Genomic DNA, 186,517 nt, shown 5'->3' with positions numbered 1-186,517 from the left:
GCGACTTCTGCTTCAACGGCAACCTGATCATGCGCGCGACCGGCGACCGGATGCTGCTGTCGCCGCCGCTCGTGATTCGCGAGGGGGAGGTCGACGAGATCGTCGACAAGGCGAAGCGCGCGTTCGATGCGACCGCGGAACGGGTCGGGCGGGTGAGGTGAGCGAACGCAGCGCTTCGGTCAGGCGTAGTCGAAGCGCTGTTGATCGAACTCGATGATGCGCGCGACACACGCGGAGACGGACATCGTTCCGGTCTCGACAACGAGATCGGGCGCGACGGGTGCCTCATAGGGATCGGAGATGCCGGTGAACTGGCGCGTCTGGCCGGTCATGGCCTTCGCGTACAGGCGTTTCGGATCGCGCGCGGAGCAGGTCTCGATATCGGTCTTCAGATAGATTTCGACGAAGCGCTCGTCACCGATGGTTTCCCGCGCCAGTTGCCGGTCGGCTGCATACGGGGAAATCAGCGCGACGATCACCATGATGCCCTGATTGTTCATCAGCTTCGCGATTTCGGCGGTACGTCGGCAGTTTTCGGCCCGGTCGTCGCGCCGGAATCCGAGATCGTGCGAGACGCCCGAGCGCAGTTCGTCGCCGTCGAGAATGCAGACCGGAATGTCGTGCGTGCGCAGGTACGCGGCTATCTCGCGCGAGAGCGTGGATTTACCGGCACCACTCAGGCCGGTCAACCACAGGGTATGTGAATTCGGCAATGTCATGATGTGTCGCGACGGCGTGAACCAGCCGCAATGCGCGTGCCGGATTCCGTTCGTCTTCTTGATGGTGGGAAGCCGGTGCCGCTCGGCCGGCCGTCATGGTGGTCGATTCTAGTCAGCCGCTATTCGTACACCGTTACCAATTCGTTACCGATTATTACGTACTGGCCGATGGCGCGCGTCGGAATCACGCGATTATCTCTTGGACGTGTGCATTACGAGTGCGACGCACAAAACGAAAAGGGCCTGCGTCGTGAGACGCAGGCCCTTGAATTCTTTGGTGGGCGGTACTGGGATCGAACCAGTGACCCCTGCCGTGTGAAGGCAGTGCTCTACCGCTGAGCTAACCGCCCAAAGAAGCTGAAATTATGTCAGAGCTTTTCGGGTTCGTAAAGTACTTTCTTCAAATATTTTTCAGGCCGGTGCAAAAGGTGCGTCAGCCGGCCGTCGACGGCTCGACGAGATCGAGGATCGAGCCGTCGCGCTTGAGCGTCGCGAGCACGATGCTCGAATTGATCGACATCACGCCCGTCGCGCGATGCAGCCGGTTGATCACGAAGTCCGAGTAGTGGTCGAGGTCGCGCGCCCGCACCGTCAGCACGTAGTTCGAGCCGCCCGTCACGATCTGCGCGGCGATGACTTCCGGCCACTGCTGGATCGCCTCCACGAAGCGGTCGTGCCATTCGGGCACGTCCGGCCGCATCGACACGTGCACGAGCGCCTCGAATGCGACGCCGACCTTCTTCGGCTCGATCGTGCAGCGGTAGCCGGAAATGGCGCCGCGTTCCTCGAGCAGCTTCACGCGCCGCAGGCACGCCGACGGCGACAGCGCGACCGCGTTCGCGAGGTCCTGATTGCTGATGCGTCCGTCCCGCTCGAGGTGCCGGAGGATCCGCATGTCGGTTCGATCCAGATTCATTTCGCAGAATCCCGTCATTTTTTAGATGGTAGGCGCAGACTCTACTGCAATCGGCGGGATTCTTCATCGAAAAGTGAAGCTCATTCTATTTCGTCCTCGATAACATGCGCCCCATGCCTCGACCGCACGGCCTGACGTGCCGTCACGCCGCCGGCCGTATCGCCGCCTTCAACCCCGACCGTCATTCCGCCATGTACGAACACATTCCCGCCTATCCGGGCGATCCGATCCTGTCGCTGTTCCAGGCGTTCCAGCAGGATGCCCATCCGCACAAGGTCAACCTCAGCATCGGCCTCTATTACGATGACGCGGGCCGCATCCCCGTGCTGGAGAGCACGCGCCTCGCGGCCGAGCGCCTGCGCGAAGCCGGCGCGCCGCATACGTATCTGCCGATGGAAGGGCTCGCCGCGTATCGGCAGGGCGTGCAGCGCCTCGTGTTCGGCGCCGGTTGCGCGGCGCTCGCGCAAGGACGCATCGCGACGCTGCAGACGCTCGGCGGCTCGGGCGCGCTGCGGCTCGGCGCCGAATTCGTGAAGCGCTATTTCCCCGACAGCGCGATCTGGATCAGCGATCCGACGTGGGACAACCATCGCGTGATCTTCGCGGCGGCCGGCCTCGACGTGCACACGTATCCGTACTACGACGCAGCGCGCAACGACCTGCGCGTCGACGCGATGCTCGCGGCGCTCGACGCGCTGCCCGCGCGCAGCATCGTGCTGCTGCAGCCGTGCTGCCACAACCCGACGGGCCTCGACCTCGACCGCGACGCGTGGCGCGCTGTGATCGACGTGCTCGCGCGCCGCGGGCTGATTCCGTTCCTCGACATGGCGTACCAGGGCTTCGGCGATGGTCTCGACGACGACGCATGGGCCGTGCGCGCGATCGTCGAAGCCGGGCTGCCGGCGATCGTCAGCAACTCGTTCTCGAAGAATTTCTCGCTGTATGGCGAGCGCGTCGGCGGCCTGTCGATCGTCTGCGCGAGCGCGGGCGAAGCGGCGACGGTGCTGAGCCAGCTGCAGGCCGGCGTGCGCCGCACCTACTCGAGCCCGCCGCTGTTCGGCGCGCAGCTCGTGTCGGCGGTGCTGAACGACGACGTCCTGCGTGCGTGCTGGGAAGACGAGGTGGCCCAGGTGCGCACGCGCATCAAGCGCATGCGCGGCGAGCTGAAGGCGCGGCTCGACGCGCGCTTGGCCGGGCCCGCGTTCGACGCGCTCGTCACGCAGCGCGGCATGTTCAGCTATACGGGCATCGCCGCGACCGACGTGGACCGGCTGCGCGCGTCGCACGGCGTCTACCTGCTGCGCTCGGGCCGCATGTGCATCGCGGGCCTGAACGACGCGAACGTCGAGCACGTCGCGTACGCGATCGCCGACGTGCTCGGCGGCACGTCGCGCCAGGCTGCCTGAGCGGCCGATCCCGAACCGAAGGAGGACACGATGGCAGACACGATCCCGGTCGACTTGCCGCAACTCGCGCAGCCGTTCTCGTGGGCGACCCGCGCGGGCGGGCTGATGTTTACCGGCCACGGCCCGGTCGATGCGTCCGGCGCGATCGCAGGCGACACGATGACGGGGCAGGCGCGCCTCACGCTCGGCAATCTCGCGAAGGCCGTCGCGGCGGCCGGCGCGACGATGGACGACGTCGCGCAGGTGCTCGTCTACCTGTCCGACGTGAAGGCGATGCCCGAATTCGACGCCGAATACCGGCGCCACTTTCGCGAACCGTACCCGAACCGCACGTGCGTGGGCGTGCAGGGCTTCGCGCACCCGGACATGCGCGTCGAACTCGTCGCATACGTGGCGTTGCCGGCGGCACGCGGCTAGAAAGCACGCAACTCGGCGCGGATTGCAGTACCCACGATTACCGACATACCCCAACCAGTACACATCGATAATTCAGACAAGGATGGAGACGAAGATGAAGAGTATCAATAGGTTCGCACTACCGACGATTGCCGGCCTGCTCGCCGCGAGCGGCGCGATGGCGCAGAGCAGCGTGACGCTGTACGGCATCGTCGACCAGAGCATTCGCTACACGACGCATGCGAACGCGTCGAACGACGCGAGCGTGCAGATGACCAACGGTGCGATCACCAACAGCCGCTGGGGCCTGAAGGGCAGCGAAGCGCTCGGCGGCGGCCTGACGGCGATCTTCCGGCTCGAGAGCGGCTTCGAGCCGCAGAACGGGCAGCTCGACGGCGCGCTGTTCGGCCGCTACGCGTATGTCGGCCTGGCGAGCGACTGGGGCACCGTGAAGCTCGGCCGGCAGGCGACCGAGGCATTCAACCTGTTCGGCGATCTCGATCCGCTGACGGTCGGCAACTACACGGCCAACATGTGGCCGTACTTTCTCACGCAGGGCCGCGCGAGCAACGTGGTCAGCTACGACGGCACGTTCGGCGGGCTGAACGTCGGCGCGAGCTACGGCTTCGGCGGCGTCGCGGGCAGCCTCGGCGCGAATGCGTACTGGGGCACGCACGTGTCGTACACGCTCGGCGGGCTGATGGTCGGCGCGACCTACCAGCAGGTGCGCGACCTGACGAGCCGCGCGCAGCAGGCGTGGGGCGCGGGCGCACGCTATGCGTTCGGCGCGGCGACGCTGTACGCGGGCTATCTCGGCGGCATCGACCGCACGGGCATGCTCGACCGGCAATTGCTGAACGCGCCGGGCCGCGACGTGACCTACGGTGCGTTCGCCGACAATCCGCGCCGCGACGCGATCTTCTATACCGGCGCGAGCGTGAAGGTCACGCCGGCGGTTTCGGTGACGGGCGTCGCGTACTACGACGACATCCGCAACGTCAACGGCATCGCCGGTAACGGCGGAAAGCGCTACACGGGCGTGCTCGAGGCCGAGTACGCGCTGTCGAAGGCGACGCAGGTCTACGCGACGGTCGACTACAACCGGGTGACCGGCGGCGCGTTCACCGAAATGCCCGGACGCGGCAACCAGACGGGCATCGCGGCCGGCTTGCGCCACCTGTTCTGAGCATGCGGCGCGCGGTGGCCGGTGCGGTCCGGCACCGGTCCGTGCGCCGTCGACGTTTCGGCCGGACACACGCTTTCGAACGAGGTCATTCGATGCAACCAGAAGGGCAATTCCAGCACATCGCGGCGCGCGAGCAGGGTCTGCGCCGCACGCTTTCCGCACGGCAGATGGCGATGATCGCGATCGGCGGTGCGATCGGCACCGGTCTCTTTCTCGGCAGCGGGTTCGCGATCGGCTTCGCGGGCCCGAGCGTGCTCGTCAGCTACGCGATCGGCGCGTTCATCTCGCTGTTGCTGATGGGCTGTCTCGCGGAGATGACGGTCGCGCATCCGACCTCCGGGTCGTTCGGCGCATACGCCGAACATTACGTGAGCCCGTGGGCCGGGTTCCTCGTGCGCTATGCGTACTGGGCGTGCATCGTGCTCGCGGTCGGCACCGAAGTCACCGCGATCGCGCTGTACATGAAGTACTGGTTCCCGGGCGTGCCGGGCTGGCTGTGGATCGTCGGCTTCTCGGCGCTGCTCGTGTTCGTCAACGCGCGCAGCGTCGACGTGTTCGGCGCGGTCGAATACGGCTTCTCGGTCGTGAAGATCGCGGCGATCGTCGGCTTCATCGTGCTCGGCGCGTACGTCGTGTTCGGCAATCCGGCACTGGTCGGCGACGGTGCGGCCCGCGCGGGCTTCCACCATTACACCGGGCACGGCGGCTTTTTCCCGAAGGGCATGTGGGGGATGTGGGTCGCGGTGATCGTGTCGATCTTCAGCTACCTGAGCATCGAGATGATCGCGGTCGCGGCGGGCGAGGCGGAGGATCCCGAGCGCGCGGTGACGCGCGCGTTCCGCTCGACGATCGTGCGGCTCGTGCTGTTCTACCTCGTCACGCTCGCGCTGATGCTCGCGATCGTGCCGTGGACGGCGGCGGGGCGCGACGAGAGCCCGTTCGTGAAGGTGATGGAGGCGATCCACCTGCCGGGCGCGGCCGGGCTGATCAACTTCGTCGTGCTGATCGCCGCGCTGTCCGCGATGAACAGCCAGCTCTACATCACGACGCGGATGATGTTCAGCCTGTCGCGCGCGGGTTATGCGCCGAAGGCGCTCGGCGCGGTCGACGCGCGCGGCGTGCCGTTCGGCGCGCTGCTGCTGTCGACGCTCGGCATCGCGCTCGCGACGGTCCTGAGCGTGCTGTACCCGGACGCGTCGTTCACGATCATGATGGCGGTGTCGATGTTCGGCGCGCTGTTCACGTGGATGATGATCTTCGTCACGCATTACTGCTTCCGGCGGCGTCGCGCGGCGCTCGGTTTGCCGGCGCCCGCGTTCCGGATGCGCGGCTTTCCGCTGCTGACGCTGCTCGGCGCGGCGCTGATGCTCGCGGTGATGGTGACGACCTACTTCACGGCCGAATTCCACATGACGCTGATCTTCGGCATTCCGTTCCTGGTCGCGCTGTCCGTCGTGTACGCGGTGTGGTACCGGCGCGCGCAGCCGGCGCTGCAGCCGGAAGCGAAGTAACGGGGAAGTGCCGGCGCGAAATGCCGGCGCGCCGGCTCAGCCCGCGAGCGCGGGCAGCGCGTCGATCGATGCGCGCACGTAGTCGGCGAAGCGCAGTGCGACCGGTTCGGCGGTGCCGCTGCGCTTCAGTTCGAGCGTGCGCGATTCGAGCGACGCATCCTTCAGCGGCCGGAACGCGAGCCGGTCGCTCTTCACCTGCTGCAGCACGCGCGGCACCAGCGCGATGCCCATGCCGAACTCGATCATCGACAGGATCGTCTGCCACAGCCGCGCCTCGTGACGGATCAGCGGGCTGAATCCCGCGTTCACGCATTGCGCGATGATCAGGTCGTGATAGTGCGGCGCCGCGTCGCGCGGAAACAGGATGAACGGTTCCTCGGCCAGCGTGGCGAGCGCGACCTGACGGCGCCGCGCTAGCGGATGCGCGGCCGGCAGGCAGCAGACGAACGGTTCCGCGTAGACGGGCGCCGATTCGACCTCGGGCGGGCAGTGCCCCCAGTCCGCGTAGCCGAGATCGATCTGGCCGCGCTGGATCGCCTGCACCTGCGCCTGCGTGTTCATCTCGCTCAGCACGATCTCGACGCCCGGGTAATCGGCCTCGAAGCGTCGCACCGCATCGGGCAGCCCGCGATACAGCATCGAATGGACGAAGCCGATCCGCAGCCGGCCCGCGAGGCCGGACGCCGAGCGCACCGTGAGCCGCTCGGCCTCGGCCGCCTGCAGCAGCAGCCGGCGCGCTTCGCCGAGCAGCACCGCGCCCGCGTTGGTCAGCGCGACCGTCTTGTTGGTGCGCGAAAAGAGCTGCACGCCGAGCGCGTCCTCGAACTTGCGGATGTCGAAGCTCAACGCCGGCTGCGAGATGAACAGGCGCTTCGCCGCGCGCCCGAAATGCAGTTCCTCGGCGACCGCCACGAAGTAGCGCAACTGCCTCAGTTCCATGCTGTCTCCTTCCCGCATCGGCATCGATAAGCGTCGTCTATCGTACCGGATAAATCCTGTATTGGACGCTTATCGATCGCGCGCCTACGCTCTGCTGAACGCCTGGCATCAGCCGGCCGCGCCGGCGCCGCGCGGGCGCCGGCCGCCAGCCGGGCCACCATGGAGACGCATGCATGAACGACACCGCTCGCACGCCGGACACCGGCGCGGCCAACAACATCCCCGACAGCCGGGGCATCAATTTCTTCACGGCCGATCCCGATCTCGGCGCGTTGCTGAAACTGCATCTCGGTGACGCGCGCTACGCGGAACTCGAACCGCAGCTGCACGCGCTCGGCGCGCGCGTGTCGGGCGATCTCGACGCATGGGCGTCGCGCGCGGACAAGCATCCGCCCGTGCTCGAACACCGCAACCGGCGCGGCGACGCCGTGCAGCGGATCGACAAGGATCCCGCGTACGTCGCGCTCGAACGCGTCGCATATTCGGAACTCGGGCTTGCGTCGCTGAGCCACCAGCCCGAGGCGGTCGCGCCGCTCGTCAAGTACGCGCTGACGTTCCTGTTCGTGCAGGCCGAATTCGGGCTGTGCTGCCCGGTCAGCATGACCGATTCGCTGACGCGCACGCTGCGCCGCTTCGGCGACCCGGCACTCGTCGAGCGCTATCTGCCGATGCTCGCATCGCGCGATTTCGACACGCTGTTCCAGGGCGCGATGTTCATGACCGAACAGGCGGCCGGCTCCGACGTCGGCCGCATCGCGACGCGCGCGGTGCGCGATGCCGACGCGCAGGGCGAGGCGGTGTGGCGCCTCTTCGGCGACAAGTGGTTCTGCTCGAACGCTGACGCCGACCTGGCGATGGTGCTCGCGCGGCCCGACGGCGCGCCGGACGGCATCAAGGGGCTCGCGTTGTTCCTGCTGCCGAAGACGCTGCCGGACGGCACGCGCAACCGCTACCGGATCGTGCGGTTGAAGGACAAGCTCGGCAGCCGTTCGATGGCGAGCGGCGAGATCGCGCTCGAAGGCGCGCAGGCATACCTGATCGGCGAGATCGGCCGCGGCTTTCACCAGATGGCCGACATGATCAACATGTCGCGGCTGTCGAACGGCGTGCGCGCGGCGGGCCTGATGCGGCGCGCGCTGAACGAGTCGCTGCACGTGGCCGCCCACCGCGCCGCATTCGACCGCAAGCTGATCGAGATGCCGCTGATGCAGCGCCAGCTGATGAAGATGCTGCTGCCCGCCGAGGCCGCGCGCGCGATGTTCATGCAGATCGCGCTGCTGCTGCCGCAGGCGGATGCGGGCGACGAGCAGGCCGCGCGCTGCGTGCGCATCCTGACGCCGCTGATCAAGTTCCGCGCGTGCCGCGACGCACGCCGTGTGACGGGCGACGCGATGGAGGTGCGCGGCGGCACCGGCTACATCGAGGAATGGAGCGATGCGCGCCTCGTGCGCGATGCGCATCTCGGCTCGATCTGGGAAGGCACCAGCAACATCGTCGCGCTCGACGTCGCGCGCGCCGCGCAGCGCGAGCAGGCGCTCGATGCGCTGCGCACGTTCCTCGCCGACCGGCTCGGCGCGGCGCCGCTGCCCGACGCGAGCCGCGCGGCGCTGCGGCGCATTCTCGCGCGCGCGTGCGATGCGCTCGCCGGTGTCGCGGCGGAAGGCGACGACGCGCGCGTGCGGCAGGCCGCGTCGGCGCTGTACTACGCGAGCGCGGCCGTGCTGATGGCATGCGAGGGCGCGCGGCTCGCGCCCGATTACCGGCGCCTCGCGCTCGCGCACCTGATCGTGCGTCACAAGCTGTTGCCGGTCGATCCGCTCGCGCCGGCGTCGCGCGACGACGAGGCAGCGGCGTTCGATGCGTTGCTGCGCGGCACGCCGGTACCGCTCGACATGGCGCTCGACCTGCTGCCGGAGGTCGAACGATGAGCACGACGAAAGCGACGGAAGCGACGGAAGCGACACGCGGCGCACTGGACGGCCTGAAGGTCGTCGACCTGAGCCGCGTGCTCGGCGGCCCGTACTGCACGCAGGCGCTCGCCGACCACGGCGCGACGGTGATCAAGATCGAGCCGCCGGGCGGCGACGAGACGCGCGGCTGGGGGCCGCCGTTCCTCGGCGACACCGCGTGGTACTTCATGGGCGTGAACCGCAACAAGGAGGGCGTCGCGCTCGACCTGTCCCGCGACGAAGGGCGCGCGATCCTGTGGCGTTTGCTCGAGAGCGCCGACGTGCTCGTCGAGAACTTCAAGCCCGGCACGCTCGCGCGCTGGGGCATGGACTACGCGCGCGACCTGCAGCCGCGTTTCCCGCGCCTGATCCACTGCGCGGTGACGGGCTTCGGCGAGGACGGCCCGCTCGGCGGGCTGCCCGGCTACGACGCGGTGATCCAGGCGATGGCCGGGCTGATGAGCGTGAACGGCGAGCGCGACGGCGACGCGACGCGCATCGGGCTGCCGATCGTCGACATGGTCACCGGACTCAACGCGCTGACCGGCATCCTGCTCGCGCTCGCGGAGCGCGAGCAGAGCGGGCAGGGCCAGTCGATCGACATCGCGCTGTACGACTGCGGCGTGTCGCTGCTGCATCCGCACCTGCCGAACTTCTTCGGCTCGGGGCGCGTGCCCGAGCGCAGCGGCAACGCGCACCCGAACATCGCGCCGTACGACAGCTATCGCACGGCCACCGTGCCGATCTTCCTCGCGGTCGGCAACGACCGGCAGTTCGCGCGGCTCGTCGCGCATCTCGGCGCGCCGGCGCTGGCCGGCGATCCGCGCTTCGTCGACAACCGCAGCCGCTGCGCGCACCGGCCCGAACTGAAGGCCGAACTCGAGGCACGGCTCACCGCGCATCCGTGCGAGCCGCTCGCGCGCGACCTGATGGCGGCGGGCGTGCCGTGCGGGCCGGTGCGCACGGTCGCCGACGTTGCGCGCGATCCGCATGCGCTGCACCGCGAGTTGTTCGTCGAGATCGGCGCGTATCGCGGCACCGCATCGCCGGTGAAGCTGTCGCGCACGCCGGCGACCTATCGTTCGCCGCCGCCCGCGCTCGGCCGCGACACGCGCGCGGTGCTCGACCGCCTCGGCGTCGATCCCGCGCTCCAGCGGCAGCTGCTCGACGCGGGCGTGCTGAAGGTCGCGCCGGACCCGGCGTGACCGGACGAGTGGCCCTGCAGGTGAGTGACCTGGACCGACAGATCGCGACGTAAAGCGACGTTGGGCAGCGTAAAGCTGCCCCGCGTCGAGCAATCGCTCGTAACGCAACCTCCGCCAGCCGGCGGCGCAAGGCCGGCCATCCGGCAACGCGCGCGACAGTCGCGCCGCCGATCACAAACATGGAGACATCGATGAGCCGTCCGCAATCCCCGTCCGCCGCGCAGCCGCGGCCCGGCCGTGCCGCCCTCGCGGCGTTCGTCGGCACCACGATCGAGTGGTACGACTTCTACATCTACGGCACCGCCGCCGCGCTCGTATTCGGCAAGGTGTTCTTTTCGAGCACGATGAATCCCGGCGTCGCGACGCTCCTTGCGTTCGTCACGTTCTGGGCCGGCTTCGCCGCGCGGCCGCTCGGCGGCATCGTGTTCGGGCATCTCGGCGATCGCGTCGGCCGCAAGACCGCGCTCGTGATCACGCTGGTGATGATGGGGCTTGCCACGACCGGCATCGGCCTGTTGCCCGGCTATGCGTCGATCGGCGTGTGGGCGCCCGCGGGCCTCGTCGTGCTGCGCGTGCTGCAGGGCATCGCGGTCGGCGGCGAGTGGGGCGGCGCGGTGCTGATCGCGAGCGAGAACGCGCCGAAGCATCGCAGCATCCTGTATGCGGCGTTCGCGCAGCAGGGTTCGCCCACCGGCAACCTGCTCGCCACCGCTGCCTTCTTCGCGCTGAGCGCGCTGCCGACGCCGTCGTTCCTGATGTGGGGCTGGCGCATTCCGTTTTTGCTGTCGGCGGTGCTCGTGATCATCGGGATGGTGATCCGGCTGCGGCTCGAGGAATCGATCGACATGCAGCGCGTGCTCGCGCGCAAGCGCACGGTGAAGCTGCCGCTGCGCGACGTCGTGCGCGACCACTGGCCCGTCGTGCTGCTCGCGGCCGGCACGCTGCCGGTGATCAACGTCACGTACTTTCGCAGCACGTTCGCGCTGTCGTGGGCGACCAAGGAGCTCGGTTATGCGCAGGGCACGTTCCTCGGCATCCTGTCGATCTCGCTCGTCGTGCAGTTCCTGATGCAGCCGGTCGGCGCGTGGTTCGTGTCGAAGGTCGACATGCGGCGCGCGATGTGCTGGATCCTGATTCCGGAGATCGTGCTGATGCCGGTGATGTTCCATGCGCTCGCGACGCGCTCGTACTGGGTCGCCGTCGCGGGCATGTGCATCTCGACGATTCCGTCGGCGATGTTCTACGGTGCGGTCGGCGGCGTGCTCGCGCGCGTGTTTCCCGCCAACATCCGCTATACGGGCCTGTCGCTCGCGTACCAGCTGAGCGCCCTCGTCGTCGGCGGCGGCACGCCGGTGCTCGCGCAGGCGATCCTGAACGCGACCGGCAGCATCGTCGGCGTCGCGATCGCGTCGGGGCTGTACGCGCTCGTGTCGCTCGCGTGCATGCTCGCGCTGCTGAATCGCACCGGCTACCGCGCGGACGAGCTGTCGACGGCCGAGCGCAGCGATGCGGCCGAGTGGGGCGCCGAAAGTGCGAGCGCTGAAAGTCCGGCCGGCGAGACCACGCAGCCAGGCGAGCGCGGCGCGTTGAACCCGGCGGGGTGAGACGGGGAGGCCGGCGTGATTCGGCACGCTGGCGATTCGGTAACGCGGTAATGCGGTGAGGCGGTGAGGCGGTAATTCGCCGCTCCGGCGACATCGCGCGCCGGACGGATCGCGCGCCGCATGGCCTCGACTCGCGCCAAATCACGCGTCCCAAAAGCAAACGGCACCGTGCGATCCACGGTGCCGTTTGCCTGGCGGTTGCTTCACTTCGCGACGAGGCCGGCACGGCCGGCCATCGCGATGCGGGGTGCTCAGCCTTCCGTCGGCGGCACGTAGCCGGACGCCTGGTCGGCGCCGTCGCCGAAGAAATACTTCTCGGTCTGCTTCATCAGGTACTGGCGCGCGCGCGGGTCGGCCATGTTCAGGCGGTTCTCGTTGATCAGCATCGTCTGCTGCTTGAGCCAGCCTTGCCACGCTTCCTTCGACACGCTTTCGTAGATGCGCTTGCCGAGTTCGCCCGGCAGCGGCGGGAAATCGAGACCCTCGGCTTCCTTGCCGAGCTTCGCGCATTGGATCATTCGAGCCATCGTGTACTTCTCCTGTAATCGGTCTGGGGGAGGGCAGTCGTGCCTGCGCTCAGAGCTGCTTCATCAGCACGAGCGACTTGCGCTGCCAGTTGTAGAGTTTGCGGCGGTCTTCCGGCAGGTCGTCGACGCTGACCTTGACGAAGCCGCGCTTGAGGAACCAGTGCTCGGTGCGCGTCGTGAGCACGAAGATGTGCGTGAGGCCGCGCGCGCGGGCGCGCTGCTCGATGCGCTTGAGCAGGCGTTCGCCGTCGCCCGAGCCCTGCGCTTCCGGCGCGACCGTCAGGCACGCCATCTCGCCGATCTTTTCCTGCTGGTACGGATACAGCGCCGCGCAGCCGAACAGCACGCCATCGTGCTCGATCACCGAGAAGTGGTCGATGTCGCGTTCGATCTGGTGGCGGCCGCGCCGCACCAGCGTGCCGTCCGACTCGAGCGGCTCGATCAGCGACAGGATGCCGCCGACGTCGTCCGGCGTCGCTTCGCGCAGGCTCTCGAGGTTCTCGTACGAGATCATCGTGCCGACGCCGTCGTGCAGGAACAGTTCGAGCAGCATGCTGCCGTCGAGCGACTGCGGAATCAGGTGGGCCCGGGTCACGCCGCCGCGGCACGCGCGGATCGAGTGCTTCAGGAAGAACGCGTCGTCGCCCTGGATGTTGCCCGAATCGAGCAGCTCGGCGGCCGCGTCGAGCGACATTTCGCGGATCAGCCCGCCTTCGTCGTCGACGATGCCGGGCGCTTCGGTCAGGAAGATGATCTTGTCGGCGCGCAGCGCGATCGCGGCGGCCGATGCGACGTCTTCCATCGACAGATTGAACGCCTCGCCTGTCGGCGAGAAGCCGAGCGGCGACAGCAGCACGAGCTTGCGGCTCGCGAGCGAATGACGGATCGATTCGGCGTCGATCTTGCGCACGATGCCCGTGTGCGCGAAATCGACCCCGTCGAGAATCCCCACCGGCCGGGCGGTCACGAAGTTGCCGGACACGACGCTGATGTGCGCGTGCGCCATCGGCGAGTTCGGCAGACCCTGGCTGATCGCGGCCTCGATGTCGAGACGCACTTCGCCGGCCGCTTCCTTCGCGGATTCGAGCGCGCGCGCATCGGTGATGCGCAGCCCGTGCGAAAACTCGGATTCGACACCATGCAGGCTCAGCTGCTCCTCGACCTGCGGCCGTGAGCCGTGCACCAGCACGATCTGGATGCCCATCGCCTGCAGGAGCGCGATGTCGGACACGAGCGCGTTCAACAGCCCCTGCTGCACCACCTCGCCGCCGAACCCCACGACGAACGTGCTGTTGCGGAACTTGTGGATATAGGGCGCGACGGAACGCATCCAGTCGACGAACTGCGCGTGGCTGGCGGCCGAATCGTCGGCGGCCGGCGGCGTCGCGGCGCCGGTCTGGGCGGGAGGGAGGTCGGTTTGGGAATTCATGGGCGGGATTATAATGCGCCCCCATGTCGAATGTACCTAAAAGTCCCGCGCCGACGCGGGCCAAAGCGCCGTCGGCGAAGCACCCGGATGGTGCGGCCGACGCGCGTCAGCAGCAGGAAAAGCCGGCGGGCAAGCCGGCCCACGCGCCGCGCGGCGACGAACGGCGTGGCGATGCGCGCCAGCCGTCCGCGAAGGGCGCACCGCAGGGCGCCGGCGAGCGCGCTCCGCGCCGCGAGCGTGCGCCGCGCACCACCGTCGCGCCGAATCCCGTTCCGCCGATCACTTACCCCGAAAGCCTGCCGGTGTCGGGCAAGCGCGACGAAATCGCGCGCGCGATCGCCGGTCATCAGGTTGTCATCGTCTGCGGCGAGACGGGTTCGGGCAAGACCACGCAGTTGCCGAAGATCTGTCTCGATCTCGGCCGCGGCCTCGGCGCCGGCGGCACGGGCCTGATCGGCCATACGCAGCCGCGGCGCCTGGCCGCATCGTCGACCGGCCGCCGGATCGCCGAGGAACTCGGCACGCCGTTCGGCGAGGTGGTCGGCTACAAGGTGCGCTTCACCGACAATCTCGCGCCGGGCGCGTCCGTCAAGCTGATGACGGACGGCATCCTGCTCGCCGAGACGCAGACCGATCCGCTGCTGAAGGCGTACGACACGCTGATCATCGACGAGGCGCACGAGCGCAGCCTGAACATCGACTTCCTGCTCGGCTACCTGAAGGAGATCCTGCCGCGGCGGCCCGACCTGAAGCTGATCGTCACGTCCGCGACGATCGACGCCGATCGCTTCGCGCGCCATTTCGGCACCGACGAGCGCCCGGCACCCGTGATCGAGGTGAGCGGGCGGCTGTATCCGGTCGAGATGCGCTATCGCCCGGTGGCCGAGGATCGCCCGGCGGTGAAAAACGCCGAAGGCACGGGCGGCCGCGACCGCGTGAAGACCGCGCGCGAGGCCGAGCGCGACCTGATGGACGCGATCGTCGACGCGGTCGACGAACTGTGCCGCGAAGGCCCCGGCGACGTGCTGGTGTTCCTGCCCGGCGAGCGCGAGATCCGCGAGGCGGCCGAGGCGCTGCGCAAGCACCATCCGCCGCACACCGAGATCCTGCCGCTGTTCGCGCGGCTGTCGGCGGCCGACCAGGACAAGGTGTTCAAGGCGTCGAACGCGCGCCGCATCGTGCTCGCGACCAACGTGGCCGAAACCTCGCTGACGGTGCCGGGCATCCGCTACGTCGTGGACACCGGCCTCGCGCGCGTGAAGCGCTATTCGTACCGGAACAAGGTCGAGCAGCTCCAGGTCGAGTCGATCTCGCAGGCCGCCGCGAACCAGCGCGCGGGCCGCTGCGGCCGGGTGGCCGACGGCGTCTGCATCCGCTTGTACGAGGAAAGCGACTACCAGGCGCGCGCGCGCTTCACCGATCCGGAAATCCTGCGCTCGTCGCTCGCGTCGGTGATCCTGCGGATGAAATCGCTGCACCTGACGGCGATCGAATCGTTCCCGTTCCTCGAGCCGCCGCCCGGCCGCGCGATCGCGGATGGCTACCAGCTGCTCAACGAACTCGGCGCGGTCGACGACGACAACGCACTGACGCCGCTGGGCCGCGAACTCGCGCGGCTGCCGCTCGATCCGCGCGTCGGCCGGATGATTCTCGCCGCGCGCGACCAGCAGTCGCTGCGCGAGGTGCTGATCATCGCGAGCGCGCTGTCCGTGCAGGACCCGCGCGACCGGCCGATCGAAGCGCAGGAGCAGGCCGACCAGGCGCACCGCCGGTTCGCCGACGAGCGCTCCGAATTCCTGCAGTGGCTGAAGATCTGGGCGTGGTTCGAAGAGGCCGTCGCGCACAAGAAGTCGAACCGCCAGCTGATCGACGCGTGCCGGCAGAACTTCCTGTCGCACCTGCGGCTGCGCGAGTGGCGCGACGTCCATTCGCAGCTGCTGACCGTCGTGCGCGAACACGGCTGGCGCCTCAACGAGGTCGAGGCGACCTACGAGCAGGTGCATCTGGCCCTGTTGACAGGCCTGCTCGGCAACCTCGGCATGAAGGCCGACGACGATCCGCACTACCTCGGTGCGCGCGGGATAAAGTTCTATCTGTGGCCGGGCTCCGCGCTCGCGAAGAAGGCCGGCCGCTGGGTGATGGCGGCCGAACTCGTCGAGACGAGCCGGCTGTACGCGCGCTGCCTCGCGAAGATCGAGCCGGAGTGGGTCGAGAAGATCGGCGCGCACCTGCTGAAGAAATCGCTGTCGGAGCCGCATTGGGAAAAGCGTCCCGCGCAGGTCAGCGCGTTCGAGCGCGCGACGCTGTACGGGCTGCCGATCTACCACCGCCGGCGCGTCGCGTTCGGCAAGCAGGACCCGGCGCGGGCGCGCGAGCTGTTCATCCGCGGCGCGCTGGTCGAAGGCGAATTCGACACGAAGCTGCCGTTTTTCGCGCACAACCGCAAGCTGCTCGCCGACATCGAGCAGCTCGAGCACAAGTCGCGCCGGCAGGACGTGCTGGTCGACGACGAGCTGATCTACGCGTACTACGACCAGGCGATTCCGGAAGGAATTCACACGGGCGTCGCGTTCGAGCGCTGGTATCGGGATGAAGTGAAGAAGGGCGGCCAGGCGGAGGACAAGCAGCGCCTGCTGTACCTGTCGCGCGACGACCTGATGCGCCACGAGGCGGCGGGCGTCACGACCGAGCTGTTTCCGAAGCGCGCGACGATGGCCGGCGTCGAGATGGCGCTGACCTACCACTTCGAGCCCGGTACGCCGCGCGACGGCGTGACGCTCGCGGTGCCGCTGTACGCGCTGAACCAGGTCGACGCGCGCCGCTGCGAATGGCTCGTGCCGGGGATGCTGAAGGAAAAGGTGCAGCTGCTGCTGAAGTCGCTGCCGCAGAAGCTGCGCCGGCATTGCGTGCCGCTGCCCGAGTACGCGGCCGGCTTCGTCGAGCGCACGGGCCGCGAGCGCTTCGGCGCGGGCGGGCTCGTCGAGGCGCTGATCGCCGACGTGCGCGGCGAGACGCAGGTCGCGATGAAGACGGCCGACTTCAAGCTCGAGACGCTGCCCGCTCACCTGTTCATGAACTTCAAGGTGATCGACGAGCACGGCCGCCAGCTCGCGATGGGGCGCAATCTCGCGCAACTGCGCCAGGAACTCGGCGCGCAGGCGCAGCAGCAGTTCCAGAAGATCGCGGCGGCGTCGACGATCGCGCCCGGCGGCGAAGCCGGCGCGGACGACGCGGGCGCCACGCCGGCGCCGGCGGCCACGGCGGGTTCCGCGGCTTCGACGGCGAAGGGCGGCAAGCCGGGCAAGGGCGTCGCACCGCACACGGCCGCCCCGGCGGAAGCCGGCGCGACCGCGCTGTACGAGAACCTGACGACGTGGAACTTCGGCAAGCTCCCCGAGTTGCTGGAGATCCGCCGGCGCGGCCAGACGCTGTACGGCTATCCGGCGCTCGTCGATCGCGGCACGCATTGCGACGTCGAGGTGTTCGACTCGCCGGAGGAGGCCGCGCGGATCCACCGGGCCGGCTTGCGGCGGCTGTTCGCGCTGCAGCTGAAGGAGCCGATCAAGTTCCTCGAGAAGAACCTGCCGGGGCTGCGCGAGATGGCGATGCAGTACATGTCGCTCGGCACGCAGGACGAGCTGCGCGACCAGCTGATCGACACGGCGCTCGACCGCGCGTGCCTGCAGGATCCGCTGCCCGACGACGACGCGAGCTTCCACGCGCGCCGCGACGAAGGCCGCAGCCGCCTGAACCTGCTCGCGCAGGAGATCGCGCGGCTCGTCGGGCAGATCCTCGCCGAGTACGCGGGGCTCGCGAAGAAGCTCGCGCAGGCCAAGCCGTTCGCACAGGCCCACGCGGATCTGCAGCAGCAGCTCGCCGCGCTGGTCGGCAAGCGCTTCGTGATCGACACGCCTTACGTGCAGCTTGCACACTTCCCGCGCTACCTGAAAGGCATCGCGCTGCGGATCGACAAGCTGAAGGCCGACCCGGCGCGCGACGCGAAGCAGTCCGGCGAGCTGCTGCCGCTCGTCCAGCAGTACCAGCGCGCGGTGTCGCAGCGCGGCGGCGTCGCCGACCCGCGGCTCGCGGAATTCCGCTGGCTGCTGGAGGAACTGCGCATTTCGCTGTTCGCGCAGGAACTGCGCACGCCGATGCCTGTCTCTGTCAAGCGTCTGCACAAGGTCTGGGAGTCGATGCAGCGCTAGCGCAACGGCGGTTGTCCGGGCCCGCGCCGGCGGCCGGCCCGGCAGGCCGCGCGGCGCCTGCCGCGGCGGGCCGCACGGCGGCCGCGGCGTGCGTCGAAGTGGCGCAGGGCCGACTTCCGTCAACCGGCAGGGCCGGTCGAGCGTTTTACAATCACTGCTGTTCCACGACGTGAGTCTTCATGCGCACTTTCCTTTCCTTCGGCCGCACGCTTGCGCTGGCCGCCGCCGTGCTGGCGCCTGCCGCGCACGCGAATAACGTGATCATCCTCAATTCGGCCGAAGCGACGCTTTCCCTGATCGACCAGCAGACCCGCCAGGTCGTCGGCACGATGCCGACCGGCAAGGAGCCGCACCACCTGATGGCGACGCCGGACAATTCGTCGCTGATCGTCGCGAATTCGGTCTCGAACAGCCTGATGTTCGTCGATCCGAAGACGGGCAAGCTGCAGCGCACGGTCGAAGGCATCGAGGATCCGTACCAGCTCGGCTTCTCGCCCGACAACAAGTGGTTCGTGTCGACCGGGCTGCGCCTCGACCGGCTCGACATCTACAGCTACGACGGCCGCGACCTGCATCTCGTGAAGCGCTTGCCGCTCGCGGTGATGCCGAGTCACATCGCGTTCACGAAGGACAGCAAGACCGTGCTCGTGTCGCTGCAGGTGTCCGGCGAGATCGCGGCGGTCGACCTCGCGACGCAGACGGTCAAGTGGAAGATGCCGGTCGGCAACGTGCCGGCGGGCCTGTGGATGACGCCGGACGACAAGTACCTGCTGGTCGGCATGACGGGCGCCGATTACGTCGCGGTCGTCGACTGGCGCAATCAGAAGGTCGTGAAGACCATCCAGACCGGCAAGGGCGCGCACAACTTCCGCTCGCTCGCGGACGGCACGCACGTCGCGATCACGAACCGGGTCGCGAACACGATCAGCATCATCGACGAGAACACGCTCACCAAGGTCGGCGACATCACCGGCCTGCTGCCGGGCCCGGACGACATGGAGCTGTCCGCCGACAAGAAGACGCTGTGGGTGACGTTCCGCTTCGCGAAGAAGGTCGGGATCATCGACCTGGCCTCGCGCAAGCTGGTGCAGACGATCTCCGTCGGCCGTTCGCCGCACGGCATCTACTTCTACGACCGCGCGCCGTGGAAGGCTGCGAACGGCGCGTGACGGGCGGAGGCGGACGATGCTGCACCTGATCGATGCGTTCGTGTCGGACATCCAGACCTGGCTGTACGTCGACGTCGTGCAGCCGCTCCTCTTCAAGTTCAACCTGATGGACTACGACGAGGACACCTACGACGCGCTGTACTGGGTGATCATCGGCGCGCTCCAGATGGTGCTGATGTTCGCGCTGCTGCGCCCGCTCGAGGCGCTCGCGCCCGTCGAGCGCTGGAAGAACCGCCGCGCGGTGCGGGTCGACGTGATCTATACCGCGATCTCGAAGCTCGGCATCTACACGCTGTTCTTCTTCTTCGCGCTGCAGCCGGTGTTCGACCGCCTCCAGGCGTGGCTGCGCCTGCACGGCGTTGCGAACGTCAACCTCGATTATCTGTGGCCGGGCGTGACCTCGCGGCCGATCGTCGCGTTCGCGATCTACCTCGTCGTGCTCGACTTCGCCGGCTACTGGTATCACCGCTGGCAGCACAAGTTCGGCATCTGGTGGGAGCTGCACGCGGTGCATCACAGCCAGCGGCAGATGTCGTTGTGGTGCGACGACCGCAACCACCTGCTCGACAACGTGCTGCAATCGTGTTTCTTCGCGGCGATCGCGCTCGTGATCGGCGTGACGCCGTCGCAGTTCGTCGTGCTGACCGCGGTCACGAACTTCGTGCAGAGCATCCAGCATACGAATGCGCGGCTGTCGTTCGGCTGGCTCGGCGAGCGCCTGCTCGTGAGCCCGACCTTCCACCGGCGCCACCACGCGGTCGGCTACGGTCACGAAGGCACCAAGTACGGCTGCAACTTCGGCGTGCTGTTCCCGTGGTGGGACATGATGTTCGGCACCGCGTCGTGGAACCGCACGGTCGAGCCGACCGGCATCCGCGAGCAGGTCGAAGGCGTGTCCTACGGCGAAGGCTTCTGGGCGCAGCACGGCCTCGCGTTCGTGCGGATCTTCCGGCGCCTCTTTCCCGCGAAGCGCGGCGCGGCGTCGGCCTGAGCGCGTCACTTTCCCGTTGAACGGCTTTCCCGCACGGCCCGCATGCGCTTTGGCGCCTGCGGGCCGTGTGGTTTATCCTTTTCCCGTTTTTCATCGTCGATACAGGTTCGCATGAACGACTTGCTGCGCTCCTTCGTCCGGGCGTTCGCCAGCGCGCTGCACCCGCGCATGCTGTGGCTCACCCTGATGCCGTTCGTCGTCTCCGCGCTGCTGTGGGGCGTCGTGCTGTGGTTCTCGTGGCAGACGCTGATCGACGCCGCGCGCGGCGCGCTCGACGGCTTCGTGCTGACCGCGGCGCTGTACCGCGCGTTCGACGCGCTCGGGATGTCGCAGCTGCATGCGGTCGTCGCGCCGTTCGTCGTCGTGTCGCTCGCGATTCCGCTGATCGTGCTGACCGTGCTGCTGCTGATCGCGACGATCTCGATGCCGGTCGTGATCAGGCACCTGTCCAACCGGCAGTTCGCCGCGCTGGAGGCGAAGCGGGGCGGCACGTTCTTCGGCAGCGTGTTCAATTCGCTCGGCGCGGCGATCGTGGGCGTCGTGCTGCTCGTCGTCACGATTCCGCTGTGGCTGATCCCGCCGTTCTTCGCGTTGTTGCCGCCGGTGATCTGGGGCTGGCTCACGTACCGCGTGATGACCTACGACGCGCTCGCGCAGCACGCGAGCCGCGACGAACGCCGCGCGCTCGTGCGCCAGCATCGCTGGCCGCTGATCGGCATCGGCGTCGCGACCGGGCTGCTCGGCACCGTGCCGACCTTCGTGTGGGTGTCGTCGGTCTGGATGATGGTGCTGTTTCCGTTCGTGGCGGCGGCCATGATCTGGGTTTACGCTTTCATCCTCGTCTTCTCGGCGCTGTGGTTCGGGCACTATTGCCTGCGCGCGCTGGACGACCTGCGTGCGAGTTCGCGCGCCACCGCAATCGACATGGGGCAGGCATGAGCATCGGCATCATCATCATCGGCGACGAAATCCTTTCGGGCCGCCGGCAGGACAAGCATCTGGCGAAGGTCATCGAACTGCTCGGCGCGCGCGGCCTCGCGCTCGACTGGGCCGAATACGTCGGCGACGATCCGGCGCGGATCACCGCGACGCTCGCGCGCGCGATCGCGTCGGGCGACATCGTGTTCTCCACGGGCGGGATCGGCGCGACGCCGGACGACCACACGCGCCAGTGCGCGGCCGCCGCGCTCGGCGTGCCGCTCGTGCTGCATCCGGAAGCGAAGGCGCTGATCTCGGAGCGCATTCGCGAGACGCACACCGATGCGGCCACGCCGGTCGACTTCGAATCGCCGGAAAACCAGCATCGCTTCAACATGGGCGTGTTCCCGGCGGGCGCGACGATCATCCCGAACGGCTATAACCGGATTCCCGGTTTCTCGGTCGGCGATCTCCATTTTGTGCCGGGCTTCCCGGTGATGGCGTGGCCGATGATCGAATGGGTGCTCGACACGAAGTACCGGCATCTCCATCACGCGACGCCGCACGCGGAGCGCTCGCTGTACGTGTTCGAACTGCCGGAGTCGACGCTCACGCCGCTGATGGAGAAGATCGAGCGCGATTTCCCGAGCGTGCGCGTGTTCAGCCTGCCGAGCGTCGGCGATGCCGAGCGCGGCGGGATCTATGCGCGCCGGCATATCGACCTCGGCGTGAAGGGCGAGCCGGAGGCGGTCGCGGCCGCGTTCGTGAAGCTGCGCGAAGGCGTGCACCTGCTCGGCGGCGACGTGGTCGAACCGGAGGCGCCGCGCGCCTGAAGGCCTGAAGGCCGCGCGCGGCGATCGCGCATGCGGGCCGTGGCACGGCCCCGCAAAAACCACGGGCCGCGCAACGCGGCCCGTCATCGGGATGTCATCGCCCGGCTCGACGATGTGGCAGTCGGGCGTGCCTGGGCGGATGCGCCGTCAGGCGCCGATCCACGGCAGTTTCCGGAAGCACCAGCCGTCGACCGTCTTGCGGTGGCCTTCGGCATCCTTGCCGCCCTCGAAGCCTTCGAGCAGGTCGAAGGCCTTCGTGAAGCCGGCCTGCGTCGACGCGACCGCGGCGAGCTTCGAACGCGCGGCGCTGCGGCACAGGAACAGGATCGGCGTATCGGCCGGGAGGGCCGCTTTCAGTTGATCGATGAATTCGGCGTTCGGCACGCCGCCCGGATAGCGCGTCCATTCGAGGTGCAGGTACTGGCCGTCGCCGACGAGCGGGCGGCCGATCCAGTCGAGCTCGGCGCGGGTGCGCACGTCGACGAGGCGTGCCGACGGGTCGAGCTGCAGCAGTTCGAATGCCTCGGCCGGCAGCAGGGCGCCGGCATAGTTGAGCGCGCCTTGGGCGCGGCGTTCTTCGGCCTTCGCGTAAAGCTGGTCGAGCGTACTCATGGCAGGAGGTCTCCGTATCGGTCAAACGAACATTCTAGCGCGGCGCCGCCGCGCGGATGTCCGCGTGCCCGGTGGCGCATGCACCGCCCACGCGCTCACCAAAAGAGTGCAGAATGGCACGAATGCACCAAAAAGATTCGTCGACGCCGTCGCCTCCCCGGGATTGCACCGTTGCGGTGCGGAGGCGCCGCCGCCGGTGCGGCGCCCGGCCCCGGAATCGCGCAGCCGGGCCCCGCTACGGCGCGGGTCGGCGTGATTCGCGTCGGTTTTGCGATGGTTGGCACGGAAGCTGCTATATAGAATTCGGTCGACCCGGGGCACGCTGCGCCAAAGCCAGACTCCGGGCAGCTCGATAAACGAGGCGGTTCCCAGTCCGCCGGAATTGTTCAATCAGGAGAAGAGGTTATGAGTAAAACCGTCGCCGACGTCATGCAGCTCGTGAAGGACGAGGACGTCAAGTTTGTCGATTTCCGCTTCACGGATACGCGCGGCAAGGAACAGCACGTGTCGGTGCCGGTTTCGGCGTTTGACGAAGACAAGTTCGAAAGCGGCCATGCATTCGACGGCTCGTCGATCGCCGGCTGGAAGGGCATCGAGGCGTCGGACATGCTGCTCATGCCGGATCCGAGCGCCGCATTCGTCGACCCGTTCTATGAAGAGTCGACCCTCGTGCTGACCTGCGACGTGGTCGAGCCGGCCGACGGCAAGGGCTACGAGCGCGACCCGCGTTCGCTCGCGAAGCGCGGCGAAGCGTACCTGAAGAGCACGGGCATCGGCGACACCGCCTACTTCGGTCCGGAACCGGAATTCTTCATTTTCGACTCGGTCCAGTGGAACACGGACATGTCGGGCTGCTTCGTGAAGATCAACTCGGAAGAAGCACCGTGGTCGTCGGCCAAGGAATTCGAAGGCGGCAACACGGGCCACCGTCCGGGCACGAAGGGCGGCTACTTCCCGGTCGCGCCGGTCGACACGTTCCAGGACATGCGTTCGGAAATGTGCCTGCTGCTCGAACAGCTCGGCATCCCGGTCGAAGTGCACCACCACGAAGTGGCGGGCCAGGGCCAGAACGAAATCGGCACGAAGTTCTCGACGCTCGTGCAGCGCGCCGACTGGACGCAATGGTCGAAGTACATCATCCACAACGTCGCGCACTCGTACGGCAAGACGGCGACGTTCATGCCGAAGCCGGTCGTCGGCGACAACGGTTCGGGCATGCACGTTCACCAGTCGATCTGGAAGGACGGCCAGAACCTGTTCGCGGGTAACGGCTACGCGGGCCTGTCGGAACTGGCGCTGTTCTACATCGGCGGCATCATCAAGCACGCCCGTGCGCTGAACGCGATCACGAACCCGACGACGAACTCGTACAAGCGTCTGGTCCCGCACTTCGAAGCACCGGTCAAGCTCGCATACTCGGCGCGCAACCGTTCGGCATCGATCCGCATTCCGCACGTGTCGAACCCGAAGGGCCGCCGTATCGAAACGCGCTTCCCGGATCCGATGGCGAACCCGTACCTGTGCTTCACGGCGCTGATGATGGCCGGCCTCGACGGGATCCAGAACAAGATCCATCCGGGCGAAGCCGCCGACAAGAACCTGTACGACCTGCCGCCGGAAGAGGACGCAAAGATCCCGACCGTCTGCGCAGGCCTCGACCAGGCACTGGAAGCGCTCGACAAGGATCGCGAGTTCCTGACGCGCGGTGGCGTGTTCACCGACGGCATGATCGATGCGTACCTCGCGCTGAAGGAGCAGGAGCTGGCGAAGTTCCGCATGACGACGCATCCGATCGAGTTCGAGATGTACTACTCGCTGTAATCGGCGATGGCGCTTCGATTCAGCGCCGTCATGCCGGTTCGTTCCCGTCGCGTGGCCTGCGGCGGGAACCGCGGAGTCTGAAGGGGGACGGCGTCCAGCCGTCCCTTTTTTGTTCCGAAAATTTCCAATTTCCGACCCGGTAACGCGCGACGACACGCACGATGGCTCTGAAGAATCTCATCAAGGCGAAGACGGGGCAGCCCGAGCGACTGACGGAAGACGAGCGGCTCGCGCGCTCGGGCCTGCTTGCGGGGCTGGAAGCGCTGCCGACGGCCGTGATCGTGCTCGACCGCAAGACGCTGCGGGTCGCGTTCGCGAACCCGTCCGCGGAGGCGATGCTCGACATCTCGCGCCGGCAGCTCGCGCAGCGGCCGTGGGGCGAGATTTTCCCGAATGCGAACGAACTCGCGTCGACGATCACCGCGATCGGCCAGGAGCGCTTTCACGCGACGCATCTCGATACCGTGCTCGACCGGCCCGGCCGCGAGCCGCTGCACGTGCATGCGATCGTCGGCTTCCTCGAGACCGTGCCCGATTTCGTGCTCGTCGAGCTGTTCGAGAACGAACGGCAGTCGCGCACCGATCGCGAGGAGCGCATCCACGACCTGACCGCGGTCAACAAGCAACTGATCCGCAACCTCGCGCACGAGATCAAGAACCCGCTCGGCGGCATTCGCGGCGCAGCCCAGCTGCTCGAATTCGAACTGAGCGGGCGCGAGCGCGGCGAGTTGCGCGAATACACGCAGGTGATCATCAAGGAGTCCGACCGCCTGCAGACGCTCGTCGACCGGTTGCTGGAGCCGCACCGGCATCCGCACATCGTCGGCGACGTGAACATTCATGAAGTATGCGAACGCGTGCGCGCGGTGATGCTCGCGGAATTTCCGCGCGGGCTCACCATCGAGCGCGACTACGACGTGAGCGTGCCGGACTTGCGCGGCGACAAGGAGCAGCTGATCCAGGCGCTGCTGAACATCGTGCGCAACGCGGCGCAGGCGCTGCGCGAGCGGATCGCGCAGGGCGACGCGAAGATCGAGCTGCGCACGCGTATCGCACGCAAGGTGACGATCGCGAAGCGCCTGTACAGGCTGGCACTGGACTTGCACGTGGTCGACAACGGGCCCGGCATTCCGGAGGAGATCCGCGACCGGATCTTCTACCCGCTCGTGTCCGGGCGCGACGACGGCAGCGGCCTCGGCCTCACGCTCGCGCAGACGTTCGTGCAGCAGCACGACGGGATGATCGAGGTCGAGAGCCGGCCCGGTCGTACCGAATTTCAGATCCTGCTGCCGCTCGATCATTGAGCGGCGGCATGGCGATTCACCGGATTCACCCATACCTGACCGACCTATGAAGCCGATCTGGATAGTAGACGACGATCAATCGATCCGCTGGGTGCTCGAAAAGGCACTCGCCCGGGACAGCTTCGCGACGAAGAGCTTCGCGAACGTGCGCGACGCGCTGGCCGCGCTCGACCACGAGACGCCGCAGGTGCTCGTGTCCGACATCCGGATGCCGGGCGGCTCCGGCCTCGAGCTGTTGCAGGCGATGCACGAGCGCCTGCCCGGCCTGCCCGTCATCATCATGACGGCGTTCTCCGATCTCGACAGCGCCGTCGCGGCGTTTCAGGGCGGCGCGTTCGAATATCTCGCGAAGCCGTTCGACGTCGACAAGGCGGTCGAGCTGATTCGCCGCGCGGTCGAGGAGAGCCTGCGCGGCGGCGCGCCGCAGGACGAGCGTGTGGCCGAAGCGCCCGAGATGCTCGGCCAGGCGCCCGCGATGCAGGACATGTTCCGCGCGATCGGCCGCCTGTCGCACTCGGCCGCGACCGTGCTGATCACCGGCGAGTCGGGCACCGGCAAGGAGCTCGTCGCGCGGGCGCTGCACCGTCACAGCCCGCGGGCCAACGGGCCGTTCATCGCGCTGAATACCGCGGCGATTCCGAAGGACCTTCTCGAATCCGAACTGTTCGGCCATGAGCGCGGCGCGTTCACCGGCGCGCAGACGACGCGCCAGGGCCGCTTCGAGCAGGCCGAGAACGGCACGCTGTTCCTCGACGAAATCGGCGACATGCCGTTCGACCTGCAGACGCGCCTGTTGCGCGTGCTGTCGGACGGCCAGTTCTATCGGGTCGGCGGCCACAACCCGCTGCGCGCGAACGTGCGCGTGATCGCCGCGACGCACCAGAATCTCGAGTCGCGCGTGCGGCAGGGGCTGTTCCGCGAGGACCTTTACCACCGGCTCAACGTGATCCGGCTGCGGCTGCCGCCGCTGCGCGAACGCAGCGAGGACATCGCGCTGCTCACGCGCCACTTCCTGCAGAAGAGCGCGCGCGATCTCGGCGTCGAGCCGAAGCGCGTGTCCGACGAAGCGCTCGCGTATCTGACGTCGCTCACGTTTCCGGGCAACGTGCGTCAGCTCGAGAATCTCGCGAACTGGCTGACCGTGATGGCGCCCGCGCAGACGGTCGAGATCAAGGACCTGCCGCCCGACCTCGTGCCGGCAGGCGCGCCGGTGACGGCGACGGCCGACGGCGTGGATGCGCACGCCGGCACCGGCATGGGCGGTGGCGACATCGCGCGCGTGCAGCCGGCGGCGGGAGCGCCGTTGACGGCAGCCCCCGTCGCGGCCGCGCCGAATGGCGCACCGGCCGGCTATCCGATGTGGGAAAGCGGGCTGCGTACGGAAGTCGCGCGGCTGTTGCGCGAGAATTCGGCCGACGTGATGGACGAGCTCGCGCGCCGCTTCGAGGCGGCCGTGATCCGCGAGGCGCTCGATTTCACGCGCGGCCGCAAGGTCGAGGCGGCAGAGCGGCTCGGCATCGGCCGCAACACGATCACGCGCAAGATCCAGGAACTGCATCTGGAGCCGTAAAGCCTCTGTCGCGGCATGCGCGTGCGTCGCGCATGCCGCGATCGGACATAATCGCGGTTTGCCGTCACGTGCGCTCCCGTCATGTCCGATTCCTTCCGCTGGCCCGCCGGGGCCGATCCCTTCCGTTTTCTCGAAGCGCTCGACAGCAAGCGTGCCCGTGCGTGGGTCGACGAGCAGAACGCGCGCACACGGGTCGCGCTGCGCGACGACGATGCGTATCGCGCGCTGACCGCGCGGCTCGCGCAGGCGTATCTGCCGCGCGAACGCCCGGTGATTCCGACCCGCTGGCGCGACTGGGCGTACGACCTGTGGCAGGACGATCTCCATCCGAAGGGACTGTGGCGCCGCGCGCGCTGGGACGACTGGCGCGCGGGCCGGCCCGAGTGGGAAACGCTGCTCGACGTCGACGCGCTCGGCGCGCAAGAGGGCGAGTCGTGGGTGTTCGAGCAGGACGCGATCCTGTACCCGGACGGCGACCGCGCGCTGCTGTCGTTGTCGCCGGGCGGCGCCGACGCGGTCGTCGTGCGCGAATTCGACCTCGTGCAGCGCCGTTTCGTCGACGGCGGCTTCACGATCGACGTGCCCGGGAATCACACGATAGGCTGGATCGACCGCAATACCGTCTACGTGAGCTGGGATCGCGGCGAGGCGCATGCGACCGCCGCCGGCTATCCGTACGAAGCGCGCCGCTGGGTGCGCGGCACGCCGCTCGCCGATGCGCCGGTGGTGTTCCGCGGCGAACCCGACGACATCAGCGCGGGCGCGGGGTTCGATCCGATCGACGGCCGCCACGTCGCGTGGCGCAGCGTCGATTTCTTCGACGCGCATGCATACCGGCTGACCGACGCGGGCGAGTGGGCGCGCTACGACGTGCCGACGCACGTCGAGGTCGGTTTCTGGGAAGGCTGGCTGATGCTGGAGCCGCGGCTCGACTGGGACTGCGGCGGCGTGCGTCACGCGGGCGGCTCGCTGCTCGCGATCCGCGAGCAGGCGTTCCTCGCCGGGTCGCACGAGCTCACGACGCTGTTCGAGCCGCGACCGACGACGTCCGCCTGCACGTGGACGCACACGCGCACGATGCTGATCGCGAGCTGGCTCGACGACGTGCACAACCGCACGATGCTGTGGCAGCCGCGCCAGGGTGAGGACGGCGCGTGGACGTGGCACGCGCGGCCGTTCGAATGGCCGGGCGACGCGCAGATCGACGTCGAGCCGGTCGAGTCGACGCTGAACGACGACGTGTACGTGGACGTCGACACCTATCTCGATCCGCCCGAATGCTGGCTCGCCGATCTGGCCGACCGCGCGGCCGATGCGCCGTCGCGTCGCGTGCTGCTCGACCGGCCGCCGGTGCGGTTCGATGCGGCCGGGCTCGTCGTGCGTCGCGCGAATGCCCGCTCGCGCGACGGCACGGTCGTGCCGTACACGCTGATCGGGCCGCGTGATGCGCTCGATGGCCTGGCGCATCCCGACGGCAGCGCCCGCGTCGCGCGGCCGTGCCTGCTGTCAGGCTATGGCGGCTTCGCGATTCCGAACCTGCCGGGCTACAGCGATGCACTCGGCATCGCATGGCTCGAACGCGGCGGCGTCGCGGCGTTTGCGCACATCCGCGGCGGCGGCGAATTCGGACCGGGCTGGCACGTCGACGCGCAACGCGAGCATCGGCAGCGCTCGTTCGACGACTTCATCGCGGTGGCCGAGGACCTGATCCGCACCGGCGTGACGACGGCCGCGCAACTCGGCATCGAGGGTGGCAGCAACGGCGGGCTGCTGGTCGGCGCATGTATGGTGCAGCGCCCGGAACTGTTCGGCGCGGTGCTGTGCCGCGTGCCGTTGCTCGACATGCGGCGCTATCCGAAGCTGCACGCGGGCGCCGCATGGCTCGACGAGTACGGCGATCCGGACGATGCGCGCGAGGGCACGGCGCTCGCCGCCTACTCGCCGTATCACCGCGTGCGCGAAGGCGTTGCGTATCCGCCTCTGCTGCTGACGACGTCGACGCGCGACGACCGCGTGCATCCCGCGCATGCGCGCAAGATGGCCGCGCGCATGCATGCGCTCGGACACGAACGGGTGTGGTACTGGGAGAACACCGACGGCGGCCACGGCAGCGCCGACGATCTGGAGCGTGCCGAATCCGATGCGGCGGAATTCGGCTTCCTGTGGGCGCATCTCGGGCCCGCGCCCGCGCGCGCTTGAGCGCAGGCGCGAGCGGGCAGGGCGTTCAGCTGACGACCGCGATCACGGGCGTGTGGTCGGACGGCTGTTCCCACGTGCGCGGCACGCGATCGACCTCGCACGACGTGCAGGTTTCGGCGAGTGCCGGCGACAGCAGGATGTGGTCGATGCGCAGCCCCGCGTTGCGGCGGAACGCGAACATCCGGTAGTCCCACCACGTGAAGGTCTTCTCGGGCTGCTCGAAGCGGCGGAACGCATCGACGAAGCCGAGTTCGATCAGTTTCGCGAAATGCGCGCGCTCCTGCGGCGACACGAGGTTCTGGCCTTCCCATTTCGCCGGGTCGTGCACGTCGCGATCTTCCGGCGCGATGTTGTAGTCGCCGAGCAGCGCGAGCTTCGGGTAACGCTGCATCTCGGTGCCCAGCCACGCCTGCAGCGCGTCGAGCCACTGCATCTTGTAGACGAACTTGTCGGAGTCGGGTGCCTGGCCGTTCGGGAAATATGCGGACACGATGCGCACGCCTTCGACCGTCACGGCGACCACGCGCTGCTGCGCGTCGTCGAAGCCGGGGATGTTGCGCACGACGTCCGATTCGTCGACGGCGAGCGTGTCGCGCGCGAGGATCGCGACGCCGTTGTAGGTCTTCTGGCCCGCGAACCAGCTGCGGTAGCCGATCGCTTCGAGATCGGCGCGCGGATATTTCTCGTCCGGCAGCTTCAGTTCCTGCAGGCACAGCACGTCGGCTCCGCTTTGCGCGAGCCAGTCGAGCACGTGCTGCTTGCGGACGTTGAGCGAGTTGACGTTCCAGGTGGCGATTTTCATGAACGGGAATGCGTGCGGGGTGAATGCGAAGGCCGCCATCTTACCGCGAGCACGGGGCGCGAACGCGCGCGACACACGATGCGAAGCCGGTGCCGTGCGTGTCGATATCGACGGCCTGCGAAGAATTTGTGACAAAAGTATTGACGTGAGTGCTTCATCACCCTATAATTTATTTCTCTGACGCGGGGTGGAGCAGTCTGGCAGCTCGTCGGGCTCATAACCCGAAGGTCGTAGGTTCAAATCCTACCCCCGCAACCAAGCACACCAGACGATGTGCAGCGCAAGTGACCGATGCGCGCTTCGTCGACAGGAACCCGGCCCCGTGCCGGGTTTTTTGTTTTTCAGCCCGCCGCCCATTCAACCGCCGCCTTCGCATGCAGCGCGGTCGTATCGAATACCGGCAGCGGCGCGTCGTCCGCGCCGATCAGCAGCGTGATTTCCGTACAGCCGAGTATCACAGCCTGTGCGCCGCGTTTCGCCAGTTCCCCGATGATCGACACGTAGGTCGCACGCGACCCGGCATCGATCACGCCGTGACACAGCTCGTCGTAGATGATCCGGTGCACGTCGTTGCGTGCGGATTCGTCCGGCACCAGCACGTCGAGGCCGAACTTGTCGCGCAGGCGCTCCGCATAGAACGGCAGCTCCATCGTGTAGCGCGTGCCGAGCAGCGCGACGCGCTCGACGCCGGCGGCGCGCAGCGCGGTGCCGGTCGGATCGGCGATGTGCAGGAACGGCAGCGATACGGCAGCCTCGATCGCGCCGTGCACGCGGTGCATCGTGTTGGTCGTCAGCACGACGAGATCGGCGCCGGCCGCTTCGAGCCGACGCGCGGCATCGGCCATCCGTTCGCCGAGCGCGGCCCAGTCCTGCGCGCGCTGCAGCGCTTCGATCTCCGCGAAATCCACCGTGACCAGCACGCTCTTCGCGTTGTGATGGCCGCCGTGCAGCGCCTTCGAATGGCGATTGATCATCCGGTAGTACTCGGCCGACGATTCCCAGCTCATTCCGCCGATGAGTCCGATCGTTTTCATCCGTCACCTGTGCGTTTCATATGTCGTGGCAGACGAGTATAGGGGGCGGCCCGGGCGCGCGGCGGTACGGTCCGCGCGAAGCGGACCGGTACGGCATTGTCGGTCGGGGGTGGCCGGCGAGCGGGTGGAGGCGATCCGAGGCGTTCCGGCTGCGCCGGGCGTCGGCCGTCGGCCGAACGCGGCAGCACGCGACAGTTGAAACGGCCACTGTGTTTTTGTACAGTATCGGCACCGTGAATCCGACCATCATCCCGCCTGCCGATCCGCGCGGGTCGCCGCCCGGCGACGCGCCGTCGCGCGTGCGCAAGATCATCCACTGCGACTGCGACTGCTTTTACGCGTCGGTCGAGATGCGCGACGACCCGTCGCTGCGCAACCGGCCGCTCGCCGTCGGCGGCCGGCCCGACCAGCGCGGCGTGATCGCGACCTGCAACTACGAGGCGCGGCGCTACGGCGTGCATTCCGCGATGTCGTCGGCGCTCGCGATGCGCAAGTGTCCGGACCTGCTGATCCTGCCGTCCGCGATGGACAAGTACCGTGCGGCGTCGCGGCAGATCATGGCGATCTATCGCGACTACACGCACGACGTCGAGCCGCTGTCGCTCGACGAGGCATACCTCGACGTCAGCGGTTCGCAGCTGTGCCAGGGCAGCGCCACGCTGATTGCGCGGGAGATTCGCCAGCGCGTGTACGACACGGTCGGCGTGACGGTGTCGGCGGGTGTCGCGCCGAACAAGTTCATCGCGAAGATCGCGTCCGACTGGAACAAGCCCGACGGTCTGTTCGTCGTGCGCCCGCACGAGGTCGATGCGTTCGTCGCGGCGCTGCCGGTGCGCAAGCTGCACGGCGTCGGCCAGGTGACGGCCGCGCGGCTCGACCGGCTGGGCATCAAGACCTGCGCGCAGTTGCGCGGCTGGTCGCTGATCGACCTGCATCGCGAGTTCGGTGCGTTCGGCCGGCGGCTGTACCAGCTGGCGCGCGGCATCGACGAGCGGCCGGTGCGGGCCGACCAGGAGCGCAAGTCGGTCAGCGTCGAGACGACCTACGTGACCGACCTGACGACGCTCGAGCAATGCGCGGACGAGATCCGCCGCCTCGTCGTGCAGCTCGACGCGCGGATCGCGCGCGCGGGCGCGGCCCGCACGATCCGCAAGCTCTATGTGAAGATCCGCTTCGCCGATTTCCAGCGTACGACGGTCGAGTGCGTGGCCGACGCGACGAATGCGCAGACGGCCGTCACGCTGCTCGCGAAGGGGCTGCAACGGCGCGCGCAGGCCGTGCGGTTGCTCGGCGTGGGCGTGCGCATCGACGAGGACACGGCCGAGCGTCACGGGCAGTTTTCGCTGTTCGATGACGATGCGGACGAGGGGGCTGATACTGACGGCGCTGCCGCTGCCGCTGCCGCTGCCGCTGCCGCTGCCAACGCCAACGCCAACGCCAACGCGGAAACCGACGCAATCGACCCGAACGACCCGAACGACCCGAACGACCCGAACGACCCGAACGACCCGAACGACCCGAACGAGGCGAACGAGGCGAACGCCGACAACGCCGCCAACGACAAAACCCCCGCGCCATGAAAAAAGGCACCGCCGCAGCGGTGCCTTTCGACGCAGCCGGACAAGCCGGACAGCGCGCGCTCAGTGCGCGGGCGAGGCCATCCCGTTGTGACGCAGCAGCGCGTCGATTTCCGGCTCGCGGCCGCGGAACGCCTTGAACGAATCCATCGCCGGCCGGCTGCCGCCGACTTCGAGGATTTCGCGGCGATAGCGCGTGCCGGTCGCCGCGTCGAGCACGCTGCCGCTGGCGGCGGCCGCTTCCTCGAACGCCGCGTACGCGTCGGCCGACAGCACCTCGGCCCACTTGTAGCTGTAGTAGCCGGCCGCATAGCCGCCCGCGAAGATGTGGCTGAACGTGTTCGGCCAGCGCGAGAACGCGGCCTGCGGGATCACGTGGTAGCGCTCGTTGATCTCGCGCGCGAACGCATTCACGCCGGTCGTGCCGGACGGGTCGAAGTCGACGTGCAGCAGCATGTCGAACATCGAGAACACGATCTGGCGCAGCGTGCCGAGGCCGCTCTGGAAGTTCTTCGCGGCGATCATCTTGTCGAACAGCTCGCGCGGCAGCACGGCGCCCGTATCGACGTGCGACGACATCGACGACAGCACGTCCCATTCCCAGCAGAAGTTTTCCATGAACTGCGACGGCAGCTCGACCGCATCCCATTCGACGCCGTTGATGCCCGACACGCCGAGCTCGTCGACGCGCGTGAGCATGTGATGCAGCCCGTGGCCGAATTCATGGAACAGCGTGATGACCTCGTCATGCGTGAAGCAGGCGGGCTTGCCGCCGACGGGTGCCGAGAAGTTGCAGGTCAGGTACGCGACCGGCGTCTGCACGGTGTCGCCGCGCTTGGCGCGCGCACGCGCATCGTCCATCCACGCGCCGCCGCGCTTGCCTTCGCGTGCGTACAGGTCGAGATAGAACTGCGCGACGAGCGAGCCGTCGCGGTTCTCCACGCGGAAGAAGCGCACGTCCTTGTGCCACACCGGTGCGTCGTCCGGCTTGATCCGCACGCCGAACAGCGTTTCGGTGACGTTGAACAGGCCCTTCAGCACGGCCGGTTCCGGGAAGTACTGCTTGACCTCGTTTTCCGAGAACGCGTAGCGCTGCTGACGCAGCCGCTCGGCCGCGAACGCGACGTCCCACGGAGCGAGCTCGGTCAGGCCGAGTTCCTTCGCGGCGAACGCGCGCAGTTCGTCCCAGTCCTTGTCCGCGTGCGGACGCGCGCGCGTCGCGAGATCCTCGAGGAACGCGATCACCTGTTGCGGCGATTCGGCCATCTTCGGCGCGAGCGATACTTCGGCGAAGTTGCGGTAGCCGAGCATCTGCGCCTCTTCGCGGCGCAGCTTAAGCTCGTCCGCGACGATCGCCGTGTTGTCCCACTCGGCCTTGCCGCCGCCGTATTGCGGCCCGAGTTCGGACGCGCGCGTCGCATACGCGCGGTACAGCGTCTCGCGCATCGCACGGTTCTCGGCGTACTGCAGCACCGGGAAGTAGGACGGAAAGTGCAGCGTGAACTTCCAGCCTTCCTTGCCTTCCTTCTGCGCGGCCTCGCGGGCCGCTTCGATCGCATCGCCCGGCAGGCCGGCCAGCTCGGCCTCGTCCTGCGCGAAATACGCATACGCGTTGGTCGCGTCGAGCACGTGGTCGGAGAATGCCTTCGACAGCGCGGCCTGCTGCTCCTGCAGTTCCGCGAAGCGCGGCTTCTGATCCTCGGGCAGCTCGGCGCCCGACAGGCGGAAATCGCGCAGGGCGTTGTCGAGGATCTTCTTGCGCTCGGCGGACAGCGTCGCGTATTCGGCGCTCGCGGCGATCGCCTTGTACTTCTCGTACAGCGCGAGGTTCTGGCCGACGCTCGACCAGAATTCGGTCACGCGCGGCAGGTTTTCGCCGTACGCGGCGCGCAGTTCCGGCGTATCGGCGACCGCGTTCAGGTGGCCGACGACGCCCCATGCGCGCCCGAGCGGCTCCGTCGCCTGCTCGACCGTCTCGACGATCGCGGCCCAGGTCGCCGGCGTCGCGGGTGCGCTCGCCGTATCGACCGCGCGGTTGGCGGCATCGAGCAGCGTGTCGAGCGCGGGCGTCACGTGTTCCGGACGAATCTCGCCGAAGCGGGGCAGGCCGGAGAAATCGAGGAGCGGATTGGTATTGGCGCTGGCGGACATTAAGACTCCCTGTCTGTTGCCGGATGAACCGGGGTGAAAAGGGTGAGGCGCGATGCGGCGGCGCCCGATATCGACATTATTGGGGCGCATCGCGCGCTTTCCAATCGTTAGTTTCTAACGAGGCGATTGGCGGTGCGCAACGCGGAGCCGGAAAGGGTCGAAAGGGGCGGAATGAAGCGGAGCGCGGCAGTGTGGCAGGGCGCTGACGCGGCCGCGGCGGGCGGCCGGCGGGACGCCGGCGCACGCATGCGCGCCGGCTGGACGGGCGAGAGGGTCGAAGGCGCTCAGGCGGCCGCGGCGGCGCGCTCGGCGGCTTCGATCGTGTTGATCAGCAGCATCGTGATGGTCATCGGGCCGACGCCGCCCGGCACCGGCGTGATGTGGCCGGCGACTTCCTTCACGCCGGCGAAGTCGACGTCGCCGCACAGCTTGCCCGCGTCGTCGCGGTTCATGCCGACGTCGATCACCGTCGCACCCGGCTTGACCATGTCGGCCGTCAGGATGTTGCGCTTGCCGACCGCGGCGACCACGACGTCGGCCTGGCGCGTGTGCGCGGCGAGGTCGCGCGTCTTGCTGTGGCAGATCGTCACGGTCGCGCCGGCTTCGAGCAGCAGCATCGCCATCGGCTTGCCGACGATGTTCGAGCGGCCGATCACGACGGCGTTGGTGCCTTGCAGCGGGATGCCGTGCGCTTCGAACATCTTCATCACGCCGTACGGCGTGCACGGGCGGAACAGCGGCTTGCCCGTCATCAGTGCGCCGGCGTTCGCGACGTGGAAACCGTCGACGTCCTTCTCCGGCGCGATCGCCTCGATCACCTTGTGGCTATCGATGTGCGCGGGCAGCGGCAGCTGGACCAGGATGCCGTGGATCTTCGGGTCGCGGTTCAGTTCGTCGATGCGCGCGAGCAGGTCGGCTTCCGACAGCGTGTCGGGGTACGCATCCTTCAGCGAGAAGAAGCCGTTGTCCTCGCACGCCTTGATCTTGTTGCGCACGTAGACTTCGCTCGCCGGGTTGGCGCCGACGAGGATCACCGCGAGGCCGGGCTGGTGGCCGCGTGCGGTCAGGGCGGCGGCGCGTTCGGCGGCCTGCGCGCGCAAGGTCTTCGAGAGGGCGTTGCCGTCGATGAGGAGGGCTGTCATGGTGGTGGTCCTGCCGGGAAGTTGGAATGCGGGCGTACGGCGCGCGAAACGCCGCAGCAAAACACGGAATTATACCGGTCGCCTGCCGTCGTCCGACAGCGAATACAAGGAAAGCGTCATGGCGGCGGTGCCGGCGCCCCGGGAGGCGGCGCCGTGCCGTGCCGCGCGAGTGGGCCGCATCGCGCGGCGCGGCGGTGCGGCCGGCCGGGCAGGCGCCCGGCGGCCGCGCGCAACGTTCAGGCCTGCTTCTTCGACAGCGCGAGGCGCAGCAGATCGGCGACCGTGTTGACGTTGAGCTTTTCCATGATGTTCGCGCGGTGCGCTTCGACCGTCTTGATGCTGATCCCGAGATCGTCGGCGATCTGCTTGTTCAGGCGGCCGGCGATGATCCGCTCGAGCACCTGCTGCTCGCGCGCGGTCAGCTTCGACAGGCGCTCGCTCGCGGCGCGCTGTTCCTGGACGCTCTTGCTTTCGCTTCGGGCCTTGTCGAGCATCCGCTCGACGAGCTTGCGCAGCTCGGCCTCGTCGAACGGTTTCTCGATAAAGTCCATCGCACCCTTTTTCATCGTCGACACGGCCATCGGCACGTCGCCGTGGCCCGTGACGAAGATGATCGGCAGCGCGGCGTTGTCGGCGATCAGGCGCTCCTGCAGCTCGAGGCCGCTCATGCCTGACATCCGCACGTCGAGGATCAGGCAGGCGATCTGGCCGGCCTGCTGCGCCGGCTGGTACGCATCGAGGAACTGCTCGGCGCTCGAGAAACATTGCACGCGATAGCCGTTCGCCTCCAGCAGCCAGCGCAGCGAGTCCCGTACGGCCTCGTCGTCGTCGACGACGAAGACAGTTTCCTGAGTGGTGGTGACAGGGCTATTCATAGTTCTCCCGTAACGGTATGTGATGCCGATGCCTCGCGCCCCCCTTGGCCGAGATCAGCGGGTTCCCCAATGGGCAGGCTGCAGTGGAATGTCGCGCCGGAAATGCGGCCGTCCGGTTCGACATTGTTGACCACCCACAGACGCCCCCGATGCGATTCGATGATCGAACGGCAGATGTTCAGCCCCATGCCCATGCCGTCGGACTTGGTGCTGTAAAACGGTTCGAACAGGCGTTCGGCGGTCGCTTCGTCGACGCCCGGACCCTGGTCGATCACGCGGATGTCGACGAAACCCGCGTCGATGTCGGCGACGACGCGGATCACGCCGTCCGCCGACGCCGGCTTCACGTCGGCCATCGCCTCGGCCGCGTTCTTCATCAGGTTCACGAGCACCTGCTCGATCAGCACGGGGTCGACATAAATAATAGGCATTCTTGCGAGGATTTCCGTGACGATCCGGATCCTGCGCTTCCTGGCCTCGATTTCGGCGAGCCCGACTGCGTCGGCGACGATGTCCGCGACCCGCGCCGGCTGGCGCTTCGGCTCGCTGCGCTTCACGAATTCGCGGATCCGCTTGACGATCATCCCCGCGCGCAGCGCCTGCTGCGCGGTCTTTTCCAGCGCGGGCTGCAGCGTCTCGGGCGTGCCGCGGCCGCTTTTCACGAGCGCGAGCGTGCCCGAGCAATAGTTGTTGATCGCGGCGAGCGGCTGATTCAATTCGTGCGCAATCGACGACGCCATTTCACCCATCGTCATCAATCGGCTCGTGAACTGCAGCTTCTCTTCCTGCTGGTGCGCGAGTTCCTGCGCCTTCTTGCGGGTCGTGATGTCGGTCGCGATCTGCATCTGCGCGAGGTGGCCGTCCACCCACTGGATGTACTGGCGGCGCACCTCGAACCACTTCTGGATGCTCTCGACGTACACCTCCTGCGCGTCTGCCGTGCTGCTCGTCAGCGCGGCGGCCGGCAGGCCGGCGAACGCATCGACCATGTCGATCGAGTCGGACGACGCCTGCGCGCGGTCGAAGCCGCCGCCCGACAGCTCGAGGTGGCCGTCCGGGCGGATCCCGAACAGGTGGCGGTAGTAGCGGTTCGCGAACAGCAGCTCGGCTTCGTCGGCGGCCAGCACCGATACCGCGGCGTCGAGGCTTTCGAGCACCGTCGTGAAGCGCTCGTGCGCGGCCGCGAGTTCCTCGCGCGCGCGCTTCGGCTCGGTGATGTCGGTCATCGACGACATCCAGCCGGTCTGGCGGCCCGAGCTGTCGATCAGCGGCGAAACGTAGAGGCGCGCATGGAACAGCGTGCCGTTCTTGCGCCGCACGCGCAGTTCGAAGCCCGAGCTCGGAGCTTTGCCGCGCAGCGTCATGTCGAGCTGGCGCTGCATTTCGGGATACGAGTCGCGCGGCCAGTAGGGGAACGGTGCGACCTTGCCGACGAGGTCGGTTTCGTCCCAGCCCGTCATCCGGCAGAACGCGGGGTTCACGTGCGTGATGCGGCCGTGCATGTCGAGCACGCGCATGCCGATCAGCACTGAATTCTCCATCGCGCGGCGGAAGAACGCCTCAGCGTACAGCGCCTGCTGTGCCTCGAAGCGTTGGCGCGTGTGCTTCCACAGGCTCCAGAGGCTCCACAGCACGAAGCACGACAGGCCGGCCACGAGCCACACGAGCGTGTTGTTGGTCAGGTTCGTGAGCTGCGGGAACGCGTACACGCGCACGGTCAGCCCCTGGCCGGGCGGGTCGAGCGGCAGGTCGTAGTGGGAGTCGCGCGGCAGGCGCGGGCGCGTCGACGTGGACGACAGCTCGCGGTTGTTCGAGTCGGTGATCGAGATCTTGTACTTCGACGACAGCTCCTGCGGGATGTCGTGCTTCAGGATCCCTTCGACCGAGAACACCGCGGCGAGCGAGCCGAGATATTCGCGGTCGCCGCGCATCACGGGCGTCTGCAGCGTGATGAAGCCGTTGCCGAAGTCGTCGTAGATCAGCGGCGAATAGGCCTGGCGGCGCGTGCTGCGCGCTTCGTCGTACGCGCCGCGCACGGCGTCCTGCATCTGCGCGTCGCCGGGTTTCGCGAGCCGCTGGCCGAGCAGTGGAGGATGCACGGTCGGCCAGCGCTGCACGCCGGGCGCGGTGTACCAGTTCAGATAGAGGATTTCCGGATGCGTCTGCATCACGTCCGCGACGGCCATCTGGAATGCGTTCTGGTCGAGGCGGCCGGACGCGAGATCGCGCGACAGCGCCTGCAGCTGCTCCTGCGCGCCCGTCATCGACAGGCGGATCTGCTGCTGCGCCCACGCGACGTTACGGAACAGGGTGTCTTCCTGCTGCTGCTGTTCGCGGCGATTGAGGCTCCATAGAATGAGGCTCATCACCACGAGGAACACGAGGATCGACAGCAGCGGCGTCAGCAAATAGGAATTGGACCACCACGGTCCGTGGTGCCAGCGGGACGGCTGCGACTCCGCCGGCGGGCCCGACGGTCGCGCCGAGCGTGCGAAAAGCCGATCGGTCAACATGGCAGGATTGTAGCGCAGCGCAATACATGGAAAACCTATACCGGATATGTTGAACGGAAACGGATTTATGCCTGCGGCGCGTGCCGGAGAGGCCCGCCGCAAGGGTGCAGCGCAGCAATATTCCGCATTACGAGAAAAGATCTCATAATTCGAAAATTCTGTTGCGCGGGGCCGGCGACGCTCATTACAATCCGTCGGAGCTTGCCCGCAGGCCGCGCCGCGTCGTCTGCACGAGAGCGATCCTCACATTCCAGGACCCAGGAGACGAGAATGTCCGCTGTACCGAACGAAGTGATGAAATATGTCGCCGCCGAACGTGACGACGACCCGCAAGAAACCGTTGAATGGCTCGAGTCGCTCGACGGCGTGATCTCCTCGGTGGGCACCGGCCGCGCGCATTACCTGATCGAAAAGCAGATCGAGTTCGCCCGCATGCACGGCGAACACCTGCCGTTCTCCGCCAACACCCCGTACATCAACACGATCCCGGTCGAAGCCCAGGCGAAGATTCCGGGCGACCAGGACCTCGAGCACCGCATCCGTTCGTACACGCGCTGGAACGCGCTGGCGATGGTGCTGCGCGCCGGCAAGGACACGAACGTCGGCGGCCACATCGCGTCGTTCGCATCGGCCGCGACGCTCTACGACGTCGGCTACAACCACTTCTGGCACGCGGCGTCCGACCAGCACGGCGGCGATCTCGTGTTCGTGCAGGGCCACTCGTCGCCGGGCGTGTACTCGCGCGCGTTCCTGCTCGGCCGCCTGTCGGAAGAGCAGCTCGACAACTTCCGCCAGGAAGTCGACGGCAAGGGCATCTCGTCGTACCCGCACCCGTGGCTGATGCCGGACTTCTGGCAGTTCCCGACGGTGTCGATGGGTCTCGGCCCGATCATGGCGATCTACCAGGCGCGCTTCATGAAGTACCTGGAATCGCGCGGCATCGCGAAGACCGCCGGCCGCAAGGTCTGGGCGTTCCTCGGCGACGGCGAGACGGACGAGCCGGAATCGCTCGGCGCGATCGGCATGGCGAGCCGCGAGAAGCTCGACAACCTCGTGTTCGTGATCAACTGCAACCTGCAGCGTCTCGACGGCCCGGTGCGCGGCAACGGCAAGATCATCCAGGAACTGGAATCGGAATTCCGCGGCGCCGGCTGGAACGTGATCAAGGTCATCTGGGGCAGCCGCTGGGATGCGCTGTTCGCCCGCGACAAGACGGGCGCGCTGATGCGCCGCATGATGGAAGTCGTCGACGGCGAATACCAGACGTACAAGTCGGAGTCGGGCGCGTTCGTACGCGAACACTTCTTCAACACGCCTGAACTGAAGGCGCTCGTCGCCGACTGGTCGGACGACGACATCTGGGCGCTGAACCGCGGCGGCCACGATCCGCACAAGATCTACGCGGCGTTCCACGAAGCGACCAACACGAAGGGCGCGCCGACCGTCATCCTCGCGAAGACCATCAAGGGCTACGGGATGGGCGAGTCGGGCCAGGCGATGAACATCACGCACCAGCAGAAGAAGCTGCCGGTCGAGCAACTGAAGAAGTTCCGTGACCAGTTCCGCCTGCCGATCACCGACGAGCAGATCGCCGACGTGCCGTACCTGAAGTTCGAGGAAGGCTCGAAGGAACTCGAATACATGCGCCAGAAGCGCATGGACCTCGGCGGCTACCTGCCGCATCGCCGCGAGAAGGCGACGTCGCTGCCGGTGCCGGCGCTCGACGCATTCGAGCCGCTGCTGAAGGGCACGGGCGAAGGCCGCGAGATCTCGACGACGATGGCGTTCGTGCGGATCCTGAACATCCTGCTGAAGGACAAGGCGCTCGGCAAGCGCGTCGTGCCGATCGTCCCGGACGAATCGCGTACGTTCGGCATGGAAGGCCTGTTCCGCCAGATCGGTATCTGGAACCAGGAAGGCCAGAAGTACGTGCCGGAAGATTCCGACCAGCTGATGTTCTACAAGGAATCGGAAACCGGCCAGATCCTGCAGGAAGGCATCAACGAAGCGGGCGGCATGTGCGACTGGATCGCGGCAGCGACGTCGTATTCGACGCACGGCGAGATCATGGTGCCGTTCTACATCTTCTATTCGATGTTCGGCTTCCAGCGGATCGGCGACCTGGCATGGGCGGCGGGCGACATGCGCTCGCGCGGCTTCCTGCTCGGCGGTACCGCGGGCCGCACGACGCTGAACGGCGAAGGCCTGCAGCACGAAGACGGTCACTCGCTCCTGTGGGCCGCATCGGTGCCGAACTGCATCAGCTACGACCCGACGTTCGGCTACGAACTCGCGGTGATCGTCCAGGACGGCCTGCGCCGCATGGTGCAGGAGCAGGAAGACGTGTACTACTACATCACGGTGATGAACGAGAACTACGAGCACCCGGCGATTCCGCAGGGCGAGCACGTAGCGGCCGACATCATCAAGGGCATGTACGCGTTCAAGAAGGCCGACGCGGACGCGAAGGCGCCGCGCGTGCAATTGCTCGGCGCGGGCACGATCTTCAACGAAGTGATCGCTGCCGCCGACCTGCTGAAGAACGACTGGGGCGTCGCGGCCGACCTGTGGAGCGTGCCGAGCTTCACCGAACTCGCGCGTGAAGGCCACGAGATCGAGCGCTGGAACCTGCTCCATCCGACCGAGGAGCGTCGCCTGTCGCACGTGCAGAAGTGCCTGAAGGACACGCAGGGTCCGGTCATCGCGTCGACCGACTACGTGCGCGCGCTGGTCGACCAGATCCGCGGCCAGATCGACCGCCGCTTCGTCGTGCTGGGCACGGACGGCTTCGGTCGTTCGGACACCCGCGAGAAGCTGCGTCACTTCTTCGAAGTCGACCGTCACTGGGTCACCGTCGCCGCGCTGAACGCGCTGGCCGACGAAGGCACGATCGAGCGCAAGGTGGTCGCGGACGCGATTGCCAAGTACAACCTCGATCCGTCCAAGCCCAACCCGATGACCGTTTAACGCACACGCGCCGTGTGATGCCGCGCGCCGCTTCCGGGAGGGGCGCGCGCGGCCATGGAGACACAAAAAGATGAGTCAAGCGATCGAAGTGAAGGTGCCGGATATCGGCGATTACAAGGACGTGCCCGTCATCGAGGTGCTCGTGAAGGTGGGCGACACGGTCGAGCCCGAGCAGTCGCTCGTCACGCTCGAGTCGGACAAGGCGACGATGGACGTCCCGAGCCCGGCAGCCGGCACGGTCAAGGAAGTGAAGATCAAGGTGGGCGATTCCGTGTCGGAAGGCTCGCTGATCGTCCTGCTCGAAGGCGGCGCCGCGGCGCAGGTGAACGGTGCGGCCGCGCCGGCAGCCGCACCGGCTCCGGCGGCAGCGCCCGCACCCGCGCCGGCTGCGGCAGCGCCGGCTGCCGCGCCGGCCACGTCGGGCGGCACGCTCGAGGTGAAGGTGCCGGACATCGGCGACTACAAGGACGTCCCGGTGATCGAGATCGGCGTGAAGGTCGGCGACACGGTCGAGAAGGAGCAATCGCTCGTCACGCTCGAGTCCGACAAGGCGACGATGGACGTGCCGAGCCCGGCCGCAGGCGTCGTGAAGGAAATCAAGGTCAAGGTGGGCGATTCGGTGTCCGAAGGCACGCTGATCGTGCTGCTCGACGCCGCTGGCGGCGCGCCTGCCGCCGCGCCGCAGGCGAGCGCGCCGGCTCCGGCCGCTGCCGCGCCGGCACCCGCCGCCGCACCGGCACCCGCGAAGGCTGCACCGGCTCCGGCTGCTGCCGCGCCGGCCGCCGCAACGTCGGGCGAGTACCGCGCGAGCCACGCATCGCCGTCCGTGCGCAAGTTCGCGCGCGAGCTCGGCGTGGAAGTCGCACGCGTTCAGGGTACCGGTCCGAAGGGCCGCATCACTAAGGACGACATCACCGGCTTCGTGAAGGGCGTGATGACGGGCCAGCGCGCGGCACCGGCCGCGGCAGCCGCGCCGGCAGGCGGCGGCGAGCTGAACCTGCTGCCGTGGCCGAAGGTCGACTTCTCGAAGTTCGGCCCGTTCGAGGCGAAGCCGCTGTCGCGCATCAAGAAGATCTCGGGCGCGAACCTGCATCGCAACTGGGTGATGATCCCGCACGTCACGAACAACGACGAAGCGGACATCACCGAGCTCGAAGCGCTGCGCGTGCAGCTGAACAAGGAGCACGAGAAGGCGGGCGTGAAGTTCACGATGCTCGCGTTCGTGATCAAGGCGGTCGTCGCCGCGCTGAAGAAGTTCCCGACCTTCAACGCGAGCCTCGACGGCGACAACCTGGTGTTCAAGCAGTACTACCACGTCGGTTTTGCCGCTGACACGCCGAACGGCCTCGTCGTGCCGGTGATCCGCGACGCGGACAAGAAGGGCCTCGTCGACATCGCGAAGGAAATGGCCGAGCTGTCGAAGGCCGCGCGCGACGGCAAGCTGAAGCCGGACCAGATGCAGGGCGGCTGCTTCTCGATCTCGTCGCTCGGCGGGATCGGCGGCACCAACTTCACGCCGATCATCAACGCCCCGGAAGTCGCGATCCTCGGGTTGTCGCGCGGGCAGATGAAGCCGGTGTGGGACGGCAAGCAGTTCGTGCCTCGGCTCACGCTGCCGCTGTCGCTGTCGTATGACCATCGCGTCATCGATGGCGCGGAAGCCGCGCGGTTCAATGCGTATCTCGGCGCGTTGCTGGCCGATTTCCGTCGCATCATTCTTTGATGAGCGTGGGAGTGGCTCGCGGGGGCGTGGGGTTGATGTCTGTGATCCTCGCCCTGTCGTTGAACCTGTTTCGCTAATGGTCTGCTAGCGTCGCCCCTGCGCGGGGCGGCGGTCACTTTTCTTTGTCCCACAGGGACTACCTTCGGGTCGTCTTCCAAAGAAAAGTAACCAAAAGAAAGGCGCGTCCTTGGGCGGACGGCAAAGGTGGTCCTGCCCAGGTTCGCGTTCTTTTGTCAGGCCGTAGTCGGTTCTTGCGGGTTTCTCCCCCTCTGTCTGCAGCTAATCAAGAAGGGGACAGTAATGAGTCTCATCGAAGTCAAGGTTCCGGATATCGGCGATTTCAGCGGCGTCGATGTCATCGAAGTCAACGTGAAGCCGGGCGACGTGATCGAAAAAGAGCAGACGCTCATCACGCTCGAATCGGACAAAGCCTCCATGGAAGTGCCCAGCGACGTCGCCGGCACGGTCAAGGAAGTCAAGGTCAAGGCCGGCGAGAAAGTCTCGCAAGGCACCGTGATCGCCATCGTCGAAGCAGCGGCAGGCGCAGCCGCGCCCGCGAAAGCAGCCGAACCCGCAAAGGCCGCAGCACCGGCTCCGGCCGCCGCGCCCGCCGCCGCCCCGGCCGTCGCTCCGCAAGCAGGCAGCTACAGCGGCTCCGCCGACATCGAATGCGACATGCTCGTGCTCGGCGCCGGCCCCGGCGGCTACTCGGCCGCATTCCGCGCAGCCGACCTCGGCATGAAGACGGTGCTCGTCGAACGTTACTCGACGCTCGGCGGCGTCTGTCTGAACGTGGGCTGCATCCCGTCGAAGGCGCTGCTGCACACGGCGCTCGTCATCGACGAAGCCGCGGCGCTCGCGTCGCACGGCATCTCGTTCGGCAAGCCGGAAGTCGATCTCGACAAGCTGCGCGACTTCAAGGGCGGCGTCGTCAAGAAGCTGACGACGGGCCTCGCCGGCATGGCGAAGGCGCGCAAGGTCGAAGTGGTCACCGGCGTCGGCGCGTTCGTCGATCCGTATCACATGGAAGTGCAGGGCGAGAACGGCAAGAAGGTCGTCAAGTTCAAGCAGGCAATCATCGCCGCCGGCTCGCAGGCGGTGAAGCTGCCGTTCATGCCGGAAGACCCGCGCGTCGTCGATTCGACGGGCGCCCTCGAACTGCGCCAGCTGCCCAAGCGCATGCTCGTGATCGGCGGCGGCATCATCGGCCTCGAAATGGCGACGGTGTATGCGACGCTCGGCGCCGAGATCGACGTCGTCGAAATGATGGACGGCCTGATGATGGGCGCGGACCGCGATCTCGTGAAGGTCTGGGAAAAGTACAACGCGAAGCGCTTCGGCAACGTGATGCTGAAGACCAAGACGGTCGGCGCGGAAGCGAAGGAAGACGGCATCTACGTGAAGTTCGAGGGCGAGAAGGCGCCGGCGGAAGCGCAGCGCTACGACCTCGTGCTGGTGGCGGTGGGCCGCAGCCCGAACGGCAAGAAGATCGGTGCCGACAAGGCAGGCGTCGCGGTCACCGACCGCGGCTTCATCGACGTCGACAAGCAGATGCGCACGAACGTCCCGCACATCTTCGCGATCGGCGACATCGTCGGCCAGCCGATGCTCGCGCACAAGGCCGTGCATGAAGGCCACGTCGCAGCGGAAGCCGCGCACGGCGAAAAGGCGTACTTCGACGCGCTGCAGATCCCGTCGGTGGCGTACACCGATCCCGAAGTGGCGTGGGCCGGCAAGACGGAAGACCAGTGCAAGGCCGAAGGCATCAAGTACGGCAAGGCCGTGTTCCCGTGGGCCGCATCGGGCCGCGCGATCGCGAACGGCCGCGACGAAGGCTTCACGAAACTGATCTTCGACGAGGAAACCCATCGCGTGATCGGCGGCGGGATCGTCGGCCTGAACGCGGGCGACCTGATCAGCGAAGTGTGTCTGGCCGTCGAGATGGGCGCGGACGCGGAAGATATCGGCAAGACGATCCATCCGCACCCGACGCTCGGCGAATCGGTCGGCATGGCCGCGGAACTGTACGAAGGCGTCTGTACGGACCTGCCGCCGCAACGCAAGAAGTAACGCGATCGGCTCGGCCGGCCTCGCGCCGGCCACGAAAAACGCCGCCGCCCGGGATACCCGGACGGCGGCGTTTTCTTTTGCCCGCGGCCGACGGCAGTGCCCGGTCCGTGCTGCGCCACCGCACCGGCGCCGCCCGGATGCCCGGATGTTCCGTCGCCGGAAACAAAAAAGCCGCGCAGTGCGCGGCTTTGTCAGGAGCAGGGGACGCTTACGCGGCCGGCTTGCTCGAACGGCGCGATGCAGCAGCGCTCGCAGCCTTCGTCGCGACAGCGGCAGCCGCGTTGAAGTTCGTTTCGGCGATCTCGACGGCTTGCTTGGCAGCCTTCTGGACCGTTTCGTACGTCGTGTTCGCAGCGTTCAGTGCCGACTTCAGTGCGGCGACAGCCGTTTCCGAACCGGCCGGAGCGTTCTTCGCGACGTTGTCGACGAGTGCCTGGACCTTCTTGTTCTGCTCTTCGAATTGCGCTTCGGCAACCTTCGCGAACTCGGCTTGCGTCGACGACGCGATTTCATACAGGTGACGGCTGTACGACAGCACCTTTTCCGCGACCGGCTGCGACAGGCTCGCTTGCAGCGCGATCAGTTCCTGTGCGTCCTTCACCGACAGCAGGCGCTGCGCGTTTTCCTGGCTTTCGGTCAGCGTCGACTTCACGACCTGCAGGTTGAGTTCGATCAGCTTTTCGACGCCTTCGAACGCCTTGGTCGTCAGACCGAACAGGCTTTCGAGGTTGGCTTTCTGTGCGGCGGCGATTTGCTCGGGGGTCAGCAAGGACATGTCAAGCTCCTGAAAAGCGATCACGTCGATCGCAGGGATAAAGGGCACTACGATGGGGAACCTCGGCGCCGCGTGCTTTGTGCAACGCAGCAATGAGTCATATTTTAGGGCAGAGAAAAGTCTTGTCAAGCACTTTTTGTGCATTGCACAATCACGACAAATTATCGATAAAACAACGGGTTATCACGGCCGGTTCGGAATCGGTTTCAGACGTGTTCCCACATGGTGCGCACTTGGCCGGGGCAGGCGCGCCGCACCGTGATCATGCACAGGTAAACCTGACAGGCATGTGGAACGTTATGCTTCTGTTCCTGTCGAAAAGCGCGCCGTTTCGCGATGCGCATGCCGTGGCGACGTGCCGCCGCCGCGGTCAAGACCGGTGCCTGGTACACCGAACGCCGGATACGTACTTTCCCCGCTTTAATTCGTCGCCAAAGTGACGTTATCTCAATTAACCGCGTGGTAATTCGGGAGACGGGTACTGTCGGGCGGCGCATCCCATGAATTTTTTCGATGGGAGCGCGAGGGTTGATCGAGTCATCGTTGGTCGACCCTTACATTCCGGTTTAACGACGATCGGTAAGTGCCTAATATTGCTCTTTTTTTCAGCTTTAACTACACTTGCGGAAACCCCGCCCGCTTTGTCCAGACCCCAATGAAAGCCGAATCGTTTTCACCGCGCAGATTGTTGCAGAGCATGACGCTCGGCACGGCTGTGTCGGTCGCCGTCGCCTTGCTGGCGACCGCCGCGTCCGTCGCGCCCGCTGACGCCTTTGCCGCCACTGCGAAGACCCACCAGGCCGCCAAGAAAGCCGCTTCCACTTCTTCGGAAAAGAAGCGGACGGTGAAGGCCGCCTCCGCGAAATCCGCCAACGTCGCGTCGGCCGATGCGCCGAAGGCATCGCGCAAGCGCGCGACGCTCGCGTCGAACGTGCACGGCCATCGCGGCGCGGTGCGCAAGGTCGCGTTCCAGCCGCGTCGCCCGACGGTCGGCCAGGCATTCGGCCTGCACGACACGCCGGACGCGCTCGCGCTGCGCTCGAGCGTCGCGTACGTCGTCGACCAGAACACCGGCGAGCCGCTGTTCGACAAGAATTCGCTCGCCGTCGTGCCGATCGCATCGATCTCGAAGCTGATGACGGCGATGGTCGTGCTCGACTCGAAGTCACCGATGACCGACCAGATCGAAGTCACCGACGAAGACCGCGACTACGAGAAGGGCACGGGTTCGCGCCTGTCGGTCGGCTCGGTGCTGTCGCGCGAGGACATGCTGCACATCGCGCTGATGGCGTCGGAAAACCGCGCGGCCGCCGCGCTGTCGCGCTACTACCCGGGCGGCCGTCCGGCGTTCATCGCCGCGATGAACGCGAAGGCGAAGTCGCTGGGCATGAACGACACCCACTTCGAGAATTCGACGGGCCTGTCGAGCTCGAATGTGTCGAGCGCACGCGACCTCGTGAAGATGGTCAACGCGGCGTACCAGTACCCGATGATCCGACAGTTCTCGACCGACCGCACGTACGACGTCAATACGGGCAAGCGCAACCTGGTCTACAACAGCACGAACGCGCTGATCCGCGGCAACGGCTCGTGGGACATCGGTCTGCAGAAGACGGGTTTCATCAACGAGGCGGGCGAATGCCTCGTGATGCAGGCGACGATCCATGGCCGGCCGATGGTGATGGTGCTGCTGGATTCGTTCGGCAAGTATTCGCGCTTCGCCGACGCGGCACGCCTGCGCAACTGGCTCGACGCCGGCGGCGGCGAGCGCCTGACGGCCGCCAATACGGCGAACGGCGGCACCTGAGCGTGTCACGGCGGTTCGCGCCGTGCCGATCGCCGCAAAGAAAAAGCCCCGCGATGCGGGGCTTTTTTTCATCTGGCGCCATGCGGCGGGCGGCGCGGCTCACGCGTGCCGTTGCAGCCCTTCGGCATCCTTCGTGGGCGCGGGCCGGTAGCCGAGCGATTCCGAGATGGTCAGCGCGGTGCGGCTCAGCTGGCCGAGCCACGCGTCCTGCAGGCGGTCCGCCGGGGCCGACAGCGACAGGCCCGCGACGAGCTTGCCCGAGTCGTCGTAGATGCCGGCCGCGATGCAGCGCACGCCCAGCTCCAGTTCCTCGTTGTCCCGCGCGCACGATTGCTGGCGCACGAGTGTCAGCTCGCGCTCGAGCTTCGCGATGTCGGTGATGCTGTTCTGCGTATGGCCGGACAGCCCGGTGCGCGTCGCATAGGCGCGCACGCGCGAGGTTTCGTCGACCGCGAGAAACAGCTTGCCGACCGACGTCAGATGCAGCGGCGCGCGGCCGCCGATTGCGCGGACGACCTGCATCCCCGAGCGCTCGGAATACGCGCGCTCGATATAGACGATTTCGTCGCCCTGACGCACCGACAGGTTCACGGTCTGGCCGGTCAGGCGATGCAATTCGCGCATCGGCATCAGCGCAGCGTCGCGTACCGACAGGCGCGCCTTCACGAGGTTGCCGAGTTCGAGCAGCCGCATGCCGAGCCGGTAGGTGCCGGGATCGGAGCGGTCGACGAGGCGGCAGGTCACCATGTCGTTGAGGATGCGGTGTGCGGTCGACGGATGCAGCTCCGTGCGCTGCGCAAGCTCTTTCAGGCTGACGGGGTCGCTGTGCGCGGCGAGCGCGTCCAGCAGCCGCATCATGCGTTCGATCACCTGGATCGACGTTTTGGAATCCGGGGTGGGTTGGCTCATGTCGGGGGAGAATCGGTTGACGCGTCAAGCGGTGTTGCGTCGATTGTATCTCGTATCGTGAAAAAAGCGAACGCCGTTCGAGGAAGTCCTCGTTTCCGGCATCGCGCACTTGCGCGCGTGCCGGCGTTGGTCTTGCCGGCCAAACGGCGGATAATGAGAGCCGTTTTCTCGAAGGAGCGCGTATGCGAGTCGGTTTGTTCGTGACCTGCCTGGTCGACCTGATGCGTCCGGAAATCGGCTTTTCCGCGCTGAAACTGATTCGCGAAGCCGGCTACGAGGTGTTCGTGCCGCCCGCGCAAACCTGCTGCGGCCAGCCGGCCTACAACTCGGGCGACCGCGCGCTCGCACGGGATCTCGCCGAAAAGACGCTGCGCGAGTTCGAGCAGTTCGATTACGTCGTCGCGCCGTCGGGCTCGTGTGGCGGCATGATCCGCGCGCACTACGGCGACCTGTTCCGCGACGACCCCGAACTGATGGGGCGCTATGCGCGATTCCAGCAGAAAGTCTACGAACTGACCGATTTCCTCGCGAACGTCGCGAAGGTGACGCTCGCCCCCGGCGAATTCACGGGGCCCGTTACCTATCACGACTCATGCTCGGGCCTGCGCGAGCTCGGCGTGAAGGCGCAGCCGCGCGCGCTGCTCGCGCAGCGCGGCGTGGCCGTCACCGAGATGAAGGACTGCGAGCACTGCTGCGGCTTCGGCGGCACGTTCGCGGTCAAGTACGGCGACATTTCGGCGGCCATCGCGGACGAAAAGTGCGCGAACGTGCGCGCGTCCGGTGCGGGCGCCGTCGTGCTCGGCGATCTCGGCTGCATGCTGAACATCGAAGGGCGGTTGCGCCGCACGGGCGACCGCGACACCCGCGTGCTGCACGTCGCGCAGGTGCTGGCGGGCGACGTCTGACGCCCGGTTCCCGCTTACTTTTCCTCGATACCGCGATGCAAGTTCAATCGATGCATTTCAAGGCGCGCGCCGGCCAGAAGCTGGCCGACCAGCGCCTGCAGCAGAACCTGAAGAAGCTGTCGACGAAGTTCGTGTCCGCGCGCGCCGATGCGATGACCGCGATCGACTTCCAGGCGACGCGCGCCGCGCTGAAGGCGCGCCGCAACCGTGCGCTGGAGAACCTCGACGTGTGGCTCGAGGCGTTCGAGCGCGAAGCGACGCGGCGCGGCACGACGGTGCTGTTCGCGGAAACGACCGCGGACGCCGCGCGGCTCGTCGCCGACATCGCGCGGCGCCACGACGTGAAGAAGGTCATCAAGACGAAGTCGATGGTGTCCGAGGAAATGCGCCTGAACGCGGTGCTTGCCGAGATGGGCGTGCAGTCGATCGAGACGGACCTCGGTGAATACATCCTGCAGATCAACGACAACGAGCCGCCGAGCCACATCATCGCGCCCGTCGTGCACAAGGACAAGGACGAGATCGCCGACCTGTTCGCGCGCACGCACCACCGCGAGCGGCTGACCGAGATTCCGGACATGACGCGCGAGGCGCGCGAGGTGCTGCGCCCGCATTTCCTGTCGGCCGACATGGGCGTGACGGGCGGCAACTTCGTGATCGCCGAGACGGGGTCGGTTGCGCTCGTCACGAACGAAGGCAACGAAGGGATGTGCACGGTGATGCCGCGCGTGCATGTCGCGGTGACGGGCATCGAGAAGGTGCTGCCGACGCTCGAGGATCTCGCGACCGCGATGCGTCTGCTGCCGCGCTCGGCGACCGGCCAGAAGACCTCGAACTACTTCTCGGTGCTGACCGGGCCGCGCGGCCCCGGCGACGAGGACGGCCCGGAACACAACTACGTGGTGCTCGTCGACGGCGGCCGCACGGGCCTGATCGGCGGCGAATTCCAGGAGATGCTGCGCTGCATCCGCTGCGGCGCGTGCATGAACCATTGCCCGGTGTACCAGAAGGTCGGCGGGCACGCGTACGGATGGGTCTATCCGGGCCCGATGGGGTCGGTATTGACGCCGAGCTACGTCGGGATCGACCGTGCGCTCGACCTGCCGCAGGCCGCGACGCTGTGCGGCGAATGCGACAGCGTGTGCCCGGCCGGAATCCCGCTGTCGCACCTGCTGCGCACGCTGCGCGAGAAACAGGTCGAGCGGCACCTGCGGCCGTGGCGCGAGCGCGCCGCGCTCGCCGCGTGGGGCTTTGTCGCGCGCCGGCCGCTCCTTTACGCGCTGACGACCAAGCTCGCGGTACGGATCCTCGAGCGGCTGGGCGGCGACGGCGGCACGCTGCGGCGCCTGCCGCTGATGGGTGGCTGGATGGACACGCGCGACATGCCGACGCCGACCGGCCGGACGTTCCGCGAACTGTACGCGGCCTCGCAAAGCCACCTGGGCTGACGACTGTTCATTGGGTGGCAACAGTGCGTTCGCTATTCATGTATTTATCTTGATAGGTGCGGTCTATAGAATCCTGCCTGTAGTCCCCGGAATCGGGTTTCGGGGCATGAGGTCAAGGAGCCGCATCATGAAAAAGACAATATCGATGTACTGGCCGCTGGCAATCGTCGTTCCGCTCGCCGCGGCCGCTTATCTGCACGCGATGGCCGACGCGCCGGCGAGTGGACCGATCGCCGTTCATCAGGCATCGGCCGAGCTCGCGCGCGCGGTGTCGTTCGGTCTGGTCGACGACGCGGCGACACCGTTGCCGGCCGCATCCGGCGACGTCGTGCTCGCCGCACCCAAGGCGCTGTAAGGCACGCCGCCGTCGCTTCGCGCGGCGGCGCGATTCCGGGCGCCTTTGTATAATGGCGCGTTCTTCTCCCGCGCGGCTCGCCGCGGCTTTCCGATAGTGCGATGACCCGCGTTGCGATCTGTTTCGTCTGTCTCGGCAATATCTGCCGTTCGCCCACTGCAGAAGGCGTGATGCGCCACCAGGTGGACGCGGCCGGGCTGGCCGACCGGATCGAGGTCGATTCGGCCGGTACCGGCGACTGGCACGTCGGCGAGCCGCCCGACACGCGCGCGCAGGCGGCGGCCCGCACCCGCGGCTACGACCTGTCGGCGCTGCGGGCGCGGCAGGTGAGCGCGGCGGATTTCGAGCGGTTCGACCTGCTGCTGGCGATGGACGAAGCCAATCTCGCGGAATTGCGGCGGCGCTGCCCGCCTGGGCATCGCGACAAGGTGCGCCTCCTGATGGAATTCGCGCCGGGCGCGGCCGGGACCGAAGTGGCCGATCCTTATTTCGGCGGCGCGCAGGGCTTCGAACAGGTGCTCGACCAGGTCGAGCGCGCGTGCGCGGGCCTGCTGGACACCCTCCGGAGCGGTACCGCACGCTGATCGTGGCGGGGTATTCAGCGGTCTGCGAATACCCTGTCGAAGACATGGATACTTGACTAAAAATGTCAAATATTTATACTTGACCAAAATCGTCAAGATTGCAGTCCCCTAGACACCATGAGACTCACCACCAAAGGCCGTTTCGCCGTCACGGCGATGATTGACTTGGCACTGCGCCAGGAGCAGGGCCCGGTGACGCTTGCAGGCATCAGCCAGCGCCAGCGGATTTCGCTCTCGTATCTCGAACAGCTGTTCGGCAAGCTGCGCAGGCATGAAATCGTCGAATCCGTGCGCGGCCCGGGCGGCGGCTACAACCTCGCGCGCCGCGCGCAGGACGTCACCGTCGCCGACATCATCATCGCGGTCGATGAACCGCTCGACGCCACGCAGTGCGGTGGCAAAGGCACGTGCGATGGCTCGAAGCAGCCCGACGGCCATTGCATGACGCACGAGCTGTGGTCGACCCTGAACCAGAAAATGGTCGAATACCTCGATTCGGTATCGCTGCAGGATCTCGTCGATCAGCAGCGTGCACGCGAGGGCGCGCCCGCGGTGCTGCGCGACCGGCGCGCGCCGGAGCCCGCCGCGGCGCCGGCCGAACCGGTGCGCACGATGCCGCTCGGTCCCAATTCGGTGTTCAACATCGCGAGTTCGTGAGCGCGAACGCGCCGCACACCCCATAACGCACATAGTCCCTGCACAGAATACCCGGAGCGACAGATGACCCAAGAGACTCTCCACCTGCCCATCTACATGGATTACAGCGCGACGACGCCGGTCGACCCGCGCGTGGTCGACAAGATGGTGCCGTACCTGCGCGAGCAGTTCGGCAACCCGGCATCGCGCAGCCATGCGTACGGCTGGGATGCCGAGCGCGCGGTCGAGGAAGCGCGCGAACAGGTGGCTGCGCTCGTGAACGCGGATCCGCGCGAGATCATCTGGACGTCCGGCGCAACGGAATCGGACAACCTCGCGATCAAGGGTGCCGCGAACTTCTACAAGGGCAAGGGCAAGCACATCGTCACGGTGAAGACCGAGCACAAGGCCGTGCTCGACACCTGCCGCGAGCTCGAGCGCGACGGCTTCGAAGTCACCTATCTCGACGTGAAGGAAGACGGCCTGATCGACCTCGACGTGTTCAAGGCCGCGCTGCGCCCGGACACGATCCTCGTATCCGTGATGCACGTGAACAACGAGATCGGCGTGATCCAGGACATCGAGACGATCGGCGAGATCTGCCGCGAGAAGGGCATCGTGTTCCACGTGGACGCCGCACAGTCGACCGGCAAGGTCGAGATCGACCTCGCGAAGCTGAAGGTCGACCTGATGTCGTTCTCGGCGCACAAGACCTACGGCCCGAAGGGCATCGGCGCGCTGTACGTGCGTCGCAAGCCGCGCGTGCGCATCGAAGCGCAGATGCACGGCGGCGGCCACGAGCGCGGCATGCGTTCTGGCACGCTGGCGACGCACCAGATCGTCGGCATGGGCGAAGCGTTCCGCATCGCGCGTGAAGAAATGGCGACCGAGAACGAGCGCATCCGCATGCTGCGCGACAAGCTGCTGCGCGGCCTGTCGCAGATCGAGGAAACGTACGTGAACGGCGACATGGAGCACCGTGTCCCGCACAACCTGAACATCAGCTTCAACTTCGTCGAAGGCGAGTCGCTGATCATGGCGATCAAGGACGTCGCGGTGTCGTCGGGCTCGGCTTGCACGTCGGCGTCGCTGGAGCCGTCGTACGTGCTGCGTGCACTCGGCCGCAACGACGAACTCGCGCACAGCTCGATCCGCTTCACGGTCGGCCGCTTCACGACGGAGCAGGACGTCGACTTCGTGATCAACCTGCTGAACAGCAAGATCGCGAAGCTGCGCGAACTGTCGCCGCTCTGGGAAATGCACCAGGAAGGCATCGATCTGTCGACGATCGAATGGGCCGCACACTGAACACCGCATTGAATACATTCGCGGGCGGATTTGCGCACGCAGACGTAACGAGTCAAGGAGTTTGAGTCATGTCATACAGCAACAAGGTTCTGGATCACTACGAAAACCCGCGTAACGTCGGTTCGTTCGCGAAAGACGACGACGCGGTCGGCACGGGCATGGTCGGCGCGCCGGCCTGCGGCGACGTGATGAAGCTGCAGATCCGCGTCGGCGCGGACGGCGTGATCGAAGACGCGAAGTTCAAGACGTACGGTTGCGGCTCGGCCATCGCGTCGAGCTCGCTCGTGACCGAGTGGGTGAAGGGCAAGACCCTCGACGAGGCACTGTCGATCAAGAACACGCAGATCGCCGAAGAGCTGGCCCTGCCGCCGGTGAAGATTCACTGCTCGATTCTCGCGGAAGACGCGATCAAGGCAGCCGTGGCCGACTACAAGAAGCGCCACGACACCAAGGAAGGCGATCAGGCAGCAGCCTGAGCGGCATCGAGCGGCTTGTGAAGGATCGCGGCGGGCCCGGGTGGCGCGCCGCGGCAAGGACATCATGGCAATTACACTGACCGAAAAAGCAGCACAGCACGTCCAGAAATACCTCGTCCGTCGCGGCAAGGGTGTGGGCCTGCGGCTTGGCGTTCGCACGACCGGGTGCTCGGGGCTCGCGTACAAGCTCGAGTATGTCGACGAGCTGGCTCCCGAGGATCAGGTGTTCGAGAGCCATGGCGTGAAGGTCGTCGTCGACCCGAAGAGCCTCGCGTACATCGACGGCACCGAGCTCGACTTCGCACGCGAAGGCCTGAACGAGGGGTTCAAGTTCAACAACCCGAACGTGAAGGACGAGTGCGGCTGCGGCGAATCGTTCCGCGTGTGACGCGGGTTTCCGCGCGATGCGGGCAAGAGGCGGCACGGGCCGCCTTTTTAATGTGCGGCGTTTGCCGCGCGACGAACCGGAATTGAACGCGACGATGGTTTCGCTGAAAGACAGCCACTTCGATCTGTTTCACCTGCCGGCGCAATTCGCGCTCGACGAGACGGCGCTCGACAGCGCCTATCGCACGGTGCAGACGCAGGTGCACCCGGACCGCTTCGCGGCGGCCGGCGACGCGCAAAAGCGCATCGCGATGCAATGGGCGACCCGTGCGAACGAAGCCTACCGCACGCTGCGCGATCCGCTGAAGCGCGCGACCTATCTGCTGTCGCTGCGCGGCGTCGACATCGGTGCCGAAAACAACACCGCGATGGAGCCCGCGTTCCTGATGCAGCAGATGGAGTGGCGCGAAGGCATCGAGGATGCCGCGGCTGCCCGCAACGTCGACGCGCTCGATGCGCTGCTCGCCGAGCTGCGCGACGAAAAGCGTGTGCGCCTCGAGCGCCTCGGCACGCTGCTCGACAGCGCGGCCGACCAGGCTGCCGCCGAGGCCGTGCGCCAGCTGATGTTCATCGAACGGGTCGCGTCGGAAGTGGGCGCGCAGATCGAGCGCCTCGAAACTTAACCGCGTGCCTCGCGGCACGCGCAGCAAACGGGCCGAGCGCCCGAACGAACCAAGATGGCTTTACTGCAAATTTCCGAACCGGGCATGGCGCCGGCGCCGCACCAGCGGCGACTCGCTGTCGGGATCGATCTCGGCACGACGAACTCGCTCGTCGCGGCCGTGCGCAACAGCGTGCCCGAAGTGCTGCCGGACGAAGCGGGCCGCGCGCTGCTGCCGTCGGTGGTCCGTTATCTGGAGAAGGGCGGCCGCCGCATCGGTCACGAAGCGAAGGAGCAGGCCGCGACCGATCCGCGCAACACGATCGTGTCGGTCAAGCGCTTCATGGGCCGCGGCAAGGCCGAGGTCGAAGGCGCGGCGAACGCGCCGTACGAATTCGTCGATGCACCCGGCATGGTGCAGATCCGTACGATCGACGGCGTGAAGAGCCCGGTCGAAGTGTCGGCCGAGATTCTCGCGACGCTGCGTTACCGTGCGGAAGACACGCTCGGCGACGACCTGGTCGGCGCGGTGATCACGGTGCCCGCGTACTTCGACGACGCGCAGCGCCAGGCGACGAAGGACGCCGCGCGCCTCGCGGGCCTCAACGTGCTGCGCCTGTTGAACGAACCGACCGCGGCTGCGATCGCCTACGGTCTCGACAACGCGGCCGAAGGCCTCTACGCGGTGTACGACCTCGGCGGCGGCACGTTCGACCTGTCGATCCTGAAGCTGACGAAGGGCGTATTCGAAGTGCTGGCCGCGGGCGGCGATTCCGCACTCGGCGGCGACGATTTCGACCACGCGCTGTTCGGTCACGTACTTGCGCAGTCCGGCATCGACGCGAAGGCGCTCGCGCCCGAGGACGTGCGCCTGCTGCTCGATCGCGTGCGCGTGCTGAAGGAAGCGCTGTCGTCCGCGCCGCAGGCGTCGCTCGACGTGACGCTGTCGACCGGTGCACACCTCGTGCAGACGATCTCGCACGACACGTTCGCCGCGCTCGTCGAGCCGCTCGTGCAGCGTACGCTGACGCCGACCCGCAAGGCCCTGCGCGATGCGCAGGTGAGCCCGGCCGACATCAAGGGCGTCGTGCTGGTCGGCGGCGCGACGCGCATGCCGGTGATCCGCGAGGCGGTCGCGAAGTATTTCGGCCAGCCGCCGCTCGTCAACCTCGATCCGGACCAGGTCGTCGCGCTCGGCGCGGCGATCCAGGCCGACCTGCTCGCCGGCAATCGCGGCAGCGGCGACGACTGGCTGCTGCTCGACGTGATTCCGCTGTCGCTCGGCGTCGAGACGATGGGCGGTCTCGTCGAGAAGATCATTCCGCGCAATTCGACGATTCCGATCGCGCGTGCGCAGGAATTCACGACCTTCAAGGACGGCCAGACCGCGATGGCGATCCACGTCGTGCAGGGCGAGCGCGAGCTCGTCGCCGACTGCCGCTCGCTCGCGCGCTTCGAGCTGCGCGGCATCCCGCCGATGACGGCCGGTGCGGCGCGCATCCGCGTGACCTACCAGGTCGATGCGGACGGGCTGCTGTCGGTGTTCGCGCGCGAGCAGCATTCGGGCGTCGAGGCGTCGGTCGTCGTGAAGCCGTCGTACGGCCTCGCCGACGACGACATCGCGAAGATGCTCGAGGACAGCTTCAAGACCGCCGAGATCGACATGCGGGCACGCGCGCTGCGCGAAGCGCAGGTCGAGGCCGAGCGGATGATCGAGGCGACGCAGGCGGCGCTGGCGGCCGACGGCGAATTGCTCGACGACGCCGAACGCACGCAGGTCGACGCGCTCGTCGCGGCGCTGCGCACGATCGCGCAGGGCGACGACACGGACGCGATCGAGACCGCGACCAAGACGCTGGCCGACGGCACCGACGAATTCGCGGCGCGCCGGATGGACAAGAGCATCAAGCGCGCACTGTCGGGCCGCCGCCTCGACGAGATCTGAACGAACGAACTGCATGCGGGCCGGCGACGGCCCGCACGATATTGAACCGTGCGGCGCCAGCCGCCGCACCCTGACTGACGGAACGGACATGCCTCAACTGGTGGTGCTGCCTCACGTCGAACTGTGCCCGGACGGCGCAGTGATCGACGCGACGCCCGGCAAGAGTATTTGCGACAACCTGCTCGACAACGGCATCGAGATCGAGCATGCGTGCGAGAAGTCGTGCGCCTGCACGACCTGCCACGTGGTGATCCGCGAGGGCTTCAACGATCTCGAGCCGTCCGAGGAGGACGAAGACGACCTGCTCGACAAGGCGTGGGGCCTCGAGCCGACATCGCGCCTGTCGTGCCAGGCGATCGTGAAGGAAGATTCGGACCTGGTGGTCGAGATCCCGAAGTACTCGATCAACCACGCGAAGGAAAATCACTGACGGATCGGCGGGGCGGACTCGCCACGTATACGGGAGAGCAGGCCATGAAATGGACCGATTCGCGCGAAATCGCCATCGCGCTGGCAGACAAGCATCCGGACGTCGATCCGCAGTGGATCAATTTCGTCGACCTGCGCCAATGGGTCATCGAGCTGGACGGCTTCACCGACGACCCGGCGCACTCGGGCGAGAAGATCCTCGAAGCGATCCAGGCGCACTGGATCGACGAATCGGACTTCGACGACGAAGACTGAGGTTCGCGCCGACGCCCGCACCGCGTGGCGCCGGCAACGCTCCCGCAAAAGGAAAAGGCTCGTGACGCGTCACGAGCCTTTTTCATTTCCGCGCGGCGCAAGAGCCGCGCGGCGATTCGTCATGCATTACGAGCCGACGAGCGTGCCGTTCTCGATCCGCACGCGCTGGCCCTGGCCGAACGGCGGCGGGTTGTGGTACGTGAACGTGCGCGTCGCGCCGCTTTCCATCTGGACCTGCACCTGGTAGTCGGTTTCCGCGCGCACCTGCTTCTCGACCTGGTTGCCGGCGAGACCGCCGCCGAGCGCGCCGATGATCGTCATCGCGGTGCGGCCGTTGCCGTGACCGAACTGGTTGCCGAGCAGGCCGCCGGCCGCTGCGCCGCCGACCGCGCCGATCCCCGAGCTCTGGCCCGGCGTGCGCGTCTGCGTGATCGCGACGACCGTGCCGCAGGTCTGGCAATAGGGCGGCTGCGCGGGTGCGGACGGCTGTTGCGCGTATTGCGGCGGTTGCGGTGCCGGCGTATGGCGGTGGTGCGTGGCTGCCGGGCGCGGCGCGGGCCGCGGCTCGGCTTGTGCCGCAGCCGCCTTCTCAGCAGCGGCTTTCTCGGCCGCAGCCTTCTGCGCGGCCTGTTCGGCTGCCTGCTGCTGCGCTTGCGCGGCGAGCGCGGCGCTGGCTGCCGCGGCCGTATCGACGGCCGGCTGCGACGCGATCAGCGCGGCCTGGGTCTGGCCGTTCTGCGCGTTGTTGCTGCTGGCCTTCGGGAAGATGCCCGTGATCGCGGCGGTGGCGGCGAGGCTGGCGACGATGACGGCGCCTGCGGCGGTCGCGATGAGCGGGTGCAGGCGTTGCTTTTGCGGCGTGGTTTGATTCTGGTTGTCCATTTTCTTCTCCGGTGTCGACCCGGTTTCGCATGTTGGCGCTGGCCGGATCCCACGCTCGGGAGCGAGCAGACTTGGCGTTCCGGCGCCTCGTTCTGGTCCCGTGGTCATGCGTGGTGACGCAACAGGAGTGTCGTCCACGAGCGAGCGGCGCACCGTATCAAGGTGTAACGAATTGCAGCGCGGGATCGGCGTTTGCTACAGGGAAAACCCGGAGAAGGCCGTCGCGACGAGGGAATAAAACGGGGGAGGATCGAAAACCGGTGAACGCCGGCAGGCGGGATTTACGCGTGGTTACAAAGCTGACGCGTGCGCGCCGCAGGGCGCGGCGCACACGCTGGCACGCCGTCAGTCTTCGCGGCGCAGGTGCGGGAACAGCAGCACGTCGCGGATCGTCGGGCTGTCGGTCAGCAGCATCACGAGACGGTCGATGCCGATCCCGCAACCGCCCGTCGGCGGCATCCCGTGTTCGAGCGCGCGGATGTAGTCGGCGTCGAAGAACATCGCTTCCTCGTCGCCGGCATCCTTCTGCTCGACCTGCTTCTTGAAGCGCGCGGCCTGGTCTTCCGGATCGTTCAGCTCCGAGAAGCCGTTCGCGATCTCGCGGCCGGTCATGAACAGCTCGAAACGCTCGGTGATGCCCGGCACCGTGTCCGACGCGCGTGCGAGCGGCGACACTTCGACCGGGTAGTCGATGATGTAGGTCGGCTCCCACAGCTGCGATTCGGCGGTTTCCTCGAACAGCGCGAGCTGCAGCGCGCCGATGCCGGCGTTCAGGAAGGCCGGCTGCGACACGTCGACGCCGAGGCGCTTCAGTTCGGAACGCAGGAACGCGTCGTCCGACAGCTGGCCGTCGGTGTACTGCGGCGCGTACTTCTGGATCGCCTGCGTGATCGTCAGGCGGTGGAACGGCTTCGCGAGATCGAGCTCGCGGCCCTGGTACTGGATCGTCGCGGTGCCGAGCGCATCGATCGCCGCCTGGCGGATCAGCTGCTCGGTGAAGTCCATCAGCCAGCGGTAGTCGGTGTACGCGGCGTAGAACTCCATCATCGTGAATTCCGGGTTGTGGCGCGGCGACACGCCTTCATTCCGGAAGTTGCGGTTGATCTCGAACACGCGTTCGAAACCGCCGACGATCAGGCGCTTCAGGTACAGCTCCGGCGCGATGCGCAAGAACATCTGCATGTCGAGCGCGTTGTGGTGCGTGACGAACGGCTTGGCCGCGGCGCCGCCCGGGATCGGGTGCAGCATCGGCGTCTCGACTTCCATGAAGTCGGCGTTGTCCATGAACTTGCGGATCGACGCGATGGTCTTGGTGCGCGCGCGGAACGTGTCGCGCGTTTCCGGCGTGACGATCAGGTCGACATAGCGCTGGCGATAGCGCATTTCCTGGTCGGCGAGGCCGTGGAACTTGTCCGGCAGCGGACGCAGCGCCTTCGACAGCAGGCGCAGTTCCTTGCACTGGACCGACAGCTCGCCCTTGTTGGTGCGGAACAGCACGCCGCGTGCGGCGACGATGTCGCCCAGGTCCCACTTCTTGAATGCGTCGTAGGTTTCCGCGCCGACGTCGTTCGGCGTCACGAAGAACTGGATCTGGCCCGAACCGTCCTGCACCGTCGCGAAGCTCGCCTTGCCCATCACGCGCTTGAGCATCATGCGGCCGGCGACCGACACCTCGACCGGGTTCGCTTCGAGCGCGGCCTTGTCCGAGTCGGCGAATTTCACCTGGAGATCGGCGGCGTGATGCGTCGGCCGGAAATCGTTCGGATAGGCGACGCCTTGCTCGCGCAGTGCGCGCAGCTTCTCGCGGCGCTCGGCGATGATCTGGTTTTCGTCCGCCGCGACGGCGGGCTGCGTTTGGGTCGGTTCGGTCATGATGGTCGGAATTCGGAGTGGGTGCGGCAACGCAACGGGAAGGGCGGCGCGACCGGAGGGGCCGCGCCGCGGCGCTTACACGCCCTGTTTGAGGCTCGCGCTGATGAAGTCGTCGAGATCGCCGTCGAGGACGGCTCTCGTGTTGCTCATTTCGACGTTCGTGCGCAGGTCCTTCACGCGGCTCTGGTCGAGCACGTACGAACGGATCTGGTGGCCCCAGCCCACATCGGTCTTGCTCGATTCGAGCTTGTCCTGTTCGGCCTGGCGCTTGCGCATTTCGACTTCGTACAGGCGCGATTTCAGCATCGCCATTGCTTCGGCGCGGTTGCGGTGCTGCGAGCGGTCGTTCTGGCACTGCACGACGATACCGGTCGGCATGTGCGTGATCCGCACCGCGGAGTCGGTCTTGTTGATGTGCTGGCCGCCCGCGCCCGATGCGCGGTACGTGTCGATGCGCAGGTCGGCCGGGTTGATCTCGACTTCGATCGAATCGTCGATTTCCGGATAGACGAACACCGACGAGAACGACGTGTGACGGCCGCCCGACGAGTCGAACGGCGACTTGCGCACGAGGCGGTGGATGCCCGTTTCGGTGCGCAGGAAGCCGTATGCGTATTCGCCCGTGACCTTGACCGTCGCGTTCTTGATGCCGGCGACGTCGCCGTCGGACTCTTCGAGCACCTCGGCCTTGAAGCCCTTGCGTTCGCAGTAGCGCAGGTACTGGCGCAGCAGCATCGATGCCCAGTCGCACGCCTCGGTGCCGCCGGCGCCGGCCTGGATGTCGATGAAGCAGTTGTTCGGGTCGGCCGGGTTCGAGAACATCCGGCGGAACTCGATGTCGCCGACGCGTGCTTCGAGCTTCTTCGCGTCGTCTTCCGATGCGACGAGGGTGTCTTCGTCGCCTTCCTCGCGTGCGAGCTCGAACAGGTCGAGCGCATCGCGCAGGTCGCTATCGAGCGCCGTCAGCGTCGTGACGACGCCTTCGAGCAGCTTTTTCTCGCGGCCGAGTGCCTGGGCGTTCTTCGAATCGTTCCAGACGTTCGGGTCCTCGAGTTCCTTGTTGACTTCGGTCAGACGCGCAGCTTTGGCGTCGTAGTCAAAGATACCCCCGAAGCTCGCCCGCGCGGTTGCGCAGGTCGAGCAGGGAGCTTTCGATCGCGTTGAGACGTTCCGCTTCCATGATCGTTCGCTGTTCTTGCTTCGTAAAAAAGCGGAATTATAGCCGATCGGCAGGGTTTCCCGGTGACGCGGAGTGTGCTTGCGCGCGCGCCGCGGCCCCGTCCGGCGCGGCGCGCATGTGGTCCGCATGGTTCGCACATGGCCCGCGGGCGCCGCGGGCCGGGTGGCCGGCCGGTCGGCGCTCAGCCGGCCGCGTGTTCGACGATCAGCTGGACGCGCGTCACGCCGTTCCACGTGTCGGCCACGAGGCGGTACGCGATCAGCGCGCTCGCCGGCAGCGGCTCGGTGTGGTTGAACCAGATCGCGTTGAAGCGCTGGCGGCCGCGCGCCAGTTGCAGCTTCAGGTGCTTTTCCTTCACGAGCGACTGCGACACGACGTCGAATTCGCCGGAGAAAAGCGGGGCCGGAAAGCCCTGGCCCCAGACGGCTTCGTCGAGCAACCCGACGAACTGCGGCGTGAAATACGCTTCCTCGAGTTCGCCGTCGGTCTCGATCACGCGCGCCAGCGCGTCGTCGGACAGCCATTCGCGCGCGACGGCCTCGAACGCGGCCGCGAAGCGCGGCACGTTGTCGGTGTCGAGCGTGAGACCGGCCGCCATCGCGTGGCCGCCGAACGCGACGATCAGGTCGGGCTCGCGCTTCGACACGAGGTCGAGCGCATCGCGCAGGTGGAAGCCGGGAATCGAGCGGCCGGAACCCTTGACCCGCGTGCCGGCCTCGTCCGCATGCGCGAACGTGAACGACGGGCGGTGGAATTTCTCCTTGAGCCGTCCGGCGACGATGCCGATCACGCCCTGGTGCCACTCGGGATTGAACAGCGTGATCGTGCATGCGTCGGCCGGATCGACGTCGGCGAGATCGGCGAGCGCCTGCTGCTGCATGCCGGCCTCGATCTCGCGGCGCTCGCGGTTCATCACGTCGAGCTGCTGCGCGAGGTCCCACGCGCGGCCGATGTCGTCGGTGATCAGGCACTCGATGCCGAGCGACATGTCCGAGAGCCGCCCCGCAGCGTTCAGGCGCGGGCCGAGGCCGAAGCCGAGGTCGAAGCCCGATGCGGTGCGCGCCTCGCGGCCGGCGGCGCGGAACAGCGCGGCGATGCCCGGCTGCATGCGGCCGTTGCGGATGCGCTGCAGCCCCTGTGCGACGAGCACGCGGTTGTTGCCGTCGAGCCGCACCACGTCGGCGACGGTGCCGAGCGCGACGAGGTCGAGCAGCCCGTCGAGACGCGGTTCGGCCTCCTTGCTCGCGAATGCGCCGCGGCGGCGCAGCTCGGCGCGCAGCGCGAGCAGCACGTAGAACATCACGCCGACGCCGGCGATATGCTTGCTCGGGAACGCGCAGCCGGGCTGGTTCGGGTTGACGATCGCGCGTGCGGCGGGCAGCGCGTCGCCGGGCAGGTGGTGGTCGGTCACGAGCACGTCGATGCCGCGTGCGTTCGCGGCCTCGACGCCCGCGACGCTCGCGATCCCGTTGTCGACGGTGATCAGCAGGTCCGGCTTGCGCGCGGCCGCGAGTTCGACGATCTCTGGCGTGAGCCCGTAGCCGTATTCGAAGCGGTTCGGCACCAGGTAGTCGATTTGCGCGCCGAACATCCGCAGGCCGCGCACCGCGACCGCGCAGGCGGTCGCGCCGTCGCAGTCGTAGTCGGCGACGACCAGCAGGCGCCGCTGGTCGGCGATCGCGTCGGCGAGCAGCGCCGCGGCGTCCGCGCAGCCTTTCAGTTCGGTGGGCGGCACGAGGCGTGCGAGCGCGGTTTCGATGTCGGTCGGGGACTGCACGCCGCGCGACGCGTACAGGCGCGCGAGGACGGGATGCAGGCCGTGGCGCGCGAGCGCTTCGGCGTCGGCGGGCGCGACGGGGCGGGTAACGATCCGGGTCATACAGGTCGGGTTATTCGAACAGGGATGCCAGCGCGCGGCGGCGCCAGAACTTGCGCAGGTCGCCGCGCGTCGCGTGCAGCGTTACGGAGCTGGTGTCGCCGCACAGCGTGAAGTCGACGCCGGCCAGCTCGCCGTTCTGCAGCGCGGCGAGGGCGGGCGCGAACCAGTCGCGCTCGAGCGCGGCGAGCGCGTCGTGCCAGCGTGCCCAGTCCTGTTCGATGAACGGGGCGGACAGCGTGGGCAGCTCGACGAGCGTCGCGCCGGCGGCGGCGGGCAATGTGCCGAATGCGGCCGGCACGGCGCCGGCCTCGGCCTGCGCCGCGCGCGCGAGGCCGAGCGCGGCGGGCGACACGGACAGCACGCGCGCGAACGGCTTGCCGACCGGCTTCAGCGTGCCCTGCGCGTGGAACCAGATCGAATTGACGGCGGGCAACCCGCGCGCTTCGCGCGCTTCGTTGACCGGATGCTGGAACCACGCCATCTGCACTTCGTTCTGCAGCTTCATCCACATCCGCGAGCGTTCGCCGGTGTGCGCCTCGTGCGGCAACCAGATCTCGATGTTGCGGCCGCTGGCGCGCAGCGGCGCGGCACCGGCGAGGCGGGCGAGCTGCTCGCTGGACAGGTACCAGCGCGCCGGATGCGGCGCTTCCAGTCGCACGCCGAGCTCCTCGATCAGCGGGCGCGCGACCGCCAGCAACGCGGCGGCGTCGCCGTCGTCGAGCGCGAGGCTCGCCGGGTCGACGAGCACGAGGTGATCGTGCGCGATTTCGACATGGACGGGCTCGACGCACGCCCAGGCCTGGGTGCCCGGGTCGCCGCCGTCCGCCAGCAGCATGTAGGGCGCGAGCGGCGCCTCGTCGGCGGCGTTGCCCTGGGTCGCGCCGAACCGGCGGGCCAGCCAGCGCTCGTGCGGCAGCGTGCGCTGGAAGTCCTCGCCGGCCACGTGCTCGACGAGGCTCGCGCGGGCGAGCAACTTTTCGAGCGCGGGGCTGTCCAGCGTGTGCAGGGACGAGGCCGCATCGGCCGCCGACGGCAGCGCGAACGGAACGAGAAAATGGAGGCGTCGGTCGTGCATGATGGTGCGCATTGTATGGCAAACTGCGCGCGTGATCGGGCCGGCTGACGGTCCGATTGGGCCCGATTGCGTCCGGCGACCGCTTTTTTCGACCGCGCGCCGGGCGGCGCTCCGGCCTCGGGCCGCCATCCCCGCCGTAACCAGCAGAAAGGATTCGCTTGAAACTTCCGTACGAATGGCAGATCGGCTGGCGCTACACGCGCGCCGGCAAACGCACGACCGGCAACGGCTTCATTTCCTTCATCGCGCTCGTGTCGATGCTCGGGATCGCGCTCGGCGTCGCGGCGCTGATCGTCGTGCTGTCCGTGATGAACGGCTTCCAGAAGGAAGTGCGCGACCGCATGCTGTCGGTGCTCGCGCACGTCGAGGTGTTCTCGCCGACCGGCTCGATGCCCGACTGGCAACTGACCGCGCAGGAAGCGCGCCGCAATCCGTCGGTGACGGGCGCGGCGCCGTACGTCGACGCGCAGGCGCTGCTCACGCGCCAGGACGCGGTGAGCGGCGTGATGCTGCGCGGCGTCGAGCCGTCGCTCGAACCGCAGGTGTCGGACATCGGCAAGGACATGAAGGCAGGCCAGCTCGCCGCGCTCGTGCCCGGCCAGTTCGGCATCGTGCTCGGCGACGCGCTCGCCGGCAACCTCGGCGTGACGGTCGGCGACAAGGTCACGCTCGTCGCCCCCGAAGGCACGATCACGCCGGCCGGGATGATGCCGCGGCTCAAGCAGTTCACGGTCGTCGGCGTGTTCGAGTCGGGCCACTACGAATACGACAGCACGCTCGCGATGATCAACATCCGCGACGCGGAGGCGCTGTTCCGGATGGCCGCGCCGACCGGCGTGCGGCTGCGGCTCACCGACATGCAGAAGGCGCCGCAGGTCGCGGTCGAGCTGTCGCATACGCTGTCGGGCAGCCTGTACATCCGCGACTGGACCCAGCAGAACAAGACCTGGTTCTCGGCCGTGCAGATCGAGAAGCGGATGATGTTCATCATCCTCACGCTGATCATCGCGGTGGCCGCGTTCAACCTCGTGTCGTCGCTCGTGATGACGGTGACCAACAAGCAGGCCGACATCGCGATCCTGCGCACGCTCGGCGCGCAGCCGGGCTCGATCATGAAGATCTTCGTCGTGCAGGGCGTGACGATCGGCTTCGTCGGCACCGCATCGGGCGTCGCGCTCGGCTGCCTGATCGCGTGGAGCATTCCGTGGCTGATCCCGATGATCGAGCATCTGTTCGGCGTGCAGTTCCTGCCGCCGTCGGTGTACTTCATCAGCGAGCTGCCGTCCGAGCTCGTCGCGGGCGACGTCATCAAGATCGGCCTGATCGCGTTCGTGCTGTCGGCCGTCGCGACGCTCTATCCGAGCTGGCGCGGCGCGAAGGTGAAGCCGGCGGAGGCGCTGCGCTATGAATGATCGCGCGACCGCATTCGCGGATTCACGACAACCCATCAGACAGGACTCGGCAGGTATGCAGGAATACGTGCTTCAGGCGCGCGGGATCACGAAGGCGTTCGTGCAGGGCGGCTTCAACGTGCAGGTGCTCAACAACACCGAGCTGACGGTGCGGCGCGGCGAGAAGCTGGCGGTCGTCGGCGCGTCGGGCTCCGGCAAGAGCACGCTGCTGCACGTGCTGGGCGGCCTCGACGAACCGAGCGCAGGCGAAGTGTCGCTGCTCGGCAAGCCGTTTACGCAGCTCGCCGAGCGCGAGCGCAACGAGCTGCGCAACCGCGCGCTCGGCTTCGTCTACCAGTTCCATCACCTGCTGCCGGAATTCACCGCGCTCGACAACGTCGCGATGCCGCTGCGCATCCGCCGGATGACGACCGAGGACGCGCGCGCGCAGGCACAGGCGATGCTCGAACGTGTCGGTCTCGGCCCGCGTGCGAAGCACCGGCCGGGCGAGCTGTCGGGCGGCGAGCGGCAGCGCGTCGCGATCGCGCGCGCGCTGGTGACGAAGCCGGCCTGCGTGCTCGCCGACGAGCCGACCGGCAACCTCGACGGCACGACGGCCGATACCGTGTTCAACCTGATGCTCGAATTGTCCGAGACGCTCGAAACGAGCTTCGTGATCGTCACCCACGATCCCGAGCTCGCCGCGCGCTGCGACCGCATCATGCGCCTGCGCGACGGCGTGCTGCACGAGGAGCCGGCGCTGCCGGTGTGAACGAACGCCTCCGCCGTGCCGCCGGACGAGTCCCGGCGTTGCGGCGGGGCGCAGGAAAGCCGCCATGTGGATCGATACGCATTGCCATCTCGATGCCGCCGAATTCGACGCCGACCGCGACGCGGTCACGCAGGCGGCGCGTGCGGCCGGCGTGTCTCGCATCGTGATTCCGAGCATCGGGCGCGACAACTTCACGACCGTGCGCGAACTGGCGCAGCGCACACCGGGCGCGGTCTATGCGCTCGGCATCCACCCGATGTATACGCCGCACGCACGCGACGAGGATCTCGACCGGCTGCGCATGGAGATCGAGGCGAGCCTCGACGATCCGCGCTTCGTCGCGATCGGCGAGATCGGGCTCGACTACTTCGTGCCGGGGCTCGACGAAGCGCGGCAGCAATTCTTCTACCAAGGGCAGCTCAAGCTCGCGCGGGAATTCGACCTGCCGGTGCTGTGCCACGTGCGCAAGTCGCAGGACCGCGTGCTCGCCGGGCTGCGCCGCTTCGGCGTGCGGCGCGGCATCGCGCATGCGTTCAACGGCAGTTTCCAGCAGGCCGACGCGTATCTCGCACAGGGGCTGCATCTCGGTTTCGGCGGCAACGTGACGTTCGGACGCGCGTTGCAGATCCGCCGGCTCGCCGCGCAGTTGCCGCTCGACGCGATCGTCGTCGAGACCGACGCGCCCGACATCGCGCCCGAATGGGCGTACAAGTCCCGCAATGCGCCCGACCAGGTGCCGCGCATCGGTGCCGTGCTCGCCGAGCTACGCGGGATCGACGCGCACGCGCTGTCCCTATCCACAACGGCTAACGCGCTCGCCGCGCTGCCGCGACTCGCCCTTTCGTCCGCATAATCGTTGCCGGAAGGCGCCGTCTCGACAGCGGCAGCGCCAGGTCGACGAGGAGGCGCGATGCGCGTGTGGTGGATCGCGTTCGCGCTCGGCGTCGTCGTGCTGCAGCGGCAGGCGGCGTTGCCGGGCGCGGGCGTCTGGGCGGGCGGGGCGGCGGTGCTGGCCGGTTGCGGCGCGCTGCTCGCATGGTGTGCGCGGCGCCGTCGAACCCGCGCGATCGTCGCGCTCCGGTGGGTGCTGTGCGCGTGCGCGGCCGGTGCGATCGGATTCGGCTATGCGGCCGCGCGCGCCGAATGGCGGCTGCGTGACAGCCTGCCCGTCGAGCGGGAAGGGCGCAACATCGTCGTCACGGGCGTGATCCGCGGGTTGCCGGTGATCGACGACACCGGTGCGCGACTGCTGTTTGCCGTCGAATCGAACGATGCGGCGCTGGCCCGGTTTCCTCCCGTGATCCGGTTGTCGTGGCGCACGTACGGCGCGCCCGGAGCACGCGACGCGATGCCCGATTTGCGCGCCGCGCAGCGCTGGCGCCTCGTCGTGCGCCTGAAGCGTCCGCATGCCGAGGCGAATCCCGGCGTGCGAGACAGCGAGGCGGCATGGCTCGCCGCGGGCATTCGCGCGATCGGCTATGTGGTCGCGCCCGAGCGGGCGGAACTGCTCGACGCGCGTGCGTCGGGATGGCGCGCGTCGATCGATCGGCTGCGCGACGCGCTGCGTGCCCGTATCGGCGATGCGCTCGGCAGCGGCGCGCGCCATCACGGCATCGTGACCGCGCTCGCGGTCGGCGATCAATCCGGCATCGGCGACGACGCGTGGCGCGTGCTGCGCAATACTGGCACGAGTCATCTGGTCGCGATCTCCGGGCTGCACGTCGGGCTCGTCGGCGCGCTCGCCGGCGGGATCGCATCGATCGTCTGGCGGCGTCTGCGCTGGCGAGGACGTGCGGCGGCGCTGATGATTCCCGCGCCTTACGTGGCTTCGGTTGCCGCGCTGACGGCAGCCGCCGGCTATGCAGCGCTCGCCGGCTTCAACGTGCCGGCGCAGCGCGCATGGTGGATGATCGCGGCCGGTGCGGCCGCCTATCTGGCCGGACGCAGCGTGCCGACGTCCACGGTGCTGTGCGCGGCGCTCGGCGGCGTGCTGCTCGCTGATCCGTGGGCCGTGTTGTCCGCCGGGTTCTGGCTGTCGTTCGGCGCGGTCGCGGTGATCCTGATGGCGGTCGCGGGCTGGCGCGCGGTGCGCGAATTCGACGGGGGCGACAGGCGCGACAGCGGCGACGGTGCGGGGGATGGCACCGCCGCGGTCGACCGCTGGAGGTGGCTGCGAGCAGGGTGCGCGCGTACCGGGCGCCGAATCGCGGAGGCCACGCGCGTGCAGTACGCGGTGACGATCGGCCTCGCGCCGCTGACGGCCGCGTGGTTCGCGCAGATCTCGGTATCCGGCCCGTTCGGCAATGCGTTCGCGATCCCGTGGGTCAGCGCCGTCGTGACGCCGGTCGTGCTCGCCGGTATCGGGTTGCCCGCGCCGTTGGACGGCTATGCGTTCCGGCTCGCGCATGCGGCGCTCGAACCGATGATGGCGCTGCTGGGGCATCTCGCCGACTGGCCGGCCGGCGTATTCTGGCTGCGCATGCCTGACTGGCCGGTGTTGATGCTGGCGTGCATCGGCGTCGCATGGGTGTTGATGCCGCGCGGCTGGCCGCTGCGCTGGGCCGCGCCGATCACGTGGCTGCCGCTGCTTGTGCCGGCGCCGGATAAACCGCCGCCGGGCGGCTTCCGGCTGACCGTGCTCGACGTCGGGCAGGGCGCGTCGGTGCTGGTCGAGACCGCACGCCGGACCTTGCTGTTCGATGCGGGGCCGGGGCCGGAGTCGACCCATGCCGGCCAGCGGATCGTTGTGCCGTCGTTGCGCTCGCGCGGAATCCGGACCGTCGATACGCTCGTGCTCAGTCATGCGGACGCCGATCACGCGGGCGGCGCGGCGGCCGTCTATGCGGCGGTCGACGTGCGTCAGCTGCTTGCCGGCATCGCGCCGCGGCACCGGCTGTGGCGCGACGCGCAGGCGGCCGGCGTGACCGATCGGTTGCCTTGCGCGGCCGGGCAGCGGTGGAGCTGGGACGGTGTCGTGTTCACGATGCTGTGGCCGCCGCGCATGGCGGGGGCCGGTCCGTCGAACGAACAATCGTGCGTGCTGCACATCGACGCGGTGGGCACGTCGGCCCTGCTGACGGGCGACATCGAGGCGCGCGCCGAGCGCCGCCTGGTGGCCGATGCGCGCGACGCGCTGGCCGCACAGATCCTCGTCGTGCCGCACCATGGCAGCCGCACGTCGTCGGTCGAGCCTTTCCTCGATTCGGTCGGGCCGCGCGTCGCGGTATTTCCTGTAGGCTATCGCAATCGCTTCGGGCATCCGCACCGGACGGTCCTCGCGCGCTACGAGGCGCGCGGGATTCCGCTGCCACGCACCGATCGCGACGGGGCCGTGCGGTTCGACGTCGCGCCGGCGGACGGCGGTTTTGCGTTCGAGCGTTATCGCGATGCGCAGCGACGGTACTGGATGGACCGGTGAGTTGGTGTGATGGCGCGCAGCAGGAACGAAGGGACCGGACACGTGCTGGAGCAGCGGAGCCCGCCGATCGCGAAGCATGGGGCGGGAGTAAGTGCTAAAGCACCAACTCCGGTCGACCGCGAAGCATGGGACAGGAGTAGGCGCTGAAGCGCCAACTCCCGTCGACCGCGAAGCATGGGACGGGAGTAAGCGCTAAAGCGCCAACTCCCGTCGACCGCGAAGCATGGGACGGGAGTAAGCGCTAAAGCGCCAACTCCCGTCGACAAAGGAGACATTGGCGTTTGAAGGACATCCTCCACTTCTCGCATGCGAACGGTTTTCCGGCCTCGACGTACCGGACGATCTTCGCCGAGCTGGCAGACGACTACGACCTGCGTTACATCGAGCGCATCGGTCACGACCGCCGCTACCCGGTGACGCGCGACTGGCCGCATCTCGTCGAGCAGCTGCTCGACGACATCGGCAGCCGCTACGAGCGCCCGGTCTGGCTCGTCGGCCATTCGCTCGGCGGCTACCTGTCGCTGATGGCAGCGCTGAAAAAACCGCACTGGGTGCGCGGCGTGGTGATGATCGATTCACCGATCATCGCGGGATGGCGCGCCGGCGCGCTGCGCGCGAGCCAGTGGGCCGGGCTCGACGAGCGGCTGTCGCCGGCGGCCGCGACGCGCAACCGGCGCACGCGCTGGGCGAGCCGCGACGAAGCCTGGCGGCACTTTCACGAGAAACCCGCGTTCGCGCGCTGGGACGAGCGGATGCTGTCGGACTACATCGACCACGGCATCCCGCAGGCGGGCGCCGACGGCGAACGCGCGCTCGCATTCGACCGGCAGGTCGAATACCTGATCTACCGGACGCTGCCGCACACGCTCGGCCCGCGGCTCGCGCACGGCGCGCCGGTGCCGCTCGGCTTTCTCGCCGGCACGCGCTCGCGCGAGGTGCGGCAGGTCGGGCTCGAGGCGACGCGCCGCGCCGCGCGCGGGCGCATCGAATGGATCGAGGGCAGCCACCTGTTCCCGATGGAGCGGCCGATCGAGACGGCCCGCGCATTGCAGCGGATGCTGAATTCGCTGAAAACGGCGGAGGGCGGCGTGCCGCGCGACAGCGCAGCGCTCGCGAACAGCGCCTGACGCCTTGGTCCGGTGTTCCGCGTCCGGCGTGCGCGGTTGCACCGTCCGGCCGGCCGGTTCGCCCCGGCGCGCACGGCTGGCGCGGCACAGCGCGAAAGGGCGGGATCATCGCGTCAATTGCTGAGAGAAGGGCGGGCTTTACGGTATAATCCGTTTTTCCCGCGAGCATCCAGCGATGACCAAATATGTTTTCGTCACCGGCGGCGTAGTTTCTTCCCTCGGCAAGGGTATTGCCGCCGCCTCTCTCGCCGCGATCCTCGAATCGCGCGGTCTGAAAGTCACCCTCCTCAAACTCGATCCCTACATCAACGTCGACCCCGGCACGATGAGCCCGTTCCAGCACGGCGAAGTGTTCGTGACGGAAGACGGAGCGGAGACCGACCTCGACCTCGGCCACTACGAGCGCTTCATCAGCACGAAGATGCGCAAGGCCAACAACTTCACGACCGGCCAGATCTACGAATCGGTGATCCGCAAGGAACGCCGCGGCGACTATCTCGGCAAGACCGTGCAGGTGATTCCGCACATCACGAACGAAATCCAGGCGTTCATCGAGCGCGGGGCGGCATCGGCCACCTGCGGCGAACCGGACGTCGCGATCGTCGAGATCGGCGGCACGGTCGGCGACATCGAGTCGCTGCCGTTCCTCGAGGCCGCGCGCCAGATGAGCCTGCGCCTCGGCCGCAACAGCGCGTGCTTCGTGCACCTGACGCTCGTGCCGTACGTCGCGACGGCCGGCGAGCTGAAGACGAAGCCGACCCAGCACAGCGTGCAGAAGCTGCGCGAGATCGGCATCCTGCCGCACGTGCTGCTGTGCCGTGCGGACCGCCGCATCCCGGACGACGAATCGAAGAAGATCTCGATGTTCTCGAACGTGCCGGAAGACGCCGTGATCTCGGTGTGGGACGCCGACAGCATCTACAAGATTCCGCAGATGCTGCACGACCAGGGCCTCGACCGGATCATCTGCGAAGAGCTGAAGCTGTCGCCGAAGGACGCCGACCTGAGCATGTGGTCGGAGCTCGTCGAGAAGCTGGAAAACCCGAAACACGAAGTGACGATCGGCATGGTCGGCAAGTACGTCGATCTGACCGAGTCGTACAAGTCGCTGATCGAGGCGCTGCGCCACGCATCGCTGCACACGTCGACCAAGGTCAACATCGAGTACATCGACTCGGAAGAGATCGAGACGAACGGTGTCGACAGCCTGAAGCATCTCGACGCCGTGCTGGTGCCGGGCGGTTTCGGCCGTCGCGGCACGGAAGGCAAGATCGCGGCGATCCGCTATGCGCGCGAGGCAAAGGTGCCGTACCTCGGCATCTGTCTCGGCATGCAGCTCGCGGTGATCGAATTCGCGCGCGACGTCGTCGGCCTGAAGCAGGCGAACAGCACGGAATTCGATCCGGAAACGCCGGAACGCGTGGTCGCGCTGATCACCGAGTGGCACGACCGCGAAGGCAAGGTCGAGACGCGCACCGAGGAATCCGATCTCGGCGGCACGATGCGCCTCGGCTCGCAACGCTGCCCGATCAAGCCCGGCACGATGGCCGAAGAGATCTATGGCAAGGACGTGAACGAGCGCCATCGCCACCGTTATGAAGTCAATAACCGCTTCGTGCCCCAGCTCGAAGCCGGCGGCCTTATCATCAGCGCCCGTACCCCGAGCGAGGATCTGCCGGAAATGATGGAGCTGCCGCGCTCGATGCACCCGTGGTTCGTCGGCGTCCAGTTCCACCCGGAATTCACGTCCACGCCGCGTGACGGTCATCCCCTCTTCAAGTCGTTCGTCGAAGCCGCGCTCGCCAACAAGCAAGCGCGCGGAGTGTAAAGCATGAAGCTGTGCGATTTCGAGGTCGGTCTCGACCAGCCTTTCTTCCTGATCGCGGGTACCTGCGTCGTCGAATCGGAGCAGATGACGATCGACACGGCGGGCCGCCTGAAGGAGATCTGCGAGAAGCTGAACGTCCCGTTCATCTACAAGTCGTCCTACGACAAGGCGAATCGCAGCTCGGGCAAGTCGTTTCGCGGCCTCGGAATGGACGAGGGCCTGCGGATCCTCGGCGAGGTGAAGCGCCAGCTCGGCCTGCCGGTGCTGACCGACGTGCATTCGATCGAGGAGATCGAGCAGGTCGCGTCGGTCGTCGACGTGCTGCAGACGCCCGCGTTCCTGTGCCGCCAGACCGACTTCATCCACGCGTGCGCACGCTCGGGCAAGCCCGTCAACATCAAGAAGGGCCAGTTCCTCGCGCCGCACGACATGAAGAACGTAATCGACAAGGCGCGCGACGCGGCGCGTGACGCGGGGCTGTCGGAAGACCGCTTCATGGCGTGCGAGCGCGGCGTCTCGTTCGGCTACAACAACCTCGTGTCCGACATGCGCTCGCTCGCGATCATGCGCGAGACGCACGCGCCGGTCGTGTTCGATGCGACCCACTCGGTGCAGCTGCCGGGCGGGCAGGGCACGAGCTCGGGCGGCCAGCGCGAATTCGTGCCGGTGCTCGCGCGTGCGGCGGTCGCGACGGGTGTCGCGGGCCTCTTCATGGAAACGCATCCGAATCCGGCCGAAGCGAAGTCGGACGGCCCGAACGCGGTGCCGCTGAACCGGATGGGCGCGCTGCTGGAGACCCTCGTCACGCTCGACCAGGCGGTGAAGCGCAATCCGTTCCTGGAAAACGATTTCAACTAAAGATCGAATGAACCATGCGACGGCTTCGCGCGTCAGTAGCGTAAGCAACGTCGGCGCGCATGCCGTCGCAGTTTGAAGAATCCATCGTCATTCTCAGAGGAAACCCATGAGTGCAATCGTAGATATCATCGGCCGCGAGATTCTGGATTCGCGCGGCAACCCCACCGTCGAATGCGACGTGCTGCTCGAATCGGGCACGATGGGCCGCGCGGCGGTGCCGTCGGGCGCGTCCACCGGCTCGCGTGAAGCGATCGAACTGCGCGACGGCGAAGCCGGCCGCTACAACGGCAAGGGCGTGCTGAAAGCGGTCGAGCACATCAACACCGAAATCTCCGAAGCCATCATGGGCCTCGACGCGTCGGAACAGGCGTTCCTCGACAAGACGCTGCTCGAGCTGGACGGCACCGACAACAAGTCGCGCCTCGGCGCGAACGCGATGCTGGCCGTGTCGATGGCCGTCGCGAAGGCAGCGGCTGAAGAAGCCGGCCTGCCGCTGTACCGCTACTTCGGCGGCTCGGGCGCGATGCAGCTGCCGGTCCCGATGATGAACATCGTCAACGGCGGCGCGCACGCGAACAACAGCCTCGACATCCAGGAATTCATGATCGTCCCGGTGAGCCAGCCGACGTTCCGTGAAGCCCTGCGTTGCGGCGCGGAAGTGTTCCACGCACTGAAGAAGATCCTGAGCGACCGCGGCATGAGCACGGCAGTCGGCGACGAAGGCGGCTTCGCGCCGAACTTCGGCAGCAACGACGAGTGCCTGTCGACGATCCTGCAGGCGATCGAGAAGGCCGGCTACCGTGCGGGCGAAGACGTGCTGCTCGCGCTCGACTGCGCGGCCTCCGAGTTCTACCACGACGGCAAGTACCAGCTCGCGGGCGAAGGCCTGCAACTGTCGTCGGCCGAATTCACCGACTACCTCGCGACGCTCGCCGACAAGTTCCCGATCGTGTCGATCGAAGACGGCATGCACGAAGGCGACTGGGACGGCTGGAAGCTGCTGACCGAGCGCCTCGGCAAGAAGGTGCAGCTCGTCGGCGACGACCTGTTCGTCACGAACACGCGCATCCTGAAGGAAGGCATCGAGAAGGGCATCGCGAACTCGATCCTCATCAAGATCAACCAGATCGGTACGCTGACCGAAACGTTCGCGGCAATCGAAATGGCGAAGCGCGCGGGCTACACGGCCGTGATCTCGCACCGCTCGGGCGAAACGGAAGATTCGACGATCGCGGACATCGCGGTCGGCCTGAACGCCGGTCAGATCAAGACGGGTTCGCTGTCGCGCAGCGACCGCATCTCGAAGTACAACCAGCTGCTGCGCATCGAGGAAGATCTCGGCGACATCGCGAGCTACCCGGGCAAATCGGCTTTCTATAACCTGCGCTAACGCGCTACTATCGGGTTCGTCATCTCGACGCCGCTCTGTGCATGTCGCGCGGAGCGGCGCTTCTTATATCTGCGTCTCTTACATGCGGCTTGTCACTGTCGTCCTGATTGCCTTGCTGGCGCTCATTCAGTACCCCCTATGGTGGGGACACGGCGGCTGGTTGCGGGTGCACGAATTGCGCCAGCAGCTCGGCGATCAGCTGCAGAAGAACGCGGACGAGAAGCTGCGCAATGAACGGATCGCGGGCGAAGTGCAGGATCTGCAGGGCGGTACTGCGGCCATCGAGGAGCGCGCGCGCTACGAGATGGGCATGGTGAAGGATGGCGAAGTGTTCGTGCAGTTCGTATCGCCGAACGCGCCGGCCAGCCCGCTGAACAACACGCCGTCGAGCACGTCGACGCGCGGTACCGTGTCCGCGGCACCCGTGCGTGTCGTGCCGAACCCGCAGTCGATCGCGAAACCGTCGCGGCATCACGGCGGCGAGAAGGGCAAGGCCGCGCATCACTGAGCGCGGGAGTCCGAACCATTGAAAAAGCGCGGGAAATGCCGCGCTTTTTTATTTCCTGTCAGTCGTCAATTGGGTCGGTCGACGCGATGTCGCGTCACCACCACCAGCCCGGGTAACCGTAGCCATAGCCGATGCCGGTGCCCCACCGGTTGCCCCAACCGCCGCTGTAATAGCCGCCGTAGACGGTCACGGGTGGCGGCGAGTAATAGGACCACGCGCGCGCGGCGGCCTCGGCCGCCATCGCGTCGTTCTGCTCGCGCAGCACCTGCCGGTCGATCTCGTCGTAGCGTTTGCGCTCCGCGCTCGACAGGGCGGGCGGCCGGCCGCCCGACGCGCCCGGCTCGGGCAGGCGACTCAGGATCGTTGACGAAGGCGGCTGCACCGCGCAGCCGGCGAGGGCCAGCGTGCCGGCTGCGACACTGGCCAGGACGAGGGTGCGGAACGGGCGATTCATGTGTTTCTCCAGCAGCGCGCCGCAGTGCAAAGCGGTTTGCGCCGAAGGCGGGACCTGCGGCGCGTGAGCCGTACGGGCGACGCTCGTGCGTCATTATGCGCCCGCGCCCGCATCGCGGGCACGGACGCGCGGCGCGCTCAGTGACGCTGGTCGGTCGCGGGCGTGATGCCGGTCGCGAGTTCCGGCGCGGCGAACAACTGCGCGACGTCGACGGGATCGAATTCGTAGCGCTGGTTGCAGAACTCGCAGTGGATCTCGACGTGACCGCGCTCGACGATCACGCTGTCGACTTCGTCGCGGCCGAGCATGCGCAGCATCGCGCCGACCTTCTCGCGCGAGCACGAGCACTGGAAACGCGTCCCGGCCGGGTCGAAGTGCTGCACGTTTTCCTGCCAGAACAGCCGGCGGAACACGACTTCCGGTTCGACCTCGAGCAACTCCTTGGCGGACAGCGTGCCGCCGAGCGTGCAGACGCGCTCCCAGGTGTCGGCGTCGGTCTCGGCGTTGCGCGGCACGATGCCGCCGTCGCCCGGCAGCTTCTGCAGCAGCATGCCGACCGCGCGGTCGCGATCGGCCGCGAGCCACAGCCGCGTGTCGAGCTGCTCCGAGTGGTGCATGTAGTGCTCGAGCACCTGCGACACCGATTCGAGCGGGCCGTCGACGCCGTTCAGCGGCACGATGCCCTGGTACGGCTGCTGGCCCGGCAGCTTCTCGGCCGGGTCGAGCGTGATCACGCAGCGGCCGTGGCCGCTCGCGTTGACGAGCGACGCGAAGTGCATGTCGTCGCCGATCGTCTGCGCCGCGTCGCCGGCGAACTTGGCCGTGGCGCGCATCGACAGGTCCGAGCCGCACTGGACGACCAGCATCTGGACCGGTCCGTCGCCGAAGATCTGCATGATCAGGGTGCCGTGAAATTTCAGGTTCGCCGACAGCAGCGCACACGCGGCCATCATCTCGCCGAGCACCGTGCGCACCGGGGCAGGGTAGTCACGGCGGGAAAGCACCTCTTGCCACGTGTTGCGCAGCGACACGATCTCGCCGCGCACGGGTGCCGAATTGAACATGAATTTCTGTAACTGGTCGCTCACTCTTCTTCCTTGAAATCCGCGCGAATCAGCCGATCCGCACGAGTTGCTCCTTGAAATGCGCACGCCGCTCGACGTACGTCTTCGCATTTGCGCGCAGCCGCGCGATGTCGTCTGCCGACAGCTCGCGCACGACTTTCGCCGGGGCGCCGAGAATCAGCGAATTGTCCGGGAACGTCTTGCCTTCCGTCACGACCGCGCCGGCACCGACCAGACAGTTGCGGCCGATCACCGCTCCATTCAAGACCACCGCCTGAATCCCGATCAGCGAACCCTCGCCGATCGTGCACCCGTGCAGCATCGCCTGGTGCCCGATCGTCACGTTTTCGGCAATCGTCAGCGGAAAGCCGGGGTCCGTATGCAGTACCGCGCCTTCCTGGACATTGCTGCCGGTGCCGACCGTGATCGTCTCGTTGTCGCCGCGAATCGTCGCGCCGAACCAGACGCTCGCGTTTTCCTCCAGCACGACCTTGCCGATGATGGCCGCCGTATCGGCGACGAATACGCTTTCGTGGATCGTCGGGGCCGTCTCGCCCAGTTTGTAGATCGTCACGGAGTCTCCTGGTCTCTTCGATGATGGGCGCCGGTAGAATGGCGCGTCTGGCGTGCCGGGCGCGTTGCGTGACGGCACAAACGCTTATTGTAAACCGTCGCGTGCCTGCGCTCCCGCGATGCGCGCGGATGGTGCCCCCGTTTGATGAGCATGCAGCCTTCTTCCCTTACCGCGGCGCCGCGTTGCGTGCGCCGCGCCGCACTCGACGCCCTGCGGATCTCCGAGCCGGCCGCGAAGGCCTCGCAGGTCCGTGCGCTGTATGACGCGCTGCTGGCCGGACGGGCCGCGATCGCGCCGGCGCTCGGCCTGGACGAGCCGGCCGACCTGCCCGGCCGTCCGGCGCGCCCGCCGCTCGTCGAGCCGCGCCAGCTCGAGCGCCGCAGCATGCGCTCGCCCGCGGGGCGCGCGGTGTTGCTGCACGCGCTCGCGCATATCGAATTCAACGCGATCAACCTCGCACTCGACGCCGTGTGGCGCTTCGCCGGCATGCCCGACGCGTTCTACGCGGACTGGCTGAAGGTCGCGGCCGAGGAGGCCTATCACTTCACGCTGCTGTCCGACCGGCTGGCCGGGTTCGGGCATGCGTACGGCGATTTCCCCGCGCACAACGGGCTGTGGGAGATGTGCGAGCGGACCAAGGCCGATGTGCTCGCGCGGATGGCGCTCGTGCCGCGCACCCTCGAGGCGCGCGGGCTCGACGCGTCGCCGCCGATCCGTGCGCGGCTCGTGCAGGCGGGCGACGACGCGTCCGCGGCGATCCTCGACGTGATCCTGCGCGACGAGATCGGCCATGTCGCGATCGGGAACCGCTGGTTCCGGCACTTGTGCGACGCCGCCGGCCGCGATCCGGTTCCCACCTACCGCGAGCTTGCCGAGCAGTACCATGCGCCGCGGCTGCGCGGCCCGTTCAATTTCGACGCGCGCCGCACCGCGGGATTCGAGCAGGCGGAGCTGGACGAACTCGCCGCGCAGGACGTGCCGGACGGCCCGGCGGCGGGTTAGGGCGAGCGGGCGCCGCCGGCTCCAGATGGGCGGGCGAACGCTGCCGCCGGCTGGCCACACGGGCCGCTCGGCGGCATTTCCGTGGCAGCCGATGCGCCGGACACGTACCGTCGGCTCACCGTCGCTAGAGCGCAGCCTCGACTGCCGGGCGCCGGAACGGAAGTGCCATCGCTATAATCGAACGACCATTCTTTTTTTTGGCGACTGCAATGAATGCCTCGAGTTCTGTTTCCGATTTCGTCACCGTCCGCGGCGTCAAGCTGCATGTGCGGCGCTGGGGCCGGCCCGATGCGCCGACGCTGTTCATGCTGCACGGCTGGATGGACGTCGCGGCATCGTTCCAGTTCGTCGTCGACGCGCTCGCGGGCGACTGGCAGGTGATCGCGCCGGATGCGCGCGGCTTCGGCCTGTCCGACTGGCCGGTCGCGCGGCAGGGCGGCGGTCATTACTGGTTCCACGAGTACTTGGGCGATCTCGACGCGCTGGTCGATCACTATGCGCCGACCGGCGAAGTCAACCTGGTCGGGCACAGCATGGGGGCGAACGTCGTGTGCCTGTACGCGGGCGCGCGGCCGGAGCGCGTGCGGCGCGTGGTCGACCTCGAAGGGTTCGGGCTCGCCCCCGCGCGGGCCGAGCAGGCGCCGCGCCGGCTGCGCGGCTGGCTCGACGAGCTGCGCGCGCCGCCGGTGCTGCGCCCGTACGCGTCGCTCGACGACGTGGCGGCCCGGCTGACCAAGACCAATCCGCGGCTCGATCCGCGCCGCGCGGCGTTCCTCGCCGCGCACTGGTCGAAGCGCGGCGACGACGGCCTGTATCACCTGCTGGCGGACCCCGCGCACAAGATGGCGGGCCCGCAGCTGTACCGGCTCGACGAAGTGATGGCCGTCTGGAAGCAGGTGCGCGCGAAGGTGCTGCACGTCGAGGCCGTCAATTCGCCGACGCTCGCCTACATCGCGGGCGACATCCCGCTGGCCGAGTTCAAGGCGCGCTTCGGCGCGTTCCCCGACTGGCGCGAAAAGCTCGTCGAGGATGCCGGCCACATGGTCCATCACGACCAGCCGGAGCAGGTCGCGGCGCTGATCGAGGCGTTCTGCGCATAGGCCGGCGGCGGCAGCGGCGGGGCAGGCGGGCGGCGCATTTGCCGCATTGCAGTAGAATGAAGCTTCACCTGCCATACCGACAATGAACGCTGATCTCCACTGCCATTCGAATGTTTCCGACGGGTTGCTGTCGCCTGCCGACGTCGCGCGCCGCGCCCATGCCGGCGGCGTGACCCTGTGGGCGCTGACCGACCACGACGAGATCGGCGGCCAGGCGGCGGCGCGCAGCGAGGCGGAAGCGCTCGGCATGCGCTACCTGAGCGGCGTCGAGATTTCGGTCACGTGGGCGTCGCGCACCGTGCACATCGTCGGGCTGCACATCGATCCGTCGAACCCGGCGCTCGTCGACGGCCTGTACCGCACGCGCCACGGCCGTGCGGCCCGTGCGCGGGCGATCGCCGCGCAGCTCGAGACGCTCGGCATCCCCGGCGCGTACGAAGGCGCGCTGAAGTACGTGTCGAATCCCGACCTGATCTCGCGCACCCACTTCGCGCGTTTCCTGGTCGAGAACGGCCATGCCGCATCGACGTCCGACGTGTTCGACCGCCTGCTCGGCGACGGCAAGCCGGGGTTCGTTCCGCACCGCTGGGCGACGCTGTCCGACGCCGTCGCATGGATTCGCGCGGCGGGCGGGGAGGCCGTGGTCGCACACCCGGGCCGCTACCGCTATACGCCGGTCGAATTCGACGCATTCTTCGGCGAATTCATCGATCTCGGCGGCCGGGCGATCGAGGTCATCACGGGCAGCCACACGCCCGACCAATACCGCGAATACGCGGACGTCGCGCGCCGCTTCGGCTTCGAGGTGTCGCGCGGTTCGGATTTCCATGCGCCGGGCGAGGGCCGCGTCGAACTCGGCAGCCTGCCGCCGTTGCCGCCCGACCTGAAACCGGTCTGGGAGCGCTGGCTCTGACGCGTCGCGGCCGCTTGCCGTTCGCCGTTCGCGCTGCCGGCGAGGCGCGCATCCGACTTCTCCCTCTTTACGTGTCCCCATGTCCCAGTTCTTCAGGATTCATCCGGATAATCCGCAGCCGCGCCTGATCAAGCAGGCCGCGGACATCGTCAGCAAGGGCGGCGTGATCGCAATGCCGACCGATTCGAGCTACGCGCTCGCGTGCCACCTCGACGACAAGGACGCGGTCGAGCGCGTGCGCCGCATCCGCGGCCTCGACGAGAAGCAGCACCTGTCGCTGCTCGTGCGCGACCTGTCGGAACTGGCCAACTTCGCGATGGTGGACAACCGTCAGTACCGGCAGATCAAGTCGGTGACGCCGGGCCCGTACGTGTTCATCCTGCAGGCAACCAAGGAAGTGCCGCGCCGGCTGTCGCATCCGTCGCGCAAGACGATCGGGCTGCGCGTGCCCGATCACGCGATCACGCTCGCGCTGCTCGAGTCGCTGGGCCAGCCGCTGCTCGGCACGACGCTGATCCTGCCGCCGGACGACGAGCCGCTGAACGATCCCGACGAGATCCGCGCGCGGCTCGAGAAGCAGGTCGATCTCGTGATCGACGGCGGCGCGTGTCCGCGCGAGCCGTCGACGGTGATCGACCTGACGGGCGACGCGCCGCAGCTCGTGCGCGCGGGGCGCGGCGCGCTCGAACCGTTCGGGCTGTCGGCCGCGTAAGCGCCATTCATTTTTGCGCGAGTGCGCTTGTTACAATAACGCGATATGGACGCTTCCCTGATTCAGACCATCGCCGTCTACGCGCTGCCCGTGATCTTCGCGATCACGCTGCACGAGGCTGCGCACGGCTATGCCGCGCGCCTGCTCGGCGACAACACCGCCTACATGATGGGGCGCGTGTCGTTCAACCCGATGCGCCACATCGATCCGCTCGGCACGATCGCGATTCCGCTCGTGATGTATTTCCTGACCGGCGGCGCTTTCCTGTTCGGCTATGCGAAGCCGGTACCGGTATCGTTCGGCAACCTGCGCGATCCGCGCTGGGGCAGCCTGTGGGTTGCGCTCGCGGGTCCGGCCTGCAACTTCGTGCAGGCGCTGGTCTGGGGCGTGCTGACCATCGTGCTGCCCGCGGCCGGCATCGACGAGCCGTTCTTCACGCGGATGGCCTATGCGGGCGTCAGCGCGAACCTGGTGCTCGGCGTGCTGAACCTGTTTCCGCTGCCGCCGCTTGACGGCGGCCGTATCCTTGCGGCACTGCTGCCGCCGAAGCAATCGATCGCGCTGTCGCGCATCGAGCCGTACGGTTTCATCATCGTCCTCGTGCTGGTCACGACGGGCGTGCTGACGAATTTCTGGCTGCGCCCGCTCGTGAACGCCGCGGCCGGCGTGCTGAGCGCCATCCTGTCTCCCTTCGCCTCGCTTTTCTAACGACAATCATGTTCCCAGATCGTATTTTCTCCGGCATGCGACCCACCGGGTCGCTGCACCTCGGCCACTACCACGGCGTGCTGAAAAACTGGGTGAAGCTGCAGTCCGAGTACCCGTGCTTCTTCTGCGTGGTCGACTGGCATGCGCTGACGACGCACTACGAAACGCCCGAGGTCATCGAGAAGAACGTGTGGGACGTGCTGATCGACTGGCTCGCGTCCGGCATCGATCCGGCGCAGGCGACGCTGTTCATCCAGAGCAAGGTGCCCGAGCATGCGGAGCTCGCGCTGCTGCTCGGCATGAGTACGCCGCTCGGCTGGCTCGAACGCGTGCCGACCTACAAGGAGCAGATGGAGAAGCTGAAGGACAAGGACCTGTCGACCTACGGCTTCCTCGGCTACCCGGTGCTGATGGCGGCCGACATCCTGCTGTATCGCGGCTCGCTCGTGCCGGTCGGTGAAGACCAGGTGCCGCACGTCGAGATGACGCGCGAGATCGCGCGCCGCTTCAACTACCTGTACGGCCGCGAGCCGGGCTTCGAGGAGAAGGCGCTCGAGGCCGCGAAGAAGCTCGGCGGCAAGCGCGCGAAGCTCTATCACGAACTGCGCAACGCGTACCAGCAGGAGGGCGACGACGAGGCGCTCGAACAGGCGCGCGCGATGCTGCAGGAGTCGCAAAGCCTGTCGATGAGCGACCGCGAGCGCCTGTTCGGCTATCTCGAAGGCGCGCGCAAGATCATCCTGGTCGAGCCGCAGGCGCTTTTGACCGAAGCGTCGCGGATGCCGGGCCTCGACGGCCAGAAGATGTCGAAGTCGTACGGCAACACGATCGGCCTGCGCGAGGACGCGGAGACGATCACGAAGAAGGTCCGCACGATGCCGACCGATCCGGCGCGCGTGCGCCGCACCGATCCGGGCGATCCCGACAAGTGCCCGGTGTGGCAGCTGCATCAGGTCTATACGGACGAAGCGACGCACCAGTGGGTGCAGAGCGGCTGCCGCTCGGCGGGTATCGGCTGCCTCGACTGCAAGCAGCCGGTCGTCGAAGGGATCCTGCGCGAACAGCAGCCGATGCTCGAGCGCGCACAGAAGTACATGGACGATCCGTCGCTGCTGCGCGCGATCGTCGCGGACGGATGCGACAAGGCGCGCAAGCACGCGGTCGAGACGATGCGCGACGTGCGCGAGGCGATGGGCCTGTCGTACACCTGACCTGACGGCATGCGCGAACCCGTCATTGCCGCCGCGGGCGGCCACGTCGCCCAGACCGAGCCGTCGCGCTGGGTCGCCCGGTGGTCGCGGCTCGTCCCGGCGGGCGGCGCGGTGCTCGACGTCGCCGCGGGCGGCGGCCGCCATGCGCGCTGGTTTGCGTCGCACGGGCATCCGGTCGTCGCGCTCGACCGCGATCCGGCCGCGCTGGCCGCATTGCGCGCGATTCCCGGCGTCGACGCGCGCGACGCCGATCTCGAGGGCGCGCCCTGGCCGCTGCCGGCCGGCGCGTCGTTCGCGGCGGTGATCGTCACCCATTATTTGCATCGTCCGCTCTGGCCCCATCTGCTCGATGCGGTGGCGCCGGGCGGCGTGCTGATCTACGAAACCTTCGCGCAAGGAAACGAAACGGTCGGCAAACCGTCCAATCCCGCGTTCCTGCTCGCCCCGGGCGAGCTGCTGGACGCGGTGCGCGGCCGCCTGCGGGTGGTCGCGTACGAGGACGGATTCGTCGCCGCGCCGCGCGAGGCGTTCGTGCAGCGCATCTGCGCGGTACGCGAGGGCGCGACCCCGACGGCGGGGGCGGGAATTCCACGTTACGAACTGCCCGGCTAATCCGCTACAATCTCAACGTTTACCGGTACATCAATCAATCGCGTTTCATGGCTAACGGCACCCAAGACGGCATTCAAATCCGCGGCAGCATCCCCGCGATCGTCACCCCGATGCTCGAAGACGGCAGTCTCGACCTGCCGGCGTTTCGCAAACTGATCGACTGGCACATCGCGGAAGGCACCGACGCACTCGTCGTGGTCGGCACGAGCGGCGAGTCGGCAACGCTCAACGTCGAAGAGCACATCCTGATGATCCGCACGGCGGTCGAGCATGCGGCGAAGCGCATCCCGATCATCGCGGGCGCAGGCGGCAATTCGACCGCCGAGGCGATCGAACTGACGAAGCACGCGAAGGCCGTCGGCGCCGACGCGACGCTGCAGGTCGTGCCGTACTACAACAAGCCCACGCAGGAAGGGATGTACCGGCACTTCAAGGCGATCGCCGAAGCGGTCGACCTGCCGGTGATCCTGTACAACGTGCCGGGCCGCACCGTCGCGGACATGGCGCACGAGACGACGCTGCGCCTCGCGCAGGTGCCGGGCATCATCGGCGTGAAGGAAGCGACCGGCAACATCGATCGCGCCGCGCACCTGATCAAGGCCGCGCCGAAGCATTTCGCGATCTACAGCGGCGACGATCCGACCGCGATCGCGCTGATGCTGCTCGGCGGCCACGGCAACATCTCGGTGACGGCGAACGTCGCGCCGCGCGCGATGAGCGACCTGTGCCGTGCGGCGCTGGCTGGCGACGTCGCAACGGCGCGCGAGCTGCACATGAAGCTGCTGTCGCTGCACAAGAACCTGTTCATCGAGGCAAACCCGATTCCGGTGAAGTGGGCGCTGCAGGCGATGGGCAAGATGCAGGGCGGCATCCGCCTGCCGCTTACGCCGCTCGACGAGCGCTGCCACGATGTCGTACGTTCGGCCCTCGTCGAGGCCGGCGTCCTCGCCTGAGGCTCAGGCGGCCGCGTCCTGCGGCCGCCGGCTCGACCCCTCATCAACCCGCACCGGCCGGCTCCGTCCGGCGCCGCTCCTGACGAGCGTTCTAGCAAGACGAAGGATTTCATGAAACGTTTCGCCTTTTCCTCTCGCGCCATCCAGGTTTCGGTGGTGGCGCTGGCGCTGGGCGCGCTCGCCGGCTGCGATACGCTGAACGATTATCTGGCTCCTGACCGGGTCAACTACAAGAACACGGGTTCGGCGCCGCCGCTCGCGGTGCCGAGCGACCTGAAGCCGGTGCCGACGACCCAGCAGTTCGTCGCGCCGCCGAGCAACGCCGGTCTCGGCACGCTGCCGCCGCGGGCGACCACGGCCTCCGGCAACGCGACCGACGGCGTCCCGAGCGCGCAGGATCCGCTCGGCATGCATATCGAGCGCGACGGCGATCGCCGCTGGCTCGTCGTGGACGGGCGCACGCCCGAGCAGCTGTGGCCGATCCTGAAGGAGTTCTGGCAGGAAAACGGCTTCTCGCTGAAGACCGACGCACCGTCGACCGGCATCATGGCCACCGACTGGGCCGAGAACCGCGCGAACATTCCCGACGACTGGTTCCGCCGCACGATCGGCAAGGTCATCGACTTCGCGTATTCGTCGGGCACGCGCGACCGTTTCCGCACGCTCGTGAACCGCACGCCGGACGGCAACACCGACATCTCGATCACGCACAGCGCGATGGAGGAAATGATGGTCGGTCCGCAGGGCGGCACGTCGTCGCGCTGGGAAGAGCGTCCGCGCAACCCGGTGCTCGAGGCCGTGTTCCTGTCGAAGCTGATGCAGAAGTTCGGCCTGAGCGACGCGCAGGCGAAGCAGCTGCTGACCGATGCACGTCCCGCGACGGCGCCGGCGAAGGTCGCTGACACGAGCGGCGGCGCCGCGACGCTGCAGCTGGCGGAATCGTTCGACCGCGCGTGGCTGCGCGTCGGTCTCGCGCTCGACCGTACCAACTTCGCGGTCGACAATCGCGACCGCGAGAAGGGCCTGTACACCGTCCGCTACGCGAACACGATGGAAGAGCTGAAGCGCGACGGGCTGTTCGGCAAGCTGTTCTACGGCGGCCCGTCGGCGGCCAAGCCGGGCAAGGAATACCTGGTCAACGTGCGCGCGCAGGGCAATGGCGGCACGCAGGTCGCGGTGGTCGACGCGAACGGCCAGGTCGACAACTCGTCGGACGCGCAGCGGCTCATTTCGCTGCTGCAGGCCCAGCTGAACTGACCGCGTGCGCTTCGCCAGCCTTGGTAGCGGCAGCGAAGGCAACGCGCTGGTCGTCGAGGTGTCGAGCGGCACGACGACCACCCGCGTGCTGCTCGACTGCGGTTTTTCTGCGAAGGAGGTCGAGCGCCGCCTCGGCCGCCTGAATCTCGGCATCGACGATCTCGATGCGATCCTCATCACCCATGAACACAGCGACCACGTCGGCAGCGCGCTGACGCTCGCGCGGCGCGGGTCGCTGCCGCTCTACATGAGTTGGGGCACGGCGCGCGCAGTGGGCGCGGACGAGGCCGATGTCGATCTCCACGTGTTGTGGGGCGACGAGACGGCCGCGATACGCGATCTGGCCGTGATGCCCTATACGGTGCCCCACGACGCGCGGGAACCGCTCCAGTTCGTCTTCATGGATGGCTGTCGCCGGCTCGGCGTGCTGACCGACGTCGGCATGGCCACGCCGCACATCACGACCGTCCTGAGCGGCTGTGACGCGCTGGTGCTCGAATCCAACCACGATACCGCGATGCTCGCCGGGAGCCGCTATCCGCAGTCGCTGAAGGCGCGGATCGGCGGCAATCATGGCCACCTGAGCAACGATGCCGCCGCCGGCATCCTCGCATCGCTCGAACGCAGTCGCCTCCAGCATCTGGTCGCGGCGCACCTGAGCCAGCAGAACAACCGGCCCGAGCTGGCCCGCCAGGCGTTTGCCGGCGTGCTGGGAACGGACGGGGAGGACGTGGTCGTGGCCACGCAGGACGCGGGCTTCGACTGGCTGACGCTCGGTTGAGCGGGCGCAGAGCGACGCGGGAAGGGGCGGGCGGCGGCTTGGCCTGCTTGCCTGCCGGGTGCGATGCGCGGAACCGACAGACGTAAAAAAACCGGCCCGAAGGGCCGGTTTTTTTTCAGCTGATGCTGAGGCTTACTGGCTTGCGCCCGAAGCCGGAGCAGCCGTCGCTGCCGAAGCAGCCGACGCCACAGCAGCAGCTGCGTCGCTCGCAGCAGCCGTTGCCGACGAAGCAGCAGCCGAAGCGTCGCTCGCAGCACCAGCAACTGCCGAAGCAGCCGACGAAGCAGCAGCCGATGCGTCGCTAGCAGCCGACGAAGCAGCTTGATCAGCGCTCTTGTTGCAAGCAGCCAGTGCAACAGCAGCCAACAGGGAAGCTACGAGGAGGGATTTCTTCATGATCACGTCCTTTTATGGTTAAAGGTAAGCAACAGCGCGAAACAATACCGGTAATGTGCTCCAACACCGACCTGGGCCGCTGGTGGAGACGCACTTCTAGAGCGTGAATCTTCCCTACGGCTTGGGCGGAAATTATATGCACTTTCCTATCGACCGTCGACAAATGCGGGGTCAATACGTTGTCTTTCCCATACAGAATTTGATCTGCACGGGCATACGGGGCGGCCCACTAAATCCGGTATCCGACCCGCAGCCAGCCCGCACAATACCATTCGTGCAGCAAGGCTGTCATCGAGGGAGCCCGGGATAGTGTTACAAACCGTTTCGCCTCCATGTGGCGGAGATTGGCCAGTTCGGGCAGCCATTCGCCGGCTTGCTCGAGCGGTTGTTCCTCGCCATTAATGAAGTACGATCGCGCGTTATACATCAATGCGGCGCGTCTGTCGAGATGCACGCCCCGGCGCGATGCCTGCGCGACGAACGCGGCCTCGGACAGCGGCCGCGCCGGCGGCTCGAATACGACGTTCGATTTGGGCTCGCTCAGGTAGCAGCCGAGGAATTCGGCGACGTCGCGCTTGCGCCAGCGGATCGCCTCGACGATCTCGGCGACGCGCTCGACCATCGCCGGCGGCAGTTGCGCGGGGGTGTCGACGGCCGGCTGCTTGGGGTCGCGGTAGAGCGCGTCGCCGCGCTCGTCGCGCAGGCCGCCGCGTTCCGCGAGGTAGTACAGGAATTGCGCGCCCAGCTCCCCGGCGGACGGCGCCCGAAAGCCGATCGAGCAGGTCATGCATTCGCCCTCCGCTACGCCGTCGTGCGCGATGTGCGGCGGCAGGTACAGCATGTCGCCCGGCTCGAGCACCCATTCGTCGCTCGGCTCGAAATGCTCGAGGATCTTCAGCGGCACGTCCGGCTGCAGCGACAGGTCCTTCTGCGCACCGATGCGCCAGCGGCGCCGGCCTTCGACCTGCAGCAGGAATACGTCGTACGAGTCGAAGTGCGGGCCGACGCCACCGCCGTCCGTCGCGTACGAAATCATCAGGTCGTCGAGACGCGCGTCCGGGATGAAGCGGAAGCGGTCGAGCAGCGCGCGCGCCGCGTCGACGTGCAGGTCGAGCCCCTGCACGAGCAGGGACCAGGATTTGCGCGAGATGGCCGGCAGCGCGCCCGGCTCGAACGGGCCGTGTGCAAGTTGCCACTTGTTACGAAAATGGGTGATCAGCCGCGATTCGGCGTCATAGTCGGCTGCCAGCTCGAACAATGCGTCGCGCGTGACCGGCGGCTTCACGCCGGGGATCGCCTGGCGGATCAGCAGCGGCTTTTTCTGCCAGTAGCGGCGCATGAATTGCGCCGGCGAGAGGCCGCCGAGCAGCGGCGTGGGAAGATCGGAAGGTGGCGCGCCGAGCGGGGCGTCAGCGGCATCCCGCGGTTCGGCTTGAGACCGGTTGCGCATCGTATAATGAGACTTGTATTTGGGAGAATTGGATGAAAATCGCAAAAAACACCGTCGTGTCGGTCGCTTACAAGCTGTCGGATGCGCAAGGCAATCTGATCGAGGAAAGCGACGAGCCGATGGTTTATCTGCACGGCGGCTATGATGGCACGTTCCCCAAGATCGAGGAACAGCTCGACGGCCAGGAGCCCGGTTACCAGGCGCAGGTTCAGCTCGAGCCGCAGGACGCGTTCGGCGACTACGATCCCGAACTCGTGAAGATCGAGCCGCGCGATCGTTTTCCCGAGCCGATCGAAGTGGGCATGCAGTTCGAAGGCACGCCGGAAGACGGCGACGAGGAAGTGGATTCGCTGATCTACACGGTCACCGACATCGCCGAAGACAAGGTCGTGCTCGACGGCAACCACCCGCTCGCGGGCATGGCGCTGCGTTTCGCGCTCACGGTCAAGGACGTTCGCGAAGCCACCGAGGACGAGATCGAGCATGAGCACGCGCACGGCGCGGAAGGCCTCGAAATCGTCGACGAGGACGAAGACGAGGACGGCGACGCACCGTCAGGGCGCACCCTGCACTGAACTGGCGGGCAGGCCGGGCGCCGGCCCCGAGGCAGGGGGCGGCGCGGGCCACGAGGCGCCGCCCGGCGTCGTGCCGTCGCCCTGCAGCGGCGGCGCGACCGACGACGAGTCGGGCAGGGCCGGCAAGGCCGGGATCTCCGGCATCTGCGGCAGCGGGACCTCGTCGCGCGGCACGACCGGCAGCGCGGGCGGGGTTGGCAGATTCTTCGGCACGTCCTGCAGGCTCACGTTGAAGATCGTCTGCCGTGCCGGCGATACGTTGACCTTCACCCACTGATTCGCCGGCTGACGCGGTCCGATCGCGACACGCGTCACATTTCCCACCAGCACACCGTCGTCCGCATGCAGCGGGCGATCGATCAGGAAACCATTCGCAAGCGGCTCGCTGCTCGCGTGCATCACCAGAATCGGGCCGCGGAATGTCGCCGCCGCCTTCACCAGCGTTCGTTTCAGTTCACGGAAGCCGTCGCGCACGCGCGGCCGGTTGAAACGCAACCACGCAAAGCGTTCGGTCCGCTCGTAGCGATCGAACTGCGGATCGCCTTCGAACATCACCACCATGGCGCGCGCTTCGCGCCGCTTCGCGTATTCGGCGGCGTGGTCGATCCAGAAGCCGTTCGCGACGATGCGGTCCTCGAATTCGCCGTTGCGGCCGCCGGCCGTCAGATAGTGATTGTTCGGCGCCGGTGCGTTCAGCGCGACGTAGACGACGTCGTCATGCATCCAGCGCGCGTTTTCGCGATACGGCCGGAACCGCGCGACTTCACTTTCGCGGGTGATCTGCAGCGCGCCGGCGTCGGGCAGCGCGGCGTCCGCCAGCAGCGTCTGGCGCAGGAAGTCCAGGCGTTCGACCGGATCGTAGCTGCCGCCGGCCGCCGTGTTGCACGTTGCCCAGTCGTCGTGGCCGGGAATGAACACGAGCGGCACGCGCGATGCGTCCAGGATCGCGCCGCGCTGCGTGTACAGCGCGTCGCGGCACGCTTCCTTCGCACCCTTGAGGTCGCCCGCATAGACGACGAAGGCCAGATTGCGCTCGCGCGCGATCGATTCGAACAGCCGCTGCGCGGCCGGCTCGTCGGCCGGCGCGTTGATGACGCCCGACACGATCGCGAACGAGTAGGGGGCGGCGGCACGCTTGGGCGGTGCCGCGAGCGTGCTCACCTGCACGAGCGCGAGCGTCGCCGCGACCAGTGCGGCTGCGGCGGCGCGGGCCGGCCGGCCCGACGGGAGGCGTTTACGCGTGCCCGTCGACATCGTGCGAGCGGACGAGCGTGCGCAGTTCGTACAGCAGGTCGAGCGCCTCGCGCGGCTTGAGGTCGTCGGGATCGATGTCGCGCAGCTTTTCGAGTGCCGGATGCGGGACGTCGGCCGGCGCCGGCGCATCCGCGCACGCGAGCTCGTCGGCCGCGGCGGGCGGCGCACTGAACAGGTCGAGCTGCGGCGTGTGCTGGGCGGCCGACTGCTGTTCGAGATACGCGAGATGCTTGCGCGCGGCGCGGATCACCGGCGCCGGCACGCCCGCGAGTTGCGCGACCTGCAGCCCGTAGCTCTGGTTCGCCGGGCCTTCGTTGACCGCGTGCAGGAACACGATGCCGTGGCCGTGCTCGACGGCCGACAGATGGACGTTGGCCGCTTGCGGGAATTCGGCCGGCAGCTGCGTCAGCTCGAAGTAGTGCGTCGCGAACAGCGTGTAGCAGCCGTTTTGCGCGAGCAGGTGACGCGCGATGGCCCATGCGAGCGCGAGGCCGTCGAACGTCGACGTGCCGCGGCCGATTTCGTCCATCAGCACGAGGCTTTGCGGTGTCGCGTCGTTCAGGATCGCGGCGGCTTCGGTCATCTCGACCATGAAGGTGGAGCGCCCGCCGGCGAGGTCGTCGGCCGCGCCGATCCGTGTGAAGATCCGGTCGATCGGGCCGAAGCAGGCCGATTTCGCGGGCACGTAGCTGCCGACGTACGCCATCAGCGCAATCAGCGCCGTCTGCCGCATGAAGGTCGACTTACCGCCCATGTTCGGGCCGGTGATCAGCAGCAGCTTGCGCTCGGCGCCGAACCGGCAGTCGTTCGCGATGAACTGCTCGACCTGCGCTTCCACCACCGGGTGGCGACCCTGTTCGATCTCGATGCCGATTTCGTCGGTGAAGGCAGGCGCGACCCAGTCGAGCGTGCGGGCGCGCTCGGCGAACGCGGCGAGCACGTCGAGCTCCGCGAGCGCCGACGCGACGCGCTGGCACTCGGGAATGAACGGCAGCAGCGCCTGCAGCACGCCGTCGTACAGCGCGCGCTCGCGGGCCAGCGCGCGTTCCTGCGCGGACAGCGCCTTGTCCTCGAAGGTCTTCAGTTCGGGTGTGATGTAGCGCTCGGCGTTCTTCAGCGTCTGGCGGCGGCGATAGTCGTCGGGCACCTTGTCAGTCTGGCCGCGCGTGACCTCGATGTAGAAGCCGTGCACCTTGTTGTATTCGACGCGAAGGTTCGCGATGCCCGTGCGGGTGCGCTCGCGCGCCTCGAGATCGATCAGGAACTGCCCGCAGTTCTCGGAGATGTCGCGCAGTTCGTCGAGCTCCGCGTCGTAGCCGCGCGCGATCACGCCGCCGTCGCGCACCATCGCGGCCGGCTCGGGGGCGATCGCGCTGGTCAGCAGGTCGAGGCATTCGGCGGGCGGCGCGAGCGCCGCGTCGACGCGGGCAAGCGCATCCGCGTTCGCGACGATCGCGCTGATGCGCTCGCGCAGCGCGGGCAGCGCGGCGAACGTGTCGCGCAGGCTCGACAGGTCGCGCGGCCGCGCGGACAGCAGCGCGAGCCGCCCGGTGATCCGTTCGACGTCGGCGATCTGGCGCAGCGCGCTGCGCAGTGCGTCGAGGCTCGCGTTCGCCGGTGCGTCGAGCAGTGCGCCGATCGCTTGCTGGCGCGATTGCGCGGCGACCGACGCGCGCGGCGGATGATGCAGCCAGTGACGCAGCAGGCGGCTGCCCATCGTCGTGCAGCAGGTGTCCAGCAGCGAGTACAGCGTCGGCGATTCGGTGCCGCGCAGCGTTTCGGTCAACTCGAGGTTGCGGCGCGTCGCCGGATCGAGCCCGATGTATTCGGTTTCGTTCTCGACCTTCAGGCTGCGCACGTGACGCAATTGCTGACCCTGTGTGGCGGCCGCGTACAGCAGCAGTGCGCCGGCGGCTCCGCATGCGCTCGTCAGCGAATGCGCGCCGAAGCCGTCGAGGCCCGCGACGTCGAGCTGGTCGCACAGGCGCTGCGTGCCCGATGCGATATCGAAGTGCCATGCCGGCACGCGTTTGATCGCGCCGGCGCCCGCGGGCACGGCGTCGGTCGCGCCGTCCGCCGTCAGGATTTCGGCTGGCCGGATGCGTTCGAGCGCGGCGCCGAGCTGGTCGGGTTCGATCTCGGCGAGCCGCAGTGCGCCGCTCGCGAGGTTCAGCCACGCGAGGCCGATGTTGACCGCGACGCCGCGCTTGTTGTGGCCCGTGCACATCGCGAGCAGGTAGACGTCGTTCTTGTCGGACAGCAGTGCCGCGTCGGTCAGCGTGCCGGGCGTGACGACGCGCACGACCTTGCGCTCGACTGGCCCCTTCGACGTGGCGGGGTCGCCGATCTGCTCGCAGATCGCGACCGATTCGCCCATCTTCACGAGCTTCGCCAGATACTGTTCGACCGCATGATGCGGGACGCCGGCCATCTTGATCGGCGTCCCGGCCGAGGTGCCGCGTTGCGTGAGGGTCAGGTCGAGCAGGCGTGCGGCTTTCTCCGCATCCTCGAAGAACAGCTCGTAGAAGTCGCCCATCCGGTAGAAGACGAGCGTGTCGGGGTGATCGGCCTTGATGCGCAGGTACTGCTGCATCATCGGAGTATGGCCGGCGAAGGCTTCGGGCGACAGCGTGGTCATAGGTCAGGCAGGAAGTTGTTGCTTTGGTTGCCCGAGTTTACCAGTCGCTTCCATGTGCACGCGCGAAGTTCGCCGTTCGGCTAGTTGCCGGCGGCCGCGACAAGCCGCTGCCGGCTTGGACGGTCGGACGTCCGAAGCACCCGAAATCGGCTGGACGTCGCCGGATCCGCTACCTGATCTTGAACGAATAATCGCCGTGCGTGCGATGCCCGTCCGACGCGACCGCCACCCAGTGCACCGTGTACGTGCCGGGCGGCGATGGCGGCAGTGCCACGTGGATCGACTTCGTGTCATTCGGGTCGACTTCCGCCTTTTCCGTGTTCACCTGTTTGCCCGCCGAATTGCTGACGCTGAGCGAGCTGAATGCGGGTTCGAGCGGTCCGTCGAAGATGATCGTCACGCCTGCCGGCGCCGCTACTTCCGCGCCCGCGGACGGCGATTGTTTCTGCGGAAACACATGGGCGAATGCCGTCGACGCGGTCAGGATGCCCGTCGCGAAGGCCGCTGCGCATGCGCCGGAATGAAATCGGTCGAATCTGCGCACCATTATTCTCCGTTGCCGAACAGCGGCTTGCCGATCGAGCGGGGCAGGATGTCATCGAGATAAAGGTGCACTTGCAACAGGATGCCCACGCCCGTTCCGCTCGCGTGATTGACCGGAATCTGCGCCTCGATGCCGAGCTGGCCCCAGCGATTCAGCCACAACGCACCGGGGTTGATCGTTCCGGTCGTATGGCCCGAACACGGGCTGGCGGTGCACGTGCTCATCGGCAACTCGACGACCGGGATCAGGCTGTCGAACGGCGCCTTGAGGCCCACGTCGCGCACGAAGTGCTGCAGATATGGCAGGCTGTATTGCACGGTGACGCCCCAGTTCAACGAATTCGGATCGGCACGGTTCAATGCCATGCGGGGGCCGACGGTGCCCGTGATCGCCAGCGGCTTCAGGTACTTCAGGCTGTCTGGCAGGTCGCCGAAGCCCTTGCCGAAGTACAGCGTCGGCGTGATCGCCGAGTGCGGATCGGCGATCGACCTCGCCCCCGTTCCGTCCAGCTCCGCCGTCGCGCCGACGGAGGCCATGAGCTCATGCCTTTCGTTGACGTAGAAGCGGTATTTGGCACCGACCTGCCAGTTGTCGAAACCGCGCGCCGAACCGTCATTGGGCGCATTGAGATTGACGTACGTGCCGGTCACGGATAGCTGGAAACGGGACGTGATCAGCTTGTCCCATTCGAGTGTCGTCGTGTTGCTGTTCTGCTTGTCGCCGTCATCCGTGTCGGACTGGAGGTGGCCGAACTCAAGGTTGAGTTCGTCCCCGACGCCGGGATCGTCGACCGCCATGGTCGCCGGAAACACGCGGTTGCCGGCAATCGCGTGAGCCGTTGCAACGGACGGTAAAAGCAGCAGGACGGCAAATGCGGCTGGAATGACGGACGCTACAAGCGCCGGCATGGTATTGCGTGCAGGTTGGGTGTACATGGTCCCCCCGTTCTGAAGATCGCGTCGATGTGCTCGCGGGTCCGTCAAAAGACAAAGGACGCGCGAGCACCGGCGATGCAATGTCACAAGCATCGCCGCTGGCTGACTCATTCAGGATGAAAGCGGAGGGGCGCGCGGCTGTGCCGCGGTAAATCGGAAAGCGCTGCGGGGCGCCTGAAACAGGGGCGTCAACGCCGGATGAGCGGCCCGGTCCGTCGGCACGAATCCCGAGGTTCCGCCCAGTAACACCGGCATGTCGGCAAGCAGCCCGCAATATGCGCACGCCTGCCAGTGAACTGCCTTCCCGGGCAACGATGAATGGTCGGGGGCGGTGACATCCGGACCGTCCTCGCTCCGTACTGTACAGAACGACCCGGATACCGCCTCGAATGCTCGCTCGGACGACAGGCTCTGCGACACTGTCGGCGCAAGCGTCGTCAGCAGGATCGCAAGCAATCCCAGAATGCTGCCGATCTTCCTGCGAAGCAGAGCTGACATGACCTTGGCGGAATCATGCACCAGCAGGCGCGTTGCCGAAATTATGGCATGCGTGCCGGACCGCCCCCGATGGGTAATCTCCCGCCTCGTGCATACGCAACGGGAGGAATTTCGCGCCTGTTCTGACGCGTGTCGGGCGTTCGTTTGCGCCAGGAGCGACCGGCCGCTTCGGGGTGCGGGAGCGGCCGGTGCAGGCGTTTCATGGCGTAGGCTCGGGCCTCATCGCCTAGTCGATGCTTGGTCGGATGACGCGCAGGTACCGCTGCCTCATCGGCGTGACGTCGGCAGGTGCGGTGGCGGGTCGGGCGTTCATGCGACGGGCAAAGCTCGCGTCGGCCACGCTCCTCAAACGTTGTCCATGCGCCAACGACGCGGCGTAACACCGGTCACGCGCGTGAATGTTCTCGTGAAGTGGCTCTGGTCGGCGAAGCCGCATGCATCCGAGATCATTTGCAGCGGCATCGACGATGTGCGCATGTACATCATTGCGCGTTCGATGCGCTGATTGATCAGCCAGCGATGGGGCGGTAACCCGGTGGTCTGATGAAAGGCCTTGACGAAGTGGCCACGAGACAGGCCGCACGCTTTCGCCACATCGGCGATCGAGATGTTGCCGGTAAGGTGTTCGAGCAGAAAGCCTTTCGCCACGCGCTCCTGCCACGCCGTGAGTTTGCCGGTCGACTTCTCCCGCCGCTCGCCGATGCCGCCGTACAGACGCGCGACATGCGTCTGGAAGGCGAGCGCGACGTGGTCGACGAACAGCTGGGATGCGTGCTCGGGCCGCGCCAGGGCGGGGAGCAGGGCTTGGCCCAGGCGATGGATGACCGGATCCGTCGCACTCAAATGCGGCGGCAAGTAAAGCTGGGGCCGCTGCCTGCCACCGATTTCATCGACTGTCTCCTCCAGCGTTCGGCGCGGGAGGTGAAAATGGATGCAGTCGAACGCCCCCTTCAGGTCGGAAACCCAGCTGCGATCGAGGTCGTGAATCGTGACGGTCCCTGCGTCATAGGGGACGAAACGAGCAACACGTCCGTCAAGCCACAATTCCTGTTCGCCGAACGCGCGCAATTGCAATACGATGAGATCGGCGTCTTCAAGTTCGTATGGCGCGGTTCGGCCAATATTTCTACGAGATGTCTGCAGTCGGCTGATGCCGACCTGGGCGTGCGGCAGCGTCTGCGTGACCACGCTTTGCCTGAGGTCGGCCGGCATGAAATCAGATGACGCGTTGTCCGACTGTGCGGCGGTCATGGATTCGTGGAAACGTGGAGAATTCGGCCGCGGAGTATACCAAAGCGAAATTTGGCCTGGCATCGGCCGTGTTCGGCACATTGACCACAAATGGCCGCGGCGCATCGCAAAGAGGGGGTAGCTTCGCGTGGCGAACCTTGTCAGGCAGGGCGCAGATACTGCTGGATCACCCGGCGCACGGACCTTCGTGCGCCGGGCCTGACGGGCAATATCAGGACGCGTGCGCCGACGTCAGATCGAGCGCCACCGCCTGCGCGACCTCGATACCGTCGATGGCTGCCGAATAGATGCCGCCGGCATACCCGGCGCCTTCACCGGCCGGATACAACCCTTCGACGTTCACGCTCTGGTAATTGTCCTTGCGCCGGATCCGGATCGGCGACGACGTGCGCGTTTCCACGCCGGTGAGCACCGCGTCGTGCATCGCGAAGCCGGCGATCTTCTTGTCGATCTGCGGCAGCGCTTCACGAATGGCTTCGATCACGTAGTCGGGCAGCGCGGTGCTGAGGTCGGTCGGGCGCACGCCCGGCTTGTACGACGGCACCACGGAACCGAGCGACGTCGACGGCCGTCCTGCGATGAAATCGCCGACCAGCTGGCCCGGCGCGCTGTAATCGCCGCCGCCGAGTTCGAACGCGCGTTCTTCCCACTTGCGCTGGAACGCGATGCCCGCGAGCGGGCCGCCCGGATAGTCCTCCGGCGTGATGCCGACGACGATGCCCGCGTTCGCGTTGCGCTCGGCGCGCGAATACTGGCTCATGCCGTTGGTGACCACGCGGCCCGGCTCGGAGGTCGCGGCGACCACCGTGCCGCCGGGGCACATGCAGAAGCTGTAGACCGCGCGTCCGTTGCTGCAGTGATGAACCACCTTGTAGTCGGCCGCGCCGAGCTGCTTGTGGCCCGCGAACTTGCCGAAGCGGCTGCGATCGATCAGCCCCTGCGGATGTTCGATCCGGAAACCCAGCGAGAACGGCTTCGCTTCGACATACACACCGCGATCGTGCAGCATCTGGAACGTGTCGCGTGCGCTGTGGCCCACGGCCAGCACCACGTGATCGCACCGGAGCGTTTCGCCGTTCGACAGCGTCAGCGAGCGCACCTTGCCCTGATCGATCTCGATGTCCTCGACCCGGGTTTCGAAGCGCACTTCACCGCCCAGTTCGTGGATGGTCGCGCGCATCTTTTCCACCATGCTGACGAGGCGGAACGTGCCGATGTGCGGCCGGCTCAGATAGAGGATGTCCTCCGGCGCGCCGGCCTTGACGAATTCGTCGAGCACCTTGCGGCCGTAGTGATGGGGATCCTTGATCTGGCTGTACAGCTTGCCGTCGGAAAACGTCCCGGCCCCGCCTTCGCCGAACTGCACGTTGGACTCGGGATTGAGGACGCTCTTGCGCCACAGGCCGAAAGTGTCCTTGGTGCGCTCGCGCACGGCCTTGCCGCGTTCGAGGATGATGGGGCGGAAACCCATCTGCGCGAGGATCAACCCCGCAAACAGGCCGCACGGCCCCATGCCGATGACGACCGGGCGCAGGAAGTTGCCGTGCTCGGGCGCCTTCGTGACGAAGTGGTACGCCATGTCGGGCGTCACGCCGCAATGCGGCGTGCCGGCGAGTCGCGGAAGCACGGCCGCTTCATCCTTGACCTCGACATCGACGATATACGTGAGCTTGATGTCGGAGCGCTTGCGCGCATCGTGCGCACGGCGGAACACCGTGTAACGGAGGAGCCCGTCTGCCGCCACGCCAAGTTCCGCGAGGCGCGCGCGAATCGCGGCTTCGAGGGCGCTCTCGGGGTGGTCGAGCGGGAGTTTAAGTTCGCTTAGCCGTAACATGAATATTCGGATACGGTCGCCACGAAGTCGTGGCGGTGTTGAGACGGGCGCGGGCGCGGCGCGGATTTACTCCGCTGCCGGATGCATGTAGCTGTAGCGGTTCAGGATCGGGATCATCTGCGCGTAGATCTTCGGATTCGCCGCGACGATCTCATGACGATGCAGGAAATCGGCGTCGCCCGTGTAGTTGCCGACGAGGCCGCCGGCTTCGGTGATCAGCAGGCTGCCCGCCGCCATGTCCCACACGTTGATGCCTTGCTCGAAGAACGCGTCGAGACGGCCGGCCGCGACGTTCGCGAGGTCGAGTGCGGCCGCGCCCGGACGGCGCAGCCCCGTGCAGGCCTGCGTCATTTCGGTGAACAGGCGTGCGTAGGCGTCGAGGCCGTCCTTCTCGCGGAACGGGAAGCCCGTGCCGACCAGCGCGTCCGCCAGGCGGTCGCGGCGGCCGACGCGGATGCGGCGGTCGTTCAGGTACGCGCCGCGGCCGCGGGTGGCCGTGAACAGGTCGTTCTTGTTCGGATCGTAGACGACGGCCTGCGTGACGACGCCCTTGTGCTCGAGCGCAATCGATACGCAGTAGTAAGGGAAGCCGTGGATGAAGTTGGTCGTGCCGTCGAGCGGATCGATGATCCACTTGAATTCGGATTCGTTCTCCGATTCGCCCGATTCTTCCGCGAGGATCGCGTGGTCGGGGTAGGCGGTCTTCAGCGTCTCGATGATCGCCTCTTCGGCGGCCTTGTCCACTTCGGTGACGAAGTCGTTCTGCTGCTTCTTGCGGATCTCGATCAGGTCGAGGTCGAGGGAGGCACGGTTGATGATCTGTCCGGCGCGGCGCGCAGCCTTGACAGCGATGTTGAGCATGGGATGCATGAGCCTGGATCCTGTAGCCGGCGGCACGGGCCGCCACGAAGTGGAACACACCGCCCGGAACGGCGCAAAACGTGCCGGGCGAGATGAGACGCGAATTGACAAAGAGCAGGGTACGACCCGCGTCGCACGGGGTGCGGCACGTAAACGCATGATTTTACCCGATTTTCGGGAGTTTCAGGTGACCGGGATGCGGGGAAACCCCACTGGCCGTCCGGACGAGTGGGTTTGCCGGGGCGATGGCGATACCATACTGCCATTCTGACGAACCGAGTCGTATGTAGTGGAAACCCCGCAGAACCCCGCCGTGCCGTCCGAATCGGGCGCGGCTTCGTCCCCGCCGCTGTCCGGCGGCTTCACTTCCACCCGTTTCGTGCTCGTCGAGCCGAGCCATCCCGGCAATGTCGGGGCGGCCGCCCGCGCGCTGAAAACGATGGGTTTCTCCAGGCTCGTCCTGGTCGCGCCGCGCGTGCCGCACGTGCAGAGCGACCCCGAGGCGATCGCGATGGCGAGCGGCGCGGACGACGTCCTCGCGTCCGCGCACGTCGTGCCCACGCTCCGCGACGCGCTGTCCGGCGTCCACTGGTCGATCGCGCTGACCGCGCGCACGCGCGAATACGGACCGCCGCGCCTTGCGCCGCGCGCGGCCGCCGAACAGGCGCACACGCAGGTCGGCACCGGCGACATCGCGCTCGTGTTCGGCAACGAACGCACGGGCCTCGCGAACGAGCACGTCGAGCAGTGCAGCGCGCTCGCGCATATCCCGGCGAATCCGGCCTACAGTTCGCTGAACCTCGCGCAGGCCGTGCAGGTGCTCGCGTATGAACTGCGTGTCGCGTTCCTGGAGCAGGGGAGCGAGTCGCCGCGCGACGCGCAGCCCGAGGTCGGCACGCTCGCGCAGAGCGACGAGATCGAGCGGATGTACGCGCACCTCGAGAATGCGCTGGTCGCGCTCGATTTTCTCGACCCGCGCAACCCGAAGAAGCTGATGCCGCGGCTGCGGCGCCTGTTCGCGCGCACCGGCCTCGAGCGCGAGGAGGTCAACATCCTGCGCGGCATCGCGAAGCACATCCTGCTGAAGTCCGGCACGCCCGAAGGCGACGCGTAAGCGGCCGAAGTACGCCGCGGCCGGGCGCTCATGCGTTCGGCGGATGCGCTCCGCCTGCAGCCGGCGTGTCGCATCGGCCGCCGCGACGGGGGTGCCCGGTCCGTGCCCGGCCACCGGATGACCGCATGACGCGCATAACCGCGTTACCTGGCCACGATGGGCGTCCCGCGCGAATACCCGCGCCGCTGACGGGGTGAACGCGCGACGCTGTGCGGCCGCGGGCGAGTGGCCCTACAATCGCCGAACATCATAAGCAAATTACCCGGCGCGATAACGACCGGCCGTTGCCGGCGGGCGTGCCGGCCTTTTCCCCAGCCCAGACCCGATCATGTTCACCAGACTGCGCGAAGACGTTGCGACGATTCGCGAGCGGGATCCCGCCGCTCGCAGTGCCTGGGAAGTGCTGACCTGTTATCCGGGGCTGCACGCGCTCGTGCTGCATCGCTTCGCGCATGCGTGCTGGCGCGCGAAGCGCTACTGGCTCGCACGCTTCGCGTCGCAGGCCGGGCGTTTCCTGACGGGTATCGAGATCCACCCGGGCGCGACGATCGGCCGGCGCGTGTTCATCGATCACGGGATGGGTGTCGTGATCGGCGAAACCGCGATCGTCGGCGACGACTGCACGATCTATCAGGGCGTGACGCTCGGCGGCACGTCGCTCACGCGCGGCGCGAAGCGCCATCCGACGCTCGAGGCCGGCGTGATCGTCGGTGCGGGCGCGAAAGTGCTCGGCGGTTTCACCGTCGGCGCGGGCGCGAAGATCGGTTCGAACGCGGTCGTCGTGAAGCCGGTGCCGGCAGGCGGCACCGCGGTCGGCAATCCGGCGCGCATCGTGATGCCGGCGCAACCGAAGCCGCAGCCCGAGCGCGCCGCGTTCTGCGCGTACGGGATCACGCCGAACGCGGACGACCCGATGTCGCTCGCGATTCACGGCCTGATCGACCACGCGGCGAAGGAAAGCCGGCGCGTCGACGAAATCGTCGCGGCGCTCGAGCAGCTCGGCACGCATCTGGAAACGCTGCAGGGCGCGGACGCGGCGCGTCTCGATCTGCGCAGGCTGTCGGCGGTGCTGGAAGGCAAGGCGGTCGAGCGCCAGGCGTAACGCGGCGCGTGCCGGCGGCCGCCGGCAGCTGCGGCCGTGTCGCTCGCGTCAGTCGAGCGGCATCGCGTGGATGCCTTCGGCGTCGACGCGCAGATAGCCGCCGCGCGGCATGCCGTGGTCGAGATCCCAGTCGGGCAGTACCCAGCGAATCCCGCCCGGTTCGAGGTGGCGCGCGGGGCGATGCGTGTGGCCGTGAATGATCACGCTCGCACGGCTCTTCCGGAACAGCGCGGCGATGCCTTCACGCGTGACATCGTAGATCGCCGAAGCGGGGCGCATCCGGCCCGCTTCGCTGTTCGAGCGCATCCGTTGCGCGAGCGCGCGGCGCCAGCGGAACGGCCACGCGAGAAACAGCGCCTGCGCGACGCCATTGCGGGCAAACCGCCGAAATATCTGATAGCCGCGATCGGCCGTGCATTGCGCGTCGCCGTGGGTGAGCACGATGCGCTGGCCGAACGACGTGATCAGCGCCGGGTCGCGCAGCAGCATCGCGCCGGCCGCCTTCATGAAGCGCCGGCCGAGCAGGAAATCGCGATTGCCGTGCATCACGTAAAGCGCGATCCCGCGCTCCGAGAACGTATGCATCAGCGCGGCCATGCGTGCCGCGAACGGATCGTGGTCGAGCACGTCGTCGCCGATCCAGTATTCGAACAGGTCGCCGAGGATGAACACCGAGTCGGCGCTGTCGGCCGTGTATTTCACGAAATGCTCGAACGCGGCGACCGTCTTCGGAATCGCCTCGCTCAGGTGCAGATCGGAGAGAAACAGGAACGGGCGTGCGGCTTGCGCGTATTCGCGCTCGCCCGGCACGCCCGCGGAGACGCTTCGCGGCGGACTCTCCTGCAACATCGAAGTGCCTCCGTAACGGCTGTGGGTCAGACCACCACGGCCTTTTCGATCACGACGTCGTCGGTCGGGACGTCCTGGTGGAAGCCCGCGTTGCCCGTCTTGACGCCCTTGATCTTGTCGACCACATCCTGGCCTTCGACAACCTTGCCGAACACAGCGTAACCCCAGCCCTGCGGCGTCGGCGACGAGTGGTTCAGGAAATCGTTGTCGTTCACGTTGATGAAGAACTGGGCGGTCGCCGAGTGCGGATCGTTCGTGCGCGCCATCGCGATCGTGTAGTTGTCGTTCTTCAGGCCGTTGTTCGCTTCGTTGTCGATCGGCGCGTCGGTCGGCTTCTGCTTCAGGCCCGGCTCGAAGCCGCCGCCTTGAATCATGAAGCCGTTGATCACACGGTGGAACACCGTGCCGTCATAGTGGCCCTTCTTCACGTAGTTGAGGAAGTTCTCGACCGTCTTCGGTGCCTTCGCGGCGTCCAGCTCGAGCTTGATCACGCCGTGGTTCGTGTGCAGTTCAACCATGATGAATTCCTTCGGTGAGGCGGTTTAAATGGCACGCGGCCGGTCGTGCGACGCGGCCGCGTGTGGCGCCGGACGTGCCGGCAGGTGCTTATTTCGAAACGATGCTGGCCGATTCGATCAGGACCGGCTGGGCCGGCACGTCCTGCATCGGGCCGCGCGAGGTCGTCGCCACGCCTTCGATCTTCTTCACGACGTCGAGGCCCGACACGACCTTGCCGAACACCGCATAGCCGTTGCCGTCCGGGTTCGGGTAGTCGAGGCCGCTGTTGTCGACCGTGTTGATGAAGAACTGCGCGGTGGCCGAGTTCGGATCGCTGGTACGCGCCATCGCGATCGTGCCCGTCAGGTTCTTCAGACCATTGCGGCTTTCCAGCGGGATCGGCGCGCGGGTCGGCTTCTCCTCGAAGTTGGTCTTGTAGCCGCCGCCCTGGATCATGAAGCCCTTGATCACGCGATGGAAGATCGTGCCGTTGTACTGGCCGGCCTTCACGTAGTCGAGGAAGTTGGCGACCGTCTTCGGCGCCTTCTCCGGGTAGAGCTCGACACGGATGTCGCCCTGGGAGGTCTTCAGCTGCACGACGGGGTGCGCGGTGGCCGATTGCGCGAACGCGGGCGCGGTCGCGAGAAGGGCGGCGCCGCCAAGCGCCAGCAACAGACGTTTCATTGCGATCCTCAGGTTGGGAGGGAGGGAAGGTTGCGCCGCTTACTGCGACGGCGCGACGTACGGCGCTGCCAGCGCACCGGACGGACCGTTGAACTGGAACGTCGGCGACATCGGCAGCGTGGTGGTGCTCACGTTTGCGGCGGCGCGATCGGTGTATGCGCGCGTGGCCGGCGTGACGCCGCGCGCGTTGGCGGCCGGCTTCGGCGGCGACACGATCTTCTGCAGGTCGGCGAGGCGCTGTGCGGTCGCGCCGCTCGTGCGGCCGAGCGATTGCGCGCGCTTGTACGATTCGGCCGCAAGGCGCAGATAGAGGTCGCCGAGGTTTTCGTAAGCGAGCGAGTAGCTCGGGTTCGATTGCGTCGCGGTGACGAGCGCGCTGCGCGCTTCGTCGTAGCGGCCGTGCTTCGCGTAGAGCGCCGCGAGGTTGTTGTACGGTTCGGGCAGTTCGGGGTAGGCCTGCGTGATCGCGATGAACTGCTGGATCGCGTCGTCGTCGCGGTTCAGGCGGGCGAGCACGGTGCCGCGCTTGAACTGCGCCTGCACGTCGTGCGGATTCGCGGCGATGCGCGCGTCGAGTTGCGCGAGCGCCTGTTTCCATTGCTTGCCGGAGATCGACGCGTCGATTTCGGGCGTGCCGTCGGCGGTGGCCGGGGCCTTCTGCGCATGCGCTGCGGGGGCCGCGAACAGCGTCAGTGCGACGCCCATGACGGCGGTCGCAACGAGGGTCGCAGCGCTCGGCGCGCGGCCGCGATGAGGTTTCATAGGCGTAAATCGGAATGTTATACTCCGAGCCATTCTAACAAAACGTCTGCGCGTTCCGGCGAGCGGCAGACAGTCTTTCTTTGCCTCTCGTGGCCGTCACCGCTGTGCTTGCAGCCTGACCGCCCCATGTGATAACGAGGACGCGCGGCGGCGAGCCGCAGCAGGTGGTCCGTCCGTTTCGCATGCTGGGCGAGCTTCGCCAGGGCGGTTTCCTTCGGCTCACGGTTCATCTCTATGGAATCACTGCGCATCTACAACACGCTCGCGCGTGACAAGCAAGTTTTCGTGCCGCGCCAGTCAGGCGAAGTGCGGATGTACGTATGCGGGATTACCGTCTACGACTATTGTCACGTGGGCCACGCGCGCATGCTGGTCGTGTTCGACCTCGTCCAGCGCTGGCTGCGTGCGATCGGCTATCGGGTCACGTACGTGCGCAACATCACCGACATCGAGGACAAGATCATCCGCCGCGCGGTCGAGAACGGCGAGACGATCAAGTCGCTGACCGACCGGTTCATCGGCGCGATGCACGAGGATGAGGCGGCGCTCGGCATCCAGCGTCCGGACATCGAGCCGCGCGCGACGCAGTTCATTCCGCAGATGCTCGGGATGATCGAGAAGCTCGAGGCGAACGGCTACGCGTACCAGGCGAGCGACGGCGACGTCAACTATTCGGTGCGCAAGTTCGCGAACTACGGGAAGCTGTCGGGCAAGTCGCTCGACGACCTGCGCGCGGGCGAGCGCGTTGCCGCAAACGATGCGAAGCAGGATCCGCTCGACTTCGTGCTGTGGAAGCGCGCGAAGGAGGACGAGCCCGACGGTGCGTCGTGGGCATCGAAGTACGGGATGGGCCGGCCGGGCTGGCACATCGAATGCTCGGCGATGGGCTGCACGCTGCTCGGCGAGCATTTCGACATCCACGGCGGCGGGCAGGATCTGCAATTCCCGCACCACGAGAACGAGATCGCGCAGAGCGAAGGCGCGACCGGCCAGACGTTCGTCAACTACTGGATGCACAACGGCTTCGTGCAGGTCGACAACGAGAAGATGTCGAAATCGCTCGGCAACTTCTTCACGATCCGCGAAGTGCTCGAGCGGTACGACGCCGAGGTCATGCGCTTCTTCATCGTGCGCACGCACTACCGGTCGCCGCTCAACTACAGCGACGTGCATCTCGACGACGCGCGCGCGTCGCTCACGCGCCTGTACACGGCGCTGAAGGATGTCGAGCCCGACACGCTCGCGCTCGACTGGAACGAGCCGCACGCGCAGCGTTTCGCGGCCGCGATGAACGACGACATCAACACGCCGGTCGCGGTGGCGACGCTGTTCGAACTGGCGGGTGAAGTCAATCGCACGCGCGATGCATCGCTCGCGCGGCAACTGAAACAACTGGCGGGCCTCCTGGGCCTGCTCGGCCGCGAACCGCGCGCGTTCCTGCAGCAGGGCACCGGTGCCGCGCAGGCGGGCGGGCTCGCAGCCGACGAAATCGAAGCGAAGATCGCCGCGCGTGTCGCGGCGAAGCAAGCGAAGGACTATGCCGAAGCGGACCGGATTCGGGCGGAACTGCTCGACGCCGGTATCGCACTTGAAGACAAACCGGGCGGATCGACCGAATGGCGTCGCGTATGAGCGCGATGCGTTCCACTGACCGATCCGTCAGGTAGGAGGCAGGATGGCAACGGCCAGAAAAGCGCCGGTCAGGCGTGCGACTCCGCTCGCCGCGCGTCCGGCAGCCAAGCGCGCGCCAGCGGCGAAGGCGGACGCGACGCGCGCCGTGCCGAACGGCGCGCTCAACGGTCATGCAAAGCCCGCGCGCGCGAAGGGCGTGGACGCGGCGCAGCCGGAGGTCGCGATGGCGGCCGCCGACGCGGCCCGCAAGGTGCGGGCAGCCGATGCGGCAGTCGACGGCGCCGATGGCGTCGTGCGTCCCGCGTACTGGGATAAAGCGAGCGCCGATCTCGTCAAGCGCGACCGCATCCTGAAGAAGCTGATCCCGAAGTTCGGCCCCGCGCATCTCGTGAAGCGCGGCGACCCGTTCGTCACGCTCGCGCGTTCGGTCGTCGGCCAGCAGATCTCGGTTCCGTCCGCGCAGGCGCTGTGGGCGCGCATCGAGGATGCGTGTCCGAAACTCGCACCGCAGCCGGTCATCCGGCTCGGCGCGGACAAGCTGATCGCGTGCGGGCTGTCGAAGCGCAAGACGGAATATATTCTCGATCTCGCGCAACACTTCGTGTCGGGCGCGCTGCACGTCGACAAATGGACGTCGATGGACGACGAGGACGTGATCGCGGAACTCACGCAGATCCGCGGCATCAGCCGCTGGACGGCCGAGATGTTCCTGATCTTCAACCTGTCGCGGCCGGACGTGCTGCCGCTCGACGATCCGGGTCTGATCCGCGCGATCAGCGTCAATTACTTCAGCGGGGAGCCCGTAACGCGCAGCGAGGCGCGTGAAGTGGCCGCCAACTGGGAGCCGTGGCGTACCGTCGCGACCTGGTACATGTGGCGCAGCCTCGACGCACCGGACGCCGACGCCGATTGACGGCTATCGGGTTTTAAACATCAATAGTTGAGAGCCGGTTTTGCACGTCGCCCGCGCGGGTAGAATACGCGCTGCCGCAAGACCCAAGGATTCGAACACATGAAGACCACGTTTCTGGATTTCGAACAGCCGATCGCCGAACTCGAGGCCAAGATCGAAGAGCTGCGATTCGTGCAGGACGACTCGGCTGTCGATATTTCGGAAGAAATCGAGCGGCTGTCGAAGAAAAGCCAGCAACTGACGAAGGACCTCTACGCGAACCTGTCGCCGTGGCAGGTCTCGCAGATCGCGCGGCATCCGCAGCGTCCGTACACGCTCGATTACGTTGCGGAACTGTTTACCGATTTTCACGAACTGCATGGCGACCGCGCGTTCGCGGACGACCTGTCGATCGTCGGCGGCCTCGCGCGCTTCGGCGGCCATCCGTGCATGGTGATCGGCCATCAGAAGGGCCGCGACACGAAGGAGCGCGCCGCGCGCAACTTCGGGATGCCGCGTCCGGAAGGCTATCGCAAGGCCGAACGGCTGATGCGTCTCGCCGAGAAATTCGGGCTGCCGATCTTCACGTTCGTCGACACGCCGGGCGCATACCCGGGCATCGGCGCGGAAGAGCGCGGCCAGTCGGAGGCGATCGGCCGCAACCTGTACGTGATGGCCGAACTGAAGACGCCGATCATCACGACCGTGATCGGCGAGGGCGGTTCGGGCGGTGCGCTCGCGATCGCCGTGGCCGACACCGTGATGATGCTGCAGTTCTCGACCTACTCGGTGATCTCGCCGGAAGGCTGCGCGTCGATCCTGTGGAAGAGCGCCGCGAAGGCGCCCGAGGCCGCGGAAGCGCTGGGCCTGACCGCGCATCGCCTGAAGGCGCTGGGCCTGATCGACAAGATCATCAACGAGCCGCTCGGCGGCGCGCACCGCGATCCGAAGGGCATGGCAGCGTTGCTGCGCCGTGCGCTCGCCGATTCGCTGCGCCAGTTCCAGGGCATGAGCATCGATGCGCTGCGCGAGCGCCGCTTCGAGCGCCTGATGGCCTACGGCAAGTTCAAGGAAACCACGCCCGGCGCATGACCGGCGTGTTCGCATCGCGCGCCGTCCGGCGCGCGTCTCGCTCGTGATCCCCCCGACCGAATTCTCCGCCGACCGTGTCGTCCTCGACGCGGTCGGCGTTGCGCTTGCCGATCTGCCGGCCGATGCGCGCATCGCGATCGCGTACAGCGGCGGCCTCGACTCGACGGTGCTGCTCGACGCGGCCGTGCGTGTGGCGGGCGCCGCGCGTTGCGTCGCGCTGCACGTGCACCACGGCCTTAGCGCGAACGCTGACGCATGGGTCGCGCATGCGCAGGCGACGGCCGGGCAACTTGGCGTCGCGTTCGAGTCGGAGCGTGTCGATGTGCCGCGCGACAGCGGCCTCGGCATCGAGGCGACCGCGCGCGAGCGCCGCTATGCGGCGCTCGACGCGATGTGCGAGCGCCACGGCGTGGCCGCGCTCTGGGTCGCGCAGCATGCGGACGACCAGGCGGAGACCGTGCTGCTTCAGCTGTTGCGCGGCGCGGGGATCGCTGGCCTGGCCGCGATGGCACCGCGTTATCGGCCTGACGGCGCAAGCGTCGAGCGCGTGCGGCCGCTGTTGCGATTGTTGCGCGCGCAACTGGAGCGCTATGCGGCGCAGCGCGCGCTGACGTGGATCGACGACGAATCGAACGGCGACACGCGCTACGCGCGCAATGCGCTGCGCATCGACGTGCTGCCGGCGCTCGCCGTGCATTTCCCGGGTTTTCGCGATGCGCTGGGCCGCGCGGCCCAGCATGCGGCCGCCGCGCAGCGGCTGCTCGACGATCTCGCCGAACTGGATTTCGCCGGCGCCGCGCGCGACGACGGCCGCGCGCTGTCGCGCGATGCGCTGGTCGCGTTCGACGATACGCGCGGTGCGAACCTGCTGCGTTTCTGGATGCGTCGGCTCGGGCTGCCCGGTGCGTCGGCGGGGCGGCTGGCGAACATGATGCGGCAGCTGCGCGCCGCGCACGACGCGCATGCGCTGCGGGTCGATCACGCGGGGCAGTGCCTGCGGCTCTATCGCGACACCGTGTACTGGGAGGCGGGCGACAGCGCCGAGCCGGCCGACGACGGCACCGGAACGCCGCATCCCGAATCCTCGCTCGCGTGGGACGGCCAGGAAGTCTGGCGCGTGCCGGCATGGCGCGGCACGTTCGTGTTCGCGCCGGCCGAGGCCGGCAGCGACGGCGCGGTGCCGGAGGCGCTGCTGCGCGGCGCGACGCTCGCCGCGCGCGCCCGCGCGGGCGGCGAGCGGCTGCGTACGTCGCCCGGCGGCCCGGGCCGCACGCTGAAAAACCTGTTCCAGGAGCGCGGCGTGCCGGCCTGGCAGCGCGACGTGCCGCTGTTGTTTGCGGGCGACCGGCTCGTCTACGTGCCGCGGCTCGGCGTGAATCACGGCGACGGGCTGGCCGATGCCGGCGCGTGGCGCCGGATCGAATGGCGTCCCGACCTGCTGATCGCATAGCGGCGACACGCTTGCCGCCGCGCGATCGCGCGCCGGTTTTCACCATTTGGTAAACAGCGCCGGAACGCTTGCCGAACCGGCGAGCGGCTTGTCAAGCGGGCCTCTATCGGGTACGCTCGGTCGTTTGCTCGGCTCGATTTTTGAGCGATTTGTGCAGGTTTTCCGCGTGACGTACCCGGTTTGCGCGGCCTGATCGGCCTTCCGGGCAAAATCCGTCACGCTTGCGTGTTGCGTCCCAGCCGTCCCCCTCGTCGTCCGTCCACAGCCACAAGCCGCGTGACCGAACGGCAACGCGGCCTGCCCAGCGCGCCCGTGCGGCTTCTCCTCCAGTTCAGAACGACAATGGCACTCATCGTACACAAATACGGCGGCACTTCGATGGGCTCGGTCGAGCGCATCAAGAACGTCGCGAAACGCGTCGCAAAATGGCATCAGGCCGGGCACCAGATGGTGGTCGTGCCGTCCGCGATGTCCGGCGAAACCAACCGTCTGCTCGGTCTCGCGAAAGAGATTTCGAGCCAGCCGAGCCCGCGTGAGCTCGACATGATCGCGTCGACCGGCGAGCAGGTCAGCGTCGGCCTGCTGTCGATCGCGCTGCAGGAAATCGGCGTCGAGGCCGTGAGCTATGCCGGCTGGCAAGTGCCGATCAAGACGGACAGCGCGTTCACGAAGGCGCGCATCCACTCGATCGACGACGAGCGCGTGAAGGCCGATCTGAACGCCGGCAAGGTCGTGATCATCACGGGCTTCCAGGGCGTCGATCCGGACGGCCACATCACGACGCTGGGCCGCGGCGGCTCGGACACGTCGGCGGTGGCGGTCGCGGCCGCGCTGGATGCCGAAGAGTGCCTGATCTATACGGACGTCGACGGCGTCTACACGACCGACCCGCGCGTGGTCGAAGAGGCGCGACGCCTCGATCGCGTGACGTTCGAGGAAATGCTGGAAATGGCCAGCCTCGGCTCGAAGGTCCTGCAGATCCGCTCGGTCGAATTCGCCGGCAAATACCAGGTGAAGACGCGCGTGCTGTCGAGCCTGACCGATCCGCTGATTGCGCTCGACGAAGAAATGCGCTCGGGCACCCTGATTACTTTTGAAGAAGACGAGACCATGGAAAAGGCAGTCATTTCCGGCATCGCGTTCCAGCGCGACGAAGCACGCATTGCGGTGATGGGCGTGCCCGACAAGCCGGGCATCGCGTATCAGATCCTCGGCCCGGTCGCCGACGCGAACGTCGACGTCGACATGATCATCCAGAACCAGAGCGTCGAAGGGAAGACGGACTTCACGTTCACGGTCGGCCGCGGCGACTACCAGAAGGCGATGGACATCCTCACCAACCAGGTGCAGGGCCATGTGAGCGCCGAGCGCGTGCAGGGCGACCCGAAGGTGTCGAAGGTGTCGGTCGTCGGCGTCGGCATGCGTTCGCACGTGGGCGTCGCGAGCAAGATGTTCCGCACGCTGTCGGAAGAGGGCATCAACATCCAGATGATCTCGACGTCCGAAATCAAGATTTCGGTGCTGATCGACGAGAAATACATGGAGCTGGCCGTCCGCGCGCTGCACAAGGCATTCGAACTCGACCAGGCCGCGTGAATTTTTTCGTGATGCATTGAAGAAAATGCATCACGGAAATTGACTCACGGTTCGAAACCCTATATTATCTCGTTCTCGTCGCACTGCCTCCCTGGTGCGAGCGAAAGTTTGGGAGACGTGGCCGAGAGGTCGAAGGCACTCCCCTGCTAAGGGAGCATCTGGGCCAAAACCTGGATCGAGGGTTCGAATCCCTCCGTCTCCGCCAAAAGCGGTGACAAAGCCCCGCAAGTTCTCGGACTTGCGGGGCTTTTTCTTTTCCGGCGTCGTTTCCGCACGCACCGCCCGGCGCCACGCTTCGTCCGGACAGCCAATCAATGCTCGACTCGAGCGGCGCTCATGCGCTAAATAGGCGTATCGCCTCGCGCGGCTCAATCGGGAGTTCCGGCACGCATGCATTCCGTACTGACCATCCTTTCGCACCGTCCCGTCGACGGGCTCGTCGACAATCACGAACGTTACGCGCGGGCCCACGGCTACCGGCACGCGATCGTCGACGGCACGCACGTGTACGGCGAGCGCCAGCAGGTGCTGCACAAGTACCACGCGATCATCGCGCAGCTCGTCGCGATGGAGCAGGGCGCGTTGCTGCTCGTGCTCGATTCGTTCTCGGTCGTGTTCGGCCAGCATGCGTTGCCGGCCGTCGCGGACGGTTATGACGCGATCGTCACGACGCAGACCTCGAAGTCGTCGTTGCCCGCCGCGAGCGGCATGATCTTTCGCAACGTGCCCGACGTGCGCGAGTGCTTGCGCAAGCTGGTGGTCGAGCTCGGCAAGTGGGCGATGCGCCTGCCCGAGCGGCAACCCGCATGCGAGGCGACGCTGCTTGCCGAGCACTTCCCGCCGCTGCCGTTCGATCAGCCGCTCGCGACCGGCCATTTCGCGTCGGCCCAGACGGTATGGCGCGACGGGCTAGCGATCGACGCGGTCGTCGGCGCGCATCCGCTCGTGGCGCACCAGGCGCCCGAATGGCAGCAGATCGATGGCGTATGGGCGCCGACGCCCGACTACGACTTTCGCTACGTGCTCGCGCTCGTCGACGACGCGGCGCGTGTCCAGCGGGGCGAGCAACCGAGCGCGATGGACGACTGGCGCACCGCGCAGCAACGCCCGCGCGAACCGGCGCGACACCTGAACCCGCATGCAAGCATTGCGTTCGTGAGCCTGCACACGTCGCACATCGCCGGTTACGGCGATCTTCACGAAGAGAACTTCGTTCGCTACTGCACGCGACACGGCTATGCGTACCACGCGTATCGCGAACCGCCCGCGCTCCTGCCGGCCGGCGTCGATGCGAACTGGGCGAAGCTGCACCTGATTCGCGAACATCTGCCGGATCACGCGTTCGTGTTCTGGGTCGACGCCGACATCCTCGCGATCGACCAGCGCCAGACGGTCGACGGCGTGGTCGACGGCCGCGATTTCGTGATCGGCACCGACCACACGGCCTGGGCGATCAACTCGTGCATGATCGGCGTGCGTAACGTCGCGCCAATGCGCGAACTGGTCGAACGCATATGTGCGCGGATCGAGCGCATCGGCGATCGGTCGTCGGTCTATGCGAGCGGCGGCGACCAGCAGGCGATCTATGTCGAACTGCTGGAGGCGGGCATGATCGACGCGCGCTACATCGTCGATGCGATGTCGCTCGCGTCATCGCCGGTCTATGCGACGCGCGACAGCCGCTTCGTCCATTTCCCCGCGCAACACAACCACTATCGCGCGGTGACGATGCGCGTATGGGACAGGCTGAGCCATCAACGCTGACGGAATGCGCCGCGATTTCCGGTGTTCCGGATCGCGGCGATCGGCGGCCGGTGAAATAAAAATGAAAGTATCCGTGTAAGGTTTGAATCGCTCTCATTCATCCTTCCCCGCATTCCACGCTTGCGCCCCGAAGAATCGGTCTTCCGGCCAAAAATGCGGCATCGCACCGATTCGTGCGCTCGGCGTCGCATCACAATACGAAAAATTACACATAAAAATCAGCGATCTATCCGGGCGTCGTGAAAAGCTCCTCTGCTGCGATGCAAAAAATAATCATTCGCCTTATGCTGGTTAACCCGATTGCGCTTGAGCGGCGTCAAGCTTTGCCCTGATTCCGCTTTACATTTTGCCAACATTGGCGGTCCGCGAAATCTATCTGTCGATTTGATTTCGTTTCCTTCGTCACGCCTGTTTCCGATGCAGCGCGCGACCCTCTCAAGGCCTGTTGACATGCATGATTTCCCCTTTCTGAGCCTGGCGATCTGGGTTCCGATCCTGTTCGGCGCGTGCCTGCTGCGCGCCGGTTCCGACCGTCATCCGCATCGCACGAGGCTGATCGCGCTGGTCGGCGCACTCGCGGGGCTGGCCGCCGTCGTGCCGCTCGTCACCGGTTTCGATTCGCACTCGGCCGCGATGCAGTTCGCCGAAACCCGCAACTGGCTGGCGGCTTTCAACGCCGGCTGGCGTGTCGGGATCGACGGCGCGTCGCTGTGGCTCGTCGTGCTGACCGCCTTCACGACGCTCGTCGTCGTGATCGCGTCGTGGGAAGCGGTGACGGTGCGCGTCGCGCAGTACTACGCGTCGTTCCTGATCCTGTCGGGGCTGATGGTCGGCGTGTTCGTCGCGCAGGACGGGCTGCTGTTCTTCATCTTCTTCGAGGCGACGCTGATTCCGCTGTACCTGCTGATCGGCACGTGGGGCAGGGAGCATCGCGTCTACGCGGCCGTGAAGTTCTTCTTCATCTCGTTCGCGGGTTCGCTGCTGCTGTTGATGGCGATGCTGTACCTGTACGCGAAGTCGCATACGTTCGACATGAATGCATGGCGCACGCTGCAGCTCGGCTTCGCGCCGCAGTTGCTGGTGTTCCTCGGTTTCTTCGCCGCGTTCGCGGTCAAGGTGCCGATGTGGCCGGTTCATACGTGGCTGCGCGACGTCTACACCGACGGCCCGACGGGTGCCGCGCTGATGCTCGCGATGCTCAAGCTCGGCGGCTACGGCTTCCTGCGCTTCGCGCTGCCGATCACGCCGGACGCGAGCCACTTCTTCGCGCCGGCCGTGATCGCGCTGTCGCTGTTCGCGATCGTCTACGCGAGCCTGATCGCGCTCGCCCAGACCGATCTCGGCAAGCTGCTCGCGTATTCGACGGTTGCGCACATGGGGATCGTCACGCTCGGGCTGTTCCTGTTCAACCAGATCGGCGTCGAAGGCGCGATCGTGCAGCTCGTGTCGTACGGCTTCGTCGCGGGCGCGATGCTGCTGTGCGTGAGCGTGCTGGTCGATCGCACGAAGCAGCGCGAGATCGCCGCGTACGGCGGCGTGGCGGGCGTGATGCCGCGCTTCGCGACGTTCGCGCTGCTGTTCGCGATGGCCAACGTCGGCCTGCCGGGCACGTCGGGCTTCGTCGGCGAGTTCATGGTCATCATGGGCGCGATCCGCGTCAACTTCTGGATCGGCGCGATCGCGGCACTCACGCTGATCCTCAGCGCGTCGTACACGCTGTGGATGGTCAAGCGCGTCGTGTTCGGCAAGATCGCGGGTCCGCGTATCGCGAAGCTCGCCGACCTGAGCCGTCGCGAGATCGTGATGTTCGCGTCGCTCGCGCTGATCGTGTTGATGGTGGGCGTCGATCCGAAGCCGTTCACCGACGCGATCGATCCGACCGTCGCACGGCTGATCGAGGAAGCGAGCCGTTCGAAGCTGCCGGCCGGGGACGGCGGCGCACCGGCGCAGCCGGCGTACATGGCCGCGGCGCACGGCTGAGCGCGTGACGCCGCGCACGATGTCCGCATCGCGTGCCGATGCGGACATCGTTGCGCGCGCATTCATCGGGGCAGGGCGGACACGAGCCCGCGGTTTTTCGCCGATTTCGGCCGTCTCAAGGCCCTCGGCGTGAGACCCGAGGCCCGCGGCCGCCTCCCGGCTGCGTGAAATTGCCCCGCGACAATCTGTCTCACTGCGGATTCTGCAATGATGATTTGTCGCACCCACCGGTTTTTCGCCGCGCCCGCGCGACGTATGATTCGGCCACTTTCGTGGATCGAATGCGCATCGGGCAAACGCAACGGATTCAATGACCCTCGGGCTGTGTGATGAAAAGAAGAGCTTCAAAAGGCTGGACGGCGCTGATATCGATCGGCGCGGCGCTGAGCCTGTCAGGCTGTAATTTAGATGTACTAAATCCGAAAGGAAGCGTCGGGGCCGCCGAAAAGGCGCTGATCGCGACCTCGACATGGGCGATGCTGATCGTCGTCGTGCCGGTGATCCTGCTCACGCTGTGGTTCGCGTGGCGTTACCGCGCATCGAACCGCAACGCCGCCTATGCGCCGAACTGGTCGCACTCGACCGCGATCGAGGTCGTGATCTGGACGGTGCCGACGCTGATCATCCTGTTCCTCGGCGTGCTCACGTGGAAAACCACGCACGAGCTCGATCCGTACAAGCCGCTCGAGTCGTCGGTGAAGCCGATCGACGTCGAGGTCGTCGCGCTCGACTGGAAGTGGCTGTTCATCTATCCGGAACTCGGCATCGCGTCGGTGAACCAGCTCGCGATTCCGGTCGGCACGCCGGTGAATTTCCGCATCACGTCGGATTCGGTGATGAACTCGTTCTTCATTCCGCAGCTCGGCGGCCAGGTCTATGCGATGGCCGGCATGCAGACGCGCCTGCACCTGATCGCCGATGAAGCCGGCGACTACGCGGGCACTTCCGCCAACTTCAGCGGCCGCGGCTTCTCCGACATGAAGTTCCGCACGCTCGCCGAGCCGCGCGAACAGTTCGACGCATGGGTGCAGAAGGTCAAGGCCTCGCCCGACCGGCTCGACGCGACCGTGTACGGCACCGTCGCGCAGCCGAGCGAGAAGGCGCCCGTGCGCTACTTCTCGTCGGTCGATCCGCGGCTCTTCCACAACATCATCGCGAAATACAACGATGGCCACGTCCTCGATCTGAAGGACGCCGCCTGCGGCACGAAGGGGTAACGCATGTTCGGCAAACTCACACTAGCGGCGATCCCGTTCGATCAGCCCATCATCATGGTGGCAGGCGCCTTCATGGGGCTGGTCGTGCTGGGCATTCTCGCCGCACTGACGATCACCGGCCGCTGGAAGTGGCTGTGGACGGAATGGCTGACGACGGTCGACCACAAGAAACTCGGCGTGATGTACATCATCGTCGCGCTGATCATGCTGCTGCGCGGCTTCGCCGACGCGATCATGATGCGCATGCAGCTTGCGCTCGCGTACAACGCGCCCGGCTACTTGCCGCCGCACCACTATGACCAGATCTTCACGGCACACGGCGTGATCATGATCTTCTTCATGGCGATGGTGTTCATGGTCGGCCTGATGAACCTCGTCGTGCCGCTGCAGATCGGCGCGCGCGACGTCGCGTTCCCGTTCATCAACTCGCTCTCGTTCTGGATGACGGCGGTCAGCGCGATCCTGATCAACATCTCGCTCGTGATCGGCGAGTTCGCGCAGACCGGCTGGCTCGCGTATCCGCCGCTGTCGGAGCTGCAGTTCAGCCCGGGGGTAGGGGTCGACTATTACCTGTGGGCGCTGCAGATTTCGGGTGTTGGCACGCTGCTGACCGGCGTGAACTTCTTCGTGACGATCATCAAGATGCGCGCGCCGGGCATGACGCTGATGAAGATGCCGGTGTTCACGTGGACGGCCCTCTGCACGAACGTGCTGATCATGGCGTCGTTCCCGATCCTGACCGCGACGCTCGCGCTGCTCGGCCTCGACCGCTACCTCGGCATGCACTTCTTCACGAACGAAGCCGGCGGCAACGCGATGCTGTACCTGAACCTGATCTGGGCGTGGGGCCATCCGGAGGTGTACATCCTGATCCTGCCGGCGTTCGGCATCTTCTCGGAAGTCATCGCGACGTTCTCGAAGAAGCCGCTGTTCGGCTACAAGACGATGGTGTATGCGACCTGCGCGATCATGGTGCTGTCGTTCCTCGTGTGGCTGCATCACTTCTTCACGATGGGCTCCGGTGCGAACGTGAACGCGTTCTTCGGCATCATGACGATGATCATCGCGATCCCGACCGGCGTGAAGGTGTTCAACTGGCTGTTTACGATGTACCGCGGCCGGATCGAATTCACGACGCCGGTGCTGTGGACGATCGGCTTCATGGTCACGTTCACGCTCGGCGGCATGACCGGCGTGATGATGGCGATCCCGGGCGCGGACTTCGTGCTGCACAACAGCCTGTTCCTGATCGCGCACTTCCACAACGTGATCATCGGCGGCGTGCTGTTCGGCTATCTCGCGGGCTTCAACTACTGGTTCCCGAAGGCGTTCGGCTTCAAGCTGAACGAGAAGCTCGGCAAGGCTGCGTTCTGGTTCTGGCAGGTCGGCTTCTACGTCGCGTTCGTGCCGCTCTACGTGCTCGGCTTCATGGGCATGACGCGGCGCCTGAACCACTACGACAATCCGGCGTGGCATCCGTGGCTGCTGGTCGCCGCGTTCGGCGCCGTGCTGATCGCGATCGGCATCGCGTGCCAGCTGCTGCAACTGGTGGTCAGTATCCGCAACCGCAACCTGCCGGCATATCGCGACACCACGGGCGACCCGTGGGGCGGCCGCACGCTGGAATGGGCGACCTCGTCGCCGCCGGCCGAGTACAACTTCGCGGTGATCCCGCAGGTGCGCACGCTCGACGCGTACGCCGACATGAAGGCACGCGGCGACGGCCGGCCGAACCCGGCGGCGATCCGCGACATCCACATGCCGTCGAATACGTGCGCGGGTCTCGTGGTCGCGGTCTTCAGCCTGGTGCTGGGCTTCGCGCTGGTGTGGCACATCTGGTGGATGGCGATCGGCGGCCTGGTCGGCATCGTCGCGACGCTCGTGGTCTACAGCTCGCGTGACAACGACGGCTACTACATCCCGGCGTCGAAGGTGCGCAGGATCGAAGAGAAGCAACCGGCGGCGCGCGTGGCCACGCGTGTCGACGACGTGGAACTGGAGGCCAACTGATGTTGCAGAAAACCCTGAGCGCAACCCTGCTCGAGCACGACGACCATCCGCCGTCGCACTCGGTGTTCGGCTTCTGGCTGTACCTGATGACCGACTGCGTGATCTTCGCGGCGCTGTTCGCGACGTTCGCGGTGCTCGGCAACCAGTACGCGGGCGGTCCGACCGCGAAGGACCTGTTCGACATTCCGGGCGTCGCGGTGGAAACCGCCGCGCTGCTGCTGTCGAGCATCACCTACGGCTTCGCGATGCTGGCCGCGTACAAGCAGCGGCGCGGCGCGCTGCTCGCGTGGCTCGCGGTGACATTCGTGCTCGGCGCGGCGTTCCTCGCGATGGAGCTGCGCGAGTTCTCGCACCTGATCGCGGAAGGCGCGGGCCCGCAGCGCAGCGCGTTCCTGTCGGCGTTCTTCACGCTGGTCGGCACGCACGGGCTGCACGTGACGGCCGGCCTCGTGTGGATGATCGTGCTCGCCGGGCAGGTCGTGCTGCGCGGCGGCGACCTGACCGATCGCGACCTGCGGCGTCTGACGTGCCTGAGCCTCTTCTGGCATTTCCTCGACATCGTGTGGATCTGCGTGTTTTCCTTTGTCTATCTCGCGAGCGTGATCTAAATGGCCCATTCGCATTCGTCGCAACTCGAAGAAGGGCACGGCAGCGTCGGCGGCTATGTCGCCGGTTTCATCCTGTCGGTGCTGCTCACGGCCGCGTCGTTCGGCCTCGTGATGGGCGGCGTGCTGTCGCCGCACGCATCGCTGATCGCGCTCGCCGTGCTCGCATTCGTGCAGATCGTCGTGCACCTCGTGTACTTCCTGCACATGAACGGTTCGTCCGGCCAACGCTGGAACGTGATGGCGTTCAGCTACACCGTGCTGACGGCGGCGATCCTGATCGTCGGCACGCTGTGGGTGATGCACAACGTCAGCATGAACATGATGTCGCGCTGAGCCCAGAGCGGCTGAGCGGCATCGCGGCGCAGCGGACGATCTCCATGCGCATTCATGCATCAAAGGCGGCACGCGAGTGCCGCCTTTGTCATTGTGGCCGCGCGGTGTGCGTGGCGTCGCTCGGCGCCGGACGCGGGCCAGGATGAAAGATGTTTCAGGAAACGGCGGAACGGACGTCGCGGCAGCGCGTCAATTGTTACAAGACGTTAGCGGACGCCTCCACGTGCGATGCAGCGCATCAGTTCTTACAAACTTGAAATATGCGGAGACTGTGCGTGCCGTTATAGTCGAATCACACATGAAACAACTCGAAGAGGAATCCATGAAGACTTTGCGTATTGCCTCGCTCTTGACCGGTATGACGGCCTTGCTCGTGTCGGGCGCAGCAATGGCGGGAGTCAATGTCGGGATCAACGTCGGCGTGCCGGCTCCGGTCTACGTCGCCCCCGCGCCCGTGTATGCGCCGCCGCCTCCGCCGGTCGTCTACCAGCCGGCGCCCGTGTATGCGCCGGCGCCCGTCTACGCGCCGGCCCCGGCGATCGTGATCGGCTGGCACGGCGATCGCTATTGGGACGGCCGCCGCTACTGGGGGCGCGACGAGTGGTATCGCCATCATGGCCGCGGCTGGCATGGCGATCGCGGTCACTGGGACAACGGCCGTCACAACGGCTGGCGCTGATCGATCTGCGGCGCACGCGCGATGCGTGCGCGCCCTCGAAGGAAAACCGCCCGTGTGAACTGAACACCGGGCGGTTTTTCTTTGCCGGTGCGAGTCGCACGCGGCAGCCGCAACGTGCCGGTGCCATGCGCGAAAACCCGCAAGTTGGCTCGACGTCGAATTGAATGGGTAGAATCGACCCACGTTCCATCCCTCAATCGACCGACAGGGCCTCTATGACGAAGGGTTCGCCCCGGACCGCCGCCACCCGCATCCGCTTCGGCGCCGCGCATGCGGTACGGGCCGCCGGCCGCACGGCGGCAGCATGGGCACTACAGGCGGTACTGGCTGCAACCGCCGCGCACGCGGCCTATGCAATCGCGCAGTACGGCGAGCCGAAATATCCGCCGGGCTTCAGGCATTTCGACTACGTGAACCCCGACGCGCCGAAGGGCGGCACGCTCGTGCTCGCGAACCCGAGCCGGCTCACGTCGTTCGACAAGTTCAATCCGTTCACGATGCGCGGCAACCCCGCACCGGGCATCGACCTGCTGTTCGAGAGCCTCGCGACCGGCAGCATGGACGAACCGGCATCCGCCTACGGGCTGCTCGCCGACGACATCGCGATCGCGCCGGACCGCCGCTCGGTCACGTTTCACCTGAACCCGCGCGCGCGCTTTTCGAACGGCGATCCGGTCACGGCCGACGACGTCAGGTTTTCGTTCGACACGCTGAAGAGCAAGCAGGCCGCACCGCAGTTCGGCGCGTATTTCGCCGAGATCGCGAAGGCGGTGGTGGTCGATCCCGCGACCGTGCGTTTCGAGTTCCGCAGCACGAACCGCGAGCTGCCGCTGATCGCCGGCGGCGTGCCGGTGTTCTCGCGCAAGTGGGGGCTGCGCGCGGACGGTTCGCGGATTCCGTTCGACCAGCTCGCGTTCGAGCAGCCGATCGGCAGCGGCCCGTACCTGATCGAGCGCTACGACAACGGCCGCACGATTACCTATCGGCGCAATCCCGCGTACTGGGGCGCCGACCTGCCGGTGCGGGTCGGGACCGACAACTTCGAGCGGATCGTCTACAAGCTCTACGGCGACGGCGTCGCGCGGCTCGAGGCGTTCAAGGCCGGCGAGTACGACGTGCTGGTCGAATACATCGCGCGCAACTGGACGCGGCGCGACGTCGGCAAGCGCTTCGACAGCGGCGAGCTCGTCAAGCGCGAGTTCCGCCAGCACAACGGCGCGGGCATGCAGGGCTTCTTCATGAACCTGCGCCGGCCGCTGTTTCGCGACGTGCGCGTGCGCCAGGCGCTCGATCTCGCGTTCGACTTCGAATGGCTGAACCGCCAGTTGTTCTATAGCGCGTACACGCGCCTCGACAGCTATTTCGCCGATACCGACCTGCAGGCGACCGGTACGCCGGGCCCGGGCGAACTGGAGCTGCTGGAGCCGTTGCGCACGCAACTCGACCCGGCCGTGTTCGGCCCGATGGTCACGCAGCCGAACACGAACCCGCCGGGCTCGCTGCGCGCGAACCTGCTGAAGGCGCGCGCGCTGCTCGCGCAGGCCGGCTGGACCTACCGCGACGGCGCGTTGCGCAATGCGCAGGGCGAGCCGTTCACGTTCGAGATCCTCGACGATTCGGGCGCGGCGATGGAAGGCGTCGTGACCGCCTACCAGCGCAATCTCGCGAAGCTCGGTATCGACGCGCGTTTTCGCACGGCCGATTACGCGCTGCTGCAGAAGCGCCTCGACGCGTTCGACTACGACATGACGACGGTTCGCCTGCCGGGTGTGCAGGTGCCGGGCGCCGAGCAGTTCTCGCGCTACGGCAGCAAGTTCGCGGACGAGCCGGGCTCCGACAACATCATCGGCCTGAAGTCGCCGGCCGTCGACGCGCTGCTGCATGCGCTCGGCGCCGCGCAGACGCGCGAGGACCTGCTCGACGCGACGCATGCGCTCGACCGCGTGCTGATGCACGGCTATTACGCCGTTCCGCAGTGGTACAGCACCACGCACCGGATCGCATACAAGCGCACGCTCGGCTATCCGCAAACGCTGCCGCTGTACTATTCGGCCGAGGGCTGGGTCGTATCGACCTGGTGGGCCAAGCCCGATCACTGAAGCCTGCCGGCCCTTCGTTCAACCCAGCCTATCGATCGCGAGTCGACGCCCTATGTGGAGCTACATCCTCAAACGCCTGCTGCTGATGATCCCGACGCTCGTCGGCGTGCTCACGCTCACGTTCGCGGTGATCCAGTTCGTGCCGGGCGGCCCGGTCGAACAGGCCGTGCAGGAACTGCGCAAGGGCGCGACGGAGCAGGGCGCGGCGCCGTTCGGAATGCGCGCGCACACCGGCGTCGACGCACAGCAGCTCGCACAGCTCAAGGCGCTGTACGGCTTCGACAAGCCGCCGCTCGAGCGTTACTGGCTGATGCTGAAGCGTTTCGCGCGCTTCGATCTCGGCGACAGCTACTTCCGCCACCAGAGCGTGTGGTCGCTGGTCGTGCAGAAGCTGCCGGTGTCGATCAGCATCGGGCTGTGGACGTTCTTCGTCACCTACCTGATCTCCGTGCCGCTCGGCATCGCGAAGGCCGTGCGCAACGGCTCGCCGTTCGATGTCGCGACGAGCCTCGTCGTGCTGGTCGGCTATGCGATTCCGGGCTTCGTGCTCGGCGTGCTGCTGCTCGTGCTGTTCGGCGGCGGCTCGTTCTGGCAGCTGTTCCCGCTGCGCGGGCTCACGTCGGACAACTTTTCCCAGCTGTCGCTCGCCGGCAAGGTGCTCGATTATCTGTGGCACATCGCGCTGCCGATCACGGCGTCGGTCGTCGGCAGCTTCGCGGTCATCACGATGCTCACGAAGAACGCGTTCCTCGACGAAATCCGCAAGCAATACGTGCTGACCGCGCGCGCGAAAGGGCTCGCCGAGCGCACCGTGCTGTGGAAGCACGTGTTCCGCAACGCGATGCTGCCGCTGATCGTCGGGTTTCCGGCCGCGTTCATCGGCGCGTTCTTCACGGGCAGCCTGCTGATCGAGACGCTGTTCTCGCTCGACGGCCTCGGGCTCTTGTCGTACGAGTCGGTCGTGCGGCGCGACTATCCGGTCGTGCTCGGCACGCTGTACCTGTTCACGCTGATCGGGCTCGCGACCAAGCTGATCTCGGACCTCTGCTATGTGTGGGTCGACCCGCGCATTCAATTCGACAACCTGGAGCGCTGACATGAAACCGTCCGCCAGCACGCCACTCGCCGGCGCGCCTGTCCGCCTGCCCGCGCTCGCCGGGCGAGGTGCGCGATGAACCGGGCCGTCGTGTCGTCCCGCATCGACGCGGCCCGTGCGCGCGTGTCGCCGTCGCCCGCGCGCCGCGTCTGGCAGCGCTTTCGCCAGCAGCGCCTCGGCTACTGGAGCTTCGTGATCTTCGTCGTCGCGTTCGCCGCGAGCCTCGCGGCGCCGCTGTGGTCGAACGACAAGCCGCTCGTCGTGCGCTACGACGGCCAGACCTATTTCCCGATGTTCCATGCGTATCCGGAGACGACCTTCGGCGGCGACTTCCCGACGCCGGCCGACTATCTCGATCCGTACGTCCGCAAGCGGCTCGAGGCGCCGGGCAACTTCGTCGTGTATCCGCCGAACCGCTATTACTACGACACGCTGAACTATTTCTCGAGCGTGCCGAACCCGGCGCCGCCGTCGCGTGCGAACTGGCTCGGCACCGACGCGCAGGGGCGCGACCTGCTCGCGCGGCTCGTGTACGGGTTCCGCGTGTCGGTCGAGTTCGGGCTGGTCCTGACCGCGATCGGCACGCTGCTCGGGATCGCCGCGGGCGCCGTGCAGGGCTTCTTCGGCGGGCGCATCGACATCGTCGGGCAGCGGCTGATCGAGATCTGGAGTTCGCTGCCCGAGCTGTACCTGCTGATCATCTTCGCGTCGATCTTCGAGCCGAGCTTCCTGCTGCTGATCGTGCTGCTGTCGCTGTTCGGCTGGATCGGCCTGGCCGACTACGTGCGTGCCGAATTCCTGCGCAACCGCACGCAGGACTACGTGCGCGCGGCCCGCGCGATGGGGCTCACGAACTGGCAGATCATCTGGCGCCACGTGCTGCCGAACAGCATGACGCCCGTGATCACGTTCCTGCCGTTCCGGATGAGCGGCGCGATCCTCGCGCTCACGAGCCTCGACTTCCTCGGGCTCGGCGTGCCGCCGCCGACGCCGAGCCTCGGCGAGCTGCTCGCGCAGGGCAAGGGCAACCTCGACGCATGGTGGATCTCGCTGTCGACGTTCGGCGTGCTGGTCGCGACGCTGCTGCTGCTGACCTTCATGGGCGACGCGCTGCGCAACGCGCTCGACACGCGGATCGCCGACTCGGTGCGCGCGGCAGGAGGCCAGCGATGAGCAGCACGGTCGTATCGAACGCGGGCGAGCCGCTGCTGTCGCTCGAACATCTGCAGGTGCGCTTCGGCGACACGGTGGCCGTCGACGACGTGACGCTCGCGATCGGCCGCGGCGAGCGCGTCGCGCTCGTCGGGGAGTCGGGATCGGGCAAGAGCGTGACCGCGCTGTCGATCCTGCGGCTGCTGCGCGACGCCGACGTGAGCGGCACGATCCGCTTCGCCGGGCATGACCTCGCCGGCAAGAGCGAACGCGAGATGCGCGGGCTGCGCGGCTCGGACATCGCGATGATCTTCCAGGAGCCGATGACGGCGCTCAACCCGCTGTACACGATCGGCACGCAGATCGGCGAGACGATCGTGCTGCACGACGGCGTGACGGCGGTGGAGGCGCGCAAGCGCGCGATCGCGCTGCTTGCGCGTACCGGCATCGCGGAGCCGGAGCGGCGCGTCGACAGTTACCCGCACCAGTTGTCGGGCGGCCAGCGGCAGCGCGCGATGATCGCGATGGCGCTCGCCTGCCGACCGCGCCTCCTGCTCGCGGACGAACCGACCACGGCGCTCGACGTGACGATCCGCGCGCAGATCGTCGACCTGCTGCTCGAGCTGCAGCGCGAGGAGGCGGAAAAGCGCGGGATGGCGATCCTGCTGATCACGCACGACCTGAACCTCGTACGGCACTTCGCCGAGCGGGTCGCGGTGATGGAGCGCGGCAAGCTGGTCGAAAGCGGGCCGGTCGAGCGGATCTTCGCGGAGCCGGAGCATCCGTATACGCAGCGGCTGCTGAACAGCCGGCCGCAGCGCGCGGTCGCGCCGGTGATGCCGATCGCGCCCGTCGTGCTCGATGCGCGCCACGTCAGCGTGCAGTTCGCGCGCAAGCGGCCGGGCTTCGCAGGCTGGTTCGGCACGACGCCCGTGACGGCGGTCGCGGACGTGTCCGTGTCGGTGCGGCAGGGCGAGACGCTCGGGATCGTCGGCGAATCCGGCTCCGGGAAGTCGACCCTCGCGATGGCGCTGCTCGGGCTGCAAAGGACGGCCCACGGCGAGATCGAATTCCAGGGGCGTGCGCTCTCGACCTATCGCGGCCGCGAACAGACCGCGCTGCGCTCGAATATGCAGGTCGTCTTTCAGGATCCCTTCAGTTCACTGTCGCCGCGTCACACGATCGAGCGGATCGTCGGCGAGGGGCTCGAACTGCATCGCCCGGAACTCACGCCGGACGCGCGGCGCGCGAAGTCGCTGGCCGTGCTGCGCGAAGTCGGCCTCGACCGCACGGTGCTGCATCGCTATCCGCACGAATTCTCGGGCGGGCAGCGCCAGCGGATCGCGATCGCGCGTGCGCTCGTGCTGGAGCCGCGCATCCTGATCCTCGACGAACCGACGTCCGCGCTCGACGTGTCGATCCAGCAGCAGGTGCTGAAGCTGCTCGCGAATTTGCAACAGAAATACAACCTCGGCTATGTATTCATCAGCCACGACCTGGAGGTGATCGGCGCGATGGCGCACCGGGTCGCGGTGATGCAGGACGGGGCGATCGTCGAGTCCGGCGACGTGGCCGATATCTTCACGAAACCGTCACATCCTTACACACAAAAGCTGTTGAAAGCGGTCTGGAAAGCGTGATAGGCGTCCAATGGTCTGACTATCTCGATTGTATTTTTTAATTTGTTTTGACAAACGATTACGCGCTGGCTAGTATCGACCGAAATTTTCCGCCAATCAGCTGATTTTTAAGCACATTCCATCGACCAATGCAGCATCGATCCCTGACCCAGGCATGCGCGCGTACCCTCGCCGGGCTGTTTATCGGCGCCCTGTTCGCAGCAGCTCCCGGCGCGTTCGCCGACGAAGTCAGCAGTTTTAACCAGAATGTCACGAATTCGACTCAAATCGGGTCGAGCTCCTCCCCCCAGCAGACCAATGCCCAGTCGTCGAGCGGCGGCGCGAAGTCGTTTCTTGCCGGCATGGCGGGCAAGGCAGGCGACGTCGTCGTCGGTGCGCTGAACATGATCGGCGTGCGTTACCGCTGGGGCGGCAACTCGCCGGATTCCGGCCTCGACTGCAGCGGGTTCGTGCGCTACGTGTTCCAGGACACGCTCGGCATGTCGCTGCCGCGTCGCGCCGAAGAGATGAGCCGCGTCGGCGAGAAGGTCAGCATGAGCAACCTGAAGCCGGGCGACCTCGTGTTCTTCAACACGATGCGCCGTACGTTCTCGCACGTCGGCATCTATATCGGCGACAACAAGTTCGTGCATTCGCCGTCGACGGGCAGCACGATTCGCGTCGACGATCTCGATAGCGGCTACTGGGAAAAGCGTTTCACCGGTGCGCGCCGGCTCGAGTCGGAGTTCCCGATGAAGGCCGACGACCTGCGCCAGCGCGTGCGTGCCACGATCGGCGACGACGCGGCGAACGGCAGCAACTGACCGACGCTCGCCGGCGAACCGCCGGATCCAAAAAACCCTGTCACTGGAAGGCGGCAGGGTTTTTTGTTTTGGGGCGTGCGCAAGCGGCTGGTGGCGGTGCCATCGTCGGTGGCGCGCTCGCTGTCGTGCGCCGCGCGCCGCGATGCGCCGCTTATGCCGCCGCGACGCCGCGGGCCGCCGCGAGCTTGCGCTGCAGCTCGGGCATGACGCGCGCGACGGCTTCCTCGCCCGCGAGGATCGCCGCGTTGCGCTGGTTGAAGTCGCTGCCGCCCATCGCTGCGAGGTTCGGGCGGATCACGACATCCGCGTATTTGTCGAGCTCGTAGGTCTTGATCGTCTGGCCCATGATCGTGAAGGTCTGCAGCAGCATCTCGATCGGGTTGTTGGTCGCCGCGCCGTCCGGCCGCGACGAGATGTCGACCGCGATCACGAAGCTCGCGCCCATCTTGCGCGCGAACGACGCGGGCACCGGGCTCACGAGGCCGCCGTCGACATATTCGCGGTTGCCGATCTTCACGGGCTCGAACACCGACGGCACGCTGCACGACGCGCGCACCGCGAGCCCCGTATTGCCCTGCTGGAACAGGATCGGCTGGCCGTTCTGCAGGTCCGTCGCGACGATGCCGAGCGGCTTCGCCATCTTTTCGATCGGCCGGTTGTTGAGCGTCTTGTTCAGGAAGTTCTGCAGCGCCACGCCCTGCAGCAGCCCGCGCGAGCGGAACGGCAGCGCCCAGTCGCTGATCGCCGCCTGATCCATGTCGAGTGCGATCTTGTTGATCTGCAGCCCGCTCATCCCGGCGGCATAGAGCGCCCCGACCACCGAGCCCGCGCTCGTGCCCGCGACGATCTCGACCGGGATGCCGCGCGCCTCGAGCGCCTTCAGCACGCCGATGTGCGAAAAGCCGCGGGCGGCGCCGCCGCCGAGCGCGATGCCGATCTTCACGGGTTTCTCGCGCGACTGCGCGGGATTCGCGGCGTTGTCGGGGCGGGACTTGTCGCCGAACGACGTGCAGGCGGCGAGGCTGGCGGATGCGCAAGCGATCGTGAAGTGACGGCGCGACAGGCGAGGGGACGACATCGAATGGTTCTCCGGCGGCTTGGCGGCGGGCCGTGCGGCCCGCGGCGGCGATAGGTTCCGAGCGGCCGCGCGGCACAAACCGCGCGGCCGGCGCGGCGCCGGCTGGCGGCCGCGGCGCGCACATCATAAAGCAAGCGGCGCGCTTGGCGCGAAGGGCGGCGCGAGTATAATTCCGGCTTCTTTCCCGTTCCGGGCGCGGCCGGCCCCAGTGCTGTCCGGGCTGTCGCCGTCGATCCCGCGTCGAATCATTCATGCGCCCCAGGCGTTCGAGTTACCGTTTATGACCCGTCCTGTCCGTACCCGCTTCGCGCCGAGTCCCACCGGCTTCATCCACCTCGGCAACATCCGCTCCGCGCTCTATCCGTGGGCGTTCGCGCGCAAGATGAAAGGCACGTTCGTGCTGCGTATCGAGGATACCGACGTCGAGCGTTCGTCGCAGGAAGCCGTCGACGCGATCCTCGAGGGGATGCAGTGGCTCGGCCTGGATTTCGACGAAGGCCCGATCTACCAGATGCAGCGGATGGACCGCTACCGCGCGGTGCTCGCGCAGATGCTCGAGCAGGGCCTCGCGTACCCGTGCTACATGTCGGCCGAGGAGCTCGACGCGCTGCGCGAACGCCAGCGCGAGGCCGGCCTCAAGCCGCGCTACGACGGCACGTGGCGTCCGGAGCCGGGCAAGGTGCTGCCCGAGCCGCCGGCCGGCGTGAAGCCGGTGCTGCGGTTCCGCAACCCGCTGACCGGCACGGTCGTGTGGGACGACGCGGTGAAGGGCCGGGTCGAGATCTCGAACGAGGAGCTCGACGACCTCGTGATCGCGCGTCCGGACGGCACGCCGATCTACAACTTCTGCGTGGTCGTGGACGACATGGACATGAACATCACGCACGTGATCCGTGGCGACGACCACGTGAACAACACGCCGCGCCAGATCAACATCCTGCGCGCGCTCGGCGGCGAGCCGCCCGTCTACGCGCACCTGCCGACCGTGCTGAACGAGCAGGGCGAGAAGATGAGCAAGCGGCATGGTGCGATGAGCGTGATGGCGTACCGCGACGCCGGCTTCCTGCCGGAGGCCGTCGTCAACTACCTGGCGCGCCTCGGCTGGTCGCACGGCGACGCGGAGATCTTCTCGCGCGAGCAGTTCGTCGAATGGTTCGACCTCGAGCATCTCGGCAAGTCGCCCGCGCAGTACGACCACAGCAAGCTGAGCTGGCTGAACGCCCATTACATCAAGGAAGCGGACAACGCGCGCCTCGCCGCGCTGGCGAAGCCGTTCCTCGACGCGCTCGGGATCGACGACGCGGCGATCGCGACGGGCCCCGCGCTCGATGCGGTGGTCGGCCTGATGAAGGACCGCGCGACGACGGTCAAGGAGATCGCCGAAGGCGCCGCGATGTTCTACCGCGTGCCGGCGCCGGATGCCGATGCGCTCGCGCAGCACGTGACCGATGCGGTGCGCCCGGCACTGGCCGATCTCGTCGCCGCGCTGAAGGCGGCCGACTGGACGAAGGAAGCGGTGTCCGCCGCGCTGAAGGCGACGCTCGGCGCGCACAAGCTGAAGATGCCGCAGCTCGCGATGCCGGTGCGCCTGCTGGTGGCGGGCACGACGCATACGCCGTCGATCGACGCGGTGCTCGTGCTGTTCGGTCGTGACGTCGTGGTGTCGCGTATCGAGGCCGCGCTGGCCTGAGGTTTGAGCGGATGCGAAGCCGCTCGCGCAGGGTGTCACGGCGGCTTCGCAAAAAATTTCGCTCGAATCGCAAAAAGGGTATTTACAAGTTCAAATTCGGTCCATATAATCTCATTTCTGTTCTGCAAGGGGGTATAGCTCAGCTGGGAGAGCGCTTGCATGGCATGCAAGAGGTCAGCGGTTCGATCCCGCTTACCTCCACCATCAGAGCAGAACGAATTGATTTGCGAAGCAGCGGTAGTAAGTAATAAATGCTTCACAAAATGATTTAAAGCAGTTAGAATTTCGGCCTTCGCTGTTGATGATGAGTGAATAGCGAAAGTCAGACAGATCTGAAAAGATCATGTCCCCTTCGTCTAGAGGCCTAGGACATCACCCTTTCACGGTGAGTACAGGGGTTCGAATCCCCTAGGGGACGCCAGATTCAGCGGCGTTTCGTAGAAGTGTCGCGAGGCTTGCAGGAACGTAACCGACGTCCTGCAGGTAACGGTGCAGAAAGTTGGAGCGGTAGTTCAGTCGGTTAGAATACCGGCCTGTCACGCCGGGGGTCGCGGGTTCGAGTCCCGTCCGCTCCGCCAGAACGAAGCCCGTTCAAGACGTTTTTGAGCGGGCTTTTGTATTAAAGATGTAAGCAGTACGTTTGTCCCCTTCGTCTAGAGGCCTAGGACATCACCCTTTCACGGTGAGTACAGGGGTTCGAATCCCCTAGGGGACGCCAGGATTCAGCGGCGTTTCGTAGTAGAAGTGTCGCAACGCTTGCAGGACGTGAACGAGGTCCTGCGGGTAAGAGTGAAGAAAGCTGGAGCGGTAGTTCAGTTGGTTAGAATACCGGCCTGTCACGCCGGGGGTCGCGGGTTCGAGCCCCGTCCGCTCCGCCAGAACAAAGCCCGTTCAAATGAACGTTTTGAGCGGGCTTTTGCGTTAAAGATGTAAGCAGTACGTTGTCCCCTTCGTCTAGAGGCCTAGGACATCACCCTTTCACGGTGAGTACAGGGGTTCGAATCCCCTAGGGGACGCCAGATTCAGCGGCGTTTCGTAGAAGTGTCGCGAGGCTTGCAGGAACGTAACCGACGTCCTGCTGGTAACGGTGCAGAAAGCTGGAGCGGTAGTTCAGTCGGTTAGAATACCGGCCTGTCACGCCGGGGGTCGCGGGTTCGAGTCCCGTCCGCTCCGCCAGAAAATGAAAAAGCCCGCCTCGTGCGGGCTTTTTCATTTGCACCGTTGATCGTGCCCGCGTGCGGGCGCGTGACTGCGGAGTGGAGGAAGCCGCCTGCGCGGCTTCCGGCGGGACGCGAAGGGCTGCGCGTGCACGCGCAGCCGCGGCCTGCAGGATGTAGGCGAGTCCCGTCCGCTCCGCCAGAAAATGAAAAAGCCCGCCTCGTGCGGGCTTTTTCATTTGCATCGCCGATCCGGCGCCACTACGAGAAATTCGCGATTGCATCCGCCCGCGACTGCGCTATCGTGGCGGAATGCGTTTTTGACCCCTGCGCGATGCTCGATCCGACCGACCTGCGATTGCTGTATCAGCTCCGGCCCGCGGAGCCTGGCGATTTTCCGTTTGCCGAGGCGCTGACGCACGGCAATATGGGCGGCTATTACAAGCGCCATGGGCTCGTCTGGCGCAGCGACCTGTTCTATGCGAGCTGGCGCGAATCCGAAAACTTCATCCTGGAAGCCGACGGCGAACGTATCGGCGTGCTGCGCGTGACCGAGGAGGGCGATTCGCTGCACATCCGCGACGTGCAGATCGCGGCCGGCCATCGCGGACAGGGCGCCGGCACCTACATGCTCGACATGTCGCATCGCTGGGCGCGCGCCCGCGGGCTGCACGAACTGCAGTTGCGTGTGTTCGTCGACAATCCGGCCGCGCGCCTCTACCTGCGTATGGGCTACCGCGTCACCGGGCCGAGGCTGGCCCAGCTCGGCTCGATTCGCCACATGGTGCGTCCGGTTTGAGCGCGTAACGGTTACCCACGCGGGGGCCACGCGGCGACGGTCAGCGGGCGGCGTCGATCGCGTCGTCGTCGGGGGCGTCGTCGATTGCGATGCCGTCTTCCGCGCCGCGATGCTCGTAGCCGCGCAGCATGAACGCGCGCGGGCTTTCGCCGAACGCGCGCCGGAACATCGCCGAAAACGCGCTCTGGCTCTGGTAGCCGAGTTCGCGGGCGATGTGCGACAGCGGGCGCCCCTGGTTCAACAGCGGAATCGCGCGCGCGAGCAGCGCCTGCTGCCGCCACTGCGAAAAACTCACGCCCAGTTCCTGCCTGAACAGCCGCGAGATCGTGCGCGTGCTCGCACCCACCTCGCTCGCCCAGTGTTCGAGCGATTCCGCATGCGCCGGTTGCGCGAGCACCGCCTCGCACAGCATGCGCAGCCGCTTCTCGTCGGGCATCGGCACCGCGAGCGGCAGCGGTTCGGCGCGGCTCAGCTCGTCGAGCACGAGCCCGCACAGCAGCCGTTCGCGGGTGCCGCTCAGGTCGCGCGCGTCGAGCGCGACGATCAGTTCGCGCAGCAAGCCCGTCACTTCGACCACCCGGCATGCGTCGAGCCCGTCCGGCACGACCGACTCGTCGATGTACAGCGTGCGCAAGTACGCTTCCTCGACGATCACGACCTCGTGCGTGACGTGCGGCGGCACCCAGATCGCGCGGGAAGGCGGCACCATCCATGTCGTCCCGGTCGTCGCGACGCGCAGCACGCCGCGCGATGCATACGCGAGTTGCGCCCACGCGTGCGTGTGCAGCGGGATCCGGCGTCCGGCGTCGACCTGCCGTGCCCGGACACGCATCGGGTGGACGCGGGTCGGCGCGAACTCGGGCGGGATGTCGATGACGTCGTACGGGTTCGATGCGTCGGCTTGGGCTGGCGGGTTCATGGGCGATTCGGTCGGCGCGGCGGCGATGCCGTCATTTTAGAAGGCGCCGCGCAGGCGGATGCGGCGGTTTTTCGGCCGATAATGCACGGTTCAAATGAACTTTGTATGGGGCAGCACGTGTGCCGGCCGGCGCAAGCCCTGGCCAGCGTGATGCGTCGCGCCGAAAAGAACCATCGTGCCGCCGGCGCGGTCTATCGATGCGGGCGCGTTTTCGCACAAGCAGCGCCCCAACGACGCCGGCGCCCGCGGCACGGCCGCGACGGCCCGGCACGGCAACACCTGAATCGAAGAGGAGGACCACGATGCGCCATGTATTCGTCTACGGCACGTTGAGAGCGGGAGAAGCCAACGACATCGGCCAGGCGGCCGCGCGGAACGGGATCGCCGCGCCGACGCTGCTCGGGGCGGCCGCACTGCCGGGCGAACTGTACGATTTCGGCACGTATCCGGGCATGGTGCCCGGGCCGGCCGGCCGGTCGCTCGTGTGGGGCGACGTCTACGAGATCGACGAGCGACTGGTGCCCGTGCTCGACGAGATCGAGCGCGTCTATCCGGGCGTCGACACGCTGTTCCGGCAGGAGCCGGTGACCGTCGAACTCGGCGGTCGTGCCTATGCGTGCGTCTACTATCCGGTCGCCGCGCATGCGGCAGCCGACCGTCCGCGCATCGTGTCGGGCGACTGGGTCCAGCACCGGCGCGAGCGGGAAGCCGCCGCCGCATCCGCATAGAGAACCCGCTGCCCAGCAAAGGAAAAGCGCCCCGCGGGGCGCTTTTTTCATGCCGCCGTGTTGCGCGACCGGCGGCGGGCAGGACCGGGCGACCCGGCCCGCGTCGTCAGATTTCCTCGTACAGCGGCAGCGTCAGGAATTCGGTGAAGCCTTCCGATGTCGACATCTGTTCGAAGATCGCCGCGGCACGCTCGTACGGTTGCGTGTTGCCGCCGACCGACCGCTTCACGTTGTCGAGCTCGGCCTTCGCGAATTCGCGCACGAGCTCGGCGGTGACCTTGCGGCCGTCGTCGAGCACGCCCTTCGGCGAGCGGATCCACTGCCACACCTGCGAGCGGGAGATCTCGGCGGTCGCCGCGTCTTCCATCAGGTTGTGGATCGGCACGCAGCCGTTGCCGTCGAGCCAGGCGCCGAGATAGTGGATGCCGACGTTGATGTTGTTGCGCAGGCCGGCTTCGGTGATCGGCGCTTCAGGCTGGAAGTCGAGCAGGTTCTTGCCTTCGATCTGCACGTCGTCGCGTTGCTTCGCGATCTGGTTCGGCTTGTCGCCGAGCACCTTGACGAATTCCTCCATCGCGATCGGCACGAGGCCCGGGTGCGCGACCCAGCCGCCGTCGTAGCCGTCGGTCGCGTCGCGCTGCTTGTCCGAGCGCACGCCGCCCATCGCCTTGTCGTTCGCTTCCGGATCGTTCTTGATCGGGATCAGCGCGCTCATTCCGCCGATCGCCGGCGCATTGCGCTTGTGACAGGTCTTCAGCAGCAGCAGCGCGTACGCGCGCATGAACGGCACCGTCATCGTGATCTTCGAGCGATCGGCCAGGCAGAAGTCGCGGTCGTTCTTGAACTTCTTGATCGCCGAGAAGATGTAGTCCCAGCGGCCGGCGTTCAGGCCCGAGCTGTGTTCGCGCAGTTCGTACAGGATCTCGTCCATCTCGAACGCGGCGAGGATCGTCTCGATCAGCACCGTCGCGCGGATCGTGCCGCGCGGCACGCCGACTGCCTCCTGTGCCGCGACGAAGATGTCGTTCCACAGGCGCGCTTCGAGATGGCTTTCCATCTTCGGGAGGTAGAAGTACGGGCCCGAGCCGCGCGCGATCAGTTCCTTCGCGTTGTGGAACAGGAACAGCGCGAAATCGAAGATGCCGCCGGACACGCGCTGGCCGTCGACCGTCACGTGCTTCTCGTCGAGATGCCAGCCGCGCGGACGCACGATCAGCGTCGCGACCTTGTCGTTCAGCTGGTACGACTTGCCGTTCTGCTCGAGCGAGATCGTGCGGCGCACCGCGTCCTTCAGGTTGATCTGGCCGTCGATCTGGTTCGTCCAGCTCGGCGCGTTCGAATCCTCGAAGTCCGTCATGTACGAATCGGCGCCCGAGTTCAGCGCGTTGATGATCATCTTGCGCTCGACGGGGCCGGTGATCTCGACGCGGCGGCATTGCAGGTCGGCCGGCAGCGGCGCGACCTTCCAGTCGCCCTCGCGGATCGCCTTCGTGTCGGCCAGGAAATCGGGGCGCTCGCCGGCGTCGAGGCGCTTGGTGCGTTCGACGCGGGCCTGCAGCAGCGCCTGGCGGCGCGGCTCGAACGCGCGGTGCAGCGCCGCGACGAGTGCGAGTGCTTCAGGCGTCAGGATCGCTTCGTAACCCGGCTTGATTTCGCCGGTGATCGCCATGCCTTGCGGCAGCGTGATCGGGGTGCTCATGAGTCTCATCTCCTTGGTCGGTCAGTTGCGGTTTCGGTGAAGGGGGAAGGCGGCAGCGCAGCGAACGTCATGCGCCCGGGCCGGGGCGCGCGCGGTTCGCGGGTCTGCCGGACGGGGCCGGGGTGGCGAGGAATGCGAGCAGGTCGGCCATGCCGCTGCCGGTGCCGTCGGGCGGCGCGCCGAGTTCCTCGGCAGGCGCACCCGTGCGGTTGAGCCAGAACGTCGTGTAGCCGAACCAGGCGGCCCCCGCGACGTCCCAGGCGTTCGACGACACGAACACGATGTCGCGCGGGTTCGCGCCGAACGCGGCGGTGCCGAGCGCGTACGCGGCCGGGCTCGGCTTGTACGCGCGTACCGCGTCGGCCGACAGCACGCGATCGAACAGGCCGGTCATGCCGGCGCTCTTGATCGCGATGTCGAGCATCTCCGGGTTGCCGTTCGACAGGATCGCGAGCGGCGGGCGCGGGTCGAGCGCGCGCAGCTTGCGCAGCGCGGGCACCGTGTCGGGATAGGTGGACAGGCACGCGTATTCGTCCATCAGCCGCTTCTCGGCCGCGCTGTTCAGCGCGAGCCCGAGCCTGCGCGCGGAGAACCGCAACGCGTCGAGCGTGATGTCGCGGAACGGGCGATAGCGGGCGCCGGACGGATCGGCGAGCGTGCGCAACTGCGAGTATTCGATTTGCTTGCGTCGCCACAGCCGCGACAACCGGTCCCCGTGACCGGGAAACATCTGCTCTGCCGCGGCCACGACCGCATGCACGTCGAACAACGTGCCGAATGCATCGAAGAGGATTGCGTCGGGAGAGGAGAGTGTCGTTGTGGCCGACATAGCCTTGCGCTCCAGTTTCAGAGGTCGGAAACGATTTTATTCGTGCTCGTCAGTGCTAAAAAAGACGCTAAACATCACTTGATCTTTTACTTTCATATACCTAATCTTGACGGCTCAAGCTATTTGAAGGGCGGGAGCGCCGCCCTGCGAGTCATGGACCGGTTCAAACAGATCGAAACGTTCGCCGCGGTCGCGGCGAAGGGCAGCCTGTCGGCGGCCGCGCATGCGGAAGGCGTCGCGCCGGCGATCATCGGCCGCCGCCTCGACGCGCTCGAGGAGCGGCTCGGCGTGAAGCTGCTGGTGCGGACTACGCGCAAGCTCACGCTGACCTTCGAGGGGTCGGCCTTCCTCGAGGATTGCCAGCGGATCATCAACGACATGCAGAACGCGGAGGCGAGCGTGTCCGCCGGCGGCGTGAAGGCGAGCGGCCACCTGCGCATTTCCGCGCCGGCCGGCTTCGGGCGGCGCCACGTCGCGCCGCTCGTGCCCGAATTCAGCGGCGCGCATCCGGACGTGTCGGTCACGCTCGACCTGTCCGACCGGATGGTCGACCTCGTCAACGAAGGGTTCGATTGCGCGGTGCGGCTCGGCGAGCTGCCCGATTCGTCGCTGGTGTCGCTGAAGCTCGGCGAGAACCGGCGGGTGTGCGTCGCGTCCCCCGCGTATCTCGCGCGGCGCGGCACGCCGGCCACGCTTGCGGAACTCGCGCGCCACAATTGCCTCGCGCTTGCCGCGAATGCGAACCAGCAGCGCGGCTGGGCGTTCCAGGAGGGCGACAAGGTGGTGTCGATCCGCGTGAACGGCACGATGGAATGCTCGGACGGCGCGGTGCTGCACGAATGGTGCCTCGCCGGCTACGGCCTGGCATGGCGATCGTGGTGGGAGGTCGGCGACGACATCGCGGCCGGCCGCCTCGTCACCGTGCTCGACGCGTTCGCGGCACCACCGATCGGCATCCACGCGGTGTTTCCGCAGCGCCGTCACCTGCCGCTGCGCGTGCGGCTGTTTCTCGATTACCTGAAACATACGTACGAACGGCCGGGGTATTGGGGCGAGTAGGGCGGGGCGAGCAGGGCGCACCGGCCCGCGCGTTTCCGATATGAGGGCGAACCCGCTGCCGGCGCCGGTCGCCCGGTTTCGCGCACTACAATCGAAACTGGCATGCGCGACGCGCCGGAGCCGGCCCGCATGGGTTCGCGGTGCGCGCGGTGCGTCTGACGCAGGAGGGCGCGATGTTCCGGCACATCCTCGTTCCAACCGACGGTTCCGAACTGTCGCAGAAGGCGATCGACGGCGCGATCGACCTGGCGCGCGCGGTCGGCGCGCGGGTCACGGCCTATGCGTGCCTGCCGCAGTATCCGTACTCGCCGTTTTCCGAAGTGATCATCGAGCCGCCCGCCGATTTCCGGGCGCGCAGCGAGCGCGAGGCGCGCGCGCACCTGGACGACGTGCAGGCAGCCGCGAAGGCGGCCGGCGTCGATTGCGACAGCTGGACGAGCGTGCATCCGTCGCCGTACCTCGGCATCATCGAGGCGGCCGAACGTGGCGGCTGCGACGTGATCTTCATGGCGTCCCACGGACGCCGCGGGCTCGGCAGCCTGCTGATCGGCAGCGAAACGCAGCGCGTGCTGACCCATACGAAAATTCCGGTGATCGTCTATCGGTAGACGCGGCGCCCGTCGTTCGTAGCCGCCCGGGCGACAGCACGGCGGCGCCGCTGAAAAAAGGGCGCGCCGGACGAAGCCGGCGCGCGTCGTTGCTGGCGGCCACTGGCCGCGCGCGACCGGTCGCGCGACGTCGATCGCGCGCCAGCCGTCTCCTCCCTGATTGTTGTCCGGTGCCGCCGATGCCGCGCCGTCGCGTGACGGGCCGGCATCGGCGTGACGCTTGCGCGCGTTACGCGACCTTCTTGCCGTCGAAGAACTGTTCGTCTTCGGTCGAGCCGTGCAGCGCGGTCGTCGAGGCTTCCCGCTCGACCGTCTGCGTGACCGCGTCGAAGTAGCCGGTGCCGACTTCGCGCTGGTGCTTGACGGCCGTGAAGCCCTTGTCGGCCGCCGCGAACTCGGCCTGCTGCAGTTCGACGAACGCGCTCATCTGCGTGCGGGCATAGCCGTGCGCGAGGTTGAACATCGAGTAGTTCAGCGCATGGAAGCCGGCCAGCGTGATGAACTGGAACTTGTAGCCCATCGCGCCGAGTTCCTTCTGGAACTTCGCGATCGTCGCGTCGTCGAGGTTCTTCTTCCAGTTGAACGACGGCGAGCAGTTGTACGACAGCATCTTGCCGGGGAACTGCTTTTGGATCGCTTCCGCGAATTTCTTCGCGTACTCGAGATCCGGCTTGCCCGTCTCGCACCAGACGAGGTCGGCGTACGGCGCATACGCGAGGCCGCGCGAGATCGCCTGCCCGATGCCCGGCTTCGTGCGGAAGAAGCCTTCGACCGTGCGCTCGCCCGTCAGGAACGGCTTGTCGTTGTCGTCGATGTCGGACGTGATCAGGTCCGCCGCTTCCGCGTCGGTCCGCGCGACCAGCACGGTCGGCGTGCCCATTACGTCGGCCGCGAGACGCGCCGCCGACAGCTTCGCGACCGCTTCGCGGGTCGGCACCAGCACCTTGCCGCCCATGTGGCCGCACTTCTTTACCGACGCGAGCTGATCCTCGAAGTGCACGCCCGAGGCGCCGGCCTCGATCATCGCTTTCATCAGTTCGAACGCGTTCAGCACGCCGCCGAAGCCGGCTTCCGCGTCCGCGACGATCGGCGCGAAGAAATCGACGTAGCCTTCGTCGCCCGGATTCTTGCCTTCCGACCACTGGATCTGGTCGGCGCGCGTCAGCGTGTTGTTGATGCGCTTGACGACGAGCGGCACCGAGTTCGCCGGGTACAGCGACTGGTCCGGGTACATTTCGCCCGCGACGTTCGCGTCGCCGGCCACTTGCCAGCCCGACAGGTAGATCGCCTTCAGGCCGGCCTTCACCTGCTGCATCGCCTGGTTGCCGGTCAGCGCACCGAGTGCGTTGACGAACGGCTCTTCGTTGATGAGGTGCCACAGCTTTTCCGCGCCGCGCTTGGCCAGCGTGTGCTCGACGGCGATCGAGCCGCGCAGGCGCACCACGTCCTCAGCCGTGTAGCTGCGCTTGATGCCCTTCCAGCGCGGATCGGTTTCCCATTGCTTTTGCAGTTCCTGTGCCTGTTGCTGTCGCGACATGATGAGCTCCTTGATGCGGTGTGTTGCCAGATCGGTCGAATCGGACGGTGCTGATGCTGTTCTCGAAGCGGGGCGCGGTGCGTGCCGCTTTGAGAAGTCTTGTATAAGAGTCTAGGCAAACCGATCCGAGTGAAACAGGGGCTATACCAGGAAGTTTGAAACTTTTTAATCGTTTTTAATCAACAACTTGTGTTTTGTGTTTCGCAATGAGAAACGATTTTTCCCATCTCGCAATTGTAAGGTTGTGCTGCGCAGCATGATTTTTTACGACGCAAAAAAATTTTCCGCATCGTGAAATTTGGCGCGGGACGAAAAAAAACCGGCGCGGGTGCGCCGGTTTGCCGGATGGGCGGGCGGCCACGGGGGCCGCCGGGGCGTGCTTACGACGCCGAATTGCTGCGACGCGGGCCGCCGCTGCGCTGGCCGTCGCGACGCGGGCCGCCGTCACGGCTGCCGCCCGGCTTGCCGCTCCAGCCGCCGCCATTGCCGCCGCCGTAGCTGCGGCCGTTGCCGCCATGACCGCCGCCCGGCTTGCCGCCGAAACGACGACCGCCGTTACCGCCGCCCGGACGGCCGCGGCCGCCGGTGCCGCGATCGTTGCGCGGGGGTGCCTTGCGGGGCTCGAAGCCTTCGATCACGTTGACCGGCAGCGGCGAGCGCACGAAGCGCTCGATGCGCTTGAGCGCGCCTTGCTCGGCGTGGTGCACGAGGCTCACCGCGGTGCCCGAACGGCCGGCACGGCCCGTACGGCCGATACGGTGCACGTAGTCTTCCGCGAACTTCGGCAGGTCGTAGTTGAACACGTGCGTGATGCCCGGGATGTCGATGCCGCGGGCTGCGACGTCGGTCGCGACCAGCACGCGCACGCGGCGCTCGCGCAGCGCACGGATCGTGCGGTTGCGCGCGCCCTGCGGCAGGTCACCGTGCAGCGCGGCCGATTCGAAGCCGGCGTCGGCGAGACGGCCGGCGAGCTGGTCGGCATCGATCTTGGTCGCCGTGAAGATGATCGCCTGGTCGAGCGCGTCGTCGCGCAGCAGGTGATCGAGCAGGCGGTCCTTGTGGTCGCGATCGTCGACGTAATGGACGGTCTGTGCGATGTTCGCGCGCGATTCGAGGCGCTGCTGGATCTCGATGCGTTCCGGATCCTTCAGCAGGCGGCTCGTCAGCGAACCGATCTTGCCGTCGAGCGTGGCCGAGAACAGCATCGTCTGGCGCGACTCGGGCGTCGCGGCGACGATCGTCTCGATGTCTTCGATGAAGCCCATGTCGAGCATGCGGTCGGCTTCGTCGAGCACGAGCATCTTCAGTTCGGACAGGTCGATGCGGCCGCGCTCGAGGTGATCGAGCAGACGGCCCGGCGTGGCGACCAGGATCTCGGGGTTCTTCGCGAGCAGCATCAGCTGCTGGCCGTAGGCGACGCCGCCGAGGATGCTGACCGTGCGCAGGCGCTTCAGGTGCTTGCCGTAGGTCGACGCGGCCGTGGTGACCTGCATCGCGAGCTCACGGGTCGGCGTCAGCACGAGCAGGCCCGGGCGGGCGACGGGCTGCGGGCGGCGCGCACGGCGGTCGCCCTGATTCGGTTCGCGCGGCGCACGCGGTTGCTGCGCCTGCGCCTTCTGGAGCTGCGCGAAACGTTCGATCGCGGGCAGCATGAATGCGGCCGTCTTGCCCGAACCGGTCGGGCTCGACACCAGCAGGTCCCGACCGGCGATGCCGGCCGGAATCGCGCGCTGCTGGACCGGCGTCGGCTTGGCGTAGCCGGCGGCCTGCAGCGCGGAGACGATCTCCGGCGACAACCCGAGCGACGCGAAAGTCGGCTCGTCCGACGCCGGTTCGACCGCGGCCGGTGCGGCGGCGTTCTCGAGACCGAGCGCCTGGTCGGCGATCGCGTTGAGCGGGCTGGAGTTGATGCTCGAAGTCATAACAATCCTTGAAACACAGTGGGTGAAACGTCGGCGCCAATCGCGCATACCCAAGTCGTCGGATTCAGCGAGCAAATCGTGAAACGGGTGCAATCCGCCGAACCGTCGGCGGATGAGGCATTAGAAGCTGTTTTGGGTGCGGCGCGCTTCTGGAGCGGGGGCCGCCAGCCTAGTTGACGACCGCGAGGGTCGAAGCAGGAGGGGACAGGTTCTAAACCGGATTGGAGCTTAACGCTACGAGGCGTCGGGCCGGAACGGCTTGCGAGCCGAGCGCGGGAGGTGACGCAGCCAGCATTATAGAGATATTTGCTGCGCTGCGCCACTGATTTGATTGCCTATTGATTGACTGTCGCGGCAGGCGGGACAGATCAGGACGCCGTGCCGTTCTTCAGCGATTCGACGAGTTCGATGTATTGCTGCTTCGCCGCATCCTGGGTCGTGCCTTTCAGCGCTTCCCACGCGTCGTACTTGTACTTGCCGACGATGTCGGTGAAGCCCGGCTTGTCGCCGTGCGCGTCGCCGTCGGTCGCCTGCTTGAAGAGCGCATACAGGCGCAGCAGCGTCAGGTTGCCCGGTCGCTCTGTCAGTTGCTTGACGTCGACCTGGGCCTGGTCGAATTGGGCGGTGAGTTCGCTCATCGTGTGTCTCCGTAAGGGTTTCAGGTCGGGCGATCTTAACAAGCGCCGCGCCGCGCGGGGTCGAGCGATCCTTCCAAACCGCCAGCCGCGCGGCGCGCGCATCGCGATCGGGTCCGACCGCCCGTGGGAGCGGGGCGCCGCATTACAATGTCGGCCATGACGCAAACAGTGCTCCTCGCCATCGATACGTCGACCGAATACTGCTCGGTCGCGCTGCTGCGCTCGGCTTTCGCCGATGACGCCGTTTCCACCACGCAAACCTGGGTCCGCCACGAGCTGACGGGCGCCGTGTCGAGCACGCGCGTGCTGCCGGCCATCCAGGAACTCTTCGCCGAATCGGGCCTCACGTTCGCCGATTGCGACGCGATCGCGTTCGGCGCGGGCCCCGGCTCGTTCACCGGGCTGCGCACCGCGACCGGCATTACCCAGGGGCTCGCGTTCGGGCGCGGGCTGCCGGTCGTGCCGGTCAGCACGCTGCTCGCGTGCGCCGAACACGCGCGGCTGCGCGCACCCGGCACGACGCGCGTGCTGGCCGCGCTCGACGCGCGGATGGACGAAGCGTACTGGGCCGACTTCGCATGGGACGAGCAGGCGGGCGACTGGCGCACGCTGCATCCGGCGTCGCTCGATGCACCGGGCGCCGTCGGCGTGCCCGACGCGCCGTTCACGCTCGCGGGCAACGCGGCCGCCGCGTTCGGCGCGCAACTGCCGGCCGCGGCGGCCGCGGCCGTGATCGACGGCGACGCGCTGCCGCATGCGCTGGCGGTCGCGCATGCCGCGCTGCGGGCATTCCGCGCCGGCCGGACGGTGCCGGCCGACCAGGCCGCACCCGAATACGTGCGCGACAAGGTCGCGCAGACCACCGCCGAGCGCATGGCCGCGCGTGCCGCGCAGACGGACGGAGCAAAACGATGACGGGCGTCCTGTTGAGCGACCGCTATCTGTCGCCGATGACCGACACCGATCTCGACGAGGTCGTCGCGATCGAGCAGGTCGCGTACGAATTCCCGTGGAGCCGCGGCAATTTCCAGGATTCGTTGCGCAACGGCTATTTCGGCGTGTGCCTGCGGCACGTGACGGGCGCGCTCGTCGGCTATTGCGTGCTGATGCCGGTGATCGACGAAATGCACCTTCTGAACCTGTGCGTCGCGCCGGCCGCCCAGCAGTCGGGCGCGGGCCTCGCGCTGCTGCGCGAAGCCGTGCGCATCTCGCGCGCGGAGGGGCTCGACGGCGTGCTGCTCGAGGTGCGGCCGTCCAATCCGCGGGCGATCCATCTGTACGAGCGCTTCGGCTTCGTGACGATCGGCCGGCGCAAGAACTACTATCCGGCGCGGCATCGCAGCCGGGAGGACGCGATCGTGATGCGTCTGACGCTGAACAAGGACGAAGGGGACGTGCATGGCGTGGGCTGAAGCAGCGCTCGAGGAGATGGGGCTCGCGCAGATCTGGGTGCGGCGCGGGTCGCGCGCGGAAGGCGCCGAAGCGGGTGGCGCGGGGGCTGGGCCGGTTGGCGTGCCGGGCGCGGCGGACGATGCGTCCGCCGTTGCGGCCGCAACCGTCCCGCCCGCGTCGCGGCCGACGTCGGAGCAGCCGCGTGACACGCAGGCGGCTGCACGCGTGTTCCCGCGCGGCGATATGCCGCTGGCGGATACGCCGCCCGCTGGGGGCGCCGCGCGCTCCGCGGCACCGGCTGCGGAAACGGGCAGCGGCGCGCGTGCCGCGATCGACGAAGAGCGCGCATCCGCCGGGCCGGCATCGTCCCCGGCCGCCGCCGCCGCGGACGACCTGCCGCCGCTCACCGAAGACGATTTCGCGTGGTTCGACGCGGCGCCGCCCGGCGATCCGCTGCCGCCGGCCGAAGCGCGTCCTGCTGCAACGCCGGTCGCGATGCTCGACTGGGATGCGCTCGCCGCACGCGTCGCCGGCTGCACGAGCTGCCGCCTGTGCGAGAAGCGCACCAATACCGTGTTCGGTGTCGGCGATCGGGAAGCGGACTGGATGCTGATCGGCGAAGCGCCGGGCGAGAACGAGGACAGGCAGGGCGAGCCGTTCGTCGGCCAGGCCGGCAAGCTGCTCGACAACATGCTGCAGTCGCTCGCGCTCAAGCGCGGCGACAACGTCTACATCGCCAACGTGATCAAGTGCCGCCCGCCCGGCAATCGCAACCCGGAACCGGACGAGGTCGCGCGCTGCGAGCCGTACCTGCAGCGCCAGGTCGCGCTCGTGAAGCCGAGGCTGATCGTCGCGCTCGGCCGCTTCGCCGCGCAGACGCTGCTGAAGACGGACGCGAGCATCGCATCGCTGCGCGGCCGCGTGCACACGTACGAAGGCGTGCCGGTGATCGTCACCTACCACCCGGCGTACCTGCTGCGCAGCCTGCAGGACAAGTCGAAGGCGTGGGCCGACCTGTGCCTGGCGCGCGATACGTTCCAGCGGGCGGAGGGCGCCGCCGCGCACGGGCCGGCCGGACAATGACGCGCGGCGCGGCGGTCGCGTTCGTCGATACGCTGCACGATGCCGCGGTCCGCGATCTGGGCTGGCTCCTCGCGAGCCCGAGCCTGCTCACTGCCGCGCCCGGCGCGCCGCTCGCGCATCCTTGGGCGGATGCGGTCGAGCGGGTGGCCGTCGAAGCGTGGCTCGTCGCGCTCGATGCCGCGCCCGAGCCGCTGCACCGCGCGCTCGACGGGCTGCGGCCCGTGCGACTCGGCCGCTATGCCGAATGCCTGCTCGAGTATTTCCTCACGCACGGGCCGTCGCTGCGGCTCGTCGCCGCCAACCTGCCGCTGCGCAGCAACGGCAAGACGCTCGGCGAGGTCGATTTCCTCGTCGATGCGCCGGGCGGGCTGCGCCTGCACTGGGAACTCGCGGTCAAGTGCTATCTATGCGCGCCGGTCGACGGCGACGCGTCGCTCGCGGATTTCGTCGGGCCGAATCTCGTCGACCGCCTCGACCGCAAGCGCAGCCGGCTGCTCGAGCATCAGCTGCGGCTGAGCGATCGCCACGGGTTCGCGCTGCTGGGCTACGGCGCGCCGTCCGATGCGCAGATGTTCATCAAGGGCTGGCTGTTCTATCCGCACGGCGTGCCGCTGCCGCCGGTGGCCGCGGAAATCGCGGCCGATCATCCGCGCGGGTTCTGGCTCACGCACGCGCAGTGGCCGGCGTGGGCATCCGCGCAGCCCGACGGTGCGGCATGGAACGTGCTGCCGCGGCTCGCATGGCTCGCGCCGCGGCGGGTGGCGGCCGACGCCGCGCCCGAACCGCTGGCGCATTCGCTCGAATTGCCGTCCGCCTTGACGGCGCGCCAGGCGCCCGCGCTGATCGGCGTCCATCGACTGGACGGCAACGGCGTATGGCGGGAGACGGCGCGCGGTTTCATCGTGCCGGACGACTGGCCCGCGCGTGCGCAGGCGTTCGCTGCCCAGGACCACTGACGCCGCATCAGCCGGCGCTTACCACCAGCGATGGAAGTGATGGACGGGGCCGACGCCGTGGCCGACGTCGAGCTGGCCGCTCGCGGCGATCGCGCCGGTCAGGTAGGCCTTCGCTTCGCGCACCGCGCTGTCGAGATCGGGCCGCTGCGGCAGCAGCGCGGCGATCGCCGACGACAGCGTGCAGCCCGTGCCGTGCGTGTTGCTGACCGGCACGCGCGTGCCGTCGAACCGCACCGCATGCGCCGCATCGACGAGCCAGTCGGGGCTCGCGGCCGCGTCGGGCAGGTGGCCGCCCTTCATCAGCACGGCGCGCGCGCCGGTCTTCAGCAGCGCCTGGCCTTGCCGGACCATGTCGTCTTCGGTCATCGCGGGCGTGTCGCCGAGCAGGGCGGCCGCTTCGGGCAGGTTCGGCGTGACGACGGTCGCGAGCGGCAGCAGCGCGTCGCGCAATGCGTCGACCGCATCGGGCGCGAGCAGCGCGTGCGAACTCTTCGAAATCATCACCGTATCGAGCACGACGAAACGCGGCGCATGGCGCCGCAGCGCGTCGGCGACCGCGTGCACGATCGCCGCGTTCGCGAGCATGCCGATCTTGACCGCGTCGATGCGGATGTCGTCGAACACCGCGTCGAGCTGCGCGGTCACGAACGCGGCGTCCGGAGCGTGCACGCCGGTCACGCCGCGCGTGTTCTGCGCGGTCAGCGCGGTGATCACGCTCGCGCCGTACGCGCCGAGCGCGGAGAAGGTCTTGAGGTCGGCCTGGATGCCCGCGCCGCCGCCCGAGTCGGAGCCGGCGATCGTCAGGACGTTGGGTATCGGGTGCGTCATGATGGCAAGGCGCCGGTTCGAAGACCGGCACCGACGGACGGAAACAGGAAGTGTAGCGTCAGTGCCGCGATTCACCGATCAGCGCGACCGAGTCGAACTGACGCTGGTTCGCCTGGTGGCGGCGCATCACGAGCCACATCGTCAGGCACACGAACGTGCCGAACAGCACGATCACGACGCCGACCGGCACGTCGAGCCAGACCAGCACCGCATACAGGCACAGCATCACGAGCACCGACAGGTTCTCGTTGAAGTTCTGCACCGCGATCGAATGGCCGGCCGACAGCAGCACGTGGCCGCGATGCTGCAGCAGCGCGTTCATCGGAACCACGAAGTAGCCGGACAGCGCGCCGACGCAGATCAGGAAGATGTACGCGACGATCAGGTACACCGGCAGGCGCAGGTGGCCGAAATGCACGGCCCAGTGCGCCGGGAACAGGTCGCGCGTGTAGAACGCCATCAGCATGACCGCGATGCCCATGATGATGCCGACCGGCAGCACGCTGAGCGACTTCTTCAGCGGGATCCGCGCGGCGGCGGCGATCGCACCGCCCGCGACGCCGACCGCGACCACCGCCTGCAGGATCGCGCCTTCGGACAGCGACATGTTGAGCGACACTTCGGCCCACTTCAGCACGATGAACTGCAGCGTCGCGCCCGCGCCCCAGAACAGCGTCGTGACCGCGAGCGAGATCTGGCCGAGCTTGTCGCGCCAGAGCACCATGAAGCAGTCGGCGAAGTCGGTGAGGAGCTTGACCGGGCCGCGCTCCTGCTTCGGGTAGCGCGCGCCGGTATCGGGGATCCGCAGATTGAAGATGGCGGCGATCACGTAGATCGCCATGATGATCACCATCGCCGCTTCGGCGGGCGTGGCGATCCAGGCTGGCGTGTGCGCGATCACGTGCGACGCGATGTGCGGGCTGATCAGCGCGCCGCCGAGCACGGTGCCGAGGATGATCGAGCTGACGGTCGTGCCTTCGATCCAGCCGTTCGCGGCGACGAGCCGGTCGGCCGGCAGCAGCTCGGTCAGAATGCCGTACTTCGCGGGCGAGTAGGCCGCGGCGCCGAACCCGACGATGCCGTATGCGATCAGCGGATGGGCGCCGAGCAGCATGATCAGGCAGCCGACCACCTTGATCGAATTGGTGATGAACATCACGCGCCCCTTCGGACGCGAATCGGCGAACGCACCGACATAGGCCGCCAGCACCACATACGACAACACGAAGAACAGCTTGAGCAGCGGTGTCATCCAGTTGGGGGCGTGGAGGTCTTTCAGCAGGGCGATGGCGGCGATGAGAAGCGCATTGTCGGCCAGCGACGAGAAAAACTGCGCGGCCATGATGGTGTAAAAACCTTTTTTCATCTGATGCGATGCTTTCGTCGCTGCGGCAGGGCCGCGTAGGCCGCCTAGTATGCGATCGGCTTATTCCGTTCGAAATGGGTTGTGCGCACGGCTTTATAACACGAAAATACGGCAATTCGGACTAGCAAGATTCCCCGATCGTTCCGCAAATTGTCGGCTTCGGTGCTCAAAAGGCGCGGTAAGCTGATGATTCGCAAGCGTCTTTACGTAAATTTCCCATGCCGCGCCCGATCTCCGCCACCATCCACACCGCCGCCCTCGCGAACAATCTCTCCGTCGTCCGCCGCTTTGCCGGCCCGTCCAAGGTCTGGGCGGTCGTCAAGGCCAACGCGTACGGCCACGGTCTCGCGCGCGTGTTTCCCGGCCTGCGCGGCACCGACGGCTTCGGCCTGCTCGACCTCGACGAGGCCGTGAAGCTGCGCGAGCTCGGCTGGGCCGGCCCCATCCTGCTGCTCGAAGGGTTCTTCCGGTCGACCGACATCGACGTGATCGACCGCTACAGCCTCACGACCACCGTCCACAACGACGAGCAGATGCGGATGCTGGAGACGGCGCGGCTGTCGAAGCCCGTCAACGTGCAGCTCAAGATGAACAGCGGGATGAACCGGCTCGGCTACGTGCCGGAGAAGTACCGCGCCGCGTGGGAGCGCGCCCGTGCGTGCCCCGGCATCGGCCAGATCACGTTGATGACCCATTTTTCGGACGCCGACAACGAGCGCGGCGTCGCCGAGCAGCTCGCGACGTTCGAGCGCGGCGCGGCAAGCATCGCGGGCGCGCGCAGCCTCGCGAATTCGGCGGCCGTGCTGTGGCATCCGGATACGCACTTCGACTGGGTGCGGCCGGGGATCGTGCTGTACGGCGCATCGCCGTCGGGGCTGTCGTCCGACATCGCCGATACGGGCCTGAAGCCTGCGATGACGCTCGCCTCCGAGCTGATCGCCGTGCAGACGATCGCGAAGGGGCAGGCGATCGGCTATGGCTCGACGTTCTCCGCGCAAGCGCAGATGCGCATCGGCGTCGTCGCGTGCGGCTATGCGGACGGCTATCCGCGCGTCGCACCCGAAGGCACGCCCGTGATCGTCGACGGCATCCGCACGCGGATCGTCGGCCGCGTGTCGATGGACATGATTACCGTCGACCTGACGCCGTGCCCGCAGGCCGGCGTCGGCGCGCGGGTCGAGCTGTGGGGCAACGCACTGCCGATCGACGACGTCGCGCGCCATTGCGGGACCATCGGCTATGAACTGATGTGCGCGGTCGCCGCCCGCGTACCGGTGCGCGCGGAATAAGGGCAGCACGCGTGGCCAAACAGAAAACCGTCTACGTCTGCAGCGAGTGCGGCGGACAAACCCCGAAGTGGCAGGGGCAATGCCCGTCGTGCCAGGCCTGGAACACGCTCGTCGAATCGGTCGCCGAGTCGCCGGCCGCCCATCGCTTCCAGTCGCTCGCGAAACGCGCGCCCGTGCAGCGCCTCGTCGACATCGAGGCGGCCGACGTGCCGCGCTTCTCCACCGGCATCGGCGAATTCGATCGCGTGCTGGGCGGCGGGCTGGTCCCTGGCGGCGTCGTGCTGATCGGCGGCGATCCCGGCATCGGCAAGTCGACGCTGTTGCTGCAGTCGCTCGCGGACATCGCGAGCGAGCGGCGCGCACTCTATATCAGCGGCGAGGAATCGGCCGCGCAGATCGCGTTGCGCGCGCAACGGCTCGCACTGCTCGACGGCGGCGCGCCGGCGGCCGAGCTGAAGCTGCTCGCCGAGATCCAGCTCGAGAAGATCCAGGCCGCGATCGACGCGGAACGGCCGGACGTCGCCGTCATCGACTCGATCCAGACCGTCTATTCCGAAGCGCTGACATCGGCGCCCGGCTCGGTCGCGCAGGTGCGCGAGTGCGCGGCGCAGCTCACGCGCATCGCGAAGCAGTCCGGCACCGCGATCATCATGGTCGGGCACGTGACGAAGGAGGGCAACCTCGCGGGCCCGCGCGTGCTCGAGCATATCGTCGACACGGTGCTGTACTTCGAGGGCGACACCCATTCGTCGTTCCGGCTCGTGCGCGCGTTCAAGAACCGCTTCGGCGCGGTCAACGAGCTCGGCGTGTTCGCGATGACCGAGCGCGGGCTGCGTGGCGTCGCGAACCCGTCCGCGCTGTTCCTGTCGCAGCACGAGCAGGTCGTGCCGGGTTCCTGCGTGCTCGTCACGCAGGAGGGAACGCGCCCGCTGCTCGTCGAGATCCAGGCGCTCGTCGATACGGCCCACGTGCCGAACCCGCGCCGGCTCGCGGTCGGCCTCGAGCAGAACCGGCTCGCGATGCTGCTCGCGGTGCTGCACCGGCATGCGGGCATCGCGTGTTTCGACCAGGACGTGTTCCTGAACGCGGTGGGCGGCGTGAAGATCACCGAGCCGGCCGCCGACCTGGCGGTGCTGCTCGCGATCCATTCGTCGATGCGCAACAAGGCGCTGCCGAAGGGCCTGATCGTGTTCGGCGAAGTGGGGCTGGCGGGCGAGATCCGGCCATCCCCACGCGGCCAGGAACGCCTGCGCGAGGCGGCGAAGCTCGGTTTCACCGCCGCGCTGATCCCGAAGGCGAATGCACCGAAACAGCCGATCGAAGGACTGAACGTGATGGCCGTCGAGCGGATCGAGCAGGCGATCGACCGTGTGCGCGATCTCGAATAGCCGTGGCTGGCCAGCGCCGCCGTGCATTGGCCACGGTGATCTGTCGCGTAATTGAATGTAATGAATATGTAGGCTGATGTAACCCGCCGGACATCGCTTTTCCCTATCCTTTGCCGGATTGTCGAACCGCGCAATGCGAAGGGAACCTATGTTTAAACAGTATGGGGAAGCGCCGAGCGGACGCAGTTACAACCTGCGCGGCTGCCGTGTGTCGGAGCCGATCGTTCAGCCGTGGGGCGGCGGATGCCGGATCGTCGAATGGATCGACGACGAAGGGCGCCTGGCGCGCCGGGTCGTGTCCGAGGACGTGACGGAAGCGGAGGTCGCCGCGGCGATCCGCCGGCCGACCGAAGGGCGGCGTCACCTGATGGGCGATGACGAGCAGATGCCGCGCGATACGTTGCCGCGGCGTTGAGCGGATGGCGCGGCCGGCACACGGCCGACGCGATCACGTCGAACGCAACAATGACAAAGAGGCCGGGCCCGGGCGCCCGGCCTTGTCGTTTCCGCGCCCGGTGCGGCCGGGCGGGTTCGCCGGTCGTCGATCGTAGACCGTGGATCGTGCCGAGGACGTCCGGCCGCCGCTGAAACGACCGGCCGACGGCGCGCCGGGCGCGTTCAGCCGATCTGCTCGAGTTCTTCCTGCACGGCGAGCCAGTCCGCCTCGACCGTTTCGAGCCGGGCATTGACCTCGCCCAGCTTGCGGATCGCTTCGGTCAGTTCCGTCTTGCGCGCGGCTTCGTAGCTCGCCGGATCGGCGACGAATGCGTCGAGGCGCGCCTTCTCCGCGTGCAGCGTTTCCATTTCCCTTTCGAGCTTCGTGATGCGGTTCTGCAGCGGTTTCTTCAGCTGCGACAGCCGCTGGCGCTCCTCGGCCGCCTGACGCTTCTGATCCTTGCGGTTGATGCCCGGATCCGTGCCCGCTGCTGCGGCGCTGTCGGCCTTCGCGGCCGCGCGTTGCTCGGCCGCATGCTGCAGCAGCCAGTCGCGGTAATCGTCGAGGTCGCCGTCGAACGGCTGCAGCCGGTGCTTCGCGACGAGCATGAACTGGTCGGTGGTCGCGCGCAGCAGGTGGCGGTCGTGCGAGACGAGGATCAGCGTGCCTTCGAACTGCGCGAGCGCCATCGTCAGCGCGTGACGCGTCTCGAGGTCGAGGTGGTTGGTCGGCTCGTCGAGCAGCAGCAGGTTCGGTTTCTGCCAGATGATCAGCGCAAGCGCGAGCCGCGCCTTCTCGCCGCCCGAGAACGGGCCGACCGGGCTCGTCGCCATGTCGCCGGAGAAATTGAAGCCGCCGAGGAAGTCGCGCAGTTCCTGCTCGCGCGTATCGGGGGCGAGCCGTGCGAGATGCGCGAGCGGCGAATCGTCCTCGCGCAGGGTTTCGAGCTGGTGCTGCGCGAAATAGCCGATCGTCAGCCCCTTGCCGTCGCGCACGTGGCCCGACAGCGGCGCGAGCGTGCCGGCCAGCGTCTTTATCAGCGTCGACTTGCCCTGGCCGTTCGCGCCGAGCAGGCCGATGCGCTGGCCGTTCTGGATCGACAGCGCCACGCGTTCGACGATCGGGATGTCCGTGCCGTCCTCGGCGTGGTAGCCGCAGCGGACGTCTTCCATCACCATCATCGGGTTCGGCGCGGCGTCGGGCGTGCGGAATTCGAACGTGAACGGCGACGCGATGTGCGCGGGCGCGATCAGCTCCATCTTCTCGAGCGCCTTCATCCGGCTTTGCGCCTGCTTGGCCTTGGTCGCCTTGGCCTTGAAGCGGTCGACGAAGCTCTGCAGGTGCTCGATCGTCTTCTGCTGCTTTTCGTACGCGCTTTGCTGCAGCGCCAGCTGCTGCGCCCGCAGCACTTCGAACTGCGAGTAATTGCCGCCGTAGCGCTTCACCTGGCGATTTTCCAGATGCAGCGTGACGTTGCAGATCGAGTCGAGGAATTCGCGGTCGTGCGAGATCACGACGAGCGTGCCGGCGTAGCGGTGCAGCCAGTCTTCGAGCCAGACGATCGCGTCGAGGTCGAGGTGGTTGGTCGGTTCGTCGAGCAGCAGCAGGTCGGAGCGGCACATCAGCGCCTGCGCGAGGTTCAGCCGCATGCGCCAGCCGCCGGAGAAGCTGGCGACCGATTCGCGCGTCTGCGCGAGCGTGAAGCCGAGGCCGAGCAGCAACGCTTCGGCGCGCGCGGGGGCCGTATAGCCGTCGGCGTCGGCGAACGCCGCGTGCGCGTCGGCTTCGGCCGCGCCGTCGTGCGCGGCCGAGGCGGCGGCGATACGCGCCTCGATCTCGCGCAGCGCGGTGTCGCCGTCGAGCGTGTAGTCGAGCGCGGAGCGGTCGACGGCGGGCGTTTCCTGCGACACGTGGGCGATCCGCCACGACGGCGGCATCGCGAAATCGCCGCCGTCGGAATGCAGCTCGCCGCGCAGGACCGAGAAGAGCGTCGATTTGCCGGCGCCGTTCGCGCCGATCAGGCCGGCTTTCTCGCCGGGATTGAGCACGAACGAGGCCGACTCGAACAGCGGCTTGGTGCCGCGCGCAAGGCTGAACTGATTGAAACGGATCACGGCGGGAATGACTGACCAAAACCGCTATTCTAGACTGCGCGCGCGTCGCCCCGGATATCGGCCGTTCGGCAGGTGCCGCAACGGCGCGATTTCGCCTAGACTCCACGTCGATACGGTTTCGTAAAAGGAGTGCCCGATGTCCACCCTGTATTCGTTCAGCGCAGAGACGCTCGCCGGTGCGCCGGCGTCGCTCGACGCGTATCGCGGCAAGGTGCTGCTGATCGTCAATACCGCGAGCGAGTGCGGTTTCACGCCGCAGTATGCGGGCCTGCAGAAGCTGTATGACCAGTACGCGGCCCGCGGTTTCTTCGTGCTCGGCTTCCCGTGCAACCAGTTCGGCAAGCAGGAGCCGGGCGACGCCACGCAGATCGGCGCGTTCTGCGAGCGCAACTACGGCGTCACGTTCCCGATGTTCGCGAAGATCGACGTGAAGGGCGACCACGCGCATCCGCTGTACCGCTACCTGACCGACGAGGCGCCCGGCATCCTCGGCCTCAAGGCGATCAAGTGGAATTTCACGAAATTCCTGATCGACCGCGACGGGCGGATCGTCAAGCGCTACGCGCCGTCGACGAAGCCCGAGGAAATCGCCGCGGATATCGACAAGCTGCTTTGACGGTTCGATGCGGCGAGCGGGCGGTTCGGATCGAGCCTGCCTGGGCGTGGCGCCGGGGCATGCCGTGCGAAAGCATGCGCCGCCGGGCGGCGGCGCGGGGCCGGCGCTCGCGCAACCGCTACAGGATCGGCGCGAACAGGCGCGCGACGTGCATTGCGATACGCCGCCACGCGGGCGAGTGCCGATACTCGTTCGCATCGACTTCGTAGGCCAGCGCGAAATCGGCGTCGAGCATCGCTTCGACTTCGGCGGCGAACGCGCGGTCGACGGTCAGCACCATGATTTCGAAGTTCAGCCGGAACGAACGGTTGTCGAGATTCGCGCTGCCGATGGCGGCCGCGACGCGGTCGATCAGCAGCACTTTCTGATGCAGGAAGCCGGGCCGGTAGCGAAACACCTTGACGCCAGCGTCGACGAGATCGCGCGCATAGAGCTTCGACGCTTCGAACACCACGTAGTGATCGCGCCGGCTCGGAATCAGGATGCGCACGTCGACGCCGCGCATCACCGCGAGCTTCAGCGCGGCGATCACCGCTTCGTCGGGCACGAGATACGGCGTCGTGATCCAGATCCGCTCGCGCGCGGCGTTGATCGCCTCGACGAAGAACAGCGAGCCGGTTTCCTGCTTGTCGGCCGGCCCCATCGGCACGGCGAGGCAATGCATCGCGTCGTCGGGCAGCGTCTCCGGCGGCGCGGCGAGCGGCGGCAGCGTCTGCGTGGCCCAGTGCCAGTCTTCGGCGAACACGTACTGGATGCTGGCCACCACCGGGCCGCGAATCTCGATATGGGTGTCGCGCCACGGCGACAGGCGCCGGTTCGCACCGAGATATTCGATACCGACGTTGAGGCCGCCGACGAACGCGCGATTGCCGTCGACGACGACGATCTTGCGATGGTTGCGGAAGTTGAGCTGGAAGCGGTTGACGAACTTGCGGTGGGTCGCGAACGGATGGACCTCGACGCCGCCGCGGCGCAGCGTGTCGACGTAACCGCGCGGCAGGTCGAAGCTGCCGATGCTGTCGTACAGCAGGTAGCAGCGCACGCCGGCCGCCGTGCGGGCGAGCAGCGCGTCGCGCAGCATCTGGCCGAGCGCGTCGTCTCGCACGATGAAGAACTGGACGATCACGTAGTCGCGCGCGGCGTCGATCGCCGACAGGATCGCCGAGAAGGTTGCGTCGCCGTTCACGAGCGTGCGCACCGCATTGCCGCCGACGAACGGCATTCCACCCAGCCGCGTGAGCGCGAGCACGGCGGCCCGGCCGATCGCGTCGGCGGCCTGCCCGTCGGTTGCGTCCGCAGCGAGCCATGGCGCGCGCGGTGCGTGCGTGCGCAGCGCTTCCATCTCGTGGCGTCGTGCATCGACGTAGCCGGAGAACTTGCTGCGGCCGAGGAACAGGTACGGGATGAGCGTCAGGTACGGCATCGCGGCGAGCGACACGGCCCATGCGATCGCGCCTTGCGACGTGCGGGTATTCATGAGCGCATGACACGCCGCGATGATCCCGAGCACATGGATGGCCAGGACCAGGGTGCCGAGATGTAGCCAGTCGAGGGTCATGGGCGCGTGACGGACTCCTGAAGTCGTGCGGCGCGACGGCCGCGTACGCGCATCTTACCCAACCGTGCGGGACAGCGGTGTGCCGTACCGCACGGTTCGGTCGCGGCGCGCCGTCAGGCCTTGCGCGGCAGGTCCGACGCCTGGATCAGGAACACGGCGTCGTCGCCCGCGCTGGTGGGCAGCCACGTGAGCTCGAGGCCGCCGAACGCGGCTTCGACGTGCTCGCGCTCGTTGCCGATCTCGACGACGAGCACGCCGTCGTCGTGCAGCCAGTTGTGCGCTTGCCCGATGATGCGCCGCACGATGTCCATCCCGTCGTCGCCGCCCGCGAGCGCCATTTCCGGCTCGTGCCGGTACTCGGGCGGGAGGGCCGCCATCGACGTCGCGTTCACGTACGGCGGGTTCGTCAGGATCACGTCGTAGCGCGTGTCGGGTTCGGCGCGGAACGCGGGCAGCGGCGTATAGAGGTCGCCGCGATGCAGGGTGATGCGATCGTCGAGGCCGTAGTCGCGCACGTTGATCTCGGCGACTTCGAGTGCCTTCTCGGACAGGTCGACCGCGTCGATCTCGGCATTCGGGAACGCGCTGGCCGCGAGGATCGCGAGGCAGCCGGAGCCGGTGCACAGCTCGAGCACCGCGCCGACCTGCTCGGGATCGGCGACATACGGCTGCAGCCCGTCGTCGAGCAGTTCGCCGATGAACGAGCGCGGCACGATCACGCGCTCGTCGACGTAGAAGCGGTGGCCATGCATCCACGCTTCATGCGTGAGATACGCGGCCGGCACGCGGTCGGTCGCGCGCCGTTCGATCACCGCGAGCACGGCCGAGATTTCGTCGGGCAGCAGGCGGGCATCGAGGAACGGCTCGAGCGTGTCGAGCGGCAGGTCGAGCGTGTGGAGTACGAGGTAGGCGGCTTCGTCGTATGCGTTGTCCGAGCCGTGGCCGAACGCGAGCTTCGCCTTCGAGAAGCGCGTGACCGCATAGCGCAGCAGGTCGCGAACAGTTGCAAAAGGTGTCGTCATGCGAGGCTCCGTCAGGCGATCAGTTGTTCGAGCACGCGGCGGTACACGTTCTTCAGCGGGTCGACGAAGCGCACGTCGATGTGCTCGTCGATCTTGTGGATGCTGCCGTTCGGCGGACCGAACTCGATCACCTGCGGGCAGATGCGCGCGATGAAGCGCCCGTCGGACGTGCCGCCCGTCGTCGACAGCTCGGTCGTGAGGCCGGTCTCGGCGCGGATCGCGTTCTCCAGCGCGTTCGACAGGTCGCCGCGCGGCGTGAGGAACGGCAGGCCGCTCACCGACCACTTCAGCGAATATTCGAGGCCGTGCTTGTCGAGGATCGCATGCACGCGCGCCTGCAGGCCCTCGACGGTGCTCGCCGTCGAAAAGCGGAAATTGAACATCAGGTCCGCGTGGCCGGGGATCACGTTGGTCGCACCGGTGCCGGCGTGCAGGTTCGACACCTGCCAGGTGGTCGGCGGGAAGTATTCGTTGCCTTCGTCCCACTGTTCGGCGGCGAGCTCGGCGAGCGCCGGCGCGAGCAGGTGGATCGGGTTCTTCGCGAGGTGAGGGTAGGCGATGTGGCCCTGCACGCCCTTGACGATCAGTTCGCCCGACATCGAGCCGCGGCGGCCGTTCTTCACGACGTCGCCGAGTTCGGTGGTCGACGTCGGCTCGCCGACGATGCAGTAGTCGAGACGTTCGCCGCGCGCTTCGAGCAGCTCGACGACTTTCACGGTGCCGTCGGTGGCCGGGCCTTCCTCGTCGCTCGTGATCAGGAACGCGATCGCGCCGCGGTGGCCGGGGTGGGCCGCGACGAATTCCTCGGACGCGACGACGAACGCCGCGAGCGACGTCTTCATGTCGGCCGCGCCGCGGCCGTACAGCTTGCCGTCACGATGCGCGGGAATGAACGGCGGCGAGGTCCACTGCTCGAGCGGGCCGGTCGGCACGACGTCGGTGTGGCCCGCGAACGCGAGCAGCTTGCCGTCGCGGCCGTCGGCGCCGCGCTTGACGGCCCACAGGTTGGTCACGCCGTGCGACGCGATGGTTTCGCATTCGAAGCCGAGCGCGGCGAGGCGCTCGGTCATGATCTGCTGGCAATGCTGGTCGTCGGGCGTGACGGACGCGCGGGCGATCAGCTGTTCGGTAAGGGCTAGGGTGGCGGACATGGTTCGGACCACTTTCGATAAAAAATGCCGGCGCGGTGGCCGGCAGCGATGAGGCGTCGTGTGCAGCGTGGGCGCCGCGCGGGCCGCCCTAGGCGGCAAACAGCGCCGCGTACTGATCGGCCACGAAGCCGAGCGATTTCACGCGGCCGTTGACGACGAGCACGGGGCGCTTGATGACCGACGGCTTGTGGATCATCAGCGCAACCGCGCCGGACTTCGTTTCCGCGGCCGCCTTCATGGCGTCGTCCAGGCCGCGCCACGTCGTGCCGCGCTTGTTCACGAGCGCGTCGAGCGATACGTCCTTCAGCCAGTCTTCGACCAGCGGTGCGCTGACGCCGAGCTTCTTGAAGTCGTGGAACTCGAACGCGACGCCGTGATCGTCGAGCCACACGCGGGCCTTCTTCACGGTGTCGCAGTTCGGAATGCCGTAGACGACCACGGTGCGCGGCTTCGCCATCAGTCGCCTCGCAGCAGCTCGTTCAGACCGACCTTCGCGCGGGTCTTCGCGTCGACCTTCTTCACGATCACCGCGCAGTACAGGCTGTGCGAGCCGTCCTTCGACGGCAGGTTGCCGGCGACGACGACCGAGCCGGCCGGGATGCGGCCGTAGCTGACTTCGCCCGTTTCGCGATCGTAGATCTTGGTGCTCTGGCCGAGGTACACGCCCATCGAGATCACCGAGTTCTCCTCGACGATCACGCCTTCGACGACTTCCGAGCGCGCGCCGATGAAGCAGTTGTCTTCGATGATGACCGGGTTGGCCTGCAGCGGCTCGAGCACGCCGCCGATGCCGACGCCGCCCGACAGGTGCACGTTCTTGCCGATCTGCGCGCACGAGCCGACCGTCGCCCACGTGTCGACCATCGTGCCTTCGTCGACGTACGCGCCGATGTTGGTGTACGACGGCATCAGCACGACGTTCTTCGCGATGAACGAGCCGCGGCGCGCGATGGCCGGCGGCACGACGCGGAAGCCGCCCGCGGCGAAGTCTTCGGCCGTGTAGTTCGCGAACTTCGACGGCACCTTGTCGTAGAACTGCGAGTAGCCGCCCGCCGGCATCGGTGCGTTGTCCTCCAGGCGGAACGACAGCAGCACGGCCTTCTTCAGCCACTGATGGACGGTCCAGTTGCCGTCGATCTTCTCGGCGACGCGCAGTGCACCCTTGTCGAGCTGCTCGATCGCGTGCGCGACGGCTTCGCGGACGTCGGCGGGCGCGGCCTTCGGCGACAGCTCGGCGCGGTTTTCCCAGGCGGTATCGATGATTTGCTGAAGTTGTTGCGACATGTTCGTTTTCGCAGGAGATGAATGGAATTGATCGGGATGGACGTCTTACCGCGCGAGAGCCCGGCAGAAATCGACGATGCGTTGCGCGCCCTCGACGCATTCGGGGGTGCCCGCGACGAGCGCGATCCGGATGAAATCGCGGCCCGGATTCGTGCCGTGCGCATCGCGCGCGAGGTACGAGCCGGGCAGAACCGTCACATTATAGTCGGCGTACAGGCGGCGGGCGAACTCGGTGTCCGACAGGCCGGTGCGCGCGACGTTGGCCCACAGGTAGAACGCGGCGTCGGGCAGCTTCACGTCGATCACGTCGGCCAGCATCGGCGTGACCGTGCTGAACTTCTGCAGGTACAGCGCGCGGTTCTCGCGCACGTGCGCTTCGTCGTTCCACGCGGCGATGCTCGCATGCTGCCAGACCGGCGACAGCGCGGCGCCGTGGTACGTGCGGTACAGCAGGAATTTCTTCAGCAGCGCGGCGTCGCCGGCGACGAAGCCCGAGCGCATGCCCGGCACGTTCGAGCGCTTCGACAGGCTCGACAGCATCACGAGCCGCTCGAAGCCGCGGCCGAGGCGGTGCGCGGCCTCGAGGCCGCCGAGCGGCGGCGCCGCTTCGTCGAAATAGATCTCCGAATAGCACTCGTCGGACGCGATCACGAAACCGTGGCGGTCGGACAGCGCGAACAGCTCGCGCCAGTCGTCGAGCGTCAGCACGGCGCCCGTCGGGTTGCCCGGCGAGCACACGTACAGCAGCTGGGTGCGCGCCCACACTTCAGCGGGCACGGCCGCGTAGTCGCACGCGAAGTTGCGCGTCGGGTCGCTGTTCGCGAAATAGGGTTCGGCACCGGCCAGCAGCGCCGCGCCTTCGTAAATTTGATAGAACGGATTCGGACAGAGTACGATCGCCTTCTTGCCATCCGCGCGCGGGCGCGCGTCGATCACCGTCTGCGCGAGCGAGAACAGCGCCTCGCGCGACCCCGACACCGGCAGCACCTGCGTGGCCGGGTCGATTGCCGGCAGCCCGTAGCGGCGTTCGAGCCAGTGTGCGATCGACGTGCGCAGCGCGTCCGAGCCGGCCGTGGCCGGGTACGACGCGAGACCGTCGAGCGCGGCCACCACGGTGTCGCGGATCAGCGCCGGCGTCGGGTGCTTGGGCTCGCCGATGCCGAAGCTGATCGGTTTCAGGTCGCCGGAAGGCGTCACGTCCTTGAACAGGGCGCGCAGCTTTTCGAAGGGATAGGGCTGGAGCGAGTCGAGTCGAGGGTTCACGGGCGAAGCGGCCATCGCGGCCGGTTGGAGCGAAAGGGCGAAAGGGGCGGCGCGGGTGCCGCACGGCTGCGAGCGGGCGCCGACGGCGCGCGGCTCGCAACGGATGATTATAACGTGACGCAATGCGGTCGCGGCCCGCCGGAACGGCGGCCGGGCCGCTCGAATAAAGGGTAGCGAATCAAATGAATAACGCGGTACGCGGCAGCCTGCCGACGCTGGCCATCCTGATCGGCGCGTCGGTATGGGGCCTGATCTGGTATCCGCTGCGGATTCTCGCGTCGCTCGGGCTCACCGGCACGCTGGCGAGCGCGCTGACGAGCGCGGTCGCGTTCCTGTTCGTGGTCGTCGTGCGGCACCGCACGATCGCCACGCTGCGCTGGCACTGGGTGCTGCCGGGCATCGCGATCACGGCGGGCGTGACCAACCTCGGTTTCGTGTGGGGCACGATCCACGGCGAAGTGCTGCGCGTGATGCTGCTGTTCTACCTGACCCCGGCATGGACCGCGATCTACGCGCATTTCCTGCTGCGCGAGCGGCTGACCTGGGCCGGCGCGGCGCTCGCGGCGCTGTCGATCGGCGGCGCGATGCTGATGCTGTGGTCGCCGCAGCTCGGCGTGCCGCTGCCGGCCAACCCGGCCGAATGGGCGGGGCTCGCGGCCGGCCTGAGTTTCGCGATGAGCAACGTGCTCGTGATCAAGGCGAGCCGCGAGCTGCCGGAGATGCGCGCCGAGATGCGCACGGCGACGCTGTTCGGCGGCGCGGCGGTGTTCGGCGCGGTCGCGTCGCTGTTCGAGGGGCTGCCGGCCGCGCCGGCGGGAAGCCAGCTCGGCGTCGCGGCAGCGATCATCGCCGCGATCGGCGTGACGATGGCCGCCAACAACCTGCTCGTGCAATACGGGCTCGCGCGCGTGCCGGCGAACCGCGCGTCGATCATCATGCTGTTCGAGATCGTGATCACCGCGCTGTCGGCGTGGGTGTTCGCGAGCGAACTGCCGAGCGCGCGAGAGTGGGCGGGCGGCGCGTGCATCGTGCTGGCGACGCTGCTGTCGAGCCGGGTCCATCGTGCCGCGCCGGCATCGGGCAAACCCGGCGACGGGCGGGACGGCGCACGCGCGATGGTATGATGGAAGCCGTTTGCGGGGCCCAACGCTTGAGATGCGCGCGGCCCCGCTTTTGAATTCCGGGGCGCATCGCGCGCACGGGCCGTCCGGCCCCGCGCGTCGCGGCCCCGTCCGTTTCACCTCTTCTTCACATCCGATACCGCCGTGCGTCTGAGCTCGATCAAACTCGCTGGCTTCAAATCCTTTGTCGATCCCACGCATTTCCAGGTTCCGGGCCAGCTTGTCGGCGTGGTGGGCCCGAACGGGTGCGGCAAGTCCAACATCATCGATGCCGTGCGCTGGGTGCTCGGCGAGTCGCGCGCGTCCGAGCTGCGCGGCGAGTCGATGCAGGACGTGATCTTCAACGGCTCGACCGCCCGCAAGCCCGGCAGCCGGGCCAGCGTCGAACTGATCTTCGACAACTCCGACGGCCGCGCGGCCGGGCAGTGGGGCCAGTACGGCGAGATTGCCGTGAAGCGCGTGCTGACGCGCGACGGCACGTCGAGCTACTACATCAACAACCTGCCGGCGCGCCGCCGCGACATCCAGGACATCTTCCTCGGCACGGGCCTCGGGCCCCGCGCGTACGCGATCATCGGGCAGGGCATGATCGCGCGGATCATCGAGGCGAAGCCGGAAGAGCTGCGCGTGTTCCTCGAGGAAGCCGCGGGCGTGTCGAAGTACAAGGAGCGCCGCCGCGAGACCGAGAACCGCCTGCACGACACGCGCGAGAACCTGACGCGCGTCGAGGACATCGTCCGCGAGCTCGGCGCGAACCTCGAGAAGCTCGAGGCGCAGGCCGTCGTCGCGACCAAGTACAAGGAACTCGTCGCCGACGGCGAGGAGAAGCAGCGCCTGTTGTGGCTGCTGCGCAAGAACGAGGCCGCCGGCGAGCAGCAGAAGCAGCAGCGCGCGATCGAACAGGCGCAGATCGACCTCGAGGCGCAGACGGCGAAACTGCGCGAGGTCGAATCGCAGCTCGAGACGCTGCGGGTCGCGCATTACTCGGCGAGCGACGCGATGCAGGGCGCGCAGGGCGCGCTCTACGAGGCCAACGCCGAAGTGAGCCGCCTCGAGGCCGAGATCAAGTTCATCGTCGAATCGCGCAACCGCGTGCAGGCGCAGATCGCCGCGCTGAACGCGCAGCGCGAGCAATGGCGCGCGCAGGCCGAGAAGGCGCAGGACGAGCTCGAGGAAGCCGAGGAAGCGCGCGCGATGGCCGACGAGAAGGCCGCGCTCGCCGAAGACAACGCGGCCGCGAAACACGACGCGCTGCCGGCGCTCGAGGCGAAATGGCGCGATGCGCAGGCGCAGCTCAACGACGAGCGCGCGCGGATCGCGCAGACCGAACAGTCGCTGAAGCTCGAGGCCGCGCACCAGCGCAATGCCGACCAGCAGCTCCAGCAGCTTCAACAGCGCCACGAGCGCCTGAAGTCCGAGGCGGGCGGGCTCGACGCGCCCGACGAAGCGCAGCTCGAGGAACTGCGCATGCAGCTCGCCGAGCAGGAAGAAATCCTCGCCGAAGCCCAGGCGCGCCTCGCCGATGCGCAGGAAACGGTACCGCGTCTCGACGGCGAGCGCCGCGCGGCCCAGGAGCGCGTGCAGGCCGAAAGCGCGCAGATCCACCAGCTCGAGGCGCGGCTCGCCGCGCTCAAGCAGCTGCAGGAGAACGTGCAGACCGAAGGCAAGATCCAGCCGTGGCTCGACAAGCACGAGCTCGGCGCGCTGCCGCGTCTCTGGAAGAAGCTGCACGTCGAGGCCGGCTGGGAAGCGGCGCTCGAGGCCGTGCTGCGCGAGCGGCTGGCCGCGCTCGAAGTGTCGAATCTCGACTGGGTGAAGGCGTTCGCGACCGATGCGCCGCCCGCGAAGCTCGCGTTCTACGCGCCGCCCGTGGCCGGCGAGCCGCCGGCCGCCGCGGCCGGGCTGCGCCCGGTGCTGTCGCTCGTGCGCATCGACGATGCAGGCATCCGCGCGGTGCTGAACGACTGGCTCGGCAACGTGTACGTCGCCGACGACGTCGCGCAGGCACTCGCGACGCGCGCGCAACTGCCGGCCGGCGGCGCGTTCGTCGTGAAGGCCGGCCACATCGTCACGCGTGTCGGCGTGCAGCTGTACGCGGCCGATTCGGAGCAGGCCGGGATGCTGGCCCGCCAGCAGGAGATCGAAAACCTGACGCGCCAGGTGCGCGCGCAGGCGCTGCTGGCCGACGAGGCCCGCACGGCGGCGGTGCGCGCGGAAGCCGCGCACACGCAGGCCACGCAGGCGCTCGGCGACGTGCGCGCGCAGGCCGAACGCGCGACCCAGCGCGTGCATGCATTGCAGATGGACGTGCTGAAGCTCGCCCAGGCGCATGAACGCTACACGCAGCGCAGCACGCAGATCCGCGAGGAACTCGAGGAGATCGGCGCGCAGATCGACGAGCAGCGCGCACTGCGCGCGGAATCGGAAGCGAACTTCGAGCGCTTCGACGGCGAACTCGCGGAACTGCAGGCGCGCTTCGAGGACAACCAGCTCGCGTTCGAGGCGCTCGACGAATCGCTGACGCAGGCGCGCCAGGAAGCGCGCGACCTCGAGCGCGGCGCGAACGACGCGCGCTTCGCCGCGCGCAACGCGGTCACGCGGATCGACGAACTGAAGCGCAGCATCCAGGTCGCGCACGAGCAGAGCGAGCGCGTCGCCGCGTCGCTGGAAGACGCGCGCGCCGAACTCGAAACGATCAACGAGCAGACCGCGCACACGGGCCTGCAGGACGCGCTCGAAATTCGCGCGGTGAAGGAAGAGGCGCTGCAGGCCGCGCGGATCGAACTCGACGACCTGACTGCGAAGCTGCGCGCGTCGGACGAGCAGCGTCTCGTCGCCGAGCGTTCGCTGCAGCCGCTGCGCGACCGCATCACCGAGCTGCAGCTGAAGGAGCAGGCCGCGCGCCTGTCCGTCGAGCAGTTTGCCGAGCAGCTCGCGGCGGCCGAGGTCGACGAGGAAGCGCTGCGCGAGAAGCTGACGCCGGACCTGAAACCGTCGTACCTGCAGGGCGAGGTCACGCGCCTGAACAACGCGATCAACGCGCTGGGTCCGGTCAACATGGCCGCGCTCGACGAGCTGAAGGCCGCGAGCGAGCGCAAGGTGTTCCTCGATGCGCAGTCGGCCGACCTGACCGACGCGATCACGACGCTCGAGGATGCGATCCACAAGATCGACCAGGAAACCCGCACGCTGCTGCAGGGTACCTTCGACGAGGTCAACCGTCACTTCAGCGACCTGTTCCCGCGCCTGTTCGGCGGCGGCCAGGCGAAGCTGATCATGACGGGCGACGAAATCCTCGATGCAGGCGTGCAGGTAATGGCGCAGCCGCCGGGCAAGAAGAACGCGACCATCCACCTGCTGTCGGGCGGCGAAAAGGCGCTGACCGCCACCGCACTGGTGTTCGCGATGTTCCAGTTGAACCCGGCGCCGTTCTGTCTGCTCGACGAGGTCGACGCGCCGCTCGACGACGCGAACACCGAGCGTTTCGCGAATCTCGTGCGCGCGATGTCCGACAAGACGCAGTTCCTCTTCATCTCGCACAACAAGATCGCGATGGAGATGGCGCAGCAACTGATCGGCGTGACGATGCAGGAGCAGGGCGTGTCGCGGATCGTCGCGGTGGACATGGAAACCGCCGCGGGTTTTGCCCAGAATTGACGTTTGAAGAAACCGGACCGCGTTCGCGCGGCGCATGGGCGCCCGTTCGCGGTTCCGACGAACAAGAATTGCTGATGGAGCGTGCATGGACGAGTTGACACTCGGTTTGATCGGCGCGGGCGCCGTCGTGGTGGGCGGCGTCGTGGTCTACAACGCGTGGCAGGGCGCGAAGGTGCGGCGCAGGATGCCGCGCCCGATGCCGGAAGAGGCGGTCGAGGCGATGAATCGCCCCGAGCGCGACGAAGAGCTGCCGTTCATCGAGCCGGTGCGCCAGCCCGCACGCCGCGAGCCCGCGGCGCCGGCACCGGCCGCCGCCGCCGCGAGCGCGCCGGTCGAAGCCGCGCGCGTCGAGCCGACCTTCGGCGGCGTGGCGCCTGCCGACACGCCGGCCGACCTGCAGGCCGAAGCCACCGGGGGCGACGCGCCGTCGGGGTCGACCGAGTCGGCCGAGCAGGCCGTCGACGATGCAGCCGCCGCCGCGCAGGAAGCGCCGGCCGCCGCCGCATCGCACGAACCGGCCGAACCCGTGCTGCCGGCCGCCACGACGATTTCGTCGGCGCCGCCCGCGATCGTCGACCGCCGGATCGACTGCATCGTGCCGATTCGCCTCGGCGCGCCGCTGCCGGGCGACAAGATCCTGCCGGCCGCGCAGCGGCTGCGCCGCGCGGGCAGCAAGCCCGTGCATATCGAAGGCAAGCCGGAAGGCGGCCAATGGGAGCTGCTGCAGAACGGCGTGCGCTATGAAGAGTTGCGCGCGGCCGCGCAGCTCGCGAACCGCAGCGGCGCGCTGAACGAGCTCGAATTCTCCGAGTTCGTGACGGGCGTCCAGCAGTTCGCCGACACGATCGACGGCGCACCGGAATTCCCCGACATGATGGAGACGGTCGCGATGGCGCGCGAGCTCGACGGCTTTGCCGCGCAGTGCGACGCACAGTTGTCGATCAACGTGATGTCGGACGGCGCGCCGTGGTCGGCGAACTACGTGCAGGCCGTCGCGTCCCAGGACGGGTTGCTGCTGTCGCGCGACGGCACGCGGTTCGTGAAGCTCGACGCGAAGCAGAACCCCGTGTTCATGCTGCAGTTCGGCGACACGAACTTCCTGCGCGACGACCTGACCTACAAGGGCGGCAACATGATCACGCTGGTGCTCGACGTGCCGGTCGCCGAAGAGGACATCCTGCCGTTCCGGCTGATGTGCGATTACGCGAAGTCGCTGTCCGAGCGGATCGGCGCGCGGGTCGTCGACGATTCGCGCCGGCCGCTGCCGGAATCGACGCTCGTCGCGATCGACCAGCAACTGATGAAGCTGTACGCGAAGCTCGAGGAAGCGGGCATCCCGGCCGGTTCGCCGGTCACGCGCCGTCTCTTCAGCCAGTAACGCGTTGCACGGGCGGCGGCCTGACGTGCCGTCGCCCGTCGGTCGCTGCTGCTGCAGTGCACACACCCCGCCTGGGTGTGCTGCAGCGGGCCTGCGCGGCACGCATCGCGCGCCCCCGTCGCGGCGTCAAACTGAGATAATCGGACATCCGATTTTTCAGAACGAATCTGCCGCCAGCATGGCCCGAACCCAAGCCGAACCGCCAGCCAGCCAGCCCGACGCGCGTGCCGCGTGGCTGCGCGACCAACTCGAGCGGGCGAATTACGCCTATTACGTGCTCGACCAGCCGGACCTGCCCGACGCCGAATACGATCGGCTGTTCGGCGAGCTGCAGCAACTCGAAACCGATCATCCCGAACTCGTGACGCCCGATTCGCCGACGCAGCGCGTCGGAGGCGAAGTGGCGGGCGGTTTCACGCCGGTCGTCCACGACGCGCCGATGCTGTCGCTGAACAACGGTTTCGCCGACGAGGACATCGTCGCATTCGACAAGCGCGTCGCCGATGCGCTCGACAAGACGACTGATCTCGCCGGCTCGGTGACGGACCCGGTCGAATACGCGTGCGAGCTGAAGTTCGACGGGCTTGCGATCTCGCTGCGCTACGAGCAGGGCATGTTCGTGCAGGCGTCGACGCGCGGCGACGGCACGACCGGCGAGGACGTGACCGAGAACGTCCGCACGATCCGCTCGATCCCGCTGAAGCTGAAGGGCAAGCACGTGCCGGCCGTGCTCGACGTGCGCGGCGAGGTGCTGATGTTCAAGCGTGATTTCGCACGCCTGAACGAACGCCAGCGCGCGGCCGAGCAGCGCGAATTCGCGAACCCGCGCAATGCGGCGGCCGGCAGCCTGCGCCAGCTCGACCCGAAGATCACCGCGCAGCGTCCGCTGTCGTTCTTCGCGTACGGGGTCGGCAGGCTCGACGGGATGCCGATGCCGGACACGCACAGCGCGCTGCTCGACTGGTACGAGACGCTCGGCCTGCCGGTGAACCGCGAACGCGCGGTCGTGCAGGGCGCCGACGGCCTGCTCGGCTTCTTCCGCAAGGTCGGCGAGAAGCGCGAGTCGCTGCCGTACGACATCGACGGCGTCGTCTACAAGGTGAACCGGCGCGACGAGCAGGACCGCCTCGGCTTCGTGTCGCGCGCGCCGCGCTTCGCGCTCGCGCACAAGTTCCCGGCGCAGGAAGCGCTGACGAAGCTCGTCGCGATCGACGTGCAGGTCGGCCGCACGGGCGCGATCACGCCGGTCGCGCGGCTCGAACCCGTGTTCGTCGGCGGCGCGACGGTGACCAACGCGACGCTGCACAACGAGGACGAAGTGCGCCGCAAGGACATCCGGATCGGCGATACCGTGATCGTGCGGCGTGCGGGCGATGTGATCCCCGAGGTCGTCGGTGCGTTGCTCGAGCGCCGGCCGGATGACGCGGCCGAGTTCGTGATGCCGACCGAGTGCCCGGTGTGCGGCTCGAAGATCGAGCGCCTGCCGGACGAGGCGATCGCGCGCTGCACGGGCGGGCTGTTCTGTCCGGCGCAGCGCAAGCAGGCGCTGTGGCACTTCGCGCAGCGCCGCGCGCTCGACATCGACGGGCTCGGCGAGAAGATCATCGATCAGCTCGTCGAACTGAATCTCGTGCGCACGCCGGCCGACCTGTTCAATCTCGGTTTCGCGACGCTCGCTGAACTCGACCGGTTCGCCGAGAAGTCCGCGCAGAATCTGCTCGACTCGCTGGAGAAGGCGAAGCACACGACGCTCGCGCGCTTCATCTACGGGCTCGGGATCCGCCATGTCGGCGAATCGACCGCGAAGGATCTCGCGAAGCATTTCGGGTCGCTGACCCCGATCATGGACGCGTCGATCGAGGAACTGCTCGAAGTGAACGACGTCGGGCCGATCGTGGCCGAGTCGATTCACCAGTTCTTCGCGGAAGAGCACAACCGCACGGTGATCGAGCAATTGCGCGCGCCCGGCAAGGTCACGTGGCCCGAAGGCCCGCCCGCGCCGAAGGCGCCGCAGGGCGTGCTCGCCGGCAAGACGGTCGTGCTGACGGGCACGCTGCCGAACCTCACGCGCGACGCGGCGAAGGAGATGCTCGAAGCGGCCGGCGCGAAAGTCGCGGGCTCGGTATCGAAGAAGACGGATTATGTGGTCGCGGGCGCCGACGCCGGCAGCAAGCTCGCGAAGGCCGAGGAACTCGGCATCCCCGTGCTGGACGAAGACGGACTGCACCAACTCCTGGAGGGCAACACGCCATGATTCGCGAGATCCTGAAGATGGGCGATCCGCGCCTGCTCGAAGTCGCCAAGCCGGTCGAGCGGTTCGACACCCCCGAGCTGCACGAGATCGTCGCGGACATGTTCGAGACGATGCATCACGCGAACGGCGCGGGGCTTGCCGCGCCGCAGATCGGCGTCGGGCTGCAGATCATCATCTTCGGCTTCGGCAGCAACAACCGTTATCCGGACGCACCGCCGGTGCCCGAGACCGTGCTGATCAACCCGAAGCTCGAGTACATGCCGCCGGACATGGAAGAGGGCTGGGAAGGCTGCCTGTCGGTGCCGGGCATGCGCGGCGTCGTCAGCCGCTACGCGAAGGTGCGTTACAGCGGCTTCGACCAGTTCGGCGCGAAGCTCGACCGTGTCGCGGAAGGCTTCCATGCGCGGGTCGTCCAGCACGAATACGATCACCTGATCGGCAAGCTGTATCCGATGCGGATCACCGACTTCACGCGCTTCGGCTTCACCGAGGTGCTGTTCCCGGGGCTCGATCCGGCAGCCGACGACTGACCTTGATGCGGCTGCGCGCGCCGTGTTGCGCGTGGTTTCGTACCGGACACGAAAAAGCCCGCTTGCGCGGGCTTGTTTCATGGTGCGGCACGCAGCGCGTGCCCGCTGTCAGAACGACTCGTCGGCCGACAGGTAGCGCCATTGCCCCTGCGGCAGCGCGCCGAGCATCACGCGGCCCATCCGCACGCGCTTCAGGCCGATCACTTCGAGACCGACCAGTTCGCACATGCGGCGGATCTGGCGCTTCTTGCCTTCACGCAGCACGAAACGCAGCTGTTCGCCATTCTGCCAACTCACCATCGCCGGCTTCAGCGGGACGCCGTCGAGTTCGAGGCCGTGGCGCAGCTTCGCGAGCGATTCCGCGGGGAAGTGCTGGTCGATGTCGATCAGCCGTTCGCCGAAGCGCACGCGCACCAGATACTCCTTGTCGATGTCCGACTGCTCGCCGATCAGCTGCTTCGCGATCACGCCATTCTGCGTCAGTACGAGCAGGCCGGTGGAGTCGATGTCGAGCCGGCCGGCCGGCGCGAGCGCGTGCAGGTGCTGCGGCGAGAAGCGCAGCGGCGAGCGGTCGCCGCTCCACTGGTTGGCGCGCGTGATCAGCACCGATGCCGGCTCATAGCCGTCTTCCGCCTGACCCGACACATAGCCGACCGGCTTGTGCAGCAGGATCGTCACCTGCGCGGCCTGCGCGGCGCTCGCGCGCTCGTCGATCTCGATCTTCTGGTCCGGGCGGACCTTGGTGCCGAGCGTGTCGATGCGTTCGCCGTCGACGAGCACCCAGCCCTTTTCGATCCATTCGTCGGCTTCGCGGCGCGAGCACAGGCCGAGTTCGGACATGCGCTTCGACAGGCGCATCAGGCCGGTTTCGTCGCCGTGGTCGACGTCGGCCGCCGCGCGCTTGACCGGTTGCGCGGTCTTGACCGCACCGAACGAGCGGCGTTCGCCGTCGCGTGCGGGGCGCGTCGGGCGTTCGCCGAAGCTGCGCTTCGCGCCTTCGCCGGATGCCTTGTCGCGATAGGACGGGCGTTTGCCTTCATCGGCGCCTGCGCGGCGCGGGCGGGCGTCGTCATCACGACGCGGCGGGCGATCGGACGACGTGCGACGGTCGCCGAAGCTGCGTTTTGCGCCTTCGCTGGATGCGTTGTCGCGATAGGGCGCACGTGCGCCGCCTTCGCCACCCGCGCGACGCGGACGTGCATCGTCATCACGGCGCGGCGGACGATCCGACGACGTGCGACGGTCGCCGAAACTGCGCTTTGCGCCTTCGGCGGATGCGTTGTCGCGATAGGGCGCACGCGGGCCGCCTTCGCCACCCGCGCGACGCGGACGTGCATCGTCGTCACGACGGGGCGGACGATCGGACGACGTGCGACGGTCGCCGAAACTGCGCTTTGCGCCTTCGCCGGATGCGTTGTCGCGATACGGCGCGCGCGTGCCGCGTTCGGCACCGCCCTCACGCGGCGCACGCTTGGCCGGTGCGCGATCCGCGCCCGGGCGCTCGGCGCCTGCCGCGCCGCGCGGCTTGAACGAGCGTTCGCCGGCGGCGGCCGGCGCGGCCTTCTTCGGGCGCGCCGGCTTGTCGCCTGCGGGTAGCGCGGCGGGGCGCACCGCCTTGCGGGCGACGAGGCTGCCGGAGCGGACAGGGGCGCGGGTCGGCGACGCCGGCTTCGGATTCTTGACGGTTAATTTGGTGCGCATAAACGCTGGGATTCATTCAGACTGCGATCGCGCGCAGCAATTCGGTTTCGAGCTGGATCTGCAGGCGGTTGTCGGACAGGCCGGCACCGTCGAGCAGGAAGATGTCCTCGACGCGTTCGCCGAGCGTATTGATCCGCGCCGCGTGGACGCCGACCTGATGCTCGGCCAGGACGCGCGCGATCGAATAGAGAAGGCCCGGCCGGTCGTTGGCGGACACGGACAGGATGTAGTACTGGCCGCGCTCGTCGGCCCGGAGGTCGACGCGCGGCGTGATCGGAAACGTCCGCGACAACCGCGACAGGCGGCCCTTGGACGGCTCCGGCAGCGACGCGGTTTCGGCCAGGCGCGCCGCGAGTTGCTGTTCGACGAGATTCGCGATGTCGCGGTAGCGCACGTCGCGTTCGGTCTGCGTGACGATGAAGTTGTCGAGCGCATAGCCGTGCCGCGTCGTGCTGACACGTGCATCGAGCACCGACAGCCCGTTGCGGTCGAAGTACGCGCAGATGCCCGCGAACAGGTCGGGGCGATCCTTCACGTACACGAGCACCTGCAGCGCGTCGCCGATCGGCGACGGCCGCGCGCGCACGATCGCGGTTTCGGCGTTCACGTGCCGGTACAGCACGCGCGTCTGCCATGCGATGTCGGCCGCGTCGTGACGCAGGAAGAAGCCGACGTCGAGCTGGTCCCACAGCGCGCGGTGCGCGTCGTCGGGCACGGTCTCTAGGCGCAGCAGCGCGAGCGCCTGCTCCTGCCGCGACTTCAGTTCCGAATGCGCGTCGGGGTTCGCTCCGCCGAGCACCGCGAGCGTGATGCGGTACAGGTCCTCGAGCAGCTTGCCCTTCCAAGTGTTCCACACCTTCGGGCTCGTGCCGCGGATATCGGCGACGGTCAGCAGGTAGAGTGCGGTGAGGTAGCGCTCGTTGCCGACGACTTCGGCGAAGCGCTTGATGACTTCCGGGTCGCTCGTGTCCTGCTTCTGCGCGACCTGGCTCATCGTCAGGTGATGCTGGACGAGCCACACGATCAGCGACGCGTCGTCGCCGGTGATCCCGTGCTCGCGGCAGAAGCGCCGCGCGTCGGCCATCCCGAGCGTCGAGTGGTCGCCGCCGCGGCCTTTCGCGATGTCGTGGAACAGCGCCGCGACGTACAGCACCCATGGGCGCTCGAAGTTGCCGATCAGCTGGCTGCAGAACGGGTACTCGTGCGCATGCTCGGCCACCGCGAAGCGGCGGATGTTGCGCAACACCATCAGGATGTGCTGGTCGACCGTGTACACGTGGTACAGGTCGTGCTGCATCTGGCCGACGATGCGGCGGAAATTCAGCAGGTAGCGGCCGAGCACGCTCGTCTGGTTCATCAGCCGGAACGCATGCGTGATGCCTTCGGGCTGCTGCAGGATCTGCATGAACGTGCGGCGGTTCTGCGGATCGCGCCGCCACGTGTGGTTCATGATCTCGCGCGAGTTGTAGAGCGCGCGCAGCGTGCGGGCGGACAGGCCCTTCACGCCGCGGGTCGCCTCGTACAGCAGGAACGCCTCGAGGATCGCGTCGGGATGGCGTTCGAACACGCCGTTGTCGACGATCTCGAGCATGCCCTGCTTCTCGACGAAGCGATCGGGCGACAGCACGCGCGTGATGCCGCTCGTCGCGGGGAACAGCTGCGCCTCGATGTTCTGGATCAGGATCGTCGCCAGCTGCGTGACCGCTTTCGCGGCCCAGTAGTAGCGGCGCATCAGCTGCTCGCTCGCGCGTTTGGCCTGCGTCGGCCGGTAGCCGAAGCTCTCGGCGGCCTGCGTCTGCAGGTCGAACACGAGCATGTCCTGGCGGCGTCCGGCGATCACGTGCAGGCGCGCGCGCAGCGTCTTCAGGAATCCTTCGTTGCGGCGCAGCTCGCGCGCCTCGCGATCGGTGATGAGGCCGCGCGTGTCGAGCTCGCGCCAGCTGCTGCCGAAGCCGGCCGCGCGCGCGATCCACAGGATTGTCTGCAGGTCGCGCAGCCCGCCGGGGCTCTCCTTCACGTTCGGCTCGAGGCTGTACGGCGTGTCCTGGAACTTCGCGTGGCGCTGACGCATCTCGAGCACCTTCGCGGTGAAGAAGGCGCGCGCGTCGAGCGCCTCGTGATACCGCACGGTGAAGCGCTCGAACAGCGCGGTGCTGCCGACGATGCGGCGCGCTTCGAGCAGCGAGGTCTGCACGGTGACGTCCTGCGACGCCTCCTCGATGCATTGCTCGACCGTGCGCACGCTGCTGCCGATCTCGAGGCCGAGATCCCACGCCATCCCGATGAAGCGCTCGATCCGCGCGTCGAGCGCCGGGTCGTGCGCATCGGGCAGCAGCACCAGGATGTCGACGTCGGAGTGGGGCGCGAGCTCGCCGCGCCCGTAGCCGCCGACGGCGACGAGCGCGAGCGTCGCGGGCAGCCCGCAGTCGTCCCACACGCGCTTGAGCGCATCGTCGGTGAGTCTCGACAGCGCGTGCATCAGCGACGTGACGTTCGTCGCGCTGCGAAAGCGCTCGAGCAGGTCGGCCTTGGCGGCCTTGAATTCGGCGCGCCGCGACAGCGCTGCGGGCGAGGGGGCGGCGTGAGCGCTCATGGGCGGCCGTTCAGGTCAGCAGGTGAGGGGTGGGCGGGGCGGGCGCGACGGCGCTCAGACCGCGGCGGCCGGTTGCGCGAACACCGGGCGTGCCGGCGTGCCGGCGGACACGGTCAGCACCTCGTAGCCGGTTTCGGTGACGAGCACCGTGTGCTCCCATTGCGCGGACAGGCTACGATCGCGCGTCTTGACCGTCCACTGGTCGGGCATCGTGCGGATGTCGCGCTTGCCGGCGTTGATCATCGGCTCGATCGTGAAGATCATCCCGGCCTTCAGTTCGATGCCGGTGCCCGGGCGCCCGTAGTGGACGACCTGCGGATCCTCGTGGAACACCGTGCCGATGCCGTGGCCGCAGTATTCGCGCACGACGCTGTAGCCCTGCGCTTCGGCGTGCTTCTGGATCGCGTAGCCGATGTCGCCAAGGTGCGCGCCGGGCTTGACCTGGTCGATGCCGAGCCACATGCACTCGTAGGTGGTCTGCACGAGGCGCTTCGCGAGGATCGAGCCTTCGCCGACGATGAACATCCGGCTGGTGTCGCCGAAGTAGCCGTTCTTGATCACGGTGATGTCGATGTTCAGCGCGTCGCCGTTCTTGATCACCTTCTCGCCGGGAATGCCGTGGCAGATCACGTCGTTGACCGAGATGCAGGTGGCCTTCGGGTACGGCGGATAGCCGGGCGGCTGGTAATTCAGCGGCGCGGGGATCGTGCCCTGCTCGTTGAGCATGAATTCGTGACAGAGCCGGTCGAGTTCGGCGGTCGTGATGCCCGCGACGACGTGCGGCGTGATGAAGTCGAGCACTTCGCTCGCGAGACGGCAGGCGACGCGCATCTCGGCGATGTCGTGTTCGTTTTTGAGCGTAATAGCCATCGAGGTATGCCTGGAATGCGGTGAATTGACGGATTATCGCACCTTATGGCGGGCCTCGCAGCCCCTGCCGGCGGTGCCGGTGCGGGTTTTCGCGGATTGTCCGGCCGGCTGCCCCGCGGCAGGCGAAAGTGGCGGGCGACTTGAGAGCCGACAAATCGGCGTGCTATACTCTTTGGCTAAGTCGACATCCAAATGCCGAACATGCCCCGATGTGGGGTGGTATCGCGACGGCATCAGGATGAAAGGCTTGCGGCACGGGCAGTTTCGCACGTGCCGAATCGCAAGCCGGCGCAACCAGGGTGCCGGCCGCGCGGAACGCGCGGCGGTACGGCAGCCGGCTTAAGACCCAACCCTCGTGGAGAATTTACATGGCAGTCACGATGCGCCAAATGCTGGAAGCGGGTGTCCACTTCGGTCACCAGACGCGCTTCTGGAACCCGAAGATGGCCCCGTTCATTTTCGGTCACCGCAACAAGATTCACATCATCAACCTCGAAAAGACGCTGCCGATGTTCACGGACGCACAGAAGTACGTGCGCCAGCTGGCAGCGAACCGCGGCACGATCCTGTTCGTCGGCACGAAGCGCCAGTCGCGTGACACGATCGCCCAGGAAGCGCAACGTGCGGGCATGCCGTACGTCAACGCACGCTGGCTCGGCGGCATGATGACCAACTTCAAGACGCTGAAGGTATCGATCAAGCGCCTGAAGGACATGGAAGCGGCAGTCGAGGCGGGCGAGCTCGAGAAGATGAGCAAGAAGGAAGCGCTGCTGTTCGAACGCGAAATCGCCAAGCTGCAGAAGTCGATCGGCGGCGTGAAGGACATGGGCGGCATTCCGGACGCAATCTTCGTCGTCGACGTCGGCTACCACAAGATCGCCGTCACGGAAGCGAACAAGCTGGGCGTGCCGGTCATCGCCGTGGTCGACACGAACCACTCGCCGGAAGGTGTGGACTACGTGATCCCGGGCAACGACGACTCGAGCAAGGCAGTCGCGCTGTACGCTGAAGGCGTGGCCGACGCGATCCTGGAAGGCCGTGCGAACGCGGTCAACGAAGTGGTCCAGGCAGCGCGTGGCGACGACGAGTACGTCGAGGAAAACGCGTAACTGGCCCCGAGCCGGCGCAAAAAGGGGGCTCTCAACAGGCCCCCTTTTTTTAAGCTTGTGCGCCGGACCTGATCGCGCCGAATCGGCGCGGGTCCGGAAACGATTTTCGGCCGTTCGCGTCCAAGCGGGCGGCGTTGTGAATACAGACTCAAGGAGCGAATGATGGCGGCAATTACCGCAAGCATGGTGGCAGAACTGCGCGCAAAGACCGACGCACCGATGATGGAGTGCAAGAAGGCGCTGACGGAAGCCGACGGCGACCTGGCCAAGGCTGAAGAGCTGCTGCGCGTCAAGCTCGGCAACAAGGCGAGCAAGGCGGCATCGCGCGTGACGGCAGAAGGCGTCGTCGCATCGTTCGTCGGCGGCAACGCAGGCGCGCTGGTCGAGCTGAACTGCGAAACCGACTTCGTCGCGAAGAACGACGACTTCCTCGCATTCTCGAAGACGGTTGCAGAACTCGTCGCGACGCAAAACCCGGCCGACGTGGCAGCGCTGTCGGCACTGCCGCTCGACGGTTCGACGGTCGACGCAGTCCGCCTGGCCCTGATCGGCAAGATCGGCGAGAACGTCTCGATCCGCCGTTTCGTCCGTTTCGAAACCGCGAACAAGATCGCAACGTACCTGCACGGCGCGCGTATCGGCGTGATCGTCGAGTACACGGGTGCGGAAGAGCAGGTCGGCAAGGACGTCGCGATGCACATCGCCGCGATGAAGCCGGTCGCCCTGTCGTCGGCCGACGTGCCGGCGGAACTGATCGAGACGGAACGCCGCGTCGCCGAGCAGAAGGCTGCCGAATCGGGCAAGCCGGCTGAAATCGTCGCGAAGATGGTCGACGGCAGCGTCCAGAAGTACCTGAAGGAAGTGTCGCTGCTGAACCAGACGTTCGTGAAGAACGACAAGCAGACGATCGAGCAGATGCTGAAGGCAGCGAACGCGACCGTGCAGAAGTTCGCGCTGTTCGTCGTCGGCGAAGGCATCGAGAAGCGCCAGGACGACTTCGCCGCCGAAGTGGCCGCGCAAGTCGCAGCAGCAAAGCAGCAGTAAGCAGTCAGGCAGTATCCGCGGCGGGCGTCCGCTCCGCCGCGGCCGGCGGCGCCGCCGGCCGGCCGGGAAACCCGGTCCGGTCGCCGGCGCTTGCCCGAATCAGTATTTCGCCCCTACAGTTCGTGGTTGTCATCCTCTCGTCGCTCGGAAGCCCCTATGTCCAATGCCTATAAACGCGTCCTCCTCAAACTCTCCGGCGAAGCGCTGATGGGCGACGATGCCTTCGGCATCAATCGCGCGACGATCGAACGGATGGTGGCGGATATCGCCGAAGTCGTGGGTCTCGGTACGCAACTCGCGGTCGTGATCGGCGGCGGTAACATTTTCCGCGGTGTCGCGGGCGGTGCGGCCGGCATGGACCGCGCGACGGCCGACTACATGGGGATGCTGGCGACGATGATGAACGCGCTGGCGCTGCAGGACGCGATGCGCCACGCCGGCATCGTCGCGCGCGTGCAGTCCGCGCTGCGCATGGATCAGGTCGTCGAGCCGTACATCCGGCCGCGCGCGATCCGCCAGCTCGAGGAGGGCAAGGTCGTGATCTTCGCGGCCGGCACGGGCAACCCGTTCTTCACGACGGACACGGCCGCCGCGCTGCGCGGTTCGGAAGTGGGCGCCGAGGTCGTTTTGAAGGCGACCAAGGTCGATGGCGTATATTCTGCCGATCCGAAGAAGGATCCGTCGGCCACGCGCTACACGACGATCAGCTTCGACGAGGCGATCAGCCGCAATCTGCAGGTGATGGACGCGACGGCCTTCGCGCTGTGCCGCGACCAGAAGCTGCCGATCCGCGTGTTTTCGATCAACAAGCCGGGCGCGCTCAAGCGCATCGTGCTGGGCGAGGACGAAGGTACGCTCGTCCACGTGTAAACTCCCGCGGATGCGGGCAAGCGGCGCGGGTCGCCGGCCGTGGTGCGTGGCGCACCGGGCGCGGCCCGCGTTCATTGAAGGTTGGAAGGTTCGGAGGTTGAAATGAGTGTCGCTGATGTCAAGAAGGGCGTAGAGCAGAAGATGCAGCGCTCGATCGAAGCGTTCAAGAACGATCTGGCGAAGATCCGTACGGGCCGTGCGCATACCGGTCTGCTCGATCACGTGCAGGTCGACTACTACGGTTCGATGGTGCCGATCTCGCAGGTTGCGAACCTGACGCTCGTCGACGCACGCACGATCGGCGTGCAGCCGTGGGAAAAGAACATGGTCGCGAAGGTCGAGAAGGCCATCCGCGAAGCCGATCTGGGCCTGAACCCGGCCACGGCCGGCGACCTGATCCGCGTGCCGATGCCCGCGCTGACGGAAGAGCGCCGCCGCGAGCTGACCAAGGTGGTCAAGAGCGAAGGCGAAACGGCCAAGGTCGCGATCCGCAACCTGCGCCGCGACGCGAACGAAGCGCTCAAGAAGCTCGTGAAGGACAAGGAAATCTCGGAAGACGACGAGCGCCGTGCGAGCGACGACGTGCAGAAGCTGACCGACAAGCACGTCGCCGAAGTCGACAAGCTCGTGCAGAGCAAGGAAGCCGAGATCATGACGGTCTGACGACCGTCCTCGCGCGCCGCCTTCTTCCCGCAACTGTCTCAACGGCCATGACCTATACCAGCTCTACCGTTCGCGTGCCTGACGTCGGCGCCGTGCCGCGTCATATCGCGATCATCATGGACGGCAACGGCCGTTGGGCGACCGAACGCCGCTTGCCGCGCGTCGCGGGGCACACCCGCGGCGTCGACGCCGTGCGGTCGGTGGTCGAAGGCTGCGCGCGCGCCGGCGTCGAATACCTGACGCTGTTCGCGTTCAGTTCGGAGAACTGGCGCCGGCCGAACGACGAAGTGTCGTTCCTGATGCGGCTGTTCATCACCGCGCTCGAGCGCGAGATCGGCAAGCTGCATGCGAACGGGATCCGCCTGCGCGTCGTGGGCGATCTCGAGCGTTTCGAGCCGCGCATCCGCGAACTGATCCGCCGCGCCGAAACCAAGACGGCGCGCAACACCCGCCTGACCCTGACGATCGCCGCGAACTACGGCGGCCGCTGGGACATCCTGCAGGCGACGAAGAAACTCGTCGAGCAGGCCGTGCGCGAGGGCCGCGAGGTCGAGGTGACCGAAGACGCGTTCGCGCCGCACCTGGCGATGGCCTATGCGCCGGAGCCCGATCTCTTCATCCGCACCGGCGGCGAGCAGCGCGTCAGCAATTTCCTGCTGTGGCAGCTCGCGTACGCCGAATTCTATTTCACCGACAAATACTGGCCGGATTTCGACGGCGCGGCGCTGGCCGACGCGATCGCGTCGTATACCGAGCGCGAGCGCCGTTTCGGGCGCACCAGCGCGCAGCTCGAACCGCAATCGCAGAACGCCGATTCCCTTTCATGCTGAAGACCCGTGTGATCACGGCGGTCGTGATGCTGGCCGTGTTGCTGCCGGTGACGCTGTTCGCGCCGCTCGCGGCCTTCGGCGCGCTGATCGGCGTCGTGCTCGTGTTCGCCGCGTGGGAATGGGCGCGCCTGCTGAAGCTCGGCGCGGCCGGTTCGGTCGTTTATGCGATCGTCGCCGCGCTGGCGCTCGCGGCGACCGCGCCGCTCGGCGTCGAGGCCGCTTCGTCCCGTCCCCTTTTCATGGCGGCCGGCGTGTTCTGGCTGCTGGTCGGCCCGTTCTCGCTGCGGCGCAAGCCGGAACTCGCGGGCGGCGTGTGGCGGCCGTTCCTGCTCGCGGCCGGGCTCGTGGTGTTCGCGGCCTGCTGGCACGCGGTCGTCGCGGCGCGTGCGCAGGGCGTTCCGTTCGTGCTCTCGCTGCTGCTGGTCGTGTGGCTGGCCGATATTGGTGCATATTTCGCGGGCAAGGCCTTCGGAAAGCGTAAACTGGCCGTTACGATCAGTCCCGGGAAGAGCTGGGAAGGCGCGATCGGCGGCTGGCTCGCCGTGATGGTCGTCGCGGGAGCCGCGATGGCCGCGCACTGGTTCGAGCCGACCCTGTTTTCCGCATTCGCGACGCGCTACGGGATGCCCGGCGCGTGGGCCGCGCTGACGCTGCTGGTCGCGTACAGCGTGATCGGCGACCTGTTCGAGTCGCTGCTCAAGCGTCAGGCGGGCGTGAAGGATTCGAGCGGTCTGCTGCCCGGTCACGGCGGCGTGCTCGACCGCGTCGACGCGCTGCTGCCGGTGCTGCCGCTCGCAATGCTGCTGCTTGGTTAAACCACTATTTCTGTTATGCAAAAACGTCTGACACTGCTCGGTTCCACGGGCTCGATCGGAGACAGCACGCTCGACGTGGTCGCCCGCCATCCCGAGCGTTTCTCGGTCTATGCGTTGACCGCGCACCGCAATGGCGACAAGCTCGTCGAGCAGTGCCTGCGCTTCGCACCCGAAGTCGCGGTGGTCGGCGATGCGAACACGGCAGCGCACGTCGAGGCGAAGCTGCGCGCGGCGGGCAACAAGACCACGGTGCTGTACGGGCCGCAGGCGCTCGTCGACGTGTCGAACAGCGACGGCTGCGACACGGTCGTCGCGGCGATCGTCGGCGCGGCCGGCCTCGCGCCGAGCCTGGCGGCCGCGCGCGCCGGCAAGCGCATCCTGCTCGCGAACAAGGAATCGCTCGTGATGTCGGGCGCGATCTTCATGGACGCCGTGCGCGACCATGGCGCGATCCTGCTGCCGGTCGACAGCGAACACAACGCGATCTTCCAGTGCATGCCGCGCGACGCGAACGAGCACGGCGGGATCTCGAAGATCATCCTGACCGCGTCGGGCGGCCCGTTCCGCACGCGCGAGCCGGCCACGCTCGTCGACGTGACGCCGGACGAGGCCTGCAAGCATCCGAACTGGGTGATGGGCCGCAAGATTTCCGTCGATTCCGCGACGATGATGAACAAGGGCCTCGAAGTGATCGAGGCGCACTGGATCTTCGGCCTGCCGGGCGACCGGATCGACGTGCTGATCCACCCGCAGAGCGTGATCCATTCGCTCGTGTCGTACCGCGACGGCTCGGTGCTCGCGCAGCTCGGCAACCCCGACATGCGTACGCCGATCGCGCACGCGCTGGCGTTCCCGGAGCGCGTCGACGCCGGTGTCGAGCAGCTCGACCTCGCGCAGATCGCCCAGCTGTCGTTCGAGAAGCCCGACTACACGCGCTTCCCGTGCCTCGCGCTCGCGCTGAAGGCGCTCGAGGAGGGCGGCATCGCGAGCGCCGCGTTGAACGCGGCGAACGAAATCGCGGTCGAAGCGTTTCTCGAGCGCCGGATCGGCTTCATGGCGATCGCGGCGACGGTCGACGCGGTGCTCAACGCACTGCCGAACCGCAACCCGAACGGGCTCGACGACGTCCTTGCGGCGGATGCCGAGGCACGCCGCCTCGCTGCCGAGATCATTGCGAAAGCGCCTGCGCCACGCGTGGAGCGCACTGTCTGAATGAGGTGCTCATGAACGTGCTGGTCGAACTGATCGCGTTTGCGGTGGCGATCGGGGTGCTGGTCGTCGTGCATGAGTACGGACATTATCGCGTCGCGCGCTGGTGCGGCGTGAAGGTGCTGCGTTTCTCGATCGGCTTCGGCCAGCCCGTCGCGCGCTGGGTCAGCCGCAAGACGGGCACCGAATGGACGCTCTCCGCGCTGCCGCTCGGCGGCTACGTGAAGATGCTCGACGAGCGCGAGCCGGGGGCGGGCGTCAAACCCGAGGAGCTCGGCCAGGCGTTCAATCGGCAATCGGTGTTCAAGCGCATCGCGATCGTCGCCGCCGGCCCGATCGCGAACTTCCTGTTGGCAATCGTCCTGTTTTCCGCCGTATTCGCAACCGGCGTGACCGAGCCGGCCGCGGTGCTCGCGCCGCCGGCCGCCGGCACGGCGGCCGCCCGCGCGGGCTTCGACGGCAGCGAGACGATCGTATCGATCCGCGACGTGCGCGTAGGCGACGCGCAGGGCGGCGACGCCGTGCCGGTGCGCTCGTGGTCGGACCTGCGCTGGAAGCTGCTGGCGGCCGCGTTCGATCATCGCGAGGTCGTGCTCGGCGCGCGCGACGGCGGCGCGGCGACGTTCGACTTCCGCGTCGACCTGCGCAATGTTCCCGAAAGCGCGCTCGACGACGATTTCATGCTGCACCTGGGCTTCGAGACCGGCGGCGGCGCGCTGTCGGTGGCGTCGGTGCAGCCCGGCAGCGCGGCCGAGCAGGCGGGCCTGAAGGCCGGCGACAAGCTGCTCGCGCTCGACGGCAAGCCCATCGGCGGCGCCACGCGCTTCATCGACGCGGTGAAGCACCATGCGGGCCAGGCGGTCGAACTGCAGATCGAGCGCGGCGGTGCCTCCCGGACGGTGTCGATCGTGCCGCAGGCGCAGCGCGACGACGAAACGGGGCAGCAGGTCGGCCGCATCGGCGCGGCGCTGTCGATGCACACGCCGTCGGTCGACGTCCGCTACGGGCCGATCGAGAGTCTGCGCCTCGGCGCGCACCGCACGTGGGACATCGCCGTTTACTCGCTGAGGATGTTCGGGCGGATGATCACGGGCGATGCTTCGCTGAAGAACCTGTCCGGCCCGGTGACGATTGCGGACTACGCGGGCAAGAGCGCGCGGCTCGGTCCGTCGGCCTTCCTGTCGTTCCTCGCCCTTGTCAGCATTAGCCTCGGGGTGCTGAACTTGCTGCCGATTCCCGTTTTGGACGGGGGGCATCTGTTATATTATCTGGTTGAAGCCGCGACCGGGAAAGCCGTATCGGAGCGCTGGCAGCTGATTCTGCAAAGAGCCGGGTTGATCTGCATCGTCGCGTTGTCGGCGATCGCGCTGTTCAACGACCTGGCTCGGTTAATCCATTTCTGAAGCGTCAGGCGGCGGCCAGTCGGCCGCCGCCTGATTTGATGCAGCTAAATATTGGGGATGCACGTTGTTCAAACCTCATCGCTTTGTACCTAAGACAGTTGCAGCGGCCGCGCTCGCCGCGCACGGCCTCGCGGCGCATGCAGCGGCACCGTTCGTGGTGCAAGACATCAAGATCGAGGGGTTGCAGCGCGTCGAAGCCGGTTCGGTGTTCGCCTACCTGCCGATCAAGCAGGGCGATACCTTCACCGACGACAAGGCATCCGAAGCAATCCGCGCGCTGTACGCGACGGGCTTCTTCAACGACGTGCGTATCGCCACCCAGGGCAACGTCGTGATCGTGCAGGTGCAGGAGCGTCCGGCCATCGCGTCGATCGACTTCACCGGCACGAAGGAATTCGACAAGGACAACCTGACGAAGGCGCTGCGCGCGGTGGGTCTGGCCGACGGCCGCTACTACGACAAGGCGCTCGTCGACAAGGCGGAGCAGGAGCTCAAGCGTCAGTACCTGACGCGCGGCTTCTATGCGGCCGAGGTCAAGACGACGATCACGCCGGTCGACGCGAACCGCGTGTCGATCCTGTTCGCGGTCGCCGAAGGCCCGAGCGCGAAGATCCGCCAGATCAACTTCATCGGCAACAAGGCGTTCAGCACCAGCACGCTGCGCGACGAAATGCAGCTGTCGACGCCGAACTGGTTCTCCTGGTACACGAAGAACGACCTGTACTCGAAGGAAAAGCTCACGGGCGACCTCGAGGCCGTGCGCTCGTACTACCTGAACCGCGGCTACCTCGAGTTCAACATCGAATCGACGCAGGTGTCGATCTCGCCCGACAAGAAGGACATGTACCTGACGGTCACGCTGCACGAAGGCGAGCCGTACACGGTGTCGGGCATCAAGCTGTCGGGCAACCTGCTCGATCGCGAAGCCGAACTGAACAAGCTGATCAAGATCAAGCCGGGCGATCGCTTCTCGGCCGAAAAGCTGCAGCAAACGACGAAGTCGATCGTCGACAAGCTCGGTGAATACGGCTACGCATTCGCGACCGTCAACGCGCAGCCGGACATCGACCAGGCGAACCACAAGGTGAACCTGAACCTCGTCGTCGATCCGAGCCGCCGCGTGTACGTGCGCCGCATCAACGTGGTCGGCAACACGCGCACGCGCGACGAAGTCGTGCGCCGCGAAATGCGCCAGCTCGAAAGCTCGTGGTTCGATTCGAACCGCCTCGCGCTGTCGAAGGACCGCGTGAACCGTCTCGGCTATTTCACCAACGTCGACGTGACGACGGTGCCGGTCGAAGGCACGAACGACCAGGTCGACGTGAACGTGAAGGTCGACGAAAAGCCGACCGGCGCGATCACGCTGGGCGCGGGCTTCTCGTCGACGGACAAGGTGGTGCTGTCGGCCGGCGTGTCGCAGGACAACGTGTTCGGCTCGGGCACGAGCCTGTCGGTGAACGTCAACACCGCGAAGAGCTACCGCACGCTGACCGTCACGCAGGTCGACCCGTACTTCACGGTCGACGGCATCAAGCGGATCACCGACGTCTACTACCGCACGTACCAGCCGCTTTACTACTCGACGAGCTCGAGCTTCCGGATCATCAGCGCGGGCGGCAACCTGAAGTTCGGCATTCCGTTCTCGGAAGTCGACACCGTCTACTTCGGCGCGGGCTTCGAGCAGAACCGTCTCGATACTGACGACAACACACCGGCGAGCTACAAGGCGTATGTCAACGAGTTCGGCCGCGTGTCGAACACGGTGCCGCTGACCGTCGCATGGTCGCGCGACGCGCGTGACAGCGCGCTGATCCCGAGCCGCGGCTACTTCACGCAGGCGAACGTCGAATACGGCGTGCCGGTCGGCAAGATCCAGTACTACAAGGCCGACCTGCAGGCGCAGTACTACTATTCGTTCTCGCGCGGCTTCATCCTGGGCCTGAACCTGCAAGGCGGCTACGGTAACGGCATCGGCAACCCGTACCCGATCTTCAAGAACTACTACGCGGGCGGTATCGGCTCCGTGCGTGGCTACGAGCCGAGCTCGCTGGGCCCGCGCGACACGAAGACGAACGACCCGATCGGCGGTTCGAAGATGGTGGTCGGCAACATCGAGCTGACGTTCCCGCTGCCGGGCACCGGCTACGACCGCACGCTGCGCGTGTTCACGTTCCTCGACGGCGGTAACGTGTGGGGCAACGCGCCGGGCGGCACGAGTACCGGCGCGAACGGCCTGCGTTACGGCTACGGTGTGGGTCTCGCGTGGATCTCGCCGATCGGCCCGCTGAAGCTGAGCCTCGGCTTCCCGCTGCAGAAGCACGAAGGCGACCAGTACCAGAAATTCCAGTTCCAGATCGGGACGGCGTTCTGATCGAACGCATGACAACAGTAACGAGAGGGTAATTTTGCTAACCGGTAAGTTTTCGAAACGAGTGATGTGTGCGCTGACCGTTGCGCTGGCCTTGGGCACGGCGACGGCGCATGCTCAGGACGTCGCCCGCATCGCGGCGGTCAATTCGGATCGGATCCTGCGCGAGTCGGCGCCCGCCAAGGCGGCGCAGACGAAGCTCGAAGCCGAGTTCGCGAAGCGCGACAAGGATCTGCAGGACCTCGCGGCGCGCCTGAAGTCGATGTCCGATTCGCTGGACAAGAACGGTGCGTCGCTGTCGGCGGCCGATCGCGCGCAGAAGCAGCGCGATCTCGCGCAGCTCGACACCGACTTCCAGCGCAAGCAGCGCGAGTTTCGCGAAGACCTGAACCAGCGCCGCAACGAGGAGCTCGCGGCCGTGCTGGAGCGTGCGAACAAGGTCATCAAGCAGATCGCCGAGCAGCAGAATTACGACCTGATCGTGCAGGAAGCCGTGTACGTCAGCCCGCGCATCGACATCACCGACAAGGTGCTCAAGGCGCTCGCGTCCGGCTCGACGAACTGAACGGAGCAGACGACGAATGGCATTGACGCTTGAGGCACTCGTAACGCGGTTCGGCGGCGAGATCGCCGGCGACGCCCAGTGCAAGGTGGGCGGCCTCGCGCCGCTCGACCAGGCAGGCCCTCAGCAACTCGCGTTTCTCGCGAACCCGAAGTACCTGTCGCAGGTCGAGACGACCCGCGCCGGCGCGGTGCTGATCGCGCCGAAGGATCTCGAAAAGCTGGGCGCGGCCGCGAGCGGCCGCAACTTCATCGTGACGCCGAATCCGTACGCGTACTTCGCGCGCGTCGCGCAGATGTTCATCGATCTCGCCACGCCGCCGCGCGCGGCCGGCGTGCATCCGAGCGCGACGATCGATCCGGCCGCGCAGGTCGCCGCGACCGCGGTGATCGGCCCGCACGTGACGGTCGAGGCCGGCGCGGTGATCGAAGACGACGTGCAACTCGACGCGAACGTGTTCGTCGGCCGCGGCACGACGATCGGCGCCGGCTCGCACCTGTATCCGAACGCGTCGGTGTACCACGGCTGCCAGATCGGCCCGCGCGCGATCATCCACGCGGGTGCCGTGATCGGTTCCGACGGCTTCGGCTTCGCGCCGGATTTCGTCGGCGACGGCGACGCGCGCACCGGCAGCTGGGTCAAGATTCCGCAGGTCGGTGGCGTGTCGATCGGCCCGGACGTCGAGATCGGCGCGAACACGACGATCGACCGCGGCGCGATGGCGGACACCGTCATCGAAGAATGCGTGAAGATCGACAACCAGGTGCAGATCGCCCACAACTGCCGGATCGGCGCCTACACGGTGATCGCCGGCAAGGCGGGCATCGCGGGCAGCACGACGATCGGCCGCCACTGCATGATCGGTGGCGCGGCGGGGATCGCCGGCCACGTGACGCTTGGCGACTATGTCATCATCACGGCGAATTCGGGCGTGTCGAAGTCGCTGCCGAAGGCCGGCATCTACACGAGCGCGTTCCCGGCCGTCGACCACGGCGAATGGAACCGGAGCGCCGCGCTCGTGCGCAACCTCGACAAGCTGCGCGACCGCATCAAGGCGCTCGAAACCGCGCTGGCCGCCCAGGGCGGCACGCACGCCTGACCGACACCATGCGAGACCACGAACCGGGCACGGCCAGCGCATCCGGCCCGGTTTGCCAGACTGGGCCGCACGGCGGCCCGCTTCAGCCTTTGCATCACCACCGCGCAGCCTCTGCGTGAGACGAACCATCATGAGCACTG

Annotated in this window: 158 protein-coding genes, 10 tRNA genes and 2 pseudogenes (1 of these 170 cut by a window edge); 113 read left to right on the top strand and 57 right to left on the bottom strand. The window is 67.2% G+C overall.

Going from position 1 to position 186,517, the window contains the following annotated elements; genetic code table 11:
* Positions 1-161 (top strand): annotated as a pseudogene (locus DIE02_RS01945) (aspartate aminotransferase family protein); the annotation flags it as partial.
* An 18-nt stretch (positions 162-179) separates the two neighbouring features.
* Here the strand turns inward: DIE02_RS01945 and cysC are convergent.
* The 3 genes from cysC to DIE02_RS01930 form a co-directional block, all read right to left on the bottom strand.
* A complete protein-coding gene (gene cysC, locus DIE02_RS01940) occupies positions 180-719 on the bottom strand; it encodes an adenylyl-sulfate kinase (RefSeq protein ID WP_124488335.1) in 540 nt (179 codons plus the stop codon).
* Between the two features lie 275 nt (positions 720-994).
* Positions 995-1,069 (bottom strand) — tRNA-Val (locus tag DIE02_RS01935).
* Between the two features lie 83 nt (positions 1,070-1,152).
* A complete protein-coding gene (locus tag DIE02_RS01930) occupies positions 1,153-1,635 on the bottom strand; it encodes an Lrp/AsnC family transcriptional regulator (RefSeq protein ID WP_124488334.1) in 483 nt (160 codons plus the stop codon).
* A gap of 191 nt (positions 1,636-1,826) precedes the next feature.
* Between DIE02_RS01930 and DIE02_RS01925 the strand changes: the two genes are divergently transcribed.
* The 4 genes from DIE02_RS01925 (at position 1,827) to DIE02_RS01910 (ending at position 6,134) form a co-directional block, all read left to right on the top strand.
* Positions 1,827-3,041 (top strand): amino acid aminotransferase, encoded by a 1,215-nt coding sequence (locus DIE02_RS01925; RefSeq protein ID WP_124488338.1) that lies wholly within the window; start codon positions 1,827-1,829, stop codon positions 3,039-3,041.
* 30 nt (positions 3,042-3,071) lie between these two features.
* On the top strand, positions 3,072-3,458 hold the full coding sequence (locus tag DIE02_RS01920) for a RidA family protein (RefSeq protein ID WP_124488333.1): 387 nt from the start codon (positions 3,072-3,074) through the stop codon (positions 3,456-3,458).
* A gap of 94 nt (positions 3,459-3,552) precedes the next feature.
* Entirely contained in the window at positions 3,553-4,623 is a 1,071-nt protein-coding gene (locus tag DIE02_RS01915; RefSeq protein WP_409362231.1) for a porin, read from the top strand.
* Positions 4,624-4,715: 92 nt separating this feature from the next.
* Positions 4,716-6,134 carry an amino acid permease gene (locus DIE02_RS01910; protein WP_124488331.1) on the top strand — a complete coding sequence of 473 codons (1,419 nt, stop codon included), beginning with the start codon at positions 4,716-4,718 and terminating at the stop codon, positions 6,132-6,134.
* A gap of 36 nt (positions 6,135-6,170) precedes the next feature.
* Here DIE02_RS01910 and DIE02_RS01905 read toward each other — a convergent pair whose 3' ends face one another.
* A complete protein-coding gene (locus DIE02_RS01905; RefSeq protein ID WP_124488330.1) occupies positions 6,171-7,073 on the bottom strand; it encodes a LysR family transcriptional regulator in 903 nt (300 codons plus the stop codon).
* Between the two features lie 173 nt (positions 7,074-7,246).
* On the opposite strand from DIE02_RS01905, the gene DIE02_RS01900 reads away from it, so the two are divergent.
* From DIE02_RS01900 to DIE02_RS01890, 3 genes are all read left to right on the top strand, one after another.
* Positions 7,247-9,001 carry an acyl-CoA dehydrogenase family protein gene (locus tag DIE02_RS01900; protein ID WP_124488329.1) on the top strand — a complete coding sequence of 585 codons (1,755 nt, stop codon included), beginning with the start codon at positions 7,247-7,249 and terminating at the stop codon, positions 8,999-9,001.
* Complete coding sequence (locus DIE02_RS01895; protein ID WP_124488328.1) at positions 8,998-10,227, top strand: CaiB/BaiF CoA-transferase family protein; 1,230 nt, start codon at positions 8,998-9,000, stop codon at positions 10,225-10,227. The genes DIE02_RS01900 and DIE02_RS01895 overlap by 4 nt, the downstream gene beginning before the upstream one ends.
* Before the next feature lie 191 nt (positions 10,228-10,418).
* The gene (locus tag DIE02_RS01890) at positions 10,419-11,831 is read left to right on the top strand and encodes an MFS transporter (protein ID WP_124488327.1); all 1,413 of its coding nucleotides are present in this window, start codon (positions 10,419-10,421) and stop codon (positions 11,829-11,831) included.
* 251 nt (positions 11,832-12,082) lie between these two features.
* Here DIE02_RS01890 and DIE02_RS01885 read toward each other — a convergent pair whose 3' ends face one another.
* Positions 12,083-12,358 (bottom strand): oxidative damage protection protein, encoded by a 276-nt coding sequence (locus tag DIE02_RS01885; RefSeq protein WP_006478357.1) that lies wholly within the window; start codon positions 12,356-12,358, stop codon positions 12,083-12,085.
* Positions 12,359-12,407: 49 nt separating this feature from the next.
* Positions 12,408-13,787 carry an amino-acid N-acetyltransferase gene (argA, locus tag DIE02_RS01880; protein ID WP_044847668.1) on the bottom strand — a complete coding sequence of 460 codons (1,380 nt, stop codon included), beginning with the start codon at positions 13,785-13,787 and terminating at the stop codon, positions 12,408-12,410.
* A gap of 23 nt (positions 13,788-13,810) precedes the next feature.
* On the opposite strand from argA, the gene hrpA reads away from it, so the two are divergent.
* The 5 genes from hrpA (at position 13,811) to DIE02_RS01855 (ending at position 21,903) form a co-directional block, all read left to right on the top strand.
* Positions 13,811-17,992, top strand: coding sequence for an ATP-dependent RNA helicase HrpA (gene hrpA, locus DIE02_RS01875; protein ID WP_124488326.1), 4,182 nt, complete (start codon positions 13,811-13,813; stop codon positions 17,990-17,992).
* A 179-nt stretch (positions 17,993-18,171) separates the two neighbouring features.
* Positions 18,172-19,161 carry a beta-propeller fold lactonase family protein gene (locus DIE02_RS01870; RefSeq protein ID WP_044847670.1) on the top strand — a complete coding sequence of 330 codons (990 nt, stop codon included), beginning with the start codon at positions 18,172-18,174 and terminating at the stop codon, positions 19,159-19,161.
* Between the two features lie 16 nt (positions 19,162-19,177).
* Positions 19,178-20,152: a sterol desaturase family protein gene (locus DIE02_RS01865; RefSeq protein WP_124488325.1), complete on the top strand. Its 975-nt coding sequence runs from the start codon at positions 19,178-19,180 to the stop codon at positions 20,150-20,152.
* 111 nt (positions 20,153-20,263) lie between these two features.
* Positions 20,264-21,091, top strand: coding sequence for an EI24 domain-containing protein (locus DIE02_RS01860; RefSeq protein WP_044849102.1), 828 nt, complete (start codon positions 20,264-20,266; stop codon positions 21,089-21,091).
* Positions 21,088-21,903 carry a molybdopterin-binding protein gene (locus DIE02_RS01855; RefSeq protein ID WP_044849103.1) on the top strand — a complete coding sequence of 272 codons (816 nt, stop codon included), beginning with the start codon at positions 21,088-21,090 and terminating at the stop codon, positions 21,901-21,903. The genes DIE02_RS01860 and DIE02_RS01855 overlap by 4 nt, the downstream gene beginning before the upstream one ends.
* Before the next feature lie 147 nt (positions 21,904-22,050).
* Here the strand turns inward: DIE02_RS01855 and DIE02_RS01850 are convergent, their stop codons facing one another.
* On the bottom strand, positions 22,051-22,515 hold the full coding sequence (locus tag DIE02_RS01850) for a rhodanese-like domain-containing protein (RefSeq protein ID WP_044849104.1): 465 nt from the start codon (positions 22,513-22,515) through the stop codon (positions 22,051-22,053).
* A gap of 405 nt (positions 22,516-22,920) precedes the next feature.
* On the opposite strand from DIE02_RS01850, the gene glnA reads away from it, so the two are divergent.
* The 4 genes from glnA to DIE02_RS01830 all read left to right on the top strand — a co-directional run bounded on the left by glnA (position 22,921) and on the right by DIE02_RS01830 (position 29,409).
* Complete coding sequence (gene glnA / locus DIE02_RS01845; RefSeq protein WP_044849105.1) at positions 22,921-24,336, top strand: type I glutamate--ammonia ligase; 1,416 nt, start codon at positions 22,921-22,923, stop codon at positions 24,334-24,336.
* Between the two features lie 161 nt (positions 24,337-24,497).
* Positions 24,498-25,640: a nitrogen regulation protein NR(II) gene (gene glnL / locus DIE02_RS01840; RefSeq protein ID WP_044849106.1), complete on the top strand. Its 1,143-nt coding sequence runs from the start codon at positions 24,498-24,500 to the stop codon at positions 25,638-25,640.
* A 46-nt stretch (positions 25,641-25,686) separates the two neighbouring features.
* Positions 25,687-27,210: a nitrogen regulation protein NR(I) gene (ntrC, locus tag DIE02_RS01835; protein WP_124488324.1), complete on the top strand. Its 1,524-nt coding sequence runs from the start codon at positions 25,687-25,689 to the stop codon at positions 27,208-27,210.
* Between the two features lie 81 nt (positions 27,211-27,291).
* On the top strand, positions 27,292-29,409 hold the full coding sequence (locus DIE02_RS01830) for a prolyl oligopeptidase family protein (RefSeq protein ID WP_124488323.1): 2,118 nt from the start codon (positions 27,292-27,294) through the stop codon (positions 29,407-29,409).
* Between the two features lie 25 nt (positions 29,410-29,434).
* On the opposite strand, the gene xth is transcribed toward DIE02_RS01830, so the two are convergent.
* Complete coding sequence (gene xth, locus DIE02_RS01825) at positions 29,435-30,211, bottom strand: exodeoxyribonuclease III (RefSeq protein WP_221622524.1); 777 nt, start codon at positions 30,209-30,211, stop codon at positions 29,435-29,437.
* Positions 30,212-30,392: 181 nt separating this feature from the next.
* On the opposite strand from xth, the gene DIE02_RS01820 reads away from it, so the two are divergent.
* A tRNA-Met gene (locus tag DIE02_RS01820) sits at positions 30,393-30,469 on the top strand.
* Positions 30,470-30,552: 83 nt separating this feature from the next.
* Here DIE02_RS01820 and DIE02_RS01815 read toward each other — a convergent pair.
* Positions 30,553-31,245 (bottom strand): aspartate/glutamate racemase family protein, encoded by a 693-nt coding sequence (locus DIE02_RS01815; protein ID WP_124488321.1) that lies wholly within the window; start codon positions 31,243-31,245, stop codon positions 30,553-30,555.
* A gap of 209 nt (positions 31,246-31,454) precedes the next feature.
* Here DIE02_RS01815 and dinB point away from each other — a divergent pair, with 209 nt between their 5' ends.
* Entirely contained in the window at positions 31,455-32,825 is a 1,371-nt protein-coding gene (gene dinB, locus DIE02_RS01810) for a DNA polymerase IV (protein ID WP_124488320.1), read from the top strand.
* Between the two features lie 60 nt (positions 32,826-32,885).
* Here dinB and DIE02_RS01805 read toward each other — a convergent pair whose 3' ends face one another.
* The 4 genes from DIE02_RS01805 to fixL form a co-directional block, all read right to left on the bottom strand.
* The gene (locus DIE02_RS01805) at positions 32,886-34,973 is read right to left on the bottom strand and encodes a M3 family metallopeptidase (RefSeq protein ID WP_124488319.1); all 2,088 of its coding nucleotides are present in this window, start codon (positions 34,971-34,973) and stop codon (positions 32,886-32,888) included.
* 284 nt (positions 34,974-35,257) lie between these two features.
* Positions 35,258-36,115 carry a bifunctional methylenetetrahydrofolate dehydrogenase/methenyltetrahydrofolate cyclohydrolase FolD gene (gene folD / locus DIE02_RS01800; RefSeq protein WP_124488318.1) on the bottom strand — a complete coding sequence of 286 codons (858 nt, stop codon included), beginning with the start codon at positions 36,113-36,115 and terminating at the stop codon, positions 35,258-35,260.
* Between the two features lie 236 nt (positions 36,116-36,351).
* Complete coding sequence (gene fixJ / locus DIE02_RS01795) at positions 36,352-36,990, bottom strand: oxygen response regulator transcription factor FixJ (RefSeq protein ID WP_006493245.1); 639 nt, start codon at positions 36,988-36,990, stop codon at positions 36,352-36,354.
* The gene (gene fixL / locus DIE02_RS01790; RefSeq protein WP_124488317.1) at positions 36,987-39,503 is read right to left on the bottom strand and encodes an oxygen sensor histidine kinase FixL; all 2,517 of its coding nucleotides are present in this window, start codon (positions 39,501-39,503) and stop codon (positions 36,987-36,989) included. Before fixL ends, fixJ begins: the two co-directional genes overlap by 4 nt.
* Before the next feature lie 270 nt (positions 39,504-39,773).
* Here fixL and aceE point away from each other — a divergent pair, with 270 nt between their 5' ends.
* The 3 genes from aceE (at position 39,774) to lpdA (ending at position 46,263) form a co-directional block, all read left to right on the top strand.
* Positions 39,774-42,470 (top strand): pyruvate dehydrogenase (acetyl-transferring), homodimeric type, encoded by a 2,697-nt coding sequence (aceE, locus tag DIE02_RS01785; protein WP_044849249.1) that lies wholly within the window; start codon positions 39,774-39,776, stop codon positions 42,468-42,470.
* 70 nt (positions 42,471-42,540) lie between these two features.
* Complete coding sequence (gene aceF, locus DIE02_RS01780; RefSeq protein WP_124488316.1) at positions 42,541-44,193, top strand: dihydrolipoyllysine-residue acetyltransferase; 1,653 nt, start codon at positions 42,541-42,543, stop codon at positions 44,191-44,193.
* 300 nt (positions 44,194-44,493) lie between these two features.
* Positions 44,494-46,263, top strand: coding sequence for a dihydrolipoyl dehydrogenase (gene lpdA / locus DIE02_RS01775; RefSeq protein WP_124488315.1), 1,770 nt, complete (start codon positions 44,494-44,496; stop codon positions 46,261-46,263).
* 208 nt (positions 46,264-46,471) lie between these two features.
* On the opposite strand, the gene DIE02_RS01770 is transcribed toward lpdA, so the two are convergent.
* Positions 46,472-47,038: a phasin family protein gene (locus DIE02_RS01770; protein ID WP_044848197.1), complete on the bottom strand. Its 567-nt coding sequence runs from the start codon at positions 47,036-47,038 to the stop codon at positions 46,472-46,474.
* Positions 47,039-47,693: 655 nt separating this feature from the next.
* On the opposite strand from DIE02_RS01770, the gene pbpG reads away from it, so the two are divergent.
* A complete protein-coding gene (gene pbpG, locus DIE02_RS01765; RefSeq protein ID WP_044848196.1) occupies positions 47,694-48,845 on the top strand; it encodes a D-alanyl-D-alanine endopeptidase in 1,152 nt (383 codons plus the stop codon).
* Positions 48,846-48,944: 99 nt separating this feature from the next.
* Here the strand turns inward: pbpG and DIE02_RS01760 are convergent, their stop codons facing one another.
* A complete protein-coding gene (locus tag DIE02_RS01760) occupies positions 48,945-49,754 on the bottom strand; it encodes an IclR family transcriptional regulator (protein WP_124488314.1) in 810 nt (269 codons plus the stop codon).
* Positions 49,755-49,936: 182 nt separating this feature from the next.
* Here DIE02_RS01760 and DIE02_RS01755 point away from each other — a divergent pair, with 182 nt between their 5' ends.
* From DIE02_RS01755 to iscX, 12 genes are all read left to right on the top strand, one after another.
* The gene (locus DIE02_RS01755) at positions 49,937-50,659 is read left to right on the top strand and encodes a (Fe-S)-binding protein (RefSeq protein ID WP_044848195.1); all 723 of its coding nucleotides are present in this window, start codon (positions 49,937-49,939) and stop codon (positions 50,657-50,659) included.
* A 35-nt stretch (positions 50,660-50,694) separates the two neighbouring features.
* Positions 50,695-52,107 (top strand): lactate utilization protein B, encoded by a 1,413-nt coding sequence (locus tag DIE02_RS01750; RefSeq protein WP_124488313.1) that lies wholly within the window; start codon positions 50,695-50,697, stop codon positions 52,105-52,107.
* Positions 52,108-52,234: 127 nt separating this feature from the next.
* On the top strand, positions 52,235-52,462 hold the full coding sequence (locus tag DIE02_RS01745; RefSeq protein ID WP_124488312.1) for a hypothetical protein: 228 nt from the start codon (positions 52,235-52,237) through the stop codon (positions 52,460-52,462).
* Positions 52,463-52,563: 101 nt separating this feature from the next.
* Positions 52,564-53,046 (top strand): low molecular weight protein-tyrosine-phosphatase, encoded by a 483-nt coding sequence (locus DIE02_RS01740; RefSeq protein WP_124488311.1) that lies wholly within the window; start codon positions 52,564-52,566, stop codon positions 53,044-53,046.
* A gap of 117 nt (positions 53,047-53,163) precedes the next feature.
* Positions 53,164-53,703 (top strand): Fe-S cluster assembly transcriptional regulator IscR, encoded by a 540-nt coding sequence (iscR, locus tag DIE02_RS01735; RefSeq protein ID WP_006760276.1) that lies wholly within the window; start codon positions 53,164-53,166, stop codon positions 53,701-53,703.
* Between the two features lie 63 nt (positions 53,704-53,766).
* Positions 53,767-54,990, top strand: coding sequence for an IscS subfamily cysteine desulfurase (locus tag DIE02_RS01730; RefSeq protein WP_044848191.1), 1,224 nt, complete (start codon positions 53,767-53,769; stop codon positions 54,988-54,990).
* A 68-nt stretch (positions 54,991-55,058) separates the two neighbouring features.
* Entirely contained in the window at positions 55,059-55,466 is a 408-nt protein-coding gene (gene iscU / locus DIE02_RS01725) for a Fe-S cluster assembly scaffold IscU (RefSeq protein WP_009691729.1), read from the top strand.
* Between the two features lie 64 nt (positions 55,467-55,530).
* Positions 55,531-55,854 carry an iron-sulfur cluster assembly protein IscA gene (gene iscA, locus DIE02_RS01720; protein WP_011885413.1) on the top strand — a complete coding sequence of 108 codons (324 nt, stop codon included), beginning with the start codon at positions 55,531-55,533 and terminating at the stop codon, positions 55,852-55,854.
* Between the two features lie 94 nt (positions 55,855-55,948).
* Positions 55,949-56,476, top strand: coding sequence for a Fe-S protein assembly co-chaperone HscB (gene hscB, locus DIE02_RS01715; protein WP_044848201.1), 528 nt, complete (start codon positions 55,949-55,951; stop codon positions 56,474-56,476).
* Positions 56,477-56,530: 54 nt separating this feature from the next.
* On the top strand, positions 56,531-58,399 hold the full coding sequence (hscA, locus tag DIE02_RS01710; protein ID WP_124488310.1) for a Fe-S protein assembly chaperone HscA: 1,869 nt from the start codon (positions 56,531-56,533) through the stop codon (positions 58,397-58,399).
* Between the two features lie 88 nt (positions 58,400-58,487).
* Positions 58,488-58,829, top strand: a complete 342-nt coding sequence (gene fdx / locus DIE02_RS01705; protein ID WP_040144570.1) for an ISC system 2Fe-2S type ferredoxin — start codon at positions 58,488-58,490, stop codon at positions 58,827-58,829.
* 44 nt (positions 58,830-58,873) lie between these two features.
* Positions 58,874-59,083: a Fe-S cluster assembly protein IscX gene (iscX, locus tag DIE02_RS01700; protein ID WP_124488309.1), complete on the top strand. Its 210-nt coding sequence runs from the start codon at positions 58,874-58,876 to the stop codon at positions 59,081-59,083.
* A gap of 126 nt (positions 59,084-59,209) precedes the next feature.
* On the opposite strand, the gene DIE02_RS01695 is transcribed toward iscX, so the two are convergent.
* The 5 genes from DIE02_RS01695 to DIE02_RS01675 all read right to left on the bottom strand — a co-directional run bounded on the left by DIE02_RS01695 (position 59,210) and on the right by DIE02_RS01675 (position 65,983).
* Positions 59,210-59,965, bottom strand: a complete 756-nt coding sequence (locus tag DIE02_RS01695; RefSeq protein WP_124488308.1) for a glycine zipper 2TM domain-containing protein — start codon at positions 59,963-59,965, stop codon at positions 59,210-59,212.
* 345 nt (positions 59,966-60,310) lie between these two features.
* The gene (gene lysS, locus DIE02_RS01690; protein ID WP_124488307.1) at positions 60,311-61,837 is read right to left on the bottom strand and encodes a lysine--tRNA ligase; all 1,527 of its coding nucleotides are present in this window, start codon (positions 61,835-61,837) and stop codon (positions 60,311-60,313) included.
* 75 nt (positions 61,838-61,912) lie between these two features.
* Positions 61,913-63,017 (bottom strand): peptide chain release factor 2 gene (gene prfB, locus DIE02_RS01685; RefSeq protein ID WP_124488306.1). Its coding sequence is split into 2 segments (ribosomal slippage): positions 61,913-62,935 and positions 62,937-63,017, totalling 1,104 coding nucleotides; the frame shifts between segments, so codons are not numbered across the junction.
* 181 nt (positions 63,018-63,198) lie between these two features.
* Entirely contained in the window at positions 63,199-64,896 is a 1,698-nt protein-coding gene (gene recJ, locus DIE02_RS01680; protein WP_124488305.1) for a single-stranded-DNA-specific exonuclease RecJ, read from the bottom strand.
* A 10-nt stretch (positions 64,897-64,906) separates the two neighbouring features.
* Positions 64,907-65,983: a regulator gene (locus DIE02_RS01675; RefSeq protein ID WP_185702547.1), complete on the bottom strand. Its 1,077-nt coding sequence runs from the start codon at positions 65,981-65,983 to the stop codon at positions 64,907-64,909.
* A 146-nt stretch (positions 65,984-66,129) separates the two neighbouring features.
* Here DIE02_RS01675 and DIE02_RS01670 point away from each other — a divergent pair, with 146 nt between their 5' ends.
* From DIE02_RS01670 to ftsB, 9 genes are all read left to right on the top strand, one after another.
* The gene (locus DIE02_RS01670) at positions 66,130-67,383 is read left to right on the top strand and encodes a lipoprotein-releasing ABC transporter permease subunit (protein WP_044848183.1); all 1,254 of its coding nucleotides are present in this window, start codon (positions 66,130-66,132) and stop codon (positions 67,381-67,383) included.
* Complete coding sequence (gene lolD, locus DIE02_RS01665; RefSeq protein WP_081051465.1) at positions 67,376-68,134, top strand: lipoprotein-releasing ABC transporter ATP-binding protein LolD; 759 nt, start codon at positions 67,376-67,378, stop codon at positions 68,132-68,134. The genes DIE02_RS01670 and lolD overlap by 8 nt, the downstream gene beginning before the upstream one ends.
* Before the next feature lie 64 nt (positions 68,135-68,198).
* Complete coding sequence (locus DIE02_RS01660) at positions 68,199-68,987, top strand: TatD family hydrolase (protein ID WP_044848181.1); 789 nt, start codon at positions 68,199-68,201, stop codon at positions 68,985-68,987.
* Positions 68,988-69,044: 57 nt separating this feature from the next.
* Complete coding sequence (locus DIE02_RS01655) at positions 69,045-71,552, top strand: DNA internalization-related competence protein ComEC/Rec2 (protein WP_124488303.1); 2,508 nt, start codon at positions 69,045-69,047, stop codon at positions 71,550-71,552.
* A gap of 281 nt (positions 71,553-71,833) precedes the next feature.
* Positions 71,834-72,679: an alpha/beta fold hydrolase gene (locus tag DIE02_RS01650; protein WP_044848179.1), complete on the top strand. Its 846-nt coding sequence runs from the start codon at positions 71,834-71,836 to the stop codon at positions 72,677-72,679.
* Positions 72,680-72,854: 175 nt separating this feature from the next.
* Complete coding sequence (locus DIE02_RS01645; protein WP_124488302.1) at positions 72,855-74,507, top strand: CTP synthase; 1,653 nt, start codon at positions 72,855-72,857, stop codon at positions 74,505-74,507.
* Positions 74,508-74,510: 3 nt separating this feature from the next.
* On the top strand, positions 74,511-75,365 hold the full coding sequence (kdsA, locus tag DIE02_RS01640) for a 3-deoxy-8-phosphooctulonate synthase (RefSeq protein WP_124488301.1): 855 nt from the start codon (positions 74,511-74,513) through the stop codon (positions 75,363-75,365).
* A gap of 106 nt (positions 75,366-75,471) precedes the next feature.
* Entirely contained in the window at positions 75,472-76,755 is a 1,284-nt protein-coding gene (gene eno / locus DIE02_RS01635) for a phosphopyruvate hydratase (RefSeq protein WP_011885396.1), read from the top strand.
* 82 nt (positions 76,756-76,837) lie between these two features.
* Positions 76,838-77,263 (top strand): cell division protein FtsB, encoded by a 426-nt coding sequence (gene ftsB, locus DIE02_RS01630; RefSeq protein ID WP_044848176.1) that lies wholly within the window; start codon positions 76,838-76,840, stop codon positions 77,261-77,263.
* Positions 77,264-77,357: 94 nt separating this feature from the next.
* On the opposite strand, the gene DIE02_RS01625 is transcribed toward ftsB, so the two are convergent.
* The 3 genes from DIE02_RS01625 to DIE02_RS01615 form a co-directional block, all read right to left on the bottom strand.
* On the bottom strand, positions 77,358-77,717 hold the full coding sequence (locus DIE02_RS01625; RefSeq protein ID WP_124488300.1) for a hypothetical protein: 360 nt from the start codon (positions 77,715-77,717) through the stop codon (positions 77,358-77,360).
* 137 nt (positions 77,718-77,854) lie between these two features.
* On the bottom strand, positions 77,855-78,805 hold the full coding sequence (hslO, locus tag DIE02_RS01620; RefSeq protein ID WP_124488299.1) for an Hsp33 family molecular chaperone HslO: 951 nt from the start codon (positions 78,803-78,805) through the stop codon (positions 77,855-77,857).
* Between the two features lie 25 nt (positions 78,806-78,830).
* Positions 78,831-79,355: a gamma carbonic anhydrase family protein gene (locus DIE02_RS01615; protein WP_057925213.1), complete on the bottom strand. Its 525-nt coding sequence runs from the start codon at positions 79,353-79,355 to the stop codon at positions 78,831-78,833.
* 144 nt (positions 79,356-79,499) lie between these two features.
* Between DIE02_RS01615 and DIE02_RS01610 the strand changes: the two genes are divergently transcribed.
* From DIE02_RS01610 to DIE02_RS35390, 11 genes are all read left to right on the top strand, one after another.
* Entirely contained in the window at positions 79,500-80,357 is an 858-nt protein-coding gene (locus DIE02_RS01610; RefSeq protein WP_124488298.1) for a ferritin-like domain-containing protein, read from the top strand.
* Positions 80,358-80,566: 209 nt separating this feature from the next.
* Entirely contained in the window at positions 80,567-81,457 is an 891-nt protein-coding gene (locus DIE02_RS01605) for an alpha/beta fold hydrolase (RefSeq protein ID WP_124488297.1), read from the top strand.
* Positions 81,458-81,539: 82 nt separating this feature from the next.
* The gene (locus DIE02_RS01600; RefSeq protein WP_124488296.1) at positions 81,540-82,370 is read left to right on the top strand and encodes a 3',5'-nucleoside bisphosphate phosphatase; all 831 of its coding nucleotides are present in this window, start codon (positions 81,540-81,542) and stop codon (positions 82,368-82,370) included.
* 79 nt (positions 82,371-82,449) lie between these two features.
* Positions 82,450-83,082 (top strand): L-threonylcarbamoyladenylate synthase, encoded by a 633-nt coding sequence (locus DIE02_RS01595; RefSeq protein ID WP_124488295.1) that lies wholly within the window; start codon positions 82,450-82,452, stop codon positions 83,080-83,082.
* Positions 83,083-83,127: 45 nt separating this feature from the next.
* Positions 83,128-83,790, top strand: coding sequence for a site-2 protease family protein (locus DIE02_RS01590; protein WP_044847994.1), 663 nt, complete (start codon positions 83,128-83,130; stop codon positions 83,788-83,790).
* 8 nt (positions 83,791-83,798) lie between these two features.
* Positions 83,799-85,001, top strand: coding sequence for a tryptophan--tRNA ligase (locus DIE02_RS01585; RefSeq protein ID WP_044847993.1), 1,203 nt, complete (start codon positions 83,799-83,801; stop codon positions 84,999-85,001).
* 9 nt (positions 85,002-85,010) lie between these two features.
* Positions 85,011-85,613, top strand: coding sequence for a bifunctional 2-polyprenyl-6-hydroxyphenol methylase/3-demethylubiquinol 3-O-methyltransferase UbiG (locus DIE02_RS01580; RefSeq protein ID WP_124488294.1), 603 nt, complete (start codon positions 85,011-85,013; stop codon positions 85,611-85,613).
* A 47-nt stretch (positions 85,614-85,660) separates the two neighbouring features.
* Positions 85,661-86,566 carry a 4-hydroxy-tetrahydrodipicolinate synthase gene (gene dapA, locus DIE02_RS01575; RefSeq protein WP_044847991.1) on the top strand — a complete coding sequence of 302 codons (906 nt, stop codon included), beginning with the start codon at positions 85,661-85,663 and terminating at the stop codon, positions 86,564-86,566.
* Between the two features lie 111 nt (positions 86,567-86,677).
* Entirely contained in the window at positions 86,678-87,823 is a 1,146-nt protein-coding gene (bamC, locus tag DIE02_RS01570; RefSeq protein WP_044847990.1) for an outer membrane protein assembly factor BamC, read from the top strand.
* 4 nt (positions 87,824-87,827) lie between these two features.
* A complete protein-coding gene (locus DIE02_RS01565; RefSeq protein ID WP_124488293.1) occupies positions 87,828-88,604 on the top strand; it encodes an MBL fold metallo-hydrolase in 777 nt (258 codons plus the stop codon).
* A gap of 122 nt (positions 88,605-88,726) precedes the next feature.
* A complete protein-coding gene (locus DIE02_RS35390; RefSeq protein WP_185500420.1) occupies positions 88,727-88,909 on the top strand; it encodes a hypothetical protein in 183 nt (60 codons plus the stop codon).
* 20 nt (positions 88,910-88,929) lie between these two features.
* Here the strand turns inward: DIE02_RS35390 and DIE02_RS36380 are convergent, their stop codons facing one another.
* Positions 88,930-89,175: a hypothetical protein gene (locus DIE02_RS36380; protein WP_011657350.1), complete on the bottom strand. Its 246-nt coding sequence runs from the start codon at positions 89,173-89,175 to the stop codon at positions 88,930-88,932.
* Positions 89,176-89,229: 54 nt separating this feature from the next.
* Positions 89,230-90,450 carry a cupin domain-containing protein gene (locus DIE02_RS01550; protein ID WP_124488292.1) on the bottom strand — a complete coding sequence of 407 codons (1,221 nt, stop codon included), beginning with the start codon at positions 90,448-90,450 and terminating at the stop codon, positions 89,230-89,232.
* A 32-nt stretch (positions 90,451-90,482) separates the two neighbouring features.
* Here DIE02_RS01550 and DIE02_RS01545 point away from each other — a divergent pair, with 32 nt between their 5' ends.
* Entirely contained in the window at positions 90,483-91,025 is a 543-nt protein-coding gene (locus DIE02_RS01545) for a peptidylprolyl isomerase (protein ID WP_044847987.1), read from the top strand.
* On the opposite strand, the gene DIE02_RS01540 is transcribed toward DIE02_RS01545, so the two are convergent.
* From DIE02_RS01540 to DIE02_RS01505, 8 genes are all read right to left on the bottom strand, one after another.
* On the bottom strand, positions 91,005-92,279 hold the full coding sequence (locus DIE02_RS01540; protein WP_124488291.1) for a hypothetical protein: 1,275 nt from the start codon (positions 92,277-92,279) through the stop codon (positions 91,005-91,007). The two genes, DIE02_RS01545 and DIE02_RS01540, sit on opposite strands and share 21 nt — an antisense overlap.
* Positions 92,260-94,917: a DNA mismatch repair protein MutS gene (gene mutS / locus DIE02_RS01535; RefSeq protein ID WP_124488290.1), complete on the bottom strand. Its 2,658-nt coding sequence runs from the start codon at positions 94,915-94,917 to the stop codon at positions 92,260-92,262. Before mutS ends, DIE02_RS01540 begins: the two co-directional genes overlap by 20 nt.
* Before the next feature lie 169 nt (positions 94,918-95,086).
* A complete protein-coding gene (locus tag DIE02_RS01530) occupies positions 95,087-95,464 on the bottom strand; it encodes a copper resistance protein CopC (RefSeq protein WP_124488289.1) in 378 nt (125 codons plus the stop codon).
* Positions 95,464-96,396 carry a hypothetical protein gene (locus tag DIE02_RS01525; RefSeq protein ID WP_124488288.1) on the bottom strand — a complete coding sequence of 311 codons (933 nt, stop codon included), beginning with the start codon at positions 96,394-96,396 and terminating at the stop codon, positions 95,464-95,466. The genes DIE02_RS01530 and DIE02_RS01525 overlap by 1 nt, the downstream gene beginning before the upstream one ends.
* Before the next feature lie 111 nt (positions 96,397-96,507).
* Positions 96,508-96,894, bottom strand: coding sequence for a DUF2946 domain-containing protein (locus tag DIE02_RS01520; protein WP_185702546.1), 387 nt, complete (start codon positions 96,892-96,894; stop codon positions 96,508-96,510).
* A gap of 345 nt (positions 96,895-97,239) precedes the next feature.
* Positions 97,240-98,145: an AraC family transcriptional regulator gene (locus tag DIE02_RS01515; protein ID WP_124488286.1), complete on the bottom strand. Its 906-nt coding sequence runs from the start codon at positions 98,143-98,145 to the stop codon at positions 97,240-97,242.
* A gap of 211 nt (positions 98,146-98,356) precedes the next feature.
* Positions 98,357-99,979 (bottom strand): NAD(P)/FAD-dependent oxidoreductase, encoded by a 1,623-nt coding sequence (locus DIE02_RS01510; RefSeq protein ID WP_124488285.1) that lies wholly within the window; start codon positions 99,977-99,979, stop codon positions 98,357-98,359.
* Positions 99,980-100,045: 66 nt separating this feature from the next.
* Positions 100,046-100,849 (bottom strand): inositol monophosphatase family protein, encoded by an 804-nt coding sequence (locus DIE02_RS01505; protein WP_044847980.1) that lies wholly within the window; start codon positions 100,847-100,849, stop codon positions 100,046-100,048.
* A gap of 280 nt (positions 100,850-101,129) precedes the next feature.
* On the opposite strand from DIE02_RS01505, the gene DIE02_RS01500 reads away from it, so the two are divergent.
* Together DIE02_RS01500 and cysE are read left to right on the top strand one after the other, a co-directional pair.
* Positions 101,130-101,954: an RNA methyltransferase gene (locus DIE02_RS01500; RefSeq protein WP_124488284.1), complete on the top strand. Its 825-nt coding sequence runs from the start codon at positions 101,130-101,132 to the stop codon at positions 101,952-101,954.
* A 328-nt stretch (positions 101,955-102,282) separates the two neighbouring features.
* Positions 102,283-103,056 carry a serine O-acetyltransferase gene (gene cysE, locus DIE02_RS01495; protein WP_044847978.1) on the top strand — a complete coding sequence of 258 codons (774 nt, stop codon included), beginning with the start codon at positions 102,283-102,285 and terminating at the stop codon, positions 103,054-103,056.
* A 48-nt stretch (positions 103,057-103,104) separates the two neighbouring features.
* On the opposite strand, the gene DIE02_RS01490 is transcribed toward cysE, so the two are convergent.
* From DIE02_RS01490 to DIE02_RS01475, 4 genes are all read right to left on the bottom strand, one after another.
* Entirely contained in the window at positions 103,105-103,905 is an 801-nt protein-coding gene (locus DIE02_RS01490) for a UDP-2,3-diacylglucosamine diphosphatase (RefSeq protein WP_044847977.1), read from the bottom strand.
* A gap of 26 nt (positions 103,906-103,931) precedes the next feature.
* Positions 103,932-104,423: a peptidylprolyl isomerase gene (locus DIE02_RS01485; RefSeq protein ID WP_006483987.1), complete on the bottom strand. Its 492-nt coding sequence runs from the start codon at positions 104,421-104,423 to the stop codon at positions 103,932-103,934.
* Positions 104,424-104,511: 88 nt separating this feature from the next.
* Positions 104,512-105,087, bottom strand: coding sequence for a peptidylprolyl isomerase (locus tag DIE02_RS01480; RefSeq protein WP_012364186.1), 576 nt, complete (start codon positions 105,085-105,087; stop codon positions 104,512-104,514).
* A gap of 39 nt (positions 105,088-105,126) precedes the next feature.
* Positions 105,127-105,849 (bottom strand): tetratricopeptide repeat protein, encoded by a 723-nt coding sequence (locus DIE02_RS01475; RefSeq protein WP_185702544.1) that lies wholly within the window; start codon positions 105,847-105,849, stop codon positions 105,127-105,129.
* Positions 105,850-106,083: 234 nt separating this feature from the next.
* Between DIE02_RS01475 and cysS the strand changes: the two genes are divergently transcribed.
* The 4 genes from cysS to tilS all read left to right on the top strand — a co-directional run bounded on the left by cysS (position 106,084) and on the right by tilS (position 110,915).
* Positions 106,084-107,481, top strand: coding sequence for a cysteine--tRNA ligase (gene cysS, locus DIE02_RS01465; RefSeq protein ID WP_044847975.1), 1,398 nt, complete (start codon positions 106,084-106,086; stop codon positions 107,479-107,481).
* A 43-nt stretch (positions 107,482-107,524) separates the two neighbouring features.
* Complete coding sequence (locus DIE02_RS01460) at positions 107,525-108,394, top strand: DNA-3-methyladenine glycosylase (protein WP_124488283.1); 870 nt, start codon at positions 107,525-107,527, stop codon at positions 108,392-108,394.
* Positions 108,395-108,493: 99 nt separating this feature from the next.
* Positions 108,494-109,465, top strand: a complete 972-nt coding sequence (locus tag DIE02_RS01455) for an acetyl-CoA carboxylase carboxyltransferase subunit alpha (RefSeq protein WP_006478433.1) — start codon at positions 108,494-108,496, stop codon at positions 109,463-109,465.
* Positions 109,466-109,508: 43 nt separating this feature from the next.
* Complete coding sequence (gene tilS, locus DIE02_RS01450; RefSeq protein ID WP_124488282.1) at positions 109,509-110,915, top strand: tRNA lysidine(34) synthetase TilS; 1,407 nt, start codon at positions 109,509-109,511, stop codon at positions 110,913-110,915.
* Positions 110,916-111,037: 122 nt separating this feature from the next.
* Here the strand turns inward: tilS and DIE02_RS36375 are convergent.
* Positions 111,038-111,275: pseudogene (locus DIE02_RS36375) on the bottom strand (hypothetical protein); the annotation flags it as partial.
* On the opposite strand from DIE02_RS36375, the gene DIE02_RS01445 reads away from it, so the two are divergent.
* The 14 genes from DIE02_RS01445 (at position 111,258) to DIE02_RS01370 (ending at position 127,892) form a co-directional block, all read left to right on the top strand.
* Complete coding sequence (locus DIE02_RS01445) at positions 111,258-112,511, top strand: aspartate kinase (RefSeq protein ID WP_040144529.1); 1,254 nt, start codon at positions 111,258-111,260, stop codon at positions 112,509-112,511. The pseudogene DIE02_RS36375 and the gene DIE02_RS01445 overlap by 18 nt on opposite strands.
* A gap of 111 nt (positions 112,512-112,622) precedes the next feature.
* Positions 112,623-112,716: transfer RNA gene (locus tag DIE02_RS01440), tRNA-Ser, on the top strand.
* A gap of 185 nt (positions 112,717-112,901) precedes the next feature.
* Positions 112,902-114,275, top strand: coding sequence for a hypothetical protein (locus tag DIE02_RS01435; RefSeq protein WP_124488281.1), 1,374 nt, complete (start codon positions 112,902-112,904; stop codon positions 114,273-114,275).
* A 450-nt stretch (positions 114,276-114,725) separates the two neighbouring features.
* Positions 114,726-116,255, top strand: a complete 1,530-nt coding sequence (locus tag DIE02_RS01425; RefSeq protein ID WP_124488279.1) for a NuoM family protein — start codon at positions 114,726-114,728, stop codon at positions 116,253-116,255.
* 329 nt (positions 116,256-116,584) lie between these two features.
* Complete coding sequence (gene cyoA, locus DIE02_RS01415; protein WP_044847970.1) at positions 116,585-117,472, top strand: ubiquinol oxidase subunit II; 888 nt, start codon at positions 116,585-116,587, stop codon at positions 117,470-117,472.
* 3 nt (positions 117,473-117,475) lie between these two features.
* Positions 117,476-119,482 carry a cytochrome o ubiquinol oxidase subunit I gene (gene cyoB / locus DIE02_RS01410; RefSeq protein WP_044847969.1) on the top strand — a complete coding sequence of 669 codons (2,007 nt, stop codon included), beginning with the start codon at positions 117,476-117,478 and terminating at the stop codon, positions 119,480-119,482.
* Positions 119,482-120,090, top strand: coding sequence for a cytochrome o ubiquinol oxidase subunit III (gene cyoC, locus DIE02_RS01405; protein WP_124488277.1), 609 nt, complete (start codon positions 119,482-119,484; stop codon positions 120,088-120,090). The genes cyoB and cyoC overlap by 1 nt, the downstream gene beginning before the upstream one ends.
* The gene (gene cyoD / locus DIE02_RS01400) at positions 120,091-120,423 is read left to right on the top strand and encodes a cytochrome o ubiquinol oxidase subunit IV (protein ID WP_011352504.1); all 333 of its coding nucleotides are present in this window, start codon (positions 120,091-120,093) and stop codon (positions 120,421-120,423) included.
* Between the two features lie 322 nt (positions 120,424-120,745).
* Complete coding sequence (locus DIE02_RS01395) at positions 120,746-121,102, top strand: hypothetical protein (protein ID WP_044848002.1); 357 nt, start codon at positions 120,746-120,748, stop codon at positions 121,100-121,102.
* A gap of 215 nt (positions 121,103-121,317) precedes the next feature.
* A complete protein-coding gene (locus DIE02_RS01390; protein WP_124488276.1) occupies positions 121,318-123,201 on the top strand; it encodes an extracellular solute-binding protein in 1,884 nt (627 codons plus the stop codon).
* A 52-nt stretch (positions 123,202-123,253) separates the two neighbouring features.
* Positions 123,254-124,297: a microcin C ABC transporter permease YejB gene (locus tag DIE02_RS01385; RefSeq protein ID WP_124488275.1), complete on the top strand. Its 1,044-nt coding sequence runs from the start codon at positions 123,254-123,256 to the stop codon at positions 124,295-124,297.
* A 75-nt stretch (positions 124,298-124,372) separates the two neighbouring features.
* A complete protein-coding gene (locus DIE02_RS01380; RefSeq protein WP_124488274.1) occupies positions 124,373-125,470 on the top strand; it encodes an ABC transporter permease in 1,098 nt (365 codons plus the stop codon).
* Positions 125,467-127,089, top strand: a complete 1,623-nt coding sequence (locus tag DIE02_RS01375; protein ID WP_124488273.1) for an ABC transporter ATP-binding protein — start codon at positions 125,467-125,469, stop codon at positions 127,087-127,089. Before DIE02_RS01380 ends, DIE02_RS01375 begins: the two co-directional genes overlap by 4 nt.
* A 128-nt stretch (positions 127,090-127,217) precedes the next feature.
* Complete coding sequence (locus DIE02_RS01370) at positions 127,218-127,892, top strand: C40 family peptidase (protein WP_044847963.1); 675 nt, start codon at positions 127,218-127,220, stop codon at positions 127,890-127,892.
* A gap of 151 nt (positions 127,893-128,043) precedes the next feature.
* Here the strand turns inward: DIE02_RS01370 and DIE02_RS01365 are convergent, their stop codons facing one another.
* Positions 128,044-128,970 carry a patatin-like phospholipase family protein gene (locus tag DIE02_RS01365; protein WP_044847962.1) on the bottom strand — a complete coding sequence of 309 codons (927 nt, stop codon included), beginning with the start codon at positions 128,968-128,970 and terminating at the stop codon, positions 128,044-128,046.
* Positions 128,971-129,250: 280 nt separating this feature from the next.
* Here DIE02_RS01365 and gltX point away from each other — a divergent pair, with 280 nt between their 5' ends.
* The 9 genes from gltX to DIE02_RS01320 all read left to right on the top strand — a co-directional run bounded on the left by gltX (position 129,251) and on the right by DIE02_RS01320 (position 132,616).
* Positions 129,251-130,660 (top strand): glutamate--tRNA ligase, encoded by a 1,410-nt coding sequence (gene gltX, locus DIE02_RS01360; RefSeq protein ID WP_124488272.1) that lies wholly within the window; start codon positions 129,251-129,253, stop codon positions 130,658-130,660.
* Between the two features lie 128 nt (positions 130,661-130,788).
* A tRNA-Ala gene (locus tag DIE02_RS01355) sits at positions 130,789-130,864 on the top strand.
* Positions 130,865-131,005: 141 nt separating this feature from the next.
* Positions 131,006-131,081 (top strand) — tRNA-Glu (locus tag DIE02_RS01350).
* Between the two features lie 80 nt (positions 131,082-131,161).
* Positions 131,162-131,238 (top strand) — tRNA-Asp (locus tag DIE02_RS01345).
* Positions 131,239-131,302: 64 nt separating this feature from the next.
* Positions 131,303-131,378: transfer RNA gene (locus DIE02_RS01340), tRNA-Glu, on the top strand.
* 83 nt (positions 131,379-131,461) lie between these two features.
* Positions 131,462-131,538 (top strand) — tRNA-Asp (locus DIE02_RS01335).
* Between the two features lie 65 nt (positions 131,539-131,603).
* Positions 131,604-131,679 (top strand) — tRNA-Glu (locus tag DIE02_RS01330).
* Between the two features lie 80 nt (positions 131,680-131,759).
* Positions 131,760-131,836: transfer RNA gene (locus DIE02_RS01325), tRNA-Asp, on the top strand.
* Between the two features lie 315 nt (positions 131,837-132,151).
* A complete protein-coding gene (locus tag DIE02_RS01320) occupies positions 132,152-132,616 on the top strand; it encodes a GNAT family N-acetyltransferase (RefSeq protein WP_014896698.1) in 465 nt (154 codons plus the stop codon).
* A 40-nt stretch (positions 132,617-132,656) separates the two neighbouring features.
* Here DIE02_RS01320 and DIE02_RS01315 read toward each other — a convergent pair whose 3' ends face one another.
* Positions 132,657-133,535: a helix-turn-helix domain-containing protein gene (locus DIE02_RS01315; RefSeq protein ID WP_044847960.1), complete on the bottom strand. Its 879-nt coding sequence runs from the start codon at positions 133,533-133,535 to the stop codon at positions 132,657-132,659.
* A gap of 302 nt (positions 133,536-133,837) precedes the next feature.
* Here DIE02_RS01315 and DIE02_RS01310 point away from each other — a divergent pair, with 302 nt between their 5' ends.
* Positions 133,838-134,263, top strand: coding sequence for a gamma-glutamylcyclotransferase (locus DIE02_RS01310; protein ID WP_124486168.1), 426 nt, complete (start codon positions 133,838-133,840; stop codon positions 134,261-134,263).
* A gap of 106 nt (positions 134,264-134,369) precedes the next feature.
* On the opposite strand, the gene aceB is transcribed toward DIE02_RS01310, so the two are convergent.
* Both aceB and DIE02_RS01300 read right to left on the bottom strand, forming a co-directional pair.
* On the bottom strand, positions 134,370-135,962 hold the full coding sequence (gene aceB / locus DIE02_RS01305) for a malate synthase A (RefSeq protein ID WP_124486169.1): 1,593 nt from the start codon (positions 135,960-135,962) through the stop codon (positions 134,370-134,372).
* A 67-nt stretch (positions 135,963-136,029) separates the two neighbouring features.
* Positions 136,030-136,791: a haloacid dehalogenase type II gene (locus tag DIE02_RS01300; protein ID WP_124486170.1), complete on the bottom strand. Its 762-nt coding sequence runs from the start codon at positions 136,789-136,791 to the stop codon at positions 136,030-136,032.
* A gap of 153 nt (positions 136,792-136,944) precedes the next feature.
* Here DIE02_RS01300 and DIE02_RS01295 point away from each other — a divergent pair, with 153 nt between their 5' ends.
* Together DIE02_RS01295 and DIE02_RS01290 are read left to right on the top strand one after the other, a co-directional pair.
* Entirely contained in the window at positions 136,945-137,850 is a 906-nt protein-coding gene (locus tag DIE02_RS01295) for a LysR family transcriptional regulator (RefSeq protein ID WP_044847957.1), read from the top strand.
* Between the two features lie 173 nt (positions 137,851-138,023).
* The gene (locus DIE02_RS01290; RefSeq protein WP_044848000.1) at positions 138,024-138,458 is read left to right on the top strand and encodes a universal stress protein; all 435 of its coding nucleotides are present in this window, start codon (positions 138,024-138,026) and stop codon (positions 138,456-138,458) included.
* Between the two features lie 229 nt (positions 138,459-138,687).
* Here the strand turns inward: DIE02_RS01290 and aceA are convergent, their stop codons facing one another.
* The 3 genes from aceA to DIE02_RS01275 all read right to left on the bottom strand — a co-directional run bounded on the left by aceA (position 138,688) and on the right by DIE02_RS01275 (position 142,555).
* The gene (gene aceA / locus DIE02_RS01285; protein WP_124486171.1) at positions 138,688-139,995 is read right to left on the bottom strand and encodes an isocitrate lyase; all 1,308 of its coding nucleotides are present in this window, start codon (positions 139,993-139,995) and stop codon (positions 138,688-138,690) included.
* Positions 139,996-140,375: 380 nt separating this feature from the next.
* On the bottom strand, positions 140,376-141,917 hold the full coding sequence (locus DIE02_RS01280) for a DEAD/DEAH box helicase (RefSeq protein ID WP_044847955.1): 1,542 nt from the start codon (positions 141,915-141,917) through the stop codon (positions 140,376-140,378).
* A gap of 368 nt (positions 141,918-142,285) precedes the next feature.
* Positions 142,286-142,555, bottom strand: a complete 270-nt coding sequence (locus DIE02_RS01275) for an acyl-CoA-binding protein (RefSeq protein ID WP_044847954.1) — start codon at positions 142,553-142,555, stop codon at positions 142,286-142,288.
* 147 nt (positions 142,556-142,702) lie between these two features.
* Between DIE02_RS01275 and tsaB the strand changes: the two genes are divergently transcribed.
* The 4 genes from tsaB to DIE02_RS01255 are packed head-to-tail and all read left to right on the top strand — an operon-like array spanning position 142,703 to position 145,986.
* A complete protein-coding gene (gene tsaB, locus DIE02_RS01270) occupies positions 142,703-143,470 on the top strand; it encodes a tRNA (adenosine(37)-N6)-threonylcarbamoyltransferase complex dimerization subunit type 1 TsaB (protein WP_124486172.1) in 768 nt (255 codons plus the stop codon).
* Complete coding sequence (gene rimI / locus DIE02_RS01265; protein ID WP_124486173.1) at positions 143,467-143,967, top strand: ribosomal protein S18-alanine N-acetyltransferase; 501 nt, start codon at positions 143,467-143,469, stop codon at positions 143,965-143,967. Before tsaB ends, rimI begins: the two co-directional genes overlap by 4 nt.
* A complete protein-coding gene (locus tag DIE02_RS01260) occupies positions 143,954-145,030 on the top strand; it encodes a uracil-DNA glycosylase family protein (protein ID WP_124486174.1) in 1,077 nt (358 codons plus the stop codon). Before rimI ends, DIE02_RS01260 begins: the two co-directional genes overlap by 14 nt.
* Complete coding sequence (locus tag DIE02_RS01255; protein WP_124486175.1) at positions 145,027-145,986, top strand: DUF1853 family protein; 960 nt, start codon at positions 145,027-145,029, stop codon at positions 145,984-145,986. Before DIE02_RS01260 ends, DIE02_RS01255 begins: the two co-directional genes overlap by 4 nt.
* Positions 145,987-146,004: 18 nt before the next feature.
* On the opposite strand, the gene thiD is transcribed toward DIE02_RS01255, so the two are convergent.
* Together thiD and lplT are read right to left on the bottom strand one after the other, a co-directional pair.
* Positions 146,005-146,814, bottom strand: a complete 810-nt coding sequence (thiD, locus tag DIE02_RS01250) for a bifunctional hydroxymethylpyrimidine kinase/phosphomethylpyrimidine kinase (RefSeq protein ID WP_124486176.1) — start codon at positions 146,812-146,814, stop codon at positions 146,005-146,007.
* A gap of 58 nt (positions 146,815-146,872) precedes the next feature.
* Entirely contained in the window at positions 146,873-148,180 is a 1,308-nt protein-coding gene (gene lplT, locus DIE02_RS01245; protein ID WP_044847948.1) for a lysophospholipid transporter LplT, read from the bottom strand.
* 218 nt (positions 148,181-148,398) lie between these two features.
* Here lplT and alr point away from each other — a divergent pair, with 218 nt between their 5' ends.
* From alr to DIE02_RS01230, 3 genes are all read left to right on the top strand, one after another.
* A complete protein-coding gene (gene alr, locus DIE02_RS01240) occupies positions 148,399-149,469 on the top strand; it encodes an alanine racemase (RefSeq protein WP_044847947.1) in 1,071 nt (356 codons plus the stop codon).
* 11 nt (positions 149,470-149,480) lie between these two features.
* Positions 149,481-150,857 carry a DNA repair protein RadA gene (gene radA, locus DIE02_RS01235; RefSeq protein ID WP_044847946.1) on the top strand — a complete coding sequence of 459 codons (1,377 nt, stop codon included), beginning with the start codon at positions 149,481-149,483 and terminating at the stop codon, positions 150,855-150,857.
* Positions 150,858-151,005: 148 nt separating this feature from the next.
* Complete coding sequence (locus DIE02_RS01230) at positions 151,006-151,272, top strand: DUF2866 domain-containing protein (RefSeq protein WP_044847945.1); 267 nt, start codon at positions 151,006-151,008, stop codon at positions 151,270-151,272.
* 203 nt (positions 151,273-151,475) lie between these two features.
* Here the strand turns inward: DIE02_RS01230 and DIE02_RS01225 are convergent, their stop codons facing one another.
* Positions 151,476-153,407, bottom strand: coding sequence for an ATP-binding cassette domain-containing protein (locus DIE02_RS01225; RefSeq protein WP_124486177.1), 1,932 nt, complete (start codon positions 153,405-153,407; stop codon positions 151,476-151,478).
* 136 nt (positions 153,408-153,543) lie between these two features.
* On the opposite strand from DIE02_RS01225, the gene DIE02_RS01220 reads away from it, so the two are divergent.
* Positions 153,544-154,023: a glutathione peroxidase gene (locus tag DIE02_RS01220; RefSeq protein ID WP_069745053.1), complete on the top strand. Its 480-nt coding sequence runs from the start codon at positions 153,544-153,546 to the stop codon at positions 154,021-154,023.
* Positions 154,024-154,141: 118 nt separating this feature from the next.
* Here the strand turns inward: DIE02_RS01220 and cls are convergent, their stop codons facing one another.
* The 6 genes from cls to dapC form a co-directional block, all read right to left on the bottom strand.
* A complete protein-coding gene (gene cls, locus DIE02_RS01215) occupies positions 154,142-155,581 on the bottom strand; it encodes a cardiolipin synthase (RefSeq protein WP_124528468.1) in 1,440 nt (479 codons plus the stop codon).
* Between the two features lie 113 nt (positions 155,582-155,694).
* Positions 155,695-156,603, bottom strand: a complete 909-nt coding sequence (prmB, locus tag DIE02_RS01210) for a 50S ribosomal protein L3 N(5)-glutamine methyltransferase (protein ID WP_124486179.1) — start codon at positions 156,601-156,603, stop codon at positions 155,695-155,697.
* An 11-nt stretch (positions 156,604-156,614) separates the two neighbouring features.
* Positions 156,615-157,754 carry a succinyl-diaminopimelate desuccinylase gene (gene dapE / locus DIE02_RS01205; RefSeq protein WP_124486180.1) on the bottom strand — a complete coding sequence of 380 codons (1,140 nt, stop codon included), beginning with the start codon at positions 157,752-157,754 and terminating at the stop codon, positions 156,615-156,617.
* 88 nt (positions 157,755-157,842) lie between these two features.
* Entirely contained in the window at positions 157,843-158,211 is a 369-nt protein-coding gene (locus DIE02_RS01200) for an ArsC family reductase (RefSeq protein ID WP_124486181.1), read from the bottom strand.
* Entirely contained in the window at positions 158,211-159,038 is an 828-nt protein-coding gene (gene dapD / locus DIE02_RS01195; RefSeq protein WP_006478479.1) for a 2,3,4,5-tetrahydropyridine-2,6-dicarboxylate N-succinyltransferase, read from the bottom strand. Before dapD ends, DIE02_RS01200 begins: the two co-directional genes overlap by 1 nt.
* A 45-nt stretch (positions 159,039-159,083) precedes the next feature.
* Positions 159,084-160,316, bottom strand: coding sequence for a succinyldiaminopimelate transaminase (gene dapC / locus DIE02_RS01190; RefSeq protein ID WP_124486182.1), 1,233 nt, complete (start codon positions 160,314-160,316; stop codon positions 159,084-159,086).
* 167 nt (positions 160,317-160,483) lie between these two features.
* On the opposite strand from dapC, the gene DIE02_RS01185 reads away from it, so the two are divergent.
* From DIE02_RS01185 to def, 5 genes are all read left to right on the top strand, one after another.
* Complete coding sequence (locus tag DIE02_RS01185; RefSeq protein ID WP_124519996.1) at positions 160,484-161,425, top strand: DMT family transporter; 942 nt, start codon at positions 160,484-160,486, stop codon at positions 161,423-161,425.
* Positions 161,426-161,566: 141 nt separating this feature from the next.
* Entirely contained in the window at positions 161,567-165,079 is a 3,513-nt protein-coding gene (gene smc, locus DIE02_RS01180) for a chromosome segregation protein SMC (RefSeq protein ID WP_044847936.1), read from the top strand.
* An 85-nt stretch (positions 165,080-165,164) separates the two neighbouring features.
* Complete coding sequence (locus DIE02_RS01175) at positions 165,165-166,457, top strand: cell division protein ZipA C-terminal FtsZ-binding domain-containing protein (RefSeq protein WP_124486184.1); 1,293 nt, start codon at positions 165,165-165,167, stop codon at positions 166,455-166,457.
* Positions 166,458-166,635: 178 nt separating this feature from the next.
* Positions 166,636-168,711 carry an NAD-dependent DNA ligase LigA gene (gene ligA, locus DIE02_RS01170; protein WP_124486185.1) on the top strand — a complete coding sequence of 692 codons (2,076 nt, stop codon included), beginning with the start codon at positions 166,636-166,638 and terminating at the stop codon, positions 168,709-168,711.
* Positions 168,708-169,241: a peptide deformylase gene (def, locus tag DIE02_RS01165; RefSeq protein ID WP_044847933.1), complete on the top strand. Its 534-nt coding sequence runs from the start codon at positions 168,708-168,710 to the stop codon at positions 169,239-169,241. Before ligA ends, def begins: the two co-directional genes overlap by 4 nt.
* Positions 169,242-169,349: 108 nt before the next feature.
* Here def and DIE02_RS01160 read toward each other — a convergent pair whose 3' ends face one another.
* From DIE02_RS01160 to map, 3 genes are read right to left on the bottom strand one after another with little or no spacing between them, the layout of a single operon-like run.
* Complete coding sequence (locus tag DIE02_RS01160; protein WP_124528466.1) at positions 169,350-170,942, bottom strand: pseudouridine synthase; 1,593 nt, start codon at positions 170,940-170,942, stop codon at positions 169,350-169,352.
* A 16-nt stretch (positions 170,943-170,958) separates the two neighbouring features.
* Entirely contained in the window at positions 170,959-173,535 is a 2,577-nt protein-coding gene (locus DIE02_RS01155; RefSeq protein WP_124528464.1) for a [protein-PII] uridylyltransferase, read from the bottom strand.
* Positions 173,536-173,589: 54 nt separating this feature from the next.
* On the bottom strand, positions 173,590-174,405 hold the full coding sequence (gene map / locus DIE02_RS01150) for a type I methionyl aminopeptidase (RefSeq protein WP_021159103.1): 816 nt from the start codon (positions 174,403-174,405) through the stop codon (positions 173,590-173,592).
* Between the two features lie 368 nt (positions 174,406-174,773).
* Between map and rpsB the strand changes: the two genes are divergently transcribed.
* The 12 genes from rpsB to fabZ form a co-directional block, all read left to right on the top strand.
* Complete coding sequence (gene rpsB / locus DIE02_RS01140; RefSeq protein WP_006483818.1) at positions 174,774-175,514, top strand: 30S ribosomal protein S2; 741 nt, start codon at positions 174,774-174,776, stop codon at positions 175,512-175,514.
* Between the two features lie 162 nt (positions 175,515-175,676).
* Positions 175,677-176,558 carry a translation elongation factor Ts gene (gene tsf, locus DIE02_RS01135; protein WP_044843775.1) on the top strand — a complete coding sequence of 294 codons (882 nt, stop codon included), beginning with the start codon at positions 175,677-175,679 and terminating at the stop codon, positions 176,556-176,558.
* Positions 176,559-176,714: 156 nt separating this feature from the next.
* Positions 176,715-177,428, top strand: coding sequence for a UMP kinase (gene pyrH / locus DIE02_RS01130; RefSeq protein ID WP_011885142.1), 714 nt, complete (start codon positions 176,715-176,717; stop codon positions 177,426-177,428).
* Between the two features lie 102 nt (positions 177,429-177,530).
* Positions 177,531-178,091, top strand: coding sequence for a ribosome recycling factor (gene frr, locus DIE02_RS01125; RefSeq protein ID WP_006752152.1), 561 nt, complete (start codon positions 177,531-177,533; stop codon positions 178,089-178,091).
* A 47-nt stretch (positions 178,092-178,138) separates the two neighbouring features.
* Positions 178,139-178,921 (top strand): polyprenyl diphosphate synthase, encoded by a 783-nt coding sequence (gene uppS, locus DIE02_RS01120; protein ID WP_044843774.1) that lies wholly within the window; start codon positions 178,139-178,141, stop codon positions 178,919-178,921.
* Entirely contained in the window at positions 178,915-179,736 is an 822-nt protein-coding gene (locus DIE02_RS01115; RefSeq protein WP_124486187.1) for a phosphatidate cytidylyltransferase, read from the top strand. The genes uppS and DIE02_RS01115 overlap by 7 nt, the downstream gene beginning before the upstream one ends.
* A gap of 15 nt (positions 179,737-179,751) precedes the next feature.
* Positions 179,752-180,948 carry a 1-deoxy-D-xylulose-5-phosphate reductoisomerase gene (locus DIE02_RS01110; protein ID WP_044843772.1) on the top strand — a complete coding sequence of 399 codons (1,197 nt, stop codon included), beginning with the start codon at positions 179,752-179,754 and terminating at the stop codon, positions 180,946-180,948.
* A gap of 11 nt (positions 180,949-180,959) precedes the next feature.
* A complete protein-coding gene (gene rseP / locus DIE02_RS01105; RefSeq protein WP_124486188.1) occupies positions 180,960-182,348 on the top strand; it encodes an RIP metalloprotease RseP in 1,389 nt (462 codons plus the stop codon).
* A gap of 64 nt (positions 182,349-182,412) precedes the next feature.
* Positions 182,413-184,719: an outer membrane protein assembly factor BamA gene (bamA, locus tag DIE02_RS01100; protein WP_059450017.1), complete on the top strand. Its 2,307-nt coding sequence runs from the start codon at positions 182,413-182,415 to the stop codon at positions 184,717-184,719.
* A gap of 64 nt (positions 184,720-184,783) precedes the next feature.
* Positions 184,784-185,281 (top strand): OmpH family outer membrane protein, encoded by a 498-nt coding sequence (locus DIE02_RS01095; protein ID WP_185641305.1) that lies wholly within the window; start codon positions 184,784-184,786, stop codon positions 185,279-185,281.
* A gap of 16 nt (positions 185,282-185,297) precedes the next feature.
* Positions 185,298-186,377 carry a UDP-3-O-(3-hydroxymyristoyl)glucosamine N-acyltransferase gene (gene lpxD, locus DIE02_RS01090; protein WP_124486190.1) on the top strand — a complete coding sequence of 360 codons (1,080 nt, stop codon included), beginning with the start codon at positions 185,298-185,300 and terminating at the stop codon, positions 186,375-186,377.
* Between the two features lie 130 nt (positions 186,378-186,507).
* Positions 186,508-186,517, top strand: the 5' end (the start) of a protein-coding gene (fabZ, locus tag DIE02_RS01085) for a 3-hydroxyacyl-ACP dehydratase FabZ (RefSeq protein WP_006402657.1). Its footprint extends 458 nt past the window's final position; only the first 10 of its 468 coding nucleotides appear in the window; it begins with the start codon at positions 186,508-186,510; the stop codon falls past the right edge of the window.

It is taken from the genome of Burkholderia sp. Bp8991 (genome assembly GCF_003853795.1).
Classification (GTDB): Bacteria; Pseudomonadota; Gammaproteobacteria; order Burkholderiales; family Burkholderiaceae; genus Burkholderia.
Note: the sequence above shows the minus strand (reverse complement) of the source record. Positions and strands in the feature narration are given on the sequence as shown.

What these genes read in the sequence shown, in the direction of transcription:
- cysC (WP_124488335.1), bottom strand. Translation starts at nt 719, where the DNA reads ATGACATTGCCGAATTCACATACCCTGTGGTTGACCGGCCTGAGTGGT.
- DIE02_RS01930 (WP_124488334.1), bottom strand. Translation starts at nt 1,635, where the DNA reads ATGAATCTGGATCGAACCGACATGCGGATCCTCCGGCACCTCGAGCGG.
- DIE02_RS01925 (WP_124488338.1), top strand. Translation starts at nt 1,827, where the DNA reads ATGTACGAACACATTCCCGCCTATCCGGGCGATCCGATCCTGTCGCTG.
- DIE02_RS01920 (WP_124488333.1), top strand. Translation starts at nt 3,072, where the DNA reads ATGGCAGACACGATCCCGGTCGACTTGCCGCAACTCGCGCAGCCGTTC.
- DIE02_RS01915 (WP_409362231.1), top strand. Translation starts at nt 3,553, where the DNA reads ATGAAGAGTATCAATAGGTTCGCACTACCGACGATTGCCGGCCTGCTC.
- DIE02_RS01910 (WP_124488331.1), top strand. Translation starts at nt 4,716, where the DNA reads ATGCAACCAGAAGGGCAATTCCAGCACATCGCGGCGCGCGAGCAGGGT.
- DIE02_RS01905 (WP_124488330.1), bottom strand. Translation starts at nt 7,073, where the DNA reads ATGGAACTGAGGCAGTTGCGCTACTTCGTGGCGGTCGCCGAGGAACTG.
- DIE02_RS01900 (WP_124488329.1), top strand. Translation starts at nt 7,247, where the DNA reads ATGAACGACACCGCTCGCACGCCGGACACCGGCGCGGCCAACAACATC.
- DIE02_RS01895 (WP_124488328.1), top strand. Translation starts at nt 8,998, where the DNA reads ATGAGCACGACGAAAGCGACGGAAGCGACGGAAGCGACACGCGGCGCA.
- DIE02_RS01890 (WP_124488327.1), top strand. Translation starts at nt 10,419, where the DNA reads ATGAGCCGTCCGCAATCCCCGTCCGCCGCGCAGCCGCGGCCCGGCCGT.
- DIE02_RS01885 (WP_006478357.1), bottom strand. Translation starts at nt 12,358, where the DNA reads ATGGCTCGAATGATCCAATGCGCGAAGCTCGGCAAGGAAGCCGAGGGT.
- argA (WP_044847668.1), bottom strand. Translation starts at nt 13,787, where the DNA reads ATGAATTCCCAAACCGACCTCCCTCCCGCCCAGACCGGCGCCGCGACG.
- hrpA (WP_124488326.1), top strand. Translation starts at nt 13,811, where the DNA reads ATGTCGAATGTACCTAAAAGTCCCGCGCCGACGCGGGCCAAAGCGCCG.
- DIE02_RS01870 (WP_044847670.1), top strand. Translation starts at nt 18,172, where the DNA reads ATGCGCACTTTCCTTTCCTTCGGCCGCACGCTTGCGCTGGCCGCCGCC.
- DIE02_RS01865 (WP_124488325.1), top strand. Translation starts at nt 19,178, where the DNA reads ATGCTGCACCTGATCGATGCGTTCGTGTCGGACATCCAGACCTGGCTG.
- DIE02_RS01860 (WP_044849102.1), top strand. Translation starts at nt 20,264, where the DNA reads ATGAACGACTTGCTGCGCTCCTTCGTCCGGGCGTTCGCCAGCGCGCTG.
- DIE02_RS01855 (WP_044849103.1), top strand. Translation starts at nt 21,088, where the DNA reads ATGAGCATCGGCATCATCATCATCGGCGACGAAATCCTTTCGGGCCGC.
- DIE02_RS01850 (WP_044849104.1), bottom strand. Translation starts at nt 22,515, where the DNA reads ATGAGTACGCTCGACCAGCTTTACGCGAAGGCCGAAGAACGCCGCGCC.
- glnA (WP_044849105.1), top strand. Translation starts at nt 22,921, where the DNA reads ATGAGTAAAACCGTCGCCGACGTCATGCAGCTCGTGAAGGACGAGGAC.
- glnL (WP_044849106.1), top strand. Translation starts at nt 24,498, where the DNA reads ATGGCTCTGAAGAATCTCATCAAGGCGAAGACGGGGCAGCCCGAGCGA.
- ntrC (WP_124488324.1), top strand. Translation starts at nt 25,687, where the DNA reads ATGAAGCCGATCTGGATAGTAGACGACGATCAATCGATCCGCTGGGTG.
- DIE02_RS01830 (WP_124488323.1), top strand. Translation starts at nt 27,292, where the DNA reads ATGTCCGATTCCTTCCGCTGGCCCGCCGGGGCCGATCCCTTCCGTTTT.
- xth (WP_221622524.1), bottom strand. Translation starts at nt 30,211, where the DNA reads ATGAAAATCGCCACCTGGAACGTCAACTCGCTCAACGTCCGCAAGCAG.
- DIE02_RS01815 (WP_124488321.1), bottom strand. Translation starts at nt 31,245, where the DNA reads ATGAAAACGATCGGACTCATCGGCGGAATGAGCTGGGAATCGTCGGCC.
- DIE02_RS01805 (WP_124488319.1), bottom strand. Translation starts at nt 34,973, where the DNA reads ATGTCCGCCAGCGCCAATACCAATCCGCTCCTCGATTTCTCCGGCCTG.
- folD (WP_124488318.1), bottom strand. Translation starts at nt 36,115, where the DNA reads ATGACAGCCCTCCTCATCGACGGCAACGCCCTCTCGAAGACCTTGCGC.
- fixJ (WP_006493245.1), bottom strand. Translation starts at nt 36,990, where the DNA reads ATGAATAGCCCTGTCACCACCACTCAGGAAACTGTCTTCGTCGTCGAC.
- fixL (WP_124488317.1), bottom strand. Translation starts at nt 39,503, where the DNA reads ATGTTGACCGATCGGCTTTTCGCACGCTCGGCGCGACCGTCGGGCCCG.
- aceE (WP_044849249.1), top strand. Translation starts at nt 39,774, where the DNA reads ATGTCCGCTGTACCGAACGAAGTGATGAAATATGTCGCCGCCGAACGT.
- aceF (WP_124488316.1), top strand. Translation starts at nt 42,541, where the DNA reads ATGAGTCAAGCGATCGAAGTGAAGGTGCCGGATATCGGCGATTACAAG.
- lpdA (WP_124488315.1), top strand. Translation starts at nt 44,494, where the DNA reads ATGAGTCTCATCGAAGTCAAGGTTCCGGATATCGGCGATTTCAGCGGC.
- DIE02_RS01770 (WP_044848197.1), bottom strand. Translation starts at nt 47,038, where the DNA reads ATGTCCTTGCTGACCCCCGAGCAAATCGCCGCCGCACAGAAAGCCAAC.
- pbpG (WP_044848196.1), top strand. Translation starts at nt 47,694, where the DNA reads ATGAAAGCCGAATCGTTTTCACCGCGCAGATTGTTGCAGAGCATGACG.
- DIE02_RS01760 (WP_124488314.1), bottom strand. Translation starts at nt 49,754, where the DNA reads ATGAGCCAACCCACCCCGGATTCCAAAACGTCGATCCAGGTGATCGAA.
- DIE02_RS01755 (WP_044848195.1), top strand. Translation starts at nt 49,937, where the DNA reads ATGCGAGTCGGTTTGTTCGTGACCTGCCTGGTCGACCTGATGCGTCCG.
- DIE02_RS01750 (WP_124488313.1), top strand. Translation starts at nt 50,695, where the DNA reads ATGCAAGTTCAATCGATGCATTTCAAGGCGCGCGCCGGCCAGAAGCTG.
- DIE02_RS01745 (WP_124488312.1), top strand. Translation starts at nt 52,235, where the DNA reads ATGAAAAAGACAATATCGATGTACTGGCCGCTGGCAATCGTCGTTCCG.
- DIE02_RS01740 (WP_124488311.1), top strand. Translation starts at nt 52,564, where the DNA reads ATGACCCGCGTTGCGATCTGTTTCGTCTGTCTCGGCAATATCTGCCGT.
- iscR (WP_006760276.1), top strand. Translation starts at nt 53,164, where the DNA reads ATGAGACTCACCACCAAAGGCCGTTTCGCCGTCACGGCGATGATTGAC.
- DIE02_RS01730 (WP_044848191.1), top strand. Translation starts at nt 53,767, where the DNA reads ATGACCCAAGAGACTCTCCACCTGCCCATCTACATGGATTACAGCGCG.
- iscU (WP_009691729.1), top strand. Translation starts at nt 55,059, where the DNA reads ATGTCATACAGCAACAAGGTTCTGGATCACTACGAAAACCCGCGTAAC.
- iscA (WP_011885413.1), top strand. Translation starts at nt 55,531, where the DNA reads ATGGCAATTACACTGACCGAAAAAGCAGCACAGCACGTCCAGAAATAC.
- hscB (WP_044848201.1), top strand. Translation starts at nt 55,949, where the DNA reads ATGGTTTCGCTGAAAGACAGCCACTTCGATCTGTTTCACCTGCCGGCG.
- hscA (WP_124488310.1), top strand. Translation starts at nt 56,531, where the DNA reads ATGGCTTTACTGCAAATTTCCGAACCGGGCATGGCGCCGGCGCCGCAC.
- fdx (WP_040144570.1), top strand. Translation starts at nt 58,488, where the DNA reads ATGCCTCAACTGGTGGTGCTGCCTCACGTCGAACTGTGCCCGGACGGC.
- iscX (WP_124488309.1), top strand. Translation starts at nt 58,874, where the DNA reads ATGAAATGGACCGATTCGCGCGAAATCGCCATCGCGCTGGCAGACAAG.
- DIE02_RS01695 (WP_124488308.1), bottom strand. Translation starts at nt 59,965, where the DNA reads ATGGACAACCAGAATCAAACCACGCCGCAAAAGCAACGCCTGCACCCG.
- lysS (WP_124488307.1), bottom strand. Translation starts at nt 61,837, where the DNA reads ATGACCGAACCGACCCAAACGCAGCCCGCCGTCGCGGCGGACGAAAAC.
- recJ (WP_124488305.1), bottom strand. Translation starts at nt 64,896, where the DNA reads ATGACCCGGATCGTTACCCGCCCCGTCGCGCCCGCCGACGCCGAAGCG.
- DIE02_RS01675 (WP_185702547.1), bottom strand. Translation starts at nt 65,983, where the DNA reads ATGCGCACCATCATGCACGACCGACGCCTCCATTTTCTCGTTCCGTTC.
- lolD (WP_081051465.1), top strand. Translation starts at nt 67,376, where the DNA reads ATGAATGATCGCGCGACCGCATTCGCGGATTCACGACAACCCATCAGA.
- DIE02_RS01660 (WP_044848181.1), top strand. Translation starts at nt 68,199, where the DNA reads ATGTGGATCGATACGCATTGCCATCTCGATGCCGCCGAATTCGACGCC.
- DIE02_RS01655 (WP_124488303.1), top strand. Translation starts at nt 69,045, where the DNA reads ATGCGCGTGTGGTGGATCGCGTTCGCGCTCGGCGTCGTCGTGCTGCAG.
- DIE02_RS01645 (WP_124488302.1), top strand. Translation starts at nt 72,855, where the DNA reads ATGACCAAATATGTTTTCGTCACCGGCGGCGTAGTTTCTTCCCTCGGC.
- kdsA (WP_124488301.1), top strand. Translation starts at nt 74,511, where the DNA reads ATGAAGCTGTGCGATTTCGAGGTCGGTCTCGACCAGCCTTTCTTCCTG.
- eno (WP_011885396.1), top strand. Translation starts at nt 75,472, where the DNA reads ATGAGTGCAATCGTAGATATCATCGGCCGCGAGATTCTGGATTCGCGC.
- ftsB (WP_044848176.1), top strand. Translation starts at nt 76,838, where the DNA reads ATGCGGCTTGTCACTGTCGTCCTGATTGCCTTGCTGGCGCTCATTCAG.
- DIE02_RS01625 (WP_124488300.1), bottom strand. Translation starts at nt 77,717, where the DNA reads ATGAATCGCCCGTTCCGCACCCTCGTCCTGGCCAGTGTCGCAGCCGGC.
- DIE02_RS01610 (WP_124488298.1), top strand. Translation starts at nt 79,500, where the DNA reads ATGAGCATGCAGCCTTCTTCCCTTACCGCGGCGCCGCGTTGCGTGCGC.
- DIE02_RS01605 (WP_124488297.1), top strand. Translation starts at nt 80,567, where the DNA reads ATGAATGCCTCGAGTTCTGTTTCCGATTTCGTCACCGTCCGCGGCGTC.
- DIE02_RS01600 (WP_124488296.1), top strand. Translation starts at nt 81,540, where the DNA reads ATGAACGCTGATCTCCACTGCCATTCGAATGTTTCCGACGGGTTGCTG.
- DIE02_RS01595 (WP_124488295.1), top strand. Translation starts at nt 82,450, where the DNA reads ATGTCCCAGTTCTTCAGGATTCATCCGGATAATCCGCAGCCGCGCCTG.
- DIE02_RS01590 (WP_044847994.1), top strand. Translation starts at nt 83,128, where the DNA reads ATGGACGCTTCCCTGATTCAGACCATCGCCGTCTACGCGCTGCCCGTG.
- DIE02_RS01585 (WP_044847993.1), top strand. Translation starts at nt 83,799, where the DNA reads ATGTTCCCAGATCGTATTTTCTCCGGCATGCGACCCACCGGGTCGCTG.
- DIE02_RS01580 (WP_124488294.1), top strand. Translation starts at nt 85,011, where the DNA reads ATGCGCGAACCCGTCATTGCCGCCGCGGGCGGCCACGTCGCCCAGACC.
- dapA (WP_044847991.1), top strand. Translation starts at nt 85,661, where the DNA reads ATGGCTAACGGCACCCAAGACGGCATTCAAATCCGCGGCAGCATCCCC.
- bamC (WP_044847990.1), top strand. Translation starts at nt 86,678, where the DNA reads ATGAAACGTTTCGCCTTTTCCTCTCGCGCCATCCAGGTTTCGGTGGTG.
- DIE02_RS35390 (WP_185500420.1), top strand. Translation starts at nt 88,727, where the DNA reads ATGCTGAGGCTTACTGGCTTGCGCCCGAAGCCGGAGCAGCCGTCGCTG.
- DIE02_RS01550 (WP_124488292.1), bottom strand. Translation starts at nt 90,450, where the DNA reads ATGCGCAACCGGTCTCAAGCCGAACCGCGGGATGCCGCTGACGCCCCG.
- DIE02_RS01545 (WP_044847987.1), top strand. Translation starts at nt 90,483, where the DNA reads ATGAAAATCGCAAAAAACACCGTCGTGTCGGTCGCTTACAAGCTGTCG.
- DIE02_RS01540 (WP_124488291.1), bottom strand. Translation starts at nt 92,279, where the DNA reads ATGTCGACGGGCACGCGTAAACGCCTCCCGTCGGGCCGGCCGGCCCGC.
- mutS (WP_124488290.1), bottom strand. Translation starts at nt 94,917, where the DNA reads ATGACCACGCTGTCGCCCGAAGCCTTCGCCGGCCATACTCCGATGATG.
- DIE02_RS01530 (WP_124488289.1), bottom strand. Translation starts at nt 95,464, where the DNA reads ATGGTGCGCAGATTCGACCGATTTCATTCCGGCGCATGCGCAGCGGCC.
- DIE02_RS01525 (WP_124488288.1), bottom strand. Translation starts at nt 96,396, where the DNA reads ATGTACACCCAACCTGCACGCAATACCATGCCGGCGCTTGTAGCGTCC.
- DIE02_RS01520 (WP_185702546.1), bottom strand. Translation starts at nt 96,894, where the DNA reads ATGTCAGCTCTGCTTCGCAGGAAGATCGGCAGCATTCTGGGATTGCTT.
- DIE02_RS01515 (WP_124488286.1), bottom strand. Translation starts at nt 98,145, where the DNA reads ATGACCGCCGCACAGTCGGACAACGCGTCATCTGATTTCATGCCGGCC.
- DIE02_RS01510 (WP_124488285.1), bottom strand. Translation starts at nt 99,979, where the DNA reads ATGTTACGGCTAAGCGAACTTAAACTCCCGCTCGACCACCCCGAGAGC.
- DIE02_RS01505 (WP_044847980.1), bottom strand. Translation starts at nt 100,849, where the DNA reads ATGCATCCCATGCTCAACATCGCTGTCAAGGCTGCGCGCCGCGCCGGA.
- cysE (WP_044847978.1), top strand. Translation starts at nt 102,283, where the DNA reads ATGTTCACCAGACTGCGCGAAGACGTTGCGACGATTCGCGAGCGGGAT.
- DIE02_RS01490 (WP_044847977.1), bottom strand. Translation starts at nt 103,905, where the DNA reads ATGTTGCAGGAGAGTCCGCCGCGAAGCGTCTCCGCGGGCGTGCCGGGC.
- DIE02_RS01485 (WP_006483987.1), bottom strand. Translation starts at nt 104,423, where the DNA reads ATGGTTGAACTGCACACGAACCACGGCGTGATCAAGCTCGAGCTGGAC.
- DIE02_RS01480 (WP_012364186.1), bottom strand. Translation starts at nt 105,087, where the DNA reads ATGAAACGTCTGTTGCTGGCGCTTGGCGGCGCCGCCCTTCTCGCGACC.
- DIE02_RS01475 (WP_185702544.1), bottom strand. Translation starts at nt 105,849, where the DNA reads ATGAAACCTCATCGCGGCCGCGCGCCGAGCGCTGCGACCCTCGTTGCG.
- cysS (WP_044847975.1), top strand. Translation starts at nt 106,084, where the DNA reads ATGGAATCACTGCGCATCTACAACACGCTCGCGCGTGACAAGCAAGTT.
- DIE02_RS01460 (WP_124488283.1), top strand. Translation starts at nt 107,525, where the DNA reads ATGGCAACGGCCAGAAAAGCGCCGGTCAGGCGTGCGACTCCGCTCGCC.
- DIE02_RS01455 (WP_006478433.1), top strand. Translation starts at nt 108,494, where the DNA reads ATGAAGACCACGTTTCTGGATTTCGAACAGCCGATCGCCGAACTCGAG.
- DIE02_RS01445 (WP_040144529.1), top strand. Translation starts at nt 111,258, where the DNA reads ATGGCACTCATCGTACACAAATACGGCGGCACTTCGATGGGCTCGGTC.
- DIE02_RS01435 (WP_124488281.1), top strand. Translation starts at nt 112,902, where the DNA reads ATGCATTCCGTACTGACCATCCTTTCGCACCGTCCCGTCGACGGGCTC.
- DIE02_RS01425 (WP_124488279.1), top strand. Translation starts at nt 114,726, where the DNA reads ATGCATGATTTCCCCTTTCTGAGCCTGGCGATCTGGGTTCCGATCCTG.
- cyoA (WP_044847970.1), top strand. Translation starts at nt 116,585, where the DNA reads ATGAAAAGAAGAGCTTCAAAAGGCTGGACGGCGCTGATATCGATCGGC.
- cyoB (WP_044847969.1), top strand. Translation starts at nt 117,476, where the DNA reads ATGTTCGGCAAACTCACACTAGCGGCGATCCCGTTCGATCAGCCCATC.
- cyoC (WP_124488277.1), top strand. Translation starts at nt 119,482, where the DNA reads ATGTTGCAGAAAACCCTGAGCGCAACCCTGCTCGAGCACGACGACCAT.
- cyoD (WP_011352504.1), top strand. Translation starts at nt 120,091, where the DNA reads ATGGCCCATTCGCATTCGTCGCAACTCGAAGAAGGGCACGGCAGCGTC.
- DIE02_RS01395 (WP_044848002.1), top strand. Translation starts at nt 120,746, where the DNA reads ATGAAGACTTTGCGTATTGCCTCGCTCTTGACCGGTATGACGGCCTTG.
- DIE02_RS01390 (WP_124488276.1), top strand. Translation starts at nt 121,318, where the DNA reads ATGACGAAGGGTTCGCCCCGGACCGCCGCCACCCGCATCCGCTTCGGC.
- DIE02_RS01385 (WP_124488275.1), top strand. Translation starts at nt 123,254, where the DNA reads ATGTGGAGCTACATCCTCAAACGCCTGCTGCTGATGATCCCGACGCTC.
- DIE02_RS01380 (WP_124488274.1), top strand. Translation starts at nt 124,373, where the DNA reads ATGAACCGGGCCGTCGTGTCGTCCCGCATCGACGCGGCCCGTGCGCGC.
- DIE02_RS01375 (WP_124488273.1), top strand. Translation starts at nt 125,467, where the DNA reads ATGAGCAGCACGGTCGTATCGAACGCGGGCGAGCCGCTGCTGTCGCTC.
- DIE02_RS01370 (WP_044847963.1), top strand. Translation starts at nt 127,218, where the DNA reads ATGCAGCATCGATCCCTGACCCAGGCATGCGCGCGTACCCTCGCCGGG.
- DIE02_RS01365 (WP_044847962.1), bottom strand. Translation starts at nt 128,970, where the DNA reads ATGTCGTCCCCTCGCCTGTCGCGCCGTCACTTCACGATCGCTTGCGCA.
- gltX (WP_124488272.1), top strand. Translation starts at nt 129,251, where the DNA reads ATGACCCGTCCTGTCCGTACCCGCTTCGCGCCGAGTCCCACCGGCTTC.
- DIE02_RS01320 (WP_014896698.1), top strand. Translation starts at nt 132,152, where the DNA reads ATGCTCGATCCGACCGACCTGCGATTGCTGTATCAGCTCCGGCCCGCG.
- DIE02_RS01315 (WP_044847960.1), bottom strand. Translation starts at nt 133,535, where the DNA reads ATGAACCCGCCAGCCCAAGCCGACGCATCGAACCCGTACGACGTCATC.
- DIE02_RS01310 (WP_124486168.1), top strand. Translation starts at nt 133,838, where the DNA reads ATGCGCCATGTATTCGTCTACGGCACGTTGAGAGCGGGAGAAGCCAAC.
- aceB (WP_124486169.1), bottom strand. Translation starts at nt 135,962, where the DNA reads ATGAGCACCCCGATCACGCTGCCGCAAGGCATGGCGATCACCGGCGAA.
- DIE02_RS01300 (WP_124486170.1), bottom strand. Translation starts at nt 136,791, where the DNA reads ATGTCGGCCACAACGACACTCTCCTCTCCCGACGCAATCCTCTTCGAT.
- DIE02_RS01295 (WP_044847957.1), top strand. Translation starts at nt 136,945, where the DNA reads ATGGACCGGTTCAAACAGATCGAAACGTTCGCCGCGGTCGCGGCGAAG.
- DIE02_RS01290 (WP_044848000.1), top strand. Translation starts at nt 138,024, where the DNA reads ATGTTCCGGCACATCCTCGTTCCAACCGACGGTTCCGAACTGTCGCAG.
- aceA (WP_124486171.1), bottom strand. Translation starts at nt 139,995, where the DNA reads ATGTCGCGACAGCAACAGGCACAGGAACTGCAAAAGCAATGGGAAACC.
- DIE02_RS01280 (WP_044847955.1), bottom strand. Translation starts at nt 141,917, where the DNA reads ATGACTTCGAGCATCAACTCCAGCCCGCTCAACGCGATCGCCGACCAG.
- DIE02_RS01275 (WP_044847954.1), bottom strand. Translation starts at nt 142,555, where the DNA reads ATGAGCGAACTCACCGCCCAATTCGACCAGGCCCAGGTCGACGTCAAG.
- tsaB (WP_124486172.1), top strand. Translation starts at nt 142,703, where the DNA reads ATGTCGGCCATGACGCAAACAGTGCTCCTCGCCATCGATACGTCGACC.
- rimI (WP_124486173.1), top strand. Translation starts at nt 143,467, where the DNA reads ATGACGGGCGTCCTGTTGAGCGACCGCTATCTGTCGCCGATGACCGAC.
- DIE02_RS01260 (WP_124486174.1), top strand. Translation starts at nt 143,954, where the DNA reads ATGGCGTGGGCTGAAGCAGCGCTCGAGGAGATGGGGCTCGCGCAGATC.
- DIE02_RS01255 (WP_124486175.1), top strand. Translation starts at nt 145,027, where the DNA reads ATGACGCGCGGCGCGGCGGTCGCGTTCGTCGATACGCTGCACGATGCC.
- thiD (WP_124486176.1), bottom strand. Translation starts at nt 146,814, where the DNA reads ATGACGCACCCGATACCCAACGTCCTGACGATCGCCGGCTCCGACTCG.
- lplT (WP_044847948.1), bottom strand. Translation starts at nt 148,180, where the DNA reads ATGAAAAAAGGTTTTTACACCATCATGGCCGCGCAGTTTTTCTCGTCG.
- alr (WP_044847947.1), top strand. Translation starts at nt 148,399, where the DNA reads ATGCCGCGCCCGATCTCCGCCACCATCCACACCGCCGCCCTCGCGAAC.
- DIE02_RS01230 (WP_044847945.1), top strand. Translation starts at nt 151,006, where the DNA reads ATGTTTAAACAGTATGGGGAAGCGCCGAGCGGACGCAGTTACAACCTG.
- DIE02_RS01220 (WP_069745053.1), top strand. Translation starts at nt 153,544, where the DNA reads ATGTCCACCCTGTATTCGTTCAGCGCAGAGACGCTCGCCGGTGCGCCG.
- cls (WP_124528468.1), bottom strand. Translation starts at nt 155,581, where the DNA reads ATGACCCTCGACTGGCTACATCTCGGCACCCTGGTCCTGGCCATCCAT.
- prmB (WP_124486179.1), bottom strand. Translation starts at nt 156,603, where the DNA reads ATGACGACACCTTTTGCAACTGTTCGCGACCTGCTGCGCTATGCGGTC.
- dapE (WP_124486180.1), bottom strand. Translation starts at nt 157,754, where the DNA reads ATGTCCGCCACCCTAGCCCTTACCGAACAGCTGATCGCCCGCGCGTCC.
- DIE02_RS01200 (WP_124486181.1), bottom strand. Translation starts at nt 158,211, where the DNA reads ATGGCGAAGCCGCGCACCGTGGTCGTCTACGGCATTCCGAACTGCGAC.
- dapD (WP_006478479.1), bottom strand. Translation starts at nt 159,038, where the DNA reads ATGTCGCAACAACTTCAGCAAATCATCGATACCGCCTGGGAAAACCGC.
- dapC (WP_124486182.1), bottom strand. Translation starts at nt 160,316, where the DNA reads ATGGCCGCTTCGCCCGTGAACCCTCGACTCGACTCGCTCCAGCCCTAT.
- DIE02_RS01185 (WP_124519996.1), top strand. Translation starts at nt 160,484, where the DNA reads ATGAATAACGCGGTACGCGGCAGCCTGCCGACGCTGGCCATCCTGATC.
- DIE02_RS01175 (WP_124486184.1), top strand. Translation starts at nt 165,165, where the DNA reads ATGGACGAGTTGACACTCGGTTTGATCGGCGCGGGCGCCGTCGTGGTG.
- ligA (WP_124486185.1), top strand. Translation starts at nt 166,636, where the DNA reads ATGGCCCGAACCCAAGCCGAACCGCCAGCCAGCCAGCCCGACGCGCGT.
- def (WP_044847933.1), top strand. Translation starts at nt 168,708, where the DNA reads ATGATTCGCGAGATCCTGAAGATGGGCGATCCGCGCCTGCTCGAAGTC.
- DIE02_RS01160 (WP_124528466.1), bottom strand. Translation starts at nt 170,942, where the DNA reads ATGCGCACCAAATTAACCGTCAAGAATCCGAAGCCGGCGTCGCCGACC.
- DIE02_RS01155 (WP_124528464.1), bottom strand. Translation starts at nt 173,535, where the DNA reads ATGAGCGCTCACGCCGCCCCCTCGCCCGCAGCGCTGTCGCGGCGCGCC.
- map (WP_021159103.1), bottom strand. Translation starts at nt 174,405, where the DNA reads ATGGCTATTACGCTCAAAAACGAACACGACATCGCCGAGATGCGCGTC.
- rpsB (WP_006483818.1), top strand. Translation starts at nt 174,774, where the DNA reads ATGGCAGTCACGATGCGCCAAATGCTGGAAGCGGGTGTCCACTTCGGT.
- tsf (WP_044843775.1), top strand. Translation starts at nt 175,677, where the DNA reads ATGGCGGCAATTACCGCAAGCATGGTGGCAGAACTGCGCGCAAAGACC.
- pyrH (WP_011885142.1), top strand. Translation starts at nt 176,715, where the DNA reads ATGTCCAATGCCTATAAACGCGTCCTCCTCAAACTCTCCGGCGAAGCG.
- frr (WP_006752152.1), top strand. Translation starts at nt 177,531, where the DNA reads ATGAGTGTCGCTGATGTCAAGAAGGGCGTAGAGCAGAAGATGCAGCGC.
- uppS (WP_044843774.1), top strand. Translation starts at nt 178,139, where the DNA reads ATGACCTATACCAGCTCTACCGTTCGCGTGCCTGACGTCGGCGCCGTG.
- DIE02_RS01115 (WP_124486187.1), top strand. Translation starts at nt 178,915, where the DNA reads ATGCTGAAGACCCGTGTGATCACGGCGGTCGTGATGCTGGCCGTGTTG.
- DIE02_RS01110 (WP_044843772.1), top strand. Translation starts at nt 179,752, where the DNA reads ATGCAAAAACGTCTGACACTGCTCGGTTCCACGGGCTCGATCGGAGAC.
- rseP (WP_124486188.1), top strand. Translation starts at nt 180,960, where the DNA reads ATGAACGTGCTGGTCGAACTGATCGCGTTTGCGGTGGCGATCGGGGTG.
- DIE02_RS01095 (WP_185641305.1), top strand. Translation starts at nt 184,784, where the DNA reads ATGTGTGCGCTGACCGTTGCGCTGGCCTTGGGCACGGCGACGGCGCAT.
- lpxD (WP_124486190.1), top strand. Translation starts at nt 185,298, where the DNA reads ATGGCATTGACGCTTGAGGCACTCGTAACGCGGTTCGGCGGCGAGATC.